At 50.4% G+C, this 230686-nt stretch carries 187 protein-coding genes, 1 tRNA gene and 1 other RNA gene (2 of these 189 running past the window's edge); 93 read left to right on the top strand and 96 right to left on the bottom strand.

Translation table 11 applies throughout. The features are described from left to right. The 4 genes from ABEB26_RS00575 to ABEB26_RS00590 all read left to right on the top strand — a co-directional run. On the top strand, positions 1 to 502 hold the final stretch of the coding sequence (locus tag ABEB26_RS00575) for a hypothetical protein (RefSeq protein ID WP_345719993.1). The gene continues 2918 nt to the left of window position 1, outside the view; 502 of the gene's 3420 nt are visible here — the last part of the coding sequence; the start codon falls outside the window, past its left edge; it ends in the stop codon at positions 500 to 502. A 114-nt stretch (positions 503 to 616) separates the two neighbouring features. Further along, entirely contained in the window at positions 617 to 943 is a 327-nt protein-coding gene (locus ABEB26_RS00580; protein WP_345719994.1) for a hypothetical protein, read from the top strand. Positions 944 to 1030: 87 nt separating this feature from the next. Further along, entirely contained in the window at positions 1031 to 2239 is a 1209-nt protein-coding gene (locus ABEB26_RS00585) for a serine hydrolase (RefSeq protein ID WP_345719995.1), read from the top strand. A gap of 28 nt (positions 2240 to 2267) precedes the next feature. Next, positions 2268 to 2795 carry an ArsR/SmtB family transcription factor gene (locus tag ABEB26_RS00590; protein ID WP_345719996.1) on the top strand — a complete coding sequence of 176 codons (528 nt, stop codon included), beginning with the start codon at positions 2268 to 2270 and terminating at the stop codon, positions 2793 to 2795. Positions 2796 to 2989: 194 nt separating this feature from the next. Here ABEB26_RS00590 and ABEB26_RS00595 read toward each other — a convergent pair whose 3' ends face one another. Continuing rightward, on the bottom strand, positions 2990 to 5209 hold the full coding sequence (locus ABEB26_RS00595) for an alpha-amylase family glycosyl hydrolase (RefSeq protein WP_345719997.1): 2220 nt from the start codon (positions 5207 to 5209) through the stop codon (positions 2990 to 2992). Positions 5210 to 5480: 271 nt separating this feature from the next. Here ABEB26_RS00595 and ABEB26_RS00600 point away from each other — a divergent pair, with 271 nt between their 5' ends. The 3 genes from ABEB26_RS00600 to ABEB26_RS00610 are packed head-to-tail and all read left to right on the top strand — an operon-like array spanning position 5481 to position 8090. Then, entirely contained in the window at positions 5481 to 6527 is a 1047-nt protein-coding gene (locus ABEB26_RS00600; protein ID WP_345719998.1) for a hydroxymethylglutaryl-CoA synthase, read from the top strand. Positions 6528 to 6539: 12 nt separating this feature from the next. Next, positions 6540 to 7694, top strand: a complete 1155-nt coding sequence (locus ABEB26_RS00605) for a thiolase C-terminal domain-containing protein (protein ID WP_345719999.1) — start codon at positions 6540 to 6542, stop codon at positions 7692 to 7694. Next, on the top strand, positions 7695 to 8090 hold the full coding sequence (locus ABEB26_RS00610) for a Zn-ribbon domain-containing OB-fold protein (RefSeq protein ID WP_345720000.1): 396 nt from the start codon (positions 7695 to 7697) through the stop codon (positions 8088 to 8090). A gap of 169 nt (positions 8091 to 8259) precedes the next feature. On the opposite strand, the gene mnmG is transcribed toward ABEB26_RS00610, so the two are convergent. From mnmG to ABEB26_RS00625, 3 genes are all read right to left on the bottom strand, one after another. Beyond that, positions 8260 to 10212: a tRNA uridine-5-carboxymethylaminomethyl(34) synthesis enzyme MnmG gene (gene mnmG, locus ABEB26_RS00615; RefSeq protein WP_345720001.1), complete on the bottom strand. Its 1953-nt coding sequence runs from the start codon at positions 10210 to 10212 to the stop codon at positions 8260 to 8262. 236 nt (positions 10213 to 10448) lie between these two features. After that, the gene (locus tag ABEB26_RS00620) at positions 10449 to 11384 is read right to left on the bottom strand and encodes a cation diffusion facilitator family transporter (protein WP_345720002.1); all 936 of its coding nucleotides are present in this window, start codon (positions 11382 to 11384) and stop codon (positions 10449 to 10451) included. Then, positions 11381 to 11779, bottom strand: coding sequence for an ArsR/SmtB family transcription factor (locus ABEB26_RS00625; RefSeq protein ID WP_345720003.1), 399 nt, complete (start codon positions 11777 to 11779; stop codon positions 11381 to 11383). The genes ABEB26_RS00620 and ABEB26_RS00625 overlap by 4 nt, the downstream gene beginning before the upstream one ends. Before the next feature lie 175 nt (positions 11780 to 11954). Between ABEB26_RS00625 and ABEB26_RS00630 the strand changes: the two genes are divergently transcribed. The 3 genes from ABEB26_RS00630 to ABEB26_RS00640 are packed head-to-tail and all read left to right on the top strand — an operon-like array spanning position 11955 to position 14135. Continuing rightward, positions 11955 to 12428, top strand: a complete 474-nt coding sequence (locus tag ABEB26_RS00630; protein ID WP_345720004.1) for a GbsR/MarR family transcriptional regulator — start codon at positions 11955 to 11957, stop codon at positions 12426 to 12428. 2 nt (positions 12429 to 12430) lie between these two features. Further along, positions 12431 to 13333 (top strand): ABC transporter ATP-binding protein, encoded by a 903-nt coding sequence (locus tag ABEB26_RS00635; protein WP_345720005.1) that lies wholly within the window; start codon positions 12431 to 12433, stop codon positions 13331 to 13333. Continuing rightward, positions 13323 to 14135, top strand: coding sequence for an ABC transporter permease subunit (locus tag ABEB26_RS00640; RefSeq protein WP_345720006.1), 813 nt, complete (start codon positions 13323 to 13325; stop codon positions 14133 to 14135). The genes ABEB26_RS00635 and ABEB26_RS00640 overlap by 11 nt, the downstream gene beginning before the upstream one ends. Positions 14136 to 14362: 227 nt before the next feature. On the opposite strand, the gene cydC is transcribed toward ABEB26_RS00640, so the two are convergent. The 4 genes from cydC to ABEB26_RS00660 form a co-directional block, all read right to left on the bottom strand. Beyond that, the gene (gene cydC, locus ABEB26_RS00645; protein ID WP_345720007.1) at positions 14363 to 15991 is read right to left on the bottom strand and encodes a thiol reductant ABC exporter subunit CydC; all 1629 of its coding nucleotides are present in this window, start codon (positions 15989 to 15991) and stop codon (positions 14363 to 14365) included. A gap of 169 nt (positions 15992 to 16160) precedes the next feature. After that, entirely contained in the window at positions 16161 to 17792 is a 1632-nt protein-coding gene (gene cydD, locus ABEB26_RS00650; RefSeq protein WP_345720008.1) for a thiol reductant ABC exporter subunit CydD, read from the bottom strand. A gap of 194 nt (positions 17793 to 17986) precedes the next feature. Then, positions 17987 to 19000: a cytochrome d ubiquinol oxidase subunit II gene (gene cydB / locus ABEB26_RS00655; RefSeq protein WP_345720009.1), complete on the bottom strand. Its 1014-nt coding sequence runs from the start codon at positions 18998 to 19000 to the stop codon at positions 17987 to 17989. Positions 19001 to 19019: 19 nt separating this feature from the next. Next, the gene (locus tag ABEB26_RS00660; RefSeq protein WP_345720010.1) at positions 19020 to 20396 is read right to left on the bottom strand and encodes a cytochrome ubiquinol oxidase subunit I; all 1377 of its coding nucleotides are present in this window, start codon (positions 20394 to 20396) and stop codon (positions 19020 to 19022) included. Between the two features lie 356 nt (positions 20397 to 20752). Between ABEB26_RS00660 and ABEB26_RS00665 the strand changes: the two genes are divergently transcribed. Next, the gene (locus ABEB26_RS00665; protein WP_345720011.1) at positions 20753 to 21955 is read left to right on the top strand and encodes a hypothetical protein; all 1203 of its coding nucleotides are present in this window, start codon (positions 20753 to 20755) and stop codon (positions 21953 to 21955) included. Here ABEB26_RS00665 and ABEB26_RS00670 read toward each other — a convergent pair. The 4 genes from ABEB26_RS00670 to ABEB26_RS00685 all read right to left on the bottom strand — a co-directional run bounded on the left by ABEB26_RS00670 (position 21952) and on the right by ABEB26_RS00685 (position 25067). Next, positions 21952 to 23406: a PepSY-associated TM helix domain-containing protein gene (locus ABEB26_RS00670; protein WP_345720012.1), complete on the bottom strand. Its 1455-nt coding sequence runs from the start codon at positions 23404 to 23406 to the stop codon at positions 21952 to 21954. The genes ABEB26_RS00665 and ABEB26_RS00670 overlap by 4 nt on opposite strands. A gap of 63 nt (positions 23407 to 23469) precedes the next feature. Continuing rightward, on the bottom strand, positions 23470 to 24246 hold the full coding sequence (locus ABEB26_RS00675; RefSeq protein WP_345720013.1) for a DsbA family protein: 777 nt from the start codon (positions 24244 to 24246) through the stop codon (positions 23470 to 23472). Positions 24247 to 24256: 10 nt separating this feature from the next. Then, positions 24257 to 24724, bottom strand: coding sequence for a c-type cytochrome (locus ABEB26_RS00680; RefSeq protein ID WP_345720014.1), 468 nt, complete (start codon positions 24722 to 24724; stop codon positions 24257 to 24259). An 85-nt stretch (positions 24725 to 24809) separates the two neighbouring features. After that, positions 24810 to 25067, bottom strand: coding sequence for a hypothetical protein (locus tag ABEB26_RS00685; protein ID WP_345720015.1), 258 nt, complete (start codon positions 25065 to 25067; stop codon positions 24810 to 24812). A gap of 454 nt (positions 25068 to 25521) precedes the next feature. On the opposite strand from ABEB26_RS00685, the gene fmt reads away from it, so the two are divergent. Continuing rightward, complete coding sequence (fmt, locus tag ABEB26_RS00690; protein WP_345720016.1) at positions 25522 to 26442, top strand: methionyl-tRNA formyltransferase; 921 nt, start codon at positions 25522 to 25524, stop codon at positions 26440 to 26442. A 157-nt stretch (positions 26443 to 26599) separates the two neighbouring features. On the opposite strand, the gene ABEB26_RS00695 is transcribed toward fmt, so the two are convergent. Beyond that, the gene (locus tag ABEB26_RS00695) at positions 26600 to 27466 is read right to left on the bottom strand and encodes an MBL fold metallo-hydrolase (protein WP_345720017.1); all 867 of its coding nucleotides are present in this window, start codon (positions 27464 to 27466) and stop codon (positions 26600 to 26602) included. A 109-nt stretch (positions 27467 to 27575) separates the two neighbouring features. Here ABEB26_RS00695 and ABEB26_RS00700 point away from each other — a divergent pair, with 109 nt between their 5' ends. Further along, positions 27576 to 28154 (top strand): TetR/AcrR family transcriptional regulator, encoded by a 579-nt coding sequence (locus tag ABEB26_RS00700; protein WP_345720018.1) that lies wholly within the window; start codon positions 27576 to 27578, stop codon positions 28152 to 28154. An 85-nt stretch (positions 28155 to 28239) separates the two neighbouring features. Next, positions 28240 to 28983: a phosphoribosylaminoimidazolesuccinocarboxamide synthase gene (locus ABEB26_RS00705; RefSeq protein ID WP_345720019.1), complete on the top strand. Its 744-nt coding sequence runs from the start codon at positions 28240 to 28242 to the stop codon at positions 28981 to 28983. Positions 28984 to 29034: 51 nt separating this feature from the next. On the opposite strand, the gene ABEB26_RS00710 is transcribed toward ABEB26_RS00705, so the two are convergent. The 4 genes from ABEB26_RS00710 to speB all read right to left on the bottom strand — a co-directional run bounded on the left by ABEB26_RS00710 (position 29035) and on the right by speB (position 36831). Next, the gene (locus ABEB26_RS00710) at positions 29035 to 29808 is read right to left on the bottom strand and encodes a hypothetical protein (protein ID WP_345720020.1); all 774 of its coding nucleotides are present in this window, start codon (positions 29806 to 29808) and stop codon (positions 29035 to 29037) included. After that, a complete protein-coding gene (gene recJ, locus ABEB26_RS00715; RefSeq protein ID WP_345720021.1) occupies positions 29805 to 31526 on the bottom strand; it encodes a single-stranded-DNA-specific exonuclease RecJ in 1722 nt (573 codons plus the stop codon). The genes ABEB26_RS00710 and recJ overlap by 4 nt, the downstream gene beginning before the upstream one ends. 304 nt (positions 31527 to 31830) lie before the next feature. Next, positions 31831 to 35715: a CSLREA domain-containing protein gene (locus ABEB26_RS00720; protein WP_345720022.1), complete on the bottom strand. Its 3885-nt coding sequence runs from the start codon at positions 35713 to 35715 to the stop codon at positions 31831 to 31833. A 213-nt stretch (positions 35716 to 35928) separates the two neighbouring features. Further along, the gene (gene speB, locus ABEB26_RS00725; protein WP_345720023.1) at positions 35929 to 36831 is read right to left on the bottom strand and encodes an agmatinase; all 903 of its coding nucleotides are present in this window, start codon (positions 36829 to 36831) and stop codon (positions 35929 to 35931) included. Between the two features lie 140 nt (positions 36832 to 36971). Here speB and ABEB26_RS00730 point away from each other — a divergent pair, with 140 nt between their 5' ends. The 4 genes from ABEB26_RS00730 to ABEB26_RS00745 all read left to right on the top strand — a co-directional run bounded on the left by ABEB26_RS00730 (position 36972) and on the right by ABEB26_RS00745 (position 39945). Further along, positions 36972 to 37859 carry an STAS domain-containing protein gene (locus ABEB26_RS00730; RefSeq protein ID WP_345720024.1) on the top strand — a complete coding sequence of 296 codons (888 nt, stop codon included), beginning with the start codon at positions 36972 to 36974 and terminating at the stop codon, positions 37857 to 37859. Next, a complete protein-coding gene (locus ABEB26_RS00735) occupies positions 37852 to 38349 on the top strand; it encodes a hypothetical protein (protein WP_345720025.1) in 498 nt (165 codons plus the stop codon). Before ABEB26_RS00730 ends, ABEB26_RS00735 begins: the two co-directional genes overlap by 8 nt. 16 nt (positions 38350 to 38365) lie before the next feature. Further along, entirely contained in the window at positions 38366 to 38860 is a 495-nt protein-coding gene (gene moaC / locus ABEB26_RS00740; RefSeq protein ID WP_345720026.1) for a cyclic pyranopterin monophosphate synthase MoaC, read from the top strand. A gap of 86 nt (positions 38861 to 38946) precedes the next feature. After that, complete coding sequence (locus ABEB26_RS00745; RefSeq protein WP_345720027.1) at positions 38947 to 39945, top strand: patatin-like phospholipase family protein; 999 nt, start codon at positions 38947 to 38949, stop codon at positions 39943 to 39945. Between the two features lie 56 nt (positions 39946 to 40001). On the opposite strand, the gene pssA is transcribed toward ABEB26_RS00745, so the two are convergent. After that, a complete protein-coding gene (gene pssA / locus ABEB26_RS00750; RefSeq protein ID WP_345720028.1) occupies positions 40002 to 40694 on the bottom strand; it encodes a CDP-diacylglycerol--serine O-phosphatidyltransferase in 693 nt (230 codons plus the stop codon). After that, a complete protein-coding gene (locus ABEB26_RS00755; protein ID WP_345720029.1) occupies positions 40691 to 41353 on the bottom strand; it encodes a phosphatidylserine decarboxylase in 663 nt (220 codons plus the stop codon). The genes pssA and ABEB26_RS00755 overlap by 4 nt, the downstream gene beginning before the upstream one ends. A 311-nt stretch (positions 41354 to 41664) precedes the next feature. Between ABEB26_RS00755 and ABEB26_RS00760 the strand changes: the two genes are divergently transcribed. Both ABEB26_RS00760 and ABEB26_RS00765 read left to right on the top strand, forming a co-directional pair. Beyond that, on the top strand, positions 41665 to 42219 hold the full coding sequence (locus ABEB26_RS00760; protein ID WP_345720030.1) for a PspC domain-containing protein: 555 nt from the start codon (positions 41665 to 41667) through the stop codon (positions 42217 to 42219). A gap of 18 nt (positions 42220 to 42237) precedes the next feature. Beyond that, positions 42238 to 43113 (top strand): LiaF transmembrane domain-containing protein, encoded by an 876-nt coding sequence (locus tag ABEB26_RS00765; RefSeq protein ID WP_345720031.1) that lies wholly within the window; start codon positions 42238 to 42240, stop codon positions 43111 to 43113. 63 nt (positions 43114 to 43176) lie between these two features. Here the strand turns inward: ABEB26_RS00765 and ABEB26_RS00770 are convergent, their stop codons facing one another. The 3 genes from ABEB26_RS00770 to ABEB26_RS00780 all read right to left on the bottom strand — a co-directional run bounded on the left by ABEB26_RS00770 (position 43177) and on the right by ABEB26_RS00780 (position 46859). Next, entirely contained in the window at positions 43177 to 45159 is a 1983-nt protein-coding gene (locus tag ABEB26_RS00770; protein WP_345720032.1) for an amidohydrolase family protein, read from the bottom strand. Between the two features lie 121 nt (positions 45160 to 45280). Further along, entirely contained in the window at positions 45281 to 46171 is an 891-nt protein-coding gene (locus ABEB26_RS00775) for a hypothetical protein (RefSeq protein ID WP_345720033.1), read from the bottom strand. Between the two features lie 79 nt (positions 46172 to 46250). Continuing rightward, a complete protein-coding gene (locus tag ABEB26_RS00780) occupies positions 46251 to 46859 on the bottom strand; it encodes a YdcF family protein (RefSeq protein WP_345720034.1) in 609 nt (202 codons plus the stop codon). A 112-nt stretch (positions 46860 to 46971) separates the two neighbouring features. Between ABEB26_RS00780 and ABEB26_RS00785 the strand changes: the two genes are divergently transcribed. Next, the gene (locus ABEB26_RS00785) at positions 46972 to 48051 is read left to right on the top strand and encodes a s-methyl-5-thioribose-1-phosphate isomerase (protein ID WP_345720035.1); all 1080 of its coding nucleotides are present in this window, start codon (positions 46972 to 46974) and stop codon (positions 48049 to 48051) included. Positions 48052 to 48098: 47 nt separating this feature from the next. Here the strand turns inward: ABEB26_RS00785 and ABEB26_RS00790 are convergent, their stop codons facing one another. Next, a complete protein-coding gene (locus ABEB26_RS00790) occupies positions 48099 to 48524 on the bottom strand; it encodes a GNAT family N-acetyltransferase (RefSeq protein ID WP_345720036.1) in 426 nt (141 codons plus the stop codon). A gap of 418 nt (positions 48525 to 48942) precedes the next feature. Between ABEB26_RS00790 and rpsF the strand changes: the two genes are divergently transcribed. The 5 genes from rpsF to ABEB26_RS00815 all read left to right on the top strand — a co-directional run bounded on the left by rpsF (position 48943) and on the right by ABEB26_RS00815 (position 52527). Further along, on the top strand, positions 48943 to 49248 hold the full coding sequence (gene rpsF, locus ABEB26_RS00795; protein WP_054536583.1) for a 30S ribosomal protein S6: 306 nt from the start codon (positions 48943 to 48945) through the stop codon (positions 49246 to 49248). A gap of 19 nt (positions 49249 to 49267) precedes the next feature. Further along, on the top strand, positions 49268 to 49768 hold the full coding sequence (locus ABEB26_RS00800; protein WP_345720037.1) for a single-stranded DNA-binding protein: 501 nt from the start codon (positions 49268 to 49270) through the stop codon (positions 49766 to 49768). 45 nt (positions 49769 to 49813) lie between these two features. Further along, complete coding sequence (gene rpsR / locus ABEB26_RS00805) at positions 49814 to 50074, top strand: 30S ribosomal protein S18 (protein ID WP_012192483.1); 261 nt, start codon at positions 49814 to 49816, stop codon at positions 50072 to 50074. Positions 50075 to 50169: 95 nt separating this feature from the next. Further along, complete coding sequence (locus ABEB26_RS00810) at positions 50170 to 51543, top strand: peptidylprolyl isomerase (protein ID WP_345720038.1); 1374 nt, start codon at positions 50170 to 50172, stop codon at positions 51541 to 51543. A 69-nt stretch (positions 51544 to 51612) separates the two neighbouring features. Then, positions 51613 to 52527: a PH domain-containing protein gene (locus tag ABEB26_RS00815; protein ID WP_345720039.1), complete on the top strand. Its 915-nt coding sequence runs from the start codon at positions 51613 to 51615 to the stop codon at positions 52525 to 52527. Positions 52528 to 52554: 27 nt separating this feature from the next. Here the strand turns inward: ABEB26_RS00815 and uvrB are convergent, their stop codons facing one another. Next, positions 52555 to 54651 carry an excinuclease ABC subunit UvrB gene (uvrB, locus tag ABEB26_RS00820; RefSeq protein WP_345720040.1) on the bottom strand — a complete coding sequence of 699 codons (2097 nt, stop codon included), beginning with the start codon at positions 54649 to 54651 and terminating at the stop codon, positions 52555 to 52557. 313 nt (positions 54652 to 54964) lie between these two features. Here uvrB and ABEB26_RS00825 point away from each other — a divergent pair, with 313 nt between their 5' ends. The 3 genes from ABEB26_RS00825 (at position 54965) to ABEB26_RS00835 (ending at position 59343) form a co-directional block, all read left to right on the top strand. Continuing rightward, on the top strand, positions 54965 to 56359 hold the full coding sequence (locus tag ABEB26_RS00825; protein ID WP_345720041.1) for a hypothetical protein: 1395 nt from the start codon (positions 54965 to 54967) through the stop codon (positions 56357 to 56359). A gap of 243 nt (positions 56360 to 56602) precedes the next feature. Further along, a complete protein-coding gene (locus ABEB26_RS00830) occupies positions 56603 to 58354 on the top strand; it encodes a DEAD/DEAH box helicase (RefSeq protein WP_345720042.1) in 1752 nt (583 codons plus the stop codon). 98 nt (positions 58355 to 58452) lie between these two features. Then, a complete protein-coding gene (locus ABEB26_RS00835) occupies positions 58453 to 59343 on the top strand; it encodes a phosphatase PAP2 family protein (protein WP_345720043.1) in 891 nt (296 codons plus the stop codon). Here the strand turns inward: ABEB26_RS00835 and ABEB26_RS00840 are convergent. Next, positions 59324 to 60619 (bottom strand): sensor histidine kinase, encoded by a 1296-nt coding sequence (locus ABEB26_RS00840; RefSeq protein WP_345720044.1) that lies wholly within the window; start codon positions 60617 to 60619, stop codon positions 59324 to 59326. The genes ABEB26_RS00835 and ABEB26_RS00840 overlap by 20 nt on opposite strands. Positions 60620 to 61055: 436 nt before the next feature. Here ABEB26_RS00840 and ABEB26_RS00845 point away from each other — a divergent pair, with 436 nt between their 5' ends. Next, positions 61056 to 61895 (top strand): hypothetical protein, encoded by an 840-nt coding sequence (locus ABEB26_RS00845; protein ID WP_345720045.1) that lies wholly within the window; start codon positions 61056 to 61058, stop codon positions 61893 to 61895. On the opposite strand, the gene ABEB26_RS00850 is transcribed toward ABEB26_RS00845, so the two are convergent. Together ABEB26_RS00850 and clpB are read right to left on the bottom strand one after the other, a co-directional pair. Beyond that, a complete protein-coding gene (locus ABEB26_RS00850; protein WP_345720046.1) occupies positions 61892 to 62332 on the bottom strand; it encodes a nuclease A inhibitor family protein in 441 nt (146 codons plus the stop codon). The two genes, ABEB26_RS00845 and ABEB26_RS00850, sit on opposite strands and share 4 nt — an antisense overlap. Before the next feature lie 104 nt (positions 62333 to 62436). Next, a complete protein-coding gene (gene clpB / locus ABEB26_RS00855; RefSeq protein ID WP_345720047.1) occupies positions 62437 to 65016 on the bottom strand; it encodes an ATP-dependent chaperone ClpB in 2580 nt (859 codons plus the stop codon). A gap of 245 nt (positions 65017 to 65261) precedes the next feature. Between clpB and tsaE the strand changes: the two genes are divergently transcribed. From tsaE to ABEB26_RS00950, 19 genes are all read left to right on the top strand, one after another. Further along, positions 65262 to 65777: a tRNA (adenosine(37)-N6)-threonylcarbamoyltransferase complex ATPase subunit type 1 TsaE gene (gene tsaE / locus ABEB26_RS00860; protein ID WP_345720048.1), complete on the top strand. Its 516-nt coding sequence runs from the start codon at positions 65262 to 65264 to the stop codon at positions 65775 to 65777. A gap of 37 nt (positions 65778 to 65814) precedes the next feature. Next, positions 65815 to 66486, top strand: a complete 672-nt coding sequence (tsaB, locus tag ABEB26_RS00865; RefSeq protein ID WP_345720049.1) for a tRNA (adenosine(37)-N6)-threonylcarbamoyltransferase complex dimerization subunit type 1 TsaB — start codon at positions 65815 to 65817, stop codon at positions 66484 to 66486. Between the two features lie 5 nt (positions 66487 to 66491). Then, positions 66492 to 67010 (top strand): P-loop NTPase family protein, encoded by a 519-nt coding sequence (locus ABEB26_RS00870; protein ID WP_345720280.1) that lies wholly within the window; start codon positions 66492 to 66494, stop codon positions 67008 to 67010. A gap of 27 nt (positions 67011 to 67037) precedes the next feature. Further along, the gene (locus tag ABEB26_RS00875; protein WP_345720050.1) at positions 67038 to 67766 is read left to right on the top strand and encodes an FHA domain-containing protein; all 729 of its coding nucleotides are present in this window, start codon (positions 67038 to 67040) and stop codon (positions 67764 to 67766) included. Beyond that, entirely contained in the window at positions 67767 to 68243 is a 477-nt protein-coding gene (locus ABEB26_RS00880; protein ID WP_345720051.1) for an FHA domain-containing protein, read from the top strand. Positions 68244 to 68550: 307 nt separating this feature from the next. After that, positions 68551 to 68907 carry an NADH-quinone oxidoreductase subunit A gene (locus ABEB26_RS00885; protein ID WP_012192499.1) on the top strand — a complete coding sequence of 119 codons (357 nt, stop codon included), beginning with the start codon at positions 68551 to 68553 and terminating at the stop codon, positions 68905 to 68907. Between the two features lie 88 nt (positions 68908 to 68995). Further along, entirely contained in the window at positions 68996 to 69748 is a 753-nt protein-coding gene (locus ABEB26_RS00890; RefSeq protein ID WP_012192500.1) for an NADH-quinone oxidoreductase subunit B, read from the top strand. After that, positions 69732 to 70268 (top strand): NADH-quinone oxidoreductase subunit C, encoded by a 537-nt coding sequence (locus tag ABEB26_RS00895; RefSeq protein ID WP_345720052.1) that lies wholly within the window; start codon positions 69732 to 69734, stop codon positions 70266 to 70268. The genes ABEB26_RS00890 and ABEB26_RS00895 overlap by 17 nt, the downstream gene beginning before the upstream one ends. 3 nt (positions 70269 to 70271) lie before the next feature. Further along, positions 70272 to 71384: an NADH-quinone oxidoreductase subunit D gene (locus ABEB26_RS00900; protein ID WP_345720053.1), complete on the top strand. Its 1113-nt coding sequence runs from the start codon at positions 70272 to 70274 to the stop codon at positions 71382 to 71384. Next, positions 71381 to 72376 (top strand): 4Fe-4S binding protein, encoded by a 996-nt coding sequence (locus ABEB26_RS00905; RefSeq protein ID WP_345720054.1) that lies wholly within the window; start codon positions 71381 to 71383, stop codon positions 72374 to 72376. The genes ABEB26_RS00900 and ABEB26_RS00905 overlap by 4 nt, the downstream gene beginning before the upstream one ends. Positions 72377 to 72379: 3 nt before the next feature. After that, positions 72380 to 73621 carry an NADH-quinone oxidoreductase subunit NuoH gene (gene nuoH / locus ABEB26_RS00910; protein ID WP_345720055.1) on the top strand — a complete coding sequence of 414 codons (1242 nt, stop codon included), beginning with the start codon at positions 72380 to 72382 and terminating at the stop codon, positions 73619 to 73621. A 59-nt stretch (positions 73622 to 73680) separates the two neighbouring features. Further along, positions 73681 to 74367, top strand: coding sequence for an NADH-quinone oxidoreductase subunit J family protein (locus tag ABEB26_RS00915; RefSeq protein WP_345720056.1), 687 nt, complete (start codon positions 73681 to 73683; stop codon positions 74365 to 74367). 10 nt (positions 74368 to 74377) lie between these two features. After that, positions 74378 to 74695, top strand: coding sequence for an NADH-quinone oxidoreductase subunit NuoK (gene nuoK, locus ABEB26_RS00920; RefSeq protein ID WP_012192506.1), 318 nt, complete (start codon positions 74378 to 74380; stop codon positions 74693 to 74695). Between the two features lie 80 nt (positions 74696 to 74775). Next, positions 74776 to 76983, top strand: a complete 2208-nt coding sequence (nuoL, locus tag ABEB26_RS00925; RefSeq protein ID WP_345720057.1) for an NADH-quinone oxidoreductase subunit L — start codon at positions 74776 to 74778, stop codon at positions 76981 to 76983. Positions 76984 to 76995: 12 nt separating this feature from the next. Continuing rightward, entirely contained in the window at positions 76996 to 78693 is a 1698-nt protein-coding gene (locus ABEB26_RS00930; RefSeq protein WP_345720058.1) for a complex I subunit 4 family protein, read from the top strand. Positions 78694 to 78711: 18 nt separating this feature from the next. Then, entirely contained in the window at positions 78712 to 80226 is a 1515-nt protein-coding gene (locus ABEB26_RS00935) for a complex I subunit 4 family protein (RefSeq protein ID WP_345720059.1), read from the top strand. Between the two features lie 11 nt (positions 80227 to 80237). Beyond that, complete coding sequence (locus ABEB26_RS00940; protein ID WP_345720060.1) at positions 80238 to 81857, top strand: NADH-quinone oxidoreductase subunit N; 1620 nt, start codon at positions 80238 to 80240, stop codon at positions 81855 to 81857. Between the two features lie 192 nt (positions 81858 to 82049). Continuing rightward, on the top strand, positions 82050 to 84002 hold the full coding sequence (locus ABEB26_RS00945) for a serine/threonine-protein kinase (RefSeq protein WP_345720061.1): 1953 nt from the start codon (positions 82050 to 82052) through the stop codon (positions 84000 to 84002). After that, on the top strand, positions 83999 to 84469 hold the full coding sequence (locus tag ABEB26_RS00950) for a hypothetical protein (RefSeq protein ID WP_345720062.1): 471 nt from the start codon (positions 83999 to 84001) through the stop codon (positions 84467 to 84469). Before ABEB26_RS00945 ends, ABEB26_RS00950 begins: the two co-directional genes overlap by 4 nt. A 53-nt stretch (positions 84470 to 84522) precedes the next feature. Here ABEB26_RS00950 and ABEB26_RS00955 read toward each other — a convergent pair whose 3' ends face one another. After that, positions 84523 to 87894, bottom strand: coding sequence for an ATP-binding protein (locus ABEB26_RS00955; RefSeq protein WP_345720063.1), 3372 nt, complete (start codon positions 87892 to 87894; stop codon positions 84523 to 84525). 685 nt (positions 87895 to 88579) lie between these two features. Between ABEB26_RS00955 and ABEB26_RS00960 the strand changes: the two genes are divergently transcribed. Together ABEB26_RS00960 and ABEB26_RS00965 are read left to right on the top strand one after the other, a co-directional pair. Next, on the top strand, positions 88580 to 90433 hold the full coding sequence (locus ABEB26_RS00960) for a bifunctional homocysteine S-methyltransferase/methylenetetrahydrofolate reductase (RefSeq protein ID WP_345720064.1): 1854 nt from the start codon (positions 88580 to 88582) through the stop codon (positions 90431 to 90433). A 45-nt stretch (positions 90434 to 90478) separates the two neighbouring features. Next, a complete protein-coding gene (locus ABEB26_RS00965) occupies positions 90479 to 90994 on the top strand; it encodes a zinc ribbon domain-containing protein (RefSeq protein WP_345720065.1) in 516 nt (171 codons plus the stop codon). Here the strand turns inward: ABEB26_RS00965 and ABEB26_RS00970 are convergent. The 7 genes from ABEB26_RS00970 to chvE form a co-directional block, all read right to left on the bottom strand. Further along, the gene (locus ABEB26_RS00970; protein ID WP_345720066.1) at positions 90991 to 92022 is read right to left on the bottom strand and encodes a LacI family DNA-binding transcriptional regulator; all 1032 of its coding nucleotides are present in this window, start codon (positions 92020 to 92022) and stop codon (positions 90991 to 90993) included. The genes ABEB26_RS00965 and ABEB26_RS00970 overlap by 4 nt on opposite strands. Before the next feature lie 189 nt (positions 92023 to 92211). Next, positions 92212 to 93717 (bottom strand): L-arabinose isomerase, encoded by a 1506-nt coding sequence (araA, locus tag ABEB26_RS00975; protein ID WP_345720067.1) that lies wholly within the window; start codon positions 93715 to 93717, stop codon positions 92212 to 92214. A 185-nt stretch (positions 93718 to 93902) separates the two neighbouring features. Continuing rightward, positions 93903 to 94544: an L-ribulose-5-phosphate 4-epimerase gene (locus ABEB26_RS00980; RefSeq protein ID WP_345720068.1), complete on the bottom strand. Its 642-nt coding sequence runs from the start codon at positions 94542 to 94544 to the stop codon at positions 93903 to 93905. Between the two features lie 25 nt (positions 94545 to 94569). Then, positions 94570 to 96258 (bottom strand): ribulokinase, encoded by a 1689-nt coding sequence (locus tag ABEB26_RS00985; protein WP_345720069.1) that lies wholly within the window; start codon positions 96256 to 96258, stop codon positions 94570 to 94572. 63 nt (positions 96259 to 96321) lie between these two features. Then, positions 96322 to 97539: a multiple monosaccharide ABC transporter permease gene (gene mmsB / locus ABEB26_RS00990; RefSeq protein ID WP_345720070.1), complete on the bottom strand. Its 1218-nt coding sequence runs from the start codon at positions 97537 to 97539 to the stop codon at positions 96322 to 96324. Then, positions 97536 to 99074 (bottom strand): multiple monosaccharide ABC transporter ATP-binding protein, encoded by a 1539-nt coding sequence (gene mmsA, locus ABEB26_RS00995; protein ID WP_345720071.1) that lies wholly within the window; start codon positions 99072 to 99074, stop codon positions 97536 to 97538. Before mmsA ends, mmsB begins: the two co-directional genes overlap by 4 nt. Before the next feature lie 96 nt (positions 99075 to 99170). Next, a complete protein-coding gene (gene chvE / locus ABEB26_RS01000) occupies positions 99171 to 100310 on the bottom strand; it encodes a multiple monosaccharide ABC transporter substrate-binding protein (RefSeq protein WP_345720072.1) in 1140 nt (379 codons plus the stop codon). A gap of 356 nt (positions 100311 to 100666) precedes the next feature. On the opposite strand from chvE, the gene ABEB26_RS01005 reads away from it, so the two are divergent. From ABEB26_RS01005 to ABEB26_RS01015, 3 genes are all read left to right on the top strand, one after another. Continuing rightward, complete coding sequence (locus tag ABEB26_RS01005; protein ID WP_345720073.1) at positions 100667 to 101371, top strand: hypothetical protein; 705 nt, start codon at positions 100667 to 100669, stop codon at positions 101369 to 101371. Between the two features lie 276 nt (positions 101372 to 101647). Beyond that, positions 101648 to 102061 carry a hypothetical protein gene (locus ABEB26_RS01010; protein ID WP_345720074.1) on the top strand — a complete coding sequence of 138 codons (414 nt, stop codon included), beginning with the start codon at positions 101648 to 101650 and terminating at the stop codon, positions 102059 to 102061. Between the two features lie 21 nt (positions 102062 to 102082). After that, positions 102083 to 102397 (top strand): hypothetical protein, encoded by a 315-nt coding sequence (locus ABEB26_RS01015; protein WP_345720075.1) that lies wholly within the window; start codon positions 102083 to 102085, stop codon positions 102395 to 102397. A gap of 50 nt (positions 102398 to 102447) precedes the next feature. Here ABEB26_RS01015 and ABEB26_RS01020 read toward each other — a convergent pair whose 3' ends face one another. Then, positions 102448 to 103113 carry a response regulator gene (locus ABEB26_RS01020; RefSeq protein ID WP_012191184.1) on the bottom strand — a complete coding sequence of 222 codons (666 nt, stop codon included), beginning with the start codon at positions 103111 to 103113 and terminating at the stop codon, positions 102448 to 102450. Between the two features lie 157 nt (positions 103114 to 103270). On the opposite strand from ABEB26_RS01020, the gene ABEB26_RS01025 reads away from it, so the two are divergent. The 6 genes from ABEB26_RS01025 (at position 103271) to ruvX (ending at position 112278) form a co-directional block, all read left to right on the top strand. Next, on the top strand, positions 103271 to 104800 hold the full coding sequence (locus ABEB26_RS01025) for a hypothetical protein (RefSeq protein WP_345720076.1): 1530 nt from the start codon (positions 103271 to 103273) through the stop codon (positions 104798 to 104800). Positions 104801 to 105113: 313 nt separating this feature from the next. Continuing rightward, positions 105114 to 105770, top strand: a complete 657-nt coding sequence (locus ABEB26_RS01030; RefSeq protein ID WP_345720077.1) for a hypothetical protein — start codon at positions 105114 to 105116, stop codon at positions 105768 to 105770. After that, the gene (locus ABEB26_RS01035) at positions 105742 to 106575 is read left to right on the top strand and encodes a GNAT family N-acetyltransferase (protein WP_345720078.1); all 834 of its coding nucleotides are present in this window, start codon (positions 105742 to 105744) and stop codon (positions 106573 to 106575) included. Before ABEB26_RS01030 ends, ABEB26_RS01035 begins: the two co-directional genes overlap by 29 nt. 165 nt (positions 106576 to 106740) lie before the next feature. Beyond that, positions 106741 to 109410 carry an alanine--tRNA ligase gene (gene alaS / locus ABEB26_RS01040; protein ID WP_345720079.1) on the top strand — a complete coding sequence of 890 codons (2670 nt, stop codon included), beginning with the start codon at positions 106741 to 106743 and terminating at the stop codon, positions 109408 to 109410. Between the two features lie 427 nt (positions 109411 to 109837). Continuing rightward, positions 109838 to 111805, top strand: a complete 1968-nt coding sequence (locus ABEB26_RS01045; RefSeq protein ID WP_345720080.1) for a hypothetical protein — start codon at positions 109838 to 109840, stop codon at positions 111803 to 111805. Further along, positions 111802 to 112278, top strand: coding sequence for a Holliday junction resolvase RuvX (gene ruvX / locus ABEB26_RS01050; RefSeq protein ID WP_345720081.1), 477 nt, complete (start codon positions 111802 to 111804; stop codon positions 112276 to 112278). Before ABEB26_RS01045 ends, ruvX begins: the two co-directional genes overlap by 4 nt. A gap of 42 nt (positions 112279 to 112320) precedes the next feature. Here ruvX and ABEB26_RS01055 read toward each other — a convergent pair whose 3' ends face one another. The 4 genes from ABEB26_RS01055 to ABEB26_RS01070 form a co-directional block, all read right to left on the bottom strand. Then, entirely contained in the window at positions 112321 to 114255 is a 1935-nt protein-coding gene (locus ABEB26_RS01055) for a beta-galactosidase (RefSeq protein WP_345720082.1), read from the bottom strand. Between the two features lie 150 nt (positions 114256 to 114405). Next, on the bottom strand, positions 114406 to 115284 hold the full coding sequence (locus tag ABEB26_RS01060; RefSeq protein ID WP_345720083.1) for a carbohydrate ABC transporter permease: 879 nt from the start codon (positions 115282 to 115284) through the stop codon (positions 114406 to 114408). Positions 115285 to 115287: 3 nt separating this feature from the next. After that, complete coding sequence (locus ABEB26_RS01065) at positions 115288 to 116184, bottom strand: carbohydrate ABC transporter permease (RefSeq protein ID WP_345720084.1); 897 nt, start codon at positions 116182 to 116184, stop codon at positions 115288 to 115290. 79 nt (positions 116185 to 116263) lie between these two features. After that, the gene (locus ABEB26_RS01070; protein ID WP_345720085.1) at positions 116264 to 117598 is read right to left on the bottom strand and encodes an ABC transporter substrate-binding protein; all 1335 of its coding nucleotides are present in this window, start codon (positions 117596 to 117598) and stop codon (positions 116264 to 116266) included. A gap of 429 nt (positions 117599 to 118027) precedes the next feature. Here ABEB26_RS01070 and ABEB26_RS01075 point away from each other — a divergent pair, with 429 nt between their 5' ends. Next, complete coding sequence (locus ABEB26_RS01075) at positions 118028 to 118744, top strand: hypothetical protein (RefSeq protein WP_345720086.1); 717 nt, start codon at positions 118028 to 118030, stop codon at positions 118742 to 118744. Here ABEB26_RS01075 and ABEB26_RS01080 read toward each other — a convergent pair. The 3 genes from ABEB26_RS01080 to ABEB26_RS01090 form a co-directional block, all read right to left on the bottom strand. Next, on the bottom strand, positions 118734 to 119573 hold the full coding sequence (locus tag ABEB26_RS01080; RefSeq protein WP_345720087.1) for a DNA/RNA non-specific endonuclease: 840 nt from the start codon (positions 119571 to 119573) through the stop codon (positions 118734 to 118736). The two genes, ABEB26_RS01075 and ABEB26_RS01080, sit on opposite strands and share 11 nt — an antisense overlap. A gap of 66 nt (positions 119574 to 119639) precedes the next feature. Beyond that, entirely contained in the window at positions 119640 to 122327 is a 2688-nt protein-coding gene (locus tag ABEB26_RS01085) for an ATP-binding protein (RefSeq protein WP_345720088.1), read from the bottom strand. 481 nt (positions 122328 to 122808) lie between these two features. Continuing rightward, the gene (locus tag ABEB26_RS01090; RefSeq protein ID WP_345720089.1) at positions 122809 to 124407 is read right to left on the bottom strand and encodes a M4 family metallopeptidase; all 1599 of its coding nucleotides are present in this window, start codon (positions 124405 to 124407) and stop codon (positions 122809 to 122811) included. A 511-nt stretch (positions 124408 to 124918) separates the two neighbouring features. Here ABEB26_RS01090 and ABEB26_RS01095 point away from each other — a divergent pair. Next, on the top strand, positions 124919 to 126388 hold the full coding sequence (locus ABEB26_RS01095; protein WP_345720090.1) for a ComEC/Rec2 family competence protein: 1470 nt from the start codon (positions 124919 to 124921) through the stop codon (positions 126386 to 126388). A 406-nt stretch (positions 126389 to 126794) separates the two neighbouring features. Here the strand turns inward: ABEB26_RS01095 and ABEB26_RS01100 are convergent, their stop codons facing one another. The 6 genes from ABEB26_RS01100 to ABEB26_RS01125 form a co-directional block, all read right to left on the bottom strand. Continuing rightward, positions 126795 to 127841, bottom strand: a complete 1047-nt coding sequence (locus tag ABEB26_RS01100) for a 2-oxoacid:ferredoxin oxidoreductase subunit beta (RefSeq protein WP_345720092.1) — start codon at positions 127839 to 127841, stop codon at positions 126795 to 126797. Positions 127842 to 127844: 3 nt separating this feature from the next. Continuing rightward, positions 127845 to 129680, bottom strand: coding sequence for a 2-oxoacid:acceptor oxidoreductase subunit alpha (locus ABEB26_RS01105; protein ID WP_345720093.1), 1836 nt, complete (start codon positions 129678 to 129680; stop codon positions 127845 to 127847). Between the two features lie 672 nt (positions 129681 to 130352). Beyond that, on the bottom strand, positions 130353 to 130916 hold the full coding sequence (locus tag ABEB26_RS01110; RefSeq protein ID WP_345720094.1) for a Uma2 family endonuclease: 564 nt from the start codon (positions 130914 to 130916) through the stop codon (positions 130353 to 130355). Between the two features lie 339 nt (positions 130917 to 131255). Continuing rightward, positions 131256 to 131672, bottom strand: coding sequence for a CBS domain-containing protein (locus ABEB26_RS01115; protein ID WP_345720095.1), 417 nt, complete (start codon positions 131670 to 131672; stop codon positions 131256 to 131258). Between the two features lie 101 nt (positions 131673 to 131773). Continuing rightward, positions 131774 to 132439: an SIMPL domain-containing protein gene (locus ABEB26_RS01120; protein ID WP_345720096.1), complete on the bottom strand. Its 666-nt coding sequence runs from the start codon at positions 132437 to 132439 to the stop codon at positions 131774 to 131776. 484 nt (positions 132440 to 132923) lie between these two features. Further along, complete coding sequence (locus ABEB26_RS01125) at positions 132924 to 133802, bottom strand: LysR family transcriptional regulator (protein WP_345720097.1); 879 nt, start codon at positions 133800 to 133802, stop codon at positions 132924 to 132926. Between the two features lie 180 nt (positions 133803 to 133982). Between ABEB26_RS01125 and ABEB26_RS01130 the strand changes: the two genes are divergently transcribed. After that, positions 133983 to 135440: a catalase gene (locus ABEB26_RS01130; protein ID WP_345720098.1), complete on the top strand. Its 1458-nt coding sequence runs from the start codon at positions 133983 to 133985 to the stop codon at positions 135438 to 135440. 260 nt (positions 135441 to 135700) lie between these two features. On the opposite strand, the gene ABEB26_RS01135 is transcribed toward ABEB26_RS01130, so the two are convergent. After that, complete coding sequence (locus tag ABEB26_RS01135) at positions 135701 to 136705, bottom strand: hypothetical protein (protein WP_345720099.1); 1005 nt, start codon at positions 136703 to 136705, stop codon at positions 135701 to 135703. Between the two features lie 10 nt (positions 136706 to 136715). Beyond that, complete coding sequence (locus ABEB26_RS01140; protein WP_345720100.1) at positions 136716 to 137174, bottom strand: ABA4-like family protein; 459 nt, start codon at positions 137172 to 137174, stop codon at positions 136716 to 136718. 305 nt (positions 137175 to 137479) lie between these two features. Here ABEB26_RS01140 and ABEB26_RS01145 point away from each other — a divergent pair, with 305 nt between their 5' ends. Both ABEB26_RS01145 and ABEB26_RS01150 read left to right on the top strand, forming a co-directional pair. Next, positions 137480 to 138484 (top strand): DnaJ C-terminal domain-containing protein, encoded by a 1005-nt coding sequence (locus tag ABEB26_RS01145; protein WP_345720101.1) that lies wholly within the window; start codon positions 137480 to 137482, stop codon positions 138482 to 138484. An 84-nt stretch (positions 138485 to 138568) separates the two neighbouring features. After that, positions 138569 to 141037, top strand: a complete 2469-nt coding sequence (locus ABEB26_RS01150; RefSeq protein ID WP_345720102.1) for an ATP-dependent Clp protease ATP-binding subunit — start codon at positions 138569 to 138571, stop codon at positions 141035 to 141037. 54 nt (positions 141038 to 141091) lie between these two features. Here the strand turns inward: ABEB26_RS01150 and ABEB26_RS01155 are convergent, their stop codons facing one another. The 6 genes from ABEB26_RS01155 to ABEB26_RS01180 all read right to left on the bottom strand — a co-directional run bounded on the left by ABEB26_RS01155 (position 141092) and on the right by ABEB26_RS01180 (position 149064). Then, positions 141092 to 141946, bottom strand: coding sequence for a hypothetical protein (locus tag ABEB26_RS01155; RefSeq protein WP_345720103.1), 855 nt, complete (start codon positions 141944 to 141946; stop codon positions 141092 to 141094). An 80-nt stretch (positions 141947 to 142026) separates the two neighbouring features. Continuing rightward, positions 142027 to 142254, bottom strand: a complete 228-nt coding sequence (locus tag ABEB26_RS01160) for an MbtH family protein (protein ID WP_345720104.1) — start codon at positions 142252 to 142254, stop codon at positions 142027 to 142029. A gap of 159 nt (positions 142255 to 142413) precedes the next feature. After that, a complete protein-coding gene (gene trxA, locus ABEB26_RS01165) occupies positions 142414 to 143130 on the bottom strand; it encodes a thioredoxin (protein ID WP_345720105.1) in 717 nt (238 codons plus the stop codon). An 80-nt stretch (positions 143131 to 143210) separates the two neighbouring features. Then, on the bottom strand, positions 143211 to 144107 hold the full coding sequence (locus tag ABEB26_RS01170; RefSeq protein WP_345720106.1) for an amidohydrolase family protein: 897 nt from the start codon (positions 144105 to 144107) through the stop codon (positions 143211 to 143213). 59 nt (positions 144108 to 144166) lie between these two features. Continuing rightward, a complete protein-coding gene (locus ABEB26_RS01175) occupies positions 144167 to 146407 on the bottom strand; it encodes a protein kinase domain-containing protein (RefSeq protein ID WP_345720107.1) in 2241 nt (746 codons plus the stop codon). Positions 146408 to 146664: 257 nt separating this feature from the next. Next, positions 146665 to 149064, bottom strand: a complete 2400-nt coding sequence (locus tag ABEB26_RS01180; RefSeq protein WP_345720108.1) for a hypothetical protein — start codon at positions 149062 to 149064, stop codon at positions 146665 to 146667. 441 nt (positions 149065 to 149505) lie between these two features. Between ABEB26_RS01180 and ABEB26_RS01185 the strand changes: the two genes are divergently transcribed. The 4 genes from ABEB26_RS01185 to ABEB26_RS01200 all read left to right on the top strand — a co-directional run bounded on the left by ABEB26_RS01185 (position 149506) and on the right by ABEB26_RS01200 (position 153944). Beyond that, on the top strand, positions 149506 to 150327 hold the full coding sequence (locus ABEB26_RS01185) for an SAM hydrolase/SAM-dependent halogenase family protein (RefSeq protein ID WP_345720109.1): 822 nt from the start codon (positions 149506 to 149508) through the stop codon (positions 150325 to 150327). A gap of 193 nt (positions 150328 to 150520) precedes the next feature. Next, positions 150521 to 152446: an ATP-dependent helicase gene (locus ABEB26_RS01190; protein ID WP_345720110.1), complete on the top strand. Its 1926-nt coding sequence runs from the start codon at positions 150521 to 150523 to the stop codon at positions 152444 to 152446. 75 nt (positions 152447 to 152521) lie between these two features. Beyond that, positions 152522 to 152737 carry a DUF2267 domain-containing protein gene (locus ABEB26_RS01195; RefSeq protein WP_345720111.1) on the top strand — a complete coding sequence of 72 codons (216 nt, stop codon included), beginning with the start codon at positions 152522 to 152524 and terminating at the stop codon, positions 152735 to 152737. Between the two features lie 121 nt (positions 152738 to 152858). Then, positions 152859 to 153944 carry an STAS domain-containing protein gene (locus ABEB26_RS01200; protein WP_345720112.1) on the top strand — a complete coding sequence of 362 codons (1086 nt, stop codon included), beginning with the start codon at positions 152859 to 152861 and terminating at the stop codon, positions 153942 to 153944. On the opposite strand, the gene ABEB26_RS01205 is transcribed toward ABEB26_RS01200, so the two are convergent. Together ABEB26_RS01205 and ABEB26_RS01210 are read right to left on the bottom strand one after the other, a co-directional pair. Continuing rightward, entirely contained in the window at positions 153941 to 155116 is a 1176-nt protein-coding gene (locus tag ABEB26_RS01205; RefSeq protein WP_345720113.1) for an NlpC/P60 family protein, read from the bottom strand. The two genes, ABEB26_RS01200 and ABEB26_RS01205, sit on opposite strands and share 4 nt — an antisense overlap. Before the next feature lie 15 nt (positions 155117 to 155131). Further along, positions 155132 to 155581, bottom strand: a complete 450-nt coding sequence (locus ABEB26_RS01210; RefSeq protein ID WP_345720114.1) for a cupin domain-containing protein — start codon at positions 155579 to 155581, stop codon at positions 155132 to 155134. 63 nt (positions 155582 to 155644) lie between these two features. Between ABEB26_RS01210 and ABEB26_RS01215 the strand changes: the two genes are divergently transcribed. Next, a complete protein-coding gene (locus tag ABEB26_RS01215; RefSeq protein WP_345720115.1) occupies positions 155645 to 156541 on the top strand; it encodes a class I SAM-dependent methyltransferase in 897 nt (298 codons plus the stop codon). A gap of 69 nt (positions 156542 to 156610) precedes the next feature. Here the strand turns inward: ABEB26_RS01215 and ABEB26_RS01220 are convergent, their stop codons facing one another. The 14 genes from ABEB26_RS01220 to ABEB26_RS01285 form a co-directional block, all read right to left on the bottom strand. After that, a complete protein-coding gene (locus ABEB26_RS01220) occupies positions 156611 to 156982 on the bottom strand; it encodes a DUF983 domain-containing protein (protein WP_345720116.1) in 372 nt (123 codons plus the stop codon). Positions 156983 to 157367: 385 nt separating this feature from the next. After that, a complete protein-coding gene (gene recD2 / locus ABEB26_RS01225) occupies positions 157368 to 159530 on the bottom strand; it encodes an SF1B family DNA helicase RecD2 (RefSeq protein WP_345720117.1) in 2163 nt (720 codons plus the stop codon). 151 nt (positions 159531 to 159681) lie between these two features. Beyond that, on the bottom strand, positions 159682 to 161991 hold the full coding sequence (locus ABEB26_RS01230) for a cellulose biosynthesis cyclic di-GMP-binding regulatory protein BcsB (RefSeq protein ID WP_345720118.1): 2310 nt from the start codon (positions 161989 to 161991) through the stop codon (positions 159682 to 159684). Between the two features lie 69 nt (positions 161992 to 162060). Beyond that, entirely contained in the window at positions 162061 to 163947 is a 1887-nt protein-coding gene (gene asnB / locus ABEB26_RS01235) for an asparagine synthase (glutamine-hydrolyzing) (RefSeq protein WP_345720119.1), read from the bottom strand. A gap of 37 nt (positions 163948 to 163984) precedes the next feature. After that, positions 163985 to 165172, bottom strand: coding sequence for a glycosyltransferase family 2 protein (locus ABEB26_RS01240; protein WP_345720121.1), 1188 nt, complete (start codon positions 165170 to 165172; stop codon positions 163985 to 163987). A 272-nt stretch (positions 165173 to 165444) separates the two neighbouring features. After that, positions 165445 to 166590 (bottom strand): glycosyltransferase family 4 protein, encoded by a 1146-nt coding sequence (locus ABEB26_RS01245; protein ID WP_345720122.1) that lies wholly within the window; start codon positions 166588 to 166590, stop codon positions 165445 to 165447. Further along, on the bottom strand, positions 166587 to 167723 hold the full coding sequence (locus tag ABEB26_RS01250) for a glycosyltransferase (RefSeq protein ID WP_345720123.1): 1137 nt from the start codon (positions 167721 to 167723) through the stop codon (positions 166587 to 166589). Before ABEB26_RS01250 ends, ABEB26_RS01245 begins: the two co-directional genes overlap by 4 nt. 1 nt (position 167724) lies before the next feature. Further along, on the bottom strand, positions 167725 to 169191 hold the full coding sequence (locus tag ABEB26_RS01255) for a lipopolysaccharide biosynthesis protein (protein WP_345720124.1): 1467 nt from the start codon (positions 169189 to 169191) through the stop codon (positions 167725 to 167727). Then, complete coding sequence (locus ABEB26_RS01260) at positions 169175 to 170680, bottom strand: O-antigen ligase family protein (protein WP_345720125.1); 1506 nt, start codon at positions 170678 to 170680, stop codon at positions 169175 to 169177. Before ABEB26_RS01260 ends, ABEB26_RS01255 begins: the two co-directional genes overlap by 17 nt. A 53-nt stretch (positions 170681 to 170733) precedes the next feature. Further along, positions 170734 to 171837 carry a YveK family protein gene (locus tag ABEB26_RS01265; protein ID WP_012191109.1) on the bottom strand — a complete coding sequence of 368 codons (1104 nt, stop codon included), beginning with the start codon at positions 171835 to 171837 and terminating at the stop codon, positions 170734 to 170736. Positions 171838 to 171872: 35 nt separating this feature from the next. Continuing rightward, positions 171873 to 173006, bottom strand: a complete 1134-nt coding sequence (locus ABEB26_RS01270) for a glycosyltransferase family 4 protein (protein WP_345720126.1) — start codon at positions 173004 to 173006, stop codon at positions 171873 to 171875. 18 nt (positions 173007 to 173024) lie between these two features. Next, positions 173025 to 174272 carry a glycosyltransferase gene (locus ABEB26_RS01275; protein WP_345720127.1) on the bottom strand — a complete coding sequence of 416 codons (1248 nt, stop codon included), beginning with the start codon at positions 174270 to 174272 and terminating at the stop codon, positions 173025 to 173027. Next, positions 174272 to 174958 carry a sugar transferase gene (locus ABEB26_RS01280; protein ID WP_345720128.1) on the bottom strand — a complete coding sequence of 229 codons (687 nt, stop codon included), beginning with the start codon at positions 174956 to 174958 and terminating at the stop codon, positions 174272 to 174274. Before ABEB26_RS01280 ends, ABEB26_RS01275 begins: the two co-directional genes overlap by 1 nt. Positions 174959 to 174993: 35 nt before the next feature. Continuing rightward, positions 174994 to 175869, bottom strand: coding sequence for a hypothetical protein (locus tag ABEB26_RS01285; RefSeq protein ID WP_345720129.1), 876 nt, complete (start codon positions 175867 to 175869; stop codon positions 174994 to 174996). A 473-nt stretch (positions 175870 to 176342) separates the two neighbouring features. Here ABEB26_RS01285 and ffs point away from each other — a divergent pair. The 7 genes from ffs to der all read left to right on the top strand — a co-directional run bounded on the left by ffs (position 176343) and on the right by der (position 183371). Further along, positions 176343 to 176441: signal recognition particle sRNA small type (ffs, locus tag ABEB26_RS01290), an RNA gene on the top strand. Between the two features lie 171 nt (positions 176442 to 176612). After that, a tRNA-Gly gene (locus tag ABEB26_RS01295) sits at positions 176613 to 176688 on the top strand. A gap of 61 nt (positions 176689 to 176749) precedes the next feature. After that, entirely contained in the window at positions 176750 to 177052 is a 303-nt protein-coding gene (gene yhbY, locus ABEB26_RS01300) for a ribosome assembly RNA-binding protein YhbY (protein ID WP_012191103.1), read from the top strand. Positions 177053 to 177212: 160 nt separating this feature from the next. Next, positions 177213 to 178784: a DUF512 domain-containing protein gene (locus ABEB26_RS01305; RefSeq protein ID WP_012191102.1), complete on the top strand. Its 1572-nt coding sequence runs from the start codon at positions 177213 to 177215 to the stop codon at positions 178782 to 178784. Positions 178785 to 178830: 46 nt separating this feature from the next. Continuing rightward, positions 178831 to 180546 (top strand): HD domain-containing phosphohydrolase, encoded by a 1716-nt coding sequence (locus ABEB26_RS01310; protein WP_345720130.1) that lies wholly within the window; start codon positions 178831 to 178833, stop codon positions 180544 to 180546. Positions 180547 to 180669: 123 nt separating this feature from the next. Beyond that, positions 180670 to 181962, top strand: a complete 1293-nt coding sequence (locus tag ABEB26_RS01315; RefSeq protein ID WP_345720131.1) for a THUMP domain-containing class I SAM-dependent methyltransferase — start codon at positions 180670 to 180672, stop codon at positions 181960 to 181962. Between the two features lie 41 nt (positions 181963 to 182003). Continuing rightward, positions 182004 to 183371, top strand: a complete 1368-nt coding sequence (gene der / locus ABEB26_RS01320; RefSeq protein WP_345720133.1) for a ribosome biogenesis GTPase Der — start codon at positions 182004 to 182006, stop codon at positions 183369 to 183371. Between the two features lie 91 nt (positions 183372 to 183462). Here the strand turns inward: der and ABEB26_RS01325 are convergent, their stop codons facing one another. The 5 genes from ABEB26_RS01325 to ABEB26_RS01345 all read right to left on the bottom strand — a co-directional run bounded on the left by ABEB26_RS01325 (position 183463) and on the right by ABEB26_RS01345 (position 190545). Beyond that, positions 183463 to 184611: an acyl-CoA dehydrogenase gene (locus tag ABEB26_RS01325; RefSeq protein ID WP_012191098.1), complete on the bottom strand. Its 1149-nt coding sequence runs from the start codon at positions 184609 to 184611 to the stop codon at positions 183463 to 183465. Positions 184612 to 184789: 178 nt separating this feature from the next. After that, on the bottom strand, positions 184790 to 186046 hold the full coding sequence (locus tag ABEB26_RS01330) for a hypothetical protein (RefSeq protein ID WP_345720134.1): 1257 nt from the start codon (positions 186044 to 186046) through the stop codon (positions 184790 to 184792). Next, positions 186043 to 187659, bottom strand: coding sequence for a Mur ligase family protein (locus tag ABEB26_RS01335; protein ID WP_345720135.1), 1617 nt, complete (start codon positions 187657 to 187659; stop codon positions 186043 to 186045). Before ABEB26_RS01335 ends, ABEB26_RS01330 begins: the two co-directional genes overlap by 4 nt. 141 nt (positions 187660 to 187800) lie before the next feature. Further along, on the bottom strand, positions 187801 to 188616 hold the full coding sequence (gene proC / locus ABEB26_RS01340) for a pyrroline-5-carboxylate reductase (protein WP_345720136.1): 816 nt from the start codon (positions 188614 to 188616) through the stop codon (positions 187801 to 187803). Between the two features lie 228 nt (positions 188617 to 188844). After that, the gene (locus ABEB26_RS01345) at positions 188845 to 190545 is read right to left on the bottom strand and encodes a proline--tRNA ligase (RefSeq protein ID WP_345720137.1); all 1701 of its coding nucleotides are present in this window, start codon (positions 190543 to 190545) and stop codon (positions 188845 to 188847) included. Positions 190546 to 191041: 496 nt separating this feature from the next. On the opposite strand from ABEB26_RS01345, the gene ABEB26_RS01350 reads away from it, so the two are divergent. From ABEB26_RS01350 to ABEB26_RS01360, 3 genes are read left to right on the top strand one after another with little or no spacing between them, the layout of a single operon-like run. Further along, on the top strand, positions 191042 to 192082 hold the full coding sequence (locus tag ABEB26_RS01350; protein ID WP_345720138.1) for a WXG100 family type VII secretion target: 1041 nt from the start codon (positions 191042 to 191044) through the stop codon (positions 192080 to 192082). Next, positions 192079 to 192624, top strand: coding sequence for a hypothetical protein (locus ABEB26_RS01355; RefSeq protein ID WP_345720139.1), 546 nt, complete (start codon positions 192079 to 192081; stop codon positions 192622 to 192624). Before ABEB26_RS01350 ends, ABEB26_RS01355 begins: the two co-directional genes overlap by 4 nt. A gap of 12 nt (positions 192625 to 192636) precedes the next feature. Next, positions 192637 to 193200: a hypothetical protein gene (locus ABEB26_RS01360; RefSeq protein WP_345720140.1), complete on the top strand. Its 564-nt coding sequence runs from the start codon at positions 192637 to 192639 to the stop codon at positions 193198 to 193200. A 102-nt stretch (positions 193201 to 193302) separates the two neighbouring features. Here the strand turns inward: ABEB26_RS01360 and ABEB26_RS01365 are convergent, their stop codons facing one another. After that, entirely contained in the window at positions 193303 to 195216 is a 1914-nt protein-coding gene (locus ABEB26_RS01365) for a hypothetical protein (protein WP_345720142.1), read from the bottom strand. A gap of 183 nt (positions 195217 to 195399) precedes the next feature. Between ABEB26_RS01365 and ABEB26_RS01370 the strand changes: the two genes are divergently transcribed. The 5 genes from ABEB26_RS01370 to ABEB26_RS01390 all read left to right on the top strand — a co-directional run bounded on the left by ABEB26_RS01370 (position 195400) and on the right by ABEB26_RS01390 (position 200109). Then, a complete protein-coding gene (locus ABEB26_RS01370) occupies positions 195400 to 196752 on the top strand; it encodes an AAA family ATPase (protein WP_345720144.1) in 1353 nt (450 codons plus the stop codon). Further along, a complete protein-coding gene (locus tag ABEB26_RS01375) occupies positions 196749 to 197228 on the top strand; it encodes a hypothetical protein (RefSeq protein WP_345720145.1) in 480 nt (159 codons plus the stop codon). Before ABEB26_RS01370 ends, ABEB26_RS01375 begins: the two co-directional genes overlap by 4 nt. A gap of 110 nt (positions 197229 to 197338) precedes the next feature. Further along, positions 197339 to 198190, top strand: coding sequence for a hypothetical protein (locus ABEB26_RS01380; protein ID WP_345720146.1), 852 nt, complete (start codon positions 197339 to 197341; stop codon positions 198188 to 198190). A 114-nt stretch (positions 198191 to 198304) separates the two neighbouring features. Then, positions 198305 to 199264, top strand: a complete 960-nt coding sequence (locus ABEB26_RS01385) for an endonuclease/exonuclease/phosphatase family protein (protein ID WP_345720147.1) — start codon at positions 198305 to 198307, stop codon at positions 199262 to 199264. Between the two features lie 17 nt (positions 199265 to 199281). Further along, on the top strand, positions 199282 to 200109 hold the full coding sequence (locus ABEB26_RS01390) for a hypothetical protein (protein ID WP_345720148.1): 828 nt from the start codon (positions 199282 to 199284) through the stop codon (positions 200107 to 200109). Between the two features lie 46 nt (positions 200110 to 200155). Here the strand turns inward: ABEB26_RS01390 and hemL are convergent, their stop codons facing one another. The 9 genes from hemL to ABEB26_RS01435 all read right to left on the bottom strand — a co-directional run bounded on the left by hemL (position 200156) and on the right by ABEB26_RS01435 (position 209642). Then, positions 200156 to 201445, bottom strand: a complete 1290-nt coding sequence (hemL, locus tag ABEB26_RS01395; protein ID WP_345720149.1) for a glutamate-1-semialdehyde 2,1-aminomutase — start codon at positions 201443 to 201445, stop codon at positions 200156 to 200158. A gap of 267 nt (positions 201446 to 201712) precedes the next feature. Continuing rightward, positions 201713 to 202720: a porphobilinogen synthase gene (hemB, locus tag ABEB26_RS01400; protein WP_345720150.1), complete on the bottom strand. Its 1008-nt coding sequence runs from the start codon at positions 202718 to 202720 to the stop codon at positions 201713 to 201715. Beyond that, positions 202717 to 203517 carry a uroporphyrinogen-III synthase gene (locus ABEB26_RS01405; RefSeq protein WP_345720151.1) on the bottom strand — a complete coding sequence of 267 codons (801 nt, stop codon included), beginning with the start codon at positions 203515 to 203517 and terminating at the stop codon, positions 202717 to 202719. The genes hemB and ABEB26_RS01405 overlap by 4 nt, the downstream gene beginning before the upstream one ends. Positions 203518 to 203676: 159 nt before the next feature. Further along, complete coding sequence (gene hemC / locus ABEB26_RS01410; RefSeq protein WP_345720152.1) at positions 203677 to 204579, bottom strand: hydroxymethylbilane synthase; 903 nt, start codon at positions 204577 to 204579, stop codon at positions 203677 to 203679. A 146-nt stretch (positions 204580 to 204725) separates the two neighbouring features. Next, entirely contained in the window at positions 204726 to 205643 is a 918-nt protein-coding gene (hemH, locus tag ABEB26_RS01415; RefSeq protein ID WP_345720153.1) for a ferrochelatase, read from the bottom strand. 171 nt (positions 205644 to 205814) lie between these two features. After that, positions 205815 to 206834: a uroporphyrinogen decarboxylase gene (gene hemE, locus ABEB26_RS01420; protein WP_345720154.1), complete on the bottom strand. Its 1020-nt coding sequence runs from the start codon at positions 206832 to 206834 to the stop codon at positions 205815 to 205817. A gap of 98 nt (positions 206835 to 206932) precedes the next feature. Beyond that, complete coding sequence (locus ABEB26_RS01425) at positions 206933 to 207631, bottom strand: chlorite dismutase family protein (protein ID WP_345720155.1); 699 nt, start codon at positions 207629 to 207631, stop codon at positions 206933 to 206935. 49 nt (positions 207632 to 207680) lie between these two features. Next, entirely contained in the window at positions 207681 to 208925 is a 1245-nt protein-coding gene (gene hemA / locus ABEB26_RS01430) for a glutamyl-tRNA reductase (protein WP_345720156.1), read from the bottom strand. A gap of 93 nt (positions 208926 to 209018) precedes the next feature. Continuing rightward, positions 209019 to 209642: a MerR family transcriptional regulator gene (locus tag ABEB26_RS01435; RefSeq protein ID WP_345720157.1), complete on the bottom strand. Its 624-nt coding sequence runs from the start codon at positions 209640 to 209642 to the stop codon at positions 209019 to 209021. Positions 209643 to 209922: 280 nt separating this feature from the next. Between ABEB26_RS01435 and ABEB26_RS01440 the strand changes: the two genes are divergently transcribed. From ABEB26_RS01440 to ABEB26_RS01455, 4 genes are all read left to right on the top strand, one after another. Next, a complete protein-coding gene (locus ABEB26_RS01440) occupies positions 209923 to 211839 on the top strand; it encodes a S8 family peptidase (RefSeq protein WP_345720158.1) in 1917 nt (638 codons plus the stop codon). Positions 211840 to 212013: 174 nt separating this feature from the next. Beyond that, a complete protein-coding gene (locus ABEB26_RS01445; RefSeq protein WP_345720159.1) occupies positions 212014 to 213042 on the top strand; it encodes a hypothetical protein in 1029 nt (342 codons plus the stop codon). Between the two features lie 128 nt (positions 213043 to 213170). Next, positions 213171 to 214187 (top strand): hypothetical protein, encoded by a 1017-nt coding sequence (locus tag ABEB26_RS01450; protein ID WP_345720160.1) that lies wholly within the window; start codon positions 213171 to 213173, stop codon positions 214185 to 214187. Between the two features lie 374 nt (positions 214188 to 214561). Continuing rightward, positions 214562 to 215887, top strand: coding sequence for a hydroxymethylglutaryl-CoA reductase, degradative (locus ABEB26_RS01455; protein ID WP_345720161.1), 1326 nt, complete (start codon positions 214562 to 214564; stop codon positions 215885 to 215887). Positions 215888 to 215966: 79 nt separating this feature from the next. Here ABEB26_RS01455 and ABEB26_RS01460 read toward each other — a convergent pair whose 3' ends face one another. Genes ABEB26_RS01460 through ABEB26_RS01470 form a run of 3 tightly spaced genes read right to left on the bottom strand, consistent with a single transcriptional unit; the run spans position 215967 to position 218147 of the window. Then, positions 215967 to 216803, bottom strand: coding sequence for an acetyl-CoA carboxylase carboxyltransferase subunit alpha (locus tag ABEB26_RS01460; protein WP_345720162.1), 837 nt, complete (start codon positions 216801 to 216803; stop codon positions 215967 to 215969). Positions 216804 to 216824: 21 nt separating this feature from the next. After that, positions 216825 to 217721: an acetyl-CoA carboxylase, carboxyltransferase subunit beta gene (gene accD, locus ABEB26_RS01465; protein WP_345720163.1), complete on the bottom strand. Its 897-nt coding sequence runs from the start codon at positions 217719 to 217721 to the stop codon at positions 216825 to 216827. Between the two features lie 60 nt (positions 217722 to 217781). After that, complete coding sequence (locus ABEB26_RS01470; protein ID WP_345720164.1) at positions 217782 to 218147, bottom strand: hypothetical protein; 366 nt, start codon at positions 218145 to 218147, stop codon at positions 217782 to 217784. A 417-nt stretch (positions 218148 to 218564) separates the two neighbouring features. Here ABEB26_RS01470 and ABEB26_RS01475 point away from each other — a divergent pair, with 417 nt between their 5' ends. After that, positions 218565 to 219341, top strand: coding sequence for a GNAT family N-acetyltransferase (locus ABEB26_RS01475; RefSeq protein WP_345720165.1), 777 nt, complete (start codon positions 218565 to 218567; stop codon positions 219339 to 219341). A gap of 7 nt (positions 219342 to 219348) precedes the next feature. Next, a complete protein-coding gene (locus ABEB26_RS01480) occupies positions 219349 to 220275 on the top strand; it encodes a lysophospholipid acyltransferase family protein (protein WP_345720166.1) in 927 nt (308 codons plus the stop codon). Here ABEB26_RS01480 and ABEB26_RS01485 read toward each other — a convergent pair. The 3 genes from ABEB26_RS01485 to ABEB26_RS01495 all read right to left on the bottom strand — a co-directional run bounded on the left by ABEB26_RS01485 (position 220272) and on the right by ABEB26_RS01495 (position 223440). Beyond that, positions 220272 to 221651: an ATP-binding protein gene (locus ABEB26_RS01485; protein ID WP_345720167.1), complete on the bottom strand. Its 1380-nt coding sequence runs from the start codon at positions 221649 to 221651 to the stop codon at positions 220272 to 220274. The two genes, ABEB26_RS01480 and ABEB26_RS01485, sit on opposite strands and share 4 nt — an antisense overlap. Before the next feature lie 85 nt (positions 221652 to 221736). Further along, positions 221737 to 222246 carry a hypothetical protein gene (locus ABEB26_RS01490; RefSeq protein ID WP_345720168.1) on the bottom strand — a complete coding sequence of 170 codons (510 nt, stop codon included), beginning with the start codon at positions 222244 to 222246 and terminating at the stop codon, positions 221737 to 221739. Between the two features lie 138 nt (positions 222247 to 222384). Continuing rightward, a complete protein-coding gene (locus ABEB26_RS01495; protein ID WP_345720169.1) occupies positions 222385 to 223440 on the bottom strand; it encodes a WXG100 family type VII secretion target in 1056 nt (351 codons plus the stop codon). Positions 223441 to 223653: 213 nt separating this feature from the next. Here ABEB26_RS01495 and ABEB26_RS01500 point away from each other — a divergent pair, with 213 nt between their 5' ends. Beyond that, positions 223654 to 226920, top strand: coding sequence for a type ISP restriction/modification enzyme (locus ABEB26_RS01500; RefSeq protein WP_345720170.1), 3267 nt, complete (start codon positions 223654 to 223656; stop codon positions 226918 to 226920). Positions 226921 to 226981: 61 nt separating this feature from the next. Here ABEB26_RS01500 and dnaB read toward each other — a convergent pair whose 3' ends face one another. Then, the gene (dnaB, locus tag ABEB26_RS01505) at positions 226982 to 228763 is read right to left on the bottom strand and encodes a replicative DNA helicase (protein WP_345720171.1); all 1782 of its coding nucleotides are present in this window, start codon (positions 228761 to 228763) and stop codon (positions 226982 to 226984) included. A 130-nt stretch (positions 228764 to 228893) separates the two neighbouring features. After that, positions 228894 to 229400, bottom strand: coding sequence for a 50S ribosomal protein L9 (gene rplI, locus ABEB26_RS01510; protein WP_012191060.1), 507 nt, complete (start codon positions 229398 to 229400; stop codon positions 228894 to 228896). 485 nt (positions 229401 to 229885) lie between these two features. Between rplI and ABEB26_RS01515 the strand changes: the two genes are divergently transcribed. Continuing rightward, positions 229886 to 230686: the 5' end (the start) of a PAS domain S-box protein gene (locus ABEB26_RS01515; protein WP_345720173.1), read on the top strand. 1203 nt of this gene lie beyond the right edge of the window; 801 of the gene's 2004 nt are visible here — the first part of the coding sequence; it begins with the start codon at positions 229886 to 229888; its stop codon lies beyond the right edge, outside the window.

Raw genomic sequence — 230686 nt, forward strand, 5'->3', positions numbered from 1 at the left:
TTTGGCAGTTTTGCGCAATAGTGTTGGGTTTAGCAGCATCACCCCCGATACAGGTGGCGTTGATGTGGGCTGGCAAACCACCTTCACGATTAGCTGGACTCACACCACCGATCCATGGCGGATTATTGATAGCCTTGATTTGCGCTTGGTCAATGCCGATGGAATTGGCTTGTGGGCACGCTTTACCGAGGGCGTTTCGGGCACATTTAGCTTGCTCAACAGCGAGGGTGATATCATCGGCACAGCGCTTGCCGAAACTCCAAGCATCCTTAGCAGCGATACTGTCGAGCTTGATGTTGAAGCCAGTAGCTTTGCCGGCAGCGGCCCAACTGGTTTTAGCATGAATGTGACCTTCAACGTGACCTTCAACGAAGCGGCGCGTGGTCGCTACAACATCGAACTCTACGCCAGCGATGATCATGGTGTGTTGCAAGGGCCAGATGTACTTGGCACGTTCGATGTTGGCATTCACCAAATCTTCCTGCCCATGACAATCAAATAAGTAGCTTTTTGATTAAGCGCTTAGCCTTGGTTGCCAAGTTTCGCAACCAAGGCTGATGTTTTTAATCATTACGCTTGCTATACTCAAAGCATCTTACCAACCAAGGAGCTAAGCATGCCAAAGCGTCCGCCACTCCCCGAAGCAGTCCGCGATCTTGCGCTCGATCAATTTAGGTCAAGCAATGCCGATCGCACCACTCGCGGCAGACAAATTATCACCGCAGCAACCGATTTGGAATATCGTTGGGGCTTCGATTCTGAGAGCACAGCCGAAAATCCAATCTACTTGGTCAAAGTCCAGATTCAGCATTGGGATATTATTCAGCCAGAAATCTATGCAATCAGCCTCGTTGATCAAGCTTTTGAAATTAGCGAAATTAAACTAGGCCAACGCAAAGTCTCGTGGAGCCATTGGCGGGTTGTGCCAGGCAGGCTGAGCTAAATTCAAACTACCGCTTGCAATATTCTAATTTTATTGATATAAATACATATAGTCTAGAATAGTAGAATATTACAAGAGGTAGGATACATGACTAACTGGTTTTGGATGTTCATATTAATGATCGTGTTGGTTGGCTGTGGCGGCTCGAATATTCACCCAACTGTTGTGCCAAGCGTAGTGGCGGCGACTGCGACCAGCGCAACGATCAGCAATCCTCAAACTTCCGAGCAAATGCTGGAATTTATGCGTCAACATGCCGCCAATACGTCGATGGTCAGCTATAGCACCAACAGCGATGGCAGCATCAATCAAGCTGATCCAGTGATTCAATTCAATGCTGAAATGCCGTTGCCGCTCGCCTCAACCATGAAAATCGTGGTATTGGCAAGCTATGCCCAAGCAGTCGAGGCTGGCACGCTTGATCCTGAGGAGCCGATTGCTTTGGCCGATTGGGAGCTATGGTATTGGCCAAATACTGATGGCGGCGCACATCCGGCGGCCTTAAAACGGCTTGAAATTCCCGCCGATCAACGCGGCTTTGCTAACGACCCGCAAAAAACCGTACCGCTCAAAACCCTTGCCCAAGCCATGATTTTCGAGAGCGATAATGCCGCCACCGATTATTTGATCGATCGTTTGGGTATGGCGGCGCTTGATCAAACGATCACAACACTGGGGATTCAGCAACAAACCAAAATTCTGCCAATTATGGGGCTTTTTCTGTTGGTGATGAACCCCGATGCGCCAACCGATTCGAGCACACTGCCAAAGTTGTTGCAACTTGATCAAGCGAATATTGAGCAACAAGCCTTAGCGCTGGCCGAACGCTACAAAACAGAATCGACATGGCGCGAAACTGTGCGCAATCAAGGCCAATTAACCCTAACCTTGGCTGAACAAGGTCAAGTTTTTAGCCATATTATGCCCAAAGGCAGTGCCAACGATTATGCCAACGTGATGGCGTTGGTTGGCAATAATCGATTGATCAGCCCTGAAGTTTCGCAAACGATGCGTGAATATCTAGAATGGCCAATGACCATTGCTGGCAATGAAGCGCTGTTCAAGCATTTTGGTACCAAGGGCGGCAGCCTGCCTGCGATTCTGACTGAAGCCATGTTTGTGCAGCCTGCTCAGGGCGAATGGGCTGATCGCACGCGGGTGGTCGTGCTCTTTTTCAACCAATTGCCCGATGCCACATGGCTTGGTTTGCTGCAAACGTTTATGCAGCAGCAATTTGCCGTGCAAGTAGCGCTAGAGCCTGCATTTGCCCAATCGGTCGCAAGCCAGCTAAAATAGGGCGATTTCAGCCAGAGGAACCAACTTCATGGATGCAGCGCAAGCCTTGCTCGACCGAATTGCCGCGTTGGAAGCCCGTGTCAGCGCTTTAGAAAGCCAAAATCCAGCAACACCGCCAATCATAAACGAGGAATTAGGCTTGGTACGGCTATTACAACAACGCACAGGCAGCGATTATGAGCATGAGCTTGGTCATGGCGCGTTTCTGTTTGCTGGTTCAATTAATTCGGCGCTTGGCAACTATGTTTGGCAGGGCGAATATGGCTTAGGCGAATTGCTGCGCTACCCTGCCGAACAATTAATTAGTGTATTAAGTGCCTTGGCCAGCCCCGTGCGTTTACAAATTATCCAGACCTTGCTGGAAAATCCTGCCAGCAGCCAAAGCCTGTTGGAACGTTTGAATATGCAATCGGCGGGCCAGTTATATCATCATCTCAAGGAATTACGCAACGCTGGCATTATTACCCAACGCGGGCGCAGCGATTACACCTTGGAAATCACAGCATTAATTCCGGTGATGGTGATTTTAGCTGCTGCCAAAAATATCGGAGACTGAGGGTTCAATCAATGCGCATTTTAACGCAGAGGCGCAGAGTTTTTTTTACCACGAAGCGCACGAAGTTTCGATTGATAGTTCTAGCCCATTAACTGGCAATTTAAACAATCTATCAACTCAGCCTTCGCGTTCTTCGCGGTTTCGAACCCCAATCCCCGATCCCCAACAACCGCTCCCAATTTCTATGTTCTTTGTTATCGATTACGTCGTCGGTTAGTGGTCGCTGGAACGGCAGCAGATGGCTTAGCCTTGGCAGGCTCTGGTTGTGGTGGCGCACCAGCTCGAATATGCAGCAGCAAGCTATCAAATGGCTCTAAAATCAAGGTCAAATTGAGCAGATCATCACGTCGCCAAGTGTTGCGCCCAGCATATTCCACCGCTTGCTCGCGCACTAAATCGAATAAATGATAGTCGCCCTCGGCCATGTGCATTCGATCAACGGGCATGCTCAGAGTGGCAGTACGGCGATGCGGCCCCATATTCAGCACCACCGCCAAGCGTTCTTCGTGCCAAACCCGTAGCACACTCCAAACCGAGGGCATATCGCAGGGCATGACGTTAAATAATTGTTTGCCATGGCGCAAAATTGGGTAATTAGTGCGAATGTTGAATAATTGTTTGAGCCATGCTTCTTGGTCAACTTCCTGTCCCGTCCAAAGCATCGGCACAAAGCCGCAACCAACCATTCCGGTCAGCAGCAACCGTGCCAAGCGCGAACCGCGCACTGCATCGGCAATTGGGTTGACATCGCGAGTATCGTGAGTTTCAGTAAAACAAACTCGAATCGCTCCCTTGGGCAAAGCTAAAAAGTGATCTTCGAGCCATTCGCCCAGCTCGTAGGGCGAGAGCACGCCCAAGCCAGCGTGGAAAAACATCAAATGCGCTAGATAATCGTAGGCAAAATCATGATTAATTGGAAACAAGGGGCCATACAATTCACACAATAACGCTGCTTGCGGGTTGATTTGGCGCAAGGCTTGGCGCATGCGCTCAACAATCGTCAATACGCCGAATGAGGTGCTAGCCGCCATTCGCTCCAAGCGTCGATCCCAATTTGGCTCCTTGCGATGCGGTGCATCAACCCGCCAACCATCAATCTGATAGGTTTGGGCAAAACGCGTCGTCCAATCAACATAAAAATCTTGCACCTCGGGATTGGCCCAATCGAAGCTGTAGGTATCGTTCCAGCCGTGCGATGAAACCAAGCGCCCGCGTTCATCGCGGCAAAACCAGCCTGGCCGCTCTTGCACATAGCGGGCAGTGCGCGAACACCCTTGTACCACCAAATCGCATAAAATTCGCATGCCTAAGGCATGCGCTTGCTCAACTAAGGCCTTAAATTCCTCGGCAGTACCCAAACTTGGCTCAAGTTGCTCAAAATCTTCGATCGCGTAGGGCGAGCCAGAAGCCTGCCAGTTCATATCCCACGGCTGGCCCGAAAGATTGTTATAGCGCCAAATTGGCATGAGATTAATCGTATCGAAGCCTAAATCGCGCAAACGGGCAAGCTCTTGGCTAAATTTGGCAAAACCACCCCATAGCCCAACATGGGTTTCATAAATATTGGCGGCGCAAACCCAATCGGGCACATCGGGCAAGGTTTGCACGCCCAGCACAGGCCAGGTGTTATGAAAGGCATGCATCGCATCGTACCAATTGCCATGCACCAACATACAATATTGCGTGCCACCGCTCAGCGTGGCATCGGGAGCCAACCAGCCTGCAATTTCAAGCTCGTGACCGACGGTTAACGCCAAATCGTTGCCATCAATATCGGGCCAAGCCGATTGGTTTTTGCTCCAATACCAACACAGCAAATTATCGCTCTCGCTGGTGCTGTGCAAGGCCAACAAGCCTGGTCCGCGATCAGGCGCATTTTCAAATAAGCGTCCACGGCGAATTGCGGGGGCAATCGATTGAGTGGGTAATGCGCCGCGCCGCAATTTTGAAACCGCAGCAATATCCAGCCGTGGCCGAAAACTATTGCTGGGCGCTTCAAAACGGGCTTCGCTATAACTGCCAACCCGTGCATAGGGCCAACTCAACCGTACCCAATGCACCCGCGCCTCGTTGCCGCCACTGTTAGTCACAGCGACCGAACGCCGAATCAAGGTTCCAGTGATTTGCAGGCTATCGCTGATGCGCAAAAAGCCCAAGCCAATATTGATCGTCAATTCAGTTACGCCATCAACTTCGCGGCCATGATGGCTTAAATAGCGCGGAAAATGATTTTCGCTGACCCAACCATCGGCTAATTGCACATCAACCGACATGCCAATGCTACCGATATTCAGAATGTTGGCTTGGTTGGGGCGGCGCAGTAATGTGAGCATACCAGTTGAGGTCGAGAAACCAAGCTCCATCTCGGCGGTGCTCACAACCAGATTTTGCTCATGCTGATATTCGTAATACATACAACATCTCGCACTGATAGGGCAATTGCAACCTATAGTTTAGCGCAGCAAACCAAATTGGCTTGCCAGCCGTAATCAATCATTAAAATTGCCCAAATATCCATCAGCATACCACAGCTTAGGCCAAGTTGAGAGTTTTCATCAAGCTTTTACGGCTGGCTTGACAGGTTTTGGCAGCTTTGGCGTGCTAGAGTGCTAGCAGAAATTGAGTTGGCAATGCGGCCAGCGGTTGCAACGAAGCACCACCAACCATTGTTGAAAGGACAAACTCATGCGTCAACCTGAACGTCCAGTTGGGATCGTTGGGTATGGAGCATATGTTCCGCGCTATCGGATTGCAGCCCAAGAGATCGCTCGAGTATGGGCCGCTGGCGAAGGAGCATTGCCAATTACATCAAAAAGTGTGCCTGGCCCCGATGAAGATACAATTACTATGGCAATTGAAGCTGGCCGCAATGCGCTCAATCGTGCCCAACTTGACCCACAACAATTAGCTGCTGTCTGGGTTGGCAGCGAAAGCCACCCCTATAGCGTCAAGCCCAGCGGCACATTGGTCGCCGAAGCCCTTGGTACATCGCGCTGGATCAGTGCCGCCGATTGGGAATTTGCCTGCAAGGCTGGCACTGAAGCCTTGAGCGCAGGCATGGGCTTGGTTGGCAGTGGCATGGCCGATTATGTGCTAGCGATTGGCGCTGATACGGCCCAAGGTCGCCCCGGCGATGCCTTGGAATATACCGCTGCCGCCGCCGCTGGAGCTTTGATCGTCGGGCCTGCTCAGCAAGCGCTCGCCACAATTGAATCCACCCTGTCGTATGTTTCCGATACTCCTGATTTCTTCCGCCGCGCTGATCGGCCTTATCCGATGCATGGCAATCGCTTTACTGGCGAGCCAGCCTATTTTCACCATGTCAGCACTGCTGCCAAGCAATTGTTGGCCGAATTAGGCCGCACTGCTGCCGATTATCAATATGCTGTGTTTCACCAACCAAATGTTAAATTCCCGCAAACTGTCGCGAAACAGGTGGGTTTTGCTCCCGAACAATGCCAGGCTGGCTTGTTGGCGGGCGAAATTGGCAACAGCTATTCGGCAGCCTCGATGATTGGCTTGTGTGCTGTGCTTGATGTGGCTCAAGTTGGCGACCGCATTTTGCTCGCTTCCTATGGCAGTGGGGCGGGTAGCGATGCCTATTCGTTGGTGGTGACTGAAGCTTTGGCAGCGGCTCGCAATTTAGCGCCACGCACCAGCGCCTATCTCAAACGACGGCAATTAATCGATTATGCCACCTATGCCAAGTGGCGCGGCAAAATTGTTGAGTAAAGGGGTAGGAGCATGCACCAGGTTTTTATTGCAGGCACAGCTTGCACCGCCGTTCGCGAACATTATGATCGTTCGTTGCTGGATTTGGCCTTAGAGGCGCTGCATGGCGCAGTCGGTACGCTTGACCCAACGTTAATTCAGGCCTTATATGTTGGCAATGCGCTAGGCGATACGCTCAGTGAGCAAAGCCAACTAGGCGCGTATATCGCTGGTGCGGCGGGCTTGAACTGTGAAGCTGTGCGGGTTGAAGCGGCTGGCGCTAGCGGTGCATTGGCTTTGCGTCAAGGCTATTTGGCAATTACCAGTGGCCAAGCCGATGTGGTGGTTGTGCTGGGGGTTGAAAAAGCCACCGACAAACTCGATGCCGCCTTGCAAGCTGCCCTGGCCTTGGGCTTGGATGGCGAGCTTGAACGGGCACTGGGTCTCACATTAACTGGGGCTTGGGCACTGTTGATGCAACGTTATTTGCATGAATATCAATTACCCGCCACTGCCTTCGCGCCATTTGCGGTTAATGCTCATGCCAATGGGGCGGGTAATCGCCATGCGTTGTATCGCTTTGCAATCAATACTCAGAAATGGGCCAATGCAGGCCAAATTGCCGAGCCATTGAATATGCTCGATTGCTCGACGGTCGCCGATGGTGCAGCAGCAGTGGTATTGGTCAGCCAACGCTATGCCCGCGAAGTGGCGCAGCCAATTGCAATTGTAGGCAGCGCGACCAGTAGTACCAACGTTGCCTTGGCCCAAAGGCCCGATCTGTTGTGGCTTGAAACGGCAGCAGCCAGTGGCAACAACGCGTTGCAACAAGCTAAACTCAAGCGCGATGCAATTAACATCATCGAATTAAGCGACCCGCACGGGATTGCCGCCGCCCTAAGTTTAGAGGCACTTGGCTATGCTGAACGCGGCCATGCCACTCAATTGGCCGCCGAAGGTGTGATTGCCAAAATGGGAGCTTTGCCGCTAGCAACTGCTGGTGGTTACAAAGCTCGCGGCGATGTTGGTGGTGCGACCGGAATCTATCAAGTGGTTGAATTGGTCGCTCAATTACGCGGCCAAGCAGGAGCTAACCAAGTTGCTAATGCCAAAACTGCGCTCGCCCAATGTTTAGGTGGAGTTGGCGCAACTGCCGTGACTCATATTTTGCAAGTAGCGGAGGTCTAGATGAATTTACCCAAACAATGGCGACTCAAAGGCCAACGCTATCGCCTCGAAGGCCAGCGCCATAACGATGGGCGGGTGCGTTTTCCGGCTCAACCAGCCAAATTAGGCGAGGCCAGCGATGCTTGGCAGCCTTATCAATTAGCCAACACTGGCGAACTTTATTCGTGGACAGCCCAACGTAGCAATCGCAGCGAATTCGACCATGAGCCAATTGTGCTGGTGGGCATGATCAAGCTGGCTGATGGTTGTATGATTACTGCTCAATTGACCGATTGCGAGCCAAGCGAGTTGCAGATTGGCATGGCGATGGAAGTAGTGACCCGCAGTTGGGGCAAAGTCGGCGAAGATGATTTGTTGGTGTATGGCTATAAATTCCGACCAAAACTCGTTGATTAAAAAATTAGGTTAAGGTGAAACCGCGAAGGACGCGAAGATCGCTAAGTTTGAGTTAAGTGGTTCTCTGAAATTTGTATAAATTTCAAGCTTCCAACTAATTCAACATTCGTGATCTTCGTGTCCTTCGCAGTTAAAAACTTCCTAATCCTTGGCCCCTAGCCCCTAAAACCTATTCTACCGTTGCCCGTTCGCGGCGTTCAAGGTGAATCAGCAGGTGGGCAATATCGGCGGGATTGATGCCTGCTAAGCGTGAAGCCTGACCCAAGGTTGCTGGGCGGAAGCGTTTGAGCACCTGCCGTGCTTCGATCCGTAAACTGGGAATCGCCTCAATATCCAAATCGGCAGGCAAGCGCCGATCTTCCATTTTGCGCACCCGCTCAACTGAGACTTGCTCTTTGGCAATGTAAACCGCATATTTGGCGCTTAGCTCAACTTGCTCAGCGACATCGGCCTCAATCGCTGGCAGATCAGGCTGAACTTCGGCCAATTGGGCATACTTGACCCCAACCCGCCGCAGAATATCTTCGCCTGAAGCAGGTTGCAACAATGGCTCAATCCCAGCAGTTTGTAGGCGGCCATTGGTTTCAGCGCTGGGCGTGTAGCGTAAACCCCGCAATTGCTGGGTTGTTTGATCAATTGCCCATTGTTTGCGCTCAACTTGGGCAGCGCGTTCGGCACTGACCAAACCAAGTTCTGCCGCCAATGGTGTGAGCCGCAGATCAGCATTATCGCCACGCAACAACAAGCGATGCTCAGCTCGCGAGGTGAACATGCGATATGGCTCGCGAATTTCCTTGGTCACCAAATCGTCGATCATCACGCCGATATAGGCTTGGTCGCGGCGCAAAATGAATGGTGCACGCTCGGCAACCTTCAAAGCAGCGTTGATCCCCGCCATCAAGCCTTGAGCACCAGCTTCTTCATAGCCAGTTGTACCATTAATTTGGCCAGCAAAGAAGAGATGTGGTAGGCGTTTGGCTTCCAACGAAGCGGTGATTTCGCCAGTTGCGACTGCATCATACTCAATTGCATAACCAACCCGCATAATTTCGACCTTGCGCAAAGCCGGAATCGAGCGCAACATGGCCCATTGCACATCTTCGGGCAGCGATGTATTACAACCTTGCACATAGATTTCGAGGGTTTCCCAGCCTTCTGGTTCTAGGAAAAACCCATGCGATTCTTTATCGGCAAAGCGCACAATTTTATCTTCAATTGATGGGCAGTAGCGTGGCCCAACACCCTCGATCACCCCGCTAAACATCGGGGCACGATGCAAGTTATCACGAATATGCTGGTGAAATTCGGGCGTAGTGTAAATATGATAGCAGGGCAATTGTGGTTGCCAGCCATCGAGCATCGGCTCAGGGTAAATTGGGTTGGGCGGGCCATGCACCAGCGATTCAGGCCGCTGACCATCATAATTAAAGCCAAAATACAGTGGCGTGCTGGAACCTGGCTGGATTTCTAGCCCACTAAAATCGACAGTTCGGGCATCAATCCGTGGTGGCGTGCCAGTTTTCAGGCGCACCAATGGAAAGCCCAACTGACTTAGATCGCTCGAAAGATTGATCGCTGGCTGCTCGCCCATACGGCCAGCAGGGATGATCGATTCGCCAGTGATCGCTCGGCCACGCAAAAATGTGCCCGTGGTCAAAACCAAGGCTTTGGCACGATATTGCCAGCCCGTTTGGGTTTCGACGGCAAATTTAGCCCCATCAGTTTGATCAGCCAAGGGGATGATGCGCTCAACCATGGCCTGTTTAAGCGCTAAATTTGGCTGCGCTTCAAGAAACTCTTTCATGGCCTTGGCATACAAACGCTTATCGCTTTGAGCGCGTAAGGCTTGCACGGCTGGGCCTTTAGTTTCATTCAGCAGCCGAATCTGAATCAAAGTGCGGTCGGTGATGACCCCCATCGCGCCGCCGAGTGCGTCGATTTCGCGCACAAGGTTGCCTTTGGCTGGGCCGCCAATTGATGGATTGCACGACATGTGCGCCAATTTATCAAGATCGATCGTCAGCAAAAGGGTTTGCGAACCCATACGAGCAGCCGCCAAAGCCGCTTCACAGCCCGCATGTCCGCCGCCAACGACGACCACATCATAGGTTAAATTTAGCATAGCTCAACAAGACATAAGTGAAGGACACGATAGTTTATTGTACCGCAAACTTGATATTTTGGGGATCGGCAGTTTTGATCCACGAAGAGCACGAAGGACACGAAGTAAGGCTATGGGCTATGAAGCTATCGGAGCTTGATTAGAAATGCCAACAATTGTTCCGATAGCCTATAGCCTCATTTCTTCGTGTCCTTCGTGGTTAAATTTTATCCCTCATCCTTCATAATTCATAATTCTCAATGTTGATGTTGCTCGGTCAGGGTGCAATAGAGTTGCGGCGTGTTACATGAACATTCAAGTTGCAACGTGGCATGGCCAATGTTGTAGCGATGACAAAGCACCTCGTTGATGGTGCTAATCAATTGTGGGCTACGCTGTGGGCCTTGTTGATCGGTCACAACATGGGCTGAGAGCGCTCGCATGCTGGCGGTGATGCTCCAAATATGCAAATCGTGAATCGCTTGCACCCCAGGAATGGTTTGCAAATCGCTGACCACTTTTTCCACATCAATATCGCGTGGAGTGGCTTCCAACAAGACATCAATCGAATCGCGCAGAATTTGCCATGCATGCCAAATGATAAAGCCTGCAATTAACACCGAAACCAGCGGATCAAGCCAGCGCCAATTGGTGAAGAAGATCAAAACCCCAGCAATCGTTGCGCCAATTGTGGAAAGCACATCGCCCATCAAATGCACAAAGGCGCTACGCAAATTAAGGTCGTTTTCGCTGCCGCGATGCACCAGCCATGCCGTACCAGCATTAACCAAGACCGCCAACAAGGAAACCCCGATCATCACTGGAGCATCAACTTCCAAGGGGCTGCGCAAGCGTTCAATTGCTTCCCAGCCAATGCCCAAGGCGATGCCAACCAAGGTGAGCGAATTAACAAAGGCCGCCAAAATCCCAGCACGATGGTAGCCAAAGGTCTTGCGGGCATGGGCTGGGCGGCGGGTAAGCCAGAGGGCAATCCAGCTAATCAGCAGCGCCAACACATCACTGGCATTATGCGCGGCATCGGTGAGCAAGGCCAAACTATTGGACCACAACCCAGCAACGATTTCAACGCCCACAAAGCCAAACGTGATTACCAAGGCCCAAATTAAGCGGCCACCAGCATCGGCAGGCACGCTATGATGGTGATGATGTCCGTGGTCGTGATGTCCGCTCATCGTTCTTCCTCCAAGACAGCTAAAATGGGCGCAACCGATGGATCAGGCGTGGAGCCATGGCGAATATGATTCAGACAAACCAGCACCAGCACCCGCACATGGTCATCATCGAGGCTATAAAACACCAATTTGCCTTCGCGGCGTTGTTTGACCAAGCGCAACTGACGTAACACCCGCAAATGTTGCGAAACTGCCGATTCGGAATAATGCAAAATTGCCGCCAGATCAGCAGTACATAGCTCTTGCTCAAGCAAACAACCAACAATTTTGACCCGCGTCGAATCAGCTAAAGCGCGAAAGGTTTCGGCCATTAAAAAATAGCTTTCGTCGTCGTGGAGCATTTGCCTCCCACGCTCAACCATCGCTGGGTTAATTCCATCTTCATGTTCAACCATGCGCTAAACCTCAAATGAACGATTGCACAATTGCTAAATTATCAAATCGATCGTATCACGTCAAGCGTTTAGCAACCTTTTCTTTTAGACCACGTATCAATTTCAATATGTTCAATCTTGACTGAACATGTTAAACGTGCTACTCTTGTTCAATCAGTACTGAACAGGATGAACTATGGCCATAGATAATCTACAAGCACGTTTAGCGTATGCCGAGCGCATTGCCGTTTTTTACGAAAAAGCTGGGGGAATACCGCGTATGGCTGGTCGAATTATGGGCTGGTTGTTGATTTGCGATCCACCGCAGCAAAACGCGGCGGAGCTTGGGCAGGTGTTGAGCGCTAGCAAAGGCTCGATCAGCACGATGACGCGCTGGTTGTTGCAAATTGGCTTGATCAACAAAACTGCCGTGCCAGGCGACCGTCGCGATTATTTTGAAATTCGCAAAGGGACATGGGCCGATTTGCTGGCCCAACAATTTCAAACGGTCGGCGCTTTTCGCGAATTAGCCACACAAGGCTTGGATTTATTGACCAATCCTGAGGGCGAAGAAGGCGCACGATTGCGCGAAATGCGTGATTTATATACATTTTTTGAGCGTGAATTACCGTTGCTTATTGAAAAATGGCGCAACGAACGAAAGGAATAACCATGACCACGGTTGTTCAAACCACGAATCTGACCAAAACCTATGGCAAAAATCGTGGAATTGATAATTTAAATTTGCAAGTGCAGCAAGGCGAAGTATTTGGTTATTTGGGGCCGAACGGGGCTGGCAAAACCACGACAATTCGAACTATTTTAGATTTTATTCGGCCAACCAGCGGTACTGCCCAAATTTTTGGCCTCGATTCGCAGCGCGATTCGGTGGCGATTCACCAGAAAATTAGTTATTTGCCTGGCGAATTAGTGATGTACGAAAAAATGACTGGCATGGAGATGTTGCATTATTTTGGCCAGCTACGCGGCAATGTGAGCCAGCAAGAAATTAAGCAATTGGCCGAGCGTTTGGAGCTGGATTTAAAACGACCAATTCGCACGCTCTCCAAGGGCAATAAGCAAAAAGTTGGGCTTGTGCAGGCATTTATGGGCAAACCTGAGCTTTTAATTCTCGATGAACCGACCAGTGGGCTTGATCCGTTGGTGCAGCAAACCTTTTATCAACTGGTGCTCGAAGCCAAAGCAACTGGCCGCACCGTCTTTCTATCGTCGCACGTGATGTCGGAAGTTGACCATATTTGCGATCGGGTAGGAATTATTCGGGCGGGTAAGTTGTTGGCAATTGATACAGTTAAAGCACTCAAGGAGCGGGCGCGGCGTACCATCGATCTCTATTTTGCCCAACCAGTTGAGCCAAGTGCATTTGCCCATATTCCGAATATCGATGGCCTGCAAGTGCTCGGCAACCATGTGCACTGCGCTGTGACTGGCTCGATTGACCAGTTAATCAAAACTGCGGCCCAATTTGAATTACACGATTTGGTTAGCCAAGCTACCGATTTGGAAGATATTTTCTTGGCCTACTACAAAGGAGAAGTGAGCGATGCTGCGTAATATTTTTACCAAAACCATTTACGAACGCCGCCGCTCATTACTTTGGTGGGGGCTAGGAATTATTGTGCTGATTGCGATGCTGATGGGGTTTTATCCAGCAATGCGTAACCCTGCCACCAGCGAACAGCTTACCAAAGCCATGGAAGCCATGCCCAAAGAGATGTTAGCAGCCTTCGGAGTAACCGATGTCGCCAATTTGATCACACCAGCCGGCTATATTCAAGGGCGGTTGTTTGGCTTTATGCTGCCGCTAATCGTTATGATTTTTACGATTGGGCTTGGTTCACGGGCGATTGCGGGCGAGGAAGAAGCTCGCACGCTTGATTTAATTCTGGCCCACCCAATTCGGCGTTCAACGATTGTTTGGCAAAGCTTCGCCGCGCTGAGCGTGCTTTCGATTGCCATGGGCTTGATTACATGGCTCAGCCTGTGGATTGGCGCAGTCTTGCTGGATATGGAGATTGGTGCTGCCGAGCTGGGCGCTGCATCTTTTAATATGAGTTTGATGGCGCTCTGTTTTGGGGCAATCGCCTTATTAATTGGGGCTGCCACAGGCAAACGGGCCATGAGCATGGCTGTCGCAACGATTTTGGCAGTGATTGGCTACTTCGCCAATTCGCTAGCCAGCGTGATCGATTGGCTTGAGCCATTTCAAAAACTCTCGCCATTCTACTACGCTGATTACAACCAACCATTGAAACACGGCTTCCATTATTTGCCAATTTTGGTCTTGGGCGGTGTGATCGTGCTGTGTGGCTTTGCTGCAGTCAAACTATTCGAGCGCCGTGATGTGGCGGTTTAGCTATTCATATTGAATAGACTTGAAATGCATTCTTGATTCTGATCCTTGGTTTCTATTGGATCGCCACCCTTCCGTCCCTCCACCGGAGGGAAACGCAGGGGGTTTTCAGCCCCCTGCACCCCCAAAAGGACAATTTGAGCAGGGCATCCATCCAACGATGAACCTATCATAGTTCGGTTCGTAGCAGAACACCACTTAGTCGATGAGCGATCAGGCCTTTGCTAACGCTATGCTTTTTCTAACTGAACGACGCGATCAGCCAAGGCTTGCACGGCGGTACGATGGCTAATCAATAGCACAGTTTTATCCACCAGCAGGGGCTTGAGCGCGGCTAGCCAAGCGGCTTCGTTGGCATAATCGAGTTGAGCGGTTGGCTCATCGAGAATTAAGATTGGCGCAGGTTTAAGTAGCACTCGTGCCAACGCCAAGCGCTGGCGTTCGCCGCCACTTAATTTGGCTCCTTGTTCGCCAATCCATGTCTCCAAGCCAGCCGGAAGTTTGGCTTGCAAATCACTGAGTTGGGCGACTTCCAAAGCTTGTACTAGATCATCTTCGCTGGTATTGGGATTAGCAAGACGTAAATTATCGCGCAAACTGCCGTTAAACAGCTCGGTATACTGCGAAACATAGCCAATGTGCTGATGTAAATCGGCTAACCGCAACTGGCGAATATCACAATCGCCTAAGTAAATCGCGCCTGCTTGGACATCCCAAAAGCGTAGCAACAAGTGGGCAACCGTGGTTTTGCCCACTCCACTCGGCGCTTGCAAAGCCACAATTTCGCCTGGGTTCAGTTCAAAACTCACATCGCGCAGCACAGGCTGGTTTTCCACATAGCCAAAATTCACATGCTCAAACCGAATTTGGCTTGAAGTTGGTAGATTGCTTGGCTCAACTGGATCGCTGACCGCTGGCGGGGCATCAATCAATTCAAACATGGCCTTCGCCGCTTGTTGGCTACTTTGCCAAATATGCGCTGCTTGAATCAGGCTACCCAGTGCCTCAAAACTGGCCAAGGTGCTCAGTCCAATCACGGCTAGATATAGCGGATCAAGCTGGCCCTGATCAACAAACCAACTGCCCAGCGCCAACATCAACAACGTGCTCAACATCACCAAAGCATTCAGCAAACTGGTGCTGGTGATCCGCGCATTGGCCAAGTGGCGTTGGCTATTGGCTAGTTGCTGGCTTAATTGGGCCAATTGCTGCTGCACTAATAACTCAGCATTGGCCGCCATAATATCAGCGCTACCCGCAACTGCCTCAACCACTGCCTGATTCAAAGTCTGTTTTTGTTGATTGACCTTGGCTCCAGGTTGGCGGCTTTGCCACAGGCTCAAGGTTGGCACAGCTACCCCAATTAACAGATGGCAAAGCAACAATACCAAGCCCAATTGCCAAACAAACGAGCCGATTAGCAGGCTGGTGGCCAAGGCGACCAATAAGGCGACCCACGGTGGAGCAATCGCCCGCACATACAAATGTTGCAAACTATCGATATGGCTGATCGTGCGGGTTAGTAAATCGCCACGGCTGTAGTGCAATAGACGGGCGGGTGCTAACGGCTCCAAGGCTGCGTATAGCCATGAACGCAATTGCGCCAAAATCTGAAACGTCAGGCGATGGGAGAGATAGCGCTCGGCATAGCGCAACACGCCACGGGCAATCCCAAAGAAGCGCACGCCCAAAATCGCCACCTGCAACTCGGCAATCGAGGGCATTAGGGCGGCTTTGGCAATCAAATAGGCCGAGGTAGCAAGCAGGCCAACGCTGCTGCCAACCGTGGCAAAACCCAGCCCAATTACCAAGAGCACCTGCCAACGTTCGGCATAGAATAATTGTAATAAACGCTTCAAGCGATTAGTCCTTATGATCTACACGGTGCAAAAATGGCTGAAACCGCGAAGTGCACGAAGAACGCGAAGTCTTTGCCACAGATGCTCACAGATTAATGAATTGCGCCGCTGTTTGTTGAAACAATCGATGATCCTTAAACAATCTTGGTGCGCTTCGCGTTCTTCGTGGTTAAAAACGTTCTTCATCTGCGTTAAATTGTTCTTCGTGGTCAACCTCATGCGAAAACTCGATGACCGTGCGGCCACGCCACAACTCGGCCAAATTGCGCCGAATTTGCTGGGCAGTAGCCTGATCGAGATGGGCAAACGGTTCGTCGGCCAGAATAATTGGGCAATCTTTGAGGATGGCGCGAGCAATCGCGATCCGCTGGCGTTGACCACCACTTAAATTTGTGCCACCTTCGGCTACCAACGTGGCATACCCGGCTGGCAATTGCTCAATAAACTCGTGAGCACAAGCCCAAATCGCTGCCTGTTGAATCGCCTCAGGGCTAACATCAGGTTTGGCTAAGGTAATATTTTGGGCAATCGTGCCATTGAAAAGGTAGGGATGCTGCGGAATATAGGCGATCATGCTGCGCCATTGCTTGAGATCAAGCTGATCGATCGGTGTAGCTCCCAAGTTAATTTCGCCAGCGGTTGGCTGAATTAAGCACAACAAGGCCAACACGAGGCTGGTTTTGCCCGCACCGCTAGGCGCTTGAATCAGGCTATGCTGGCCTTGGGGAAAGTGCCAATTGCCTTGTTGCAGCACATTTGGCTCATCCGCAGCGTAGCAAATTGCTAAATTGTGTACCATCAGATCGCCCAGCACTGGCTGAATGTTGCCCACAGTTGCAACATCTGCTCGTGGCTGAGCCAAAAAATGATTAATCTGCTCGGCGGCTTCAAGCCCTTGCATGCCAGCGTGATGTTGCGCACCCAAGGCCCGAATTGGCGCATAAACCTCAGGAGCCAAAACCAGCACCAACAAGGCATCGTAAAACTGCAAACTGCCATTCAGCAAACGCAAGCCAATTTCGACCGCGACTACCGCTGTGCTAAGGCTAGCGGTCAATTCCAGCACCAAAGCCGAAACGAAGGCAATTTGTAACACCGCTAAAGTTGCGTCGGTAAACTTGCGGCTAAGTTGGTCAATCTGTTGAATTTGGGCACGACTACGGCCAAACACTTTGAGCGTGGTTAAGCCTTGCAGTAAATCCAACACGCGGGCATTCAGGCGGCGCAACTGCACCCAACGCTGTTGGCTTAGATCACGGGTGTGCAAGCCGACTAGCACCAACATCACTACACTGACTGGCACGGTCAAGGCCAAAACGATCGCCGATAATCGATCATACGGCCAAACCCAAGCGATCATCAACAATGGCACAATTGCCGCCAGCATACGTTGGGGCAAGTAGCCCGCCAAATAATCATCGAGCAATTCGACCGTTTCGCCCAAAATCTGCACTCGTTCGCTAGCAGATTGTTGGCCTTGAGCGGGTCCAAGCGCCAGCATTTGCCCAACGAGGCGTTGGCGGAGTTGTTGTTTGACGTTTTGGGCAAAACGTTGAGCCGCCGATTCGGCCAACCATTGCAAGCCAAAACGCAGCAGAACAACCAAGATAATCGCCCGAAACCATGGCCACAGCTCGGCCAAACCCAAGCCATCACGAAAAACGCCCGCAATAATACTGGTTAGGCCGATGGCGATTGCCACCGTGGCCAAGCCAACTAAGCTGTGCAAGCCAATGCTTAGCCATAACCACACCTTGCTCGGCTGAAGATTCGATTTAAATTGGGCTTCGACGGTTGCCATGAACCAGCTTCCTTAGAACATAGAGCAAAGGATTCAGGGTCTAGGGTTCAGGGACTAGGAGTCAGGATTCAGGCTAGCACTGCTCATCTAAATTCCTGACCCACGTTCCCTTATCCCTCGCTCTTTGTGCGCTTCGTGTTCTTCGTGGATCAAAACTTAACTGGACCCCGATCCCCAGCCCCTGACCCCTGCGTTTAATAGGTTAATTTTGATTTTGTGCTGACTCGTTGGCGGAAGACCCAATAAGTCCATGCCTGATAGCCCAAGACAATCGGCACAAAAATTAAGGCGACAAAACTCATAATTTTGAGTGTGTAAGGGCTTGATGAGGCATTGTAGATCGTTAGGCTCCAGTTTGGGTCGAGGCTCGATATCATCACCCGGGGGAACAAAGCCATAAAGATCGTGATCACTGAAAGCCCAATCGTCAGGCAGGTCATGATAAAGGCCCAACCAGTTTGCTTGGTATGTACAAACCAGCCAGCACCCAGTAAGGTCAACAAGGCCGATACTGGAATAATCCCAGGGTTGACTCCAAGCCGACTAAATGTGTCGGTCGCGGTGTAGGTTGCCACAATAAAGGCCAAAATCAGCACTGTGGCCACAGGGCCGATACGCTGAGCCAATTTCAACGAACGCTCACGCAGTTCGTCGGTGGTTTTCAAATTGAGGAATAAAGCTCCGTGGAGCAAAAACATGCTCAGCGTGGTCAAGCCCACCAGTAAGGCATACGGATTCAGCAAATCAAAGAAATTACCCACAAATTGCTTATCGGCATCAATTGGCACGCCGCGCAACAAATTGCCCAAGGCCACGCCCCAGAGCAAGGCTGGCACAGTGCTGCCGAAGAAAATCACCCAATCCCAGGTTGTGCGCCAACGTGGGTCGGATACTTTGCTGCGATATTCAAAGGCCACCGCCCGCACAATCAGGGCACAGAGCATTAAAAACAAGGCCAAATAGAAACCGCTAAACAAGGTAGCGTACCATTCCGGAAAGGCCGCGAAAATCGCCCCGCCTGCGGTCAGCACCCAAACCTCGTTGCCATCCCAAAATGGCCCAATCGTGTTGATAACCACGCGGCGCTCTTGATCATCGCGGCCAAGCCATGGCAAGAGCATGCCAACGCCATAATCGAAGCCTTCGAGGATGAAAAAGCCAATAAATAGCACCGCCACCAGCACAAACCAGATACTATTCAGATCCATGGCATACCATCCTTTCAGCTTAGAGCGCTAAATCAGCTTCGACCGTCGCAGGGCTAGCATCGGGAATATGATTGGCTTCGCGCACGATCAAAAAGACCATGACTCCAATCAAGACCAGATAAATCAGGCTAAACCCAATTAACGAGGTCAGCACGCTGCCGCCAGAAACTGCCGTCGAAACCCCGTCGCTGGTGCGCAGCAAGCCATAGACGATCCATGGTTGGCGGCCCATTTCGGTGAAAATCCAGCCGCTGGCGTTGGCGATATAGGGCAAACTAAGCGCCAAGGTCATCAGCCACAAATACCAATTTGGAAAGTTTAAGCGCTTGCGCAAGCTGAAAAAGAGGCCAATGATCGCTAGACCAAACATCGCCATCCCTGAGCCAACCATAATTCGAAACATCCAATAGGTCATAAAGACATCGGGGGTGTAATTGCCGGGGCCATAGGTTTGCTCAAATTCAGCTTGGAGATCTTTGATGCCTTTGACTTCGCCATCAAAACGATTGTAGGCCAAAAAGCTCAGCAAACCTGGCACTTTAACCACAAAGCGGTCGCGTTGTTCGGGCACATTGGCAACGGTAAACAACGACATCGGCGCAGGATCAGCGGTTTCCCACAATGCTTCGGCGGCGGCCATTTTCATTGGCTGCACTTTGATCATATATTGGGCTTGATTATGCCCAACCACCATCACCAAAATTGTTGAAACCAAGGCATAGCCTAAGGCCAATTTGAATGAGCGTTGAAAAATTAGGCGATCGGCAGGTTTGGGCTGTTTGCGCAATTGCCATGCGCTAATGCCCAAAACGAAAAATGCCGCCGTGACCATGGCAGCAGTAACCGTATGCGGCCATTGCACCCACACGTGGCCATTGGTCAGCAAGGCCCAAAAATCAGCCATTTCGGCGCGACCATTGCGCAACACATAGCCAACTGGCTGGTGCATAAACGAATTGGCGATCAAAATCCATAAACTGGAGAGCATTGTGGCAATCGCCACCAGCCAAATCGAGGCCAAGTGAGCTAGTTTGGGTATCCGATCCCAGCCAAAGATCCAAATGCCTAAGAAGGTCGATTCAATAAAGAAGGCCATCAAGGCTTCAATGGCCAGCGGAGCGCCGAAAATATCGCCGACAAAGCGCGAATATTCCGACCAATTCATACCAAATTGAAACTCTTGGACAATCCCTGTGGCTACGCCAATCGCAAAATTGATTAAAAACAGATGACCCCAAAATTTGGTCATGCGTTTATAGGTGACATCGCCAGTGCGATAGTAGATCGTTTGCAGCAAAGCCACAAAAAACGAAAGCCCGATTGTTAGCGGCACAAACAAAAAGTGATAAACCGTTGTAACGGCAAATTGCCAACGAGCAAGAATCAATGCATCCATACGACGTACTCCTTGAGCATGGATTTTAGGAACGTCTGCCGCAGATGCTTGTTGGCTAGGTGGTCGTAGTCAACATGCACTAGTTAAATGGTATCGAATCGCGAGGCGGGCATGGTGGCTAAATCGGCATAATAGCGTAAAGATCCCACTACCTTGGTGTTAATTTCGTTAAGCTGTTGGTCAGGCAGTCAGCTATGCTTAAATCAGCCAAACGCTAAAAATAGGAGCATTGGTGCTTGCTAAATTTCCCTAATAGTACGATTATGTGTAGAATAGAACACGCCCCCAAGCTGTGGGTTGACCAGAGAACTGAAGGTTTCGCCCAATCACCAACGATTTTGCCTGTGGGGGTTGCGATGGCAACTCAGAAAAAATTGCTCGCTTCACGGCCTCAGATAGCCTTAGTTAAAATGAGCGAACAATCTGTGCAACAACGAATAACCGGCGCTTTAGCCGATGAAATAGGTGCGCGTCCGGCAACCTCAACTGCCGAAGCTCGCGCTGCTGCTGTGATCGCTGCCCAAATGCGCCAAGTTGGCCTTGAAGTTGGCGTGCAAACTTTCTCCGCTGCTGCTGCTCCAACCGCAGGCTTGGGCTTATTGGCGGCGATTGGTTTGTTGGCACTCGGCTTAGGCTGGTGGTTTCCTTATCCTTCAGTCGCCCTAATTGCATTGCTGCTGCTGTTGGCAGGCCGCGAATTACATGGCCCGCCCGTTTTGGCAGGTTTGTTGCGCCAACGCCCAAGCCAAAATGTAATTGGCACGCGGGCTGCAACCCGTACCCCTCGTGCCCGCATCGTCTTATTGTGTCATCTTGATTCGCCGCGCATGCTCTCGCCACGCCGTGCCAGTTGGCTGCGGGTTTGGTTGCTGACGATTCCATTTGGATTTAGCCTGAGCCTGATTGCGCTTGGGGTAGCGATTTTTCTGCCTGCTTGGCATAGTGTACTCTTGATTCCAGCGTTCTTTTTATTGCTTAGTTTGGTGGTGGTGGTTCGGCGTGAGTGGAAGGCCGATTGGACGGTTGGCGCGGTCGATGCTGCCGCCGTTGGCACGGCAATCGCGCTGGCAGCCGATTGGCCGCAACGTGATGATGTTGAACTATGGGTGGTGGCGCTCGGGGCAGGAGCTGCCGCAGGTTCGGGCATTCAGGCCTTATTGAATACCTACCCCTTCCCCAAAGCCGAAACTTGGTTTGTTAACCTGCCGTGGCTGGGCCGTGGCAATCTCACGATTGTGGCTGGCGAAGGGTTATGGCGCGAACGCAAGCCTGATCCACAACTCACCAAAATGTTTCACGAATTGCAATCTGCTAGCGCCCCACTCATTCGCTCGGCCTATCGTGGCGAACGCTTGGATAGCGCTCGGCTGTTGGCCATGGGCTATCACGCGGTCAGCGTGGTTGGCTTGAAATCTGATGGCACGGCAGCGGGCTTCCGTCAACCAGACGATGAAACCCGCTTACTTTCCGTACCACAGATGGAATTGGCCTTACGGGTGTTGCGGCGGGTGCTCGACCGCTTTGCCCGCAGCCATAGCAACGAACCCCAATTACCCTAAGCAAGGTGTTGCTTGAGGCTTGGCGCAAACCGAAACACCGTCACATCCAAGACCAGCATAAACAACAACGAAGCGCCAACCAAGGGGAAGGCCAAGCTTGCCAGTACCACCATCAGCAGCACAGGCTTCCAGTGGGGGAAGTTGGCTGGCAAATTTGGCGCACCCAAGCGGCCCTCAGGGCGGCGCTTCCACCACAACACGACTCCCGAGACCGACAGTAACAGCACCGTCATCGCCCCAAACAAGGCTAAAAGTTGGTTAGCCAGCCCGAAATATTTACCTTCGTGCAGCGAAATGCCCATGCTGACTGCTTTGGGAACCATGGCATAATCATGCCAGCGAATGTCGGCCAAAATCGCGCCACTATATTGATCAACGTGAATTGTGGCTTCATCAGCAGGATCATTCGCCACCGCAGCGATGGTGTACACGCCTTTTTCGCCATCAGGTGGGCTAACCGTAAAGCTGGCAATCACCCCACGGGCTTTGGCGACTTCAATCACCGAATCGAGCGTGACGGGGGTTGCGGCTTGTGGGCCTTCGGTAGCGCTGCTGGGCACAGGCGCACTCGCTCCATCACCGCGATGCTCAGCATGGTCAGGGTCGGATTGGGGCAATGGTGCTTGTTCTACCGCCCACGGCACAACTTTATCGGTCGTGGTGTTGAGGCTACCAGTCAGCACAGTCGATTCAGGAATATTGCTCCAAAGTTGATTGGGGTAACCGCTCCAAACATTGGCAAATTTATCGCCCCAATAGCCTGTCCACGGCAAACCTGAAATCAACAAAAACAGCACAATCAACGAGGCATACATCCCAGGTACGGCATGCAAATCGCGCCAGAAAATTCGTTTGTTTTTGCTGCGCAAACGAGGTAGCCATGTGCCCCAGATGCCACTTTTCGAGCGTGGCCACCAGAGATACAGCCCCGAAAGTGTCAGCAAAATCGCCCAGCATGCAGCTAATTCAATAATTCGATCGCCAGTCGTGCCAATCATCAACTCGCCGTGCAATTTCAAGGCAACCGTTTGTAAATTCCAATCTTCATCGCGCTCGCCGAGCACTTGATTGGTGTAGGGATTGACGAAAACTGTCAGTTTACGCCCATCGCTGGTGCTCATGCTAATTTCGGTGCTGCGATCATGGGCATCGCTTGGGCGAATTTTGCCAACGCTGGCCTCGGGATAGGCAGCTTGAGCAGCGGCCAATTGACTGGTGTAGCTTTGGGCCGAGCCACTGGTATGTTGGACATGCATCAAATTGCCGTACATCAAACGGTCAAGTTGCGGCTTGAACAGATAAATGCTGCCAGTTACTGCTAGGACAATCATCAGCGGCACAACAAACAAACCGGCATAAAAATGCCAACGCCAGATTGCGCGATAGAAAACAGATTGCGAACGGCGTTCGTCGGTGGTTGCTCCGTCGTTGGTGGTTGTGGTAGTCGTCATTCAAAAACCTCGTTGTGGTGCTGGTTGGAGCCACAGGCAGCCAAACTACCTGTGGCAATCGAATTAATACTGTTGTTGCAGACTGCCACCTGGATCACGCCGTTGTGGGGTTGCAGGCTCTGGTAACCATTGTTGAATTGCCGTAATCAGATCGTCGATTGGGTTGCTGCGCCAAACCACCGCATGCCCATTGACATAGGCGCTGGGCGTGCCAGCCAGGCCATTGGCAATTTGCCAACGACTAAATGCCACGATTTCACGGCCAAAATCGGGGCGTTGAAAACAGGCCTCAAAGGCTTGGCGATCGAGCGTGGTTGCTTGCAGCACTTGAGCTTGGGCTTGCTGGCGCGGGTTAGGTGCGGTCAGCCACGTCGCATCACGCATCAAGGCATCGTAGGCTGGCCAAAATTGACCTTGGCTGCCAGCGCAAACGCTCATCACCGTGACATCGACCGACCAAGGCGAAACCTCGGGCATCGCCAACATATGAATGCGCAAGTAGACATCGCCTGAATCGATAAATTGGCTGAGAAAGCCCTTCGATTCCATGGCCAAATGCAGGTCACGGCAATGGCTACAGGTCAAATCGGTATACAAATCGAGCACAATTGGCGCGGTTGGCTTGCCAAGACTCCAATCGGTAGTCGATTCGCGGGTAAATTGGGGAATTGGTGCTGCGACAACCGCAGTTGGTTGGCTGGTTGGAAGCACTGCTGGTGCGGTTTGATCGGGCATGTGCCAAACACTCAGCCCCAACACCAGCACGCTGATCGCAATACTAACCAAACCGCCAACTAAAAAACGGCGTTGACTAGGCACAATCACACGGCTTGTGAGCATGGTGGCCGCCTTACTTCAAGCTTAATAAATAGGCCACCACGTCATCAACCTGTTGCGGCGTTAAGGCATCGCCATAGCCTGCAAACATCAAACCTTGGGCAAAACCATCGACTACAAAACTGTTGGGGTCAACAATTGAGCTATGCAAATATTGACTAGCATCCTGACTCGCCACCCGCGTAGCTGCTCGATCAGCAATTCCAGCCAAGTTTGGGCCTACGGTTTGCGGCTTACCAGCCTCGACCACATGGCAGCTAAGACATGGCGGGCTGCCAGCGATCGCGGTTGTACCATCAAAAATCGCTTTGCCAGCAGCAGCATCGCCAGTGCTTGAACCGCCAGTGCTGGCCACAGGTACGGTCGTTGGAACCCCAGCAAATACGCCTACTTCTGAATCTTTCGCTGCCGAACCACAGGCAACTAAACCAAGTAAAGCCAAGCCTAGCAAGGCATAGCGCCCACGCAAAAGAATTGTCATGCTCGGAACACTCCCAAACTCAAAAACCCTCACCATGCAGCGCACGATGAGATCACAAAAACATTAATTGTGGGTTGAGTTGGGTTTAGCGCGGAGGGGGAGTGGTCAATTGAAGTTGAAACGAATTGAAGGGGCGTTGAATCAGCCAATTCAAACGGCGCAAGCTACGCAACGCGATGACAGCAATTGGCCAAAAAGCAACCATCGCAAACATTGCCACCAAGCTCGTGCCCATACCGGTTTGGGCTAGACCGCTTGGCGTGCCACTTGGAGTTGAATTGTGCTGAGTTGTGAGTTCGCAGACAAACATGCTGGCTTGATGCGCCGCTGGCATCGTTGACATTGGTTGGTGTTGCAGCAGACAGTGAATCACACATCCCAATGGGCACACCAAAGCAAGCTGGATAAGCATTGCCCAACTTAAAAGAGTGCGCCACGATAGCGTTATGCGTTTTTTCTGGTACCACCCACGCATACAGATTTGCTTCCGCCTGATGTTGCCGCCGAATTGAGCGCTATCTTAACACAGTTTAAGCGGCTTGCGATCAGGTGTTAACTTGATTCAGGCCGACAGATCACAGCCATTGCTCTGTTGCTTGCGTTGATTGTTAATAGCCTTCAATTGAAATTTAGGGGGTGCAGGGGGATGAAAACACCCTGCGTTTCCCTCCAGCGGAGGGACGGAAGGGTGGCGAAACGAAACTAAGAGAGCCGAATATTGGACAGAATGCTAGCTTTTGTTTTAGCCCAAGCAAGGTATCATGGTTGCTGGCATTATTCAGAGTGAGGTATCGCCGATGCGCATTTTATATTTAGGTACACCTGAGATTGCGGTTGCGCCGCTTGAGTTGTTGCATGCTAGCGGCCATGAGATTGTCGGCGTGGTAACCCAGCCTGATCGTCCGGCTGGGCGCAAAAATGTCTTAACTGCGCCGCCAGTCAAACTTGCCGCTGAACGCTTGGGCATTCCGGTTTTTCAACCAGAAACCCTCAAAGATCCGGCTGCGGTTGAGCGTTTACGGGCTTTCGAGCCTGAAGTTGGAGTAGTGGCAGCCTATGGCGAAATTTTGCGCAAACATGTATTGCAGATTCCAGCACTGGGCTATTTGAATATTCACCCGTCGATTTTGCCGCTGTATCGTGGGCCAGCCCCCGTGACTGGGGCGATTTTGGCAGGCGACGACTTGGTTGGGGTTTCAATCATCAAGCTAACGGCCAAAATGGATGCTGGGCCAATTCTTGGACAGGTGGTGATGCCGTTGGCCAAAACTGCCCGCGCAGGCGAATGGACTGCTCAACTGATGCGCCAAGGCGGTGAGTTGTTGGCTCAAGTGTTGCCAGCCTATGCTGCGGGCCAAATTCAAGCCCAAATTCAGGATGATAGCCAAGCGACTTATACCCAAATGATCAGCAAAAACGATGGTTTGATCGATTGGAATTTGCCTGCGCTGGTGATCGAACGCATGACCCGCGCTTATGATCCATGGCCTGGCACTGCGGTTAAACTCAACGATCAGCCGTTTAAAATTCTACGAGCCAAAGCTCATACCAGTTGGAGTGGCAACGCTCAACCAGGCATGTTGATCGAGCAGCAAGGCCAGGTTTTAGTGGCGACTGGCAGCGGAGCATTGGAATTACTCGAAGTTCAGCCAGCAGGCAAGCGCCCCATGGCCGCCAGCGATTGGCGACGTGGAGCCAAAGATATCGAGCATCTATAAGCTTCTTGTAGATTAACGCAGCGACGTAGAAAGCACGAGGCTATAGGCAGAAGGCTATGGGCTAGCGGAACGCATTGGGGGATTCCAATGATTTCAATCGCCAAAAGCCTATAGCCCTGATTTCATGCGCTTCGTGTCCTTCGTGGTCACAAACAAACTAATCCTCGGCAATCGGCTGCCAGCGATAAGCATCACCCTCGGGCACAACATAGCCAAAACTTGGGGTTGGAAAATGACATGGCGCAACTAAGGTTTTGCCATCGCTGACCTGCTGCAAAACTTCTAATCGTGTGGTATGTGCCCGCTCTTTATCGACATCCAACCCTGTCGCAAAACTTGGATGAAACATTTGAATTGGGTTGAAAAAGATATCGCCAGCAATCAACACTCGTTCGCCAGTGCCATGATCGATCAACAAACCAGTATGGCCCGGGCTATGGCCTGGGGTGAACCAGGTCGTGATACCTTCAGCCAATTCAAAATCAGCCTCGAAAAAATGCAAATAGCCCTGCTCGTTTAGCCACAAAACTTGCTCTTGCAAGTAGCCAGCGCGTTCGGAATTATGGGTTTGCATAAATTCAATCAGGCCTTGTTCGGCTTGGTGGGCCAGATAGCGGGCATTGGGGAAACGCGGTTGCAATTTGCCATCAACATAATGGGTATTCAAGCCAACATGATCGACATGCAGATGGGTTAAGAACACGGTATCAATCGCTGCATAATCAACTCCCATCAAGCTTAATTGGGCCTCAAGCTGTTGGCTGCTGATTGGCTGGGTTGGTGGTGGGGCTTTGCCCAAACCTGTATCAACCAAAATCGTGCGTCCAGCTTGTTGAATCAGATAGCAATGCACCCTCCCCAGCAAGGTTTCAGCATTGTAAAACGAGCTGGAATAGGTCTCGCGAACCGGATTCCAAATCTCATCGGTCACAGTCAGCATCGGCCATGGCGTGGTTACATCGACAATTGCCGTGATCGTGGTAGGCCCAAGTTGAATTGTGCGATGTTGAAGCGCTGTTAACATTCATAGCTCCTTTTGTTTTTGTGTATGCTATACTTGTTGAATATGTTGAATCGGCGTTCAACTTGATTATATTGAACCATAGTTCAATTTGTCAAGAGGTAATTAAACGATGACTGATGATTTAAAATCTCCAAAAAAACACTCGGCACAACGAGCTGATGCCCAACAAAACCATGGCCGAATTATGGCAGCAGCCAAAGCACGGTTTGCCAGCGATGGGCCAAGCGCCGCCATGGATACAATTGCGCGTGATGCAGGCGTAGCGGTTGGTACGCTCTACCATCATTTTGGCTCCAAAGAAGGCCTTTTAAATTTGGTGATTCAGGAGCATTTTCAGGTGGTGACCGATTTTCTGGCTAGCTTGCAAGATTCGGCAGACCCTTGGTGGGCGGTTGAGCAGGTGGTGCGGGGTATGGCGAAACGCCAAATCAAAGATCGGGCCTTTAAAACCATGATTCACCAACATAGCAATTTAATCGAAACCACCAGCCAAGCCAAACGTGGCATCGATCCGGCAATTCAGGCCTTGATTGATCGTGCTCAAGCGACTGGATTAGTGCGGCCAGATTTACGGGCTGGCGATTTATCGGCCTTGTTGGCGGGCCTGCCAATCGGCGAAGATCAAGCTGAGCAACGCGAACGCTACCTCTTGATCGTGTTGCAAGGCATCAAAAGCGAAAACGCATAAGCATGTATAATGGGGCGGGCAGACTCCATTTGGCGAGTTTGCCATTGAATTTGCTTGCTCAACAACGCATGAAGGAGCGTTTTCAATGCAATACGGCACAAAATTAGCCGAAGGTAAAACCAAGATTATCTATGCTCACCCTGAAGACCAAAGCTTGGCCTATATGGTCCAAAAGGATTCGATTAGCGCTGGCGATGGGGCACGACGCAATGAAATCGACGGAAAAGGCGCGATCAGCGGTCGCACCTCGGCTAATGTCTTTGCCTTGCTCAACCGCAGTGGCGTGCGCACCCACTATCAATCCGACCCTGAACCGGGGGTGATGCTGGTTGAACGTTGTGACATGTTGCCCTTGGAAGTGGTCATGCGCCGTTTGGCAACTGGCTCATATTGCCGCCGCCACCCTGAAACGCCCGAAGGCACCCGTTTTAGCCCGCCATTGGTTGAGTTTTTCTACAAAGACGATGCCAACCACGATCCCCAAATTTACTTGGAAGGGATTGTTGCAAAGGGCTTGGCGACCGCCGAGGAAGTCAGTTTTATTGAGCAAGAAGGCACGCGGGTGTTTGAGTTGCTTGAACAAACCTGGGCCGAACGTGGTGTGCAATTGGTTGATCTCAAGATCGAATTTGGCCGTACTGCTGATGGTAGCCTGATCGTCGCCGATATGATCGACAACGATTCATGGCGTTTGTGGCCCGATGGCGATAAGAGCAAAATGCTCGATAAGCAAATTTATCGCAATTTGCAAACCGTCACCGAGGAAGCGTTGCAAAACCTCAAAGCCAAATACGAGGAAGTACGCGATATTACCGAGAGCTTCCGCTAAATTAGTGCTTGTTACTGCACCGCGTTCCATTATTTGGAGCGCGGTTTTGCTTTAAGAGAGAAACTGCAAGGGTCGGCGAGCGGCGGCAATTCCAGCTTGCACAATGCGCTGAGCAACTTCAACCCGATAGCGCCAATGCTCGATCTGGCTATCGTAGTGTTCGGCTTGGCTTTGCTGAGCTTGCTCATCGGCAGCTTGGGTTTGAAATTGGTCGGGGATCTCCCAATCGAGGCCATCAACTTCGCAATAATTTAGCTTGAAGCCGCCGCGATGCAGCAAAACTGGCCATTCTGCATCAGTGCCTAGCGCATCAAGCGGCGGGCTATTGGCCAAAATAAAATGCGCAGCAACTGGCGTGAAGCCGCGGGCACCAGCGCTAATATCCATCGGCATTCCAAGGAAAAACGAGGCCATCGTATTACTGGTACGCTCAGTTTCGATCAAGGCGCGGGCGTGGGTGGCGTAAGCTTGCCAAGTACGGCCAATAATTAAACAATGGGTTTGCGAACGTTGAGCGATGCTGGTTAATTCACTGGGTCGAGTTTCGATCCAGCGCAATGCACGGTCAAAATCAATTGCATGAATATAGTTTGGTTGGGTTTTGAGTGCTTCGGCTAAAGCCAAGTGGCGGCCTTGAAACCATTCAGTGGTTGGCACGGCCTTAACATTCGGCAGTTGGTTGAGGCTTTGAAGCAATTGAGCATCAATCGTGGGCGGCGTGGTGATCACAATTGCTCGATACAATTGGTTTAATTGGGGCAAGAGCCGCTCAAAACGGGCTAATTCGCCGCGTGGCTGCCAAGCTGAGGCTAAAACTAAGCTCATCGTTGCCCTTCACTCAAGCGCAAATCGACCAACGTAAGTTGCACCGAACTGCGTCCATTCCATTCATTGATGCCCACAGTATAAACGATATCGATTTGCGAGCCATTATGTAATTCAGCCAACCAATCACCAAGGTTAAAGCCAATTGCGGTTTGATAATGGCGACCTTGTTGTAGGCGCAAGCGCAAATGTTGATTTTCAGCACCAACGCCACGCGCCTCGATCACCGTCACGCGGCGGCTGCAAAAGCGGGGCTGTTGGTTTTCCAGCCCAAACGGAGCCATTTTTTCGAGCACGGCCAGCATTTCAAGATTCAGTTGATCAAATGTTGCCTCAGCATCAATTGGCAATTGCGGAACCATCATCGCATCAGTAATCTGTTGATTGGCGATTGCTTGCAAGCGTTGTTCTAGCTCTGGAATATGCTCATTGGCGATCGTAAAGCCAGCGGCGGCGGCATGGCCACCATATTTTTCAAACAAATCGGCACATTCAGCCAAGGCATTGACAATATTAAAGCCTGGGATCGAACGAGCGCTACCCCGACTACGATCTTCTTCTTTGCCCATCACCAGCACAGGCCGCGCAAATTCTTCGGCCAATTTGCCTGCTGCCAAGCCCACCACCCCGTGATGAAAATCCTCGCCCACAATTACCAAAATGCGCTGATCAAGCTGGCCGCTGTTTTGGGCTAATTCGCGGGCGGCCTGCTGCACATCACGGGTCAGGGCTTGACGCTCAATATTGGTGCTATTTAATTGGTCGGCAAATCCATCAGCTTGGGCTTGATCGGGAGCCAGCAACAAACTATAGGCAATTCGCGCATCGACCAAGCGGCCAGCGGCGTTAATGCGTGGCGAAAGCCGAAACCCAACGCTACTCGCATCAATTTTGCCTTGCTCAACCGCCGCCACTCGCAACAAAGCCTTCAAGCCTGGACGTTGGCTTTCGTTCATGGCCTGCAAACCAAAATGCACCAACACTCGATTTTCGCCAGTTAAGGGCATCATATCGGCGATTGTGCCCAGCGCTACCACATCGAGAATGTCGCGTGCTCGTAAATTGTTAGGCTGAATGCCGGCCCGCCACAGCGCTTCATACAATTTAAAGGCCACGCCAACCCCGCACAACCCTTTGAAGGGATAGGCACAATCGCTGCGTTTAGGGTCAACCACGGCATAAGCGGGTGGTAAATTGGCTGGCGGTTGGTGGTGATCAAGCACAATCGTATCGAAGCCCAGCTCGTTGGCTCGGCTAATCTCGGCAATATTGCTAATGCCACAATCGACCGTCACAAGCAGATCAAGCCCTTCTTGATGCAATTTTTCGATTGCAGCCAAATTCAGGCCATAGCCCTCACCCTCACGCTTGGGAATGTAGGGACGCACTGGTAAATCAAAGGCTTTGAACAATTGCATCAACAGGGTAACCCCAGTCACGCCGTCGGTATCGAAATCGCCATAGACTACGACTCGTTGCTTTTGTTCAACTGCATGCTTAATCCGTTCGACCGCTCGATCCATATCGCGCAGCAAAAAAGGATCGTGGCGCTGTTTCCAATCGATATTGAGAAATTGCTCAACCGCTGCTGCATCGCGCCAACCACGATTCCATAAAATAGCTGCCAGCAATGGATGATACTCGCCGAGGCTGCGAAGTTGGCTGGGCGAGGCCGATGTTGGCAATTGCCAATGGCGCATAACACGTTGGTTGAGCATAAAATCCCTCACGAGCTGGATTAGTTTGGCGATTGTAGAGATAAGCAGGCTAATCGTCAAATTGGATTGGCTGAATACTTAAATTATAGAGCCATAAGCAAGCGATTTTTGGCATGCCAAAACGCCGATTAATCGGCGTTTTGGGTTGATTGCATGCCCTCACCCCCTAGCCCCCTCTCCCGCCAGCGAGGCGAGGGGGAACGGTTGAAGGGTGGAACTCCCCTCGCCCGCCGTAGTGGGAGAGGGGTTGGGGTGAGGACATGTAGATTATTCAGCATCGACAAAACCAATTATTGCCCAACCTTTAGCGGGCAGGAATTGGCCGAAATTGATTTGGGGCTGCGTTACTTGGCATTGCCCGCATAGGCAAGCCTATTTCAGTGGCTAATTGCTGGCGTAACCCAGTTGGTTGGCTGAAATTAGCGCTGGTGGTGATTGAGGCAATGTTGTTATATTCAAAATTGAAGGCTTCGTGCAACTCCAAGACTGCGCCATAACTAGTCGCAGCATTGTAGGCATCGGCCTGAACATACAACTTGGTTTGGGCCGCGATTCGATTAGCCCACTCGCTGCGCCGCGCTGAATAATATTGATCATAGGGACGAAGGGTGATCGATTGGCCTGGTTCCAGCGTTTGAGTCACGCCCCAAACAATGCCTTGGCTGGCAACATCCCACCATTGTTGGTTGACATGGCTGGGCGCTGGATTAGGCGCGATATACAAATCGACCCAAAATGCTTCGCTCGACGCACAATTACCTTGATTGGTGACTGTCACAACCAATTGCTGGTCAACCGTGATGCTGCTTACCTGCAAATCGGCATAGCAATAGCCCAACACCAACGGCAAGAAGTTTTGGCTTGTGCCAATAAATGGCGTACCAGTCGCGGTTGGCGTATTGCTCACGGTTGCCGTTGCTGTACTGGTTGGCGTGTTGCTTGGTGTAGCTGTCGCCGTACTGGTTGCAGTTGCTGTCGCCGTGTTGGTAGTTGTTGCCGTTGCCGTACTGGTTGGTGTATTTGTTGGAGTAGCTGTCGCCGTGTTCGTAGCTGTTGGCGTAGAGGTGGTGGTTGGCGTAGAGGTTGCAGCACTTGGCAGACAGCCAGCCACCACAATATCATCAACATTCCAACCAGGAGCGCTCACTAAACTGTCGCTACCTATGCGGAAGCGTAACCAGACGGTTTGGCCTGCCAACGCAGTTAAATCGGCAGTTTCTTCAATATAAAATGGGTAATCGCCGCTTAATCCAACGAACGCGGATTGGCCTGCTAAAGGATTATCGCTTTCATCGGTTAGTATGCCATCGTAGCCCGAGCTAGTAAAGAAACTACCAAGATCGTTAAAGGTTACACCATCGGTGCTATACTCAACCACCCCACCATCATAATAAATATCCAATGGCGTGTTGTGGCGTTTAGTTGAGCGTTCAGGCATTGGGGTTGGTTCGCCGCCGCCACCACCAGGCTCAAATTCAAAGCTATAGTTATGGTTGAAATATAGGGTTATATCGCTTGCGCCTGCTGGAATTGTGATACCTGCCATGGTTGTTAGCCGTTGATCACTAATCGTCTCAGGATTATCGGCATGCCACGAAAGGCTTGGGCTATTGAAACTACTGCTATCCAAGCTCCAAGTTGGGCCTGTGCCGCTCACATTCCACAGTGGTGTGCTGCTTACGCTATCGCTGAACAATACTTGCAGATTGCTGCCCGGCACACATTCACTCGGCGAAATTGTTGGTGTAACTGGCAAGGCCGTATTACTTGGCGTGGCCGTGGCTGTATTCGTCGGTGTATTGCTTGGTGTATTCGTCGCCGTATTGCTTGGTGTATTCGTCGGTGTATTCGTCGGTGTATTCGTCGGTGTATTCGTCGCGGTCGGGGTAGCTGTTGCTGGGGGCGCAACCCAACATTGCGAAAACTCCGAGGTTTCGTTGGTATTGACGTTCGTCGCTAAAATCGTGATATTTGGGGCTGGACTTGGAAACAGCTTGGTAAATACGCTATTTCCAATAGCATCGGTCGTGAAAAAATCGCTTTCTAAGAATTGTTGACCCTCACCATAGCCCGAAGCATCACAGGTGGTATTGCTATAAAAGGCCATGCGAAATTCTTGGCTGGCTGTGCTGTTGAATGTCGCTTGAATCGTCACCGTTGTGCCGTTATCAACGACACTGGTTACCACAGGATAATTTTGGGTGCTGTTCGGCCCCGCATCGAGATCATCAAGATCGTTAGCAGTCGGCCCATCATTGTTAATATCAATGCCTAAATCAGCATTGAAAGCAATGATATTTTCGCTAAATAAGCCTTCGCCGCCGATTTTGATGTTGCTAGGAGCCATTGCGCTCAATTCGAGCAGCGCAATGCCGTCGCCTTGGTTGCCAAGCGGACTATCGTCGAGCGCTACGCCGATGCGATTGCCTTGCACTGCAACGTTAGTAGGATCGAAAACGAAATTCACCCCATTGCCGTTATTGCCACTAATTAGGTTACCCTCGGCATCATCGGCAGTTTCGTCGCCATCAGTGCCCAGCACTAAGCCAGCAACTTCATTTTGAATTTGTACCCCAGCCCCATTTGGCCGAGCTACTAAACCAGTAATATTTGTACCAATATAGTTACCGCTGATGATCGTATCGGTGATTGGCTGATCACCACCACCCACGCCAATTCCCAAATCGCTATTGCCGCTAATGATGTTGCGTTCTAAGCTATCGCTTGTCGTATCGCCATTGGTGCCGATGCGCGTGCCACTTGGGCCAAAGCGTAAAACCACCCCGCGCTGATTGCCAATTGCGGTTGAGCCAGTTGGATCAAGCCCGATAATATTGCCAGCGATGACATTATCGGTTGGGAAGCCGCTAGAGCCACCGCTAAATTCGGCGATTTGCACGCCCTCAGCGCTATTGCCACTGATCACGTTACCTTCGACTGCATCGCGCACACCATCACCATCGGTTCCAATGATCGTTTCGTTGGTATTGGCGCTAATTTGGATGCCTGTTTCGTTGGCGGCGGCGGCGGTTCCGGCTACATTCAAGCCAATATAGTTGCCACTAATTTGATTATTTGATGAGCCAGCAATATAAATTCCTAAGGTATTGCCACTGATGATATTGCGTTCGAAGGCATCACTTACGCCATCGCTGTTGGTACCAATGGTGACATTGCCGATTGTCGGCCCAAAAAATTCAATGCCAGTGCGATTGCTGCGAGCAATATTGCCATCGCTAGCAACCCCCAAATAGTTACCAGAGATCCGGCTATTTGCACCACCAGAGAATGAAATGCCATTGAAGGTTTGGCCAGCAATGATATTGCCTTCGAGCGCATCATTGCTGCCATCGCCATTGGTGCCAATGATCGCTTGGCTACTGTTTGGATAGAGCAAAATGCCCATATTGTTGCCGTTGGCGGTTTGACCATCAGGTTCAAGACCGATAATATTTTGGGTCAGCCAAACATTATTGCCTTTAACGTTAATCCCAATCCATGTAAAAAAGCTTGGGCTACGAGCAGCATTCAAAACTAGGCCACGAATGACCGAGCCATCAGCTTCAGCCAGCAGAATTTCAGTATCAGTAAATCCCACAGGATCGCTCAAGCCTGAACCATCGATCTCAACCATTAAACTCATTGGCCATGTGCTGCAATCGCTGTCTGCCTGGCTACAGCCGTCGATTTGAATTTGAGTTTGCAAGGCTGGTAGTTCGCTGGTAAGGGCGATGGTTTTAACACCCGCACCTGGAATGGCAAAATTAATCGTGTCGGCAGCGGCATTAGCATTCGCCGCGTTAATTGCCTCGCGCAAGCTACAATCTTGCTTACCCGTTCCCGTGCCAAGCGGATCACACGCGCCATCGTCAGTATCAGCAACTGTATTGACCACAAAAGTTGCCGCTGGAACAAAGGGTTTAGGCTGCGCCACAAGTTTTGGCGCTGCTGGCGGCGAATTCAAGGCTCGCAAACGTTGAATAGTTAGCGGTATTTCGCGCTGGGCAGCAGCTTGATTTAAGGCCGCAGCCCGTTGGATGACTGTTTGATCAAGCGCTTGTTTGGTATTTGGTGATACTGCCCGTTGGGCAGCGACCGGACGATTGAGCAGTGCCCCAGTCACAATCAATAAACCGACCATTCCTAATGAAAGCAAACGAGTAAAACGTAGTGAAAATGCATGCTTCATAAGCCTACCTCAAACATCAGCATCGACGACCTCACACAAAACACATCGTTGGAATTAGCCTTGGGTGAACATTACCAAACATGCAACAACGAACACCAAATGCTGATGCTTGGTGTTCGTTGTGGTGCTGCGCTCAGGATTGCGGACAATGCCAGTGATTAATCATCAATTGGGTTTATGTTAGGCCTGGTTGTGATGATTAATTAGCTTAAACTATTGCCACAAATCAGCTTGTTTGGCCATGATAATGCTCATAACCTTGTAGGTGAGCTTGGCACTAACAAAATTTGGCGAATGTAAATTTTCAATTGGTGCTAATTCCATTATATCAAAGGCCACGACCTTAGCCGATTCTTGCACTAGAATACGGGTAATTTCGAGCACTTCACGCCATGTCAGGCCATCGGGTTCGGGCGTGCCAGTCGCTGGGACTAAGCCAACATCCAAACCATCAATATCAATTGTGAAATAGACTTGCTTGCCACGTACAAAATCGCGCAAGGCTTGTAAATGCAACCCATCATGCACATTTTCACTATAAAAAGTCGTAATCCGTGGGTTAGTTTTGATCATGTGGGCTTCGCTGATATCCAATGATCGAATACCCAATTGCAACAAATCGCCAGCGCCAACATCGAGAATTCGGTGCATGGCACACGCGTGGGAGTGCTTGCTGCCCTCATATTGATCGCGCAAATCGGCGTGAGCATCAATTTGCACCGTCACGAAATCGCCATGGACCGCGTGGAGGCCTTGCGCGACCGCGCCAGAAACTGAATGTTCGCCGCCCAGCACACACACCAATTTACCCAACCGCGCGGTTGATTCAACTGCTTTGGCGATGCTTTGCATGGCACTATCAGGATCTTGATCGTTGACCTCAACGCTGGGCAAGGTATGCACGCCCCAGTTTTTGGCTGGCTCAGTATCGAATTCACGATCATAAAATTCGACCTGTTGCGAAGCCTCGATAATTGCCGTTGGCCCATTGACTGTGCCACCACCATAACTCACAGTAGCCTCAAAGGGGATAGGCAAAACCACCACTTTGCTGGTCTCCAGCGTGCTATACTGCTGATCTAAGCCCAAAAAGTTATCGGGAGTAGTATGGGTCATCGTGTTCCTCATTCCACAAAAGTACTATTAAGAACCATAAAGAGAACCATAGAAGCCAACCGCAGAAACGGGTATAATCACCATTGTACGAGACAAACGGGCGCTGACGATCAGCAATTTAGTCAATAACGAGGATACCAATGAGCGTCGAACATGCATTAGCCGATTTTCTAGAAGCCAATCTTGGGCGCTTCGCCAAACACACTGGTGAGTTGCTGCGCCAAATTCCCAATTCGCCCTATCCTAAGCTCTCGGACGCAGAGTTGATTCCCCGCATGCAAAAACCGTTTGTAGCGACAATTTCGGCTTTGCGCGGCGATTTACAAGCGTTGATCGATTTTTCTCGCCAATCGATCAAGCCTGTCGTCGATAATCCCAACGCCAGCAGCGACATTGTGGCCCAAATTGGCGAGGCGATTTATAGCACGCTCAAAGTTGCTGCCCGCGAATGTTTCGCTGATGACGAATTGAATTATGCGATGGCCTTGGCCGCCGCTGCTGAAGTGACCTTTATCTCAAATAAAAATAGCTACCAAGCCTTTGTCGATATTCGCGAAGAACGGATTCGCGAACGCGAAGAAACCTTGCAGCAAATGACCAACGAATTGGATCAAGCCAATGCGGCTTTGCGCGAACTAGCAGCACCAATCGCGCCAATTCACGATAATATTTTGGTCTTGCCATTGGTTGGCTCGATCGATACCAATCGCGCTCAAATGCTGACCGAAGATTTGCTTGAGCAAATTGTGGCACGCCAATCGGATATTGTGATTATGGATATTACCGGTGTGCCAATTGTTGATACCAATATCGCCAATTATTTGGTGCAAACCACCAAGGCCGTTAGTTTGTTGGGTGCACAAGTGATTTTGGTCGGCATCAGCGCCGAAGTTGCCCAAACAATTGTTGGTCTCGAAATCGATTTACGCCAATTGTCGGTTCGCGCCAATTTACAAGATGGCATCGAATATGCGCTCGAACAAGTTGGGCTGGGCATTCGCCCATTGCAAGAGCAACGGCGTGGCTAAACTCAATTGGCATGATCCACGCCCAATAATTTTGCTGGATATTGATGGAGTGATCAATATGTTTGGGCGTTTGGGGCGCGAACAACAGCAAATTCCGCCGGGGATTCCGGTGCAATATCCGCCCCAAATTCATGCTTCGATCGCACGTTTGGCCAAAATCGGCCAATTAATCTGGTGTTCGACCTGGCTGCAACTCGCCAATACTGGCTTACATAGCGATCTTGGTTTACCAGAATTACCCTTGATCGAGCCATTGCCCGAAAATCCGACTGCGATTTTGTGGAAGCTCAACAGCGTTGCCAAGCATCTAGCCGATTGGCAAACCCCGATCTTTTGGATCGAAGATGGCTTTCGGCCTCAAGTGCATACTTGGGCGCAGCAACGCAGCAAGCAAGGCCGTTTTACTCAATTAATCGATGTGCGCGAAACTGGCTTAGTGCCCCAAGTTGTCGATCAACTCGAACGGACGCTGGCTCATTTCGCGGTTTGAGGAAACCAAACGATTCATGTTGACCCATCTTGATGAGCAAGGCCGAGCGCATATGGTTGACGTTGGTGACAAAGCGGTTAGCCAACGCCAAGCCCAAGCCCAAGCCGATGTGCGCATGCAGCCAACGACATTAACGCTTTTGCTGGCCGGAGAATTGCCCAAAGGCGATGTTTTGGCAACCGCCCGCATCGCTGGAATTATGGCAGCCAAACGCACTGCCGATTTAATTCCTTTGTGTCATCCACTCCCACTAAGTGCTGTGGCGATTGAGATCGAGGCGCATCCTGAGCAATCGCTACTTCGTATCATCAGCACGGTGCGTTGCACAGGCCGCACTGGCGTAGAAATGGAGGCGCTGATGGCAGCATCAGTCGCAGCCTTGACCATTTACGATATGGCCAAAGCTGTTGATCGTGCTATGGTGATCGAGCAGGTTTTTGTTCGGAATAAAACGGGCGGCGCACGGGGCGATTTCCAGCATCCCCTAACTCCGCTTGATACCTCAGAGTAAGCTTTGATGATCGAGCGTGTAGAGCCTCGCCTGAGACCTACGTTTGTCCCAACGATGTGGCAGAATGGTCATGAAAGGTTGTCTCTATGCGTGCAATTGTTTTTAGTGGTGGAGCCAATCGTGGCTCACTCCAAGCCGGAGCAGCCCTTGCGCTGCTCGAAGCCGGCATTATCCCCGATTTAGTCGTTGGTTCCTCAGTTGGTTCAATTAATGGGGCAGTTTTAGCCTGTCATCCCAGTTTAGCTGGCATTCAACGCATCGCCCAGCGCTGGAAAAGCGTCAAGCGTGAGGATATTTTTCCTGGTGGCTCGTTGCGTTCGGCTTGGCGCGTAGTGCGGGGACGTGGCTCGCTGCACCATAATCATGGCTTGCGGCGCTTTATTCTCTCGTTGCTACCCCCCAATATTCGCCGCTTCAGCGATTTAGCAATTCCCTTTTTTGTCACGGCTACCAACTATCGCACTGGTGATATGCATTTGTTTGGCGATGATCCACGTGAGCGCTTGGTTGATGCTTTGATGGCCAGCGCTGCCGTGCCGCCCTATTTGCCTGCTTATCATTATCGCGGTGAAACCTACCTTGATGGTGGTTTTGTCTCGAATTTGCCAATTGGCGTGGCCTTGCAACAAGGGGCTAGCGAAATTTGGGCTTTGGAAATTGGGCTTGATGCAGCTGCAACCGTGCCGCCATTTGGCATGCGTGGCTCGTTGACCCGCACGTTTGATGCCTTAATGCGTCGTCAAATGGCTCATGAACGCGAATTAGTTCGCTTGGCGGCTAAGGCTGGAGTTAAAGTGCATCATATTCAAATGTTGCATTACAGTGGGCTTGATGTGCGCGATTTTCGCTATAGTAGCCAATTAATGGATTTGGGCTATCAAAGTGCCAAAACTTACCTGAGCGAACAAAACCAACTAGCACCAGTTGCAGCGCCAATCGAGCCAGCTCGGCGTAGTAAAGTTGAGGCGGCCTTACGTACCAGCATCGCGGCTCAAGCTCAATTAGCCCGTTTGCGCTTTGGCATCTTGCGCGGAATGTTGCGCCGCCAAGGCTTACCTCAGGATTCAGTTATTCCACCAAGTTAAATTATTGCTGAACTTTTTGCTGATTGGGCGTAGTTGGTTGCTACGCCCAATTGTCGTTAAGCGGCACTGCGTGAACCACGCCCACGAATTGCCCAAACAACGTTAGCAATCATTCCATAGGAGATGTAGCTGAGGGGTAAAACATACAAAAATTGGCTTGGTCGCGCAAGTGCCAACACAAAGATCACGATAAAAGCGATCCGAATTGGCAAGAACGTTTCAAAGGCAATTTGCTCAACACTTGGGAAACGCAAGGTACTAATCATCAAGAAGCCGGTAAAGCCAATTAATGCTGTGGCCACATACGGGTTGAGTGCACCAGTGTAGAGTGCCAACGAAGCTGCGGTCATACCCGCCATCGGAATTGGCATGCCTACAAAAAAGCGCTTGTCCGAGGTGGTAATCAAATTGTAGCGAGCTAAACGGCCAGCGCCACAACATACAAAAATGCCCGCAGCAATTGTGCCAATCCAGCCCACCTCGCGCAAAGATATTTGGTAAATCAGCAAGGCTGGAGCAGTACCGAAGGAAACTACATCGGCCAGCGAATCCAATTCCTTGCCAAACTCGCCACTTACGCCCAACATCCGCGCGGCGCGACCATCGAGTGTATCAAAACTTGCAGCCAAACAAATGAGCACAGCGGCTTTGAAGGCCTGACCATCAACAGCAGCGATAACTGCTAAAAAGCCGCAAAACAGGTTGCCCGACGTAACAAGATTGGGAACCCATGAACGGCGAAATTTCACAGCCATGCTCCAATCTGGGTCAACCCGCCTTTGATGGCCTGACCCTTCTTGACAAAGATGTTGATCGAGCCGCTTGGCACCAGAATATCGGTACGTGAGCCAAATTTAATTAAGCCAAAGCGTTCGCCTGCGCCTAATTCTTCGCCAACCACTGGCCATGTGATAATTCGACGGGCTACCAATCCGGCAATTTGGCTAATCAAAACAGGGCCATGTTCAGTTTCTAGCCCAAGATAGGCCCGTTCATTGACGATATCAGCTTCGCCATCCCAAGCTGCGCGAAATTCGCCCTGAACATAATCGCGATATTGGACAGTGCCAGCGCAAGGGGTACGATTGATATGCACATCAAACACTGATAAGAAGGTAACGATTCGCGTGGCCTTGCCGCCAATAAAGCGTGGCTCATCGACCTCATCGATCATCGTAATGTGACCATCGGCGGCAGCATATAAAATTGAACTATCGGCTGGGCATTCGCGGTCGGGATCGCGGAAGAAATAGCTGGTAAACGCAGTGAGCGCTAGGGGTAAGATCGCTGCCTTGCGACTAAATAACGCTGTCAGGGCGGTCAAACCCAAGCCGGCCCCGATGAAAGGCATGCCTTCGATGGCAATACCCGGCAGTGAACGGCGAACACGAGCGCGGTTAGAAGGCATGAAGCGACTCCTTAAAAAACTATCAAACAGGCCGTAAGTGGCGCTGCAACACGCATGCTTGGATTTGAGGCGTAATTATACCATCGTGCTTTGTTAATTTCGCATTGCGTCAAAAACTCGACAGAGTTGGCTTGATTGCATACAATGCCAATCGCTTGCAAGTCCACATCCAAGGCTTGAACTTAGCACATACGAACCCTGCAAAAAAAGGTTTCAGCGTTTAGCCTGTTGGTGCGAGGATTGCTTGCAACAATTGCACCACAAAGCGCGTCATATCGATAGCAAAACTACACAAGGTTCGGAGGCAAACAATGCAACCACGGTTATTGCGCTCCTATTACGACCGCAAACTTGCTGGCGTATGTGGAGGCTTAGGTGCTTACTTTGAAATTGATTCAACGCTGGTGCGTTTAGTCATGATTTTACTGATCTTTACGGGCTTATCATTTTTGATTTATCCTGTATTGTGGTTGATTATGCCAAGCGAAAAACCTGGGGCTATGCCACCGCCCTTTATGCCGCAGCAGCAGGCGGGCGTTGTGCCGCCCTCACAGCAACCATTCAGTAATGCTAGCTCGCCCTATCGCTATGATCCATTTACCGGCCAGCCAATTGCTGAGCAACCAGAAGCCTATACTGGTACAACCGTCCAAGTCCGACCTGATCAGTATATTCCACCCTATTCGCAGGCTCAGCAACCAGCCCATGCGCCACGTTCAACCCGCAACAACAAGAAGGTTTTGGGCTTATTGCTGCTAGCATTTGGCTTGATTACCTTTATCGATAAATTTGGTGGGGCAGCCGAATTTATTACGCCATTATTGTTGATTGGCTTAGGGGTGATGCTGTTTCGGCGGCGTGGCTAGGAGAGGGAGAAGTTGATTATGACAGTTGCGACAGAACAGGTGCAGCGTCGCTCATTATTCTGGCCCTGTTTGCTGATTGGCCTTGGTTTGCTTGGGGCACTATCAGCAATCAATCTTTTCGATGCCAGTTTATTTGATCTGCTTGATGAGTTCTGGCCAGTCTTGTTGATCGGGGCTGGCCTTGATCTTTTGGTGGCGCGGAATCGACCACGTTTTGGTATTGGCTTGGCAATGATCGTCTTAATGATCATGGGTGCTTATAGCCTAACCTATACTGAACCCAACTATGAAATCTATAGTGAAGCCTTCGCAGCACCGCAAATGGCAAGAGTTGTTGTCAATGAACGTGGCAGCACGCTTGAAATCAAGCCTGAAATCCTCGACGGTCAAACCTCGATTGCTGGAGTTGTGCAAGCAACCAATATTGGTTTGCGTGAACTGAACCCAGATAGCGAACATATCAGCATTGTTTTGGGCCAAGATGAGCCATTTGGTGGTAATAAAGGCCCGCAAACAATTTTGGTTTCCATGAATCATCCAGTTGATTTCGATTGGGATTTGCGCGATGTAACGTTAAATGCTGATTTATCAACCTTGCAAATTGGCAGAGTTGATGCTGAATTAGATGCAGGCTCGGCGGTTATTAGCTTGGCTGAGCGTGGTGAATATCATTTCAATATCGATGCCACTACCTTGGAATTAAGCTTGCCACTCAATATTCCAGTGCGAATTCAGCGTGATGATAACGCAACGGCCTTTAATCTCAATCGCGATTTGAATATTCAGCAAGTTGATGATGATCTCTATCGAAGCCCTGATTGGGAAGCTACGCCAGAGGAGTATCGTTTAGATATTTATCTCTCAGGCTCGGCTTCAAGTATCACGATCAAGTAAGCATTGCCTTGCCAACCGAACCAATCCCGCAGCCATGAAGTTTATGACTGCGGGATTTTGAGTTTAGGCTTGGGCTAGTTCAACGTATTCTTGCTTGATAATGTGGTCGGGCTTAACTCCGGCCATCTGCAACAATTCGCTGATAATTTGGGTTTTGCTTTCAGCATCACGCGCCGACCAAGTACGGCTCTTGATTTCCAAATAGGTGCCTTTGGCTGGACCACTGGTGATCATATCGATATTGATTGCAAAATCAACCTCGCCATACATAATCCGCCAGCGGCGGCGATATTTCTCAACTTCAATCACATGATCAGGCGAGAAATATTCACGATAGAAGCGCAACGATCGATCAGCTGGCGCGGTGTAGCGTGCCCGGGAAAGTAAGACTGCCGAGGGCAAATCTTCACGTTCATTGGGCATGGTCAAAGTCAAATTGTATTTTGGTTCGAGCCGCGAGCCATCAACCCGATGATCTTCACGGTAGCGAATCCGCCCACGACTGGGATCATCGAAGCTGAAGTAGGTGTCGTATTGCTTGCGTTCGCTAGCTTTAGTAATTTCGACCGCCTCAGATTCGAGGAAGGCTTCGACGCTACTAGCATCTTCCAAACGCGCCTTGACTTGAACTTCAAAAATTTCGGCTTGTTTGACTCCGCCGATCGCCAGAATTTTATCCAACAGATTGACTTCACGTTGGCTGAGGAATTGATTGATCGTTTCGGCGATCCGCAGGGCATTGCTCCGAACTTCATGTTCATCAAGTGTCAACAATTGACGATCTTGCAGCACAAATGCCCCATCGATCAACACATGGCGTACATCGCCCGAACGCGCTGAGTAGACCAAGTGATTATAGATTGAGTCATTGCTGTAGTTGTAGGCTGGAGCTGGCACGACGTGCAATCCACCCAAATCCACAATTGTGATATCGGCGCGTTTGCCAGCTTCGACACTGCCAACCAAATGATCGAGGTGCACAGCTTTAGCACCCATGCTGGTGGCCATGGCAAAGGCTTGTTTGGCATTGACCACCGTTGGATCACCAGTAACACCTTTGGGCAAGATTGCCGCCAAGTGCACTTCTAACCACAAATCTTGGTCGTCGTTGGAGGCAGGGCCATCGGTGCCAAGCCCAACATTCACGCCAGCTTGCAACATTTCGCCATATTTGGCCACGCCGCTCGCCAGTTTGAGGTTGCTAGTTGGGCAGGGCACGGCTCCAGCGTTATGCTTTTTGAGCAATTGCATATCGCGTTTGTCGATGTGCACACAGTGGGCCGCAATCCCTTTATCGGTGAAGGCATCCAAATCGGCGACATAGGCGATTGGCGATTTATCGACCAGTTGACGAGCCTCTTCGACTTCGCGGGCAGTTTCGCTGAGGTGAGTTACCAGCGGTACATCGAATTCGCGAGCCAATTCGGCGGCAGCGCGATAAATGGTGCTGTTACAGGTATAGGGTGCGTGCGGCGCAATCGCTGGAATCACCCGACCATGATCTTTCCATTGCTCGAAAAAGCGGCGAGTGCGCTCCAAACCTTCGTCGTAAGAGGCGGCATCGGGGGTTGGCCATTTCATCACGGTTTGGCCACAAATTGCCCGCATCCCTGCTTGATCGGCGGCGCGGGCAACTTCTTCCTCGAAATAATACATATCGACGAAGCTTGTAATGCCGCCCTTGATCATTTCGGCACACGAGAGGCGTGTGCCATGGTAGACAAATTCGGGGTTAACAAAGCGACTCTCGACTGGAAACATATAGCCATAGAGCCACACATCCAGCTGCTGATCGGCGACGATGCCGCGCAACAAACTCATTGGAACGTGAGCATGGCCATTGATTAATCCAGGCACAATGGCATGATTGTTACAGTCGATCGTTTGGCTGGCGGTATAGCGTTCGCGCAACTGGCTGCTTGGGCCGACCTCGACGATTGCACCAGCCTGAATTGCCACCCCACCATCACGAATGATCGTGCCTGCTGCGTCCATTGTGACGATGATGCCGTTAAGCAGCAGGGTATCAATTTGTTGTAAAGCCATTTGGCCTCCTTATGTTGCACAAAAGCACAAGCATCATCGCTTGTGCCTTAGATGGCATATTTGAGTCCCGTCTGGCGGGAGGTATTCAGGTCATTGTACCACTGTTTTGGTTAAATGTGGATCAAGCGGCGGCTAAATGTTGGGCAAAGACATATTTAGTTGTGTTAACGAGGGTTTGTGCGCCCATTATAAACGCTTGGGTTTCGTGATAATCGAGCACACTATACAGCTGGGCAATTCGTTGGCGCAAGGCGCTCCGCGCTGCATGCCAATAGCCCCAACCCGTGGCAGTTAGGCGCAAACCACGATCATCACGGGTGATCCATTGTTGCGACAATAATCCGTCGATCGTGCTTTCGGCGCAAATACCCAAATACGGATCAACTGCGATTAATAAATCCGGGCGGGAGATCGGATTATGATGTTTAACAATCGAGCGTAAAATCATGCCTTGAGCTGGACTAATGCCACAGGCATGCCATGCCAACGCCTTAGCATCGGCGCGATAGTTGCTCAGTGCCGTACAAACCATCAAGGCCCGTTCTTCGAAGGTTGCAGCTTTATGAGCGCTAGGCCGTGGCCCATAGGCATACAGCAAATGATCAAGGCAGGCTTGGGTTGGAATCGCCTCGCATAAGCGCTCGCCATATTCAGCCACGGCATGGGCTGCAGCTTCCGGCCAAACATCAAATAATTCTTGAATCAAATCGGCTCGTTCAATTAGATATGCTAAATAATGTGGCCCAGGCTCGTATTTGCCACGTTCAAGCACTAACCAGCCTTTGCGTAAAGCCTTCTCTAACACACTCGCTACAATTAATGGGGTGTAGTAATGTAGGTAATTGACATAACCATGCAGGGTTTGACGTGGATAACGAACAACGGCTTCGATCAGCAACAGATCGCGCCAAGAGCCAAAGGTGCGTTTGCCAAAGTTGTGCCAACGGGGGTGGTCGATCAAGCTGTGGTAGACAGCATGAATGGCGGTGGGCAAAGAGTGTACTGTCATCATCGCGCGGCCTCCTCTGAAAGCACATACGCTGACTTTGACGCACAGATGCTCAGTTTATGGTATCCCAAAAGTCACGATCTTATTGATCTAAGAGTACATAGGCGAGGTAGGCCAAGGCTTCTCGGCTGGTAGCTTTGATACTAGCCCAATTCGTAGTTGGGCTATTGGCTTTGACGGGCGCTCCAAAGCTTGTAATACCATAGTCGTGGGCCATTTTGAGCGCTCGCAGCAGGTGTGGAGGGTCGGTCACAATCAATAAACTATCGATCTGCTGGCGTTGCATTTCATCGTGGACTGCCAACAAGGTGCTACGGGTATCCCTGCCTTGCGCTACGCTGATGATCAAGGTTGGATCAATCGAGTGTTCGATCAAATAATCATAGGCAACCGAGGCCTCTGAGCGAGTATCGTTAAGGCCCGTACCACCCGAAACGATGATTCGGCGGGCATAACCCAAGCGGTATAAACGAATTGCTTCGGTCAGCCGCGCTTCTAAAACTGGCGATGGCTCACCATCCCATTGGGCTGCACCCAGCACCAACAAGGCATCAACCGGGCGCAATTCAGCTCGTTGGGCTTGGCGATATACAATGTAGCCCGTGCTGATAAACATTACCGCTGCCAAACATAAGCTGGCGAGTAGCCCTCGGATGCTGCGGCGAAGCCATTGTTTTGCTGGTGATTGCATTGCGATCCTTTGCCCTATTTTGCTGCTTCGTGCGCTATACTACCACGCCCAAGCGAGTTGCGGCGCAATCTCTGCTACAATTTTAGCATCAAAAAAATGTATGAGGTTGCTGATGACTGGACGTTTACCTTTGCTAACCCGCCGTGGCGATACCCTGCGCTACGACCGCGAAAAAGGCATTGTTGCTATATTAAATCGCCGTTTGTATCCAGCCCAAACTGTTTGGGTCGATTGTGCTGATCTCGAAGCCGTGGCTCAAGCCATCGAGACGATGGTGATTCAGGGTGGCCCGCCCTTGGCCTATGCTGCTGGCTATGGTTTGGCTTTAGCCCTCGATCAAGCTACTGACTATTCGTTAGCCCAACAGCAAATGGTTTTAGCTCAAGCCTTGGAGCGCTTGCGCCGCACTCGCCCAACTGCTGACGATTTACACACAATTTTGGCCGAGGCCGAACGCCTAGCCTTGCAGGCACTTGAGCAAAACCAAGCTCCAAACGAAGTGGTTTATGGCTATGTTGCGGGCGAAATTCAGCGTGGCGACCGTTCAGCCGAGCGTTGTGGCGTGCGAGCAGCCGAATTATTGACCGATGGCGATACGGTTTTGACGGTTTGCTATCCTGGAGCGGCCTTTAATTGGATGCTCTACACGGCGGTGGTTAAACAGGGCAAACACGTGGCGGTTATGCCCACTGAAACCCGACCCTATGGTCAAGGTATTCGGCTGACGGCCTCGCAAGCCTTGGAAATTGGCTCACAAGTGACGGTGATTAACGATAATATGTCGGGCTTTTGTTTTAGCCGGGATCTGATCACGGTGTATATGACTGCCGCTGATCGAATTGCTCTCGATGGCTCGATCGCTAATAAAGTTGGAACCTATACCAATGCCGTGCTGGCAAAACGTCATGGTGTGCCGTTTTATGTGCTGGGCTATGATGGCCCCGATCTCAACACGCCAACTGGCGCTGAGATTCCCATTGAAGAACGCAATGGCGATGAAGTGCTGATGATGAATGGCCAGCGTATCGCTCCTGAAGGCGTGCGTGGCTATTATCCAGCCTTTGATATAACCCCGCCAGAGCTGATTAGTAGTATCGTGACTGATCGTGGGATTTATCGGCCAGCCATGATTCAACGCTATTTGGATGATAGCAACGATGCACCACTTGATGTTATTCCGTTGTTGGGATGAATTTAATGCCCAGTGCCGAGTTTTGAGCTTAGCACTGGGCTTGTTCATTAATCAAGCGCAATTCGAAAATGGTAGGCGCTGATCGTCAAGCCTTCGCGAAAATAGAATTTATGGGCTTGTTCGCGCTGCACGCCGCTATCAAGATGTAGTTCGTTGCAGCCTTGGGCTTTGGCTTCAGCTTTGAGCCAATCCAACAAGGCCTTGCCATGGCCACTAGAGCGTTGGCTGGCGGAGGTGATCAGATCATCAACATACAGCAACATTCCAGCATACAGCATTTCCATGAAGCGATAGCCCACCACAGCTTGAACCTGACCTTCAACGACGACGGCGGCCATCTGATAGCCATCACGCTGGATCATCCTTTGAATTCTTGCAACATACTCTGCTTCAACTAAGCCTGGCCGCAGCTCACGCATCACGGCAAAGGTGCTGGCAATCTCGGCGGCACTTTCAATTTGTTGGATTTGCATCGGTCTGGTTGCTCCACAACAGCATAATTGGGGCTATTATCGCAGGTTTTCCTGTTACAGATTCCTTGCCATAATCGCTTAAGTTAGGTTCTTTGCCCCCTGTTTCGCTATGCTCTGTGTTAACGTCTGGCCCCTGGCTTCTGAACCCGATGTTCTATGCTCTTTGCTCTACGATGGCTTTTATGCTATACTGCGGCGGCCTTTCTGCTCCGTAGCCTTGTGGCCACCAAACCCACGGCAAAACGGGGCAAACCCGAAGGAAGGAGTCTTCGAGTGGTTCGCTTTGAACCCTCCTCGCATCATTTTGGTGCTGGTTGCAACGCAACCCCTTGACTCCATGCATATAACTCAATTGGATATTGGCGGCCCCGTGCCATGAAACGGTGGCAATTTAATGTTTCATGTAGGTGAAAACATCGTGCGTGCATACGAAATGATGACCGTCCTGCGCCCTGATTTGGGTGGCGAGGAAGAACTCAACACGACCATCGAGACCATCCAAGGCTATATCAAAGCTCAAGGCGGCGAAGTAGCTAGCACTGAACAAGGCGCTCCTTGGGGCCGCCGCAAATTGGCGTATCCTATCGACGACTACACTGAAGGTTTCTACTTCTTGACCCACTTCAGCTTGAACGCTGATCGCGTGACTGAAGTCGAACGTCACTTGAAGTTGGCTCCACAAATCCTGCGCTATTTGTTGATCCGCGACGAAACCAAGCGCTAAAACCAACGGGGAGGAAACCGTGGCGAAAGATTTAAATAAAGTGATGATTATTGGTCGCTTGGGCAAAGATCCTGAAATGCGTTTTACGCCGCAAGGAACCCCCGTGACCAACTTCACTGTCGCCGCTGGTCGTCAGTGGAAAGACCCCAATGGCGAGACCCGCGATGAAACCGAGTGGTTTTCGGTCGTGGTCTGGAACAAATTGGCCGAGATCTGTAATCAGTATCTGACCAAAGGCAGCCGCGTCTATATCGAGGGTCGGCTACAAACCCGCTCGTGGGATGACGATAGCGGCCAAAAGCGCTTTCGTACCGAAGTGGTTGCCAGCGATATGATCATTCTTGATCGTACTGACCAACAGCAAGGCCAAGGCCAGTCGCGCAGCGGTGGCTACCAAGCTGGTGGCAATCAACGCCCAGCCCGCGATAACTCCGCCAATGATTATAATCGTGGTGGGAGCTACGGCGGTGGCGCTGGCTACAACGAGCCCGATATCGGCGATGACGATATCCCATTCTAAAAACTGCTGAATTTGAATTACTAGAACATACAAGGAGCCGTTCGCATGTCAGATCAACGCCGTAAGTCGGCAGGTCGCCGCAAATACACACCCCGTCGCAAAGTGTGTGTCTTCACGGCTGAGGGGATTGTGCCCGATTACAAAGATATCAAGCGCTTGCAACGGATGGTCTCGGATCGCGGCAAGATTTTGCCCCGCCGCCGCACTGGCACATGTGCTAAATATCAACGTAAATTGAATGTTGCAATCAAACGCGCTCGTCACTTGGCGCTGTTGCCATTCGTTTCTGAAAATACCCGCGGTTAATTCTGCGTCGTTGGTTAACGAAGCACAGGCACAGTCGCGAGATCCGCGCTGTGCCTGCTTTACTTTAGTTTCCCCCAATGGAGTAGGCAAGGATTATGGCAAAACATACTGAGAATGTGCAGCACTCGAAGCCACTGAACAAACGGCAACGTGCTCGCTGGGATCAAGAACGCAAGCAAAGCACTCGTGTGTTGCTAATCGCCGCTGCTGCGGTTGGCTTGGCGGTGCTCCTGATTGGGATTGGGCTGGTCATTCAGAAGGTGATTGTCCCTAACAAAACCATCGCGAATGTTGCCGGGGTTGAAGTTACCAACGCCGAATATCAACAATATCGCCAAATTATGCAAGCCCAACAAGCAATTAATTTGGCTCAACAAATTCAGCAATATGCCCAATATCAATTGCAAGGCACCGAGCAATTTGCTACCGATGTCACCAATTATATTGCTGGCTTGAAAGATCAGAATGCTCCACTTGATTATGCTGTGCTTGATCAGCTGATCAATGATAAGGTGCTTGAAAACAATGCTACCGCTGAAGGCATTACGGTCAGCGATGAAGAATTGCAACAAAGCTTGGCAACCAAGTTTGCTCCCGCCAACGAAGTGATGAACCCAGTTGCCCCAGTAACCTCAACCACTGGTTTAACTGATACTGCTTCGTTGACTCCAACCCCAACTTCAACTCCAACCCTCAGCGAGGCCAGCAATCGGGTTGATTCGGCAGTGACCACCTATTTTGGTACATTGCGCGAATTTATTGAAGAAACTTCGACCTATGGCTTGGCAACCTTGCCATTTGATCGCGAAGCATTTAAGGCCTTTGTGTTGCACCAAGAACGCTTGCAGTTGTTGCGTACAAAACTTGGCGAAAAATTGGTCACCGAAGATCAAGCAACCAAGGAAATTTATGCTGATGCGCAGCAAATTTTCGTAACTGCAAATATTACCGACCCAACCGACCCCGTAACCGTAACCAAATGGGCGCAAGCCAAAGCCAAAATCGATGATATTGCTGCGCAGTTGACCGATACGGCTAGCTTTACTGATGTGCAAGTGTTGAATACTAACGATAATGCAGTCGATAATCCAGCCACAGGCATGCGACCACTAACTCAATTTGATGCCTTGGGCATTACCCAGCCAATTTCAACCCAAGAAGTTGGGGTAATTGGCAAGCCGTATCAATCGACCCAAGGTTGGCATATTGTTTTGGTACATCAGCGTGAATTGCGCCCAAGCCAAACCGATTTGGCCACCAAGCGCGATGAGGCTGTGCTTAAGTGGGTTGAGGAAAAACGTACTGCTGCTGCTGTACAACGTTTCCCCGAACCAACCGCAACGACCGTTCCACCAACGATCGAGCCAATTCCAACCACGATTCCACAGCCAACCACTGATCCAGCGGCAGTTACCGCAACTCCAACTGGTGCAGTTGCGCCAACCGAAGCAGTAACGCCAACACCATAAGCAAAAACAGGTAGAATAGTGGCGGGTCAAAGGCGACCCGCCACTTGTTGTTTAATCTGAGGAGTTTCCATGAATCGATGGTGGGCCAAACGAACGATGCGAGTATGGGTTGCCCTAGCAATTACCGTGCTGATCATTGGCGCAACGATTTGGGCAACCATGCAATTGCTTGCCGATATCGCTGGTACTGCCACCACATGGCGCATCGATTTAACTACATTTGCTTGGTTTGCATCAGCAGTTTCGGGCTTTTTGATTAGCGTGATTATGCTGTATCGGGTTGGGAGTGCCTTAACTTTGCACTATCGGGTCGATCGCAATGCCTTGACGATTCACTGGTTGGGGAATACTGCGGTTGTGCCGATGAACTTGATTACAGCGGTTGAGCCAAGTGTGGCTGTGAAGCAAAAGCCTGGTTTGCTCACTCGTTTTGGTTATACTAGCGGGGTTGGTCAGGCAGTTGATGAGCAGGTTTTGAATTTCTTTAGCACCCAACCTGCCGAACAAGCCCTGCTTTTACGCACCACGGGCGGTAGTTATGTAATTACTCCAGCCCAACGTGATAGCTTTATCCAAGAGGTCGAAAGCCGGCTTAATTTGGGGGTGGTGCAAGTTCAAAGCGAAGGTGTAGTGCGCTCTACGCGGATTGCCTATGATTTTTGGTTGAATAATGCGGTGCGCTGGGCGCTGGTGGTTGGGCTGTTGCTCAATTTTGCAGTTTGGGGCTTAATTGCTTGGCGCTATAACCAACTGCCGCTTGAAGTACCAATTCGGATTGATGCCACAGGTGCAGTTAGTGGAGTCGAAGCCCGCGAACAACTGTTAGCCTTGCCCTTGGTTGGGTTGCTCGCTTGGCTGATCAATGCTGGATTTGGGGCATTGGTGTATCGAACTTCACGGGCTGGGGCGTTTGCCTTATTAATTGGTAGCTCGGTGGTTCAACTCTTTTTAGGTGTGGCAGTTTGGGTGGTGGTGCGCGGCTAGCCCTGATCAACCAGCCGCGCCGCTCGTTTAGAGCTTGCCGCGTGAACGGCCTTTGACTTTGCGTTTGCCAGTATCCTCTGCAACGACTGCCGCTCTGGCTCGTGGCTTGTGATTGACGCTCTCAAGCAAGGCCGTGTTGTCGATCAAGGCTAAGGTTTGGCGCATTTCGGTCAGTTGATCACGCAATAAGGCCGCTTTTTCAAACTCTAGATCTTTGGCAGCTTGTTTCATCTGCTTTTCAAGCTCGTTGATAACTTTAAAGAGTTCTTCTTTGGTCATGCTGTCGGGGTTGGCGGCGGTTTGGTAGGCTGCTGGCTTTTCAGCAACTTTCTTCATGCCTTGGGTCAAATCGCGCACTGCTTTAACGATCCCCTTGGGTTCGATGCCATGTTGTTGATTATAGCGCTCTTGAATTTGGCGACGGCGACGGGTTTCGCTGATTGCATAATCCATGGCTGGCGTAATCGTATCGGCATACATCAGTACCGTGCCATCGATGTGGCGAGCAGCCCGCCCAATAATTTGTACCAACGACGATTCGGAGCGTAAGAAGCCCGCTTTATCAGCATCGAGAATAGCCACTAATGAAACTTCAGGCAAATCTAAGCCTTCGCGCAAGAGGTTGATTCCCACCAGCACATCATACACACCCAAACGTAAATCACGCAGAATGTCGATTCGCTCAATCGTGTCAACATCGGAGTGGAGATATTGAGTGCGCACGCCCATTTCTTTGAGATAATCGGTCAGATCTTCGGCCATACGTTTGGTCAGGGTTGTGACCAACACCCGCGAGCCAGTATCAACCCGCTGTTTGATTTCGCCCAGCAAATCGTCGATTTGGCCACGAGTGCGCCGCACTTCAACCATCGGATCGAGCAAGCCAGTTGGCCGAATAATTTGCTCAACCACCTGTTCATGATGTTGATATTCGTAGACCCCAGGCGTAGCTGAGACATAAATTGCTTGATGCACATGCTTCGAAAATTCATCAAACATCAAAGGGCGGTTGTCGAGCGCCGAGGGCAAACGGAAGCCAAAATCGACCAAGGTTTGCTTGCGCGAACGGTCGCCATTGAACATCCCACGAATTTGCGGCACTGAAATATGCGATTCATCAATCACCAATAGAAAATCATCGGGGAAGTAATCGAGCAATGTCCATGGCGTTTGGCCTTCGCTGCGCCGATCCATATGCCGACTATAGTTTTCAATCCCTGAGCAATAGCCCAATTCTTCCATAATTTCGAGATCGTAGAGTGTGCGCTGTTTAAGCCGCGCCGCTTCGAGCACCTTGCCTTCGCCTTCGAGATGGGCTAATTGCTGCTCTAGCTCAAGCCGAATATCGCCAATTGCGGCCTGCATTTTGTCGGCGTTGGGAATAAAGTGCTTGGCGGGAAAGACTTCGATTTGCTCTTTTTGGGTCAAAATCTCGCCAGTCAAGGGATCAACCTCGACCATGCGCTCAATTTCATCGCCCCACATCTCGATCCGAAAAGCACTTTCAGCATTGGCCGGAAAGATTTCGAGCGTATCGCCACGCACGCGGAAAGTTCCACGGTGAAAATCAAGATCGTTGCGCTCAAATTGCAGATCGATCAGGGTTCGCAGTACTTTATCGCGATTGCGAATCTCGCCAGTTTTAAGCTTGAGCGCTACTTGACCATAATCAGTTGGCGAGCCAAGCCCATAGATCGCCGAGACCGAGGCCACGATAATCACATCACTGCGGGTAAACAGCGCTTGGGTTGCTTCGTGACGCAAGCGATCTATTTCTTCATTGATTTGAGCTTCTTTTTCTATATAGAGATCCTTTGATGGCACGTAGGCTTCGGGGGTATAGGCATCGTAGTAGGAGACGAAATAGCCTACGGCATTCTCAGGAAAAAATTCTTTAAACTCGGCATACAATTGTGCGGCGAGGGTTTTATTGTGTGCCATTACCAAGGTAGGCCGTTGAACTTGCTCGATCACCCGCGCAATTGTATGAGTTTTGCCAGTCCCTGTTGCCCCCAATAAGGTTTGGTGGACAAGCCCACTATTTAAGCCATTGACTAATTGGGCAATCGCCTGTGGTTGATCGCCACGCGGTTCGTAGGGTGCATGGACTTTTAATGGTGGCATACGACCTCCTAAATCACGTCATTAATTATACTGTGCTTATGCTTATTTATGGTCGTTCTTGCGACTGATTATCGAACAATTGTGTTATTATAACGATTTTTTAGGATTGATCGCTAGGGGTCAGAGATCAGGGACTAGGCTTCAGGAATTAGGCTTAGGTTATTGGATGCGGGCTATAGCAAGATCAGCCTTCGCGTCCTTCGCGGTTTCTACGCTCTTCGTGCTCATCGTAGATAAAACTCCTGATCCCTGACCCCTAGTCCCTTTATCAAAATCGTGGATAATAAGCCTAAATCAGGTTGGGGAGGCACGTGTGGCACGGATTTGGCGTTGGCTTGGAGCCAGTTTAATCATTATTATTGGGTTGGTATGGCTCATTCGTCAGCCACCAAGTTTGGCGCTGCAAGCGGCCCAAGCTCGTTTAGCTGGCAACTGGCATCAAGCAACCCGCTTGTATCAACAATTAAACCAAACCCAGCCAAGTGTGCCCAATCAATTAGCCTTGACTGAGCTATATTTGACGCGCGGCGAGTGGCAAGCGGCTGATTATCAATTAATTGAGGTGTTTCGCCAACCACTCAAGCCTGAACAACACCAACAAGCCTGGCAATTGTATGGCTGGGCTGGCTTGCAACGTGGCGATCAAGCTGCGGTTCAAGCAACAATCCGTACTTTCGACTCCAATCTGTGGAGCCACCTACTGCGAGCTGAATTGGCATTTCGTGTGGGCGATTTGATTAGTGCAACCAATCACTTGAATCAGGCCCAAGCCTTGTCCCAACCATGGCAGAATTGGGCTTGGCTGCGCAGCGCTGAACTGGCATTGCCCAATGATCCCAGCCTTGCGCAACAGTTTTTAGCCCAAATTCAACCGCAAACCAACGGCCCACGCTTGGCGAATCCATGGCAGTGGCAACAACGAATTCAGCGCATGCAGCAACTTGTGCCGCAAGATCCAACTCAGCGTATGCTTGGCGTAGCCAGTTTATGGAGTGAACAGGGTTTGTGGCAAGCCGCCGATCTGCTGCTCAGCCAAATTCCTGCCAGCGATCAAATGGCGAGTTTTGCTGCCAACCAACGAGCGTTGTTGTATTGGAGTGCTGGCGATAGTGCTACGGCTTTGGAGTTAATCGCCACTGCTCAAGAGCAATGGCCAAATGTTGCGACCCTGCCACGCACCCAAGCCAAAATTGCCGCTAGCAGCCAGCAGCTTGATTTGGCACTTGCCGCATTGCAACAAGCAGTTAATTTGGAGCCAGCTAGCAGCGAAAATTATTTGGTGGCTGCGACGATTAGCCTGAGTCAAGGCGATTTTAATGGGACTGCCGCCGCCTATAATCAAGCGATTGCCACGGGGCCAATGAGTGGCACATTGAGCTTAGAGGCGGCTAATTTTTATATCAATACGCCGTTGCGCCGCTGTAGCAGTGGCTTGCAGTATGCTCGCCAAGCACTGAACACGCCAGTTGACGAGTTGGCACGGCGGGTTGTGGCGACTACCGCGTTGCAATGCTCGTTGGCGGCTGAAGCTGAATACATGATTTCGCCGCTGTATCAAACCAGCCCTGATGATCCGCAATTGGCCTATTTATATGCGGTTTCGCGTTGGCAACAAGCCAAGCCCGATGCTCAAATATTGCTCGAAAAAGCCGCCGATCGGGCAATTCAAACCCCATGGCTTCAGCAAATTGAACAGTATTTGAACTGAGCCAGCTCAATCAAAAATTAAGAAGATGCACCTATCTGCGTTTTGGCATAATCAAAAAAGCATGCTATAATCGGATCTAACGCTAAGCAGAGAACGAAAACGCGGGCGGTGTAGCCCCCGCGTTTTTTGTGTCGTGCGCGTCGCTTGCTTGCCATTCGGGGGGTTAGGGCGACTCCGCACGCTGCGGGACGGTAACAGCAACGGGCTGTTAACCCTACATTCACCGAAAGGATACTCGTTTTAATGACTACGTTTACGGAACTTGGGCTAGGCGAAGCGACGTTGCGGGCAATTACTGAACTTGGCTATGAAGAACCAACTCCAATCCAGGCTCAAAGTATTGGTTTGATGCTCAGTGGCAATGATATTATCGCCCAAGCTCAAACAGGTACCGGCAAAACCGCTGCTTTTTCGTTGCCAACGATCGAACGGATTGATCCCAAAGCCATGGGTGTGCAAGCCTTGATCTTGACCCCAACGCGCGAATTAGCCGTCCAAGTCTCGGATGCTATTTCAGCGTATGGCAAATATTTGAACATTCGCGCCTTGCCAGTCTATGGTGGTCAGCCAATTGATCGCCAACTTCGCGCTTTGAAGCGTGGGGTCAATATCGTCATCGGCACACCTGGCCGTTTGATGGACCATATGGAACGTGGCACGCTTGATCTTTCGACCGTGCGCACCGTGGTGCTCGACGAAGCCGACGAAATGCTCAACATGGGCTTTGTTGATGATATTGAATATATTTTGGAACGCGCTCCTAAGGATCGCCAAACTGCTTTATATTCAGCCACCATGCCCGATGAAATCGCGCGTTTGGCTCGCAAATACTTGAAATCACCCCAAATGGTGACGATCGAACGCGAACAATTGACTGTGCCGCAAATTCGCCAAGTGTATTATGAAATTGGCGCACGCGATAAATTTGAAGTGCTCACACGGATTCTTGACCTTGAAATGCCAACCTCGGCGATTATTTTCTGCCGCACCAAGGCCATGGTCGATGAGCTTGGTGAAAAATTGTTGGCTCGTGGCTATGGCGCTGAATTGCTGCACGGCGATTTGAGCCAAGCTATGCGCGACCGTGTGATGAAGCGCTTCCGCGAAGAACAAGTCGAAATCTTGGTCGCAACCGACGTGGCTGCCCGTGGCTTGGATATCGAACATGTCAGCCATGTGATTAACTATGATATTCCGCTTGATCCTGAAGCCTATGTTCACCGGATTGGCCGAACTGGCCGGGCTGGCCGTTCAGGTGTTGCCGTAACCTTGGTAACTCCACGCGAACGTCGCCAACTGCGCACCATCGAACGCATGACTGGTGCGCCAATTCAACGCTTGCGCTTGCCAACGATTGCCGATGTGGTCGCCCGCCGCCGCGAAGCCTTCAAAGACAACTTGCGTGAATTGATCGAGCAACACAACGAACAAGGTGGTTTGGAACAATATTTGGTTTTGGCCGAAGAATTGGCCGAACAATATTCACCAACCGATTTGGCCGCTGCTGCCTTCAAGATGATGCTTGGCGAGCCAGATTTGACCGCCGAAGATCCTTTAGAAATGGTTGAAGACGAAGCAACCTTCGATGCTCGCCGTGGCGATCGCCGCGATAGTCGCGATAATGGTCGCCGTGGCGATCGCCGCGATAATGGTCGCGCTGGTGAACGTGGTGGCGATCGCGGTGGTGATCGTGCTGCCCGTGGGCCTCGCAGTGGTGATCGCAACAGCGGTGGCCGCTCGTTCCGCGAAGAAGGCATGACCCGTTTGTTTGTGGACATTGGCCGCGAACAAGGTGTGCGCCCAGCTGATATTGTTGGGGCAATTGCCAACGAATCAGGCTTGCCAGGCCGCGCAATCGGAGCGATCGATATTTTCGATAACTTCACCTTTGTTGATGTGCCGGATGAGGCTGCCAACCGTGTCTTGGCTGCGCTTGGTCGTACCCAAATTCGCGGTGTGAAAATCACCCCAACCTTGGCTCGCCCACGCCGCTAAAATCATTTATTCGTCCAGTGCTTCGGCTCCTTGGTTGCTGCCAAGGAGCCGTTTTTAGTTAACGTATAATTGCGCCAATCATTCTAGTGAGGTTGGCGATGCAACTCGATTTGCTTGAACGTTTGCAGCAATGGCATAACCCCGTGCTCGATCGGCTGTTTTTGTGGATTACCAATATTGGTGGTGAGGATTTTTATCTGTTGCTCGGGCCGCTGATTTTTTGGTGTGTTGGGATCAACTTAGGCGTGCGATTGTTGGTGATGTTGCTTGGCTCGTTTTATACCAACGCTTGGCTCAAAGATTGGTTTGATACTGTTCGACCTGCGGCTGCCCATCCTGAGCGTTTTGTGTTGAGCGAAGGCGCTAAAGCCACTGCCCTCGAAGAAGATGGCTCGTGGAGTCCTTCATTTCCCAGTGGTCATGCTCAACATACCTTGGTTTTTTGGGCGTTTGTTGGCTTGTGGCTACGCCAGCGCTGGGCTTGGGCAATTGCTGGCATTATGATTTTCCTCGTTAGCTTTTCGCGGCTCTATTTGGGCGTGCATTGGCCGATCGATCTGCTTGGTGGCTGGTTTTTTGGCAGTTTAATTGTGGTCGCCAGCATCTATCGCACGCCAATTATCAGCAATTTACCAAGCAAACAGCAAGAACGCTTGGCCTTGGCGGTTGCCGCGCTCAGCTTAATTGGCTTATTCGTTGATCCTGGCGCTGATCGGGTTAAGATGCTGGGCTTTTTGGCTGGCTCGTTGGGTACGTTGGGTTTGCAGCAACGCTATGCTCAATTTCAGGTGCAAACCGTTTGGTGGCGACAATTAATCAAAATTGTGCTGGGCATTAGCATTGTCTTTGTGTTGCGGGCACTGCTCAAAAGCGTTTTGCCCGCAACCCTGATTGCTGATGGCCTGCGTTATTTGATTATTGGAGTATGGACGACCTTTGGTGCTCCATTGCTATTTCGCTTTACGATTGCTAAACCTGCGGCAAATTGAGCCGAATTTGCGCCCCACCCTCTAGCCGATTACTAAACTGGGCAGTGCCACCATGCAAGAGCGCTACATGGCGAATCAAGGGCATTCCCAAGCCGCTGCCGCCCATTTTGGTCGTCCAGCCCAAGGCTTGATTCAACGATTGAGCCTGATTTAAATGATCAAGCAAATCGGCAGGAAAGCCCTTGCCCGTGTCGTAGATCACAATCTGCGTCGATTGAGGCGTTTGTTCAACCTGAATGAAGATTTGGCCTTCGCCAGGGTAGCGTAACAGCGCCTCAATTGCGTTTTGCAAAATGGTATGAATCGCCAAGCGCAAAAAAAGCGCATCGCCAACCACAATACAATCAGTGGGGCAATCGATCTGAATGCTCGAATTAAGGCCATGGCGCTGCATCTCGGTTTGGCATTCAGCTTGTTCAGTTTGCAGCAGGGGCAATAATTGGATGGGGATGCGTTGTTGCGGCAGCAATTGGCCTTCGCGGGTGAGCACCAGCAATTCGGTCGTTAGTTGGCGAATTGAATCGGCGGTGGTTTGTAATACACGCACCAACTCCTGCGGGTGAATCGCATCGTTATCGATCACTGCCTGTTTGGCGAGATGTTGATTGAGCATTGGCAACAATACATCAAGGCTGTTGCTATAGGAGCGCAATTCGTGCTGAAAAAAGCGCATAAATTGGCGGACTTGCTGCTCTTTGCTGAGTTGAGCTTCAGTTTTGACCCGTGCTTTGGCAAATTGCACCGCCTGCGATGTGACCCCCCAGAGCATCAAAAACTCCAAAATATTGAATGCGATGATTGCTGGTGTAAACACCCGCCAACCGCCAGCATGAATCGAAGCAACAATCGTGACTGAGAGTGGATAAAAGGCAATCGGCCACCACCGCCGACTGGCCAACATCGCCATCAAAATTGGCAACATCGTCAAGACTACCACCGCCGCATCCGAGGGAATAGTCGCCAGCACATAAAAACAGGCGAGCGTGAGCACAGCAACCACAATCCAGCGTGGCCAAAGGGCGTTGGGCTGGCGAAACATCCACCATGCCAGGCCACCCAAGCAGAATGTTACCCCAAAATCAAGCAGAATGACTGCGGTTGGCACATCGCCATAATCTAAATTGACCGCACCCATAATTCCAATTAATGCCGTAAACAAGGCCAAAATTGCAGTGAGGGTTGCAAATGGATCAGCACCATGGACAATATCCTGCCACCATTGCTTAATCCAGTACCAAGCACGCACTTTCCATGGGCCGATTGATTGCTCTGGCATAGGCTTGCTTTCTTGAAATGGGCTTGAGTGGTTGCTAAGGGTTTGGCCAATCTGGGTTTCTAACACTTTTTAAGGGTTCATTTAGCCTACTTCGATCTAGTCCTAGTTGCAATTGGCACAAAGCTGGTTGGATATAGGCCATGCCTAGCACTTAGTCCTATCCACAATAAGCCCTTAAGAACTGTTGTGATATATAAATAGATCGTGTTTTAATAGCTCTATTCCTAACAACTGTTATCAATTGTTACCGTCATTTTGTTCACCAATTGTCTGCTGGCTTATTAAAATGATTGAAATAAGGAGCCTACTTTATCCCAAGTTTACGAGAGAATAATTCGCGTGTCCCGCCATGTTCTGCAAATCATCCTAGCATTACCATTTGTTATGCAGTACAGCCGATTGTAGTGATTGAATTATGTTTAGAATGAGGCAGCATATGACTAAGCCCGACGACTTAACCGATATAGTAGCTGATTTGAATCAACAACAGTACTGGAATTTGGATGGGGCGGAATGCCAGCTTCTTTGCCAGCGCAGTTGTGAAATCTTACGACGCAACCCAATCCCCAACCCTGCCAAATATGCTGATGTGGTGGTTAATGTCTATCACGATTATGCCACGGTCGCCGCCGCCTGTGATCCACAACATCCCAGCCATGAGCTAATTTGGGTTTCGATTATGGATGAGATTTTGAGCTGGTATCGCTGCAAGCGCTTTTCGCTGGGCAACGGCTCGCAATTGTGTGAGCATTCACCCGATTTAGTGGCCTACGAAAATGTTAAGCGTTCGCTGCCTCAATTTCGCTTTGAAGCCCGTTTGCGCAGCTATATTCACACGATCGCTGATCGCGCGATTATTCATTGGTGGCGAGCCAAGGATGCCAAAAAACATGGTGGCAGTGGCGGACGCAGAATTCACGAAAGTAGCAATGTTTATACGCCCAGACCCCAAGATCAAACCTATTATCTTAGCCAAAGCCACGGGCCCGATCATCAACGTGAATTAGGTGATACGATTGCCTCGCCCGATCTTTCACCCGATGAGCATGTTGAGCGCTGTGAACTTCAACGGCACATGGCGGCTGAAGTTCACGCGATGGTCGATGACCCGCTGTATCCAATTGCCCAGCAATATTGGTATGCTTTGTTGTGCGAGGATAACAATATTACAGCTTTGGCTAAACAGCTCGGCTTGCAGGCCAATGATCTCTACAATTTGCGTGATCGGCTGCGGCGGCGTTGTAAACCTTTTTTGGTGCAATGGTTTTTAGTCTAGGTTTCGACCAACTGGGTTTTTAAGCCAATCAAGTTGCCTGCGCTATCCTTGCCCAAAATATAGGCATCGATGTTAATCTCGCCCACGCGATAGACTTGGATGTCGGTTAATTCGGCCTTGAGTACTTCGACCAACTGCTGAAATTGGCTCACTGTTGCTTTTTCAGCCTCGCCATGCCAATCTTGCATGGTTGTGGCATTGCCCAAGAATTGCTCAAGGCTAATCGTTTGGATGGGCTGACCATTGGTGAGGGCTTCGGGGCTGAACGGAGTAGCAGCATCCCAGGCAAACGGCGTGAAGGGCGCATCGGTTTCGCTCATCATCAGCAAGCCATTGGCGGCGGCGGTAATTTTTTCTACGCTTGTTTCGGCCACAGAAACTCCTTGTTTACGTCGAATTGGGCTGATGCGCCCGCGACGTGGACGACGAAAGGGCATATACTGCTCCATCGACAATTGGCTGAATGCGGTTAGTATAGGGCATTTTTCGCACCAACAAAAGCCCCCATCAAGCTACGGATGGGGGCTGCGATTGCTAGCACTTAGTTAAAACTGAGTTTGCCATTCTCAACATCAACATTGACGGTTGTGCCACCTGGGAATTTACCTTTGAGTACTTCCAGGGCCAGCGGATTGAGCAACTCGCTTTGGATGGCGCGTTTGAGTGGCCGTGCGCCGAACACTGGATCGTAACCAACTTGAGCTAAGTGCTGTCGCGCCGCTTCGTTCAATACCAATTTAAGTTTGCGTTCGCTCAAGCGTTTGCTTAGCCGATCAACCTGAATATCGACGATATGTTTGATTTCAGCTTGGGTCAATGGCTTGAAAATAATCACATCATCAATCCGGTTGAGGAATTCAGGTCGTAGCTCGTCGTGTAATTCTTCCAGCACGGCTTCGCGCATAGCTTCTTCATCATCAACCAAACTTTGAATCCGATTACTGCCGATGTTCGAGGTCATAATCACCACAGAATTGGTGAAATCGACCAAACGACCTTGGCCATCGGTTAATCGACCATCATCGAGCAATTGCAACAGCGTGTTGAACACATCGGGATGGGCTTTTTCAATTTCATCAAACAGCACTACGCTATAGGGGCGACGGCGCACGGCCTCAGTTAATTGGCCGCCTTCTTCGTAGCCAACATAACCTGGAGGTGCGCCAATCAGCCGCGCTACTGCATGACGCTCCATATATTCCGACATATCGATTCGCACCATAGCTGCTTCGTCGTCGAACAAAAATTCAGCCAACGCGCGTGCTAACTCGGTTTTACCAACCCCAGTTGGCCCTAGGAACAAGAACGAACCTAGTGGCCGATTGGGATCTTGCAAGCCTGCCCGCGAACGTCGCACTGCATCGGAAACCGCTTTGACCGCTTCATGTTGGCCGATCACGCGAGCATGCAAACGTTCTTCCATCTTGACCAATTTTTGTAATTCGCCTTCCAACAGCTTGGAAACTGGAATGCCCGTCCATTTGGCGACAACTTGGGCAATATCTTCTTCGGAGACTTCTTCGTTGAGCAACATACCATGTTCTTGCATATCGCGAACTTTGGCTTCGGCCTCGCCGAGCTGTTGCTCTAAGCTGTTGAGCGTGCCATATTGCAACTCGGCAGCCCGGTTGTAATCGTATTGGCGTTGGGCTTGCTCGATTTGTACCTTGGTTTGATCGATTTTTTCCTTGAGTTGAGCGATGGCATTAATTGCTCCACGTTCGCTGGAAAGTTTGGTATCAAGCACGGCTTGTTGTTCGCGCAAGTTGGCCAGATCACGTTCAAGCCGCTCCAAGCGCTCCTTGGATGCAGGATCTTTTTCGCGTTTCAAAGCTTCGCGTTCAATTTCCCATTGCATGCGTTTGCGCTTGATCTCGTCAAGTTCAACCGGATCGCTGGTGATTTCCATGCGTAATTTAGCAGCAGCTTCGTCGATCAAGTCGATTGCTTTGTCGGGCAAGAAGCGATCGGCGATATAACGGTTGGATAAGGTGGCGGCGGCGACAATCGCTGCATCGGTAATTCGCACATTGTGATGAGTTTCGTAGCGTTCTTTCAAGCCGCGCAAAATCGAGATGGTATCTTCCACACTTGGCTCGCCAACCAAAACCGGCTGGAAGCGGCGTTCCAACGCTGGATCTTTTTCAATATATTTGCGATATTCATCAAGTGTGGTTGCGCCAATTGTGTGCAATTCGCCGCGAGCCAAGGCCGGCTTGAGCATATTCGAGGCATCCATTGAGCCTTCGGCAGCCCCAGCGCCAACCACGGTATGCAACTCGTCGATAAACAAAATCACTCGACCTTCAGCCGAGGTAACTTCGCTAAGCACAGCTTTGAGTCGTTCTTCAAACTCACCGCGAAACTTGGCACCAGCCACCAACGCACCCAAATCAAGCGCAATTAGGCGTTTGTTACGCAGCGCTTCGGGCACATCGCCGCGCACAATCCGCGCCGCCAAGCCCTCGACGATCGCGGTTTTACCAACACCTGGCTCGCCAATTAAGACTGGATTATTTTTGGTACGGCGTGAAAGCACCTGAATCGTGCGGCGAATTTCTTCATCGCGACCAATGACTGGATCAAGCTTGCCGCGTTGCGCCAACGTCGTTAAATCGCGGCCATATTTTTCGAGCGCTTGATATTTGCCCTCAGGATTTTGGTCGGTGACCCGTTGATTGCCACGGATGGCAGTTAATGTTTTGAGAATTGCATCTTTGGTAATGCCAAACGAGGTCAACAAGCGTTGCGATGGGCCTTTGGCGCGTTCGCTAGCAAGGCCAAGCAAGAGATGTTCGGTGGAAACATACTCATCGCCCATACTTTTGGCTTCATTTTCAGCAGTTTGCGATACTTGATCTAAGCGTTGGCCAATGCCAGGCTGCATTTGCGTGCCACTCACTCGTGGCAAACGCCGAATTTCATCATTAACCGCCGCGACTAAAGCCTGCGGATCGCGATCCATTTTGGCGATAATTTGGGGAACCACGCCATCAGCTTGTTCGAGCAAGGCCACGAGCACGTGTTCTGGTGTGATTTCGCTTTGGCCGTTGCGAGAAGCGATGCTTTGGGCATCAAAAATGGCTGCACGTGATTTTTCGGTGTAAATATTCAAATTCATCTGTGCGAAACCTCCCTATTCAGTTGTCGTTGCAGTTAGCATAGCAGAGCCTTGTTAAAAACATAGTAGGCCAATGTTAGAAGATTGTCTGAACATAATGATTTCAGCAAAATATCATCGTTGTTTGCTGATTTAGGCGCTATGCTAAAGCGGCCTTGATCGGCTTGATAAGTAGCGTTGAGCATAGTAGCCATGGCAATTGGGATGATGCCCGTTTTCAGCCAGCATATGCTACAATTGAGCCTATGAAAGCACGTATTCCTGCCATTTTAGAGCCTGATAGCATCGATGTGGTGAGCCATGGGCCATCCCACACGGTGCGAATTGGTCAGCAGATCGGCGCAGCCTTAACCGCTGGCGATTTAGTGCTGTTGTTTGGGACGTTTGGCGTGGGCAAAACCCACCTTACCAAGGGCATTGCTAGCGCATTTGGTATCCCTGAAGCAGACGTTACCAGCCCAACTTTTGTTTTAGTCAATAACTATACTGCCGATAAAACCCATGGTCGCACCCGCATTCACCATATCGATTTGTATCGACTTGAGGGCAATGCCAAGGATTTCGATTCGATTGGTTTGGAAGAGTTGTGGGACGATAGCGCTATTTGTGTGATCGAATGGGCTGAACGGGTTGCCGATTCGTTGCCCAGCGAATATCTGGAAATTCGGATCGATCACTTGGCTGAAACCAAACGGATGATGCGACTCAAGCCGCATGGTGAGCGCTATAAGCAATTGATCCAGCGCTTACGTGGTAAATAAATGGGCGTTCTGCCTGTGTTGTTAGATTGAGATTGTTATGTTACTTGCCTTTGATACTGCCACCGACACCGCTGGAGTTGCCGTGTATGATGCCGCTGGATTACGCGCTGAGGCCAATTGGTTTGCTGGGCGCGGCCATTCCAGCCAATTGTTGCCCATGGCCCAGCAATTACTCAGCAACCTTGATCTGACCCCAGCTGAATTAACTGGGGTTGCCGTTTCGGTCGGGCCTGGCTCGTGGAGCGGCATTCGGGTTGGTATGAGCAGTGCTAAAGGCCTAGCCTTGGCCCACGATTTGCCTTTGCTTGGCATTAGCAGCCTTGAAACCTTGGCCTATCCCCATCAGCGGATCGGGCGCAGCGTGATTGCGGTGATCAAACTTGGCCGCGATCGTTATGCCATGGCTGAATATCGCTTGCGCCGAGCTTGGACGCGAATCGGGGTTGAACGCAATGTTTCGCGCGAAGAGTTGTTGGCGGCAATCCCGGAATTGGCTTTAGTTTGCGGTGATGTTGACCCTCGTTTAGCGTTGTCAATTAACAAAGCACGGGGGGCTGGGGTCGTGATTCCATCGCCAGCGGTTGGTTTGCGCCGTGCTGGTTTTTTGGCCGAGATCGCTTGGAATCGGCTGCAAGCGGGCGAGCGCGACGATTTGACCAGCTTAGAGCCTTCGTATTTGGGTGCGGCGGTCAAGGAGCCTGCCAAGTGAAAGCGATGCGGCGAGTTTTGATCTTTGGCTCTATGGGTTCGGGCAAAAGCACACTGGCCAAGCGACTTGGGGCGGTTTTGAATTTGCCAGTTATCCATCTTGATAGCCATTTTTGGCGGCCAAACTGGGTTGAGCCAGATCGCGAGACATGGCGAGCGCAACAACGCGAATTGGTGCAAGCGTCAGAGTGGATTATGGATGGCAACTATTCAGCGACGCTCGATGAACGTTGGCCCTACGCTGACACGGTGATTTTTGTTGATCAGCCACGGTTATTGTGTTTATGGCGAGTAGTCAAACGCCGAATGATGTATCATGGGCGTTCGCGGCCTGATTTAGCGCCAGATTGCCCTGAAAAGCTCGATCGAGTAGCTTTTGAATTTGTCTGGACGTACCCAAAAAAGCGGCGGCCAACGATGTTGAAACGCCTAGCTGAGGCCAAACCGCCCAAACTGGTTTTTCATCTACGCGGCGATGCGGCGATTGAACAATTCCTGGATGATCTATCGCAGATTGCTGCCTAGTCAACTCCTGCGCACGGAGGAATAGCGATGAGTGCATTATCACGCTTTGAACAATTTATGGAAGGGATGGTTGAAGGCAATGTGGCACGTTTGTTCCGCAGCCCAATTCAGCCAGCCGAAATTGGCAAGCGCCTTGAGCGAGCCATGGAAAGCCAACAAACCATTAGCATGGATCGGATTTTGGTGCCGAATGCCTATAAAGCGCACTTGCACCCCGATGATTATAAGGCGTTTGAGCCAGTTAAAACCAATTTGCAGCACGAGATGGCTCGCTATTTGGCTGAACTCGCCCGTGAGCGTGGTTTTACCATGATCAACCATCCAAATGTGGAGTTGGTAGCTGATCCGGCGGTTAAGCAACGCTCGATTATGATCGATGGCCAAATCAGCGAAGCCCCAGCCCACTTGGGCGGCAATACCCAGATGATCGGGCCAAATGGTGCGGCGATGAATGGCCAGCCAGCTACGCCGAAAGCCAACTTAATCTTGTATACTGACCAAGGCGAACACCGGATTCCAGTAAAAAAATCGGTGACCAATTTGGGTCGTGGTCTGAACAATGACTTGATTTTAGAAGATAGTCGGGTTTCGCGTGAGCATGCCCAACTGCGCTATCGGGCACGACGTTTTTGGGTCAGCGATGTGCGTTCGACCAACGGAACCTTTGTCAACGGTGATCCGGTGCAAGAACGGGAACTGCGCAACGGCGATATTGTGTCGCTCGGCGGCTTGGAATTGCGTTTTGAGGAGGCTTAAATGGGTCAGAGCATCACCAGTGCTACGCTCGATTTTGTAATTTTGCTCTTACGAATTAGCGTGATCTTTTTCTTGTACTTCTTTTTGTATCAGGTAGTGCGGGTTATTCGGCGCGAATTGCAGGTGGTTGGCACAGGAACTGGTGGTGTGGGCGTGTTAGCGGGAGCGGCACAAAATTTATATGGCAAGCTGATTGTCATGTCGAGTGGCGATACTGGTTTGCAGCGTGGCTATGCCTTCGAGCTTGGCGCGGTCAATATGATTGGGCGGCGGCCTGATAGTGATGTAGCTCTGAACGACTCATTTTTATCTTCGGAGCATGCGCTGTTGGAGTGGCGTGGTGATAGCTGGTGGCTCGAAGATCAGCGTTCGACCAACGGCACCTTTATTAATGATATTGAAGTGGCTGATCCAACCCCAATTGTCTATGGCGATATTATTCGGATTGGGCGGATTGAGCTAAAACTTTCACGTTAAAATAGTTTCAGCAGCATTGACAATAGCTTGATGCTGCTGCCCCTTTTTTTGCCCCCAAAACCCTCGGTTGTGGCGTTTGACCTAAGCTCAGATGAGAACTTGACATAATTATTATTTTTCAAAATAGCTGATTATAAAGGGCTAAAAACCACCTGTTGGGGGGTAAAAGTTATTTGTCAGTTTAATCTGCCTGTGATATACTTCGCAATGGCTGCACGATGTTAGTGCAATTATGTACAGCGAGTACTGGGGCTTACCCGTCTCGCTCTTTGTGTGTTTGTAACAGGCATCACTAGGAGACCGACCTATGCTTACAAACTATGCGTTTATCGGGATCTTCGCGCTTGCCGCGATCACCTTTCCGCTCTTGCCGCTGGTGCTGTCGGCCTTTTTACGGCCCAACCGACCCACACCAGTCAAGCTTTCGACCTACGAGTGTGGTCTAGAGGCAATTGGCGATATCTGGGTCCAATTCAAAGTTCAATACTACTTGTATGCTTTGGCCTTTGTGATTTTCGATATCGAAACGGTCTTTTTGTATCCATGGGCAGTGGCCTATGGGCAACTGGGCTTGTTTGCCCTCTTTGAAATGGTGGTCTTTTTAGCAATTCTGACCATCGGTTTGGTGTATGCCTGGAAAAAAGGCGCACTTGAGTGGATTTAAGTTACGAATAGGGGAGTGACGGCGCGGAGGCGGCGCGGCTGCGCTGGGCCTTGGCCTAATTCAATTCACCATTTTGCCCGGAGGGCGTATGTCTGATCTACAAACGCAAATGGATCTTGAGCAGCAGGGGGTGCTGTTTACGACCATCAATAAGCTGTACAACTGGGGTCGCCGCTCTTCGGTGTGGCCGATGCAGTTCGGGTTAGCTTGCTGCGCGATTGAGATGATTGCCGCAGCAGCTTCGCGTTATGATATTTCGCGCTTTGGCTCGGAACTCTTTCGCGCCTCGCCCCGCCAAGCTGACGTGATGATCGTTGCTGGTACTGTGACCAAGAAAATGGTTCCACAGGTTGTTCGTTTGTTTAACCAAATGCCTGAGCCACGTTATGTGATTTCGATGGGAGCTTGTGCGACCTCTGGTGGCCCCTTCCGCGATGGTTACAATGTGGTACGCGGCGTTGATTTATATGTTCCGGTTGATGTGTATATTCCAGGTTGCCCACCACGGCCTGAAGCCTTATTGCATGCCTTGATGACCTTGCAAGCGCAAATTGATGTGCAATCGCTGCAACAAGTGCGCTGGTATGGCGATGATGAAGGCGTGGTCAATGAGTTTCCAGTGCCAATTTTTGGCGCTGAAGGCTTGGAAGTGCCTGGAATCCCTGGGACTGCCGACCCTGTGGGTGGCACGCCCAAAATGCCGCCATTTGTTAGCCCAGCCTTGGGGGGCAAAGGCGAGCGCGATGCATCAATTAAAGCTTTGGAAGGCAATCAGCCTAAGCCAATGTTGCGGGCTGGCACGGTAACGATCGAGGAGGTAGCCCATGGCATTGCTGGCTAGAGGCGAACTGCGCTCGATCCTGCAAACCGAATTGCCCAACGCCCTTGATACCCGTTGGGATACCCAAGCAACCGACCAACCCGAAGCTCATGGCGAAGGCCAAACCGTATTGCTCGATTTCGATGCAGTGGTTAAGGCAGAGGCAATCGTCGAAGTTGCCCACTTCATCCGTGATAAATTTGGCTATGATTTGCTTTCTAACATCACAGCGGTCGATTACCTCAAACAGGGGTTAATCGAATTGGTTTATCAATTCTATAACGCTGCTGATGGTGGCCCCGACCTACGGGTACGGGTACGAATTGGTCGTAGCCCAGAAGAGTGTATTGTTCCATCGCTAACTCCCACATGGCCTGGTGCCGATTTACAAGAACGCGAAGCTTACGATATGTATGGCGTGGTGTTCCCTGGCCATCCAAATCTGGCACGGATCTATATGTGGGATGAGTTTAAGGGCTTTCCAATGCGGAAAGACTTCCCCAAGACGGGCGATAAATATACCCACGTCACGGGAGAATAGTCAATGCTAAAGACTGAAGAACTGCAAATTAATATTGGTCCTCAGCACCCTTCGACTCACGGTGTGTTTCGGATGTTGGTGACTGTCGATGGCGAGACCTTGGTTGACCTCAAACCAGTGTTTGGCTATTTGCATCGTAATCACGAGCAGCTTGGTGAAGTCAATACCTATTTGCAAAATATGCCCTTCACCGACCGCCTCGATTACTTTAATTCGATGGTCAACAATCATGCTTATGCCCGAGCTGTCGAGACGCTTGCCGGCGTTGAAGTGCCTGAACGAGCCCAATACATTCGCGTGATTATGGATGAGCTTTCGCGAATTTTGAACCACGCCACCGCAATGGGCTTTATGCTCGGCGACATGGGCGCGTGGCAAACGGCATTGCTCTGGGGTATGCGCGAACGGGAAAAAATCCTCGACATGTTTGAGTATGTGTCGGGCGCTCGTATGATGTGTAACTACTGCCGCTTTGGCGGAGTGGTGCGCGATATCGACGATTGGTTCATCACCGAATTGAAGAAGTTGATGCAGGGGTTACCGCACTACTTCGACGATTTTGAAGGCTTGTTGCTCAACAGTGAAATTCTTTTGGCGCGTGCCCGTAACATCGGTGTGTTGCCCAAAGAGTTGGCGCTGGCCTATAGCGTGACTGGCCCAGTGCTGCGTGGTTCAGGCGTTGCCTATGATATTCGCAAAGCCGAACCCTATGCTGTCTATGATCGCTTCAAATTTAAAGTGCCAGTTGGCACAGTTGGCGATGTGTACGACCGCTTCTTGGTACGGATCGCCGAAATGCGCGAATCGTACAAAATTTTAGAGCAAGCGATTGAACAATTGCCCGACGCAACTGGTGGCTTTATCAACCCCAAAGTCAAGCAACAAAGCCTCAAAGCTCCTGCTGGCGAAGCCTATGCGCGGGTTGAATCGCCCAAAGGCGAACTTGGTTTCTACCTTGTGAGCGATGGCTCAGGTAGCGCGTATCGCTATAAAGTGCGTGCTCCATCGTTCATCAACCTTTCATCGCTGGCCGATATGTGCAAAGGCTACACAATTGCCGACGTTGTGGTTATCTTGGGTAGTATCGATATCGTGATGGGCGAGGTAGACCGATGACGTTGAGCCATTTAGCAACTGAAGACGTGTTCGTTGTTGAACGCAATGACGCGGATTTTCGGGCTGGTCAGGGCATGACCAAGGGCTTGGGAATTGTGTTTCGCAAATTCCGCAAAGCTTTGTTTGGCAAGCCCAATAGCGACCGCGCCGATACCGAAGGCCAATTCAATGTGCAATATCCCGAAGAGCGGCTGGTGCTGCCTGAGGCCTATCGCAATATGCCAATTTTGCTCTACGATGATGCAACTGGCCATGAATTGTGTACTTCATGTTTTCAATGTGAGCGGATCTGCCCGCCGCAGGTGATTCATATTACCCAAGCGAAAGATCCAGCAACTGGCAAGCCAGTCCCAGCCGCCGCCAACTTTGTGTTGGAATATGACACCTGTATGTCGTGTGGCTACTGTGCTGAAGTCTGTCCATTTGATGCAATCAAAATGGATCATGATTTTGAATTATCGACGGGCAACCACCCTGAGCTTGATGTGAACTACGACCGTTTGTTGCGCCCAATCTCGTACTACGAAGCGATTGCGCCAACCATGTGGTCGGATGTCAAAGAACAAGCCATGAAGAAGTTGCAAAACAACATCAAACGCCGCCCAGGTGCGATTGGCCGCGACCATGGCCAAAAGATCAAGGGTGGTGCGGCGGTTGCCGTCGCAGCAACTCCAGCAGCAGGCGCAGCGCCAGCCGCCGCTGCCAAGCCACGTGGTCCTGTGGCAGCAATTGGCAAAAATATGCCAGAAGAAAAAGTTGCCAAGCTGATTTCAATTCGCGCTGCCAATGCTGCTAAGCGTGGTGGTGGCGATGCAGGCGCTGCGCCAGTTGCTGAAGCTGCGCCAATTGTCGAAACAGTTGTCGATACGCCAGCAGCAGCCAGCGCCGCGCCAAGTGGCCCAGTTGCGGCAATTGGTCAGAACATGTCGGAAGACAAACGTGCCAAACTTGAGGCAATTCGCGCTGCGAAACGTGCCCAACGAGGAGAATAATCGATGGCTGATGCACTAACACAACTAGGCTTTGCATCATGGCTGAGTGTTCTGATTGCCAGCAGCATTAAAGTAACCCTCATTCTCGTGGGCGGTTCGGTTGGCATGATGTTCCTGACGTGGTATGAACGCCGCTCTATTTCGTATATGCAAGACCGCCGCGGCCCCAACCGTGTTGGTCCTCAAGGACTGTTGCAGCCAATTTCCGAAGCGATCAAAACGATGACTAAGGAAGATGCAACGCCCCGTGAAGCAGATAAAATTGTGCACTTTTTGGCTCCGGTCGTGATGCTGGGGGCAACCGTGCTTTCGTTTGCAGTTATTCCGTGGGGGCGCATGTTCCCTGTGGATTTAAACGCAGCGGTGTTGTTTGTGATCGCCACTGGCGGTTTGCACAGCATTGGCATGATGATGGCTGGTTGGGGTTCCAATAATAAATTTGCCTTGCTAGGGGGGATGCGCGGGGTTGCGCAATTGATCAGCTATGAAATTCCCCAAGTTATGGCGATTATCCCCGTGGTGTTGATGACTGGCTCGATGTCGCTGCAAAAGATTGTCGAAGCCCAAAATGACTTCGGCGGCTTGGGCTGGTATGTCTTCTCACCAGTAGGTTTGTTGGGATTTGCTTTGTTCTTTACGGCCAGTTTGGCTGAAGGCGAACGCACACCCTTCGATATTCCCGAAGCCGACTCAGAAATTATTGCAGGCTATATGACTGAATATAGCGGCATGAAGTTTGCGGTTTTCTATCTCTCAAACTACATGAGTAATTTGGCCGTCTGTTTTATCACCGCGACCCTCTACCTTGGTGGTGGCAACGGGCCTGGGGTTGATGCACTGGGTGGCTTTGCTGGTGGTTTGCTTTCACTGATCTACTTCCTGCTCAAGTCCTTCGCGCTGTTCTTTGTGATGGTGTTGATCCGGGCGACCGTACCACGTTTGCGGGTTGACCAACTGATGAGCTTTGCATGGAAGTTCTTGCTGCCCTTGGTTTTGGTCAACATTCTCAGCGCCTCGTTCTGGGTAGCGCTGCTGCGCTGGGATCAACAATGGCCGCAATTGACCGAGTGGTTTGGTGCACCAAGCACTGCTGATGCCACCAATTGGGGGCGTTTGGCAATTGCCGTGGGGCTGACCTTATTGATCAATGCTGGGGCTGTCGCGCTGATTATGCGCCTGACCAACCGCAACGTCCAGAAACACTTATACACAACCGACGAAGAACTTGCTCTTGGATTATCGTAAAAGCGCAAGCGTGAAGGATGGGGCGATTGCTCCATCCTTCATACGGAAGGACTAGCTTGATGAACCCGATTGCGATAGGTGTTTTTATTGTCATCGCGCTACTGACGCTCGGTTCGGGCATTATGGTCGTGACAGTCAGAAACATCATCCACTCAGCATTATGGCTGATTGCCTCGTTTATCGGGGTGGCAGCGCTCTATTTGCTGATGGAAGCTGAATTTTTAGCAGTTGTCCAGATTTTGGTCTATGCGGGGGCTGTTTCAATCCTCGTTTTGTTTGCTATCATGCTCACACGCCAAGTTACTGGTGAAGGTGTGCGCGTGGTGTTTGAGCGCTGGTGGGTAGCCTTGTTGATTGCCTTGGGGCTATTCGGAGTGATTGTGCCAACACTCTGGCAGCATGGCTCAACCTGGGAAGAAGCTTCGAAACTGGCTCAAGTTGGCCCAGCTCCGGTTGAAGGAGTTGCCGCAGGCTTGCAAGTTGCGACTGCTACCGAGATTGGGCGCTCGTTTATGGGCGAATACCTCTTGCCATTTGAAGTTATTTCAATTTTGTTGTTGATGGCTTTGATTGGGGCGATTGTAATTGCCTATGAAGAACGTACCCGCCGCCGCCGTGTGCTGACCTTGGCTGAAGAGCTTGCGTTGAAAAAACGTGGGATTGTCGAGCCTCGCGATGCTGAAGGCGCGGTTGTGCCGCGTGAGGCTGAAGGCGCGGTTATTCTGCTCGATTCCGAACAGGCATAAGGAGAAAACGATGGTTGGTTCTGTCCCATTAGTGTGGGTGCTTACCCTCGCTGCCGGATTGTTCTGCATCGGCCTGTTTGGGGCGCTCTCGCGGCGCAACATCGTGGGGATGCTGATGGGGATTGAGTTGATGTTGAATTCAGTCAACATTAACTTGGTTGCTTTCTGGCGCTACCTACAACCAACAGGCACAGCGGGTTTGGTCTTTGCAATTTTTACCATCGCAGTTGCCGCTGCTGAAGTGGCGGTTGGTTTGGCAATGGTGATTGCAATCTATCGTGCTCGCCTGACGATTAATGCTGACGAAATAGATACACTTAAAGGATAGTGACGCATTGCAAAGGCCGGCGAGAGTGGAAACCACTTTGACCACCCTTTGTAATTCGTCTCGAAGTAGGGGACTGATCAATGCCGTTTTTTGATCTTGCGTGGTTGATTCCGCTGCTGCCATTGGCAGCATTTGTGTTGATCACCCTCGTGCCACCGATTGGGCGCTCGCGCAAAGCGTCGTATACCACGGCGTTAGTCTTGCTTGGGCTGGCTACGGTGATCGCCTGGGGTGTTTTAGCACAATCGATCAGCGAAGGATTCCCTAATGCTCCCTTGGTTGCCGCTGCTAGCCAAGAACCGGCCAGCGAAGCTGCCGCTGAAGGTGGCCATGCGGAAACCGCAATTCCAACATTTGGGAATTTCTATGCTAAATCGTTTGCATGGGCACCAGATGGCTCAGGGTTTTTTAACTTTGGTTATCGCTTAGATGGTGCAACGGTGCTGATGTTGGCGATGGTAACGCTGGCTGCATGGTGTATTCACCTCTTCTCAGTGGGTTATATGGCTCACGATGAATTCCCCGCAGGCCACCAACGCCAATCGCGCTTCTTCTCCTATATTGCGTTATTTACCGCTTCGATGTTGGGAATGACGCTGGCAGATAACTTATTGCTGTTCTTTATCTGCTGGGAGTTGATGGGTCTGTGTTCGTTCTTGTTGATTGGTTTCTGGTTCTTCAAGCCTTCGGCTCGCGAAGCTGCCAAAAAAGCCTTTATCACCACCCGGATTGGTGATGTGGGCATGATGTTGGGGATGATGTACATCTACAACAAGGCTGGCTCGTTGACCTTCGGCCATGAATCAGGCCAAATCTACAATGGCGAATTTCTCGAAAGCATCAAAACTGCTACTAGTTTGATTCCTGGAATTAGCGCTGCTTCATTGATGGCGGGCTTAGTGTTCCTTGGCACGGTTGGCAAATCGGCGCAGTTTCCGCTGCACGTTTGGTTGCCCGATGCAATGGAAGGCCCAACGCCTGTTTCAGCGCTGATTCACGCTGCGACCATGGTTGCGGCTGGGGTGTTCTTGGTCATTCGTACGTTCCCAATCTTTGCGGTGAGCGAAGTGCTGCCAGTGGTCGCCTTTATTGGTGCATTCACAGCCTTGTTCGCAGCCCTGATTGCAGTGGCGCAATATGACATCAAGCGTATTCTGGCCTTCTCGACCTTATCGCAGCTTGGTTTCATGGTGGCGGCGCTGGGGATTGGCGCTTGGGTTGCAGCCTTATTCCACTTGCTGACCCACGCGTTCTTCAAAGCACTCTTGTTCCTTGGCTCTGGTTCGGTCATCCACGGGATGGAAGCGACTGTTGGCCATGATCCTGATAAAGCTCAAGATATTCGTAACATGGGTACGCTGCGCAAATTCATGCCAGTAACCTTCTTGACCTATAGCGCTGGCTATTTGGCCTTGATTGGGATTCCACCGTTTGCTGGATTCTGGTCGAAGGATGAAATTATCCTTGACTCGTTTATCCATCATCATTATGTGATTTACGGTGTGCTGACCGCTGCGGCCTTTTTGACAGCGTTCTATATGACTCGCCAAATTATGGTGGTGTTCTTTGGCAAATTCCGTGGCTACGAACCACGTAAAGCTGCCCACGCTGCGGCTCATGGTCACGATGATCACGGCCATGGCGACCACGACGACCATCATCATCACGAAGCTCACGATCCACACGAATCGCCACGCTCGATGACGATTCCGTTAATCATCCTGAGCTTGTTTGCCGTGTTTGCTGGTTTTGTCAACGCTGGCTTCTTGGGTATTCACTGGTTCAGCGATTACGTGAATCCAAAGGGCGTTATTCCTACTCCAGATCCAGTGATTGCAGGGATTGCCACGGCGGTAGCTTTGGCAGGTGCTGGTTTAGGCTATTTGACCTATCGCAACGCCTTCAAGAGTGCCAATGATCGTGACCCCTTGGCGGGAGCTTTGGGGCCAATCTGGACGCTGTTGGAAAATCGCTTCTACATCGACCAGATTTACGACAAGACCTTTATTGCCCTGACCTACGGCGCTGGCCACGTCATGAACTGGATCGACCGCCATGTGGTTGATCGGGTGGTTAACTTGACGGGCTTGGTAACGCTGTTTATTGGCCGCGTCAACTTCATCATCGACGACTTCTCGTTGAATACCGTCACCGACGATATTGGCGAAGGCACGATTATGGTCGGCGATGGTGTGCGTCAATCGGCCACGGGCAAGATTCAAGACTACGGTGCCTACATCTTTGGTGGCGTGGTGCTGTTGGCCTTGATTTATATGTATGCCTTCTAGGAGCGTGAGCGAATGCTGAACGAATTTATCAAATTCAGTGATTGGAGCATCACCACGCTAATTGCCCTTTCGCCATTGGTGGGGATGTTGCTGGCCTTGGTATTCCCCAAGCCAGCCGAAAACAGCCGCACGATTGCTTGGGGGGTGTTTGCGTGGAGCTTGGTGCCACTCGGACTCACGCTCTTCTTGTGGCTTAGCGGTGGGTTTAATCCAGCCCTCGCTTCTGTCGCTGGCGATCAAGCCATGATCCAGCAAGTGGATCGGGTGCGCTGGGTTCCATTTTTCAACGCTGACTATTTTGTTGGCCTTGATGGCCTAAACTTTCCGCTGGTGTTTTTGACTACGGCCTTAACGCCAGTCTGTATCTTGGCCGCCTTCCGCATCAAACAACGCCAAAACGTCTATTTGGCTTTGATGTTGTTGTTGGAATCGGCGATGTTGGGCTATTTTGTATCGCTCAACTTCTTGCTGTTGTTCCTGTTCTGGGAATTCAGCTTGGTGCCAATGTTCTTTATTATCAACAACTGGGGTGGTGAAAACCGCCGCTATGCCGCCTTCAAGTTCTTCGTGTATACGATGGCTGGTTCGGTCGGGATGTTGATTATTTTCGAATTTATCTATCTAGCAACTGGTACCTTCGATTTGGTGGTGCTCTCACGTTTGGGTCAGGGCTTGCCGGTTGATCCTGCCTTGCTCGCACCAAAATTGGGGGCGGGCTATACCAGCGGCGCAACGTTGCAATCAATGTTGTTCAGCGCCGTCGAAGATATTGGCTTGACTAGCGTTTTGGGTACGAGCAACGGTACTCCAGCAGCAATTGTCTTCTGGAGCATCTTTGTGGCCTTTGCGGTGAAATTGGCAGTTTGGCCATTGCACACTTGGCAGCCCGACACCTACGAAAATGCCCCAACCAGTGGCTCGATGATTGTCTCAGCAGTGATGTCGAAGATGGGTGCATATGGCATGATCCGCATTATGATCATGCTCTTCCCGCAACAAACCAAATTCTTCGCTCCAGTGTTGGCAATTTTGGCCTTGGCCAGCATTTTGTTTGGCGCATACGCTGGCTTGGCTCAAACCAACCTCAAGCGTTTGATCGCCTATGCTTCGATTAACCACATGGGCTATGTTTTGCTTGGCTTGGCGGCAGTAGCTTCGGCTGCGCCCGAAAGCCTTGGCGACTTAGCCGTGAATATTCGCGCCTCAGCAATGAATGGGGTGCAAGCACAGATGGTTGCCCACGGTTTCAGCACCGCCGCATTGTTCTTCCTCGCGGGCGAACTCTACGAACGGACTGGCACCTACCAGCTTGATCAATTTGGCGGCTTGCGTAAAGTTATGCCAATTTTCGCTGGGATTATGGGCGTGGCGATGTTTGCCAACCTTGGTTTACCCGGGATGGCAGGCTTCGTTGGCGAATTCTTTATTTTCCGTGGCGCGTGGGGTACGCAGCCAGTGATCACCACAATAGCCGTGTTGGGCTTGATTGTGACTGCTTTGGTGCTGATCCGGATGTATCAAAAGATCTTCTACGGGCCAGTTAACCACAAGCTGACCAATTTGCCAGACATTAAAGTTGGTGATTGGGCCTTCAACGTAACCCTACCGTTGATTATTGTACTGTTGGTGTTTGGGATTTTCCCCAAGCCACTGATGGATTTATCAAACTACGCAGCCACGGTGATGGCTCAGGTATTTACAAACCTGTAACGTGGACGGAGTTAAACGATGCATTTGATCGAAAGTTTGCCAGCGGGCATTCCGTACCTGAGCCTCATCTGGTTGATTCCCTTACTTGGGGCTTTGGTGATTATGTTTTTGCCCAAAGAGCAAAAACAAGCCATGCGGATTATCTCGGCAGTGGTTGCGACAATCTCGTTTGGCATCGCCTTGCTGGTCTTTTTTGCCTATGATCCCAATGCAACGGGCTATATGGGCACCAAGATGCAGTTTGTCGAAAAGCTAGATTGGGTTCCACAGCTCGGCATGGCCTATTTGGTCGGCGCTGATGGGATCAGCTTGCCCTTGATTGTTTTGAATGGTTTGGTGATTTTCACTGGCACATTCATCTCATGGAATATTGAAGATCGGGTCAAGGAATATTTCGTTCTGCTACTCTTGTTGGTGGTGGGCGTGTACGGCGTGTTTATGGCGCTGGACTTGTTCCTGATGTTCGTGTTCTATGAATTGGCTGTGTTGCCAATGTACCTGCTGATCGGGATTTGGGGTTCGACGCGCAAAGAATATGGCGCGATGAAACTTACCATTTACTTGATGGTTGGTTCGGCAGCTTTGATGATTGGGATGGTGGCGATTTACGTTGTGGGCGGTACCTTTAATATGGTCGAGCTTTCACAAAGAGTATTCAGCCTTGAATTCCAAAAAATCTTCTTCTTGCCAGTTTTTGTCGGGTTTGCCGTGTTGGCAGGGATGTTCCCCTTCCATACCTGGTCGCCGACAGGTCACGTGGCTGCTCCCACAGCGGTTTCGATGCTCCACGCTGGGGTGTTGATGAAGCTGGGAGCTTACGGTGCATTACGGGCTGCGCTGTGGCTGATGCCAAATGGCGCACAATTCTGGTTGCCAGGTATTGCCGTGATGACCTTGATGAACGTCGTGTATGGAGCATCGATTGCGATGGTTCAGAAAGACTTCAAGTATGTGATCGGCTACTCATCAGTCAGCCACATGGGCTTGGTGATGTTGGCGCTGGCCTCGATGAACGAAACCGCGCTCAACGGCGCAGTGATGCAAATGTTTGCTCACGGCGTAATGACCGCCTTGTTCTTTGCAGTGGTTGGTCGGATGGTCTATGAACGGACCCACACCCGCCAATTGCCCGAACTGGGTGGTTTGATGAAAGTTATGCCATTTGCCTTTGTGGTCTTTATCATCGCGAGTCTCTCGTCGATGGGGATGCCAGGCACGGCAGGCTTTATGGCTGAGTTTACGATCTTCACTGGCGTGATGAACCAATATCCCTTGGTTGCGGTAGTCGCAGCCTTGTCGATTCCAATTACTGCGGCCTATGTTTTGCGGGTTGGCTATATGGCGTTCATGGGCGAGGTCAAAGACCCGCACTACCATGATTTGCCACCGCTGACCTGGCAAGAAAAATTCTCAGGCACAGTCTTGGCAATCGTGGTAGTTGGGGTTGGCTTATTCCCCAGCATCATCATGGACTACATCGCCACTGGTGTCCAGCCGATTGCCCAGCGCATGATTGATCTAGCAGGACGTTAGGGAGGAATGACGTGAATTTTCAAATAGCTGATTTTACGCGGCTCATCCCTGAGTTTTTGCTACTGGCGATTGCGGCCATGGTGCTGCTTGGCGATGTCCTGACGCGTTGGTCGAAGGGCAAGGAAGCATTAAACGATCGTACCGAAGAAGCTATCAGCATGACCTTGATGGGCTTGGGTTTGGCATTTGTGATGGTGCTGATCCAAGGTGGTTTCTTCACCTGGGTGCAGTTTGGCGATTGGAAGTTCTACGACTTCAGTATTTTCCAAAATCTGCGCAGCAGTGGCCTTGATGGCAGTATTCTGGGTGGGGCGTTTGTGGTTGACCCACTGACCCACATTGGGCGCTTGGTGTTTATCGGCGCAGCCTTTGTGACCGTGATTTTGACCAGCAAAGCCAAGCCTTCGAACAACCCAGCTGAATTTTATGCCCTGATCTTATTTGCCACCCTTGGCATGATTTTCATGACCGCTGGCGGCGAATTGATTATGATTTACTTGGGCATTGAATTGACCAGTATTCCGCTGTATGTGTTGGCTGGCTACTTCCGCCGCAACCCTGTCAGCACCGAGGCTGGGGCCAAATACTACATTTTCGGGGCGCTTTCATCGGCAATCTTGCTGTTTGGCATGAGCTTGCTCTTGGGCTTGACCTTGATGAATGGTCAGACCATGACCACCACTCCAACCAGCTTGCGCTCAGTGGCAACGGCAGTTGAATTGGCTTTTGCTAACCCCGAAGGTCCAAGTCAAGGTGTTGCAATCTTAGCGCTGTTGTTCATCCTTGCGGGGATGGCCTACAAAGTTGCGATTGTGCCGTTCCACGCTTGGTCGCCTGACGTGTACCAAGGTGCGCCAACCTCGATGACGGCCTTTATCTCGACCGCCTCAAAAACCGCTGGCTTCTTCTTGCTGTATCGCGTATTGGTGACCGGCTTCGGCGCACCGAGCATTCTTGGTACGGCAGCAATTGGCACGAGCACCAGCTTTGGCGGCTGGACAAGCCTGATCGCGATTTTGGCAGCCTTGACCATGCTGGTTGGCAACTTGGCGGCTTTGCCCCAAACCAATGCCAAGCGCATGTTGGCCTATTCATCAATTGCCCAAGCAGGCTTCTTGATGTTGGGCTTGGTTGGCACCCAACGCGATAGCGGTATCTCGCTCTTGATGTATTTGATTGCCTATACCGTTACCAACTTGAGCGCCTTCGGCATCTTGGCTTTGGTCGAAGATGCAGTTGGCGGCACCGACTTTAGCAACTTGAATGGCTTGGGCCGCCGAGCGCCTGGCTTGGCTTTGCTCTTAACAGTTGCAGTCTTGTCATTGGCGGGGATTCCACCACTCTCAGGCTTCTTTGTGAAGTTCTACGTCTTTATTGCTGCTTGGCAAGAAGGCGCAAAGTGGTTGGTGATCTTCGCAGTCAGCAACACCGTGATCAGCTTGTACTACTACCTGCGCTTCCTCAAGGCTGTCTATTTTGCGCCTGCGGAAACCGATGAACCAATCAAGGTTGGCTTTGGGCCTGGCATCGTAATGACCGCCATTACCCTGTTGATCTTTGGGTTGGGGATTGTTCCAACTTGGTTGTACGGTGTGCTTGAACAAGCTACCATCCGGATTGCGGCTCAATAACAATAGCGATCCAATTGGTCAAATGCCTGCTCGCTGAGTGCGTAGCGGGCATTTGCTTTTTAACGGAAACATAACTGTGCATCCAAACGTCAATTATGAAGGAACGTTTAAGCAACATTCATCGTTTGTACATACAATCTTGCTATGGTGTGCTAAGATGGATCGGCGTGGTGCATGCAACAAGAGGCGATCATGACAGATTTAACCAACACAACCTTAGGCAAATATACGCTGGGCCAACCCTTGGGGGCTGGTGGTATGGGCGCTGTGTATCGCTCGATCCATCCACAACTTGGGCGTTCTGTGGCAATTAAAATTATTTTGGGCAATGCTACTGAGGATGCTCGCCAGCGCTTTTTGCGCGAGGCCCAGGTGGCGGTGCAGCTATCGCACTCCAATATTGTGCGAGTATTCGATGTTGATGAAGATAAAGGCATGCCCTTTATTGTTATGGAAATGATCGAAGGCCCAAGCCTAAGCGATGAGTTGCGCCAAGGTCGCATGCCCTTGGAAAAAGTGCTGAAAATTACTGCCGAATTAGCCGATGCCTTGGAATATGCCCATAGTCAAGGAATCTTGCACCGCGATATTAAACCTGCCAATGTTTTGATTCGCCCCAATGGCAGCGCTGTATTGGTCGATTTGGGTTTGGCACGTTTGGCCGATAGCGAATCGAAAGAACATCAATTAACCCAAAGCGGCATGATTATTGGCACGCTTTCGTATATGGCTCCTGAGCAAATTCAGGCTCAACCACTTGATGCCCGCACTGATATTTATGCCTTAGGTGTGCTGTTGTTTCAAATGGTGACTGGGCGTTTGCCGTTTGAGGGCGATACCGCTCAAATTATGTTTGGCCATGTTTATACTCAACCGCCAGCGCCAAGCACCACCGGAGCCTTGTTGCCGCCAGCGCTTGATGGCTTAATTATGGCCATGATGGCTAAAGCGCCACAAAATCGCCCACAAAGCATGGGCGAAATTGCTCGTGTGCTGCGTTCGATTATGAATAACGCGGCAACGCCAGTTGGCTATGAACATTATTCAGGGCCAACCGTTGTACGTCCACAGCAGCCCATGCCTGCTAATTATGCTGCTTTTCCAAGCCAACAAAGTTATGGCGCAGCCCATCCGAGCCAACCGCAATATGGCGGGCATCCCAGTCAGTCCAATTATGCTGGGCATCCAAGCCAGCCGCAATATGGCGCGATGCCAAACACTGGCAATTTAGGGCCAACCCAACCGCAATATGGCTCAATCCCCCAAACGAATCCAGTGCTAATTGGTCAGCCACCACGACGCGGCATTTCGCCGTGGTTTTGGTTGGCCTTGCTTTCGATTGTGATCATTGGTGGCTTGGGAGTTTATACGATCAATTCGGCTTTTGATGAAAAGCTACCGCCCAAAGATCCTGATATTTTTGTGCAAATTCCTGATCTGGCAACCCAGCGCCCACGCCCAACAATTGGCACCGCTGCAACCGCCGTTGCTAATAAAAAGACTCCAACGCCTGAGGTTGTAGCAGTTGAACCATCTGAGAAAACGCCGCAGGCTGCTGATCCTAACCCGGAAAACGAGTTTACGCTTTCGAATATTGGCTCACGTAAGGCTGGCACAACCCTGTTGATGTATGGCATGGTGACTAATAATACTAATAAGCCCAAAAGTGCGATTAAAATTGAAGCTACCTTTTTGGTTGATGGTAAAGAAGTGGAGTTTGAGACAGGTTATGGGGTGTTGGCGGTGGTCAATCCAGGTGAGCGTGCCCCATGGATTTTGGTGCTCAGCGAAGCGCCTGAATATCAAACAATCGAATATGAAGTGTTTGGGATGGATAACACTTTGGGCAGTGCCTTTGAATATCCTGATCTCAAAATTGATGAGTTAGAGATTAGCCCTGATGGGATTTTCTACGAGGTAACAGGCAAGATCACTAATACTGGCAAGAAACGTACCCGCACAATTATTATCTATTTGGTGACCTACAACGAAAAAGATGAAATTATTGGGGTCGATACGATTACACCTGGCAATAGCACCTTATCGCCAGATGCCACTGCCCGTTTTGAAGGCAGCATCTTATTCAATCCTAACCAATATAAAATTACCCGTTATGAGACTTATGTCCGAGGAACGACTGAATGAAACGATTATGGCTTGGGTTGCTGTTGTTGCTTTTAGCAAGCTGTGGCGGAGCAACTCCAACTAGCGTGCCAGCTACCGCCACAATTGCTCCAACCGCAACTAGTGCAGCCAATCCTGAGGTGCTGCTGACGTTCGCCCAAACTGGTGGAATTGCCGGAATTAATGAAACCCTGACGATTTGGAGTGATGGCAAATTGGAGTTAGCCAGCGTGAGCGCCGCAAGCACATTGCGTGTTGGTGATGCTACGCCCGAACAATTGACCGCGCTCCAAGCGATTTTGAATGATCCGGCCTTTGCGCGTCTTGCCTCAAGCTATGGTGATTTGGGCAGTTGCTGCGATATGTTTAGCTATACCCTGACTACTGGCAACAAATCGATCGCCACGATTGATGGTGCCGAGTATCCCGAAATTTTGGTGAAATTATTTACCGAATTGCAAAACCTTAAACAAGCAATTCCTCAATAAGCTCGATTTAGGTTGGCAAAAACCCCTTGCTTCACCCTTGAAGCAGGGGGTTTTTAAACATATTCACGCAGCATAGCTGGGGTATTCATCTGCTCAAATAAAATATCGGCGCGTTCTTGATGGGCTAGAGCAATCGTGTAATCGCCATTCAGGCGTTTAATCGTTGCGCCAATGGTTAAGCCCAATGCCAATAAATAATTATTGTTGACCGATAATTGCAGCAGTTGATCGATCGCTTCGCTAGCTTGGTGGCGTTGGCCGTTATAGGCTTGTAAATAGATCTGTAGGGCTTGGCTGCGAAACAGTGATTGCGGTTCATTGAGTTGTTGAGCCAGCCGTAAAGCACGGGCTGCCATCCGATTGGCACAATTCCGTCGTCCTTCAACAAAGCCGATGCGCCCAAGCATTTCGGCCAAAATCACCCGCTTGGGGTCGTAGTGGCCTAGCTCACGAAAGAGTTGCTCGGCTTGGAGATAGTAGCGCCGAGCACGTTGATAATCTTGGACATAAAATGAAATTGTGCCTTGTTGAATTAAGGCTGTGGCCATATGTAATTTTGCGCCAATTTGGCGAGCCAAACGCAAGGCCATCTGCGAGAACCGTAGCGCATCGTTGAGCAAGCCAAGCATCAACATACAATGCGAACGATTGTTGATTGCCAAAATCTGGCCATTCAAATCGCCGATTGCTTGGGTGGTTTCTAGACTTTGCTCGTAGTAATTGGCGGCAGCATGCCAATCGGCTAGCTCCATCGCAATCACCCCAAGATTGTTGAGTGCCCGACTCATCGCTGGTAAATCGCCCAAATAGCGACTGACCGCCAGACTTTGGTTGACCAAGGCTTGGGCGGCTTTGAGGCTACCACGTTGCCAATACACTCCCGCCAAACGATTGGCGGCCAGCGCTTGTAAACCATGGTGTTGATTGAGTTCGCTGATGGTCAAGGCGTTGTTGAGCAACCGCTCAGCTTGGGTCAAATTGCCGCGATGGAAGGCGATCCAGCCGGCATCACAATCGATTCGCGCATGATCAAACAAGGCTCCATCGGCCAAAACCAAGCGGGCTTGATCCAAATGCAGCATGGCTTCATCATAATTGCCCTGTTTCTCATAGGTGGCCGCTAGTTGGCGCAAAATCGTGGCATGGGTTGCTTGGGTTTCTGGGTTTGGCTGAATTAGGCTAATCGCTTGTTGATAGGCCATGCGAGCTTCATCGTAGCGCCCAACAAAGCTGAGTACATCGCCACGTCCATGAAACAAACTGACGGTTTGTTCAGTTGCTGGGTGATCCATCTCACTGAGCAAGGGCATAGCTTGATCATATAAGCGCAGCGCATCATCATTAGCAAAACGACTGGCCGCCCGTTGCGCCGCTAACAACAAATAATCCAAGGCTTTGTGGGTAAGCTGCGAGCGACTGAAGTGGTAGGCCAAGGCATCGATATATAATTCAGGCCGTTGCTCATCGTGGGTTTCGAGTGCCAGCGCGACCTCGCCGTGCAAGCTATAGCGTTGTTGTTGCAATAGGCTGGCATAAATTGTTTCTTGCAACAGCAAATGGCTAAAGGCCCAATCATCGTGATGGTTGGCAATTGGCTGGACAAAACCCCGTTGCTGCAATTGTTGGAGTTGCTGATTGATCGGCTGCTCAGGCCGTAGCTGGCAGAGTAGTTGCTGGCTAAAACGGCGGCCAATTACTGCCGCAAGCGCCAAACTATGCGCCAAATCATTAGGCAGACGATCGTAGCGCGAACGCATTAGAGCCTGCAACGAAAGTGGCATCGACGGCATTTGTAGGCTATCGCTGCTTTGAGCCTGAATATCGAGGCCAGCATGCAGCGCATGGCGGGCTAATTCTTCCAAATAAAATGGCACACCATCGGCTTGGCGCACCAAATGATCGATCATCACGGCTGAGGCTTGCGGCAGAATTTGTTTAATCAAGGCTTCGGCTGATTCAGGGCTAAGTGAATTAAGCTCAAGCACCAAACCACGTTGGCGAGCTTGGGCCAAAATCCGATTGAAGGTTTGGCGAATCTGCGGCGTTTCATCATCACGCGCCACCAAATAGAGCAGCAATGATGAAGCATCAAAGGTTTCGGCAATAAATTCGAGTAATTCCAACGATAGATCATCAGCCCATTGCACATCGTCAATCACGATTGCCATCGATTGTTGACGGGTACAGGCTACTAATAATTCGCGAATTGCCAAAAAGACATGACGCTTCAACTGGGCTGCATCAAGATGCTGAACCCGCTCAACCAAACTTTGATCAATAAAATCGAGCGAGAGCAAATATTCAACGTAGGGCAGCAAATCGAGCGGCATATTGCCCAAACTATGAATCATCAACTGGATTTTATGATGAATTGTGGCAGCAGAATCGGCATGATCGATTTGAAATAATTGGCGAATCAAGCCCAAAAAGGCGCTGTAGGGCACAATTCGAGTGGCGCTGCTACAATCGTTGGTCAATACTTTGACATCACGGCTATGCAAATGCTGAATAATTTCGGCAGTCAGGCGAGTTTTGCCCACGCCAGCCCGACCAGTTAGGCCAATTACGCCGCCCATGCCATTGTGCAATAACTCCGTTGCACCGATCAGATTCTGCAATTCGGCTTCGCGTCCAATCAAGGGCAAGCCAAAACTACCATCAACTACCGCTTGGGCCAATTGTTTGCCCGCTAAAATAGCTGCGGCGATTGGTTGCTCAAAGCCTTTGAGCGCAACCGTGTGTTGTTCATTGAACATAAAATTTGTTTGCAGTGATTGAGCTAAATCGCCATCGACCATAATTGTGCCAGGATCGGTCACTTGTTGCAGCCGTGCTGCTAAGTTGACTGGGCCGCCGATCACGGTTAAATCGCTGTAGCGATCGGAGCCAAGCAAACCAGCAATGACTTCACCGCTGGCCAAGCCGACTCGAATCTGAAATTGCACTCCAGCATGGGCGATTGTTTCGTTGTAAGCGGCTAATTCTTCGAACATGGCCAAAGCCGCATAAGCAGCTTGGGATGCGTGCGCTTCGAGCGCGACTGGCATCCCAAAAACTGCCATCAAACCATCGCCAGTAAATTTATCGATTGTGCCTTCGAAGCGTCGTACCGTTTCGCCCAAGCGCCGCAAACATGGGTCGAGCAAACTATACATATGCTCAGCACCCAGCCGATTGGTAAGATTGGTGTAGTTGCAAACATCGGCAAACAGAATTGTAACTACGCGCCGAGTTGTGGCCGCAGGAATATACTCAATCAAGCCAGTGGCGCATGTGCCGCAAAAGCGAAAGCCAGGTGGATTGGCCGCGCCACAGCTAAAACAGTGTAGCGGCAAGGGGCTAGCGCAATTGCCACAAAACCGCGCACTTGGCGGGTTTTCGGCAAAATTGCAGGTTGAGCAGCACGTAGTCGTTTGAACTGTCATAAACCGATTGTTGCTCCATACGAAACGCTACTAAGCCTATAGCAAAAAATCGGCCACAAGCTCAAAACGAGGGTTCAGGGGCTAGGGATCAGGGATCAGAGATATGGTAGTAGGGAACCGCGAAGAACGCGAAGGGGGAATGATGTGGGTTGGGAATGCCAATTGTTAAGTTTATCAAGTAATGAATGCTTGCCATAAAATGATATTTAGGGGGTGCAGGGGGATGAAAACCCCCGGCGTTTCCCTCCGGCGGAGGGACGGAAGGGAGGCGAAACGATGATCAGGAATCAAGGGTCAGGGACTAGGGGGCAGGGAAATGAAATCGTGAAGAACACGAAGAACGCGAAGGGGGAATGATGTGGGTTGGGAATGCCAATTGTTAAGTTCATCAAGTAATGAATGCTTGCCATAAAATGATATTTTAGGGGTGATGGGGGGATGAAAACCCCCGGCGTTTCCCTCCGGCGGAGGGACGGAAGGGAGGCGAAACGAAGATCAGGGGCTTAGGGGTCAGGGATCAGCCAAGGCGGAACCACGAAGGACGCGAAGAGTGCGAAGGGTGAGGATTACTAAAATAACGAACAATCCACAGAAACGTGCAAATGTTAAGCAGTATGCTATAGTTACTGGCGATCAACGGCGATCGTGCGACAACAACTTTACCAATGGACAAGGAACTAAGGCTATGGCGAATCCATTTCTTGAACAACTAGGGCAACGAGCCTTGCTGTGTGATGGCGCGATGGGCACTCAACTGTATGGTCGCGGCATCGATTTTGACGAGTGCTTCGATGCCTTGAATCTGACCCAGCCAGATGTCGTGCGTGAAATTCATCAAAGTTATATTGAGGCTGGGGCCGATATTATTGAAACCAATACCTACGGCGCAAATCGCTTCAAATTGGAGCCTTTTGGCTTGGCCGATAAAGTCCGCCAAATTAATCATCGCGGTATGAAGTTGGCGCGTGAAGCCCGCGAGATTGCTGGTACCAACACCTTGATTGCTGGTGCAGTTGGCCCCTTGGGTGTTTTATTGCAACCCTATGGCCCGTTGACTGAGCAAGCAGCCCACGAAGCCTTTGCCGAACAAATTGGCACCTTGCTTGAACAGGGCGCTGATCTGTTGATGTTCGAGACATTTAGCGATTTACGCGAAATGTTGATTGCGGTTAAGGCCGCTAAGCAAGTTGGTGATTTGCCAATTGTGGCGCAGATGACCTTTGCTGAAGATGGCCGCACCGTGCTTGGCAACACGCCTGAGGAAGTGGTGCGCAAACTGGTTGAGTTGGGCGTGGCCGTGGTTGGGGTAAACTGTTCGGTCGGTTCGCAACGGGTCTTTCGGGTCGTCCAAAGCATGCGGGCGGTCAATGCCACGATTCCGATTTCGGCGCAACCAAATGCTGGTTGGCCTACCGAGCGCCATAACCGCGTATTTTATCCATCGTCACCTGAATATATGGCCGATTATGCCCGCCGCATGGTCGAAGAATTGAATGTGCAGATTGTTGGTGGCTGTTGTGGCACTACCCCGCAGCATATTAGCAGCATGCACAGCGCCTTGCAGGATCTGAATCCAGCTAGCATGCTGAATATTACGATTGTTGATGAAGAAGCGCCAAGCGTCCAATTGCCGAGCAAGAGCGCCGAAACGACCCAACTTGGCCGGATGTTGGCTGATGGTGCCTTTGTTACCAGCGTTGAAATCGATCCGCCCAAAGGCCATAACCCACGGCGTTGTCTCGAAGGTGCTCGCCAAATGCAGGCAGCCGGAGTCAATTTCATCAATGTTGCCGATAGCCCGATGGCTCGGGTGCGCATGAGTGCCTTGCCCATGTGTAACTTGATTCAACAACAAGTGGGTATGGAAACGATTTTACACTTTACCACCCGCGATCGCTCATTGATGGGTTTGCAAAGCGATTTGCTCGGGGCGCATGCCTTGGGGGTGCGCAATATCTTGGCCTTGAAAGGCGATCCACCCTCGTTTGGAGCCTATCCTGGTACCTCAGGCGTATTCGATGTTGATACCATTGGCTTGGTTAAGGTGATTGCGGGCATGAACAGCGGGGTTGATACTGCTGGCAACGATATTGGCACGCCAACTAACTTCTTAATTGGCGTGGCACTGAATATCAATGCTGAAGACCCTGATTGGGAAATTGATCGTTTGCATCAAAAAGTGGCAGCTGGCGCACATTATGCCATGACCCAAATTTCGTATGATGCAACCGAACTTGATCGCTTCCTCGATAAACTTGGTTCGCTGCCAATTCCGATTATCTTGGGCTTGATGCCAGTTCAGAGCTATCGCCATGCCTCATTTTTACATAACGAAGTGCCAGGCATTACTCTGCCCAAAGATGTGTTGGCGCGGATGAAAGAAGCGGGAGCCAATGGTCGGGCAATTGGGGTGCAAGTTTCACAAGAAATTCTAGCCGCCGCCTACGATCGTATCCAAGGGGTTTATATCATGCCTTCGTTTGGGCGCTACGAAATGGCCGCCGAAGTGCTGGAAGTGTTGAAGGCAACCAACGTTTAACCTTGAACGTTTTGCATGGCGAATTCTGATTTTGAGGAAATCGCCATGCAATGCCCACATTGTCAGCAAAAAGTCGCACCGGATGTCAATCAATGCCCCAAATGTAATCGCAAGCTCAAGCCACTGATTATGAGCCAACAAATACCGTTATCTAACCAGCACCGCCAAGCCTTGCGCAGCGAGATTATCACCCTCAGCATTGCTCTTGGGTTTCTGATTTGTATCGCCACGATCTTATTTTTTGCGCTGAAGGCTGTATCTGGTTTAATCTGGCCAATATTTGGCCTGATGATCGTGGTTGGGGGCTTCTATTGGCTCAATCGAATACGCGATTGGCTGCGTGGGATTGCACAAGTCCAGATTGATCAGTTGCGCGAACTGCGCTATGTGCATACCAAGCGAAAAACCCGTTTGTATGCTGATTTTAAGCTGATTGGCAGCCAACAATTAAAAATGGAGCATGGTGATTTCGCTATCGAAGGCAATTATTATGTCGTAACCTACAGTTTGGGCAACAACCATGTGTGGGAATTAGCAAAGCTTAGCCGTGAAGTTGCCTAGCTCAAGCTACTGTCGCGCACGATTAATTGGGTTGGCAGCATTGTCACAACGGGCGGCATCTGGCCTTCATTCGGATTGATCAATTGCAACAAGGTTTGAACGGCCAAGCGGCCTAATTCACGCAATGGTTGGCGAATTGTGGTGAGCGCTGGTGAAAAATAGGCGGCCTCAGCTAAATCATCAAAGCCGACAACTGCCAACGCTTCGGGTACCCGAATGCCATGGCTACTGGCATAATGCAACGCACCCAAGGCCATTTGATCGTTACAAGCGAATACGGCATCCATTTGGGGATAGCGTTTGAACAATTCGGCACAGGCTTGTTCACCACTGGCCGACGACCAATTGCCGATGCCAATTTGCTGCTGGGTTGGTGTAATCCCTGCCGCTACCAGCCCATCGTACCAGCCGCTACGGCGTTGACGGGTTTCGAGCCATTCGATTGGCCCGCAGATGAGGCCAATTTCGCGCCGCCCAATGCTGAGCAAATGTTCGACTGCTTGGCGTGCACCGCCATAATTATCGATACCAATTGTGGTAAAGCGCTCATTAGGTTGGCTTTTGACAAAGACAATCGGTGGGCAAGTTGCTGGAAGTTGAGCCTGCACAAGCTCGACATTTTCGTTGAGTTCAGCCGCCGCAAAGATAATTCCATCGACATGGCGGGCCATGAGAGCTTCAATAATTGGTACAATATTGGTCAGATCAAAGCGCGGTAATTCCTTGAGCAACAAGGCATAGTTCGAGGCTTCGCTTTCCTCGGCAATTCCATTCAACGTGAGCGACACGCCCATATATTGCAAGCCTGCGGTAATCACGCCCAAGGTAAAGCTCTGCTGTTGCACGAGGCTACGGGCTAAGGCGCTTGGCTGATAGCCCATATCAGCAATGGCTTTTTCAACTGCCTCGCGAGTTTGCGGCGAAACATCAGGCCGATTGTTGAGCACCCGCGAAACGGTTTGGGTCGAAACATTACACAGTTTGGCAATATCTTTGATCGTGACTTTTTGTGGACGATGAATGGTCATGGCGAACTCCCAATAGCATGGTGCATTTCAGATCGCTGGGACGCAAGTCGGTAGTATAGCCGATTTTGTCCCAGCGTTGCTCACGCCAAGTTGCCCCGCTGCTCAAGGCTAGCGGATCGCCAATCCACCACAGTTGGCGATCATTGCCAGGGTTGCGCAGCGTTGCGACTTGGGTTGCTTGCCGTGGGTTTACAAACCTTTGGCCAAGTGATAGTACAGATCGTTCCAACGAAGTTCTTGTTTGAATTGATGAACGTTGGTGTTGCGATCAATTTGTAAATATTCCATGCCAGCAATTTCAGCAAAGTCGGCAAGATGTTCGCTGGTCAGATCAAAGCTAAAGCCAGTGTGATGTGCTCCGCCTGCGTAGATCCAGGCTGCTGCAGCGGTTTTGAGATCGGGCTGGGGTAGCCACAAGGCCCGGGCAACTGGTAACTTGGGCAAGGGTTGCTCGGTTTCAACTGCATCAACCACACTATTGATCAAGCGCAAACGATTGCCCATTTCCACGATTGAAGCATTAACGGCAGGTCCGGTTTTGGCATCAAATACCATGCGCACTGGATCAGCCTTGCCACCAATGCCCAAGGGATGGACTTCGAGCCGTGGTTTGGTGGCTGCGATTGATGGACAGATTTCGAGCATATGTGCGCCCAGCACTTTCATGCCGTTGCTACCAAAATGATAGGTGTAATCTTCCATGAACGAAGTGCCGCCATTTAGCCCTGCACTCATCACTTTCATTGCCCGCACCAGCGCAGCGGTTTTCCAATCGCCTTCGCCAGCAAAGCCATAGCCGCGATCCATCAGGCGTTGTGGGCCTAAACCTGGTAATTGCACCAAGCCATGTAAATCTTCAAAGGTAGTTGTAAAGCCTTTGAAATTGCCCTGCTCAAGGAAGTAGCGCAAGCCTAGCTCGATGCGGGCGGCTTCACGCAGCGATTGATGCTGTTCGCCGCCAGCTTGCAAGCCTGCCGCCAATTCATACTGTTCGGCATATTCTTGCAAGGTGCTGTTGATATCGGCATCGCTAACTTCGTTGACAAAGCGCACCAGATCGCCCACGCCATAGCCACTGACGCTATAGCCAAGCCGCATTTGAGCATTAACTTTATCGCCTTCGGTTACGGCAACTTCGCGCATGTTGTCGCCAAAGCGGGCAAAACGTGCGCCTTGGGCATCGTGCCAAGCAGCGGCAGCGCGAGTCCAAGCGGCAATTCGATCATGAACTTCGCTATCTTGCCAGTGACCAACAATCACTTTGCGTTCTAAGCGCATACGGCTGACAATAAAGCCAAATTCGCGGTCGCCGTGGGCGGCTTGATTGAGATTCATAAAATCCATGTCGATTTCCGACCATGGAATTTCGCTGTTGAATTGGGTGTGCAAGTGGGCCAATGGTTTTTGCAAGCTGCGCAGGCCTGCAATCCACATTTTGGCTGGCGAGAAGGTATGCATCCAAGCAACCAAGCCAATGCAGTTTTTGGCGGCATTGGCTTCGAGCACCAAATTGTAAATTTCGTCAGGTGTTTTGAGCACAGGCTTGAACACCACCCGCACCGGAATTGTGCTACTTTGATCAAGTCCAGCGGCGATAATTTGTGAGTGTTTGGCAACTTGCTCTAAAGTTTCGGGGCCATACAAATGTTGGCTGCCCGTAATAAACCAAACTTCATATTGTTTCAAGTCAAGCATTGACTGGCCTTTCTATAGTTGAGGGGTCAGGGATCGGTTTATTCCCTCACCCCAACCCCTCTCCCACAGAGCGGGAGAGGGGCTTTTAGTTTTGCGGTTCCCCCTCGCTCGTAAGCGGGAGAGGGGGCTAGGGGGTGAGGGAACCACGTTATCTATAACCCGATCCCCAACAACCGATCCCCAGATTATTGTCCATACACATTGGTATAGCGATAGTGCAATTTGGCAACGTCGTCGCTGGCGATTTCTTGGGGCTGGCCGATTTGCAAGGCGTACCAAGTTGTTCGCGCTACATCTTCGGTCATTACGGCGGCTTTAACCGCAGCTTTGGCCGATTTGCCGATCGTGAAAACGCCATGATTTTGCAGTAATACCGCTGGCGATGTGCCAATATGCTCAACCACCTGCTGGCCAATTTCTTCGCCACCAATTAATGCAAAACCAGCGCATGGAATCGGTCCACCAAATTCGTCGGCCATCGCGGTGAGATAAACCGGAATTGATTTGCCGTTGGCGGCAAAAGCCGTAGCAAATGGTGAGTGGGTATGCACAATCCCATTGACATCGGGGCGATGACGATAAATATACAAATGGCTGGCGGTATCCGATGAAGGTTTTAAGTCGCCTTCGATCACATTGCCATTTAAATCGAGCACCACATGATCGGCAGGCCGCAAATCTTCAAACATCACGCCGCTCGGCTTGATCACCACCAAATTGGTTTCAGGATCACGCGCACTAACATTGCCTGAAGTCCAGGTTACCAAGCCATTTTTGGGCAATTCAAGGTGCAGTTTCCAGAGTTCGTGTTTAATCGTTTCTAACATGGTCTGAATTCCAATCTGGCTGCAACTAGGCTGTGAGCGCGGCGTGACGGAGCATTCGCAGCCGCTTCATCACATCGTTTTCGCCACGACCAAAGTAGTTGTACAGCACTTTATATTCAGCATAGAGCTGGTCGTAAATTTCAACATTGGCGGGAATGGGCTTGAAGGTTTCGGTTTTGAGCCGGCCCATCTGTTTGGCGGCGCTGGCAATATCGGCGTAACCACCTGCCTCAACGCCGGCAGCAACTGCGCCGTGCATGGCCGAACCGAGTGCTGGCGCTTGTTTGCTGGCGATCACGCTAATTTCATAGTTGGTCACATCAGCATAAATTTGCATCAGCAGCTGGTTTTTCTCGGGCAGGCCGCCAGCCGCAATCAATTTGCGAATTGGCACACCCGATTGATTGAAGGTTTCGATAATTTCGCGTTTGCCATAGGCGGTTGCTTCGAGCAAGGCGCGGTAAATTTCGGGCGCAGTGGTGGCCAAGGTCATGCCCAAGACCAAGCCGTTGAGTTCAACATCGACCAAGGTTGAGCGATTGCCATTGAACCAATCGAGCGCCAAGAGACCGCTCTCGCCAGGCTTAAGTTTGGTAGCTTCGCGTTCGAGCAAGCTATGAATATTGAGGCCTTCGGCTTTGGCTTGCTCAACATAGTCGCCAGGCACGCCATGCTCAATAAACCAAGCGAAAATATCACCAACCCCGCTCTGGCCTGCTTCGTAACCCAGCATGCCTGGCACGATCCCGCCATCGACGACCCCACACATGCCCTCGACGATTGGCAATTCAGCCCGATGTTCGCCGTTCATCACGTCGCAGGTGCTGGTTCCCATAATCATCACCATCGTGCCGATTTCGGTATTGCCGGTAACTGGTAGGGTGACGTGGGCATCAACATTGGCGACAGCAACCGCTGTGCCAGCCCGCAAGCCCGTCCATTTGGCGGCTTGTTGGCTGAGGCCGCCAGCTTTTGCCCCAAGCGGCAAGAGCGTGCGCGACATCTTTTGATCGACGATATGTTCCATGCGTTCGTCGAGTGCCTTAAAAAACTCGTTAGGGGGAAAGCCCTCGGATTTTGACCACATGGCTTTGTAGCCTGCGGTGCATTCGTTGCGGGTTTCGACTCCGGTCAATTGCCAAACCACCCAGTCGGTTGCTTCGATCAAGCGATCGGCGGCGGCATAGACTTCGGGGGCTTCATTGAGAATTTGCCAAGCCTTGGGGAAAAACCACTCTGAGCTAATCTTGCCGCCGTAGCGATCAAGAAAGCTATAGCCAAGCTCACGAGCGATGTGGTTGAGTTGGTTGGCTTCGGGCTGTGCAGCATGATGTTTCCACAATTTGACCCAAGCATGCGGCGTGTTGCGCCACTCGGGCAGCATACACAACGGTGTGCCGTCGGCTTTGGTTGGCAACATCGTACAAGCGGTGAAATCGACCCCAATGCCAATTACATTAGCCGGGTCAACGCCACTTTCTTTGAGAATAGCGGGAATCGTTATTTTGAACACATCGAGATAATCGTTGGGGTCTTGTAGTGCCCAATCTGGCTCTAGCCGAATATTGGTGTTTGGCAGCTTCTCGTCGATCACACCATTGGCATAGGGATAGATTGCCGTGGCGATTTCTTGACCATTGCGCACATCAACGAGCACAGCACGGCCCGACTCGGTGCCGAAATCGACACCGATCGCGTATGTTTGCCGACTCATGGCAACTCCTTTTAGGCTGAAGAAGGCACTAGACTAGTGGGCTAATGCCTTGGCTACCTGCAATTAACCTTTGTTTTTGCTGGAGACATCGAAGTAGACTGCGATCAATAGCACAGCGCCTTTGATCACTTGTTGCCAATCGACGCTTACGCCAGCGATCGACATACCATTGTTGAGCACGCCCATCACCAGCGCCCCGATTACCACGCCAAAGACTGTGCCGATGCCGCCTGAGGCTGATGCACCGCCAATAAAGACCGAGGCGATTACATCAAGCTCAAAGCCTGTACCTGCTTTAGGTGTGGCCGAGTTCAAACGCGCGGTGAAGATCAAGCCGCCGATGGCTGCCAAAACCCCCATATTGATGAAGGTATAGAAAGTCAATCGGTCGGTTGGTACGCCAGAGAGTTTGGCGGCTTTTTCGTTGCCACCCAAGGCATAAATTCGTCGCCCAATCACGGTCTTTTTGGTCACAAACATATACAGCGCGATCAAGGCGATCAACACTAGCAAGACATTGGGCAAGCCTTCATAGGAAGCCAAGATATAGCAGAAGGCTAGAATAATCCCAACGATTAGGGCATTTTTGGCGATAAACAAGGGAGTTGACAAGACTGGGAAGTTGAACGAGCGGCTATTTTTGCGACCAACTACATCTAAATAAACGATGATTGCCGCAAAAGCCAAGCCTACGATGATTGTCGTGATGTGGAGAGCTGATTCAGCTCCGCCGATTGGGTCGCTGATAAAGCCAGTGCTCATTTCGCGGAAGCTTGAAGGGAAGGGGCCAAGTGATGTACCACCTAGCATAACCAAGGTCAAACCGCGAAAAATCAACATGCCCGCCAGGGTCACAATAAAGGCTGGAATTTTGCGGAAGGCTACCCAATAGCCCTGAAAAGCGCCAATTGCTGCGCCGATGGCGATACATGCAGCAAAGGCGACGATGACTGGATAATCTTTTTCGACCAGCATATAGCCCGCGACCGCCCCAACAAAGGCCGCGACCGAGCCAACCGAAAGATCGATATGGCCTGCCACGATGATTAGCAGCATGCCCAGCGCCATCACCACGATATAGCTATTTTGCAAAATCACGTTGGTGATATTGAGTGGTTGCAGCAACACACCGTTGGTTTGAAATTGAAAATATAGCACAATGATTACAAGGGCAACCAGCATGCCATATTCGCGCATATTATTTTTGACGAAATCGACAACGGTGGCGAGATTGAAACCAGCTGCTTTGCTGGCTTCGTTTGGCTTCAGTTCAGCGCTCATGGCTGGTTAACCTCCTGCTGCATAATGCATTTCATGATTTTCTCTTGTGAGGCATCAGCAGCAGGCATTTCGCCCACAATCTGGCCTTCATTCATCACATAAATGCGATCACACATGCCGAGAATTTCGGGTAATTCCGAAGAGATCACAATGACGGCTTTGCCTTCTTGCGCTAGGCGGTTGATAATCGTGTAGATTTCGTATTTAGCTCCTACATCAATCCCACGAGTTGGCTCATCGAGAATCAGAATATCGGGGTTGGCAAACAGCCATTTGCTCAAAACGACTTTTTGCTGATTGCCACCAGAAAGATTGACGGTTTTTTGCAAGACGCTGGAGCTGCGAATTGCTAAATCATCACGATATTGATTGGTAACGCGCAACTCTTTTGGCTCGTTGATCACCGAATTGCGGGCAACGGCTGGTAGGTTGGCGAGGGTAATATTATTTTTGATCCCATCGATCAACACTAAACCATAACTTTTGCGATCTTCGGTGACATAGGCAATGCCATTGCGAATGGCCTTTTGGATCGTGCGAACGTCGATCTCACGGCCATTTTTATATACATGGCCACTGATATGCTTACCATAAGCGTGACCAAAAATACTCATTGCTAATTCGGTGCGGCCCGAACCCATCAGGCCTGCGATCCCGACGATTTCGCCTTTGCGCACATTAAAGCTGACGTTATCGACAACTTTGCGCTCGGCGTGGAGTGGATGATAGACATTCCAATCGCGAACTTCAAACATCGTTTCGCCGATTGTGGCCTCGCGGGGCGGGAATCGATGGCTCAAATCGCGACCAACCATGCCGCGGATAATTCGGTCTTCGCTAATTTGTTCTTTGTGACAATCGAGGGTTTCGATCGTTGCGCCATCACGGAGCACCGTGATCGCATCGGCAACTTTAGAAACCTCATTCAGTTTGTGCGAAATCAGAATTGATGAGATGCCTTGTTGTTTGAATTGCAGCAGCAATTCGAGCAAGGCTTCGCTATCGCTCTCGTTTAAGCTTGCAGTTGGTTCATCAAGAATCAGCAGTTTAACTTCTTTGGCAAGGGCTTTGGCAATTTCCACCAGTTGCTGCTTGCCCACGCCCATATCAGTAATTAAGGTATTGGGCGATTCACTCAGCCCCACTTTTTTGAGCAATGTTTGGGTTTTGGCAATCGCCGTATTCCAATTGATCACGCCGCGTGAGGCAGTTTCGTGGCCGAGAAAGATATTTTCGGCAATTGAGAGAAACGGAATCAAGGCCAATTCTTGGTGAATAATCACAATCCCAAGTTTTTCGCTGGCGCTAATATCGTTGAAACGACATTCTTGGCCCTCGAAAATAATCTCGCCCGTGTAGGTTCCGTGGGGATACACCCCGCTGAGTACCTTCATCAAGGTCGATTTACCTGCGCCATTTTCGCCGACCAAGGCGTGAATTTCGGCTTGGCGCACTTGCAGGTTGACATCATTCAGCGCTTTAACCCCAGGAAAGGTTTTGGTGATTCCGCGCATTTCAAGTAGTACATCAGACATAACCTGTGCCTCGTTTGCTGAGAAGATGGCCAAGTTGTTCATATGCAAGCAGGTCTGTGCATGAGCCTTGCCCACACACAGACCTTGCTGCCAGAATTATTTGGTTATGTCTTCTTTTTTGTAGTAACCACTGTCGATCAACACTTTTTCCCAGTTGGTTACATCGACGACCACCGGAACCAGCAATTGTGAAGGAACAACTTTGACCCCATTGTCATAGGTTTTGGTATCGTTGACGGCAACTTCTTTGCCCGACAACGAAGCTTCGACCATACCTACCACTGATTTAGCAAGCTCGCGGGTATCTTTGAAGATGGTTGAGCTTTGTTCGCCAGCGATAATTGACTTGACTGAGGGCACTTCAGCATCTTGGCCTGAAACCACAGGCATTGGTTTGTCGGCGGTGCCGTAGCCAACACCTTTGAGCGATGAGATGATCCCGATGCTGATGCCGTCGTATGGTGACAGCACTGCATCAACTCGTTTGTCGCCGTAGAAAGCGCTCAAAATGTTGTCCATGCGTGATTGAGCGGTAGCACCGTCCCAGCGCAAGGTGGCAACTTTATCCATACCAGTTTGGCCGCTAACAACCACCAACTTGCCGCTATCGATGTAGGGTTGCAAGACCGACATAGCGCCATTGTAGAAGAAGAAGGCGTTGTTATCGTCGGATGAACCACCGAACAACTCGATATTGAATGGGCCTTTGCCTTCTTTCAAACCAAGTTTGTTTTCGATTGAGCTAGCTTGCAACACGCCGACTTGGAAGTTATCGAAGGTGGCGTAGTAGTCAACATTGGGGGTTTTTTTGATCAAGCGGTCGTAGGCGATAACCAGAATTTTCTTGTCTTTGGCACTTTGCAGAACATCTGAGAGGGTTTCGCCGTCGATTGCCGCAATCACCAAAACATTGACCCCTTTGGTGACCATGTTTTCAATTTGTGAAAGTTGGGTTGGGATATCGTCTTCAGCGTATTGAAGGTCGGTTTTGAAGCCTTTTTCTTGGAAATATTTCACCATATTGTCGCCGTCGGCAATCCAGCGAGCTGACGATTTGGTAGGCATTGAGATCCCAATGGTGAATTTGCTGTTATCGCTGCTGGCAGTTGTGCCACCAGTGCCGCCATCGGTTGGGGCAGTGGTGGGGGTTGCGGCTTCGCCACAGCTGGCCAAAACCATCGTCATGAGCAACATCAAAACCATCATGAACTTCGCGCGAGGAGACTTCATCGTCATGTCCTTCCTTGGAGTAAGTTTTCGTGGGTGGTGGCTTGGGTTTTGCCACAAATGCTGTTGATGAGCTTAATTGCACACCCAACGAACACACGTTGCGAACACTGTAGTTTAAGTTTGGAACGGCGAATAGCAGGGAGGGTTTTAGAGGTGGTACCGACCTCGTTATCGATCCCGTTATCGATCCCGTTATCGATAACGGTCGCATTATAACAATCCCAATTAACGCTGTCAAGCAAGGACTATCGGTATTTTGAACTATCCCGATCTAGCCCATCTGGGGGGATCTTGCCTGATCGCTGCAAACTAGCGCAACACACTATGATTCTAGGCGTACACTATTAATGGAGGAACTGCTGATGAAATGCCCAAATTGTTATAGCAATGTTTCAAATAGCAATGAAAAATGTCCGCGTTGCGATTGGGCGTTACGTGCGCCTGCCGCTGCAACTTCCTCAGCTGCCTTTGGTGAATCGCCAACCGCTAATGCTTGGGGCCGCGATCAAACTAATGATGCTGGGGTTTGGGAGCCAACCATGCCTGCTTCGGCAGCGTGGGAGCAACCAACTGCTGAGCCTGCTTCGACGTGGGATCAAGCGCCGATGCAAAGCGTTGTGCCACCGCCAAACGCCACAATGATGGGCAATGCCATGCCCACAACTGTGGCCTTGACCAGTGGCCAAAAGACCCAACTGCTGTTTGGCGCATTTTTTCCACTCATCATCTTGGCAATTCCAATTTGGTTTATTGGGAGATCTGGCTTTACCGAGGAAATTAGCTTTTTTTGGTTTATTTTGGGGCTATTTGGCTTGGTGATGGGCTGGCAAGCGATTATGAATTTGGTCGATTTTTTCAGTGGCGTGGCTCAAATGCAAGTTGATCGTTTGACTAAAACCCAAGTTGTTAAAAATAAAAATAGCCGTACCTACTATGGTCATTTCGAACGAATTGGCCGCTTGAATATTGGCCGCGAAAACTATAATGCAGTCTTCCAAGGCGCAATTTATCAAGTAACCTACAGTCCGCGCAGCAAACGACTGTGGGCGATGCAACAAGTTGGTTAATTGAGCAGAATAGGAAACCTGATGAAATGCCCAAATTGCCATAGCACTATTACCACGAGGTTTGAGCGCTGTCCTCGTTGTGATTGGCAACTTAATGCTTCAGCCACAGCAACCGCCTCGGTTGATCAATTCTCAAACGATACTGTGTGGAATGACGAGCTAGTTTGGAATCCAGAAATCCTCGATCGATCAAGCCCTCAAATTGGTGCAACCTGGGATCAAATGCCCTTGCCAAGCGTTGCAGCACCCCCAAACTCGGCACCGATTGGGAGCAGCATGCCTACGACAACCCAATTGACTGGCAGCCAAAAATTTCAACTTTCAGTGAATGCGTTACTCCCATTTACAAGCGTAGCTATGGTTATTTGGTTAGTATTGCAATTCGATGAGTTAGCAGCAAGCAGTTTTGTTTGGATGATTGTGGGCGTATTTGGCTTGATTGGAGGTTGGCAAATAACCTTGCAACTGCTTGATATGTTCAGTGGAGTAGCTCAGATACAAGTTGATCGCTTGAGTAAGACCCAAATTGTGAAATATACAAGTCGCCCATTGTTTTATGGTCATTTCGAGCGGGCTGGCCGCTTGAATATTGGCCGAATTAATCATAAGGTCGCTCAGCATGGTGCGATTTATCAAATAATATATAGTCCCCATAGTAAACAGTTGTGGATGATGAAACACCTTGGCTAATTCAGCAGAATAGGACTCCCAATGCAATGCCCAGATTGTGACGCGACCCTACCATTGGCGGCAGGTAATTGTGCCAACTGTGGTGCGCTGATCGACAATCAATTATTACAGGTTGTGGTTGCGCCACCTGGCTCTCAGCCATTGACTGCCAAACAAGCTTGGCAATTCTTTTTGGTTGGTCTCGTACCTTGGTCAATAATGCTCATTTTTTGTTGGTGGTTTTTCAGCTCAGATGGCTGGTTGTATTGGCTGGTGATCGGGATTTTTGGTTGCTATCTGGTGGCTAAAATTGGCCGATTAATCTTCGATCTTTGGCGCAGTAAACGCGAGAAGTGAGTCGATTAATCAAAAAACCGCCACTCAATTGAGCGGCGGCTTGCACCAAACTAGCGTCCAGGTAAGGGATCATCCATGGGGACGAGGCGTTGGCGTAGGGCATAAATCGCTGCTTGGGTGCGATCCGCCAAGTGCAATTTCGACAAGATGTTGCTAACGTGGGTTTTGACGGTTTTTTCACTGATGATCAGTGAATCGGCAATTTCACGGTTGGAATGACCACGGGCGATCAAGCGCAAGACATCCATTTCGCGCTCGGTCAGAGCTTCGGCATCGGGGTCGTTGTTGCGAGGCGCTGAGAATTCTTGCATCAATTTGGCGGCAACTTCAGGGTGCAACACCGCCTCGCCACGTTTGGCTGAACGCACAGCCCGCGCTAATTCCAGCGGGCTAACATCCTTTAAAAGGTACGAGATTGCTCCAGCTTTGATTGCCGGAAAGACTTTTTCATCGTCAGAAAACGAGGTGAGTACAATTACTTGGGTGGTCGGGCTGACGGCCTTGACGCGGCGGGTGGCTTCTACGCCGTCGATCTCAGGCATCACCAAATCCATAATCACCACATCAGGCAACAGTTGCTTAATCTGGCCAACAGCCTCAACTGGCATTCCCGAATCGCCGACAACTTCAATATCATCTTGGAGTTCGAGAAAATCGCGCAAGCCTTGGCGAACAACCAAATGATCATCGACTAAAAAAACGCTAATACTTTCCATAAGAACCTCTTTGTGAGTGAATCGCGCTACATTGATTGTACACGCAATCGGCAAATGAACGCCAACTGCTCACCACTTTTTCACTTCCAAGCGGCCAAAGCTGTGATATGCTCAGTATACGTTTGAGAGATCTCGGCCTAGTTTTGAAGGAATGTCCATGAATCGAACACGTTTCGCAATTATTGGCTTGGTGGTGTTGCTGTTGGCGGCGCTTGGTGCTAGCGGTTGGCTCTGGTTTGAACGCGGCACAATTATCTCGCGCGATGCCACGACCCAAGCTGAATTTGGCAAATTAAAAGATCAAATTACTGCTGCTGATGAGGTGCAAGATAAAAACCGTCAGCTGCAAGACCAAGTGAATGATTTACAAGAGCGTTTGAATAATCCGCCAACCAGCATTGCTGAGCCAACCAGCCCAGCGCTTGAGCCAACGCCTGAAGTTGGCCCAACCCCAACGGTTGATCCGGCTGCGCCAACCCCAACCGGCCCAGGTGGTGTGGAGCCGCCCGCGCAAATTGTTGAAGTGATGAAGCAAATTGAGCAAGAGGTGATCGCGTTGCGTGGTTTGCCAGAGGAACGCCCAGTTACGCGGCGCATGCTAACGCGCGAGGAATTGCGCAATTATATTGTCAAAGAAATGGAAACCGAAAATACGCCCGCAGATTTTCGCCATGAAACCAGCCAATTGTGGATGCTCGGCTTAGCCGAAAAAGATATTGATTTACAGCAGTTGTATATCGATTTGCAAACCGAACAAATCGGCGGCTTTTACGATCCTGAAACTGATACCTTTTATATTATTGCTGAAAATAACGAATTTCCACCAGCCGATCAAATTACCTATGCCCACGAATTTAATCATAACTTGCAAGATCAATTAATTAACTTGCAAGATGGCCTAAAAGTTGGCGAATTTGATGCTGATCGGTCGTTAGCATTTCGTTCGTTGGTTGAAGGCGATGCTACCAAACTAATGAGCGATTGGTTGCAAACTGATCTTGTGCCGCGCATGTCACCCGCTGAGTTGCAAGAATTGTTGCGAACCTTGCAAGAACAACAAGATAGCAGCACAATTCTTGATCAAGTCCCAGGCGTACTGCGCGATGGGCTGGTATTTCCTTATGAAGATGGTCTAGCTTTTGCTGAAGCAGTTTATGCCGAAGGTGGTTGGGAGGCAGTGACCAAGGCTTTGCAAGACCCACCAACCTCGACCGAACAAATTTTGCATCCTGAAAAATATTTGAGTGCTACCCGCGATAACCCAACCCTGCCCGATCAATTTGATCTGTTGCCAGTGCTCGGTGCGGATTGGACTACTGCTATAACCAATACGGTTGGCGAATTTGATCTCAAATCGTTGCTCGAATATACCGCTACTGCTGGTGATTTGGAAGCCGCAGCAGCGGGAATTGGCGGCGGTCGCGTGACATTATATGAACACAACAGCGATTTTACACCGGTGTTGCAATGGACATTGCGCTGGGATACTGCTGCCGATGGCGATGAATTTTTGGGTTTATTCTATGGCACACTCAACCCCAATGGCGATTTATTGATTCGGGCTGGTGACCCAAACCGCAGCGATGATGATGTGCATGTTGGAGTCAAAGGCAGTGGTCAAGAATTTGTGATTGTTTTTAGTCCAAACCAAGATTTGGTGCGTAATGCTTTGAATGCTTTACCATAACTAAAAAGCTTTAATCGATCAAAGCCCTGTTCAACTTCGGTTGAGCAGGGCTTTTGTTTTTAGGGTTTATGATGTTTAATACAACGTCATGGCTTATAGATCCCAGCACTTGTATATTCCACTAATTGTGCTTTAGGGGGTGCAGGGGGATGAAAACACCCTGCGTTTCCCTCCAGCGGAGGGACGGAAGGGAGGAGAATCGTAAAGGCTACGCAGTGGATTTTAATATTCCGATGGCTAGCGCTAATCTGCGAGACAATGCTATAATCCTTGCGACTGCCCATCGTTTTTGCAGTGGAATTTCGGAGGAGCTATGTCACGGCTCAATCATGAGACAAATGAATGGCATTGCAAAGTCGTGCTGTTTGGTCCACCTACCCGCAATGCAGTGAAGCTAGCCGCCCAATTGGTTACAGCGATTCCATTGGCTGAACGCGAAGTAACGTGGGATACCCCGCCAGCCGAAGAACCAACCCTCGTAGCTCGCTACCGTCCTGCAAACGCTGCCCTTGGCGATATTAAGCCAGTGTATATGCTGCATACTTTGCGTTCGGCTGGCTCAACTGCCGCTGATCGCCAGCATGTCTTGCACAATACCGACGGCGTGATTTTGCTGCTTGATCTCGAAAGCGAAGATCAATCGATTTTTGCCGAGCGCGAACTCGAACGTTTTTTAAGCACGTATGGCAAAACTATCGCCTCAATGCCCGTCATTTTGCTAGGTGCAAGCCCGCTTGATGATGGTCAGCAGGCGCGTTTGAATGCTAATAACCTCGCATATTTTGCGGCTGAAAATGCGACAACCTTGCAACGAGTGCTGCATACCCTTGCCAGCGGGCTTGAAGAAGATTCAGGTTTGGCTGGGATTGGCTTTGACCTTGACGATTTTGATAGCGATGGCAGTGCTGTTGATCTCGATGATATAGAGTTTGATGATTTACATGCCTACGACGACGACGATCTCAAATAGAATCAGTTTGCGCCCAGCAACCCTTGCCGATCGCGAGCCGATTGTGGCGTGGTGCAACACCCTCTGGAACGGTCATCCCGATTATATTGGTGATGTTTGGGAATATTGGTTGCCGCAAGGCCATTTGTATGTTGGCGAGATGGCAGGTTGGCCAGTGCCAGTGGTGGTGCTGCGCCTGCGAGTGCTCTCGCCAACCCAAGCTTGGTTTGGTGGCTTGCGGATTCATCCTGAACTTCAAGGCCAAGGTTTGGGCCGCGAATTGATCGATTATTCGATTGCGTGGGCCAAAAGTTGGGGCGCAGCTACGATTGGTTATATGACCGAGCGTAGTAATCAGCGCATGCATTCGATGGCCGAAAAGCTCAATTTTGCCAATGTGGGTTTTATTGAGTGGTATGAATTAAATGATTTAGCGCCTGCTCAAGCTGAAGTTTTGTACGATCCAAGTTTGGTTGATCTGAGCCAAGCGTCGAATTTGCAGGGGCAAGCGGGGCGCTATGTTTATCAGTGGACAGTGCGCAATCTCGATCAGGCGGAACTTGAACGCTGTGCTGAGCGCCAAGAATTGTATGTACTGGCGGATCGCAGCGGCTGGATGATTTGTGAACATGATGGCTTTATTGCCCAAATTGAGGGTGATTTGGCTGCCCAAACTCGGCTTTTGGCCCATGCTCGCACCCTGCCCGAATGCGAAAATTTGTTAACTCCAGTTTGGCAGGGCAGTCAGCAGGCTCAATTAATGCAACAACTCAACTGGCGTGATACCAACGAAGCCTATAGTTTGTTTGAATTAAGCCTAACCTGATGCACAAATAGCCCATCAGCATCGTGTATAATCAATCAGGCTATGGGCTATGGGCACTAGGCTTTTGTGTCCATAGCCTGCAAAAGATAATCAATCATCAACTTATTATTTGGTGGCTATAGCCTATAGCCTTATGCCTATAGCCTTTTTACTGAGGTTTCCTAAATGAAAGGTTCAGAGCTACGGCAGCGTTTCTTAGACTACTTTGCGCGGCAAGGGCACGCCGTTGTGCCAAGTAGCTCGCTGATTCCTGCCGATAATCCCACCCTGTTGTTTACAGTGGCTGGGATGGTTCAGTTTAACGATGTCTTTTTAGGTCGCGAAAGCCGCCCCTACAGCCGCGCAGTTTCATCGCAAAAATGTTTGCGCATTTCGGGCAAGCAAAACGACCTTGAAAATGTTGGGCCATCGCCACGTCACCACACCTTTTTTGAGATGCTAGGCAATTTTTCGTTTGGCGATTATTTCAAAAAAGATGCCATCCGCTTTGCGTGGGAATTTCTGACCCAAGAAATTGGGCTTGATCCCAAACGGATGTGGGTCAGTATTTACGAAGGCGATGAGCAAATTCCTGCCGATGAAGAAGCCCATGATTTATGGCTGGCCTATATGCCTGCCGAGCGGATTTTGCGCTTCGATGCCAAAGATAATTTGTGGTCGGCTGGTGATGTTGGGCCACGCGGGCCATGCTCGGAAATTCATTATTACATCGGCGATGATCCCGATAACCAAGTGCCTGAAGGTGTTAACTCTGAAGACGACACCTATATGGAAATTTGGAACTTGGTGTTTATGCAATACAACCGTGATGAAAACGGTGTATTGACCCCACTGCCCAAGCCTTCAATCGACACGGGTATGAGCCTCGAACGCTTGGCAATTGTCAAGCAAGGCGTGTTTCGCTCGTATGAAACCGACTTGTTCACGCCAATTATCCACACGGTGATGGAATTGCTGGGTAGCAGTAGCGAACATTATCAAGTTAATAGCTCGGCCTATCACGTTGTGGCCGACCATAGCCGCTCGATCGCCTTTATGATTGCCGATGGCTTGCGGCCTGGTAACGAAGGCCGTTCGTATGTGTTGCGACGGTTGGTACGGCGGGCAGCCTATTTTGGTCAAACGATCGGCTTCAAAGCCCCATTCTTGGCCGAAACGATCGCCACGGTGATTGATATGATGGGCAATGCCTACCCTGAGTTGCGCAGCAAACAAGCCTATATTGCCGAGGTTGTGACTGGCGAAGAAGAACGCTTCAACAAAACCTTGGCTGGTGGTTTGCGCCAACTCGAAGCAATGTTGCCAAATCAAGCCGACAAAGCGGTTTTCAGCGGCGCTGATGCCTTCAAGCTCTACGATACCTATGGCTTTCCGCTCGACTTGACCGAACGAATCGTGGCCGAACGCGGCTTGACGGTTGATTTGGCGGGCTACGAGGCTGAACTTGAAGCGCAACGCGCTCGTGGCCGTGGTGCTGCTCAATTCAAAAAAGGCGCAGTGACCGAGCGCTGGGCTGAGCGTAATTTGGCTCCAACTAGCTTTACAGGCTATCACGAGCTGGAAAGCTGGGGCCATGTCTTGGCGCTCGAATTCGATGGCGAGGAGCTTGGTACGGTTCAACGTGGTCAAGAAGTGGCCTTGGTGCTTGATCGCACGCCCTGTTATGCCGAAAGCGGCGGCCAAATGGGTGACAGTGGCATATTGGTCGGGCCACATGGCAAAATCGTGATCGACGATGTGCAAAAGCCTGTGCCTGGCGTATTTGTCCATCGCGGCAAGGTCAGTGAAGGCAGCGTCAGCCTTGGCGAACAAGTCACGGTGACGGTTGATGCCGCGCGTCGCCGCGATATTGTGCGCAATCACACAGCAACTCACTTGTTGCACCGCGCACTCCGCGACAGTTTGGGCGAACATGCCGAGCAAAAAGGCTCCTTGGTTGCGCCCGAACGCTTGCGCTTCGACTTCAACAACCAAAAAGGCTTGAGCAGCGAACAACTTCAGCAAATCGAAGATCAAGTCAATGCGTGGATTCGCGCTGATAGCAAGGTCGAGGCAGCCGAAATGGCTTTGCCGCAAGCCCGCGAATTGGGCGCAATGGCCTTGTTTGGCGAAAAATATGGCGATGTGGTGCGGGTGGTCACGGTTGGCTGTGGCAATGCAAGTGATCACATCCATACCAATAGCGAAGCGCCAGTGTGCTCACGCGAACTTTGCGGTGGTGTTCACGTTGCTCGCACAGGCGAAATCGGCTTCTTCAAAATCGTCAGCGAAGGCTCGGTTGCCTCAGGTGTGCGGCGGATCGAGGCAGTAACTGGCCGCGCTGCTGCTGAATGGGTCAGCCAACAAGCCCAATTGATTCGCATGCTCGGCGATAAACTTGGGGCACAACCAGGCAAAGTCGAAGAAAAACTCGATGCCCTGTTGCTCGATCAAAAAGCTCGCCGTGACGAAATTGAACGCTTGCGCGGCGAAATTGCTGCTGGCCAAGTCGATAGTTTGCTCGCCCAAACAATTGAGCAAGCTGGCACGCCATTGGTGGTGGCCCGGGTTGAAGCCAGCGATGCTGATAGCTTCCGCCGTTTGGGCGAGCAACTACGCGATAAACTTGGCAGTGGCGTGGTGATTCTCGGCACAGTGATCGATGGCAAGCCTTTGCTGCTCGCCGCTGCAACCGCCGATCAAGTCAAAGCTGGTCGCCATGCTGGCAACTTAGTCAAAGCCTTGGCAGCCAAAGTTGGCGGTGGTGGTGGCGGTCGCGCCGATTTTGCCCAAGCCGGCGGTCGCGATGCGGCTGCGCTTGATCAAGCCTTAGCCGAAGCCAGCAGTTTGCTATAACTGGAAATAGCCCTAGCCCCCTAGCACGCTGCGGCGAGGCGAGGGGGAACCATCTTACAATGGTAGGTTTTAATCGTGGTCTGTTTCGAACCACGGAATCTGTGGTTCATCGGTGGATATGGGGCATCCCTGATTGCCTGTGAGGGGGTGCAGGGGGATTAAAGCCCCTGCGTCTCCCGCCTTGAGGCGGGACGGAAGGGTGGTGATCACCGATTCCTAGTTATCATCTATGACATTGGTTAAAACCTACCCTTGAAAGGAGTAGGCTAGGGGTGATGGCACATTCATAGCGCACCCCAATCGCCCAATGAGGGACCAAACTGTGGTGTTGCCCTCATCAGTATCAGATCGTTGTACAATATTGCCGATACTGCCAACACCACAGCATCCGATGTGTGTTCATTCTGAAAGCTTTGGGGGCAACCCAATGACAACTGGCAAAACTGAACTGATCACGATTGCCCTTGCTGATCCAATTGATAGCATTATTCAGCAAGTGCGCAATGCCAAAGCAGAGCATGTTGATATTTTCATGCCCGAAGGCTCGATTTCGTTACAAAGCCGTAAAACCTGTGATCGCTTGCGCGAAACTGCCAATCGCGAGGGCATTGAGTTAACGCTCTATACCAGCGATCCCAAGGTGGTCAAGGCGGCTTTAACCTGCCAGATGATGGTGGTCGAAATTGAGCCAGCCGTTGTTTCAACCAAAGCACCTGCTGCTCCGCCAGCTCCAGCCAAACCAGTTGTTCCAGCTAGCCCCGAAGAAGATTTTTTGGCTTCGCTGGAAGGATTGCCCACTGCTTCCACTACCGATCGGTTGCAAACGAGTCCCAGCATTAGCAAGCCCATCCCGACGGCAGCACCTAGCCAACCAGCTCGCAGCGAAATCGACGATTGGGCTGATGCCCTCGATAGCCTTTCGGTGGCTTCGACTGCTGGCGAAACTGGCTTGCGCCAACATGAACAAGCGCGGGGCAACGATAGCTGGGATTTTGATTCGTTCAACGATCTTTCCGATGCGCTGAGTGGTGATACTGCCAGTGCTGCGCCAGCTCGTCCACGCATCCGCCCTGAAGATATTGAATTGACCAGCGATGATATGCATCGCCAAGATGCCAAAGCTCGCCGTGCCCGGGCTGAGCAAAAACGTGCTGACGAAAAGGCTGAGCTTAAGCAACAAACTGCGCCCAAACGCAATTATCCCTTGTGGGGCATGGTTATTCTGGGGGCGATTGCGATTATCGCCTTGTTATGGCTGCTGTTTGGCAATACATTGGCCAGTGGCGTAACCGTAGTGGTGCGGCCAGCTCCAACATCCGGCGGCCAAACCTACGAGGATGTACGGCTCAACTATCAAGCCGACTCGATTAGTGAGCCAAGTTCGGCGGCAATTCAAGGGCGCTTGATCAATGTGCCAATTTCGGTGAGCGTGCGTGGTACGGTGATTACTGCGACCGAACAACCTGATCAAGCGGCGACTGGCATCCTCGAAGTTTATAATCGCAACACCCAAGCTTATCCAATTCCTGCCAATACACGGGTACGAGTGCTTAACCCTGCTGGCGAAGAAATTATCTTTTTGACCCAAGCTGAAACGACGATTCCGGCGGCAACTGGCAATTTTGCCGGAATTGTCAGCGGGGTTGGTTCGCTGCAAATTGTGGCCAGCGCTGGTGGCACACGCTACAACATGCCTGCTAGCCAAGATCCTGTCTGGACGATTGAAGGCTACGAAGGCGCACTCTTTTCGATCAATCCTGAGCCAATTCAAGGTGGCACAACTGCGCTGCTGAAATTGCCAGTCGAAAGTGATTGGATGCCGTTATTGCCCCAAGCTGTGGCCCAATTCCGCAGTGCGATTCCTGCTCAAATGCAAACCGTGCTGCAAGAAGGCGAAGTTTTGGCTGATGTTGAATTCTTGCCGAATGTCGATGCCTTGACCCAAGACCCTTCGCTTTACGATATTCAAACCCGACCAGTGCCCGAAACCGATGGCGGCTTTGAGTTGGTCGTGACGGCGAATTTCCAAGGCTTGGCGGTGCGGGGCAGTTTTGCTGAGCAGTTGAATCGGGCATTGCCGAATGCCTTGCGGATCAAAGACCCATCATTCAGCACCGATACCACCAGCATTGTGCGCAGTCAAGTGCGCTTGGATAATTCAGGTGCTAGTTTGTTGCTGGCAACGGTCGAAGTTGCGCCCAAAACCGCAGTTGGCCTGCCCGATAGTACCAAACTGAAAATTGCCGATAGCATCAAAGGCCTAACCCCAGCCGAAGCTTTGGTTCAATTGGAAGCCTTGCGCGAAAGCGGCTTGATTGGCGATATTGTTTCAGTGCCCGAAGTCGAGCGCCTGCCCATCGATCCAGCCGAAATTAATATCCAGGTGCAGGAATGAGTGAGCGTCCAACCCATGGCCGAATCCTCGCTTTAGATGTTGGCAATAAACGGATTGGGGTGGCCATGTGCGACCCCGATCGAATTATCGCCAGCGGCCAGCCGACCCTGCCAGCGCAGCCAACCGATAAAGCCTATGCCCAGCTTTTGCAAATGATTGCTGACAACGAAGTGGTTGAGGTCGTAATTGGCTTGCCCTTGACCTTGCGTGGCGAGGTTGGGGCGCAGGCCAAAGCGGTGCAAGCCTTCAGTCGCGGGCTAGAAAAACGCACCAAAATCCCGATCACGTTGTACGATGAGCGCTTTACCAGTGTTGAGGCTGAGCGTTCGCTCGAAGCCATGGGCATCAAAAAAAGCAAACATCGCGATCATGTCGATGAATTAGCCGCCATTTTGATTCTGCAAGATTATATGAGTTCGATCGCGCCGCCTCGCCCGCTCTACCACGACCCTGAGCACGACGATTGGGATTAAAAAAAGCCCTGTTGATTTTCTAACAGGGCTTTTTGGTTTAATCTAGAGTTGTTTGAGCCAGCGAATGCCTAAACTTTCGATTGAACACTCGCCACTGCATTGCTCGCCGCTTAGCCGATCATGCCAAGTGCCTTGGAGTTTGATGCTTTGGGCTTGTTCACCATGGTTGAACCACAACACCCCATCGGTCAACTCGATGCGCTCGATTTCGCTGGGCAAGCGTTGGGCAGCGGGCCAGAGTCGTGGCAGTAGATCGCCCAAAATTTCCTCAGTAGGATAGCAGCCCATCAATACCGCTAGGCCTTTGCCATAAGTCGCGGCGGTGATTGCAGCCTGACCCTTAGCATAGCTCTTGCTCCAGGTGGCTAAGGTATTGGCATGGCTTACGTTCAGCACTTCCATCCACAGTGGTGCGGTATGGCTCGCCTCGCCAAATTGTACCGCCCACGGTTTAGCCGGATCAAGCGCACTCCATTCGGCGACATCAGCCCCAAACAAATCGGTCAAACCACTGGGAAAGCCATCGGGAGCAGTACGATTGTCGCGGCGTTTGGTTAAACTGCGCGGAGTGCAGATCAACGTGCCGCCTGCTTGAACCCACTCACGCCAGCCCGCAGTTTCCGCAGGGTTATCGAGCATTGGGGCGACAGCGATTGCCAGTTGATAAGTATCGAGTGGCGTACCACGCTGGACAATATCGACCCCAACGCCATAGCTGGTGAGCGTGCGATGGATTGTGCGCAGCAATTGCCAATAATTCCAGCCTTGAGCATGCGGATCAAGTTGTTGCGCCCAATGATCGTCGTAGGAAACCAGTAAGGCAACCTTGCGTGGTGCAGCTTCGGGTTGACCATGCTGCTGCCATTCGTTGGCAACAATACGGGCTTCGGTGCTGCCCCTCGCTGGCCGATTGGCATGATCACGCAGGCCACTATGATATTGCTCTTGGCCGAGCCAACATGCACGCCAACGAAAATACAGCACATTGGCTGCACCATGAGCGGCATCTTGATAGCTCCACAACCGCACTTGGTTGGGTGGCACTGGTGGATTGGTGGGAGTCCAGTTGATTTGGCCTGGCTGTTGCTCCATCACCCAAAATGGCTGACACTTGAGGCCGCGAATATGGTCGTGATACATCGCGACTGCTTGCCAATCGGGGAAACCATGTGGGTAGTTATCCCAAGCGATCGTATCGACTTGTTGCGCCATATCAAACCAATTAATCTCATCATCGCCAGGCGCGATGTTGGTTAAAATCGTGCGATTTGGTGAGTGCTGGCGCAGAATTTCAGCTTGCATCGCACAATACGCCACCTGCTGATCTGAGGCGAAGCGGCGATAATCGAGCACCAACGAGGGATTATGGCCGCCACCAACTGGTACATTTGGCAAGGGAATTTGTTGCCAATCGCTATAAGTTTGGCTCCAAAAGGCCGTGCCCCATGCTTCATTGAGGCCTGCTAAATCGCCATAGCGTTGGTTCAGCCATTGGCGAAAAGCAGCAGCGCAATGTTCGCAGTAGCAACGTGCCGAGCCATGATTGCCAATTTCGTTATCAATTTGCCAAGCGGCAACCGCTGGATGCTGACCATAGCGCTTGGCCATGGCCGTGACGATCTGGCGGCTATATTCGATGTACTGTGGATTGACCAAACAAGCTTGGCGACGACCACCATGACCTAAACGGCGGCCTTGAGCATCGATCCGCATTAAATCGGGCTGGTTATGGGTTAGCCAAGCAGGCGGGGTAGCGGTGGGCGTTCCAAGCACGATTTTTAAGCCTTGGCTGGCCAAGGTTTCAATTGCCTGATCAAGCCATGCCCAATCGTATTGGCCAGCGGCTGGCTCCATCAAGGCCCAAGCAAACTCGCCGATTCGCACATATTCCAAGCCCAAGGCCTGCATCTGTTGGGCATCATCGGCCCACCAGGTTTGGGGCCAGTGCTCAGGATAATAACAAACACCTAATGGCATAGAAACCTCTTTTAGAAGGTCAAAAGGCAAAAATCAAAGGGCAAAATGCCTTGTGAAGGTCAAAAGGCAAAAGTCAAAGGGCAAAATGGCTATGCAGCTTGAAAATATACTTAGTTCTGCCTTTTGATTTTTGCCTTCTGCCTTGTGACTTTACCCTTTGACTGCGCCTGCGAGTGCGCCGGAGATGAATTGACGCTGGAAGGCGATAAAGATCATCATAATTGGCAAGGTTGTGAGGGCTGTGCCCATCATCAATTGGCCATAATCAATAATTGATAAGCCAACGAGTGCATTAATCCGCACTGGCAGGGTTTCCATGGCTTTATCGCGCATAATGATCAACGGCCAGAAGAAGCTGTTCCATTGAAACATAAACGAATAAATTGCCAAGGCTGCGAGGGTTGGACGCATGGTTGGCAAGGCGACGCTGGTAAATACCCGCCACTCACTAGCCCCATCGATTCGCGCCGCATCAAGCAGATCGTCGGGCAAGGATTGCATGCTTTGGCGCATCAAGAAAATCCCAAACGGATTGGCCAGCGCCGGCAAAATCACCGCTTGATAGCTGCTGATCCAGGTTGGATCGCCAAAGAGCGTGATTTTGGCCATCAGTTGAAACAATGGCACAGCGGTAACATGATAGGGAATCATCAAAACTAACAAAAACATGCCAAACAAGATTGAGCGCCCGCGGAAACGAAATTTGGCAAAGGCATAGCCTGCCAGCGAAGCAATAAAGACGCTGAGGCTGGCATAGACTACCGCGATAAAAGCCGAATTGAACAGCGAACGGCCAAAGCCATTGTCAAACAGGCCTTGAATATTCGACCAAGCAGCGCTGCCGAACCACAAATGTGGTGGAAATCGCAGTACTTCGCTTGAAGGTTGCGAGGCTTGGACAAACATATAGTAGAAGGGGAACAATGATAAAAATGCCCCAACGACCAATAAAAGGTAGATTGCACCACGCTGGAAGCGGCTTACAAAGGGCTTAGGCCCAAGTTCATCGGAAAGCTTGGTTTTTGCCATCGCTTAATCCTCCCCGCGCTGGGCGATGCGAAATTGTAAAAGCGAAAAGACTGCGATGATCAAGACCATGGCATAGGCAATTGCCGAAGCATAATTAAACTCGGCATTTTGGAAGGCCGTGCGATAGAGCAAGGTCGCCATGCTGAGGGTTTCGTTGGATGGCCCGCTGCGGGTCAGCAGATATGGCTCATCGAAAATTTGCAACGTGCCAATCGTTGAAAGCACCGTGGTCAGCAAAATCGTGGGTCGCATCATCGGCACGGTGATTGCCCAGAATTTGGCCCATGCTCCTGCGCCATCAAGCTCTGCCGCCTCGTACAATTCGGTTGGGATACTCTGCAAACTGGCGAGATAAATCACCATGTTATAGCCTGTCCAGCGCCATGTAATCGCCATCACCAGCGAGAATTTAGCGGGCCAAGCATTGGTAAGCCATGGTATCGATTGAATGCCCAAACCATTGAGTACATAGTTGATCAAGCCTTTTTCATCATTCAGCAGCAGCCGAAAGATCAAGGCCACGGCGAATAAGGCGGTAATTGCCGGCAGAAAATAGATTAAGCGAAAGGCTGTGCGAAATTTGAGTACAGCGCTATTGAGCAACACTGCCAAGACCATGGCGAGGCCAAGCTGTAGTGGTACTTGAAATACCAGCAAAAACACCGTGTTGATCAACGCTTTGCGAAACACCGTGTCGCCGAACAAGCGCCGATAGTTATCGATGCTAAAGCCGCTGTCAGGGTTGAGTTGGCTCTCAAAGCTCAATTGCAACGAGGCAATAATTGGGTAGAGCATAAAGATGCCAAAAATCAACAAGGCTGGCAACAAAAACATGTACGGGGTTAGTCGCCGTCGCCATTGGTGGCGGCGCTCTGCTGGCGTAAGTAGCTGCGACCCCATAGAACCCTCCTAGGCAAAGTCCATTAATTCAAACTCCCCTCTCCCGCATGCGGGAGAGGGGTTGGGGTGAGGGCATGGTCTATTGGGCGACTTCGCGACCAGTTTGGTTGGCCAATTCGGCGGCAGCTTCTTGCAGAGCTTGCTTGGGGTCCATGCCTTGGCTCAGCACTTTGGCTTGAGCTGAAGCCAAAACTGCTTGGCCTTTGGCATAGTCTTTGGTATAGGTTGCTGCTGGAATGTTTTTGATCTCATCAGCAAACAGCTTCCAAATTGGTTGGTTGTTGAAGAAAGCCACTGGTTGGCTATAGAGATCGGCGCTGTAGGCTGGCTGATAGCTTGGCCAAATGCCGAATTTTTCCATCATAATGTTTTGGCCTTCGCTAGTAGCCAAGGCATGCTCAACAAACAACCAAGCTGCGTCGAGATTTTTGGTTGCAGCCGGAATTGCCAAGGTCGAGCCACCAAGGTTGGCAGCGCGATTGCCGCCTTTTTCGAAGGCTGGCAACAACATGACATCCCATTTGCCTGAAAGATCAGGGGCCTGATCGATGATTGTGCCGCTATACCAGACACCAAACGGAACCGTGGCAACATCGCCATTCTTGGTCGCGGCAACCGTGCCATCCCAACCATTGATATTGGCAACAAGGCCTTTATCGTTGATTTCTTTGAGCAAGGTCAGCGCTTGTACCGATTTGTCGTTGGTGAGGTTGATTTTGCCATCGCTATTGAAATAGCAGCATACGCCCAATTGGCTGGTCATCATGCGGAAGCCAGCATCATCGGCCACAATATCGACGGGCAAGAGCTTGGTTTTGCCATCGGTCGCGGCCAAAATTTTCTCGCCAGCAGCGATCAAATCGGCCCATGTTTCGATCGACTTGGGATCTACACCAGCTTGCTCGAAAATATCAACCCGATACCACAAACCAGTTGGGCCGGAATCCCAAGGAATCGAGCGAATTTTATCGCTAATTTTGGATTGTGCCCATTTGGAGGGATCGAAATCTTTTTCGTATTTGCTGGCACGGCTGGTTAAGTCGGCCAAGCCGTCGGGGAAGGTTGACGTATACACATCCATGCGGTCGGATTCGATTGCGACCACATCGGGTAAGCCAGCACCGCCAGCTTGCAAGCCTGAAGTCAGCTTATCGTAGACATCTGTGCGCCCAATATCTTGGACTGTAACTTTGATGTTGGGGTATTTTTGGTTAAACGAGGGAACCGTTGCTTCGAGGCTCTTGGCGGCCACATTCCAAGCCCAAACCGTAATTTCGCCCTTAACCTCGGCGGGATTGGTTGAGCCAGTGTTGCTGGTGGTGGTTGCGGTGCTCTCGCTGCCACACGCAGCCAAAATCAGCGTTAATACCAACAGACTAATCAATGAACGATGAATCTTGCGACGAACCATCATCGGGTCTCCTTGCGCTACATTGCACATATCACCATGCTGCGAATTGTTGGATCTATTCTGGCTTGCGGAAATTTAATCGGCACTGACCTCCTTTGCTTAGCTCTAGGTACGTATCAACAGAGATCGTGGATTAAATTATTATAGCTATCATAGCATATTCTGGCTATTTCGTGGGAGCGTTTCCATCACTTTTAATTATCGATTTCGATGCTTTCTAAGCTTGCTTTCAGCCGTGAACGTTGTATGCTTGGGTCAAACCGTCGCTGACTGCCAGCAAGACAATAGTCTCAAAGCGTGTGACTTATTCTTGGTGGCTGAGCAAGGATCTGCATTTACCCGCAACGCTTATGCTTAGGGCGATGTATTAGGAACAGCTAAAGAAGCATAATGATTGCTACCGATAATAGATATCAATCAAGGGGAATTATTGTGACCTTCGTCAATCCAATTATAAATAGTTTACATAAAGATAATTCGGTTGAATTGGTACGCTATGCCTTGCATGATCCTGCCAAGTTCAAGTTGGTTGATCCAGCGTTGGCTCAGCATGCACCCGACCCTGCCGCTGCCAACTTGCTAATCGCTGCATTTGAGGCAGGCACGGCTCCCGCGTGGTTGGTTGCCTATTTGCTTGGGCGAATTGGCGCAGATTGTGGCTATGCTACTGTTCGTGCGATTGTGTTGGCTGCGCTTGGCCAGCTGGCCGAAAGTTATGCTGCTGTGGCAATGGTGCGTATTCGCGGAGCACAAGCCTTTGCTGATTTGGCTGAATTGCTCAATACTGCGCCGCAACGTGCTAGTCGCGAAGCAGCCGCTAATGGTTTAGCTGAGTTTGGCTCGGCTGAGGCGGCTGAGTACATCTTGGCAGCAGGCCGTGCTCAAACAATTCGTCTGAATATTGCTGGTGGTTTGCTTGGGCGCTTGCCATGCAATCAAGCACAGATTGCTGAATTATTGACATCTGATCAAGCTGCTCATGTGCGTTTGGCCTTGATAGTCGTCAAAGCAATGGCCTTGAATCACGTTTCCGATTCAAGGCCAGAGCAAGCTTTGATTGCTGCACTTGAGCAAACGTTAGCCAATCCGGCAATTGCAATGGCTCCCCAAACGCGCCGCAATTTAACTCGCTGGATTATTAGGGCGTAGCAACTTTTTGCTTGAGGCTAGTTTGGAGTTCGCTGCTCAAATTGGTGAAAAAGGTGTATTTGGTTTTTTCTTCAATGGTCGCAACCGAAACGATATAATCGCGCCAATCTTTATCGCGAATGCCATCGCGATTGGGCATGCGCAGTGCTATCACTTCGGTGTTGCGGTTGATATCGCTGATCTGAGCGTTAGCATCAAGCACCAGCGCAATCTTCCAAACATACTTGGGCACGCGAATCTTAGGATCGCCGATGCTGCCATCGGAGCCTTCGGGACCAGCGATCAGATAAAGTTGCTTGCCATCACGCACCAAATCGCGGCAATAATCCTCGAATTCTTTCCATGGGCCTTGGTTGTTGTCGGGCGCTTGGGGCACGATGTTGGTCATATAAAATACCGAGCGATTGATACTTTCTGTGCGATTGCGATCGGCTGATGGCAACATATGGCCGCGATCATAGCCGCTGTTGGTGTAATCGGTCGGCTTAACTCGATACCAGCCTTCGGGCAAATCGGGGTCGGTGGTAAATTGGCTGCGGTCAGTGCTGCCCAAATCGCCACTACCCAAATGCCAGCTGACCCAATTGAGAATATTCAGTTTGCGATTGTAGGCCAAGCTATATTCTGGACGCTGGATCAAGTAATTATTGCTGCTGCTGGTTTCGGGCAAGGCTCCACTAGGATTGCCCAACGCCATATGATTAACTTCGGCTTGCGGTTGATTTGAATTATTGGAGCTACTGGGCTTTGGTGTGGCTAGAAATTGCTGCGCATCGCAGCCACTCAGCAATACAATCAGCGTGATCATCCCAATCCAAAAACGGCGCATAAACATCCTCACAGCAACTAGAGTGGTTTCTGCTAGGCAGTGTAGCACAGCTGGGCGCTTTAAAGGCTAGCGAATCTGGGCAATTGCAAAATCTAAGGTGCTTTCGAGGCTGGCTAGAGGTTTGGCATTGGCTAAATCATTAATCAACAGCTCAGTTAATTGTTGAAATTTGGCTTGATACAGTGGTGGTCGCTGAATCGCTAGGCTTTGGCGCAAATGCTCGCTGCTGCGATACAGGCAGGCAGCGGTGTGCGGTTGGTGCTGGCTTAGATATTCAGTGCAGGCTTCAATTACCAATAAGGTTCGCCATTGTTCGTTCAAAGTTTGTTGTAAATGCAGCGATTCATGCAAGTAGTTGCGGGCTTGGGCTTGGTTGCCTTCGTGCAGCGCCAACAAACCCAGGCTATAGTTGGCTAACTCAATACAGCCCCGATAGCCAATTTCATGGCTCAAATTGAGGCAATTATGCAGTAATTCGCTGGCTTGCTCCAAATGTTGTTGTTGCAAAGCTAATTCGCCCAGATAATTGAGGGTTTGGCAAACCATAGCGCTACGATGTGCTCCAGTGGCCGTGCTAACCTGTAAACATTCTTCTAAATATTGGTGGGCCTTGGCAAAATCGGCTTGATACAAGGCAACTTGACCAAGATGGCCGAGGGCAAAGATCGCGCCCCAACTTGAATCGAGCGACTGAAAGCGATCGAGGCTTTTGTGAAATAGCCCATAGGCTTGCTCGAACTGACCCTGACTCAAGGCCAAACGCCCCAAATGTTCCAACGACCATGCCTGCAATTCCTGTTGCTCAAGGTTTTGGAAAATTGTGAAGCTTTGCTGGAGTTGGCTTTGGGCTTGTTGCCAATTGCCATGCATTTGGGCTAATTCGCCCAACCCGTGCAGCGACAACCCCAAACTATGGTGGTCGGCCATACCCTCAGCCATCTCAACGCTCGCTTGAAACGAATGATGCATCAAGGTATATTCGCCTAAATCATGGGCTAGCCACCCAACCAAACGCAACAATTGGGCACGTAATGGCGATTGTAAACTGGCGGTTTGGGCAATTACGGCCTCGGCAATTTGGCGACCCTCTTGTTGATGACCGTAGTACGTCCAAAAATCCCAGAGCAGCACCACCAATCGCACACTCAGATCGGCTTCGTGATGGTCAAGCGCCCATTGAATGGCTGCTTTGAAGTTGCGATATTCCTGTTGCAACATTTCGGTGCGACGTTGAAAAAGCTGCGGCGCTTGCCAAGTCATAATATGTTCAGCCAATCGCAAATAATACAAGGTATAACCACGTTGCAATAGTAGGGTTTCGCCGCGATTGTTAAGTTGTTGCAGGGCATATTCGCGAGTAACTTCGAGCATTTGAAAGCGCGGCTCGCCATGGCTGGCAATCGTTTGCTGCAATAAACTTTGATCAACCAAGGCCATCAAACCTGCTTGAACTTGATCAAGTGCTTGGGGCAGGCTTTCCAAACTGAAGCTGCTGGTTTGCTCTAGTTGTGGCTCAAGGCTGGCACAAATTACTGCTGCGGCTTCGATGGTGCTGCCACCAGCAAACACCGCCAAACGACTAAACAGGCTTTGCAAATCTGGTTCGAGCAAGCCAAAGCTCCAATCGAGCGTGCTGCGTAAGGTTTGTTGGCGAGCTGATCGCTGTTGGGGGCGTTGCAACATATTCAAGCGTTGCTGCTGATTAATCCGATTGAGCAAGGCTTGGGGGGCGAAAAATTTGCTTTGCAAAGCGGCTAATTCGATTGCTAAGGGCAAACCTTCGAGCGCAATGCTAAGTTCGCTAATTGCTTGGGCATTGGTTTGATCAAGCTGAAACTGCGGATTGACCGCTTGCACTCGTTGCAAATACAGTTGCACCGCTGGAATTTGGGCCAACTCGCTAGGTGTCAGATAATCGGCGGGATGCGGAGTTGCCAACGGCTGTACCTGATATTCGTATTCGCCATAAAGCTGCATCGCACGGCGGCTGGTTAGCAAAATTTTGAGGCTAGCCGCGCCGCTTAATAAGCTTTCAAGCAATTCAGTCAGCGGAAATAGATGTTCAGCATTATCGAAAACTAATAATGTGGATTGTTGGGCCAGCTGCTGAATTACCGCCTGAAGCGTTGGCTTGGCTGGTTGAATCAATTCGATTAATCGTGGCTCAATGGCGGCTGCGCTTGTCATGCTCGATAAATCCAGATACCAACAGGCAGCAAATTGGGTTTGTTGGGCTAAGGCCAAGGCTAGCCGCGATTTGCCCACGCCTGCATGACCAAGCAAGTTTAGCAAGCGCACTTGTGGTTGTAACAGCAAGGGTGTGAGCAACGCAAGTGTTGATTCGACTCCAACCAAACTGGTTAATGGTTGCGGCAAGCTTGGTTTAGGCGTTGTTGCAAGGGTCTGCGACTGATCGATTTGCCACGTATTGAGGGCATAGGCTAAGGCAGGCAGCAATTCGTTGAGGCGGTGAAAATAAGTCGTGCGGCTAATACTCAGATGATCGGCATAAAAATCGGCGGTAGCTTCGGGGGTCGCTAAAATCACGGCTAAAATTCGTTGTTGGCTGGCAACAAAGGCGTATGCTTGCAGATATTTGTAAATATTTGCCAAACCACCGCGCTGATTGAGCCAGGTTTGCCATGGCTCGGCTTGCAACAAGCGTAGCGGATAGCGCGGAAATCGCAACAAGGCCTTGATATGCTCTTCATCCCACGGGTGGTTGGGGCTTGGTTGGGTGAGCGCTATCGTCATTGAAGCTCCTTTGGGGTTGGCCGCTAGCTTGATCTTACCATATCTGAGTAACTTTGTGCATTCAATAGAAGAAGTAGGGGCAGATCGATTTGTGCTTAATAATTTTAGCAAGAGATTTTCAACGAGTTACTACTCTTCCGTCTAATTTCACGGTGGGAAACACAGATTTCAAAGCTTGGATTTTAAGTAAGCGTTGGACCTTAATCGTCATCGGTGACCACCACCCTTCCGTCCCGCCTCAAGATGGGAAACGCAGGGGCTTTAATCCCCTGCACCCCTCAAGGGCATGACGTGTTCGCCACTGTCCACCGATGAACCACAGATTCCGTGATTCGAGTCCGACTATGATTAAAACCCACCCTTGTAGATACAGGACGAGGACATCTGACCGCAGTTCTTCAGCGATTCGCAATCTATGGAATGAAAAAGCCCCTCGCCCGCGCACGGGAGAGGGGTTGGGGTGAGGGGCTTTTGCTAGTGCTTATTGTACGCCACAAGCCGTCCAGGCTTGAGCGGTTGCGTTGTATTCAGCACTGCTTGCGCCATAGAGGTCGCGGGCGGCGTTGAGGGTTGCGGTGCGCACGGCCTTGAAGTTTGAGCTTGGGGTCAAGTAGACCGTCAAGGCCCGATAGAAGATCGCTGCGGCTTTTGGTCGGCCAATGCCGGTTACTGCTTGACCAGAGGTGCGGTTGGTGCCACCTTGAGCCAACAGATAGAAGACCTGGTTTTGGATGCCGCTGTTGATGTGCACGCCACCATTATCGCCAGTGCCAGTGTAGCGCTTGCTGTAGTGGTCGGGGTCGCCTTCAGCGGCAGGGTTCGACATATTGCGCAAAGCATCGCCAGCGGTGGCTGGGGTGTAGATATCTTCGCCAATCAGATAATCGCCTGTGCCGCTGCTATATTCGACCATCGTGCCGAAAATATCCGAGAATGATTCGTTGGCAGCGCCCGATTCGTTGCTATAGATCAAGCCAGCGGTTTTTTCGGTCAGACCGTGAGTAATTTCATGGCCTGCAACATCGAGCGAAACCAAGGGGCGGAAGGTTGTGCCATCGCCATCACCATAGGTCATGCTTGAGCCGTTCCAGAAGGCATTGTTATAACGATTGCCATAGTGCACACGGCTCAACACGCGGAAACCATTGCCATCGATGCCACGGCGGCCAAAGCTGCTCAAGTAGTAGTCCCACGTCAATTGAGCGCCATAGTGGGCATCAACCCCAGCGCTTTGCACGTTGGCAGTCGTGTTGGTTCCCCAAACATTATCAGCATCGGTGAAGGTGCTACCGCCAGTGGTGCGATTGTTCATGTTGGTGGTGTACATGCCGCCGCGTGAGTTATCGCGCAGATAGTAGACGCTGCTCACCAAGTCGGTGGTAATTGAGACATTGCCGCTGTACAAGCTCTTGCCAGTCCCAGTTGCGTTGACTCCATCCATATCGTTGTAGTACAACTCGGTTTCGCCAGTTTTGGCGTTGATGAAGAACTCGTGGTGCGCGGTTGATTCAGTGCCATCTTCAATGTGCAAGCTTACTTGGAAGACGATCACTGAATCTTTGCCTTCGCGTGGCAAGATTTTTAGTTCGCTGCTAACTTCTGCCCCACCAGCTTTTTTGGCGCTGAAATCGTACTTGACTTGGCTTTGGGCAATTTTGATTGCTTCAGCTGAGCTTAAGCTAGTGCTGGTATCAATCCCATCAACCGCGAAAAGTTCGCCACTTTCTTGGGTCACATTGCCTTTGTTGTCGAGGTGCGCAATTACTTGGCCGCCAAAGACTGGAAAACCAGCGTGGGTTTGATCGAGGCGCACATTGATACCCAAATCATCTTGATCAACGCCACGCACTTGCAAATTGGCGCTATTTGCACCCTTGCCAGCGAAGTGATTCAAGCTGGTATCAACCGCTGCGGTAACCCAATCTGGGCGCACGCCTTTGGCTTCGGCTTCGCGATAGGTGCGGATCAACTGTCCGCGAACTTTGTCGTAATCTTGAGCACCAGTGCTAACAGCAGAACCAAAGACAGCCCCAACTAAACCGAGCAATGCAGCAACAGTGATTAAACGTTTGCGAACCATAAAGAATTATAACCTCCGCAATTTGTAGGGATTTCGAGAACAACTAGCTCATCAGCAAGCTACCAAAATAAAATAGCAGCTTCTTGAAAACTGACGAAAATAGTCATACAGATGGCATACCAGTAACGAGTGTTACAGGCTACCAATTGCGAAATTGCAGAGCCGTTGCAGGTCTGGCGCTGGCTTCTCTGATGAGGTCGGGCGACATCATGCTAGAAGTCATCGGTTGGCCAAAGCTGGAGCATTATCATGCTCATGGCGCTTATGGAAGGGTCTGAGTCTTGGGTTTGCTTGAATAGTACTATCGGCGCAGTAAAACGATACCACGCCCTATTTCAATATGCAAGATTGTTGATACGTTGTTTCAACTAATTTTTAACTATTTTTAGGCCATTACAAAGGGATAAAAATTATTTTACCATTTTTCACCACTATCCAGTGGCAATAGTGACATGGGGGATTTTTAGGGGAATGCGGCTCTAAAAAACCAGCATTATTGAGGAGTTTGCATATGCGACTTTGTGGTTTTACCGCTGGCTGGCTGCTTGGACTGTGGTTAAATGATAGGCTGCAAATAGCATGGTATCTATATTTTATCTCATCAATACCGATTATTTTAATGCTTATCTATATCCGAAAATCATGGCAAATTATGCTGATAGCAATATATGCTGGTACTATGTTAGGGGTAGTACGAATGGCGGTGAGTCAAAATTCCTCAAATCTTGACGATATTCGTCAGCAGATTGGCATGACCACTCGTTTGGAAGGAGTGATCGTTGGCGAACCACAATGGACTCCCCAGCAACAACGGGTGGTGCTAGCCGTTCAAGCCTATCAACATGAGCAGCGACGCGTTGCCACAACTGGCCAAATTATGTTGACCTTGCCAGCCGAGCCACCGCGCAGCAATGGCGAACGTTTGTTAGTCAGTGGCACAATCATCACGCCAACCTCTAGCCCAAATTTCGATTATGCCGCATATCTGCGCCGCCGCTCAATCTATGCCATGCTTGAGCCTGCCACCGTTGAACAAGCCTTGCCTGCGAAACCCTCAGCCTATCAACGCCTACTCGTACTCAAACAGCGCTCCCAAACTATCATCAACCAAACGTTGCCTCAACCCCAAGCGGCGGTGTTAGTTGGAATGTTGCTGGGAGTCAAAAGCAGCGTGCCTCAAGCTGTGTGGGATACCTTCAATCGCACTGGGCTTTCGCATATCTTAATCATCTCAGGCTGGAATATTACGATTGTGGTGGCAGCATTGCTCGGCTTGGGCACGGCCTTAAAGCTCAGCCAACGCCACGCTACCATGTTGGCAATTGGCGCAATTGTGGTGTATGTAGCCTTTGTGGGAGCCAGCGGTGCAGTGATTCGCGCCGCCTTGATGGGCGCAATTGTGGCGCTAGCCCAGCCGCTTGGCCGCAAATCGGATGCTTGGGCGGCACTGGCGGCAGCAACTTGGCTGATGACCCTGATCGATCCGCATACCTTATGGGATTTAGGCTTTCAACTCTCAGCTTTGGCCACAGCTAGCCTATTTGCTTGGGGCAAGCCAATTGAAGCCAAATTGCGGCATTGGCTACGTTGGCGCTGGCTTGAATGGATGATCGAGCCGTTGACGGCGACCTTAGCCGCTCAAATTTGGACACTGCCGATCATTTTGTATCATTTTGGCAATCTTTCGTTGATTGCGCCTGTGGCCAATGTGCTGATTGTGCCAGTTGTGCCGTTGATTATGGCCAGCGGCGCGGTGCTGGCATGTTTGGGTTTATTTGGGCGTTGGTTGGCCTTTCTGGCCTTGCCAATCACATGGGCGGCATTAACTTGGGTAGTAGAGGTGGCCGAATGGTTGGCCGATTTGGCTTGGGCAGCGGTCGAAATTCCTAGGTTTGGCTTGATTTGGCTATTGCTAGCCTATGGCTTGAGTGTTGGGGCAAAGCTATGGATGGAGCGAGAGAACATAGAGCAAAGAACATAGAACATAAGGATGAAGGATGAACGGCGCATTCGTGGAATTCGTGGAATTCGTGGCGAAACAACTCTTCGCGTCCTTCGTGGATCAAAAAACTTAAATCTCTAGGTACAATATTATGTTCTATGCTCTATGTGTAATGGATTATGAGGTTAACAACCAGTGCTCGTGCCCTCACCCCCAGCCCCTCTCCCACGGCGGCGGGCGAGGGGAGCACTGTTGGAGCGGTTCCCCCTCGCCGCGCGTGCGGGCGAGGGGGTGAGGGCATGCCATGCGTTGCCAACCCAATGAACCATTACAGCTATGTTCTATGTTCTGGCTTTCATCCCTCATCCCTCATATTTCATCTTTAAATAAAACCACCCCAGCCCTGAGCAAACGCTAGAACTAGGGTGGTAGGCCAAAACGTGAATTAGTACAAATCAGCCAAGACTGATTCGAGGGCTTCTTTGCTTGGGCGCAGTTGTTCGTCTGAGAGCTGGCTCAAGGGCTGTTCGTCCATGTGCAACAAATCGTGGATAGTACGATTGTTGTTTTGGTTGACATAAATTAAGCCAGTGATAAACTCTTGATTTTCGCGGGCGGCATCCAAGCGTGACAACGCCGCGACACGATTGGTTGGATCGTACTCGTTCTCAAGTTTCTTGAGCACAATCGTTGAGCCGTCGTGCATCTTGACTGGAATTGCTTCGCCTTCTTCGTAATCAACCGTGATTTCTTCTTGGGCGCGGATGAAGGTCATGTCGTGCAGACGTTCTTCGTGTTCCTTGCCGTAAGCATAACTCTTGGTTGAATCTTCGTGGTTGTTGAAGGTTACACATGGGCTAATGATATCGAGCACCGCCAAACCACGGTGGCTCAAAGCAGCCTTCATCAAGGCTTCAACTTGGCGTGGGTCGCCAGCGAACGAACGAGCAACGAAGGTTGCGCCACCAATGATCGCTTCTGCACAGAGATCGATTGGCGGGAGTTCGTTCAAGCCCGCGTATTTCAGCTTTTGGCCGATATCGGCGGTCGCTGAGAATTGGCCTTTGGTCAATCCATATACGCCGTTGTTTTCGACGATATAGACCATTGGCACGTTACGGCGTACCAAATGCTTGAATTGACCCATGCCGATTGAGCCAGTATCGCCGTCGCCACTTACTGCCAAGCCGATCAAGTTGCGGTTGGTGACGATTGCGCCAGTGGCAACTGAAGGCATGCGTCCGTGAACGCTATTGAAACCGTGCGAGCGGCCCAAGAAATAGGCCGGAGTTTTCGATGAACAGCCGATGCCGCTAAATTTAGCAACTTGATAGGGCTGGACACCTAATTCGAAACAAACCGAAACAATCCGTGATGAAATTGAGTCGTGGCCACACCCGGGACACAGCGTCGAAGGTGCGCCTTTGTATTCACCTTGTTCAAACCCAAGCAGGTTAATTTTTGGCTTGGGAGTCGCTTTGGTCGTTGCCATGGCCTATGCTTCCCCTTTTTGTACTGATTCAGTCACCCAGCGGGCGGTTAATGGCAAGCCATCGCAGCTTGCAACAGCAATAATCCGGCCAGCTAATTCTGGGTATTCCATCCGCAACAGTTGTGCCATTTGGCCGTTGTAGTTGTTGTCAACCACGTAAATTCGTTCGTACTTGGCCACAAATTCGCCAACTTCTTTGGTGAATGGCAATGCCCGCACCCGTTGATAAGCGGCATTGATGTTGAGCTCGCGCAAACGATCCAAAGCTTCGATAATTGCTGGATCGTTCGAGCCATACGAGAGAATCCCGATTGTCGCATTTTCTTCGTTGACCGTGATTGGTGCAGGAACGATTGTTCGCGCAGTTTCGAACTTGCGGGCCAAGCGATCCATGTTAGCAACCCACTCGTCTGAGCGTTCGGTATACTTGGCATCTTGGTTGTGGCCTGAACCACGGGTGAAGAAGGCAGCTTTGGGATGGTTGGTGCCAGGCAGCGTGCGGTAGGGAATCCCATCGCCATCAACGTCGCGATAGCGGCCCCAATCGCCAACGGCGGTCAAGGCTTCAGCATCAAGCACCTTACCACGATCCATTGGCTCGGTTGGATACTCGAATGGCTCCGACATCCATTGGTTCATGCCCAAGTCGAGGTCGCTGAGCACGAACACAATTGTTTGCAAACGTTCAGCCAAATCGAACGAGCGCCAGCCAAACTCAAAACATTCTTTGACGCTTGAAGGCAACAAACAAACGTGTTGGGTATCGCCGTGGCTCAAGAAATAAGCTGAGAGCAAATCGCCTTGGCCGGTGCGGGTAGGCATACCGGTACTTGGCCCCATGCGCATCACATCCCAAACCACACATGGAACTTCTGTGAAGTAGGCCAAGCCGGTAAACTCAGCCATCAACGAAATCCCAGGGCCAGAGGTAGCGGTCATTGAGCGAGCACCAGCCCAACCAGCCCCGATAATCATCCCGATTGCTGCCAATTCGTCTTCGGCTTGGACTACGGCGTAGGTTGGCTTGTTGGTTTCCTTATCCATGCGCAGTTCTGGCAAATAGTCGTTGAGCGCATCGACCAAACTGGTTGAAGGTGTAATTGGATACCAAGCGACAAACGAAACGCCGCCGAATACCGAACCAAGTGCACCGGAAGTATTGCCATCGAGCATAATCATGCCCTTGGTTTTATCCATGCGCTCAACGCGGAATGGCGATGGAGTGGAGATATTCGCAGCAGCCCAAGCTACCGCCGCATTCACCACGTTCATGTTCGAGGCAATTGCCTTTTGTTTGCCCTTGAAGTGTTTATTTAAGGCGCTTTCGATTTCGGCAACTTCAATGCCGATTAAGTGCGCCAAAACCCCAACATAGACCATGTTGGCAATATAATCACGCAAGCTAGCATCGACCCCTGAGTTCTTCACCAATTCCTTGACGGGCATGGGGAAGTAGGTCACGTCGCTGCGTGAAAGCTCTTGGCGTGAATCATCAGGATACAGACAAATCCCACCTGGCTCAAGCGATTGAAGGTCATCGCCAAAGCTGGCTGGATTCATTGCCACCAAGACATCGCGTTTGTGGCGACGAGCTTGATAGCCATCCTTGCTCAAGCGAATTGAATACCATGTGGGTAAACCCTTGATGTTTGAAGGAAACAGGTTTTTGCCTGTGACCGGAATACCCATGTTGAAACATGCACGGAGGATGGTATTATTGGCGGTTTGGCTCCCAGACCCATTGGGAGTAGCCACAATAATCGCGAAGTCGTTAATATTCACGTCCTCACGGGCGATTTCAGCGGGCTGTTGCTCCGTCTGATAATCTACGACTGCCATGAACGTATTCTCCTTAATTGGCTTCTTTGCCAGGTTATAGCCTCTAAAGATACTGCGAACACAATGGTTCGTCAACCAACAAAACGCTGGTTTTTGCTGTTATCTAAACCATAATTGTACGCCGTGATTGCTTTAGCTGCGATGTATTATATCTATTATATCCATAGACAGAATCTATGAGAACAGTGGTTTTAGCCAGTTTTGGTGAGAATTTACTATTCTAGTGCTAAAAGAAGAACCAGCCGCTCTGTGCCATGAGCGACTGGCGTGCCAACTGGAGAGGGGAGAGAGGAGCACCGAGCTGCGCAGTTGCCGCTACGCCCTCGTATCAATGCTGACGCTTTGCCGATGAATGCATGTCCAGTGCTTCAGAACTGCGTCATAATAAAAACTGTTTTATCGGATAAATCAGTTTTTATTGATGGGCGTAGTGTACTCAAGGTTGGCTAGTTTGTCAAGTAGCAATTTTGGAAGGATGAAGGATGAATTATGAGGGATGAAGTTGCTTGATCCACGAAGAACACGAAGTTGCACAAAGGATTATTTTTAGCCACGAATTGCACGAATTACACAAATGCGCTGTTCATCCTTCATCCCTCATAATTCCCTTAGCGCCTCTGCGTTAAAAAATAGCTCCATAATCGTTATGTTCTATGCTCTATGTTCTTTGTTCTATATTTTGGCATAGACCTCTTGAACCGTTAGTCTACACTGAATCGAGCGTAACTCCAGCACCGCTTGCGGATCGTCAATTTCGCTCAAGAGCCACTGATTGGCTGCTTGACGACTGTAGTGCTCAATATGATAGGGATCTTGGGCAACTAACAGATATTCACGTAGCGATGGAATTTGGCGATAATGCTGAAATTTGCCCCCACGATCATAGTGCTCGGTCGAGGGCGACAGCACTTCAATAATTAGCGTGGGGTTGAGCAAGGTGTCTTGATGGCTATCATCAAACCATGTTTCGCCACATACAACCGAGACATCAGGATAGGTATACAAGCCTGTTGCCGAGATTTTAATCCGTAGATCGCTGGGGAAAACGCTGCAAGAACGTTGCTTTAACTGGCTATGCAATTCAGCAATCAAATTGACCACAATCAGATTATGGTTGCGGCTCGCGCCAGCCAAGGCATAAACCTGCCCATTCAGAAATTCATGCTTGGCAGGGCTGGTTCGCTCACCAGCTAAATATTCCTCAATTGTCATTGAGCTAATTGATTCGGCACTCATACACTCGCCATCCACTAGATTCAATCGCTCTTGCATCATAGCACATGGCTTTGGGGATTGGTGGTTGGGGATCGGGGAGTGAGAGGCTTAATCCACGAAGGACACGAAGTTACACGAAGGTTTGAAACCGCGAAGGCTGCGAAGAGCGCGAAGCGAGGCTATAGGTTATTGGCTTTGAACTATCAAACTGATTGCAATCCCACACAACGTTCCGATAGCCCATAGCCTTCAGCCTATAGCCAATCAATGCTTCGTAGTTAAAACCTGACCCCTAACATCTGAATCCTCATTCCTAGCCCCTAACTCTTCATCCTTCATCCCTCATAATTTATCCTTCAGTTAGTGGCCTTCTTCGCCCAATTTGCGCACAATATCGGTTTGCGAGAGCACGCCGATTGGCCAAACGCGGCCATCGTTGCGCTCCTCGACCACGACCAAGCGATGAATTCGGTTGCTGGTCAGCAGATTAGCGGCGCGGCTCAAATCAACATGGGGCATACAGGTAATAACATCGCGGGTCATAAACTCGCCAACCGGGCTATCCATCGAGCGCTCATAATCGAGGCCACGACTCCAAGCACCAAGGGCATCGGTTTGTGAAAAAACACCTGCTAAAGAACCAGGGCCATCAACCACTACCAAGGCTTGAATGCGGTTGCCTTGTAGGAGCGTGATCGCCTCGCGGAGGCTGGTTTCGGTACGACAGGAGATTACTTGTGCGTTCATGGTATCGCCAACGGTTAACTGAGCAGTCATTGCCATGCTCCTTTGCATTTCTGAGGTTTGGCCGAGGTTCGATTGCTGGCTATTATACCATGACGCATTGCATTATCAAGTAGTTTTTTAGCGAATTTTCGCTAGATCGTAAAATTCTCATCTGGGCTGATAATAAAGGCCACTTGGACTTTGACTTCGATCTGTTTGCGATGGATCATGGCTAGGCCTAGATCGTCTTTGCTAAATCCACTACCACCACCACGCGCCAAACTAGCCGATTTGCGGAACTCGGCATCCTGAACATACGGGTGGTGTTCACTGCCATATTGATCATCAACCCGATGCACGCCGATAATCCGCACGTCCAGGGTTTGGGCCATGGCCATGGCTTTGGCTTTGGCTAATTCTAGCGCAGCTTGTAGCCAACCATTCAAGACTGCTGGATCATCGGGAAAGCCCCACGTGATATGTTCGAGGTTGGTTTGTTTTTGACTGGTGATAATACCCAGCACATCGGGCAGTTGCTCTAAATCGGCGCAGCGAATTAAGAGGGTATAGGTGGCGCTCGAACTGCGCAGCAACACGCCATTATTGACCTCAGCTACCACACTTTGTAGTTGGATGGCCGTCTTGTCCAAGCCATAGCTCGTCAAGGCTTCGACCAATTGGCGCACTTCTTTGGCTTTTTCCAAGGCGGTATTATTGCTAATCACCGATGAGCCTTTGATCCGCACGGTTATTTCAGCCCGATTAGCATCGATTAGTTGGCGGTAGCTGCTGCTCACATTTAAGAGGTTTGGTTCCATAAACGGCTCCTTGATTGATCCATAAAGGACACGGAAGGTTGAAACCGCGAAGGGTTGTTTTTGCCACAGATTGGCACAGATTGACTTGATTATGCTCCTATCCCAAGGCCTGTACTAGCCTTTCTCGGTGCTTCCTAGCCCCTGAATCCTAGCCCCTAGCATCCGAATCCTAACCCCTAGCTGTAATGGTTTATAACGTTAGCAACGCCCAGCATGCCCTCACCCCAGCCCCTCTCCCTCTGCGGCGGGCGAGGGGAGCACTGCTGGAGCGGTTCCCCCTCGCCTCGCGTGCGGGAGAGGGGGTCAGGGGGTGAGGGAACGAGAACTGGTTGTCAATCCAATGAACCATTACACATAGCCCCTTAAGCCTGATCCCTCGCATCGTCTGCATTAACTATTTTGCCTTTGACTTCTCTTTTATTCTGTTCCTATGTTCTATGTTCTTTGCTCTCTGTTCTTACGGTCATCCCTCATAATTCATCCTTCATCCTTCCAAAAGCTTTGTTCGCAACAAATCGAGCACACTGCTGCTCGGCGGGCGTTGATGATGCCAAGCAGCGACGATCTTGCGCTGTGGTTGGGCATCGATCAAACGCCGATAGACCACATTGGGATGTGGCTCGGCTTGGGCGAGCGATTGTGGCACAAACGCCATTCCCAAACCTGCGGCCACACAACCTTGAATCGTGGTTAAATTGGTGACCCGCCCAACTACTTGCGGCTCCAAATGCTGCTCGTAGCAAAAGGCATCAACTTGCTGGCTCAAACAATGGTCATCGTGTAACGCCAGCAGCGGCATGTGATATAAATCATTTAATTGTAAAACCGAACGCTGAGCATATTGATGATCGTGCGGCAATGCTACCAGCAACGCTTCATCACATAAAGACTCAATCTGAATCAACGGATGCTCAATCGGCCCGCTGGCAATCAGCAAATCAAGGCTATATTCGATTAGCTGAATTAATAATTGGCTCGTCGTATGTTCAACTATGTTTAATGTTGTTCGGGGAAACTGTTGTTGAAAGGCTTGGCTGACGTTCGGAAAAAAGCGCGGAGCCAAGGTCGGAATAATTCCAATTGCCACACGACAAGCGTGCTGCTCAACACTATCACTGACATGCTGCTTGATCGAACGCCATTGAGTGAGCAATTGCTGCGCTTGCGGCAAAAGTGCCTGACCAGCGGTGGTCAAGCGAATTGTGCGGCCCAAACGTTCAAACAACGCTTGACCAAGTTCATGCTCCAATTTAATAATTTGCTGGCTGAGCGAAGGCTGGCTAACAGCGCAACGTTGGGCGGCGCGGCTGAAACCACCAGTTTCGGCGACCGCCACAAAATAGAGCAATTGATGAATTTCCATAGTTGTTGCCTATAGATTGTATAGTTAATAAGATGTTGCAACTATGGATATAATAGCATACAGTATAGTTGCAGGCATGGTCTGCACACCAATGCCTGTAGCGATTACCCGGCTCAGCTTGTGCCAACAGAACGCTGAGCATCCTCCCGTTTTCTCAGTTTACCTTAGGAGATTTGTTCGATGGATGAGCAAGAACAACTGACGACCGCCCATGGTGCGCCAATTGCCGACAATCAAAACTCGTTGACGGCTGGCCCCCGTGGCCCACTGTTGATGCAAGATTATCAACTGCTGGAAAAAATGGCGACCTTCAATCGCGAACGGGTGCCAGAACGGGTCGTCCACGCCAAAGGCTCAGGGGCATTTGGGACGTTTACCGTTACCAATGATGTAACGGCCTATACCAAGGCTTCGATCTTTGGAGCAGTTGGCAAGCAAACTCCAGTCTTATTGCGCTTCTCAACCGTTGCGGGCGAACACGGCGCTGCCGATGCCGAACGCGATGTGCGCGGTTTTGCCGTCAAATTCTACACCGATGAAGGCAACTGGGATTTGGTCGGGAATAACACGCCAGTCTTTTTTGTGCGCGATCCCTACAAATTCAGCGATTTTATTCACACTCAAAAACGTGATCCCAAAACCAACATGCGTTCACCCCAAGCCATGTGGGATTTCTGGTCGCTCTCGCCCGAAAGCTTGCATCAAGTAACGATCTTGTTCAGTGATCGTGGTTTGCCAATTAGCTATCGGTTTGTGCATGGTTTTGGCAGCCACACCTATAGCTTTATCAACGCCCAAGGCGAACGCTTCTGGATTAAGTTCCACTTCCGCTGCCAGCAAGGCATCAAGAACTGGACAAATGCTGAAGCTGCTGAGGTAGTTGGGGTTGATCGGGAAAGCTCACAACGCGATTTGTTCGATGCGATTGAGCGTGGCGAATACCCTAGCTGGAAGCTTTGCGTCCAAGTGATGCCCGAAGCTGATGCTGAAACCTACCATCTCAACCCATTCGATTTAACCAAAGTGTGGCCACACGCCGATTATCCATTGATCGAAGTTGGCACGATGGAATTGAATCGCAACCCCGAAAACTATTTTGCTGAAATCGAGCAAGCAGCGTTTGAGCCATCAAACATCGTGCCAGGCATTGGCTTCTCGCCTGATAAGATGTTGCAAGCACGAATTATGTCGTATGCTGATGCTCACCGCTACCGCATTGGCGTAAATTATGCTGCCTTGCCAGTCAACAAGCCGCATTCACCAGTCAACACTTATCATCGCGATGGTCAAATGCGCTTCGATGGTAATGGCGGTGGTTCGGTTAACTACGAGCCAAACAGCTTTGGCGGCCCAGTTCAAAACGAACGCTACGCCGAGCCAGCCCTCAAAATCAGCGGCGATGCCGATCGCTACAATCATCGCGATGGCAACGACGATTACACCCAACCAGGCAATTTATTCCGTTTGATGAATGCTGATCAGCAACAACAATTGTTCAACAACATTGCAGCGGCGATGCAAGGCGTGCCTGAATTTATCCAATTACGCCAAATCGGCCACTTCTTGAAAGCTGATCCTGCCTATGGTCGCGGAGTTGCTGCCGCCTTGGGCCTTGATATCAGCAGCCTCGAAGCCTAGTTTTATAAGGATGAAGGCTGAATTATGAAGGATGAAAATCTAGCGCCTTTGTAATCCAGTGGCACAGAGGAATTAAAGGTTGAGGCGCTTGGCCGTAGTAGACGATCATCTACCCAGCCAAGCGCCTTTTTATTGGTTAACGAAGAGCACGAAGGGCGAGGGTTCAGGATTCAGGGGCAAGGGGCCAGATTTGAATTATGTAGCCTAATCATAAAACCTACCACCTGATTGCTGACCCCTGAACCCTCGCATCCTCTGCGTTAAAAACTGCCTGACCCCTGAACCCTTGCCCCTGAACCCTGATTCACAACGACACTCGTGAACAACACACTAACTACGACCAACCCAATCCATGAGATCCAGGTGGTTGCATCAGGTTGGAGTAGAGCTTGACCACGCAGTGCTTGCACCGTCACACTTGCTACGAGGCCGAGGTAGGCAACCGCTGCGCCCCAAGTTAAGGCCAAGCGTTGCTTATTATTAAAACGTTGTTTGGCGTTGTAGAGCAACCAGCCAACCAAAGCCAGCACTTGTGCCCCGTGAATCCCAACAAAGTGGGCAATCCGCAAATCGCCATGCTCGCTACTCCAGCCGAGAATCGCGATGCCGCGACCGCCATCAGCAGCGCCGACGGTATGTGCCCCAATTGCTGGAACCGAACCGCCAGCTTGCAACACTTCCATTTGGGCAGGGCTGGGGTTGGTCATCAAAAAGCCAAGCCCAAAACCGATCAACATCAAGCCCATTCCCAATTTTAGGCTGAGCATAAAGACCCGATCAGCGATTGGTTTTTGGCGCAGGAACACCACAAATCCAATAATATTAATCAGATAGAAGACCGTGATCGTCGTGCCCATGATGCTCCACAAGGTTTCATCAATTGGGGTTGCGACGTTGAAGTGCATTGGTTGGCCACGTACAGCTTGGGTAATAAATAGCACAATTTCGATTGAAAGCGCAGCGGCACAAGCATCCATCACAAACCGCATCAAACGTGGCCGCAACTTAACATAGCTAAACATCCACAAAACGGTTGGTGCATAGACCACAAACGAAACCGCAAATTTTAGGCTTTTCATCCAAACGGGTTGGCCGAGCACCTCACGCGGGTCAACAATGACTCCAGCGATTGCTAGCACCAAGAAAAAGCAACTAAGCATGAAAAAGATCGTCATGCCTTTGCTGGTGACCCAAAATTGGCGCAAAATAGCTCCGGCTCCCGACGTAGTACGCCGAGCCTCTGGGAATTGAGCAGTCGTTGTCATGGCTGTTCCTTTATTTAGTTACAGGTTGAGCAATTGTAAGGTTGGGTGAACGAACAAGACCGTGGATCGTGCGCACGACCATATAGATCAAAAATCCAACGGGTCCGACCATAAGTACGCTGACAAGAATAGGACTGATGATCAGGGCAAAAATGTTGCGTTCACGGCTATCTAAATAGATCCAACGGGCCACAAATAGATCAAAGGCTAAAAAGTGTACCCAACTGAGCGTGGCACCGCTCTCATTGCTGATCAGTTCAATTACGCCAGGCAAAGTTGGGTTGCTCACGCCAGCCCAAACGGTGGCAAAAATTGGCAACAAGACAATCGCATAAATCAAGGCTGGGCCAAGAATAATCCATGGCGATTGGATAATCCGCTGCGTCCACTTCCAAAATGGCAACACCACCATCAAAAACCAAAATGGCATGACAAACAAACTGCTGAGCGAAAATAATTGAGCCACCATAATGCCCTCCCGCATTGCAAGGTTCAATCAAACTGCTGTTATTCTAGAGCGTAGAATAGAGCTTGTGATGGCTATTTGGGGCTAGGCAGGTTATACCGAAAGAACTAGATCGATCCTAGGCTGAAAACGCTAGACGAATCATTGCTCTGCTTGGTACTATTGGAGTGGGTGGTAAGCGGCGCTTTTGAACCTAACTGCTAACAGCATGTTAGAAATTAGCCGTTAACGTTGCATTATCTTGACATGCCATGGTGAGCGACGTATGATCAAATCACGTTCAGAAGTTCGCACTAGAAGGGGTTGTAATGGATTACAAGGATTACTACACAATTCTTGGAGTAACAAAAACTGCAACCGAAGCTGAAATCAAAAAAGCCTATCGGAAATTGGCGCGTCAATATCACCCAGACCTCAATCCCGGCGATTCTGAAGCTGAACGTAAATTCAAAGAAATCAACGAAGCCTATGAGGTAGTGTCGGACAAAGACAAGCGAGAGAAGTACGATCGCTTCGGTGCCGATTGGGGACGCGCCCAAAGTACAGGTTCGGGGTTTAATTGGAGTCAATACGCCTCGCAACCAGGTGGTTTTGGTAGCAACTTTGGCGGCGATTTCGCCAATGGTGAGTTCTCCGATTTTTTCGAAATGTTGTTTGGCAATGCCAGCCGCCGCCAAACCAGCGGGGTTTATGGTAATCGCCGACCACAACGCGGCCAAAATGTTGAGCAAGCCATTGATGTTACTTTAGCCGAAGTGCTCAGTGGCACCCAACGCACGCTTCAATTGCAAGCGCCCGAAATGTGTAGCAATTGTGGTGGTAGTGGTGCGAGCCGTGGTAGTATTTGCCCAACCTGTGGCGGTACTGGCGTGAGCGGCACCAGCACTCGCACGATCAATGTGCGCATTCCTGCCGGAGTCGATCAAGGCTCACGCATTCGCGTTGCTGGCGAAGGCAGCCCTGGCATCGACCAAGGCAAACGTGGCGATTTGATGTTGGTGGTCAATCTCGTGCCCGATAGTCGCTTCGAGCGCAAAGGCAACGATTTACATACCGATCTCGCAGTCGATTGGCATACCCTCATCCTTGGCGGCAAAATAAAAGTTCCATTGCCTGATGGCAAGCAATTAACCTTAACGGTGCCCGAACAGACCCAAAATGCTAAAGTGTTTCGTTTGCGCGGCCAGGGCGTGCCCAGCCTGCGTGATCAGAACACTCGCGGCGATTTGCTGGTCAAAGTTCAGGCAGTGCTACCAACCAGCCTGACTCCCAAACAGCGCGAATTGGTAATGGCTCTACGGGACAGCGATTAACCGAAAGGATGAAGGACGAAGGATAAAGGATGAAGCTGTTTCATCCCTCATCCCTCATCCTTCATCCCTTCAAAGGGTTTTTATATGAAGTTAGAACGATTTACCGAAAAAGCGCAAGAAGCGTTTCAACATGCTCAAGAGTTGATGCACGAACAGCATCACTCGCAGCTCGATGTTGAGCATATCTTCTTGGCATTGTTGCGCCAATCAGATGGGATTGCCGGGCGAGTTTTGGGTCGCCTCAGTGTCAATGTTGAATCGGTAATTGCCCGCGTCGAACGCGAGCTTGATAAATCGCCCAAAGTTTATAACTATGGCTATCCACAGCAAAGCGTCTATGTCACGCCCCGCACGCAGCGCTTGGTCAAACGCGCTGAGCAAGAAGCTGAGCGTATGGGTGATCAATATGTCTCAACTGAGCATTTGTTGATTGCGATTGCTGGCGAACGTGAAGGCGCTTCCGCTCGTATTTTGGCCAGTTTTGGCATTGATACCGAGCGCTTGCTTTCGATTCTGATGGAGATTCGTGGTTCGCAACGCGCCGATGACCCAACTGCTGAGAGCCGCTATGAAGTGCTGGAAAAATATAGCACCGATCTAACTGCCCTCGCCACCCAAGGCTTGCTTGACCCAGTGGTTGGTCGCGATAGCGAAATTACCCGCGTGATTCGGATTTTGAGCCGGCGCAGCAAAAATAACCCTGTGCTGGTGGGCGAAACTGGCGTTGGTAAAACTGCCATCGCTGAAGGCTTGGCTCAACGCATTGCCAATGGTGATGTCCCTGAGTTGTTGCGTAATCGCCGTGTGCTAGCCCTCGATTTGGCGGGCATGGTCGCTGGCTCAAAATTCCGTGGTGAGTTTGAAGAACGGCTCAAAGCGGTGATGGATGAAGTGCGCTCGGCCAAAGGCAAAGTGATTGTCTTCATCGATGAATTGCACACCGTGGTTGGAGCTGGCTCTGCGGCTGGCTCAATCGATGCCTCGAATATGCTCAAGCCAGCCTTGGCACGGGGCGAGATGCAGGCAGTTGGCGCGACAACCACCGACGAATATCGCAAGCACATCGAAAAAGATGCCGCCTTGGAACGCCGTTTCTCGCCAGTCTATGTTGAAGAGCCAGATGTTGAAACCACGATCGAGATGTTGCGTGGTTTGCGCCGCCGCTACGAAGAACATCACAATTTGACGATTAGTGATGCTGCCTTGAAAGCCGCCGCCAACCTCTCGCATCGCTATATCAACGATCGCTTCTTGCCCGATAAAGCCATCGATTTGATCGACGAAGCTTCGGCCAAACTGCGAATTGATATTTATTCGATGCCCAAGGAGTTGCGCGAAAAGCAACAAGCAATTCGCGATTTGCACCGTGGCGAGGAAGATGCTGGTAATCAACGCGATTACGAACGCGCCGCGATTCTCAAAGCTGAAGCCTTGGCCTTAGAAAGCGAATTTCAGCTTGAGCGCCAGCAATGGCTCGAAACTAATCAACTTGATGATGTGGTCGATGAAGAAGATGTGGCCACCATCGTTGCCAACTGGACGGGGATTCCGGTGCAGCGCATGCTTGAAACCGAAAAACTCAAGTTGGTCGAGATGGAAGAACGCTTGCATGCCCGCGTTGTTGGTCAACATGAGGCGGTAACTGCGGTTTCCGATGCGATTCGCCGTGCCCGATCAGGCCTCAAAGACCCACGCCGCCCAATTGGTTCATTCATTTTCGTGGGGCCGACCGGGGTTGGTAAAACCGAACTGGCCAAAGCCTTGGCAGCCTTCCTCTTTGATGATGAAGATGCCATGACTCGCGTCGATATGTCGGAATATCAAGAACGTCACACCGTTTCGCGCTTGGTTGGCGCACCTCCAGGCTATGTTGGCTACGACGAAGGCGGTCAATTAACCGAATCAATTCGTCGCCGCCCATATCAAGTGATTTTGTTCGATGAAATTGAAAAAGCCCATGGCGATGTATTCAATTCGTTGCTGCAAGTGCTTGATGATGGCCGCTTGACTGATGCGCAAGGCCGTACCGTTGATTTCCGCAATACCGTAATCATTATGACCTCGAATGTAGGTACTGATGAGATTCGGGCTGGCTCGATTGGCTTCCGCCGCGAGAACAAGATCGATATGGGTGAAGTGCGCAAGCGGGTTGACGATGCCTTGAAACGCACTTTCCGACCTGAGTTCTTGAACCGCATCGATGAAATTATTCTGTTCAAGCCGTTGGAAATGGCTGAATTGACTGGAATTATCGATGTGTTGGCGAACGAGGTTGCAGGTCGGTTGGGCGAGTTGCAAATTACCTTGCATCTGACCCGCGCTGCCAAAGAATTGTTGGTGCAAGAAGGCTATAACCCAGTTTATGGGGCACGCCCATTGCGCCGCACCTTGCAACGCTTGGTCGAAACGCCACTCTCACGCTCGTTGCTCAAAGGCGAGTTCAGTGCTGGCGATGTGGTCGAGGTCGATGTTGAAAATGGCGTGATTATTTTCAACAAAGGCGAACGCTTGCAAATTACCAGCAGCAAGCCAGTTGAGCCACTTTCAGCCTAACAACGCTTGAATCGAAACAGCGGTCGGGAAGTTGCTTCCCGACCGCTGAATGGTTTAAGTTAACAAACGCACCACAATTGCCGCATGCTTATCGCCTTCAGCGGCCATGGATTGAGCATGTTCGGCAGTTTGCCACCATTGCCAATCGAGATGTTGATACAACCCCAACACATCAAATGGTACATCTTGTGGTAATACTGCCGCCACGTTGGTTGGGTTTTGCATTTGCCAGCGTTGCACGTTGATTTGTTCAGCTACAGCCACTGGATGATAGGCAATTCGCGCAATACAGGCCGCATCTTTGGTTACGAATTGGCGATTAAATTCCATGGTCAAAATCGAGCCAGAGAAGGCTGTGCGATATTGCGAATAACCGCAACCACTGCCTGAATCCAAGGCCAAAGCTTGCAAACTCAGCCAAGGGTTAAACACCATTGAATTTTCCAACTCAATAATCGTTTGATCGTCGATCAAGCCCAAAAACAGATGAAATTGCTGATAGCCATTACCCAAAAACGTTGCCAGATCAAACGGTGCTGGTTGGGCGCGTAACTGCACCACTTGGCGCAACAGATTGATTTCGTTGGATTGAGGTCGCCCGTTGAAGCGCTGAAAATAGCGTTGATACACCAAACTGAGCGCTTCGAAATTTGGCTCGCAGCTTAAACGTGGTTCATCGGAGTTACCACAAAAATCCAGCCAAAGCTGCTGCGGCTGAGCAGGATCAAGCAACATGCTGGCTCGGATATGGCGCGTGGTGACTGAAGGGCATGAACCCAAGCTGATCAAGCCATCGGCGCGGGCTGGCGTGCGGCTTAATCGCCGTTGCGAATGCCAGCGAAAGCCCCATTGATTAAGCGTTTGGTTGCGCCGCAGCTCGCTGTGCCAAGCGGGCAAAGGGTGGCTCATGACAGGCTCCTTGCACGAAAAAACGACTACCCGCATAAGATAGTCGTTGAGTGTGTCAGGGATTGACCTTTACAAACCAATTATTGGCCTTCGCGAGCCATTTCCTCCATTTTTTTACGCAAACTTAAAGGCCGCATATCCGTCCAAACTTGTTTGATATGTTCTAAACATTCAGCTTTTGGGCCAACTTTACCTTCATCGCGCCAGCCAAGTGGGTTTTCACGATCAGCTGGCCAGATCGAATATTGCTCTTCATGATTCACGACAACTTTGTAAATGGTGGTATCTTCTTCATCGTTCCAACCCATGGTCGAGAATCCTCCGTCATAGGCCAACATCACTGTTGGTAAACTTCAACAATTGCAGCGGCTAGGGCGATTGCGAGGATGAGGCTTGCACCACAGATGCTTGTGCTGCAATCTGGCTTTATTTTACCGCATCCCTTCATGGCCTAGCAAGAGCCAAATTTAGGCGTGTCGCGCCAGGACTTGGCGCAACGCTGGTAAGGGCTGTGCTCCAGTGACTTGTTCAACCACTTTGCCACCCTTAAATACCAACAAGGCTGGAATACCTTGGATATTGAAGCGTTGGGCGGTGCGTGGGTTTTCATCAACATTCAATTTAGCAACGACTGCTCGCCCAGCAAATTCTTTGGCTAAGCTTTCGATCGAGGGTGCAATTGCTCGACACGGCCCACACCAAGCCGCCCAAAAATCGACCAACACTGTTTGGCCGCTGCGAATGGTTTGCTCAAAATTGGCATCAGTCAGCGTCAACGGGGTCGAACCACCCGCAACCGCCGTTGCTGGTGTTAGTGGTGTACTGGCTGCATTCGGCAAATTGCCCAAGGCTTGGCCATTGACTAAGGCCTCAAGCACAGGCTGCAATTGCTCTTTGCTTAATCCGCCAACACAACGGCCTTGCACCTCGCCTTGGCGAATAAAGACAGCACTTGGAATTGCGCTAATTGCATAATCCTTGGTCAATTTGGGATTTTCTTCAGGATTGACTTTGACGATCAAGGCGCGACCTTCAAATTGAATTGCCAATAGATTCAGCACTTTATCGAAGGCTTGGCTCTGTGGATCGCTTTTGCTGCTCCACACAACCATCAAGGGATAACCAGTCTTGAGCACACGCTCGAAACTTTGATCGTTGGTATGAATTGGGGTTGAGAATGTCATCGCTGACCTCCTTGGTGTTACTGGTTTGAGTGTAACACGCTGCTATAGCGAGTTGCATTAGCAATCTGTCAATGTTTTGTTTAGAAAATGCTCGGTTGAGTTGCTAATTGTTCAATGATGTTTGGTTCAACTTTGTAGGCATGAAGTTGCTGAGCAAAACTGATTTCATCGCGTATGTCTAGCGATTGGGCTGAGGTTAGGCTATCAGTGCCCAAGCCAACCCGAATGCCCTGTGCAAGCATCTGTTCAAGCGGCATGCGCCCACACAACAGATTGTGATTGGAGCGCGGGCAATGCACCACAGCACAATCATATTTGGCAATTAACGCCAGATCATGGGCATCGACTTGGACAACATGCACCAACACAGGCTGGGCTTCGAGCACCCCCAAGCGTTCGAGATAGGCGATTGGCGAACATTGCGGAGCTTGCCACTCGATATGGGGCGTAATGCGGCGGTTAAGTTCGCGTAATGGGCCAATGCCCTGTTGCAAAAAAGCCACTTCAGCAGGCGATTCGGCGATGTGGATGGCCCAAGGCACAGCTTCAGCCCGACACCAACGCGCCGCAGCCTCGAACAAACTGGGGGCACAACTATAGGGCGCATGAATGCTCAAGCCAATTTTCATGGCGGTTTCTCGTTTGCGCCAGGTGTCGATTTCGCGTTGGGCCGCCCTAAATCGCTCCAGCGCCACGCTTGGATCAAAGCCAAGCACTTCGAGGTAGACCACGCCCGCCAAGCCGCTGCTAAGCAAGGGTTCAATGCTCAATCGCGTGGCTGAGATATCGCCAACTGTGGTAGTTTGGTTTTGCTGGAGTTGTTCGATCGCACTGTGGATGCCACGTTCGAGGGTGGCATTATCAAGCTGCATGCGCCGCGAGAGCATAGTTTGCAGCCACGCACCAAATTCTTGGCCAGTGGGGCAAACCTCGGCCAAGGCGCTAAGTTCTAAGTGGGTATGGGCATTGGTATACATTGAGCACTCCTGCTAAGGCGATTCTGCTCAAATAGTAGCACTAATGCCCACTGATCCAGCTACATCATGCTCATCAACTGCCAAATAATCACGATAAAGGTGATCAAGATGATGCCGCCAATCAGCATCATCAGCAAATTGCTGCGTTGTTGACGGTTGGTATACAAACGCGGAGCAGGTGCTTCGCGAATGGTGTTATCGGCGGGCGGCATGGGCATAGTTGGTGCACTGGTTGGCTCGGGAGCTTTGGCCACGGCGGCTGGCGTTGGTGGCAGTGGTTGCACCCGCCGTTTGGTTGGCTCGGAAGGCGCTTTTTCATATTTAGTTGTGGGGGTTGGCGGCGTTGGTACCGACTCCGCTGGAATCACGTTGGGAATTGGTTGGCTAGCCGTTTTCGGTGCAGTGGGAGTGGTTGGGGTTTTTGGCTCGCTGGCCACAGCTGGCGGCGTTGGGTTCGAAATTGCTGGGGCGCTGGGCGCATTGACCGCTTGATCCAGCACCGGAGTGATTTGGCTGCGCACATATTCACCTGTACCAGTCGATGAAATGCCCAAGGCTGCTTCAAGCGCTTCGGCTAAATCCAAGCCAGTTGGGAAGCGCTCAGCCGGATCTTTGGCCAACATTTTGAGAATTACGGCCTCAAGTTGAGCCGAAATCGCCGGATTGATCGAGCGCGGCGCTTTGGGTGGCTCGGCCATATGCAACATCGCAATCGCCAATGGATCAGAATCGTCAAACGGTACTTGGCCCGTCCAAAGCTCGTACAAAATCACGCCCAAGCTATAGAGGTCGGTTTGGGCCACAACTTTGGCTGATGAAATCGCTTGTTCGGGGGCAACATAATGTGGCGAGCCGAAAATCTCGCCGCGTGTGCCAACTTCGGTCAGTAAGGCCAAACCAAAGTCGGCCAAAATCGCCCGCCCATCTTTGTTGATCATAATATTCGATGGTTTGACATCACGATGGATAACGCCTTTGCTGTGGGCATAATCCAAAGCGGCACAAACCTCACGAATCATGCGGCAGAGCGTGCGTGGAGTCCATTCTTGGGCGCTAGTGCGCACTTGCTCGATCACCTTGTGCAGATTATCGCCCTCGATATACTCCATCACCATATATAACAGGCCATACGAATCGCCATAGTGATAGAGCCGCACAATGTTGGGATGTTCAAGTTGGGCAATCGCCTGGGCTTCGCGATTGAAACGCTCGGCATAGCTTTGATCGTTGCGGAAGGGCGTGTCGATCACTTTGATCGCCACGGTGCGATTGAGCCGTACATCAACCCCACGAAAGATATTGGCCATGCCACCACGGCCTAGCAAGGCTTCAACCCGATAGCCATCAAGATATTGGCCTTCCAAAGGTTTTTCGGGATCGAAGGTTGCAAAGCCTAAAGCTCCTGGCTGCGAAGGTGGTCGCACACCAGGCGCTGTATTAGCAGTGGCCAAAATTTGATGACTGCCGGTGATGCCTAAAGCCTGTTCTAGCGCCGCAATCAGCTCTGCGCCAGTTTGAAAGCGTTCGGCTGGGGCTTTGGCTAAAGCTTGGAGCAACACTGCGGCTGTAGCATTATTCAGCTTAGGGTTTTTCTCTTGGGGTGGTGGTGGCGGCTGAGTAAGATGTTGCAAGGCTACGCTGGTGGCCGAAGGATCATCGAATGGCACCGAGCCAGTCAACAATTCATACAACATCACGCCCAAGGCATATAAATCTGATTGGGGAATCGCATCAGCTGAGCGACGCGCTTGCTCTGGGGCGATATAGTGGGCCGTGCCAAAAACCTCGCCCTGTGAGCCAAGCTGAATATCGAGCGCCAAACCAAAATCCATCAACACTACTCGCTGATCATGAGCCACCATGACATTCGATGGCTTGATATCACGGTGAATTACGCCTTTTTTGTGGGCATAATCGAGCGCACTGGCCAAACTACGGGCAATATGCATCACGGCGCTATGAGGCAAGAGGCTGTTGGTGCTGGTGTATTGGGCTAAAACTTTCGAGAGATCAACGCCATCGATATATTCCATTACAAAATAATAGAGATTATCAGTATCGTCGGCGTAGTAGATTTGTACAATATTTTCGTGCCGCCAAGTGGCGATGGCGCGAGCTTCGCGCACAAACCGCTCGGCATAGCTTGGCACTTGACGATAGCGTCCATCGATCACCTTGATTGCCACAGGCCGATCAAGTTTGACATCATGGCCGACGTAAATCAAGCCCATGCCTCCACGGCCTAGAACGCGGTCGATGCGGAAGTTGGCGAGTTGTTTCCCAATCAGATCATCAGTCATAATGTGCCAAACTTAAATTCAAAAGGTAAAAAGGTTGAAACCGCGAAGGACACGAATGCTATGTTTAGCCACGAATTGCACGAATTACACGAACGAGATGTAAAGCCTTCATCCCTACATTCTTCATAATTCCCGCTGTGCCTCTGCATTAAAGAATTGATCCACAAGGTTTTTTTAGCCACAGATTGGCACAGATTTCTTTGATTATCATCTTATACCAATCGCCTGAGCTCTAGCACCTGACCTCTGCCCCCTAGTTATTGGCGACTATGGCGGCCTTGGGTAATTTTGGTCAATTCACTGATAAAGCGATTAAGACCATTAACATAGCTTTCCAAGTAATCGTTGGCGATCCGACGGGCCAAATCGCGTCGTCCAGCAGTTACAAACAGCCCAACATGCGGGCGAAAGTCGCGCAGCGAAACGTGCATCACCCCATTGGCATCGGTGATGACACCCCAAGCCAAAGTTTTTTTCTCATTATCGTCTTTGGCCGTAATAAATCGTGATAAGGAGCTAGTCTCAGCTACCGCGCCCACATTTGAAAGCACCTCGCGGCCTTTGATCAAATCGTTGAGCACATCGAACTTACCAGGAATCGCATCGAGCAGGCGTTGCAAGGCCATCGGTACGTGGGCCAACAAGCGTAAGGCTCCTGATGAGGTACTTTCGCCTGATTGGGCAATATCTTTAGCGCGGGCTGACACCTCGCCAAAACCAGCAATCGTCGCCAAATAATGCTTTTGAGTCGCCTCGAAGGTATCCCAGACTTCTGCTCGCCACTCTTGCCGTGCTTGATCAAGCAAACTTAATGCGCGTTCATGCAATTTCGTGATTTCAAGTTCTTCTAGCGGAACCTCAAAGGTCATGGGGTGCAGCCGATCGCTGGGATTGGGAATGCTGCCATCAACCGGAATGAGAATTGCTGGGTTAGCCAGTGATTCTTCAAAAGCCGTGATGGTTGCTTCAACCGCTGCTTTGAGATTGGCATCGTTGGATGCTTCTTGCAATGAAGCTTGCAACTCAGGATTGGGCTTGTAGGAAACCGCATGAATTGCGCGGTAGAGCACCAAAATATCGTTAACTGTAATTCGAATTTGGTCGTTGCGCTGCTTGAACAACTTGCGCAATTCCAAAATCTTCTTCAGATCAACCCCGATTGATTCGGCGCTGGCTTCGGACACAATCTTGGGGCTATCGGCAAGAATCTGTTTTTCTTCATCGTTGAGTTCAATATTGGGAGCATATGGCCGCACTGTGCCCGCAACTGGCGCTGGTTGGCCCCGCAAATAGACCGCCCAAGCCAAGGCTTCGAGGGTCATAATTTCGGCGACGGCTGAACCCCAAGCCCCATCGAAGAAAATATGCGATTGATCAAAGACCATACTTGAACCAGTATCGATCAAGGTCAGGCCGTGGTCTCCCAATCCACGTTCGGTCAGGCGTAACTCAGCCAAGGGCAAGTGGCGCGGGCGGCCATCGGCATTAAACCAAATTGGCGCACAGCGCAAGGCCTCAAGCTGTTGGCTAGTTTCAGGGCGCAACTTACCCAAAATGCTGGGCAAGATTGTGCGTTTGGTCGTTGCCAAAGGAATTAATGAAGTTGGAGCATGATTGGCTGGGCTTGCCAACAAGGCGGCAATTTGGCTGCGCACACTGCTTACATCGTTGGGGCGGGTGCTATTGGGCGCACAAGCAGGAATCAAATAATAATGGCCGCGCCAGATCAAGCCAATATGCCAACTTTGGCGTGGCAAAGCTACCATATTTTCGTTGTAGGGGGTGGGATCAAGGTAAGCTGCCAAGGCCATTTGGCGCTGATAGGCTGGCAAGGCAATTTCACGAGCACGCTGAAACTGTTTGCCCCAACGTTCGCGAATTTCTTTGGGCAAATCGCGGGTCGATTCGGCCATAAATTCATCGAATTTGCGTTTGCGATACAGCGCATAATTTTCTTGCGATTGGACATCGGGGCCACGGCCATAGGGGCGTTGGCGCTCCCATTGATTATATAAATCGGCAAATTGACGCGTTTCAGGATTAACCTTGGTCAGATCGCGGAGCAAGGCCAATGAAACTCGCTCACGCCATTCGTTTTCGAGCAGATCGGGATAGCTATGCAAAATGTGAATTGCCGCCATAACCCAAGCGGTCATGCGGTCGATTGGTGGCAAATTAATTTTATGGTCGTTCAGGGTTTCGTCGAAGCCGATGGTTTCGTTGGCATGGCGGGCAGTATCCTCGCGCAAGGCATAGCCCACATAAAACTGCCATGTGCCTTCAGGAAAAGCATCTTGGGGGTCTTTGCCAGCCAATTCGAGCAGCTTTTGGTAGCCCCAAATAACCGCCGCCGGCCCAGCAAAAAAGGTGCTAAACACCGCTTTATCGAGGGCTTGCTCTACCCCACGAAACAGCAAATTTACATCACGCTTAATGACATTGCCTGCTGGACGACGGCCCGTCAACTTCGCCAAGCCACTTAAAATCACCCCGGGGACATTACCAGCAGGCACGACCCGCGAGATTTGGTCAACAACGGCATCGATTTCCGGCAACGACAACCGCGACACCTGACTGATCGAAATCGAATGCGCAATGCTACGCAAATTGTCGGCAGTCAAATGCGAGGCAGCGGTGAACTGTTGCTGCGAATCCATGATACCCCATCCACACCACATGCTCGATAGCGAAAAATTAATGACCTCATGATAGAGGAGCGTGGGCAGCCTGTCAAAATATTAAAATGGGCCTGTTTTGACGCGCTGCGCTGTTGTGCTAATCCTACTATATTTTATCGTTTTTTGAAAGAAGCATGCGGAAGGATGAAGGATGAATTATGAGGGATGAAGAAAAAGATGAAGGATGAATTATGAGGGATGAAATGTAATCATAAAGACGAATGGTTACAATCCCCAAAATGTTCCAATAGCCTAGAGCCTCAACGCTCTGGGCCTCTGGGTTAAAGCTTGCCCCTTGCCCCTGAATCCTGACCCCTTATTCTATGTTCAATGCTCTCTACTTTTGCCTTTCGCTGTGGCTTCTCGTATACTAAACTGCGTTAACAACTATTGACCTAAGCAACTTGTAGGCGGGAGTTTATGCAACCCAATGGAATTCTAACGCTGACAACCGATTTTGGCAGCGTTGATGCGTATAGCGCAGTGCTCAAAGGCGTGATTCTTTCGGTGAATCCCCAGGCAACCATGATCGATGTGACCCATGAAATCGATGCCCAACGGATTGCCCAAGCGGCCTATTTATTGCACACAGGCTATCGCTACTTTCCCGATGGCACTGTTCATTTGGTGATTGTTGATCCAGGTGTGGGCGGTGATCGTAAAGCTGTGGCGTTGTGTTCGCCCCGTTGGGCCTTTGTGGCTCCTGATAATGGTGTGCTTTCGTATGTTTGGAAGGATTTAGTCGCCGAGTTTGGGCGTGAGCAATTACAGTTGATCGAATTAACTGATGATCGCTGGTGGTTGCCCAAGGTCAGTGCTACGTTCCATGGTCGCGATATTTTCGCGCCAGTTGCCGCTCATCTTTCAAAAGGGGTGCAGCCTGAAGAATTGGGCCAACCATTGGCCGAATTGATCGATTTGCCTTTAGCTGAGCCACGCCAACGCCCTGACGATGCTTGGGAAGGCCGAATCATCCACGTTGATAACTTTGGTAATTGTATTACCAATATTACTCGTGATTTTATTGCCCAGCATGGTGGCATCGAGCAAGTTGAAATTGGGATTCTCGATCAGCAAATTGGCCGAATTTGCCGCACCTACGCCGATAGCGAATGGGGCATGGTGATGGCGTTGTTTGGCTCTAGCGAACGGCTCGAATTAGCTGTACGCAATGGCAATGCTGCCCGCATGCTCGGGGTTGGCATCGGCGATAGCCTGCGAATCCGCTTTATCAAAGGATGAATTATGAGGGATGAAGGATGAAGTGATTCAGTTTTTAACCACGAAGGACACGAAGAACACTAAGTTTAGTTCAATCAATAACTAAACTTTCGCAGTAATTAAGGCATATAACTAAGCCTAAATTCGGGTATTTCGCGTTCTTTGTGGTTAGATTTCCTCCTTCATAATTCATCCTTCATCCTTCTAAAAAACTATGTTTGATACACTTAATAGTGAACAACGGGCGGCGGTGATGGCGCAGCTTGGGCCAGTTTTGGTCAAAGCTGGCGCGGGCAGCGGTAAAACTCGCGTGCTGACCTACCGTATTGCCTATTTAATCGATCAGGGCGCTAGCTCCGATTCGATTGTTTCGGTGACCTTTACCAATAAAGCCGCCAGCGAACTCCGTACCCGCTTGCGCGATCTTTTGGGCAAGCGTAGCCGTGGCCTGACTGCCGGAACGTTTCATGCGATTTGTGGCAAATTGCTGCGCCAACATATTAATGGGCGGATTCGTAATTACACCGCCAACTTTACGATTTACGCTGGTGACGAGCAGTTGCAACTGGTGCAACAAGCCATGGATGGCTACACTGGACGCATGCCGCACGATCTTGAAGCGCCGCAAGTGCTGAATTTGATTTCGCGCTTCAAAAGCCGCATGCAGCCGCCAACCCTAGCTCGGCAGATGGCTAGCGATCCTGTCAGCCAATATGCGGCGGCGATTTATCGCACTTATCAACGTCAGCTTGAGCGCTCGAATGCTGTTGATTTCGACGATATGATTGTGCTGACGTACAAGCTGCTGTTTGAGCATCACGATGTGCTCGATGAAGTGCAATCGCGCTGGGCGCATGTGCTGGTCGATGAATATCAAGATACCGATTCGGCCCAATATGCCTTGCTCGAATTGCTTTCGCGGCCAGTTGCTCATCGCCCACGCTCATTGTTTGCGGTTGGCGATGCCCAACAATCGATCTATGGCTTTCGCAATGCCGATTACACGATTATCAATCGTTTTACCCGCGATTTCCCTGAAGCCCAAGTGGTTGAGCTGCTGACTAATTATCGTTCGCGTCAAGAGATTCTTGATGCGGCTTATGCGGTGATGCGCCATTCGGTCGCTGTGCCAGCCTTAACCTTGAAAGCTGCTCGTCGTTCGCCGCCAGTCCCAGCCTTGGTGATTAACGAAGCGGCTGATGATCGCGCTGAAGCCGACGCGATTGCCAAATCGATTGGTAATTTGCTCAGCACAGGTCGCCGCAGCAAAGATATTGCGATTCTCTATCGTTCGCGGCATATGAGCCGTGGACTGGAAACGGCACTGCGCCAAGCGCGGATTCCCTATTCGCTCAAGGGTCAGGCCGGCTTTTACGATCGACGAGTGATTCGCGATGCCTTGGCCTTTTTGCGGATTATTGCTAATCCCAGCGATAGCCTGAGCATGAATCGGATTATCAATGTGCCAGCTCGTGGCATTGGTGCTAGCACGATTGCTCATCTCACCAGCAAAGCTGCTGCACTGGAATTGCCACTTGGCGAGGCCTTGTTGAAGCGTGAAGCATGGGAAGGCTTGAGCGATCGCGCCAGCCAAATGGTCAGCGATTGGGCACGTAAAGTTTATCGTTGGCGTAAATTGGCTAGCGGAAGCTATCCACCCGAGGGCTTATTGCAAACTGTGCTGCAAGAAAGTGGCTACCAAGCCATGATCGAAAAGGATTGGAACGACCCTGAGCGCAGCGATGCCCTAGCCCACCTTGAAGAATTGCGGGTTGCTGCTGGCGAACATACTAGCCTCGTAGCCTTTTTGCAGGAAATTGCCCTGCTGACCAACGTCGAAGACAAGGACGAGCGTGATGCAGTGCAATTATTGACTATCCACGGAGCCAAAGGCTTGGAATGGCCAATTGTCTATGTGGCGGGCTTAGAGGAAGGCACATTGCCGCACGAACGCTCGTTGGTCGAAGCAGGCGGAGTGGAAGAAGAACGGCGTTTATGCTATGTGGCCTTGACCAGAGCAGGCGAACAACTTTACCTTTCGCATGCCAAAAAACGCCAGCGCAACCAGCGCAATCCGTCACGATTCCTTGATGATATTTTGGTTTATGGCCGTGAACGCGCCAAAGCCAAGGCTTTCTAACCGTTCGTTAACCTTCAGGTAAACTTTTGAGCCTACACTCAAAGTGTTAGGATTTTTGAAGCGTAGGAGTGACCCATGAAAGAGTTAATTGCCCAGCTGGTCGAGAAGGCCAACTTAAGCGAAGAGCAAGCCAACAAGGCGGTTGAAGTGGTCAAAGGCTTTTTGGGCGATAAACTGCCGGAAGGTTTGCGCGGTCAAGTCGAGGGCTTTCTAACGGGCGAAAATATTATGGATGTCGCTGATAAAGCTAAAGGTTTACTCGGCGGCTTGTTTGGCAAAGACAAAGCCTAGCACCACAAGAGTCTATCCCATCGATCAAGAGCAGCCAAGCTTGGCTGCTCTTTTTGGTGTATCAGCATATGTCCAAAATTTGATACAATAGCAACACTGTGTGGCAAAAGGAACGTGATCTATGCAAAGCACCCGCATTGTTGACCCCGATCAACTGCCTGATCATCTACGTTTAGGGCGTTATCTGGGCTTAACTGCCATCGCGATTTACGTTGGGCTATTTACAGGGGCTGGCCTGACTGTAATGATTCCCGATGCCTCGGATTTTATTATGCAATCAAAAATTCCGCTCAGCGGTTTTGCGGTGCTGGTGCAAGGGTTGTTTTTCATCGCAGCTCGCTTTTTTGCCCGCCGCAATGAGATCAATCGTAGTATTTATCTTATGATGCTTGGCTGTACCTTGTTGCCAATGACGATTACCTTTTTCAATCCAATTGAATGGCCACTCAGTGTTTTGTATGTTTTTTTGATGTTGATTATTGCAGTTCAATTTGTTAATAGCTATAACCTCAAGCGGATTAGTATTGTGGCTTGGCTTTCAATTTTTGTGATTGTATTTTTTGGCTTTCTCTTCAATGATCAATATAACTATCCAAAAATCAATGTACTGTTGATTATGATTACCTCTGGTGCACCAATCGTCACCATGATTATTTCAATTTTGTTTAGTTTTCATCGCCGCTTGAATTTAACCTTGCGTGAAGTCAAACGGATTAATTATTCGCTAGAAGAATCGCGCGATTCGTTAGAACAACAGGTTGAGCAGCGCACCCAGCAATTGCAACAGACGCTCGGCGAATTACAGCAACGCAACCAAGAGCAAGCGGCCTATGTTACCCAAATCGAGCAACAACGCCAAACCATTCGCGAATTAAGCGTGCCAGTGTTGCCAGTTAGCCGCGATACCTTGGTGCTGCCAATTGTCGGTACTGTTGAAAACGAACGTTTACGCGATTTACAGGCGATTGCCTTAGGCGAAATTCAACGCCGTCGTGCGCAACGCTTGTTGCTCGATGTCACAGGGCTTTCGTGGTTTGATAATGATGTGGCGGCTGGATTATTGCGATTGATCGATGCCGCTCAATTACTCGGAGCCAAAGTTGCCTTGATTGGGGTGCGACCTGAAGTGGCCCAAGCCTTGGTCAATTTGGGCATCGTATTTGATAATGTGGCGATCTATCGCGATTTACAATCGGCATTGAACTAGGGAAAAGGCCGAATTGCCCCCACATAGCGGCTGCTCCAATAGCTGTTGGATAAATCGGAAACTCGAATGCCTAAGCTCTCGGAGAGTGCCTGAATCACTTTGCCATTGCCTGCATAAATGCCCACATGGCTCACGCCTTTTTTATAGGTATTTTTGAAAAAAACAATATCGCCAGGCACTAAATCGCGGCGGCTGGCAACTTTCTCACCATAGCCACCTGTCCATTGTTCGGCGGCACTATGCGGCATGTCGATGCCCAATTTGCCATAAACATACAGTACCAAGCCCGAGCAATCGAAACCACCGCGTGGAGTTTCGCCACCCCAAACGTAGGGATAGCCCACATATTTGCGAGCCAAACGTACCGCCTCAAGCGCATTGGGCGAGGCACTCAACGTTGGCACACGCCGCAAAATATAGGCATCGGCTTGCAATAATTCAGCTGCAACCCAACCCTCAGTGCCATTGTTGGTGCGCACATTGAACCAACCCTCACGCTGTTGCAACAAATTGACTTGGCCATGTTCAGCGGCCAAGGTTGTGATAATTTCAGCTTCAGTTTGCGGCTCGGCCCGAACATTCGCCCGCTCAACCGTTAATCCAGCGATTAAAGCTGGGTTTGGATCGGCATGCAGATTGACTTGGGGCAGGGCTTGAGCCGAGCTGGCCAAGGCCACATAACTATCATCAACCCAACCTAGCGCTCGTTGGGGCGTTACAACTTGCAGCCAGCCCTCAAAACGCCCAACCACTGTCAACGGCGTAGTGTTGAGCAAAATCGCCATGGGCAAATAATCAACGCTCGGGCCATCGCGCAAATTCAATTCCTCACTCGCAACCAAACCAGCAATCGTCGTGGTAAACACCGTATCAGCTGAAATCGAATCATAGAACAGCACACTAGCAGTTAACGGCAAGGTTTCAGGGATGTTTAAGGCCTGGGCTTCGAGTTCGGGGTTTAAGACGGGGGCTTGCCAATCGGCAGGAATTGGCGCATCGAGGGTTGCGCCGACGCGTACAATTTGCGGTGTGGTCGTTGCTCCAATTGGCGTGGGTGAGGTTGTAGGAAACGTCCACCAAAGCAGCAACGGCACAGTTAACCCAGCGCCAAGCAATAACCCAGCGATCTGCAAGCGCCGACGATCCCGTGCTAGGATTGGCAATCGGGGCATATTGACGAATCCTTGTTATTCAAAAATGATTCCATAGGCTTGATTCAGTTGCTGCAAAGTGGCAGCAGGCAGGGGCAAGCCAAATTCTTGAAGGGCATGGCTGAAATCATTGAAATAATATTCGAAACCTGCCGGAGCCGCAACTATTAATGCCACACAGGGACTCGTTCCAAGTGTGCGGAATGAATGCGGCACGCCCATTGGCAGCGTAACGGTTGCCCCCGTCTCAGCAACAATCGTCTCGCCATTGATCCTAAACTCAAAAACCCCCGCTTGGATAATAAAGGTTTTATCTTCGCGGGTATGAATATGCTGCATCACATCAGTTCCAGGCAAACTGGTATATTCAAATAAAGAAAACGCTCCATCGGTATCTGAGCCAGTTAATTTGATCGCGACTTGGCTATGCTGGGTGTTTAACATGGGGCTTGCCAATACCGTGGTATGATCGGTCAACTGTAACATAGGCGACCTCCGCTGATTAGCTTAATTATAGACGCTGGCTTTGGCCCTGGCTATGGAGCTTTTATGGGATTTGAAACTAATACTATTCGTTTTCTTTTGGAAGCCCGAAGTACTGGGGTGCAGTTCAAACAGAGTTTAACCCTAGGCCGTCAGGGTATGCACCTTGGGGTTTATGATCTTCAACACGTTTTTGCTGAAACAGGGGAGACCCTGCCTACGATTGTGGCCCAAACGCTTACCCGCGATGCAGTTGATGGTGAGCCAATGTTTGCTGAGCCATTGTTGCATTACCTAGGGGCGACGACCGCCGATTCAATTGATTTCTCGGATTATGAAGCAGCGACCATCTTGCACGATCTCAATCATCCCATCCCAGCCGAACTCCACGGGCGCTTTAGTTGTGTGATTGATGGCGGCACGCTTGAGCATATTTTCAATCTACCAATCGCCTTGCAAAATAGCCTCAATCTGGTGGCTGAGGGTGGCCATTTTCTGGCAATTACGCCCTGTAACAATATGGCAGGGCATGGCTTTTATCAATTTTCACCAGAGTTATTTTGGCGGATTCTCACGCCTGAAAATGGCTATCAGCTTGAAAAAATGTATGTTTTTGAGATGTATCCGCATGCACCGTGGTATCGCGTGCATGACCCTAAAGTGGTTGGTGGTCGGGTAACTTTGCAGAATCGTCGGCCTGCTTTTTTACTAGTTCAGGCTAAACGCACCAGTCCTACCCCAATTGTCCAACTTAAAGTTCAGCAAAGCGATTATGTGAGTGTCTGGCAAGCGGGGGTTGGCGCTCAGCGGCGCTCATTGATTAAACGCGTCGCGGCCCCAATTCGCCGCCGTTTACCAACCAAACTCAAAATTGGCTTACGAGCGCTTAGTTTTCGGCTCAAAGATGCGTTAAGTTTGATCCGCTCGCCCTATCGCGCAACGTATTACGATCGTTATAAGTAATGCTTAATGCGCAAGGCTCATGGATTAGGGCGATTCTTTTCTGCCTAATCCATGAGCCTTGCCGTCGATTTAGCCGCGTTCGTCTTTGCCAGTTTCTAGATCGCCAGTGGCAACCATTAAGCCAAGCCAGAGGCCACGCGCAAAGCGATAGAAGATGATATGGAAAATTGACATAACCAGTAATAATGCCAATAAGCCTTGCATCAACTGATCGCTCGCATAAATGACTAAGAAAATGCCACCAATAAAGCCCAAAAAGATCGTCAAGACAATATTGATGCCCATTGCCCCAGTGCTTTGGTTGCCAGTGGCTTCGTAGCCAACCCCACAAGCGCTACAGGTTGGGTGAATATCGTAATAGCTGCGAAAAAGCTTACCCTTGCCACACAAGGGGCAACGCCCGATAAAGCCACGCAGCATTGCCAAGAGAAAATTACCCATGATAGTCCTTAATGATCTGACGACGCTGCCAGATCGTCCTCTGCTAAAGCTCCGCTGCGAGGGTTCAACCCATTCAGCTGCGAGCAAATCGATAACCATAGTTGCAAACCAAGCTGATACTCCCTAGCATACCTGATTCTGTTGGTTTGTCTATCGAGTTTAGAGTGGAGAGATTAATCGTTGAACCACGAAGAGCACAAAGAGCACGAAGGGCTGAAACTGCAAGGGTTGAAACCGCGAAGCGCACGAAGAACGCGAAAGCTTATTTTTAGCCACAGATTCACCCAGATTTGTTTGATTATGGTTCTGCTTCCTCATTCCTTATCTTTTGGAGCTCTGCGCCTCTGCGTTCACATCCTGACCTCTGACTCCTAGCCCCTGACCCCTATAATCTCTGTTTAAATCGCTGCTTCAACCCAGTAATCCGCTGCCCGCTGCGGCGTTGGGCAATTGCAAATTCGACCGCCTGCCAATCGCCAGTCAGAATGACCAATTGACGAGCGCGGGTGATGGCGGTATAGAGCAATGGTCGATTGAGCAGCGCATTGTAATAGCGCAGCATGGGCACAATCACCACGGGGTACTCGGAGCCTTGGGCTTTATGCACACTGATCGCATAGGCCAACGCTACTTCATCAAATTCATTCCATTGATAGACGACGCTGCGGGTATCATCAAAATAGACGCTGACCGTGCGTTCTTCGAGATCAATTGTTTGAATCAAGCCTAAATCGCCGTTGCTCACATCGAGATCGTAATTGTTGCGGGTTTGAATCACTCGATCGCCTTCACGAAAAAGCGTGCCTGCAATCGTTGTTTCTTGGCGCTTTGGGCTGGGTGGATTGAGCGCTGCTTGGAGTTGGCTGTTTAATTCAAGCACGCCAGCCGCACCGCGATGGGTTGCCGCCAAAACCTGAATATCGCGCAAGGGATCAAATTGGGGAAACTGGCGCGGAATACGGGTGGTCAATAACTCGACAATCATCGCGCTACATTCAGCAGGGTTACTACGTGGAAACCAATAGAAATCGCCTTGATTGACGCTAGGTGATTGACCTTGGTTGATCGCATGAGCATTGGTGATGATCTGGCTATCGGCGGCTTGGCGAAAAATTGTATCCAAATGCACGGTCGTGATGCTGTTGCTGGCCAACAAATCGCGTAATACGGCTCCTGGCCCAACTGCTGGCAGTTGATCAGGGTCGCCCACCAAGAGCAAATGGGTGGTCGGAGCCAAAGCCTTGACCATATGATGCGCCAGCAAAATATCGAGCATTGAGGTTTCGTCAATCACGACCAAATCGGCGGCGAGTTGGTTATGCTCGTTGCGACCCCAGCGATCGTTGCCAGCCCCACCGCTATATTCGAGGGTGCGATGAATGGTCGCGGCTGGATGATCGGTGGTTTCGGCCAGCCGCCGTGCTGCACGTCCGGTTGGGGCAGCCAAAATTGTGCGCAGCCCGACCTGTTGCAGCAAGGCCAAAATTGCCCGTACCGTGGTGGTTTTGCCAGTGCCGGGTCCGCCAGTGAGCAACACTACTTTTGAGCGGAGCACGGCTAGTACAGCTTCGGCTTGGCGTTGGCTCAAATCGAAACTAGCATTATGCAATTGACGCATAATAATTGGATCGCTTTGCTGCTTGAAACGCAATTGAATCGCGCTGGGGAGGTTTTGCAAGCGCTGGAGGTTATGCGCCAACTCGGTTTCAGCATGATAATAGGCTGGTAAGTAGACTAAATCGCCATCAAGCACCAACAAAACTGCTTCGGTTGCCACCGCTAATTGTTCGGCGATTAGCTTGCGTGGTAATTCTAGAATGGTTTGAGTTTGCTCGATTAACTCGGCCTGTGGCAAGGCGCAATGGCCTTCGGTATTGGCGACAGTGCTGAGGGTATAGCGCAAGCCTGCAATTACTCGACTAGGAGCATCACGCGCTACGCCCAAGGCTTGGGCAATTTGGTCGGCTGTTGGAAAACCAATCCCTTCAATTTCTAAGGCGAGGCGATAGGGGTCGTGTTGCACAATCTGGCTGGCCTGCTCGCCATAATGTCGAAAAATCCGTAAGGCTAAACCAGTCGTCAGCCCAACTGCTTGGCCTAATTCCAGCAAAGCTTTGATTGAGCGTTGTTCCTGCCACGCAGCGATAATGGCAGCGATTTTCTTGGTGCCTAAACCTTTGACTTCCCGCAGCCGCTCGGGCGTTTGATCAAGCACATCAAGCGTGGTTTCGCCAAAGGTATCAGCGATGCGTTGGGCATTGACTGGGCCAATGCCTGGCAACAAGCCCGAAGCTAAATAGCGCACGATACTTTCGTTGCCAGTTGGGCGAGCAGTTTGATAGCTGGTAACCTCAAATTGTCGTCCATGAGTCCGATGTTCGATCCATTGACCTGCGAGTTGCAAGCTTTCGCCAACTTGCACATCGGGCAAGCGCCCAACAATCGTGATCACGCTGCGCTGACCTTGGGCTTTCAAACGCGCCACGGTATAGCCCGTTTCATCCGAGCGATAGGTGATGCGTTCTAAACTGCCTGTTAGTTGATCCATAGTTAAGTCAGAAGGCAAAAATCAAAAGTCAATACTTGTAATATTATCCCAATCGGTACCTATGGTGTCAACTGCATAGATCGAATCTCAGTCTAAACAACGAAGAGGTCGAGGATCAACTGATCCCCGACCTCTTAACTGGCCCTTCGTTCTAAATTCGGCGTTGCTTGCGTTTACGGGCTGCTTGAATGATCACGATTACCGAAATGATGACCATTACCACCAATAGCCCCGCAATAGCATACAAAATCCATTGGGGCTTTGCGGGTGGTATAACTTCACGATAAATCGGATCATCTTGATTTTCGCCAAGGGCATCGTTGGCAATCCCAGCAGTATCGCCAGTGACCGTCGGATCTTCGACGCTGATTTGTTGATCGTTGACGATTGCCAAGCTGCCGTTGAGCCGCGTGCGCAGGCGCGAAGTCGTCAAGGCATTGCCCGACCATTGCACGCCTTGGTCAGTACTACCGAGCACCGCCAAAATGCTGCGCTGCTCGTTCCATGGCGAACGCATAAATTCCAAGTAGCCAAGGCTCAATTCGGGCGGAATCCGATAGACCACCCGACTATTGCCAAGGGTTGGGTGCTTGCTACCTTGAGCAAATGGCGCAGGAATAATCGGCTGTAAGGCTGGATCTTGCAAAATAGCATGATCAGGCGCTTGACCAACCAAAATCAAGTCATGATTCGCTTGGACGCTGGTAACTTGCTCGGGATTGACCGCGCGTAATTCGATAAACGCTGGGTCAAGGCTATCTCCCAAGGCTGTGGCTAGTTGACCTGCAACCGTCCAGCTAGCTGGGTCATCGCTTGGCACAACAAAGGCCAAATTTTTCAAGGTATTGCTGATCGTCAATGGCTCAAGGAAGGTAGCCAAATTGCGCAACACCACCGAACGCCCACGGGTGGCCCGAACCGGAATCCCAATCATCGAATCTGCTCGTAGCGTGTACCAAATCCCGGCAAGGTTGGGATCAACACAAGGCGTATTGGGAATTAAGTTGGCGCTGATCGTGATCCGGTTGCGGCCAACATTCAAGTTGCCACGCGCAATCGGCACGCGGCCAACCCCATTTTGGGCGGTAGTATCGTCGAAGCGAATCGAGCCTGCTGGCCGATCGTTGACGCGCACCATCATCGCCGAAACTGAATAATCGAGCAATGCTGAGTGGGCGAAATGAACTTCGATATAGCCATCGTCGTTCATCTCATAGCCGCTGGGCATATCGACATTCAGTTCAAAGGTATGCCCACCAATCCCAAATTCCGAAACCGTTTCGAAGCCAAGGCTACGGAAGCTGCGTTCGACGGTCAAGCCAGTGCTTGGCACATCGGTAATTTGCAAATTCAAGGTTTTGGTGAGCACTTCGGGCGAATTAACTTCGGCGACTACGGCAATTGAAGGCTCGCTGCTAGCGCGAACATTGCCGGTGCTAAATGCCTTGGCCGCTTTGATCACGCCTTCGTCATCGTTGCCGCTGAGCGCTAAAACCACCCGTTGTTGGTTCCAAGGCGAGGTTGCCATTTGAATAATGCCGTCGGCGGCTTGGGCTTCGCTTAGATTAAAGCCTTCGGCTCCACTGCCCTCAGCAAAATCTACAGCATCCAAATTCTCGAAATTGGCGGCTTGGCCCACGAAAATCAAGTGTGATTCGGTGCGCAAGGTTGGTGAAAGCACACTTTCGGCAATCAACGGCACTTGAATTCGGCTTGAGGTAATGCTGCCAACTTTGGCGGCCACAATCAAGCCTGCTTCAAGCTCGGCGGCGCTGGCGTTGTTGGGCACAATAATCGTGGCAACATCTGGCTCAAGCGGCGAATCTTGAAAGATTGGGCGGGGCAGTTGTTTAACATCAGTTGAAAGTGTGCCCAAGGTGTGCGGCAATTTGAGCGATGAGGTTGCCCGAATGATCACGCTGGTTTGGCTATCGTTGCCACAATTCAAGCCAGCATCGAGCAAAATGCCCAAGGTATGAGCGCCATCGATGCGGGTTGAGGTATAGGCAGTTTGCGAAATGGGGATGGTTACTTGGCGTGGGCCTGAGCGATCTAAGAAAATTCGTTCAAGCTGCACGTTGTTAAATTGCACATCCATTGAGCCAGCAAAAAACTGGACGTTTTCTTCGCTGCTGACGGCGCTGCCTGAAACGAAGGTTTCAAAATCGAGCGTAATCGCTGCGCCTGGCTCTAATTTCCAAGTATTTGGCAGGCGAATGTTGATATAACGGGCATTAAATGGCCCTTCCATCGAATCTTCGCGAGCGCCAAGCTGAGCAAAGGTCACAGTATCGCTATCGGTAACCACAGGCGTAACCGTTGCTTGGTTAAGCGGGGCTGCCGAAGTTGTTGCTGGAATGGGATTAAGGCTGGTGCGAGCAGCCTGTGAAACCATTGGCAAGCTGGCAAAAAGACCCAGCGCCACGGAAAAAAGCAGAAAAACGCGCACTAAACGAACCATGCGAACTCCTTGCGAGACAATAGGCCAGCGTAACGCGCTGTTACGCTGGCAGTGTTGGTGGCACGTCGATTATTTGCCGTAACGTTCGTACCACATGCTGAACATGAGTAAATTCCAGATTTGGCGGCTATAGTCGTGCCGCCCCGCCCAGTGATCACTCAGCATTGTTGCAATATATTGTGGGTTGAAGAAACCTTGTTCGGTCAAGGCCTCAACTGAGAGTTTTTGATTGACCAATGGCCGTAGATCGGTTTTGAGCCATTGGGGAATTGGCACGCTAAACCCAGCTTTGCGCCGCTCTAAAATTTGGGCTGGCAGCACTTTGGCGGCCACCCGCTTGAGCAAATATTTGAGCTTCATACCATTAATTTTGGTATGACTGGGCAATTTAGCCATCCACTCGACCAAACGCGTATCGAGTAACGGCACACGCACTTCCAGCGAATGGGCCATGCTCATCCGATCGACTTTGACCAACATATCGTCGGCCAATTGCACTTTGGAATCGACATAGAGCAAGCGATTGAGCACATCGTCGGCATTGTAGGCATCGTAATAGCCTTGTAACAGATCAACCGTTGGCCGCTGCTTGGTCAAAATTGCCGAGCCAGCGTACAACTGCTCTTTCATCGATTCGCTCATAAAGGCTTTCCATGCGGCATGGGCTGGCAATGGGGCAAGCATCCCGCCCTGCACAAAGCGCTTGGCCTTGAAATCGAAGCTGACTTTGCCATCGGATGTGGGCAACATATTGACCAAGTTTGGCACTAAACCACCGCCAATTGCTTGGGGCAAACGCCGATACAGCGCAGCAATTTTATCAGCTTGATAAGTGGCATAGCCGCCAAACACCTCATCGCCACCATCGCCACTCAGCGCTACTTTGACATGCTGGCGGGCCAATTCGCTGACTGCATACACTGCCACCGACGACGAATCGGCAAATGGCTCATCAAAATACTTGACCATGGCATCAACCGTGGCCTGCGCATCAGGATTCATGATAATTTCGTGGTGATCGGTGCGGAAGCGCTCGGCGACAATTCGCGCATACGGCGATTCGTCATAGGATTTTTCGGCAAAGCCCACCGAGAAGGTTTTAACTGGCTGGTTGGTGACTTCGCTCATCAAGGCCACCACTAAACTTGAATCGACTCCACCGCTGAGAAACGCGCCCAAGGGCACATCGCTAATCAGTTGATCTTGCACAACCGTGCGCAACAGATTCAGTAAGTCGGTTTCAACATCATTGGTGATTTTGAAGTGCGGCGAAACCATCCGTGGAATATCCCAATATTGCTTAATTTCGACGGCATTGGTTGCAGCTTCGTAGGTCAGCATATGGCCAGGTTGAAGCTTTTTGATCGCCTTGAAAATCGTGTTTGGGCCAGGCACATAATTTAGCGAAAGATAATCGTGCAAGCCAATTGGATCGATTTCGCGGCTAATGCCAGTATCGAGCATAGCCTTGATTTCCGAGCCAAAGACCAAGCGATCACCTAAATTAGCATAATAGACTGGCTTGATGCCAACGTGATCACGGGCAATTACCAAGCGCTGGCGACGATCGTCCCAAATCGCGCAGGCAAACATCCCATTGAGATGTTTGGGAAATTCATCGCCAATTTCTTCGTACAAATGCACGATGGTTTCAGTATCGGAGTGGGTTTCAAATTTATGACCAGCTTTTTCCAAGCGTGGGCGCAACTCGGTAAAGTTGTAAACCTCGCCGTTATAGACGATCCAGATCGAGCCATCTTCGTTGGCGATGGGCATTTTGCCGCCTGCAACGTCGATAATCGAAAGCCGGACTGAGCCAAGCCCGACTGGGCCATTGAGATAAAAGCCATTTTGATCTGGCCCGCGATGATGGATATTGTCGCACAGTGCTTCGAGCAAGGGTCGCTCGGCTGTACGGCTGCGATCAAAATAGACAATGCCACAAATACCACACATAGGATCACCTCAGTTCATGCGCCAACAACAGTCGAAGTTAGTTCGTGCGCCGCCCCACTCGCTGCCATAGCGTGGTTTGTCGTCGTCGGACAAAGCGATATAGGCCAATTAAGCCAGCCCAATTGCTATTGACTAGGAAAGTTGGAATGTAAACCAGCTTGCCGAGTTTACTATTTGAGTCAACTCGGCCACCAAGCCACGCCATGATGTAGAACACAATTTGAAAGATTAACAACAGCCAATTAAAAGGCGCTGCTAAACGTAGTAGTTTATGCGATTTTGCCTTACTTGGCGAGAGCACCGCCAGAATGTTCATCACCAATGCCCCAACCATATTCACCGCCACCAAGGTGCGCAAGGTTTGGTGCGAGAGCAATTGCCACAAGGCGAGTGGGCGGCGGAAAGGCCACAAACTACGAGCATAGGTAATTGCTTGATAGCGCCCAGCGAAAATTCGAGCACGGCGGGCAATTTCATCCTGCGCCGATTGCGAAACGCGTTCATGTGAGCGAGCCTGTGGCGCATAGTGAATCCGAAAGCCCCGCGCGATGATCCGCATGCCCATATGGGTGTCGTCATTGATAATTTCATCAGGCGGCGATTCAAATAAATCGCTGCGAATCGCCAGCACTTCGCCAGCAACGGCGGTGCAGCCAGCCAATTTGCTCTCTTGCTTTTTGACAAACGACTCGTAGCGCCAATACAGCCCTTCGGATTCGCCCAAAGCACCGTCGCCCTTTTCGATCACCTTCGCGCCCGAAACTGCGCCAACATCGGCATCGGCAAATGGCGCAACCAGTTCGCGAATCACATTGGCATCATAGCGATTATTGGCATCAGAAAAGACAATAATTTCGCCACGTACAAATGGAATCGCCCGATTGATCGCTGCCATTTTGCCGCGTCGTGGTGCTTCATACAGCAATTCCACGCCGCGATCGGCATATTGCTGCACAATTTCGGGCGTGCGGTCGCTTGAGCCATCGGCAATAATTAATAGTTGCAATTGCTCACGCGGATAATCCAAGGCCAGCGAGTTTTCAATTTTGCGAGCGATTTCAGCCTCTTCGTTGTAGGCCGCAATCAGCAAGGTAACTGCTGGCTCAGCGTGCGGATACGGCCCGCGCTCACGGCGAAAGCGTGCTAGTAAAGTCAAGAGCGCTGGATAACCAGCATAAGTATAGATGACGCTGCCTGCAAACAGCCAAAATAACGCCGCAATCATTGAGTATTCCTTAATCACTATTGATCCATCCCTCACCCCCGCCCCTCGCCCACTGCGGCGGACGAGGGGAGTTCACTATTCATGATTCCCCCTCTCCTCGCTGGGCGGGAGAGGGGGCTAGGGGGTGAGGGAACGTAAATATTTGCCAAGCGCCCAACCGTAACCTCTATACCCTTCATCCCTCATCCTTCATCCCTTCAAAGGCTCTGCGTCTCTGCGTTAAAGCAAGACTACTCTCTGCTCCCCGAACCCTAGCCCCTGAACCCTCGCTCCTATGTTCTTAACTTGGCTATATTTTCATACAAACCACGCAACTGCTTGGCAATCACGCTCAGGGCAAACTCTTGCTGCACCCGTTGGCGAGCAGCTTGGCCCATGCGCTGGCGCGAGGCTTGATCGCCTAAAACTGCCAACAAAGCTTGTTCAAGCGCTGGCTGATCGTCGGGTGGAATCACCAAGCCATGCACGCCATCGTCAATCGCATCGCGTGCCCCACCAACATCAGTGATGACGACCGCCAATTCGCTGGCCATAGCTTCGAGCATCGCCACCGAAAAGCCTTCAGCAATCGACGGCAGCACAAACACATCGGCGGCTTGCAAATACGGTGGCACGTTATGCACTGCCCCACCAAAAATTATTCCAGCGCTGGTTTTGGCTTTGAGATTGGCTTCTTCTGGCCCCTGCCCCAAAATCAACAAGCTCGCGTCGGGATGTTTGGCGCGAATCGCTGGCCAAGCTTCAACCAAATAGCGTACCCGTTTTTCCTCGGATAGTCGCCCTGCATACAACGTTATTGTGCCTTCGGTTGGCAAATTTAATTCACGGCGTAGGGCCGTTTTGGCTTCGCCAGCGATTGGGCAATATTTTTCAGGATCAACCCCGTTGGGTACATAATGCCGCCGTTTAGCCTCAATGCCCAAAATCTGATCAAATTCTTGATCGATTTCACGGCTGATTGTAAAAAAGGCATCGGCGGTTTTGGTAATGCGCTCCAAGCGACCTTTACCAAATGGGCGTTGTTGCATGCGCAGTACATCGCCAAGTGGCCCAGAACGGTGGGCGGTCACGGCATAAGGCAGGCCCAAAGCTTGTTTGGCGGCGATCGCAGTGGTGGCTGGCGAAAACATTTCATGAGCATGCACCAAATTTGGCTTCAAACGCCAGAGCAAGGGAATCGCCGCCGCTGTGAAAACCAAGGCCGCAGTTGGCACAGGCCCAGGAATTGGTAAGCGATGGACTGGCACATGTTCGATCAGTTCGAAGGGCTTGAAGCCAGCATATCGCCGCGTCAGCACGCTAATTGCCACGCCTTCAGCTGCCAGAAAAGGAGCCAAAGCCGCAAGTTGGCGTTCAGCGCCGCCGATGCGCGGAAAATAGCCTTGGATGATCATGGCTACATGTAACGTGTCGTTCATGCTGAAACAGCCTCACGCTGGTCAACGCCCTCGTGGGCGGCGGTATACAAGCTTAATAATTGATCAACCCAGGCACTAGGGCTATGGTATTGCTCGATAATCTGTTGAGCCGCCTGTTGCATCGCTTGGATCTGGCTTGGCTCACTCAAAACTTGGTTGATCGCGGCGGCCAAGGCCTGATGATCATTCGGTGCAACCGTAATGCCTGCTTGTTCACGCACCACATGTGGCACGTCGCCAACTTTGGTGGCAATAATCGGCAGGCCTGCGGCCATGGCTTCGAGCACGGCGATTGGCAAACCCTCATTGGCCGATGAGTTTACAAACAAATCAGCGCTACGCAACAACACCGGAATATCATCGCGCGCGCCAAGCAAATTGACCACTGCATGCAATTGGTGTTTATTTATTTTGGCTTCGATTTTGGGCCGTTGATCGCCTTCGCCAGCCAAAACCAAACGGGCTTGCGGATGTTGAGCATGCACCAAGGCAAAAGCATCGATCAGAGTTGGCAGATCTTTGATCGCCGCAAAACGCCCAACGTTGATCAACATGGTCAAATCAGCATCGCCCAAAACAGCTTCACGAGTGGTTTGGCGTTGCTCAGGGCTAATTTCAGGCACAGCTACCACGGCATTATGCACCACATGCAGCTGGCGATTGGGCATAATTGGCTGGTAGGCATCGCGAGTGGTATAGCCAACCGCGATAATTTGCTGCGCCAAACGCCGCACCACTTGGGCCTCAAACTGCTGTTGGCGATTAGCAATTGATGGATCGAAGCCCGCTAGGTGCATCGTCGCCACCACGGGAATATTGGCCAAACGTGCTGCCAAAATGCCTACGACGTTGCCATAGGTCAAATGCGTATGCACCACACTAACCTGATTGCGGCGCAGCCAGCGGGTTAATTGCCAGATCCGTTTGGGTGCAAGCATTTTGGGCGCAGCCAAACGCAGCACTTCAACGCCCAAACTATTCAGCCGTTCAACCAAATTGCTGCCGCGATCTTCGCTTTTGAGGCAAACAACAGTGGTTTTAATTCCACGGCGTTGAGCTTCGATCGCGAAGGTTACCAGCAATTGTTGCGCTCCACCACGATAGAGCGAATCGATCACCTGAACAACGTGCATATTATCTCCGTGCCACCGCACCACGTAAGGTTTGGCCTGCTTGGGTCAGAACTTCGCGCTGACCAAACCATAAAGTTCCAGCATAGGAGCCGATGCCTACCACTACTGCCGCCAAGAGTTGCAGCCATGCAGGGGTATTTTGCAAGGCCAGCAGGGTCAACATCAAACAAATACTCATCACTGTGCCAGCAATTGCGGCTGGTTGGAAGGCGCTCAAAATTCGGCGAATTGGCATATTCAGTACTTTGGCGGCAACCACCAAATTGAGTGTGCTGCCCAAAAATGCCACAATTGCATGGGTAATGCCGACCGCCTGCAACGATTTGAATTGGGCAGCGGCAAACCACAAGGCTGGCACCAACACAATCAAACGAGCGATTGAAAGCTTGGTCAAAATGCTGGTGCGATTTTGGGCTTTGTAGACATCGCCAACGTTGTAGCCCAGCGAAAGAAACAGCGTGTAAATCGCAATTGTGCGCATAATTGGCACAGTTTCAATCCATTTTACGCTCAGCAAGGTCAAAACAAACGGCTCAGCCGTAATTGCAATCCCCAATGAAAGCGGCACAGTTACCAAGGCCACATAACGCGAAGCAATAAAAAAGCCCTGTTGCAAACCAGCAGGATCATCGCGCAAACGACTGTACAAGGGATACAGCACATTGGCCAAAGCAACACAAACCTGCATCACCATCAAGTCAGGGAAGCGAAAGCCGTTGGTATACACCCCCAGATTTTCCTCGCCAAGATAGCGCCCAACCAGCAGATAATCGGTTTGCGCCAAGATCACTGATAGCCCATTAACCGCCACAATATTACTGCCGAAGCTCAAAAGTGGCTTAATCACCGTGCGATCCAGTTTGAAGCTAGGCCGCCATGGATTGACCATCCAATAGGCGATCACGCCACAGGCCGAGCCGCCCAATTGACCCCAAACCAAGCTCCAAGCGCCCATGCCCGCCAGGGCACAGCCAATCGAAATCGCGCCTTTGCTGCTGACCTGAATCAGATCGGGGATGAAGCGCTTTTTGAATTGCATGCGCTTGCGCAACAGAGCATCGTGAATATTGCGCATGGCAAATAAGGGAAAACTCAAGCCCAACGCCCGAATGATCGGAATCACATTAGGATTATTTTGCAAGAAATAGGTGGCAACTAAGGGCGCTGCCAACCATGTGATACTAAAGAGCGTCAAGGCGATTCCACAGCCAAGCCAAAAAGCGGTATTGGCAGCATCCTCACCTTCACGATAAATCACTGCCGAGCCAATCCCGAGATCTTGCATCACTTCAAGAAAGGCGATCACCGTCAAGCCCATGCCGACCAAGCCATATTCAGCTTTGGTCACGAAATAAGCCAAAATCACCGTGGTGATAAAGATCAGAATTTTGCCGCCATAGGTGGCGGCATACGACCATAAGGTATTACGAGCCGCGCTCTGGACAATCGTTTCAGGCTGTTTCGCCATTTGGTAGCGCCTCGCGATACTCTTCATAAGCTTTATTGGCAACATTGGGAATCGCATAGGCGATGGCGATCAGAATCCAGAAAAAGCGTGGGTAGGATAGTTGCAGGAAAATCCCCGCGAACATATAGCCAACCAAGCCCGCTTGGAAGCCAAATACCAACCCATCGAAATCGCCCATATTGATTTCGCGGAACTTTTTACGCGCTCGGTTCATATCGCGGAACAGTACCCACATCATTGCGCTAAACACCGAAAGCCCAAATAAGCCTTTTTCAGTCAGAATCTCAAGGTACATATTGTGCGGCGCTTGATCCCAACGGCTGTTATCAAGGCCTAGATCACGGGCATACTCTTGATAGTGATTGCCAAAATTACCCACGCCTAAGCCAAAAATTGGGTTAGCCCAAAACATGCGAATACCAGCTTGTTGGGCGCTCGAACGACCCCGGAACGAAGCCTCGTTGCGCACATCTTCTTGGGCCAAGCCAGGAATCGCCTCGGGAATTGTTTCGAGCCGCGCAATATACGAGGCTGGCAAGGTTGGAATAACCACAAAACCCAAAGCAATGATGATAATCACCGAAAGCGGCTTGGGTGGTCGGCGAATAAACATAATTAAGCTGGCAATCGAGAGCGAGAGAAACGCCCCACGGCTGAACGAGAAGAAAATTGAGGCCATACAAACGCTCAATTGCCAAATTGCAAACCAGCGCAATTTTTTATTCTTCTCATTCCACATACGATCCATACCGAGGGGAATCAAGGTCAGCAAGACTTGGGAATAGAAGTTAGGATCGCCGATTGGCCCAGCAATCCGATAATCATCTTCAACGCCTGAAACGATTTGCATTTTGCCAGCTTTGGCAAAGCCTAAATAATCGTTCTCGAAGGTGCCAGTTAGTTGCTGCCATGTGGTGATTGAGGCCATAAAAATGCCTGCGAACAAGAGTGCCCACATCGAGCGATGCAGCATCTTGGGTGAACGCATCATCATTACCACCACGATCACGATGATCGCATCTTTGAAGTAGGCAACGACTCCATTCTTGACCCGCAGCACATCATCGGCATAGAGAAATGTGGCTACCCCAACCATCCCATAGACGAAAATCCAGGCGGCGGGCTTGAGCCAAGGCTCGGGTTTTTGGTTGTAGAGTGCCCAGCGCAGGAAAATAATTAAAAAGAGCAGCGCTAAAAATGGTTGGGCGGTTGAGGGCGCACCGTTGCGCACCATCACATCGGAAAAACGGGTGTAGCTCATGAACACCAGCGCCAGCAAGCCCCATTCGCTGTTGCGCATTGTGACCATGGCAGCACCAGCGCCACCAAACAGCAGCACTAATTTCAAGGGGTTATCGAAAAATGCCAAGGCGGCGGCAACCCCAGCCCCACCGACGATCGCCAAACAAGCAAAGGCAAATTTCATCCATTTGCTGTTAAACACATCTGGTTGGCTGGTTGGCTCTTCTTGTGGTGTGTTGGCCAGCATAACGACCTCATGGCTGCACGGCATGAATTGCATGCCGTGCAGGTTGGTTTAATTTAGGCAGGTTGTTCAACGGCTGAGAAGAGCACATTCTTTTCGCCACTGCGATACGAGCGGGTCAAGGCCGATTCAGCTTCTTCAACTAATTGGGCGTAGGCCATATTGTTGCGGCGCGTGGCTCCACCAGCATAGGGCGTTAATTTCACCACTACATCATCAATCCCGGTTTCGACCGGCTGATCAAGCGCGTTCAAAATCCGATCAAGCGTGCGCGTGGCAGCAATTTCGGGAGTTTCAGGCAGCAAAATCGAGAAGGTCGTGTTATCCCAGCGACCCACAATATCGTTGCCGCGTAGTTCGTTGCGCAACACATTTTTAGCATGGCGCAAGACCCGCTGCACAACTGGCGCAGGCATACTATCGATCACATCTTGCATGCCATCGAGATAGACCAAGCCTAGCGAGGCGATTGAGCTGCGGCCCAGCGCTTCTTTGGATTGTTGGTCGAAGTGGCGGCGCGTAAAGGCCGTCGAAACTGCATCAACTGTGCTGCGGCGGCGTAGTGCTTCCAACGGTGTTTTGAGTTGCTCTTGCACAATTGCGATAATCGCACCAACCACCGCGCCCAAAATCAAGGCCAAGGTCGTGTCACGTACTGGCTGCGGGCTTTGGGGGGTTGATGAGGGCAAGGCTGGATCAAGCACGGTTAGGCTATAGCTGGGATATTTTTGATCAACAAAATCAATGGTGCGTTGGGCCAAGCTATTAGCTAACAGAGCAGTAGTTGGGGCATCAGGCCCATCAACATAGACTTCCAAAACATTAGCTTCGGGAACCGTCACTGCATTGTTTTTGTAGCGCAAAACTTCGGCTGGCGGCAAATTGAGCACCGAGCCAGTTTCCTTGAAAGGGCTACCGCTATTTAGAATTTCGGCAATCGTGTTGACGATTGTGCGATTTTGCAAGGTGGTAACGCTATATAACTCTTGGCCGCTATCGACGCGAGCCAAGTTGGGGCTGAGCAACAGGCGGGTGCGCGTGCGATACTCAGGCTCAGTCACATAAGCGCGGGCCAGCGCCAAGGTTGACCCAGTTAATGCTGCTAGAGCGATCAGCCACCAGCCGCGCCCTAACATTCGAAGATAATGACGAAATTCCATAGCAACGGTTCCTTTGTTGCAGCGCCGACTGCTGGCTAGGCCATGCGCTGCGTTGGTTGAATAGTTGAAAGAATAGCAGCCCGAATGCGATCGCCAACGCGATCCCAGGTAAATTCACGATGGGCCAATTGGTAGCCAGCTTCACCAAATTCACGACATCGTTCAGGGTGATCCAACAAATCACTTAAATAATTGGTCAGGCTATCAACGTCACCAGGTTCAATCAGATAGCCAGTTTGGCCATGCAGCACGCGGTCGGGCAGGCCGCCACTGTTGGCCGAAATAATTGGAAGTTTATACATAGCCGCTTCGGTGAAGGCGATCCCTGCTGGTTCGATCCGGCTGGGCATGCAAAAAATGGTTGCCTCACGAAAATACTGAACAACTTGTTCACGCGGCACTCGCCCAATAATCTGACAATTGGGCAAATCAAGCTCGGGCGAACATCCCACAATTGTTAATGTAGCGTCGGGATGCTTGGCTTGGATGCGTTTAAACGCTTCGGCGACTTCTGGCCCGCCTTTGCGCTCCCATTCTACTCCAACAAACAAGATCCGTTTGGCGGCATACTCTTTGTTGGTTGGTGGGTCTATTTTAACATTAATACCTGTATATACGCATTCAGCCTTTTCAGCCGGATAATTGTAGTCTTCGATCGCCGAAGTTCGGGCAAAATTGCTGGCAAAAAAGATTTTGCTGGCATTACGATAGATCTCCGGCTCAATCGCTGAACGCCATTCGGCTGAATATTGAATTTTGCTGGGATCAAATAGTTTGTAGCGCCAATTGGCTCGCAAGGTATGGTCGGTATAAATAAAATGCGGCATGCCCGCCACACTCGCATCAAAATTGGTCTGAGTTTGAAAGGTAAAGGCATACTCGCGCGGGTTGAAACGCTGTTGCACCAGCTTTTTAATCCGTTTGCCAATCCATCGGGTGACGAATAAATGCGGATTAGGCTTCTTCTGACCAGCCAAAATATCGCGACCATATTCTTTATACACTGCGGCCATCGCCAAAAGATAAAGGTGCGGATTGTATTTGAGCCAATCCTTAAAATCGAAAACCTCAAGCGTATATTCAGGAAATACCCGCTTGAATTGAGCGATCAGATTGGGATTAATAAACGAAAAATCGCGAATTTTAAGAAAAGCAATCTTCTGGGGCATTACGGCTGCTCCTGAGCATTAGGCATTGCGTTGAATTGGCCGTTGCAAAGCGGGATTCACGGCGAGTAATGTTTCGGAAAGTTTTTCGACGCAAGTTACTAAGTTGAAGTCGCTTTGGACCAGTTCGCGGCCACGAGCAGCGTAACTAGCGGCTTCCTCAGGGTGATCGCGCACATACAGCAGTTGATCGGCTAGGGCTGCGGCATTGGCGGGCGGCACAAGATAGCCTGTTTCGCCGTGGCGCACCAATTCTGGAATACCCGACATGCGCGAGGCCACAACTGGTAATTCACAGGCTAAGGCTTCCATCAACGATACAGGAATACCTTCCATTTTGCCTGAGGGGGTGATGATGCTGGCTTGGACATAGCAATCAGCCGTGGCTAATAGTTCGCGCACAGCGGTTTCGGGCTGCGGGCCAAGCAATTCGACCATGCCGGTTAATTGTTTTTCGGCGATCAATTGCTCAAGCATTGGGCGATCTTCGCCACCGCCAATAATGCGGCAGCGGAAGGCAACCCCACGATCACGCAAGAAGCTACAGGCCTGAATCAAGAAGGGATGGCCTTTGTAATCTTGCAAACTGCCAGTGGTCAAAATTTCAAAGCGTTCGCCAGCTGGCTTGGGTTGAGGTTGATAGCGCTCAGGGCGAATACCACAATGCACAATATGAATCCGATCACGCACCCACTCGCCTAATTTTTCGACCAAAAATTCGCGGTGAAACTCAGCAATCGCCATAATTGCGCTAGCCCCACGGGCTTTGGTCGGCAGCATCGCCCGATTGACAAAAATATCGTGACCATGGACGGTGAAGGAATAGGGAATACCAGTTAGGCGATTGATAATCCAAGCAGCAAAGGCTGGATAAGTGGCGTAATGGCAATGAATATGGGCAATCTGCTGAGCCTGCATATGCTTAGCCAAGGTGATTGCTTTAGGAATTAATGCCAATTTACGCACTAATTCGCTGGGGGCTGTAGCACTTTCGGCTAGGGTTTTCGCGACGATACTACTCGTTTTGAGGGGTTGTTTCACTAAGCGCTGTAACGAACTCAGGGCAACATGGGGCGAGATAAATGGCTGGGGCTGAGCCAGTGGAATCCAGCGCTTAGCCTCATCGTGGACGACCGCTTGTTGCTGCAACATCAACGGAAACAGCTTAACCTCCCAGCCAAGCCGCTCCATTTCGAGCATTTCACGCAGAATAAAGGTTTCCGACAGATGCGGAAACCGTGACATCATGTAAGCAATTGGCTGTGCCACTAATGTGCACCCCGCTGCTTCAACACGGCGGGAATCGTGCGGAACAGAATTTGAATATCGAGCCACAAGCAGCGGCGTTCGATATAGGCAATATCCAAGAGCAAGCGATCATGGAACTCGGTGCTAGCGCGACCGAATAATTGCCATAGCCCGGTTAAACCTGGCTGGACATCGAGGCGTTCAGTTTGCCACAAGTCGTAGGTATGAGCGCCAAATGAGGTTGGGCGTGGGCCGACCAGGCTCATCTCGCCTTTGATCACATTCAACAATTGAGGCAATTCATCGAGGCTGGTTTTGCGTAAGAATTTGCCAACCTTGGTGATGCGTGGATCGTTGCTAATTTTAAAATCGGGCCATTGTAATTCGTTGAGGTGCATCAACTGCTTTTTCATTTCTTCAGCGTTGGGCACCATTGTGCGAAATTTGTACATTCGAAACGTTCTGCCACCTTGGCCTGTACGTTTTTGAGTAAACATAATCGGCCCATTAGGCGAATCAATTTTGATCAAAATAGCACATAAGAGAAAGAATGGCAGCAAAAATGGCATTGCCATCAACAAAATCAACAAATCCATCGCTCGTTTACTAACCAAATAGACCTGCCGAGCCATTGGTGAGCGATTAGGTTGAATCTGAAACAGCCAGGCATAGGCTGGATTTTCACGGTAATTGAGTGAAGAAGCCATGACGGTTCCTTTCTGCACGATGCATGAACGGCGCTTTAAACCTCAGTCTGAACGGTCGAGCGTGTGTCTTGTGGTTTTACCCCTTTGAGTTGGCGCAAAGCCCGTGTATCGGCCTCGCGAATCAACTCATCAAATGTCAGGGCATCGTCGGGAAATGATGCAATTCCACACAACACATCTACACCCAGCCTCTCGGACGCAGCAGCCTTGATGCGTTCCGCAAACGAAACAGAATTAGCAGCATTGGTTTCGGGACTCATCACGATAAATTGGTTTGAGCTTGGTTGCTCGAAAATCATGTCGGTTCGGCGCATAACATCGGCGACAACGCGGGTTAAACTCGTTACGACATAGCGCGTCATCATGGATTTCTGCACTTCTTCGACACTGCGATGAATCGCCAGATTGACTGATTGAGGATCGGGCTTGATCACCAGAACACTCATTGGGCGACGATGGCGACGACTACGCACCATCTCAGTTTGAATTTCATCGTTGGAATCGTTGAGCGGGCGAATTTGGCGATTAACTTGTGGTAAGGTGATATTGATCACCGCTTGCTCGAAATCGTAGAGATCGATGGCAACTTGGTGACCAAAACGCACTCCAACCAATAAGAACACCAATTCAGTCAGCGATAGGTAGATATCGACCCCAACAAACGAAACATCATTGAAAAATGCTAAACGAATAATTGCGTAGATCGCACCCCAATAGGTGAGGGCCACCAAAAGCCGACGTTGCCGAAAATAGGGCAGCATAATCGTGATGATGATTGCTGCTAAACCGAGAACATAGACAAACGAACGTAGGTCAATAACATTCTCGCCCTGGAAGTCCAGCCGCTCGATGTTGAAAAACGCAGCGAGATAGAGAACGAGCGCAATAATTGATCGACGCAGGTACTTCATGGTGGCTTACTTTCTGGCTATAGGTGCCACACTACACCAAAATTAAATCCTGAGCTAAGCTTTTGCCACATCGGATTCTAACGAGAATCTGGCCTAAATTGAAAACTTAGCGCTACTTACAATAGTACGGTGTCTTTGGTCGTGTGCCAACCGAATATTCTAAAGCGTGGGTACTAAATTTTTGATAGTACTTAAGCTGAACCATATCAAGAGAAAGGACTACCTACCAATGGTCGTCTACTACTTTGGCCTCTGACACTAAAAGTGTCAAGGGTGACTTTTGTCCTAAAAAAAATTTAAGTATCCAATAAAAAAGCGATGCACTTGCTTTGGCATCGCTGCTTTCTGACACATCGCTATCTTCTAGGACACCATAGGCTGTAGTTGTTTCTGGCCATCGCCAGTATACCATGCCAGATGAAAAGATCAACACTTTTTGACTTAAAGCCGCTTGTAGCCTATAATGGTCGATGGGTCGGGTCCTGTGCGGCATATGTTTGCCAACTCCGCCAGGATTGAAAGATAGCAACGGTACGCTTGCCTCTATGGGTGTCACAGCAAACCTGGCCCGTGCTCTTTTTGCAGCAACCACCATTAATAAAATGGTGGTTGCTGTTTTTAATCACCAGCAATTAAAGGCGCTCTAGTCCTGTGGCTGGGCTAGCCCAAGGATATATCAATGGCCCATAGCGCCTAAATTTGCAATTTTCCCCAAGCTGTGTATAATAACCCCATAACGCGATGCGGGAATAGCTCAGTTGATAGAGCGTCTCCTTGCCAAGGAGAAGGTCGCGAGTTTGAGTCTCGTTTCCCGCTCCACGAATGACTGCTGGTGAAAACCAGCAGTTTTTTATTGTAATCGAAGCTTGAAAGGGCAAGCATGCTCACATTAAATAGTAATCAACGCCAATATTTGCGCCGCTTGGCTCACGACCTCAAGCCTGTGGTGCAAATTGGCAAACAAGGGCTTTCAAGTACGGTGGTAGCCGCTGTGGCCGCCGCCCTTGATGCCCATGAATTGATCAAAGTGAAGTTTGGCGAATTTAAAGAAGAACGGCGCGAATTAACTGATCAATTGGTGGCTGATACTGAGGCTACGTTGGTTGCGTTGGTGGGCAATGTAGCGATTCTGTATCGTCCAAGTCGGCTTGACGATAAGCAAGTGATTGTGTTGCCACGCTAAATCAGCGTCTAGCACAATCAAGGCTTTCTGCTATAATACATAATGTTGGGCTACAGCCCTTGGTAATTTGACGCGATAGAATGCGGATGAGGCGCACAATGCAAGGTGCGCCTTTTGTGCGATTAGCAGCCGCGCTTAACGCAATAACTAGTGATGTGCTATGGAATATCAACCAAATCTTAGTAATATTCGACCAGGCAATGGCGGGGTTATTCAAGCAGTCGCAGCAGGCAGTACTGGTGCGCAACTTGGGCTACAAGCTGGTGACGCAATTCTGCAAGTCAACGGTCGGGTGATGCGCGATGTGATTGATTTTCGCTTTGCCATGACTGAAGATCAAGTTGAGTTGCTGGTGCGCCAAGCTGGCGAAGAACGTAGCATCCAATTGACCAAAAACCCCGATGATATGCTTGGCCTCGATTTTGTCGAGCCATTATTTGATCGCTTGCGAACCTGCAATAATAAATGCCCCTTCTGCTTTCTGACCCAAATGCCTAAAGGATTCCGCAAAACACTCTACCTTAAGGACGATGACTATCGCTTGTCGTTTTTGTATGGTAACTTTGTAACATTGACGAATCTCAAGGAGGAAGATTGGGATCGGATTGCTGAACAACGCTTGGGGCCAATGTATATTTCAGTCCACGCGACTGATCGTACCTTGCGGGCAATTTTGTTGGGCAAGCCCGATGTTCCCGATGTGTTGGAGCAAATTCGGCGCTTAGGCGATTTGGGCATCGATGTGCATACCCAAGTCGTGGCATGTCCACAATTGAATGATGGCCCAGCCTTAGCCCAAACCATCCATGAATTGGGTCAGTTGTATCCAATTGTTCAAAGCATCGCGATTGTGCCAGTTGGCCTAACCCGTTATCGTTTTGAGGGCAAAAAACCCCAAAGCATCAAAGCTGCCATCCGCGTGCACGAAAGCGCCGAATGGATTGATAGCAACTGGGAAGCTCAGCCAATTTGGCAAGAAGAAGCGCCGGTTGCCAACGAATTGTTTCAAGCGGCCAAGGAAGGAAATCTCGGCTTTTGTGCGCGGTTAGGGGCGGCCACCGAAGTCGAGTTGCGGCCATATCGTGGCGATGAAGCCGCTGCTGTAATCGACATCTGCGAACCATTTCAAGAATATTACATGGCCGAACATGGCTCGGTCTTGGTCTATCCCTCGGATGAGTTTTATCTGTTGGCGGGCCGCGAACAGCCCGATGGCTCGTTGTACGAAGGCTACGATCAATTAGAGAATGGTGTGGGCCTGGTGCGCCAATTCCAAGATGAATGGGCCGAGATTGTGCCTTCGCTGCCAAGTGCTGTCGATAAACCCACCCGCATGTTGCTGGCTTGTGCAACCCTCGCCGCTCCCGTGTTGCAACAAGTCGCTGAACAACTTAGTCGAATTGAAAACCTGACCGTGGAATTATGCCCAGTCGTCAATCAATTTTTTGGCGAGATGGTGACAGTTTCGGGCTTGCTGACTGGCGGCGATGTGGTCGCTGAGTTACAAAAGCATGGCCCAGCTGATATTGTGATGCTGCCGAAAGTGATGTTCGATCACTCCGGAACTCGCACAATTGATGAATGGACTGTTGAACAAATTGCAACCGCACTTGGTGCGCAGGTGACAATGGCACGGATGCCCCACGAAATTCGCAGGGTCGTGCGTCAACTCAGCCGCCAAGCTAAACCGCGCTCGCAGCGCCGGTATCTGGCTCAGGCTTCAATGCGCTAGCCGCTCAACCGCCTGCGAGTGCTACCTGACACAGTGGAGCATGAGTATGACATCGCAGACGGTTGTGCAAAATAGTGCCTTTGAGTTGGAACAGGTGTTGGTCGTGATTGAGCGGGCTGATGCGATTGCTAGTAGCATGACCCTCGATCCTTTGCTTGATCGCATGCTGGCCTTGTTGATCGAGATTGCTGGCGGTGAGGCGGGTACGCTCTATCTGGTTGATGACGATGAGATCGTTTTTCAGGTTGTCCATGGCGATCCGGCGAGTCAACATTTGGTTGGCATGCGTTTACCAATTAATATCGGTTTGGTTGGGGCTACAATTCGTGCAGCTCAACCATTGTGGATCGAAGATATCAACGCCGATCCACGTTGGGATCGTCGGCTAGGCGAGGCCAATAGCCTGCAATTACGCTCGCTACTGTCGTTGCCGCTCCTGCTCGAAGAACAGGTCGTTGGCGTGATTCAGATTTTCAATCCGCAACGTTCTGAGCCGCGCTTGCTCAAACTCTTGGGCAATCGGATGGCTGCCGAAGTCGAAAAAGCACGCTTGTTGAAAAAAAGCCAGCAACGTGAATCACGCTTGAGTGCCTTGGTCGAGATTGTGGGCCATATTGGCTCGACCCTCGACCGCAAGACCTTGCTAAATTTGATCATCGATTATGCGCGAATTTTGCTTGATGCCGAGGCTAGTTCGCTGTTTTTGACTGAGCCAGAAACAGGCGATTTGATTTTGCAGCATTCGACGGGCCATCTGCATGAACGCGTTCAGTCGGTGCGTTTGGCCAAAGGCCGTGGTATCGCGGGCTACGTCGCTGAAACTGGCGAGACAATCTGCGTTGGCGATGTCAAGCGCGATCAACGCCACGATGGTAGTGTTGATCAGATGACCGGTTTTGATACCCGTTCGATTTTGGCCGTGCCATTGCGCACTCGTTGCATTACCTTTGGCCGTGAACGAGCGCAATCCGAGGAACATCTGATTGGTTGCATCGAGGTTTTGAACAAACGCGATGGCCGTTTCGATGATGATGATAAATTGTTGTTGCAAACCTTGGCACGTCAAGCAGCAACCGTGCTCGAAATTGCCGATTTGTATGCTGATGTCAACGAGCTATTTCTTGATGTTATTCAAGCCTTGACGGCGGCGATTGATGCCAAAGACCCGTATACCGAAGGCCATTCCAAGCGGGTTTCGGAATTTGCCGTGGCGATTGCTGAAGAATTAGAGCTTGAGCCAAGCTTTATTCACCACCTGCGGATTGGTGCGATTTTGCACGATGTTGGCAAAATTGGCATTAGCGATGGGGTGCTGAAAAAGCCTGGACGCTTGACCGACGATGAATTTGGCGAGATGAAATCGCATCCTGAGATTGGCGAGCGAATTCTCGGCCATATTCGCATGTTGCAAACCGAGTTACCAGTGATTATTCAACATCACGAGCGACTTGATGGCAGCGGCTACCCGTATGGCTTAGCCAAAGGCCAAATTTCACTCGGTGGACGAATTGTCGCCGTGGCCGATGCCTTTGATGCCATGACCTCTGACCGACCGTATCGCAGAGGCTTACCAATTGAAGAAGCGTTTCGACGTTTGCGGGCTGGAGCCGACACAGAATTTGATGCTGTCTGTGTTGAAGCACTCTGGCAAGCATTAAATCGTGGGCGAGTTCGCCCGCAACGGCTGCGTGATGATATTGGCGACCATCGAATTATCAACGATGCAACACCATTTCGCACTCCACTAACACCATCGGCTTGAGCAGGCTGGGTTTTCGGGCATTTGCGCGGGCTATGGTGGGATTGTTGGTCAACAGCATGGCTGTTTGATCTGAATTTAGTCTGATGAAAGGAAAACTCGCAATTTACGCGAGTTGCAATAGATATGCCATTCCAACGCCCAAAACGCCGTAGCCCACAGCGCGGCCCGCAATCGAATGCCGCTCGTCCAGCCCGACCTGGCCGACCTGGCTCACGCCCCAATCAAGCGCCAACCCGTGGCCCACGCCATGATCCTGCTGGCCGCCCAGCGGGTGCAGCTCCCGCCGGAGTAGTCCGCCAGCGAGCATTTGTCAAACAACCAACCGTCGATATGAGTCGTCCGTTGTTTGCGGTGCAAACCCAACCTGGGGTTGGCCAATTGTTGTTGGCCGAAATTAATGCGACCTTGCAAAAACCAATGCTGGTTGCCCAACGCCACATTACCCAAAAAGATGATATGTTGTTGTTTCATACCAACACCAACTCCAAAGAATTGTTTAATCTGCGAACTGCCGAAGATTTATTTGTGGTAGCAGCACGGGCTTTCAATATCTCACCTGATCAAAGTGGCTTGAAGCAAATTCACGCTGCGGTCAAAAATAGCCCGTTGGTGCCAACGGCTCTGCGGGTTTTCACCTTGAATGGTGGTCGCACGCCCAAAATCACCAGTTTTCGGGTGGTAACGCGGGTCACTGGCAAGCAAGATTTTGCCCGTAAAGCCGTGGGTATCGCCGTGGCCGATGCGGTGCGCGATAACTGGCCAGGCCGCTGGAAGTTGGTCGAAGAAGATGCCGATGTTGAAATGTGGGTAACCCTGTTTGGTAGCGAAATTGTGGTCGCAATTCGGCTTTCAACTGGCGGTATGCGCCATCGCATTCAGCGCGTGGTTGATCGTCCGGCGGCCTTGCGACCTGCGATTGCTGCGGCGATGGTGCGGCTCTCCAACCCGCAACCAACCGATGTCTTTTTAGATGCCATGGCTGGCACAGGAACGATCATTGCTGAACGGGCAGCAATTGGGCCGTTTGAGCGGCTAATTGCTGGCGATAAGAGCCGTGAAGCAGTCAAAGCCCTGAGCCGAAACTTAGCAAGTGTTGGCGGCGATTTAGCCATTCGCCGTTTAGATGCTACTGACTTACCATTCCAACCAGGCGAAATTAACAAGCTCGTCACCAATTTGCCCTTTGGTAAACAAGTCAACAATATCGATGAATTGCATCAATTGTATTCTGGGGTCTGTGCAGAATGGGCGCGAATCGTTGCGCCTGGTGGCATGATCGTGGCGCTGGCTGCCGAAATCGATGTGCTGCGCGAAAAAATCAATGCCACGCCAGAATTACGAGTTCGTGGAACGTTCCCAATCGCTGTATTGGGCCAAACGGCCACGATTGTGCAACTTGAACGTCGTAGAATGTAGCGATGTGGGCTTTTGGGCCGCATTGCGAAAGAGGTATAACTATGGAAAAACCAATTGTGGCGATTGTTGGCCGACCTAATGTTGGCAAATCGACCTTGTTTAATAAGCTGATTGGCGAGCGCCGCGCGATTATTGCCGATGAAGCTGGCACAACCCGCGACCGCCAATATGGCGAAACGATCTGGAATGGCCGCGTATTTACCATTGTAGATACGGCAGGTTTGTTGGTTGGCGATGATGATCCAAACTTGCCTTTAGCCGAAATTGTGCGCCGTACTCACCAACAAGCTCAGCTGGCGATCGACGAAGCCGATGTGATTGTGTTTATGGTCGATGTACGTGAAGGCTTGATCGCTGCTGATGAAGAGGTTGCCGCCTTATTGCGCCGTAGCAGCAAACCTGTAGTCTTGGGTGTAAACAAAGCTGATACCGAAGATCGCCGCCAAAATGCGGTTGAGTTCTACAACCTTGGCTTGGGCGACCCAATTGCTTTGAGCGCCTATCATGGCACCGGCTCAGGCGATTTGCTTGATGAAATTGTGCGCAATTTGCCAGCAGGCCAAGAAGAAGAGGAAGACGACAATTCGCTGAAAATTGCGATTGTCGGGCGACCAAACGTTGGTAAATCGAGCTTGCTGAATAAATTGGTCGGCGAAGAGCGGGTGGTTGTTAGCGATATTCCTGGCACAACTCGCGATTCAATCGACACCAAATTGACCTATAAAGGCATTCCAATTACCTTGATCGATACCGCTGGGATTCGGCGACGTGGCTCGATTGAGCAAGGGATTGAACGCTACAGTGTGTTACGCACGATGAAAGCAATCGAGCGTTGCCATATTGCCCTGATTTTGGTCGATGCCCAAGAAGGCCCGACCGCTCAAGACACCCACGTGGCAGGCATGGTTTTGGAAGCCAACAAAGGCTTGGCGATTATCGTCAACAAATGGGATTTGATCGATAAAGCCAAATTCAGCTACGAAGATGCCAAAACCACCATGTCGCAGGTGTTTCACTTTGCGCCGTATGCGCCGATTGAATTTATTTCGGCTAAAACTGGCCAACGCGCTACCAAAGTGCTCGATATTGCCCAAACCATCCAGAGCGAACGCAACAAACGCGTTAGCACTTCGGATATTAACAACTTGTTGCGGGCAGCGGTGCGCGAACACCCACCAACAGCAATGCATAAAGGCGCTCACTTGCGCTTGTTCTATGCAACCCAAGCCCAAGTTGAGCCACCAGTCTTCTTGTTCTTCTCGAATGCACCAGAACAAGTGCACTTTGGCTACAAGCGCTACCTCGAAAATCGTATTCGCGAACAATATGGCTTTATTGGCACACCAATTATTTTGGTGTTCAAAGGTCGCGAGGAAGAGCAAACCGTTTCGGTTTCTGGCAAACGCTAAATATTCTAGCATTCAATCCAGCAAAAAGCACTTCAATCAACGCCGATTGAAGTGCTTTTTACAATTAAATTATTTGATTAAGTCCAAAAAATTAGGCTAATTCGCCAAGTAAACCACGTGAGATGACCATACGCAGAATTTCCGATGTGCCTTCGCCAATGGTCAGCAAACGGGTGTCGCGATAGTAGCGCTCAACCGGATATTCGCTGCTATAGCCGTAGCCGCCAAAGATTTGCACGGCGTTGCGGCAGGCCCGTTCTGAGGCTTCCGAGGCGTAGAGTTTGGCAATCGCTGCTTCGCGGGTAAAGGGTTTGCCATTTTCTTTGAGCCATGCGGCACGTAAAATCAGCAAACGAGCAGCTTCTAGCTCGGTATCCATATCAGCCAACATATTGCTGATCGATTGATAGCTACCAATTGCATGGCCAAAGGCTTGGCGCTCACGGGCATAGCTAACCGCAGCTTCCATTGCGGCCACGCCTAAACCAATTGCCATGGCCCCAATCGAGATTCGTCCGCCATCAAGCACTTTGAGGAATTGCACAAAGCCATCGCCTTCGGCTCCCAGCAGATTTTCAAGCGGAACCCGCACATTATCAAAGGTGATAGCGTGAGTATTTGATCCACGTAAACCCATTTTGTGCTCAGGGCTGCCAAAATGCACTCCAGGCGTACCTTTGGGAATGATGATCGCGCTGATGCCACGTTTGCCGCGATCTTTATTGGTAATAGCGGTGGCGATCAAGTGGCCTGCTTCGGCGGCGTTGGTGATCCACATTTTTGCACCGTTGATCACCCATTCGTTGCCATCGCGCACGGCAGTAGTGCGCGTTGAGCCAGCATCCGAGCCAGCATGGGGTTCAGTTAAGCCAAATGCCCCAAGGTAACGACCTTCAGCAGCTGGCCGCAGAAATTGCTCTTTTTGTTGATCGTTGCCAAACATGGCGATTGGGGCGCTACCCAAACCAACATGGGCCGCATAGGAAAGCGCAGTCGAGCCACAACAGCGGGCAATTTCTTCAACTGCCAGCGCCGCGCTAATCGCATCGGCTCCTGCACCGCCCAATTCTTCAGCAAAAGGCAAGCCCATCAAGCCCATATCGGCCATTTTTTGCCAAGTTGAGGCTGGAATCTGGGCTTTTTCATCAACGTCTTTGGCTTTGGGCAATAACTCACGCTCAGCAAATTCACGCACACTCTGACGTAACTCTTGCTGTTCTTGGGTTAACTGGAAATCCATTAAACATATCTCCTATGATTTGGTCGGCTTCGTTGCCTAATTGTAGTATACCAAGAAGTTGTCCGTTAGGGGTCAGGGGCTAGGGGTTAGGGTTCAGGATAACGAGGGTTTTGGCTTCTTCACTGGTTCTAGCTAAAGCCTACACTCTGATCCCAAACCCCTGACCCCTGATCCCTAATTACGTTTCTTCATCGATAAAGGCCACATGGCGGAAGGTGGTTTGGTCTTCGATGCTGGCCCCAAGTGCGCCCACAATCAGCCCAATGATCGTGACCGTACCAGCCAAGGCCAGATTATGCTCAAGCGACAAAATTGCGAAATCGGTCCAACGAAGCGCCAATTCGTTGGGAACCACCCAAATGACCAGCATTGCAGCGCTGATCAGCAGCAACACCATCGACAGCATTGAGCCTAAAATTGTTAAAATAATTGCAAAATCAGTTACAACGACTTGCTCAGTTAGCCGAAAGCGGGTGCGGCGGGTGAGCAAGCGCTGGCGTGTTACGACAAAGGTGGTGGTTCCCGCAATCGTGATTCCTAAAGCCCCAGCCACTTCAGCCAATGGCAAGCGCACGCCAACATCCCACACTTCGGCGGTAAAGAGCAGAATCAGCAAGGTCGATAAGGCTGCGCCCGTAAATTTAGTCAGATGCCAAACCAAAATCCATGGGCGGTTACGGGCGACGGCGGCGATAATTTCGCGACCTGAGCGTACTAGTACGCGCAAGGTAAAAAAGAAGGGATTGCGCGATGATTGAGCAGTTTCTTCAACCCGCAGGTCGGCAACTTCGGTCAGCGATTCGAGCATCCATTCATGTTCCTCGCTACTAAAATCGTGGACTGCATCGAGATCTTCGGGCACACGCGGCACGCTCATTGGACTAGTGTGATCGTCGTTATGCGGCAAGGCCAACAAATCGCCCAGCAAATGTAAAAATAGCGCCCAGATGCGATTGCTCAGCACCAATTCGCGCTCAGCTTTGCGCACCATCGAGCGCTGAGCAGTTGGGTCGAGCCGCGCAGTCGAGATCGCTGCGGCATCAAGGCCACTGGCGGGTGTGCCCAACGTGTATTGCTTGCTCAAGGCGTGCAGATCGGTGGCGGTAAAGGCAATCGCAAAATCCCAACCCTTGGTCAAACGCTCGGTCACCGCCATATCAATTAATCTAATCGGCTCGGCCAGCACATCATCAGGATTGGGGTCGGGACGCACGACGATTGGCACGCGCCACGAAAATTCAGGGAAGCGCTGGCGTAAATATTCACGAGTTCGTTCGCGAGCCGTGCGAATTGCACCTTCGTCGATTTTTTCAAATGTGCCAATTAACACCCAACCAATTTCAACCAATGGTTTCTTGGGTGGCAGATCTTCACGGGCGCTATTCCACAAGTATTCCTCTTGGATGTTTGCAGACTCGATCATGGCTTCGCTCATGGGTTGCGCTCCCAGGCTTGGGCGATGGCAATTTTGCTAGCCCGATCTTTATAAACAATCCAAATCAGCACATCACCCGCCTTGGCTGGTTGGGTAAGCTCGGCAAAAGCGGCTTCGTCGCCCTCTAGCTCGGTGATTGCGGCAGGATCAAGGCCAACAGCACTGGCAGCAGCGATCATCAATGGCTCTAAAACGCCTGGTTCGCGCCCACGCAAAAACCATGGATCGCGCTTGAGGATCAACCGATCCACATGTTGGGCGATGATTGTCATTTGCTCTTGAATTTGTTGGTCGGTACGATCACCCGTGCCGCTGAACACCATGGCAATTTTTCCATTGGCGGTGCGGAGTGGCGCGGCGCTAGCTAATAACACCCGCAAGCCATCGCTATTGTGAGCATAATCGATTAATAAGGTGATGCCATCGCGCTGAAATTGATTCAAACGGCCTGGGTTATGCTCGGCATTTGGTTGAAATCCAGCGAGGCCCAGCGCAATCTGGCCAGCGCTTAATCCAAATGCAAACAGCGCGGCAGCAGCAGCCAAAGCATTGGCAATATTGTGCTGAGCCACGCCGCCAAAACTCAAGGGCAACTCAACCACCGCAATTAATGCTTGAGTTTGGCCAGCACTGGCTAGAATTAATTGGTTAGCATCAAGATACAAACACGTTTGTTGCTGCTGTTGCGCTTGTATAATCAAGGGGTTATTGGCTTGCAAACTAAACCAAATAATTGGCGTTGTTGCTTGGGGGGCAACCACCTCAACTAACACCGGATCATCAGCATTCAAAATAACGGCTTTTTGGGCGGCTCGTACAATGGTTGCCTTGAAATGGGCCATTTCGGCGACAGTTGCCAAACCGCGATCTGGCAGATGATCGTCGGCAACATTGGTTAAAACCGCAATCTCGCACTGGTTGAAGGCCAAGCCACGGCGCAATAAACCACCGCGAGCAGTTTCCAACACAGCCACCTCGACCGCTGAATGGCTCAGTACCTGTTGCGCTCCGCCAAAACCCGTCCAATCGCCTTGCTCTATTGCTTGGTTGTTAATCCAAACGCCGTCGGTATCGGTGCGGCCTGTTTGGTAGCCAGCGGTGCGCAAGCTAAAATCGATCAAGCGGGTAGTGGTGGTTTTGCCGTTAGTGCCACTAATCGCGATAATTGGCAAGGTTTGGTACATGCTACGGTCGAATTGAGCGGCGTTTTGGCGATAACGGCCATAGCCAACCCACCATGCTTCAGCCTCACGCCAAAGTGCCAATTGTTGATTGGCTAAATCGTGCAATGAGTTTGGAATTTGCTCCTGCTCCAGCATCGCCTGAATTTCGGCAGTGCTGGCAGCTTGATCTGAGCCTGCCAATTGCTCAAGCAGCAGAGCCAAACTTTCGGGCGTAGCAGTTTGCCAAGTAATGGCATATTCGCCCAAACTCGGGTGTTGTTGTAAAACAGGCTCAGCGTGGGCGATGCCATAGTTGGCACAAACCAGCGCCACTTGCTTGAGCCAAGCATTAATCTCCTCAGCTTCGCCAACCAGCCGAACTAAAGCAACCGGGGCATGAGCATAGCCATTTGGCCCTTCCAAGGCCCGAATATCACGAAACTCCAGCATAGGCCACCAACCTTAATTCAGCGCGAATCTAGGCTTAATGGTACATGCACCGCCCAAAAAAGCAATTGATTTGCGGCTGTTCAAACCACAGACTAAACATTATTCGAACATTTGCGTAGGCTGTGGTTTGTATTTGAACGATTACTCGCCACCAAGCTCACGAGCGCGACGATACGCCGCCCAAACTCCATCGGCTAAAACCGTGCGCAAACGCCCTTTTTCGAGTTCGTAAAGGGCAGCAGCGGTTGTACCACCTGGCGAAGTCACCATATTGCGTAGTTCGGCGACATGCTTGCCCGATTGGGCCGAGTAGCGCACCGCTCCAATCACGGTTTGCTCGACCAGTTGAGCCGCGATCCGGCGGGGAAATCCCATGTGTACACCAGCATCGATCAAGGCTTCCATCACCATAAAAACGTAGGCTGGGCCTGTGCCCGAGAGTGCCGTGGCCATATCCATAAATTTCTCGTCCTCAACCTCAACTTCCTCGCCAATGGCGCTGAGTACGATTTTGGCCCAACCACGCCGCGCCTGATCAAGCCCTTTGCTGGCCGTCCAAACTGTAATACCTTCGGCAATTTGGGCAGGAGTATTGGGCATCGAACGTGCAATGGCGTTATGACCAGTCGCTTCGGCGATTTGGCGCATCTTGACCCCTGCCAAAACCGAAACAATCAGATCATCGGTTTGAAATGCGCCGTTGAGTTGGGGCAGCACTTGCTCAGTCATTTGAGGTTTGATGCCTAAAATCACCACATTGCCCCAAGTTGCGGCCTCGCGATTATCGCCTGTGGTGGCAATGCCCCAGCGTTGTGATAGCTCGCGGCGACGCTCAGGGCGCGGAGTGGCCGCCAAAACTTGGGTTGGTTGTACCAATTCGGCTTGGAGTAGGCCACCGATGACGGCCTCGCCCATAGTGCCTGTGCCAATAACTGCAACATTGAGATTGGTTAACATGGTCTGGTGTTCTCCATGATTGGCTGAAGTTTCACAGGCTCCATTGCCTAGCCGCCACGCTGCGGAAGTTGGTTTTGATCCACGAAGGACACGAAGAGCACGAAGGCTATTTTAGCCACGAATTCCACCAATTAGATTCATCCTTCATCCCGCATCCTTTCGTACTCTGTGCCTCTGCGTTAAAAACTAACCCCTAACTCCTGATCCCTAACCCCTGATCCCTCGCCTCTATGCTCTATGTTCTATGTTCTTAATACTCTTCACCACTTGATCAAGCGCGATTGTCTCGACCACCCCAGTTGCCCGTTGGCGTAGCTCGACGACCTGTTGCTTGAGGCCACGTTCGCCAACCGTAAGCCGCAACGGCATTCCTAACAAATCAGCATCGTTAAATTTGACTCCCGCCGATTCATTGCGATCGTCGTAGAGCACGCTGAGGCCAGCTTCGCTCAATTGTTGATAAAGCCGATTGGCGGTCTCTCCGACCGTGGCACTCGCGCCAAGTTGCACCAAATGCAGATCGAATGGCGCGACGGATGCAGGCCAAACAATGCCTTTTTCGTCGTGATGTTGCTCGATAATGACTTGCAACAAGCGTTCGAGGCCAATGCCATACGAACCCATGACGATTGGTTGGGCTTGGCCTTGTGGGTCAAGGTAGGTTGCGCCGAGGGCTTCGGTGTAGCGAGTTCCCAATTTAAAGATATGGCCAATTTCGATGCCCCGTTCCAAGCTCAAAGCTGCACCACAGACTGGGCAAGCATCGCCCGCCTCGACATTGGCAATATCGGCAACCACGGTTGCTTGCCAATCGCGGCCATAAACGACGTTTTGTAAGTGGTAGCCAATACGATTAGCTCCAGCGACCAAGCCGCCAACGCCCACCACCGAATGATCGGCGATAACCGTGACATTGCTCAGGCCAACTGGTGAAGCATAGCCAGCAACCGCCCCAACCGCGCTAATTTGCTCAAGTGTGGCTGGCTCAAGCGCCGAAACCCCTGCCGAAGCCCGTAATTTAATTTCGTTGACTTCACGATCGCCGCGTACCACCACGAAAATCAAGCCTTTTTCAGGTGAGTTAAAAAAGACCGCTTTGGCAGTTTGGGCTTCGCTCACCTGCAAAAAGGCGGCGAGTTCGGCGATGGTGGTGCAGGCTGGAGTGGCGATTTCGCTCATGGCTGGTACATCTTCAGCATTATCAGCAGCTTGGCCGCGTACCGCAACCTCGCTATTGGCGGCGTAATTGCAGCTTGCACAAACCGCCAAGCTATCTTCGCCACTACTCGAAAAAGCCATATATTCGCGTGGTTCTCGTCCGCCCATCTCGCCGCCATCAGCTTCAACAGCGGTAAAACGCACGCCACAACGCTCGAAAATTGTTTCAAAAGCGAGCGCCACCCGATCATAGACCCCATCCAAGCCTGCCCAATCGGCATCGAGCGAGTAGGCATCGAGCATGGTAAATTCGCGCAGCCGCAACAAACCGCCGCGTACTCGCAACTCATCGCGATATTTGGTGTGAATTTGGTAGAGCAGGCTTGGCAATTGGCGATACGAATCAACTTCGCGGCGAGCTAGCTCGGCCACCGCCTCTTCGTGGGTTGGCGCAAATAACAAAGCCTGTTGATTGCGATTATTGAATCGTAGCATGGCCTCGCCATATTGGGCATAACGTCCGGTTTGCTCCCATAAACTGGCGGCATGCACAACCGGCGTGCGAAATTCGCCAGCCCCGATTGCAGCTAATTCGGCGTGCATAATTGCTTCAATCCGGCGAAATACCCGCATGCCGAGTGGCAACAGCGCCATACCACCAGCTAATAATTGCCGCGCCAAGCCAGCGCGTAGAATTAATTGATGCGCAGCTAATTCTGCTTCGCTTGGAGCCTCGCGCAATGTGCGCCCGAAACCACTACTCATCCGCATAACCGACCTCCTTGCAGCCAATAAAAAAACCGTCCCCAGATGCAACAGCATCTAGGGACGGCTAAAAACCGCGGTACCACCCTAGTTGAAGCTCAGATGAGCCTCCCCTTGGTCGTCAACCAGTGAATTGACGTGTCGTGATCTCGGCGACAAACCCGACCAACCTTGTTTGGGTGTGGAGTACACACTTGGTTCGGCGGTAACTCTGGGGTGGGTTCGGGCAGCCTAGTCCATTTCGAGCTTACACCATCCTCGAATCGCTGGTTGGCACTTGCTGCGCTACTAATCCCCATCAACGTTTACTATCAACTTTGTGGCTGCAACTCTATCATAGCTTATGCAAACCTGTCAATTGACCGATTTAGTTAAAAATTTAAGCTTGCAATCAGGATTTCTGGCGCTATACTCTAGCTGATTGAGTTGAATTGAGGGCGATACTCCCCCTATTTTCTGCATGCTTGCCAGAGTTCCCCTCCTCGTTGTGAGGTCTGATGCTATGTCCGCACCAATTGTGCAGATCGACTATGCCATAGTCGATACGATCATCCAACGCTTCCAAAAACTGCATGACCAGAGCCAAACCATTCAATCCAGCCTCTGCCAAACCATGACCGCGTTACAAGCCGGCCAATGGCAAGGCAGCGCTGCCAACGCCTGTTTTCAAGAATTTGAGCATGTGGTTAATCCAGCCTTTCAGCGCTTGTTGCATTCGTTGCAAGGCAGTGTTGAAACCACCAAGGCCATTCGGCAAATCATGGCCGATGCCGAGGCTGAAGCTGCTGCACTCTTTCGCGGTGATTTTGGCGCGATGGCCGTAGGTGGTAATGGTTCAATGTTTGCCCAAGTCGTTGATGGCGAGGTACGATCAAAATCTACCCCGACCCCAACGCCACCGAGCGACAAATCGCTGCTGCCGCCATTCTTCCAAAAATTAATTGATTTTATTCTTCAAGCGGTCGAAACATGGCAGAACGATCGTGCCGATGGGGTGCAAGTTAATCAAGATGGCTCGGTCAGTTATGCTGATGCCACCCTGATTTTTGATGATATGACCAATGAACCCGACATCCCCTTCCAGTTTCCATATGATGGTTGCTATGCGCGGGCTTATCTTATGGGAAATAGGATGGTGGAGCGCTATGCATTTAATCAAGAACATATTTCAAAAGTCTTTATCTTTGATACTGCTCTTGGTGATGGATTGAACGAATTACGTATCGATCAGCAATTTCAATATGATGGTTTTGAGCCTGTTGAATGGGATTATCATGTCGCACCAAGCATTATGGTTCGTGATGCACAAGGAAACTTACAACCTATGATCATCGATCCATCATTATTTGATCATCCCGTAACGATTGAAGAATGGAAACAAAGTATGAACTTCCCCAATGCTACTATTGATATTCGTGGTTTTTCATGGTATGCCCCGAATTGGGAGGTTACTCCAGAAAATCAAGCGCAAACTGATGCAATCACCCAAGAGCGAATGCAAACTTATATGGATGTCTGTAAAGAAGAAGGGTATTGTCAATGAAATACCTTTATCCATTGATTATTATTTTAGTATTGGCTATAACTAGCTGTCAATCTAGAAACCCTAGTACTATTCAGGAGGATTCTATGTTTCAAATATTCATTTTTAGTGAAACCAAAGAACTTCGTCAGATGCATCATCAGGATTTATTGAATATGGCATTATCTGATGCTTCATTCATAATTAATGAAAATAATCTTCTATCTTATGATTGGACTAATCAACAGATTAATATTGACAAAATGACCGTAAGCGATTCAGATCAAAAACGCTTATTAAGCGATGCCTATTTTGTGGTTGTGTTTAATCAACAACCGATTATTGCTGGCAAACGAATTCTGGAATTTTCACCAACCTCATATGCATATCCCGTTTTATCAATTCGGGCTAATTCATATCAACCAAATCAGCCAATTCAATATGCCTTGCGGAATGATCGCTTAGGGGTAAATCAAGCACCATACCCATTTCTCAATCCTGACCCAACAATTGCCGAAGCCGTCAAGCAACATTTGCGCCAGCTTGGCAAGTTGGTTGAGTAGGGGATGCTGACCATGGCGTGGTTTCGTTATTGGTGGTTGCTCATAGTGCTGATTGGCTGCATCCAAACCGATCAAACTCCACCCGTAGCCAATCAGTTTGCGATTTATATTTTCCAACGAACAGTGATCAGTCAATTTGAAGGGCCAAATCAAAATCCAACGACAGCACTCCAGACAATTGATTTAACCGAAGCTTCTATTGTTCTCGATCAAACTGATCTTGTTGAATATAATTGGCCTCAGCAACAACTGCGGATTCGTAATCCCCAAGGAGTACTTGCCAAAGATCGCCCTGCTGAGATGGATATTGAAGGCTTTTTTGTGCTGGTATTTAATCAACAACGCATTGTCATGGGTCGCGTGCGTTCAAACTCAACCGCAATGGCCGCCGATTATCCGTTATTGCTTGATACAATCGAATCGTATAGCAATCAGCAAGCGATTTCGGTTTATCAGTTACGCGCAAATAGTGGAACGATTCGTAGTGATGCTCCCCATAGTTTTCCTAACCCCGATCCGGCGATTGCCGAAGCCGTCAAGCTACATTTGCGCGAAATTGGCAAGTTGGTTGAGTAAAGGATGTTCATGCCCTCACCCCCAACCCCTCTCCCACCGAGCGGGCGAGGGGAGTTTCGCTTACCCCCTCGCTCGCGTGCGGACGAGGGGGAGAGGGCATAACTAGCCAGGGAAGCGGCTGAGATGTTCTTCGAGTTTGACGTGACAGGCGGCTTCTTCGCTGCGTAACGTCACTTCTTCCTCACGCAGCGCATTCAGTTGATCCTCGCTTTCGGCAAGCGTAGTGATATAGCGGGTGCGAAGCTCGCCCTCGCCGCCTTCGTTTTTGAGTACATCGAGGTTGCCGCGAATTTGAGTTTGTTGATTGTAGATCTTCTGACGTAACGCTTCAATTTCGTTGTAGCGTTGAACGATGCTATCAATTCGTGCATACAGCGTGAGCACTTCGCGTAGCTCACTGACAGTATTTTGATCGAGCATGCGATCCATCAAATAGCGCCGCAATTGCTCGAAATTGATTGATCGAATGTGTTCGCGCCGTTCGACCAAGCGTCGTTCACGCACGCGCAATGCCGCTTCGCCCCGTGCTGGAATTGGCAATAACCAACTGGCCAATTGGCTATTGGCTTCGGCTGGTTGCACCGTATCAAACAGCTCGTAGGGGTGACGCAAGGGATGCTCAATTTTGATCACGCGGGCTTCGCCAGCAGTATTTGTTGCGGTGTAAATCGTGGTCAGCGATTCTTCAACTTCGTGAATCAAGACATCGCGACCAAGCCGGATGCGCCGGGTTTGATGAGCCGAGTTTTGATTTTCTTTGACTGAAACTTCCAAGGCTTGGGCATAGCGAATGGTCACCATTGCGCCTTCGGCAGTCCAGTTCAAGACCGCCTCACCGCCATATGAGCGACTTTCCATAATTGTGATTGGGCCGCGCTCTAAGGTCAAGCCGCTGCTATTTTCAAAGCGTACCGTGACCATCGGATGGGTCTCGCCGGCTGCACCGCGATAGACCAACTCGCGCCGACAGGCGGTGCGCAAATTGAGTAACGGCACTAAAGCCGAGCGACCACGCCCGACACTGACAGGTTCACGCACATCGTAGCGGAATAAAGCCCCTTGGGCAGCACCTTCGGCAACGGGCGCAATCGCTGCCATTTCATCCATGCTCAGGCTATCAAGATCAGCTCCCGCGAATGCTTCTTCACGCATAGCCATAGCTCGCATCATTTTTGGTCGTGGTGCGCCAGCAGGAGCAGGAGCCGCCAAAGTATAGGCTGGCGGCGCAGCAGGCCGAATTGTATCTTCAATCAACGGGCGTTCTGGTTGTTGCGGCTCGTAGAGCGGGTAGCGAAACGAAACTGGTCGGCCTGCAACCAACGAAATTCGCACATCTTCTAAATCTTCGTCAAGCACATTATCGAATAAACCCCAGCCTTGAAGCAACACATCGGGCAATTCAGTTTCGATATTATCGACAATAATGCGATAGGAAACCCGCCAACTAGGGGCTGGTGCAAGGTAGGCCACCAAGAGATCGTGCTTGCCCTCGTCGAGCTGAATCGTGGCTGTGCGCGAATCTTGTTTATCGCTATTGGCGCGTAATGACCACAGCACTTCGTCGGCAGCTGAATCGAGCAATTGCACGCCGCGAATATCATTTAACCGATGCAAAGTGATTTGGCGCACATCGCTGCGATAAATTGTCACCAGCGATTGCGAAATTGGCTCTTCTGGCGCTGGCTCGTCGATGCCCACAATCAAGCCTTCAGCGGCGGCTTCATCACGCAAAGCTAGACGAATTCGTCGCCCACGCAACTCGGTTAAGAGATCACGCAGTGGGCGGCCAGCGCCAAGCTCAATCCGCCGGCTGCTCCATGATTCAGGCCGTTCGTAATCGATGCCCTTGACATGACCCTCGCCTTTTTCCAACACCACCAAACTTTTCAGCACATCGTCCATGGCTTCGCGACTGAAGGCCAAGGCCAGTTTTGTGCCCTCGAACTGACCGCGCCGCTCGAAATAGCCAACGCCATGTTTGTACAAAATCAATCGTCGCAGTGGAAGCTCTGTCATTATCGTTACTCCTCGGCTGAATCGGCTGAAATTTTGGTGTTGTTTGTTGGGTGGGCGGAATATGCTTTGGGTGTGTAGCTAGCGCTATTGTACACGATTTGGCAACGGCCTAACCAGCAGCGTTGCCAAGCCCCAAGCTTGCAAGTACAATCAACGCATTGGCTAGGCAGGGAGATTCAGCAGATGATTACCAATTTGCGTTTTCAACATTTTAAATCGTGGAATGATACAGGCGAGTTGCGGTTTGCCCCATTAACTGGCTTTTTTGGCAGCAATAGTTCTGGTAAAACCGCAATTTTGCGCTTTCTCTTGATGCTCAAGCAAACGGTTGATTCTAATGACCGTCAGCTATTTTTAGAATTAAATGGTGCATATGCAGAGCTTGGCAGTTTTGAAGAAGTAATTTTCAATAATGATATAAATTCTGAACTCAGTTTTCAAATGGAATTAGATTTTGTTCAAAAAAATAATAATTTTTTTCATGTCATGATGTTGTTTGTTAGACTAGGATCAGAGCTATCACTAGTAAATCAAATAAATATAAAATCATCTTTGATTTTTGATAAAAACACAATAATTTTGAATAAATTGCTTTATAGTTTTGGGTTTCCCAATGGTGAGTTAGGAAATTTCTCATTTGAGAAAAATATTAATGATGAAAAATATACATATCGATCTTGGTTGATGGAATCTGATAGAAATACGCCTGAAGTTAAGGATATTGTTCTTCCTAGATCTAAATTTTATCATTTCCCGTATGAGCTTTTAGATAAAATTCCTGACCTATTTGCAATTTATGAACTCCCACAAATCTTTGAAGAACAATTTCGCGATGTCCAATATCTTGGCCCGATCCGCCACGATCCCCAGCGTTTTTATCAGTGGACTGGTGAAATTCGCAGTTTGGGCAATCGGGGTGAGCATGCAGTTTTAGTCTTATTAGCCGATCAAAAGCGTGATCCAGAAGCAAAATTAGCTAAACAAGTAGCAAGCTGGTTGAAGGACTTAGGCTTAATTGCTGATTTTCGCTTGCATCAAATTGCTCCTAATGTTGATTTGCACGAAGTTCGAGTGAAAATCAAACCGAATGCTGCTGAGGTATTGTTGACTGATGTTGGTTTTGGGGTTGCCCAAATTTTGCCTGTGCTGGTGTTGTGTGCCTCGGCCAAACCAGGCTCGACGATTATTTTAGAGCAGCCTGAAATTCACCTGCACCCAGTGGTACAATCAAACTTGGCCGATATTTTGATTGAAACAATCAAACGTGGTGTGCAAATTGTGCTCGAAAGCCATAGCGAACACCTGCTGCACCGCTTGCAACGGCGAATTGCCGAAGAAGTTTTGAGCAACACCGATACCGCACTCTATTTTTGCGATATGGATGATACTGGTACATCGCATGCCGTGCCACTTGATGTTGATAAATATGGCAATATTCGCAACTGGCCCAAAGATTTCTTTGGCGATGAAATGGCTGATTTAGCGGCACTTTCGCGAGAGACAATTCGCCGTAAAAAGGCCGAGGCTGGACGATGAAACGCATCATCGATACGAATGTTTTATTGACAGCTAATGGCGCTGCTGACCACAAAGACTTCGAATGTATGGAAGCGTGTATTGATTTTCTGGAAACGATTAAAGAGCAAGGCATTGTTATTCTTGATGATGGCTATTTTATTATGGGTGAATACCGTCAAGATGTTAGTGATAGTGGTCAACCTGGCTTGGGGGATAAATTTCTGAAATGGCTTTTAATTAATGAATGGAATGGCCGTTGTGAACATGTAAGCATAAATGCGATAGAGCTTGAGGCAAAACTAAGTTTTAGTGAATTCCCCAATAATGATCTTCGCTTGGCCAAATTTGATCTTAAAGATCGCAAATTTGTTGCGATTGCCCTCACTCACCCTGAACATCCACCAATTGTTAATGCAACTGATAGTGATTGGGCTGAGATTGAGCAGATTCTGCGCGATGAATATCAAATACAGGTGATTCAATTGTGTCCGTAAATTGTACAAATAGTCTGATAAACGCTATATAAAGTTTGTATCCTAGCTCCTCAAACGTGCGTATTAACCTCTGATACACTTAATCAATAAGTTGAGAAGCGAGAACTTCAATGGAAAGATCAATCATTCACTTGCGCATTTCGCGGAGTTTAATCGTTTTGGTCGGCCTAACTTGGTCGCTTGGCTTGATGTTTGGGCTGGGCTTTTTGAGCAACTATACCTTTTGGGCCGCAGCCTGTTTTACAATATGGTGGCTCTCGCTATTGGTGCGCTTTGGCTTATTAACGTGGCAACATGTCTATCTGAGCGATCACGGCATTCGGGTGAAAAATTACACTGGCGATTATAATTTTGCTTGGAATACGCTGCGTGCAATTGAATTTGTGGCTGAACCAGCAGCACCATGTTTTATGGATCGCGATCTGAGCTATCTCTGGGCAACCTATGCAGTGCGTTTTTCTGATGCTCAACACTCTATCATTGTGCATACGCGCTTTACTGAGCGTAATCGCACACTGCTCAAAACCAAGCTAGCGCATTATATCCAATTGCATACAATTCCCAACAAAACCATCGATACGATCGATTATCCAGTGATTTATCCAGAGCGATTAAGCATTTGGCAAAAGCTGATGCGGCTGCATCGACCACCGGTGATTAATTCACTTGAAAGAGTGCTTCGGTTTTGTTGGTTTTTGTTGGTAATTGCAATGATCTATACAGTTGTAACCTATCAAGAATTTTTAATTGCACTTACCGCCTTTGCAATCTATCAAATGCTCAAATTAAGCTTAGCGTTGTTGCCAAATGCGATTAAGCAACCAGCCACGTTGATTAATCCCCAAGAGCAAGCGCTGTATGTGCCAAAATTGGTTGATAAAACCCTATTTGCCCGCTTATTGGGATTTTATGGGTTAATCATCGTGTTGATTTTGGTTTATTATCAGATTTTTGTTGGCTAATCGCATCTTGCACCTAAGTGTTTGGTGAATTGCAGCTAGCCATGCTATGGTTTGGCGTTGATTTGGAATTGCCAAATCTAGTACCTCAATTTGTAGAGTAAGGGAGATGCTACGATGATCAAACGTGGCTTGATCTATTTGGCGTGGCTGGGTGCTGTGCCATGCAGTTTGTGGTCGCTTTTACGCTGGACGGCATTCGCAACCACGCCTCAAGGCATGGTACTGCTGGTATTCGATGCCTGGGTTTATGCCAGTTTATTGCCAATTGCGCTGCTGGCGGTGAGCATGCGTCGCCATTATTTATTGGGCGTGCTTAGCCTAAATTTGCTGGTGGTTTTGGGTTTGTATGGCGGGCGCTGGTTGCCCCAATCAGCCAATTTAACCCCCCACGATTTGCGAATTATGACTTGGAATGTGTTCTACAATACCCAAGATATTGATGGCTTGGCCGCGACAATTCGCCAGCAACAGCCTGATATTGTGGTGTTGCAGGAATATAATTTTCAGCTCGACCCGCAACTCCCCGAAGCCTTGGAAGATTTGTACCCTTATGCTGCACTTGATCCCCATTCGGGCGCTGGTGGTTTGGCGACACTTAGCCGCTGGCCAGTGCGCGAGTTGGCTCCAGTAGCTCGCGGAGTTGACAGTTGTGGTTGCCAATATTTAGAAATTGCTACGCCAAAAGGCCCAACCCGTTTGATCAATACTCACCCACATATTCCGCTGGCTAGTTTCAAGGGCATTTACACCAAGACCCAGCAAGACCCAACCTTCGATCATTTGCTGAAATTGATTGCAGACCAAAGCCAACCCTTAATTTTGGCGGGTGATTTGAATACGACTGAACGTCAACCTAATTATTTGCGTTTACGCCAGCAGCTTGGCGATGCCTATCAGCAAAAAGGTTGGGGTTTGGGCTATACTTTTCCGAGCAATGGCACTATTCCCAAAGCAGTGCGCTTGGATTATATTATGCCTAACGTTCATTGGCAGCCCTTGCGAGCTTGGAATGGTACGGCTAATTTGTCTGATCATGGCTTTGTGGTCGCCGATTTGCAGCGATCAGCTGAATAGTTTGAGGAGTAAGGATTATGATGGTTTATAAGTCAAAAGTTACACTCTATGGTGTCCTTTTTTCGCTTGGATTTCTTTCCTTAGCACTCTGGTTTTTGCTGAATAAGCTGTTTATTGAAGCACTCGGTTGTTTTTTATGGACATTGATTCCAATTGGTTTTACATGGCTATCTTATAAATGGCGTTTTGTTACAGCTGATGATTATATGCACATTGATTCAATAATTTTTGGTAAACGTATTGAGTGGCATGCTGTTATTGCGATTGAAGATATGAAATATGAAAATGGCACATATTTATTACGATTGGTAAGTAAATCTAAATTATTTGAAGTTCCAGTATCGATGTTAAATAAGCAAGATATTAACGAGATTGTAAATTACCTGAAAGGAAAATCAATATATCATAATATTCCATTTAATCGGGATACACCGTATTTAAAATCAATCTACTATCAATATAACCCAAAAATGATTGCTAAATTAGGCTGGTTTTGGCCACCACTCCTGCCAAAAATCAGAGGATGGATTTATGCAATATTTGTTGGATTTGCCCTAGGCTTTAGTATGCTTATCAAATTCTTTAAACCATCAAGTACGTCTGATTTAGAGTATCAGCAGATCTGGATTTATGTGATTATGTTCATGCTATTTGAATGGGTCAATTTACTTTTTGCCCAATTTCCGCAAAACTTACGGACGATTGAGCATAATCAGCGTGAGCAGCATGAGCAGATGTTTGTACCAACCGTGGCATCAGCCCAGCCTTATCGCTTGCCATTTGTGTTGGTTTCAGTGGCTTTGGTGATGATAATTGCTGGATTTGCTTGGTATTTGACCCGTTGAGGCAAAGCAGCGCCAGTTTAATAATCAAACTGGCGCTGCTTTTGTTTTAGCCGCGAATGCTGGCAAAAGCCGCTTGAGCAGCATTGATCGTTTGGGCGACTAGCTCGTCGGTATGAGCCGTTGAGACAAAGGCGGCCTCAAATTGCGATGGCGCGAGATACACGCCCTGCTCTAACATCGCATGGAAGAATTTGCCAAACATCGCTGTATCAGCCTTTTTCGCCGATGTAAAATCGTAAACTTCATCGCCAGCAAAGAAGAAGCCCCACATGCTGCCAGCTTTATGCGCTTGGAACGGGATACCATTTTTGAAGGCAGCCTTCCAAAAACCTTGGCACAGCGTCGAAGTTACGCCAGTTAAGCGCTCGAAGACTTCGGGTTTGGCAATTTCGCGCAGCGTTACAATGCCTGCAACCATCGCCAGTGGGTTGCCCGAAAGTGTTCCTGCTTGATACATTGTGCCTGCTGGCGCGACCTGCTGCATAATTTCGCGTCGCCCGCCATAGGCCGCCGCTGGCAAACCGCCGCCAACCACCTTGCCCAAGCAGGTCAAATCGGGCATCACGTTGAAGTAGGCTTGTGCTCCACCATAGGCCACGCGAAAACCAGTCATTACTTCGTCGAAAATTAACAATGCGCCGTGTTGATCGCAGAGTTGGCGCAAACCTGCAAGATAGCCTTCGCGTGGCAGCACAAAGCCCATATTGCCTGCCACAGGCTCGATTACCAAGGCAGCAACTTGGCCAGTATTGTTTTTGAACAAGGCTTCGACCGCCTCAAGATCGTTAAATGCTGCGGTCAGAGTATTGCTGGTAGCGCTTTTCAACACGCCTGGGCTATCGGGCAAGCCCAGCGTTGCCACACCTGAGCCAGCTTGCACCAAAAATGGGTCAGCATGGCCGTGATAGCAACCCTCGAATTTGATAATTTTCTCGCGTTGGGTGTAAGCCCGCGCCAAGCGAATCGCGCTCATCGTAGCCTCAGTGCCCGACGAGACAAAGCGCACCATCTCGACACTTGGCACGGCGGCGATCACCAACTCGGCCAATTCGCTTTCAAGCTCGGTTGGTGCGCCAAAGCTTGTGCCACGTTGGGCTTGGGCACAAATTGCCTCAACCACCGCCGGATAGGCGTGGCCCAGGATTAACGGCCCCCACGACAAGACATAATCGATATATTGATTACCATCGATGTCGTAGAGATAGGCTCCTGCGCCATGATCGATAAAGCGTGGCACGCCGCCAACGCCACGAAAAGCCCGCACTGGGCTATTCACTCCGCCTGGTAAAAGTGCTTGGGCGCGTTCAAAAGCCGCGCTAGAAGCATCATTGATCACGTTTATGTGTCTCCAATAGTATTTGAGGGGCTAGGGGCTAGGGATCGGGGGCCAGAAAGTTTTGAAACCACGAAGCCATGAGATTGTAACCACGAAGAACACGAAGGGCACGAAGAAGCCCTCTATGTTCTTGCTCTGGGCTAAATCCAATCCCCGATCCCCAACCACCGATCCCCAGCCCGATGTTCTATGCTCTATGTTCTCTGTTCTTCGCTCTGCGCCTCTGGGTTAAATAATTCCTGATCCCTAACCCCTGAATCCTGATCCCTAGGCTTTCAACCATTGCGCCGCCACTTTGGCATAATAAGTAATGATCATACTTGCGCCTGCTCGGCGAATTGCCAGCAAACTTTCGAGCGCTACCCGTTGCTCGTCGATCCAGCCGTTGGCAGCGGCAGCTTTGATCATGGCATACTCGCCGCTCACTTGATAGGCAGCTAGTGGCAGATCAAATTCTTCGTACACTGCCCGAATAATATCCAAATACGCTCCGGCTGGCTTGACCATCAGCCAATCGGCTCCCTCGGCGACATCAAGCGCGGTTTCGGCGATTGCTTCGCGGGCGTTGGCTGCATCCATTTGGTACGATCGGCGGTCACCAAATTGGGGCGTTGATTCGGCGGCTTCGCGGAAGGGACCATAAAAAGCTGAGGCAAATTTGGCTGCATACGACAGAATAATTGTGTCGTGGTAGCCTGCTTGATCAAGCCCATAGCGAATTGCGGCGATTTGGCCATCCATCATGGCGCTGGGCGCAACCACATCAGCGCCAGCTGCTGCATAAGCGACCGAGGCGCGGGCTAATAATTCCAAGGTTGGGTCGTTATCAACGGTGATCGTTTCTGGCTCGCCGCTGGTCAAAATGCCACAATGGCCGTGGTCGGTATATTCGCACATACAAACATCGGCAATTACCACCAAATGCGGTGCTTGCTGCTTGATTGCCCGAATTGCGCTAGGAACAGGGCCATTTGCATCCCAAGCCGAGCTACCTTGAGTATCTTTATGCAAGGGAATGCCAAAAAGCAGTACTGCTGGAATTTGGGCCGCAACCAGTTCAGCGATCTCAGTGTCAAGTTGATCGAGCGAAAGTTGAAATTGGCCAGGCATCGAGCTAATCGGCTTGCGAATATTCTGGCCTTCAACAATAAATAATGGGGCAATTAAATTATCAACAGTTAATTGGGTTTCGCGGACCATGCGCCGTAATGTGGCGTTGCGCCGCCCACGCCGCAAGCGACGATTGGGCGTTGGCACGCTTTCAATCATACTCATGCCAGTTCCTTCTCGGCTTTGGCCCATTCGAGCAGGGCTTCAACTAAGCCTTGGGTTGAATGTTCCGCTGCCTCTATATCAACACGCAAACCCACATCAAGCGCGGTTTGGCTCGTGATTGGGCCAATTGTTGCAATAATTGTCTGATTTAAAAATTCTTGTGAATTGCGCATACCTGCTGCATGCAAAGCTTCGATGGTGTAGCGCACGGTTGAGCTTGAGGTAAATGTCACCACATCAACCTGTTGCTGCCGTAACAGCTCAGCCAACTCGACCACCTGTGGATCGGGCACGGTGCGATAGGCCACCACCGCTGTCACTTCTGCGCCACGTTCGATTAATGCCTCGCGCAACAGTGGGCGAGCAATATCAGCTTGGGGCAGGAAAATGCGTTGACCGGCAATATCCTGAAATTCGACCAGAAATTGCTCGGCAACATAGGCATGCGGCACAAAATCGGGCGCATGGCCAAAATCAGTTAATAATTTGGCGGTGGCTTTGCCAATCGCGGCAATTTTCAATTGATCTAAGGCATTGCAGGGCAACCCTAACACGCCATAGCGCTCGAAGAACGCCCGCACAGCGTTGGTGCTGCTAGCGATCATCCAATCGAAGCCTTCGATTTGGCTCAGAGCACGGTCAAACGTTTGCCAATTGTCAGGCGGTAGGGTTTGAATTGCCGAGCAATAGAGCGTTTCGGCTCCATGGGCTGCCAAGAGTTGGGCGAACTCGGTCATCTGCTCACGGGCGCGGGTCAACACAATTCGCTTGCCCGTTAAGGGTGTGTGCATCGTCATTGTTGCAATCCACAATCTGTTGCTAGCACGCAGCTATAGGCGAGTATTCAATATGCAATTAATCAATCGTCGGCATTGGTAGTATACAAGATTATGGCCTGCCCGCTGTTAATTCAAGCACGATCGGCTATGCCAAAACTGCTCTAAATCGCAACCGAGTTAAAGTAAAACCCGCCCGCCTTGCGCTAATAATTGTTGCGCCAAGCTTGCCCCAAGCGCTTGCGGCTCACTCGCGCTGCCAGTTAATTCGCCGCGTACTAAGCGACCATCCAGTGCTCCAATCATGCCGATTAAGCGCAATTGGCCTGCTTGATAGGTGGCAAATGCGCCAACTGCCACTTGGCAACCACCGCCAATGGTGGCCAAAAATGCTTTTTCGGCTTCGGCAGTCGCCCGTGATTCAGCGTGATCGAGCACCTTGAGCAATTCAGCAACTCGTTGATCGCCTGCTCGTGCTTCGATGCCCAAAATGCCTTGCGAAACTGCTGGAGTCATTTCGGCTGGCTCGAAAAATTGGGTCACGCGATTCAATAATCCTAAGCGTTGCAAGCCTGCTGCTGCCAAAACAATTGCATCATATTGGCCTTGATCAAGCTTACGCAAGCGCGTATCAACATTGCCGCGAATATCAATAATTGTCAGGTCAGGCCGTAAATTGCGCAATTGGGCGGCACGCCGTGGGCTGCTCGTGCCAACTTTGGCCCCGAGCGTCAAATCGGTTAGCTTGCGCCCTTCGGCTCCAACCAAAACATCGCGCGGGTCGGCCCGTTCGGGATAGGCTGCAATCGTCATGTCGGGCGCTAAAATTGAAGGCAAATCTTTGGCGCTATGCACCGCCAGATCGACCTTGCCACTGCGCATAGCATCCTCAATTTCGCTGACAAACAGCCCCTTATCGCCAATCGCTGCCAACGGTCGATCCAAAATTGCATCGCCCTTGGTGGTGATATGTTCGAGTTCAATTGTTAATTGGGGATGCGCCGCCAACAGGGCATCGCGCATGGCGTGGGTTTGTACCAAGGCCAATTGGCTTTTGCGCGTTCCAATGGTTAATCTATTCATGCTGATCATTCTTAACTATAGGATAAGTGAATAAAATCCCTCACCCTCAACCCCTCGCTCACGACGGTCGAGGGTTCATGCTGAGTTGGTTCCCCCTCGCTCGCTGGGCGGGAGAGGGGGCTAGGGGGTGAGGGAGCTTAAAATCCTTATTGGCCAGTCACGACGGTTTTGAGCAAATCGACGAAGGCTGGATCATCGTTGAGCAGCCGAATGCGCTCAAGTTGCAAGCCTAATTCGTTGGCTTTGTGCTTGCCCTCAATATCAATATCATACAGAATTTCGAGGTGATCACAGACGAAGCCAAATGGCACTTGCAGCACATATTTTTTGCCTTCAGCTGCTAGTTCGGCCAAGGTATCGAGCACATCAGGCCCAAGCCATGGTTCGCCAGTTTCGCCTTGGCTTTGGTAGGTAAAGCGCCAATCGGGTAATTCGAGCATTTCGGCAATGCCTTTGGCGCTACCCAACAACTCGTCAGGATAGGGATCGCCCCACGCCAAAACCCGTTGCGGCAAACTATGGGCGCTAAACAACACCGTCACTTGATCGCGCACGTCGGCAGGAAATTGGGCTAAGGCCTCGCTGATGCGGTTAGCAATCAAATTGCGAAATTTTGGTTGCTCCTGCCAGCTATTAATCATGGTTAATTCGATGTTGGTGGTAAATTCTTCGTTGGCGCGATCAACTTGTTTTTGATAGCCGCCAATGCTGATTTTGGAATAATGCGGCGCGAGCGCAAGCCCAATCACCTTGCTAATGCCATCAGCATGAATTTGCTTGACCACATCGGGAATTAATGGATGCCAATATTTCATTCCAAAATAGACCTGATATTGATCGGGAAATTCGGCATCAAGCTGCGCTTGCAACTGCTCAGTTACCGATTTGGTTAATGTAGTCAGTGGGGTATGACCACCAACTGCTCGATAGCGAGCTGAGAGATTTTCGACCTGCTCAGGCGTTGGCATGCGACCACCACGCACATTGATGTAGTATTGCTCAACTTCATCGATGCGATTGGGCGTGCCATAGGCCATCAGCAAGACTGCTGTTTTGGCTGACATATTTTCCTCTTATCTGTTAATGATCCACGCAGCGCACGAAGATCAAGAGGTCAGGGGCTAGGGGTCAGGATTTAAATCATCATGATCCTGAGGCCTCAAACCTGAATCCTAAACCCTCGTGCTCTCTGGGCCTCTGTGTTAAAACTGACCCCTAGCCCCTGACCCCTAACCCTAGTGCTCGTGAATAAACGCCACCAAGCGTTCGAGATTGGCAACCGGAGTTTGTGGATGAATGCCATGGCCAAGATTGAAAATATGGCCTGGGCGACGATTGACGCGGCGCAAAATATCGGCAGCTTGTTCGCGTACATATTCCCATGGCCCCAGCAAAACCGCTGGATCAAGATTGCCTTGGATGGCTTTGTCATCGCCAATTAATTCCCAAGCCTCGTCGATTGGAATCCGCCAATCGGCTCCGAGCACCGAGCCACCATCGTTGCGCATTAAGGGCAAAAGGTTGGTGGTGTTGGTGCCAAAGTGAATTAATGGAATATTAGTTTCTTCGCGCAGGGTTTTCAAAATGCGAGCGGTGTAGGGTTGTACAAAGGTTGCATAATCGTGGGGGCTTAAACAGCCAACCCAGCTATCGAATAGTTGTAACGCATCAACGCCAGCCGCAATTTTTACCCGCAAATAACTGATCGTCAAGTCGGCCAAGCGCTCCATCAAGGCATTCCACACATTGGGGCTGCCATACATCAGCGCTTTAGTATTCAGAAAATTCTTTGAGCCTTTGCCTTCGACCAAGTAGGCCGCTAAGGTAAATGGTGCGCCAGCAAAGCCAATTAAGGGGATTTGGCCCAACTCAACTTTGAGCAAATGAATCGATTTGCTAATGTAAGGCACATCAACTTCTGGCTCAATTGGTCGAATACGGCTGACATCGGCCATCGTGCGAATGGGGTTGGCAACCACAGGGCCAATGCTTTCAACCAAATCAACGCCCACGCCAGTCGCAATCAGCGGAGTCATAATATCGGCAAACATAATCGCTGCATCAACGCCCAAGCGGCGCACTGGCTGCAAGGTTACTTCAGCACACAATTCGGGCTGATAGCAAATATCCATAAAGCCATATTGCTCGCGGATGGCACGGTATTCGGGCAGCGCACGGCCAGCCTGACGCATAAACCAAACTGGGGTGGTATCCACAGTTTCGCGCCGACAGGCTCGCAAAAATCGATCTTGCATAATAATTGATATGTCCTTGTATGGTTTGCTGAATCCGTTCGATCAAGAAATCAAGCCAGAATCTCGGTTACTACAGCTATTCTGGCTCGATTGGCCGCCTAAATCATGGTTAAGGCTTCGCGAATTGGCCGATTGACCCCAGTGATGATTGGCGTATCGTTGAGGGTGTAGCGGCGTGCTTCAGTTGAGCGCAACGCAATCACCAATTCTTCAAAGCGTGGCAAGCTATCGGTTTCATAAGCCACAATAAATTCATGATCATCGATGCCAGTGGTGTAGAGCAAGACTTGGCGCACATCAGCATACTCGTGGCCGACGCGAATGTGCTCGTTCATCATGCCTTGGCGAGCATCGCGGCTCATCAAATACCATTCTTTGGTTTTGGTAAAGGGATAAACAATTAAATACGGTTCGCGATCTTCGAGGTCGATCGCTTGTTCTTGGGTAGTGGGGCGTTTGGTGTAGTTGGAAGGCCGAGTAAAGCCAAAGTAGAGGTTGGTTTGCTCAAAATACGCGCCGATGCCAGTTTGCAACAAGCGACTGGTCATTTCTTGCATGGCGATTGGCGACGTGCCCTTGCGCCACAGCAACAAATCGGAGTTGAGCTTAAAGCCAATTGTGCTATAGGCATAGGTCACAATCGAAGGATAAGCCTCTTCGACCACTTGGGCGAATTGTTCGCGCAAATCTTCGCGGGCTGCGGCGGGCAAGCGTCGCCATTCTGGGGCAGCCTTGAAGGTGGTGTATTGAACAAACAATTGGCCTTCGGTGGAATTTGGCAATTTAACGTCTTCCATGGAAGCTTAATTCCTTTATAACAGTGATGGATTGCCCATCAAATCTGAATTAGATTGCCTCAAAATCGAGGCGGAATAATTGCTGGGCGGCGTGGGCCAACTGTGGGCTGGCCGCAGTATCTTTAATCGCCCGCATTGGTTGATGTAATAATTTATTGATAATCGCGCTGGTCAAGGCCGAAACTGCTTGTTGCTGCTGCTCAGAAAGATCCAAACGGGCGAGCGTGCGTTCAAGCTCGGCTAAACGAATTGCCTCGGCATGCGCACGTAAGGCCCGAATCGTTGGCAGCACGGCTTGGGTCAACCACCATTCCTGCCATTTAATCAACTCGCGTTCAACGATGGCCTCGGCTCCAGCGACTTCGGCAGCTTTGCTAGCGCGGTTGCGTTCGCAAATCGCCTGCATATCATCGACATCGTAGAGCCAAACCTCAGGCAACGCCCCAACATGGCGATCAATATCGCGCGGCACGGCCAAATCGAGCAGTACCCATTGGCGTTGGCGTTGAGTTTGCAACGCTTGCGCTTGCTCAAAATCAAGCATCAATTCAGGCGATGACGTACAGCTAATTACCACATCGCTGGCCTGCAACACCGTCGTAAGTTCGCTGATTGGCTTGGCTACAACCTTATGATGTTCAGCCAAACGTACTGCTCGTTCAAAGGTGCGGCTTAGCAGGGTGATATTGCTGGTATATTCCAAATAATGTTTGAGTGCCAACTCGCCAGTACGTCCGGCCCCGATAATCACCACCGAACGATCAGTGAGATCGAGGTGTTGACGGGCGAGGCTAAGGCCAACCGAAACGACTGATAATTGAGCATGAGCCAATTGAGTTTCGGTGCGTACTAACTTACCAGTAGTCAAGGCAGCCTGAATCAAACGATGCATGGTTGTGCCCAGCAACTCGGTTTGTTGAGCGGCGTTATAGGCGGTTTTAATTTGGCTCAAAATTTGAGCCTCGCCCAGTGCCATCGAATCTAGGCCCGAAGCCACCCGAAACAAATGGCGCACAGCATCCTCATCGAGATAGGTGTAGACATGCGGCATGAGTTCATCGAGATCGATTGAGCGATGCTGAGCCAAAAATTGGCGTAACGAACGCCCGCCATCGGCTTCTTCCAGCAAGGCATACAACTCCACCCGATTGCAGGTTGAGAGGATGAACCCTTCAACGGCGATCTGGCGTAGGCTGCTCAGGGCTTGAGCTAAATCGGCCTCGGCAAAGGCGATGCGCTCACGAATTGAAATTGGGGCCGTGCGTTGATGTGCCCCCACAACCACCAGTTGCACAATAAACTCCCAGTAAAAAGCAAATAGCAATCATCATCGAGCGCAACCAACAAAAATCCCCAAAGCATGATCGATGCGAATTTGCTTTTGCACTTACGAGCCTGCTTGTTCAAAACCTTCGATTGTTCCGAGCAGCGTTGCATCCATAAACAAATCGAGGCGTGTCCGCAGTTCTACGACGGTTGCCACATCGATTGGACGGACCGATTGTGGCTTGGCCAACTGGGCAAACGCCCGCCGAAAAAACAAAAAGGCCTCAACTGTATCGTGCATCGAGACTCCCATTTCGCGAGCTTCGCGCCCATAGGTAGCCCCAACAGCCTTGGCCTCGGCCAAGATTCGCTCATCAAGATCGTTGCTATTGACATATTGCATCAACATGCCAAACAAACGCTGGCCTAAGCCGCGCATGCGCTCGGTGGTTGGGTTGGTATCAAACCGAGCGTGCCAACCTTGGCCCATCAACTCGCGAGTATCAAGATGCCAATGGCGGGTTTGGCCTAATTCGGGCACTGGGGTATGATCGGGCTGTTGCTGATTGACCATGCGCTCAACCGCCGCCCGCTGAAAACGGCGATGGCCGCCAAGCGTGCGTTTGGTTGGAACTAAACCAGCGTCGCCCCAACGCCGCACCGTCGAGGGTGCTGCACCAAGTAAATCGCTGGCCTCACTCAACGAAAGCCATTCTGGGTCGATGTCGATACTTAATTCTGTCATGAATCTATAAATTCTACCAAATCTACCACTAGAAATCTATCACTGGTATTGTATCTAAAAGCTGCTAGAGTGTCTAGTTGACAAAACACACAATTAACGACACGTCACAATTGCTAACAACTGTTGTAACGTTTGCTATAGCCCAACGTACCGCCCTAAAGTACTAGCAGCGCTTATAAATTTGGCATATTGTCGATTTGGCGTGGCTGCTGGTATAATGCCAGCTTGTAGAGGAGAGCTTGCTCTCCCCAAATATTTAACTGAATGAGTGAGGCAACGTATGCAACGAACCGTTCGCATGGGCTTGCTATTGTTGTTGGCTTTTGGATTAATGCCCTTGATTCAACGCCCAGCGCAGGCAGCAACCCTCGATGATCAGATTATTGCCGATGAAATTCTGGTAACGTTTAATGATGGCTATCGTGTCAGTGCGAATGGGGCATTCTTTGAAGGTTCTAAGGCATTGAAAAATGGGCTAGGCATTGGGCCATTGGTCTCAACTCAAATGCTTGATGGCGCTGGTCAAGTGGCAATGCTGAAACTCCCCGCAGGCGCAAATGGCGATGCCAAAATTGCCCAATTGCTCAAAAATCCAGCAGTGCGCTACGCCGAATACAACGCTGTGCGTGAGATTTTGGTCGATCCCAATGATGAATATTACTCAGAACAATGGGGTTTGCCCAAAATTGGCGCTAATGCTGCTTGGGATATAACCCAAGGTAACGGCTTGGTGATTGCAATTATCGATACTGGTGTTTCACCAACCCACCCTGATTTAGCTGGTCATGTGTTGCCTGGCTATAACGCCCTGCAAAATAACAGCAATAGCCAAGATGATCAAGGTCACGGCACGGCCATGGCCGGGATTGCCGCCGCCCTAACCAATAATGGTCAAGGTGTCGCTGGGGTTTGCTGGAATTGTCAGATCTTGCCAGTCAAAGTGCTGAACAGCCGTGGTCAAGGCACATCGGCAGATATTGTTGAAGGCATGTATTGGGCTGCTGATAATGGCGCACGCATCATTAGTATGAGTTTGGGTGGCCCACGTGGCACGCAAGCCGAACAAGATGCAGTCAATTACATTTATAGCAAAAATATTCCACTGTTTGCCTCATCTGGCAATTCAGGCGATGAAGGCAACCCTCGGATGTATCCAGCCGCCTTTGATCATGTGATTGCGGTTGGAGCCACGTCAATCGACGATCGGATTGCAAGCTTCTCATCATATGGCGATTATGTTGATATTGCTGCTCCAGGCGTAGATATTGTGACGACTGGTTGGGATCGTGGTGATGGCTATGAAATTGGTAGCGGCACATCGCCAGCCTGTCCGTTTGTGGCTGCCACGGCGGCCTTGGCGTTGAGCGTTTGGCCTGAACTTTCAGTCGATCAAATTGAAAAGTTGATTACTGGTAGTGCTGTTGATATTATGACTCCCGGCAAGGATGTCTATAGTGGTTTTGGCCGACTGGATACCTACAAGACAGTCCAAAATGCTGTTTTGCGGACGATTCCTGGCGAACCCCAACCGCAACCACCAGCACCACCAGCACCGCAACCACCAACTCCACAACCACAACCAGGTAACCCTGCGTTTGTGCCTGTGGGAGCGCCACCATTGCCAGCACCGGTCGGTGAAGTCTACTTCCCCGAAACTGGCCATAACTTGCGTGGCGAGTTCAAAAACTACTGGGATCGTAACGGCGGCTTGGCGGTTTTTGGCTTCCCAATTAGCGAAGAATTTACCGAACAAACTCCTGAAGGTTCATTTACAGTCCAATACTTCGAACGCCAACGCTTTGAGTTTCACCCTGAAAAAGCTGCACCTTATAATGTGTTACTTGGTCGCTTAGGTGATGCAGTGCTGCGGGATCGCGGCGACGATTGGGCCAACTTCCCCAAAACTGGACCCGCAGACGGTTGTCTGTATTTTGAGCAAACCCAGCACAAAATTTGTGGCGAGTTCCGCAAATATTGGGAAAACAATGGGCTAAATGATCCTGCCTTGAGCAAATATGATCGTAGCCTACAATTGTTTGGTTTGCCCTTATCTGAGCCAACCACCGAAACCAATCGTGATGGGGCAACCGTCACGACCCAATGGTTTGAACGTGGACGCTTTGAATATCACGAAGGTCAGGGCGTGCTGTTAGGATTGCTGGCCAAAGAATATGCCAACAATCGCAATTGGCGCTAAACTAGTTTAGAATGGCTGAAGCCAGCTTGGCTCTTGGGCTGGCTTCAGTATCACATAGATGGGGAAACGCCGCTCGATTCGGTTGCGAGAGAACAACCAGCGTGGTACACAAGTTGATGAAGAGACGCGTTGATAGGTTTTAGGCTGCTGAGAGCAGCATCTTTGGAGGACATTGTGGTTTTACGTCGGATTTTAGGGATCGTTACTACGGTCATCGCTGTAGTCAGTTTAGCTGTCCAACCTCGTTCAACTGCCGCCGCCGAACCAATCAAACTTGACACCCAATGCTTTGATGTACCTGGAATCACCAATTGTTTAGATGATACATTTTTGACCTATTGGCGCTCCAATGGTGGTTTGCCTGTTTTTGGCTACCCCATCACTGCGGCTGCCAATGAAGTTAACCCCGATACCCAGCAAAACTACTTGACCCAATGGCTTGAACGCAATCGTTTTGAGCTGCACCCCGAAAATGCAGGCACGCCTTACGAAGTCTTGTTGGGCTTGTTGGGTAAAGAACGCCTAAGCCAACTTGGCCGCGAGATCGAGCCACGCGAAGCTGGCCCAGTTGATGGCTGTTTGTGGTTTGAACAAACTGGACACAACGTCTGTGATCAAGCAGGCAATTTGGGGTTCAAGAGCTATTGGCAATCGCATGGCTTGAAAATTGATGGTTTGGACAACTATGCTCGTTCATTACAATTGTTTGGATTGCCTTTAACCAGCGCTAAGAGCGAAACCAACGCGAACGGCGATACGGTTGTTACCCAATGGTTTGAACGTGCTCGGCTCGAATGGCATCCTAGCAACCCCGATGAATTTAAGGTGCTTTTGGGCTTGTTGGGCAAAGAAATTATCGATGGCCGTAGCCAACCAACGCCACCAACGCCACCAACTGACCCTTGTGCTGCAACCCCAAATTCAGTTTCAGCCCGAATCAACCCAGCTAAATGTGGCCCAGCCGGCACGACCTTTACCTTCGATCTGTATGGATTCCAAGCTAATGAAGAAGTTGGCTTTTGGATCTCCGATCCCAATGGCATCAATATTGGGACGGCTGACACCTTAAATATTGGCCCAAGTGGCGAATTGATCGGCGTTCCATTCCGCACGACTGGTTTCTACCCTGGCACATGGCAATTTACCATGCAAGGCTCAACCAGCGGCCATACGGCAATCATCTATTTTACGATTATCCAATAGGTTTACTAACGAACTCAATTGGTTGATTACCACAACCCAGCGTGTGCCAATACGCTGGGTTTTTGTTATGATTAGGCTATCCCATTATTTTGATGCTGTTTGCAGCATGTTTGGAGGAAATTGTGAGTGTGATCCGTCGAATGCTTGGTTTGGCGACTGCAACCCTTGCAGTGGCCGCCTTGGTTGTTCAGCCACGCCCAACCGCCGCCGCTGAGCCAATCATCTTAGAAACCCAATGTTTTGATGTGCCTGGAATTGTCGAATGTTTGGACGACGATTTCTTGAGCTATTGGCGCAATAACGGGGGCTTGCCAGTGTTCGGCTATCCGATTACTGAAGCTGCTGACCAATATAACGTTGATAGCGATGGTTTTTATTGGACCCAATGGCTCGAACGCAATCGTTTTGAATTGCACCCCGAAAATGCTGGCACGCCCTACGAAGTGTTATTGGGCTTATTGGGCAAAGAACGCCTAAGCCAACTTGGTCGCGAGATCGAGCCACGCGAAGCTGGCCCAGTTGAAGGGTGTTTATGGTTTGAACAAACTGGCCATAATGTTTGTAATCAAGCAGGCAATTTGGGTTTCAAGAGCTATTGGCAATCGCATGGTTTGAAAATTGAGGGCTTAGATACCTATGCCCGTTCATTGCAATTATTTGGTTTGCCCTTAACCAGTGCCCAAACTGAAACCAATGCCAATGGCGATACCGTGGTTACCCAATGGTTTGAACGTGCCCGCCTCGAATGGCATCCAAACAATCCTGATGAATTTAAGGTGCTTTTGGGCTTGCTCGGCAAAGAAATTCTGGATGATGTCAGCGAACCACTGCCACCAGCCGAACAATGTGCCCAAACTCCCGATCCAGTGTCGGCGAATATTCGGCCCACCAAATGCCCCCAAGTTGGCACGGTTGTTTTCTTCGATTTCTATGGCTTCCAGCCAAACGAAGAAGTTATTTTGTGGGTCGTTGATCCTGCGGGCGAAGTTTATAAATTCGATGACGGCGATAGAATTGGAGCCAGTGGCTCGATTGAGAACGCTGAATGGCCAACGGCTGGTTCAGAAACGGGCTTGTGGCTGATCTCGCTGGAAGGCAAGAGCAGCAAGCACATTGCTGATGTGTATTTTACTGTAATGCCCTAACTCAACTGTTTCTATCATGGCCCCACAGCTTCCTAAATGCTGTGGGGCTTTTTGTGGTTTAGGGGTAGTACCAAGGTAGTCTAGCGCTAGAGGCATATTCCTGTTAGGCTATCGGCCATTGGTGTATGGCAATTGTTGGTTTGCTCAAGCATTGCTCTCCACATCGCTCCTACTTGAGTACTATTAATGGCTTGTTAATCGGTTAACCATCCTACGGCTTGAGATCTGCGTAGAAACTGGCAGCGGTAGCTAAATCGACAGCGGAATGAGAGGTTTTGGCAGCTTTTTCGCTAGGTTTGGCATGCGTCACATGCTACACTTCAGCCGTCTACAACATGCCGATCCATTTTTGGCGACAGAGGAGCTTCGTTCTTATGAAAGCAAAAAATAGCCGTTTACAAGGATTCTACCAACTTTCGCCGCTCGATCGTTTGCAAGCCGTGGGGGCTTTCGATGGCTTGAATAACGATGATTTGCGAGCGTTACATGGCGCTGGCAGTTTAACCATCGAACGCGCCGATAAAATGATTGAAAATGTAGTTGGAACCTATAGCTTACCCTTAGGGATTGCCACCAACTTTCAAATTAATGGCAAAGATACTTTGATTCCGATGGTTGTTGAAGAACCATCAATCGTGGCTGGGGCTTCGTTTGCCGCGAAATTGGCTCGCGAAGGTGGCGGTTTTACCACCAGTAGCACCGAATCGTTGATGATTGGTCAAATTCAACTCGTTCATATTGCCGATCACGCCGCTGCTAGCGAGATTATTCTGCGCAATAAAGCTGATTTGTTGGCAATTGCCAATCGCCAAAGCACCTCGTTGGTGGCCTTGGGCGGCGGTGCCAAAGATGTTGAAGTGCATTCGTTCCCTGCTAGCCCGATGGGGCCGATGTTGGTGGTGCACTTAATCGTTGATTGTTTGGATGCGATGGGTGCCAACGCGATCAACGCTATGGCTGAGGCAGTGGCCCCACGACTTGAAGCATTAACTGGTGGTCGTGCCTACTTGCGGATTCTCTCGAACTTGAGCGATCGGCGTTTGGCGACGGCCCGTTGTGTTATTCCAGCCCGCGCTTTAGATCGATCAGATTTGCGGGGTGAGGATGTGATCGAGGGGATTTTATGGGCCTATGCCTTTGCTGCCGTTGATCCCTATCGCGCGGCCACCCACAATAAAGGTATTTTGAACGGGATCGATCCGGTGTTGCTGGCAACAGGTCAAGATTGGCGGGCAATTGAATCGGGGGCGCATGCCTACGCTGCTCGTGATGGCCGCTATACCTCGTTGACCACTTGGGAACAGGATGCTGAAGGCAATTTGGTTGGCACATTGACCATGCCATTAGCAGTTGGAATTGTGGGTGGCGCAGTTAAGGTGCATCCAACGGCGGCGGCGGCTTTGAAGTTGTTGAATGTTAGTTCAGCCCGCGAATTGGCTGAAGTCTGTGTCTGTGCTGGTTTGGCCTCAAACTTAGCGGCGATGCGAGCTTTGGCAACCGAAGGCATTCAACGTGGCCATATGAGCTTGCATGCACGCCAAATTGCCATGAGTGCGGGTGCAGCACCCGCCTTGGTCGAAGAAGTTGCTGAGCGTTTGATTGCTGAACGTTGCATCAAGCCAGCTCGTGCTGCCGAAATTGTGCGCGAAATGCACGATATGTTTGCATTGCAACGGATTGAGGTTGGGGTTCCCTGCTAAATAAACCTGCTCCTTAAGCCAAAAGGCCAGCACCTCGTAGACAAGGTGCTGGCCAAATTGTTTAACCTTACAAGTGTTTTTAACCTTCAACCAGCGTAGTTTGGGCTTGGCGAAAGCGTCCAATTGCCCGATACTTGGCATAACGTTGTTCAAGCAATTGATCGATTGTTAGCTCGCTCAGGGCCGTAATTTGCTCACGCAGTGCGCTAGCAACTGCTTGCAAAATCACTGGTACATCCATATGCGCCCCACCCTCTGGCTCGGGAATAATGGTATCGGCAATGCCAAAACTGTGGAGATCTTGGGCCGTGATTTTCATGGCTTTGGCCGCTTCCGAGGCTTTGCTCGAATCGCGCCAGAGAATTGCGGCGCTGGCTTCGGGCGAGGCCACCGAATAAACAGCATGTTCAAGCATCAACAAACGGTCAGCAACCCCGATCGCCAAAGCACCCCCAGAGCCGCCTTCGCCGATCACGGTCGCAATAATTGGCACTGGCAAATCGGCCATGACCAATAAATTACGGGCGATGGCTTCGGCTTGACCACGTTCTTCGGCGGCCATGCTTGGGTGAGCGCCAGCAGTATCAATTAACGTCAAAATCGGCATGTTGAATTTTTTGGCATGCTCCATCACCCGCAGAGCCTTGCGATAGCCTTCGGGGTGCGGTGAGCCGAAATTACGGCGAACATTCTCTTTGGTGTCGCTGCCCTTTTGATGGCCGATGATCGCCACACTGCGGCCATCGATTTTGCTTATACCACAGACCAGCGCCTGATCATCGCCATGATGACGATCACCACGGAGTTCAAAAAAATCTTCACACAGCACCCGAATATAATCAAGGGTGCGTGGGCGTTGGGGATTACGGGCGATTTGCACCTTATCCCAAGGCAATAACTCAGTTAACGTTGTCACGTTTTGACCTCTGCGTGGGGCTTATTGGTGGCCCGCTACGACATGTTCGCGATGATCAGCCGATGATGTGGGGCGTTGATACAGGCGTAACAAACGCCCGATGGTTGCCCGCATGTCCGAGCGTGGCACAACTGCATCGATCATGCCATGTTCAAGGAAAAATTCTGCGGTTTGGAAGTTTGGTGGCAATTTTTGGCGAATCGTTTGCTCGATCACCCGTCGCCCTGCAAAGCCAATATTCGCGCCAGGCTCGGCCAAAATAATATCGGCAACCGAGGCATACGAGGCTGAAACCCCGCCATAGCAAGGGTCAACCAAGAGCGAAATATGCGGCTGGCGCACCCGAGCCAAACGGGTGAGTGCAACCGAAACTTTGGCCATTTGCATCAGGGCAAAAATGCCTTCGTGCATGCGAGCGCCGCCTGAAGCGTTGATCGTTAGCACAGGCACGCCACGATCGGCAGCTCGTTCGACAGCACGCGTCACTTTTTCGCCAAAGACGCTGCCCATCGAACCGCCCATAAATTCAAAGTTACAGGCTGCGATTTCAAATGGCAAGCCTTCGATGCTGGCGCTACCGCTCATCACAACATCGTTGGTGCCAGTGCGTTCGCTGGTGGCAGCTAATTTGGCTTCGTAGTTATCTTTGGGGCTAACAAAGCCCAAAATGTCGATCCCTTGCAGATCGGCATCATATTCGACGAATGAATCAGGATCAGCCAAGACTTCGATCCATTCGCGTGAGCTAATCCGTGAGTGATAGCTACATTTTGGACAGACTTTTAAGGCATCATTGAATTGTTTTTGATAGGTCAATTCGCCACAATTGGCGCATTTGGCCCAAACATTATCTGGTATTTGTTGCTCACGCCGCGAAGACGTGAAGGGTAACGGCGCACGCCGAAAAAAATCTTTCAAGTCGGAACCTCCACGGTCATTTTTGAGCCGTATTGGGATTATAGCATAGCACGCAGTGCGTCATAGACGGCTATTTTTGAACCATTTCAGCTTTTCCCATGGCGCTAAAAAGATCCCAACAGTTAGCCCTAATGGGCCTAATGGTAAATAAAGGCCCCATAGTACTCGAATAACCTGATGATTCCAGCCAACAATCTGCTTGACCAGCACGGGGTTTTGCGATTCAAAAAAACATGTTTCAGGACTATGACGGCCACCAGCGCTATAGCGACTGCCCTCAAAATGCTGGGCTTGGGCATAGACTTGGCAAATCCGCTCGAAATAATAATATTTCATCAAGAGTGCTGGCCCAATAAGTAGACTTAGGAATAGCCCAATAAACAAGCCCAACCGTACAATAACTGTGCGTTGCTGTCGATAGCGCATCGCTTTTCCTTTCTTGAAAGTTTAGCTAACAGACGGAGCATGATTTATGACGTTAAGCGTCCCTCACCCCGACCCCTCGCCCACTGCGGCGGGCGAGGGGCGTTCCACCCGTCATGATTGTATATTTCCCCCTCGCCTCGCTGGGCGGGAGAGGGGGCTAGGGGGTGAGGGCATGCAAATAGATGGTGCATCCCACCCAATCATTGTTCACAACCTACCCTGGAAATGTTAGGGGGTGAGGGCATATACATGATTGCTAGATCAATGCACTATTACAGACGGCGCATGGTTGGGCGATCTTACTTGGGCCAAAACTTTACTTAATTTAACATAACTGTTAACAATTCAATCGCAATTGATTAAACCAAGCAGCCTAGGCTAGCCCTGTGACCCATCATCACCAGAGGAGCCAACGCTATGACGCTTGCAACGATCAGCAGCACGACCCCACGTTTAACGGTTAAGTGTGCCACGACGAGCGCCGAAATTGAGCAAGCCCTGCGCTTGCGCTATCGCGTTTTTGTTGAAGAAGCCAATAACTCGCGACTTTGGAACGACCATGGGCTTGAATATGATGTGTTTGATCAATGGTGCGACCATCTCTTAGTCATCGACCAAAATTGTGATCAGGTGGTTGGCACCTATCGTTTGTTGCCTGGTGAGCGGGCCTTGGCGCATCAAGGTTTTTATTCGCAAACCGAATTTGATCTTTCAAAATTTAGCCATTTAGCCAATGCCTTGGAGCTTGGGCGCAGTTGTATCGCCGCCGATTATCGCGGCACTCGCGCCATTCAAATGCTTTGGGGCGGAATTGCCAACTACCTCGCTGAGCGCCCGCATAGCCATTTGATTGGCTGTGCCAGCATGAACCACGATGAATTGCCTGATGTGAGTGCCTTATATAGCATGCTGCGCCAGCATAACGTGATTACTGATCGCTATCATGTGCAGCCTTTAGCCAGCCATCGCCTGGCCGATTTGCGCTGTTTGCCGATGACCTGTAGCGAGCGCGAAATGGTGCGGCGCTTGCCACCATTAATTAAAGGCTATCGCTGGATGGGTGCAGAACTAGCGGGCGAGCCAGCTTATGATCCCTTATTCCATACCACCGATTTTTTTGTGGTATTTGAAACCAGCCAAATGACTAAGCGCTATCAACGTCATTTTGCCAGTTCGTATCAAGCGACAGCCTGAGGTGGTTATGTATCAATTGCTGGCGCATTTGACTGCCCACCCCCAACGTTTGGCACGAGTACGGCGTTTTGGTGGTTGGTTGCCACAACAACTGATTATTGCCTTGACATGGCCATTAGCCTTGGGTTTGTATTGGGGCGTGCCGCGTTTGCGTCGCCATTTGCAGCGCAACTTGGTGTATGTGCTGATCGATGGCGCGTGGCTGTGGCGCACGGGAATTTGTATGCGCTATCTGCAACATCTGCTGTTATTGCTGTATGAAGTGATGATCGGGATTGATCGCTTGGCGACTGAGCAGGTGGTGCTTGAAGGCACTGAGCATATTGAAGCTGCTTTAGCCCAAGGGCGCGGCGTGATTCTCTATACGCCACATCAAGGCAATTTCTTCTATAGCTATTGGCGTTTGGCCCAACACTACAATTGTTTGACGGTTGGTACGGCGGGCAGCCCTGAATTGCGGCCACTCTACGAGCATTTCAATCGATTGGGCTGTGCTGGTTTTGATTATGATGCAACCTCGCCACGTGAGTTAATTCGGGGTTTGCGCCAGCATCTCAAAGCTAATGGAGTAGTCTTTTTGCTGGGCGATTTTTGGCGACCGAATTTTCCTGAGGCCAGCTTTTTTGGCTTGCAATCGCGGACACCCCAAGGTGCGGCAACTTTTGCATTAGAAGATAATGTGCCGATTGTGCCGTGTTACAGTGTGCGTGAAGGGAAACGCCATCGCCTCATTTGCGAAGAGGCCATCCATTTGGGGCGAAGTTTTAGCCGTCAACAACGCCGCGAGGCCACCGACGAACTCAATGAGTGGATGGCCTCAGTGATTAGCGATAATCCTAGTCAATGGCTGTATTGGTTCAATTGCCAAGAGCGTTGGGAAGGTCACGACTTGCGTTTGCAAGAGCAAAGCGTCGGCCAAGTGCTGCATGCCTAGCGCAAAATATAGTAGGTCGCACGTTTTTGGCCGATCTTCAAAATCAAGCCCCGATCAACCAAATCTGAGAGATCGCGCCGAATCGTTTCGGGCGAAACATCGGGGCTGAGGTCTTGGAGATCGCGGTTGGTAATTCGGCGATTTTCAGTTAAAAACACCAAGGCTCCGATTTGGCGTTCGTTCAAGCCCAAGGCTTCCCATTTGGCAGTGTCAATGGTGGAATTACTGGCGACATTCATGCCTTTGTTGCGCAGGGTTACCAAAAATCCTGCGGCAGTTTCGCGGAATTCGGGTGGCGGCAAGCCCGCATCGGCCATTTGGCGCTGCATGCGGTCGATGCCATAGCCGAGCCGTTCGATCAAGCCCAAATCGGCCAGCACTTGCACCAACGTTTCGTTGCGGCTAAACCGCTCAGCAGCGATATTATCGATCGTGACGTGGCCTGGCAAGCGGCCTGGGCTATAGACTTCCAGCCGATCAACAAACATGGCAATGCGAATGCCCTCGCCACGCACGGTGTAATCGCGGTGGGCCACAGCATTAACCAAGGCTTCGCGCACAGCGGCTGGTGGATATTCGGTCCAATCTTCGCGTTCGAGGCCAACCATGCGTGAGCCACGCCGCATATGTTCGCCCAGCCAAAGCTCGGCCCGCCGCACTTGGTCGGGCAACGTTGTGCGAATATCGACCCGCTCAAATTCATCGCTCATCTCGTTGCCAGTGTAACGCACCAAAGTCAATTCACATTGGGGATAATCGCGCTCAGTGGTGATGCTGAATAGCAACATCCCTGCATTGGTTGGTTGATAGTTGGCTTGGGCATCGCGGGTGAGGCAACCGCGTCGATAGAGCCAACCTAAGGGGTCAACATCGGCGGGCGGACCAATCCGAGCCACATACGATTGAATTTTCATCTCGCTTAAATCGCCCATTGTGACATTTTCGGGCCGCACGCGCTCCCAGCCAACCTCACCACGCTCGATCAGCAATTGGCGCAAAGCATTGGGCGGAATTGGGGCATTGCTTGGGCCTTCACGGCGCAAATATTTGCCATGCAGACTGTAGACATTGGGCAAACCAGGCGGAACTTCGATTAACAAGACGGTTTGTTGATTGTTGGTGATTTGTTGGGGCAAGGGTAAGACGAGCGGCGGCGTGCAAGCTAGTGCTGCCTCTAAAGCCGCCTCTTCGGCTGCTTGAATATCTTGAACACCCTCGACTTTGGGCCTGACTCGCCCACTGATGCCAATGACCGCGCTCCCGCCGCCACCATTAGCAAAAGCCACTAAAGTTTCGGCCAAATCTTCAGGCCGAAACCGTTCACGGAAGCAGGCCAGCATTTCGCTTTCGCCATTTTCAAGTAACTGTTCAAGCATACACAACCCCAAACATTCAATAGGGCTGCAATTATAGCAGATTGATGATATTGCTTGATTTTGCGTCCGATCAATGTGAGGGCACTTACTCCTCAACCAACTTGCCAAGTTGGCGCAAATGCTGCTTGACGGCTTCGGTGATGGCTGGATCAGCCGCTAAAAACTGCGATTGTGGCGGGTACATAACTGCTGATTTTGGATGAAACGAATAGACCAACTTGCCTTGTAATTCTGGATTCTCCATCAGAACATAGTCATTTGATAAGGCCATCGCTGGATAGTCAAAGCGCCGAGGGCTGATTGCGGCCACGACCTTGCCTCCAAACAAGCGTTGCCCGTTATAGATTACGACAAACGAACCTCCACCATTCCACATATAACTTGGCGCATCACGATCAGTTTGACCCCATGGGTTCGTAAAGCTGATGGTTTGGGTTTGCCAATCATAACTGAGCAATAAATCTTCGGTTACGGTAAAAACACTTTGATCTAAAGGCACAGTCTGCAAAATTGTCCATGCAGTTTCGGCAGTGGGCCCAAGCCCTGGAACGGCATCTTGATCAAAGATATAGACGAAAAATCCTAAATCCTTCATGGAAGCTACCTCACTCGCTGGGGTTGGTACATTACTTACTGGCAATTGCTGATTACTACAGCTAAGCATAGTTATAGCAAAAATGAAGATAACAATGCTATGTATGATATATTTCATCACTCAAACCCTTAGCCTAAATTATGGCTGGCAATATCCAGCCTCAATACATTGTTGCAAATATTGATCAAGTGTGTCACGCGCACTGTTATCGATTTGTGCTCGTTGACTTTCATCATAGGGGAAATTTGGAGCATATATTGTATGGTCTGTAATTTCTGTTGTAGCATTTGGATCAGTCATAATCGCTTTCCACTGTTCAATCGTTAGCGGGCGATTTGATAAAGAGGGATCAATAACCATGGGGACATTTGTATCGCCTTGGCGAACATTAATAATCGGCGCAACATGATAACCCCAATTTACTGTACCATCATCAGTTGACGAAGGATACGTGACACCATCTAACGTAATTTGTTCATAAACAAATTCGGTTTTGGCTTCTAAATCCCCATAGATAAATACTTTATCGATATCATTAATATCAATTCCATAGCGTTCGGCAATTCGATAAGCCATGAAATGGGCACGAGCATAACACCCATCATCAGTAAACTGAAAGGGGATGTCGGGTTCATTAGCCATATCATCAAAAATTAAGGTGGCATCAGCATAACTGACCGAGCCATCTGGATTAACTTGCACACCATCGGCACGATCGTTCTGCCATGTTTCGACCGCTTGGAGAATAAAATCAATTAATTTTTGGAAGAATGGCGGCAGCAGCGGTTTGTCGCTTGGTGGCGTTGGGGTAGGCGTAGATTTCGATCGTACCTCGCCATCAACGACTTGGGCAAACATCGTACCATTGCCACCTACGGCCATCGCGCCAAAATCACCGTGAAACAGGGCGGCGGCTTCAGTCTCGGCATCGGCCATGATTTTCCGAATGGCCTTGGTAGTTTCAACACTGCCTTGCAACGAATGCAGCAAGCGCTGAAAGGCTGGATTAACCACATGCTCAAATTCTTGGAAACAGGTGTTGGCGGCACTGCCTTGCCATTGGCCGGCTTGTAACGCGGCCATGGTTTGGCAGACACTAGCTTGAATGGTTTGGCTCTGGTCATGCAGTTTTTGGAAACGTTGGATGATCGTATCGACTATGGCATAGTCGATCTGCACAATCGGTGCGGACATAGCGTCAGACCTCACAACGAGGAGGGGAACTCTGGCAAGCATGCAGAAAATAGGGGAGTATCGCCCTCAATTCAACTCAATCAGGCAGATTATATCAGGCCAGCTATCTAGTTACAACTACCGTTGGCGATTCAAGCATTGCAGATTCGGTACTTTCAGGGTATAACAATGCTTGGATGTTTGTAAAAATGGATGTTTGTTGGGAGGCAGAATTTGCTCCAAGAATTACAGGCTATTGCAACCGAGTTAACTCAAAAATGGCAAACCGCAGCCCAATTCAATCCCGAAGATCAATTGAAGTCAAGTGTTGAAAAAATTATTAAGGAGATCTGCCAAACGCTACTCGGCAATTCACAAATTAATGTGGTGACTGAGGTTCAAGAACGAGCGATTGCGGGACGGCCAGATATGGGCGTTTCGCAGGCTGGTTTGATTATTGGCCATATTGAGTTGAAAGCACCGGATAAAAAGGCTGACCCGCGCAAATTTGCAGCTAAAAGTGCCGATGCCAAACAATGGCAGAAATTTCAGCAATTGCCAAATCTAATCTATACCAATGGCAACGATTGGCTATTGTTTCGTTCTGGGGTTCTTGTTGAAAATCGCCGAGTACGTTTCATTGGTGATGTTACGAGCGATGGTGCAAGTGCGATCAACAAGGCTAATCTTGATGATTTGACCGAGCTTATTCGTGATTTTATGTTGTGGAAACCTACTGTACCGCGCAATCCTAAAGAACTGGCCCAACTATTAGCACCGCTGTGTCGTTTGTTACGTAGCGATGTGTTGGAAGCCCTACCAGACCCTAAATCGCCCTTGAGCATCTTAGAAAAGACTTGGCGTAATTATTTATTTGCCGATGCCAGCAGTTTCGAATTTGCCGATGCCTATGCTCAAACCATGGTCTATGCCTTGTTATTAGCGCGTCAAAATGGTTTAGCTTCAATCACCATCAATCAAGCGGTTAGCAATTTGCGTGCAGGCCATCGCTTACTCTCCGATACCTTAAACCTATTGGGCGATTTGGATGCCCGTGAGGTGATTGCCACCTCAATCGATGTGATTGAACGAATTATTCAGGCGGTTGACCCAGCGATTTTTGCTAGTGGCGGCGATCCATGGCTCTATTTTTATGAAGATTTTTTGACTGCCTACGATAAGGATTTGCGCAAACAACGCGGGGTTTACTACACCCCGATTGAGATTATTCAGGCCCAAGTTGGCTTGGTGAATCAGTTGTTGGCTCAGCATTTCAATGCGCCCTATGGCATGGTTGATCCCAAGGTGGTCACGCTCGATCCGGCAACTGGCACGGGAACCTATCTCTTAACTGCCTTACAAGAAAGTCTCAAACTGGTTGAACAGGAGCGTGGCAAGGGCTTGCGAGCTCAATATGCTGGCTTTGCTGCCCAAAATATGCATGCCTTTGAATTATTGGTTGGGCCATATGCTGTCGCCCACTTGCGCTTTTCGCAGGCGATTGCCGCCGAACAAGCCCAATTGCCCGCTGATGGGGTGCATGTCTATTTGGCCAATACCCTCGATTCACCCACTAGTTCTCCACCACAACAAATAACCTTGGCGTTGCGCAGCCTAAGTGAGGAGCAAAAACGTGCGTCCAAGGTCAAGCAATCAACCGAAGTGTTGGTGTGTATTGGCAATCCACCTTACAATCGTCAAATCATTGATGAAGAGCAACAAGATAAGGTTGAACGTAAAGGTGGTTGGGTGCGCTTTGGCAATGAGCACGAAACGCCAATCTTTAATAGGTTTACTCAGCCAGTTATTGATGCAGGTGAGGGAGTCCATCTTAAAAATATCTACAACGATTATGTGTATTTTTGGCGTTGGGCATTGTGGAAGGTTTTTGAACAACCTCAATCGCAACAAGGTGGGGTAATTAGCTTTATCACGGCTTCATCATATTTACGTGGCCCAGGTTTTGTCGGAATGCGCCAACAGATGCGCCAAATCTTCGATGAGTTGTGGCTGATCGACCTTGAAGGTGATAATTTGGGCACGCGCAAAACTGAAAATGTCTTTGTAATTGAAACTCCCGTGGTGATTGCGGTCGGCGTGCGTTATGCAGCACCTCAGCCAAATCAGCCCGCAACCGTCCACTATTGCCGTATCGAGGGCACAACCGAAGAGAAATTAGCCCAAATTGCCAAGGTCAAGCACTTGAATGACCTTGCATGGGAAACCTGTAGCAGCGCGTGGTTTGATCCATTTATTCCTGCGGCAAACGGAGCTTATGCAACGTGGCCAAGATTAACCGATCTGTTTCCATGGCAGATTAGTGGCATGCAATATAAACGTAAATGGCCGATTGCAGCAAATCAAGCAACCATACAGCGCCGTTGGGAACATTTCATCAAAGCAGCAAATAAAGCCGAACTATTTAACGAAACGCGCGATCGTAAGGTTGATAAACTCTATGGCGGATTAACCGATAAAACAACTCGCTTGCCAGCTCTCAGATGGTTAACTGATCCTAAAACACCTATTACAATTCAACAAATTGGCTATCGTAGTTTTGATCGTCAGTGGGCAATTGTCGATAATCGGGTTGGTGATTTTTTACGCCCCGATTTGCATAGCGCTGATAGCGAAAATCAAATCTATCTCACTAGTTTGCTTACAAAAGTTCTTGGATCTGGAGCCTCGGCAGTTATAAGTCATCTACTTCCTGATATGGATTATTTCTGTAATCGCGGCGGCAAAGATGTTATTCCATTATGGCGTGATGCGGCGGCGAGCCAAGCTAATCTGCCAGCAGGTTTATTAGAACAACTTGCCACTGAATTAGGCTTTAACCTGACGGCGCTTGATCTCATGGCCTATTGCTATGTGCTATTGGCTAGCCCCGCATATGTTGCCCGTTTTGAAAGCGAGCTACGCACGCCGGGGCCGCGCATTCCACTCACCAGCGATGGCGAACTATTTCGCACAGCGGTACATTTGGGTAAACGCCTGATTTGGTTGCATAGCTATGGCCAACGCTGTATGCCGAGCGAACAACCCAAGGGCGTGCTGCCAGCGGGGCGGGTGCGTTGCGAGGTTGGCACAAGCCAAAGCGAATATCCCAGCGATTATCATTACGATGCCCAACAGCAACAATTGAGCATCGGCGTAAGTGGCCTGTTTAGCCATGTTCGGCCCGAAGTGTTTAATTTTAGCGTTTCGGGCTTGAAAGTCGTGCAATCGTGGTTGGGCTATCGCATGGCCGAACCTTCCGGACGTAGCTCATCACCACTTGATCAAATCTTGCCTGAACGTTGGGAATTTGATGATGAACTACTTGAACTATTGTGGTTGCTTGATCACACGATTGATCTGCAACCTCAATTGGCTGAATTACTTGAGCATGTGCTGAACTCGCCGCTGCTACTTGCCGCCGATCTACCTGAACCCAGTGAGTTAGAACGCGCTGCACCCAAACCGCTCAAAGAAACCCAGGCCAAAATGGCGCTCCAATAAGTTAACATTCCCTCACCCCAACCCCTCGCCTCGCGTGCGGAAGCGGGGGTATGGGAGGGTACTAATAACCTTCAGGCTGGCGATAGGTCTCTAAATTGGAAAATTTCGTTGTCGAGCGAAAAAAGCGCAAGGGCACGATCCCCGTTGGGCCGTTACGATGCTTGGCTAGGTGAATTTCGGCGATGCCTTTTTTGTCAGTTTCGGGATCATACAGCTCTTCACGATAAATAAACATCACAATATCCGCATCTTGCTCAATGCTGTTATGCACAATGATGTTATTTGCCACAAAATTATGCAACGTATCTACGGTCAAATCATAAACTGGCTCAACGCCATCTGGCTCGATACTGATGATTGTTTCCCATTCAATCGCTGTTGGCTGGCTGGTGCTGCCCAATTCGTGGGCAATTGCTTGGGAGATAGCAATTTGACTGGTTTGATGCAATTGATCAAGCCGTTGCCAACCATCGATGGTTAAGAATTTATGGTTAGCCGTGGCGCGAATACTACGCCCTAGCTTGGTAAGGAGTTTGAAAACAGGCTTTGTACCAGTCGTAAAGGCATTGCTAACAGGCCGTGATTCTAGTTTCCAAGTTGCTTGATTCAGCGCTAGAACATTAAAGCCTGGTTGCCCAACTAATTGATCGATTCGGACATAATGACCTTGATCAGGCAAATAGATCTGGGTATCGCCTGTGAGACACCCCGATTCGCGCAAGTCGGAGAGCATGGGAACGTGGGTGGTGCGGCTTTCGACGGCCCGCGAAAGTTGCGAGAGTGCAATCACGGGTACATTAATTTCCCGCGCCAAAGCTTTGAGGCCACGGCTAATTTCACTAATTTCCTGCACGCGGTTGCCATCGCGCTTGCCGCCACCCTGCATCAACTGTAAATAATCGATGATAATCAGATCGATGCCTGCCTCGGCTTGCAAGCGCCGACATTTGGAGCGCACATCCATAATGCTAGCGCCAGGCGAATCATCGATATAAATTGACATAGTGGAGAGCTTGCCAAGCGCCTCGGTGAGTAATTGTAGATCACTATCACGAATTTGGCCGGTACGCAGCTTTTGCATATCCACGCCTGTTTCGGTGGCCAAAATCCGCTGCATCAGCTGATCGCGGCTCATTTCAAGGCTAAAAATTGCCACGCAGGCCTCGGATTCCTTGGCGGCGTTGTAGGCAATATTCAAGGCCAAGCTGGTTTTGCCAGTGGCTGGCCGTGCCGCCAAAATCAACAAGTCGGAGCGTTGCAAGCCACCGGTTAACTTATCAAAATCGGTAAAGCCTGTTTTGAGGCCGACGACTTCGCCGCCGCGCTCCTGCATTTGGCTAATTTGCTCGAAGAAACTATCGACGACTGCGCCGATGTGAATAAAGCCATCGGCGGTGCGGCGCTGCGAAACTGCAAATAATTCTGATTCAGCCTGATCGAGGGCGGCCTCAAGCTCTTGGGTTTCGTCATAACCGAGGGCCGCGATCTTACCACCAGCGATGATCAAACGACGCAATAAAGCGGTGCGTTCGACGATACGGGCATAATATTCGACGTGCACCGAAGTTGGCACACTATTCGAAAGTTCAAGCAAATACTGAACTCCGCCGACGACCTCTAATTGATCTTTGCGGCGCAGCTCATCGGTAACGTTAACCAAATCGGGTGGCACACGGCGGTTGTAACAAGCCACTTGGGCGTTGAAAACCAAGCCATGCTTTTCAAGATAAAAATAGTCGCTAGCAAGCCAAGGTGCAACTGGAATAATTGCATCACGATCAAGCAAAATCGAACCAAGGGTGGCACGTTCGGCGTTAATATCGGCGGGTAACGACTTATCCATAGCGACCTCGGATGTGGAAAATGTTGGGATAACGGGTGGATACACAGTCGAAAAGCTGTGGAAACCAACGGCTAAAGCACTGATGCCGCGCTCATTGGCGCGGCATCAGCGGTTGGACCAAACGAATGAACTAGGCTTCGGTGCTCGCAACTTCGGCAGCTTCGGCTGCGGGCTGAACACTACCTTCACCATTTTCACCTTCGACCACCACATTGATGTGTGGTTCGAGACCAGCGAGCAACCGCACGCCGATTGAATACACACCAGTGCGCTTGATTGGCTCGTCGAGTTGGATTTTGCGGCGATCAACTTCTTGACCGATGGCTGCTTGCAATTTTTCAGCAATGTCTGAGCTCGTTACTGAACCATACAAGCGATCTTGTTCGCCCACTTTGGTGACGAACTTCAAGGTTACGCCATTGATGCTGTCGGCCAAACCGCGTAATTCTTCACGTTGTTTCGCTTCGAGTTTGCGTTGTTTGGCCAAGCGTTCTTCAGCTTGCTTGATCAAACCAGGTGTTGCAAACACAGCCAGCTTCTTTGGCAATAAATAATTGCGACCGTAGCCACCAGATACTTCTTTGATGTCGCCCGCAGTACCAAGGTGTTCGACATCTTGAATCAACAGAACCTTCACGGAATAGCTCCTTTAGTTTAGCGGTGCTGGTGCCCGCCACATCTGCGGGCTTGTATTTACAACCCTCATCAGGTGAGGGAGCATACCATGAGAATAGCCCCAAATTTGGGGCTGCGCGTTATCTTACCATAGATCATAATTTCTCGTCAAAGTCTTTTAGAAGGATGCAAGGATGAGGGATGAATTATGAAATGGAATTATAGACTATTTCATGAATGATTGGTTTTGTAGCCTTCATTCGTTTCATAATCATGGTTAATCGCGCATCGTTATTCTTTGGGTCTTTGGGTTAAATATCAATCACTCAGTAAAACCACAAACATCTTTACCCTTTAGCTCTTATCATTCATAATTTTCTTCATCCTTCATCCTTCATCCTTCATCCTTCATCCTTTCTCACTATTCCCTCGCCTAAACGTCTATGGTAAAATTAAGCTGCTTCCGCGTTTGCGCCCATCGCCAAAGGATTGTTTAGGAGTGCAGCTATGGCCCAAGACCCGCCTTCATCTGTCGATTTAGCTGCTCGGCTGGCTCAGCTTGAACGTGAAAATCGCATTTTACAGGCCATGCTCGATACTGTGCCTGATGCGATTGTGTTTAAAAATGCTGATCTCACGATTGAGTATGCCAATCGCGCTTTTCGCGAATGGTTTGGCTTGCCGCTCGAGCAGTTTCATGTAGCCGATGATCGTTCGGGCGATGATGCCTATGCCTCGGAATATCAAAGCCACGATCGCCAAGTCTTACGCAGTGGCCTTGGTAGCGAGTTTGAGGAGCGCTCGAATGCGCCCGATGGCTCATTGATTACCACCCGTAGCATTAAACAACCTGTGCGCGATGCCAACCAAGTAATTGGCTTGGTGGCAGTGTTGCGCGATGTAACTAGTGCGGCCCAAGCTTCACGCTCACTGACTGAAACTCAAGCCCGACTTTCGCGGATTATCTCGAATGTGCCAGGCATGGTTTTTCAGTTTGTGCTGCATCCCGATGGCACAAGCGAGTTTCCCTACGTGAGCGAAGGCATTCGCCAAGCCTTTGGGATTGAGCCAGAACGTCTAACCGCAGAGCGCGATGCACTCTACAATTGGGTGCATCCCGAAGATCAGCCCGAGTTTATCCGTTCGTTTGTCGAATCGGGGCAACTGCTGGAGCCTTGGCAATGGGAAGGCCGTGTGGTCTACGATGGGATTGTGCGCTGGGTGCGCGGAGCTTCGCGACCAACTCGCACCGAGGCTGGTGATATTTTGTGGGATGGCGTGTTGATGGATATTACCTTGCAACGCGAA

This window comes from Herpetosiphon gulosus, assembly GCF_039545135.1.
Taxonomy (GTDB): Bacteria; Chloroflexota; Chloroflexia; order Chloroflexales; family Herpetosiphonaceae; genus Herpetosiphon; species Herpetosiphon gulosus.

Coding starts and splice junctions, on each gene's coding strand:
- ABEB26_RS00580 (WP_345719994.1), top strand. CDS start 617: ATGCCAAAGCGTCCGCCACTCCCCGAAGCAGTCCGCGATCTTGCGCTC.
- ABEB26_RS00585 (WP_345719995.1), top strand. CDS start 1,031: ATGACTAACTGGTTTTGGATGTTCATATTAATGATCGTGTTGGTTGGC.
- ABEB26_RS00590 (WP_345719996.1), top strand. CDS start 2,268: ATGGATGCAGCGCAAGCCTTGCTCGACCGAATTGCCGCGTTGGAAGCC.
- ABEB26_RS00595 (WP_345719997.1), bottom strand. CDS start 5,209: ATGTATTACGAATATCAGCATGAGCAAAATCTGGTTGTGAGCACCGCC.
- ABEB26_RS00600 (WP_345719998.1), top strand. CDS start 5,481: ATGCGTCAACCTGAACGTCCAGTTGGGATCGTTGGGTATGGAGCATAT.
- ABEB26_RS00605 (WP_345719999.1), top strand. CDS start 6,540: ATGCACCAGGTTTTTATTGCAGGCACAGCTTGCACCGCCGTTCGCGAA.
- ABEB26_RS00610 (WP_345720000.1), top strand. CDS start 7,695: ATGAATTTACCCAAACAATGGCGACTCAAAGGCCAACGCTATCGCCTC.
- mnmG (WP_345720001.1), bottom strand. CDS start 10,212: ATGCTAAATTTAACCTATGATGTGGTCGTCGTTGGCGGCGGACATGCG.
- ABEB26_RS00620 (WP_345720002.1), bottom strand. CDS start 11,384: ATGAGCGGACATCACGACCACGGACATCATCACCATCATAGCGTGCCT.
- ABEB26_RS00625 (WP_345720003.1), bottom strand. CDS start 11,779: ATGGTTGAACATGAAGATGGAATTAACCCAGCGATGGTTGAGCGTGGG.
- ABEB26_RS00630 (WP_345720004.1), top strand. CDS start 11,955: ATGGCCATAGATAATCTACAAGCACGTTTAGCGTATGCCGAGCGCATT.
- ABEB26_RS00635 (WP_345720005.1), top strand. CDS start 12,431: ATGACCACGGTTGTTCAAACCACGAATCTGACCAAAACCTATGGCAAA.
- ABEB26_RS00640 (WP_345720006.1), top strand. CDS start 13,323: ATGCTGCGTAATATTTTTACCAAAACCATTTACGAACGCCGCCGCTCA.
- cydD (WP_345720008.1), bottom strand. CDS start 17,792: ATGGCAACCGTCGAAGCCCAATTTAAATCGAATCTTCAGCCGAGCAAG.
- cydB (WP_345720009.1), bottom strand. CDS start 19,000: ATGGATCTGAATAGTATCTGGTTTGTGCTGGTGGCGGTGCTATTTATT.
- ABEB26_RS00660 (WP_345720010.1), bottom strand. CDS start 20,396: ATGGATGCATTGATTCTTGCTCGTTGGCAATTTGCCGTTACAACGGTT.
- ABEB26_RS00665 (WP_345720011.1), top strand. CDS start 20,753: ATGGCAACTCAGAAAAAATTGCTCGCTTCACGGCCTCAGATAGCCTTA.
- ABEB26_RS00670 (WP_345720012.1), bottom strand. CDS start 23,406: ATGACGACTACCACAACCACCAACGACGGAGCAACCACCGACGAACGC.
- ABEB26_RS00675 (WP_345720013.1), bottom strand. CDS start 24,246: ATGCTCACAAGCCGTGTGATTGTGCCTAGTCAACGCCGTTTTTTAGTT.
- ABEB26_RS00680 (WP_345720014.1), bottom strand. CDS start 24,724: ATGACAATTCTTTTGCGTGGGCGCTATGCCTTGCTAGGCTTGGCTTTA.
- ABEB26_RS00685 (WP_345720015.1), bottom strand. CDS start 25,067: ATGTCAACGATGCCAGCGGCGCATCAAGCCAGCATGTTTGTCTGCGAA.
- fmt (WP_345720016.1), top strand. CDS start 25,522: ATGCGCATTTTATATTTAGGTACACCTGAGATTGCGGTTGCGCCGCTT.
- ABEB26_RS00695 (WP_345720017.1), bottom strand. CDS start 27,466: ATGTTAACAGCGCTTCAACATCGCACAATTCAACTTGGGCCTACCACG.
- ABEB26_RS00700 (WP_345720018.1), top strand. CDS start 27,576: ATGACTGATGATTTAAAATCTCCAAAAAAACACTCGGCACAACGAGCT.
- ABEB26_RS00705 (WP_345720019.1), top strand. CDS start 28,240: ATGCAATACGGCACAAAATTAGCCGAAGGTAAAACCAAGATTATCTAT.
- ABEB26_RS00710 (WP_345720020.1), bottom strand. CDS start 29,808: ATGAGCTTAGTTTTAGCCTCAGCTTGGCAGCCACGCGGCGAATTAGCC.
- recJ (WP_345720021.1), bottom strand. CDS start 31,526: ATGCTCAACCAACGTGTTATGCGCCATTGGCAATTGCCAACATCGGCC.
- ABEB26_RS00720 (WP_345720022.1), bottom strand. CDS start 35,715: ATGAAGCATGCATTTTCACTACGTTTTACTCGTTTGCTTTCATTAGGA.
- speB (WP_345720023.1), bottom strand. CDS start 36,831: ATGACCCATACTACTCCCGATAACTTTTTGGGCTTAGATCAGCAGTAT.
- ABEB26_RS00730 (WP_345720024.1), top strand. CDS start 36,972: ATGAGCGTCGAACATGCATTAGCCGATTTTCTAGAAGCCAATCTTGGG.
- moaC (WP_345720026.1), top strand. CDS start 38,366: ATGTTGACCCATCTTGATGAGCAAGGCCGAGCGCATATGGTTGACGTT.
- ABEB26_RS00745 (WP_345720027.1), top strand. CDS start 38,947: ATGCGTGCAATTGTTTTTAGTGGTGGAGCCAATCGTGGCTCACTCCAA.
- ABEB26_RS00755 (WP_345720029.1), bottom strand. CDS start 41,353: ATGCCTTCTAACCGCGCTCGTGTTCGCCGTTCACTGCCGGGTATTGCC.
- ABEB26_RS00760 (WP_345720030.1), top strand. CDS start 41,665: ATGCAACCACGGTTATTGCGCTCCTATTACGACCGCAAACTTGCTGGC.
- ABEB26_RS00765 (WP_345720031.1), top strand. CDS start 42,238: ATGACAGTTGCGACAGAACAGGTGCAGCGTCGCTCATTATTCTGGCCC.
- ABEB26_RS00770 (WP_345720032.1), bottom strand. CDS start 45,159: ATGGCTTTACAACAAATTGATACCCTGCTGCTTAACGGCATCATCGTC.
- ABEB26_RS00775 (WP_345720033.1), bottom strand. CDS start 46,171: ATGATGACAGTACACTCTTTGCCCACCGCCATTCATGCTGTCTACCAC.
- ABEB26_RS00780 (WP_345720034.1), bottom strand. CDS start 46,859: ATGCAATCACCAGCAAAACAATGGCTTCGCCGCAGCATCCGAGGGCTA.
- ABEB26_RS00785 (WP_345720035.1), top strand. CDS start 46,972: ATGACTGGACGTTTACCTTTGCTAACCCGCCGTGGCGATACCCTGCGC.
- ABEB26_RS00790 (WP_345720036.1), bottom strand. CDS start 48,524: ATGCAAATCCAACAAATTGAAAGTGCCGCCGAGATTGCCAGCACCTTT.
- rpsR (WP_012192483.1), top strand. CDS start 49,814: ATGTCAGATCAACGCCGTAAGTCGGCAGGTCGCCGCAAATACACACCC.
- ABEB26_RS00810 (WP_345720038.1), top strand. CDS start 50,170: ATGGCAAAACATACTGAGAATGTGCAGCACTCGAAGCCACTGAACAAA.
- ABEB26_RS00815 (WP_345720039.1), top strand. CDS start 51,613: ATGAATCGATGGTGGGCCAAACGAACGATGCGAGTATGGGTTGCCCTA.
- uvrB (WP_345720040.1), bottom strand. CDS start 54,651: ATGCCACCATTAAAAGTCCATGCACCCTACGAACCGCGTGGCGATCAA.
- ABEB26_RS00830 (WP_345720042.1), top strand. CDS start 56,603: ATGACTACGTTTACGGAACTTGGGCTAGGCGAAGCGACGTTGCGGGCA.
- ABEB26_RS00835 (WP_345720043.1), top strand. CDS start 58,453: ATGCAACTCGATTTGCTTGAACGTTTGCAGCAATGGCATAACCCCGTG.
- ABEB26_RS00840 (WP_345720044.1), bottom strand. CDS start 60,619: ATGCCAGAGCAATCAATCGGCCCATGGAAAGTGCGTGCTTGGTACTGG.
- ABEB26_RS00845 (WP_345720045.1), top strand. CDS start 61,056: ATGACTAAGCCCGACGACTTAACCGATATAGTAGCTGATTTGAATCAA.
- ABEB26_RS00850 (WP_345720046.1), bottom strand. CDS start 62,332: ATGCCCTTTCGTCGTCCACGTCGCGGGCGCATCAGCCCAATTCGACGT.
- clpB (WP_345720047.1), bottom strand. CDS start 65,016: ATGAATTTGAATATTTACACCGAAAAATCACGTGCAGCCATTTTTGAT.
- tsaE (WP_345720048.1), top strand. CDS start 65,262: ATGAAAGCACGTATTCCTGCCATTTTAGAGCCTGATAGCATCGATGTG.
- tsaB (WP_345720049.1), top strand. CDS start 65,815: ATGTTACTTGCCTTTGATACTGCCACCGACACCGCTGGAGTTGCCGTG.
- ABEB26_RS00870 (WP_345720280.1), top strand. CDS start 66,492: ATGCGGCGAGTTTTGATCTTTGGCTCTATGGGTTCGGGCAAAAGCACA.
- ABEB26_RS00875 (WP_345720050.1), top strand. CDS start 67,038: ATGAGTGCATTATCACGCTTTGAACAATTTATGGAAGGGATGGTTGAA.
- ABEB26_RS00880 (WP_345720051.1), top strand. CDS start 67,767: ATGGGTCAGAGCATCACCAGTGCTACGCTCGATTTTGTAATTTTGCTC.
- ABEB26_RS00885 (WP_012192499.1), top strand. CDS start 68,551: ATGCTTACAAACTATGCGTTTATCGGGATCTTCGCGCTTGCCGCGATC.
- ABEB26_RS00890 (WP_012192500.1), top strand. CDS start 68,996: ATGTCTGATCTACAAACGCAAATGGATCTTGAGCAGCAGGGGGTGCTG.
- ABEB26_RS00895 (WP_345720052.1), top strand. CDS start 69,732: ATGGCATTGCTGGCTAGAGGCGAACTGCGCTCGATCCTGCAAACCGAA.
- ABEB26_RS00900 (WP_345720053.1), top strand. CDS start 70,272: ATGCTAAAGACTGAAGAACTGCAAATTAATATTGGTCCTCAGCACCCT.
- ABEB26_RS00905 (WP_345720054.1), top strand. CDS start 71,381: ATGACGTTGAGCCATTTAGCAACTGAAGACGTGTTCGTTGTTGAACGC.
- nuoH (WP_345720055.1), top strand. CDS start 72,380: ATGGCTGATGCACTAACACAACTAGGCTTTGCATCATGGCTGAGTGTT.
- ABEB26_RS00915 (WP_345720056.1), top strand. CDS start 73,681: ATGAACCCGATTGCGATAGGTGTTTTTATTGTCATCGCGCTACTGACG.
- nuoK (WP_012192506.1), top strand. CDS start 74,378: ATGGTTGGTTCTGTCCCATTAGTGTGGGTGCTTACCCTCGCTGCCGGA.
- nuoL (WP_345720057.1), top strand. CDS start 74,776: ATGCCGTTTTTTGATCTTGCGTGGTTGATTCCGCTGCTGCCATTGGCA.
- ABEB26_RS00930 (WP_345720058.1), top strand. CDS start 76,996: ATGCTGAACGAATTTATCAAATTCAGTGATTGGAGCATCACCACGCTA.
- ABEB26_RS00935 (WP_345720059.1), top strand. CDS start 78,712: ATGCATTTGATCGAAAGTTTGCCAGCGGGCATTCCGTACCTGAGCCTC.
- ABEB26_RS00945 (WP_345720061.1), top strand. CDS start 82,050: ATGACAGATTTAACCAACACAACCTTAGGCAAATATACGCTGGGCCAA.
- ABEB26_RS00950 (WP_345720062.1), top strand. CDS start 83,999: ATGAAACGATTATGGCTTGGGTTGCTGTTGTTGCTTTTAGCAAGCTGT.
- ABEB26_RS00955 (WP_345720063.1), bottom strand. CDS start 87,894: ATGACAGTTCAAACGACTACGTGCTGCTCAACCTGCAATTTTGCCGAA.
- ABEB26_RS00960 (WP_345720064.1), top strand. CDS start 88,580: ATGGCGAATCCATTTCTTGAACAACTAGGGCAACGAGCCTTGCTGTGT.
- ABEB26_RS00965 (WP_345720065.1), top strand. CDS start 90,479: ATGCAATGCCCACATTGTCAGCAAAAAGTCGCACCGGATGTCAATCAA.
- ABEB26_RS00970 (WP_345720066.1), bottom strand. CDS start 92,022: ATGACCATTCATCGTCCACAAAAAGTCACGATCAAAGATATTGCCAAA.
- araA (WP_345720067.1), bottom strand. CDS start 93,717: ATGCTTGACTTGAAACAATATGAAGTTTGGTTTATTACGGGCAGCCAA.
- ABEB26_RS00980 (WP_345720068.1), bottom strand. CDS start 94,544: ATGTTAGAAACGATTAAACACGAACTCTGGAAACTGCACCTTGAATTG.
- ABEB26_RS00985 (WP_345720069.1), bottom strand. CDS start 96,258: ATGAGTCGGCAAACATACGCGATCGGTGTCGATTTCGGCACCGAGTCG.
- mmsB (WP_345720070.1), bottom strand. CDS start 97,539: ATGAGCGCTGAACTGAAGCCAAACGAAGCCAGCAAAGCAGCTGGTTTC.
- mmsA (WP_345720071.1), bottom strand. CDS start 99,074: ATGTCTGATGTACTACTTGAAATGCGCGGAATCACCAAAACCTTTCCT.
- chvE (WP_345720072.1), bottom strand. CDS start 100,310: ATGACGATGAAGTCTCCTCGCGCGAAGTTCATGATGGTTTTGATGTTG.
- ABEB26_RS01005 (WP_345720073.1), top strand. CDS start 100,667: ATGAAATGCCCAAATTGTTATAGCAATGTTTCAAATAGCAATGAAAAA.
- ABEB26_RS01010 (WP_345720074.1), top strand. CDS start 101,648: ATGCCTACGACAACCCAATTGACTGGCAGCCAAAAATTTCAACTTTCA.
- ABEB26_RS01015 (WP_345720075.1), top strand. CDS start 102,083: ATGCAATGCCCAGATTGTGACGCGACCCTACCATTGGCGGCAGGTAAT.
- ABEB26_RS01020 (WP_012191184.1), bottom strand. CDS start 103,113: ATGGAAAGTATTAGCGTTTTTTTAGTCGATGATCATTTGGTTGTTCGC.
- ABEB26_RS01025 (WP_345720076.1), top strand. CDS start 103,271: ATGAATCGAACACGTTTCGCAATTATTGGCTTGGTGGTGTTGCTGTTG.
- ABEB26_RS01030 (WP_345720077.1), top strand. CDS start 105,114: ATGTCACGGCTCAATCATGAGACAAATGAATGGCATTGCAAAGTCGTG.
- ABEB26_RS01035 (WP_345720078.1), top strand. CDS start 105,742: ATGCCTACGACGACGACGATCTCAAATAGAATCAGTTTGCGCCCAGCA.
- alaS (WP_345720079.1), top strand. CDS start 106,741: ATGAAAGGTTCAGAGCTACGGCAGCGTTTCTTAGACTACTTTGCGCGG.
- ABEB26_RS01045 (WP_345720080.1), top strand. CDS start 109,838: ATGACAACTGGCAAAACTGAACTGATCACGATTGCCCTTGCTGATCCA.
- ruvX (WP_345720081.1), top strand. CDS start 111,802: ATGAGTGAGCGTCCAACCCATGGCCGAATCCTCGCTTTAGATGTTGGC.
- ABEB26_RS01055 (WP_345720082.1), bottom strand. CDS start 114,255: ATGCCATTAGGTGTTTGTTATTATCCTGAGCACTGGCCCCAAACCTGG.
- ABEB26_RS01060 (WP_345720083.1), bottom strand. CDS start 115,284: ATGGCAAAAACCAAGCTTTCCGATGAACTTGGGCCTAAGCCCTTTGTA.
- ABEB26_RS01065 (WP_345720084.1), bottom strand. CDS start 116,184: ATGGGGTCGCAGCTACTTACGCCAGCAGAGCGCCGCCACCAATGGCGA.
- ABEB26_RS01070 (WP_345720085.1), bottom strand. CDS start 117,598: ATGATGGTTCGTCGCAAGATTCATCGTTCATTGATTAGTCTGTTGGTA.
- ABEB26_RS01080 (WP_345720087.1), bottom strand. CDS start 119,573: ATGCGCCGTTTTTGGATTGGGATGATCACGCTGATTGTATTGCTGAGT.
- ABEB26_RS01085 (WP_345720088.1), bottom strand. CDS start 122,327: ATGACGATAGCGCTCACCCAACCAAGCCCCAACCACCCGTGGGATGAA.
- ABEB26_RS01090 (WP_345720089.1), bottom strand. CDS start 124,407: ATGGTTCGCAAACGTTTAATCACTGTTGCTGCATTGCTCGGTTTAGTT.
- ABEB26_RS01095 (WP_345720090.1), top strand. CDS start 124,919: ATGCGACTTTGTGGTTTTACCGCTGGCTGGCTGCTTGGACTGTGGTTA.
- ABEB26_RS01100 (WP_345720092.1), bottom strand. CDS start 127,841: ATGGCAACGACCAAAGCGACTCCCAAGCCAAAAATTAACCTGCTTGGG.
- ABEB26_RS01105 (WP_345720093.1), bottom strand. CDS start 129,680: ATGGCAGTCGTAGATTATCAGACGGAGCAACAGCCCGCTGAAATCGCC.
- ABEB26_RS01110 (WP_345720094.1), bottom strand. CDS start 130,916: ATGAGTGCCGAATCAATTAGCTCAATGACAATTGAGGAATATTTAGCT.
- ABEB26_RS01115 (WP_345720095.1), bottom strand. CDS start 131,672: ATGACTGCTCAGTTAACCGTTGGCGATACCATGAACGCACAAGTAATC.
- ABEB26_RS01120 (WP_345720096.1), bottom strand. CDS start 132,439: ATGGAACCAAACCTCTTAAATGTGAGCAGCAGCTACCGCCAACTAATC.
- ABEB26_RS01125 (WP_345720097.1), bottom strand. CDS start 133,802: ATGGAAATTCATCAATTGCTCTATTTTGTGGCGGTCGCCGAAACTGGT.
- ABEB26_RS01130 (WP_345720098.1), top strand. CDS start 133,983: ATGGATGAGCAAGAACAACTGACGACCGCCCATGGTGCGCCAATTGCC.
- ABEB26_RS01135 (WP_345720099.1), bottom strand. CDS start 136,705: ATGACAACGACTGCTCAATTCCCAGAGGCTCGGCGTACTACGTCGGGA.
- ABEB26_RS01140 (WP_345720100.1), bottom strand. CDS start 137,174: ATGGTGGCTCAATTATTTTCGCTCAGCAGTTTGTTTGTCATGCCATTT.
- ABEB26_RS01145 (WP_345720101.1), top strand. CDS start 137,480: ATGGATTACAAGGATTACTACACAATTCTTGGAGTAACAAAAACTGCA.
- ABEB26_RS01150 (WP_345720102.1), top strand. CDS start 138,569: ATGAAGTTAGAACGATTTACCGAAAAAGCGCAAGAAGCGTTTCAACAT.
- ABEB26_RS01155 (WP_345720103.1), bottom strand. CDS start 141,946: ATGAGCCACCCTTTGCCCGCTTGGCACAGCGAGCTGCGGCGCAACCAA.
- ABEB26_RS01160 (WP_345720104.1), bottom strand. CDS start 142,254: ATGGGTTGGAACGATGAAGAAGATACCACCATTTACAAAGTTGTCGTG.
- trxA (WP_345720105.1), bottom strand. CDS start 143,130: ATGACATTCTCAACCCCAATTCATACCAACGATCAAAGTTTCGAGCGT.
- ABEB26_RS01170 (WP_345720106.1), bottom strand. CDS start 144,107: ATGTATACCAATGCCCATACCCACTTAGAACTTAGCGCCTTGGCCGAG.
- ABEB26_RS01175 (WP_345720107.1), bottom strand. CDS start 146,407: ATGACTGATGATCTGATTGGGAAACAACTCGCCAACTTCCGCATCGAC.
- ABEB26_RS01180 (WP_345720108.1), bottom strand. CDS start 149,064: ATGGATTCGCAGCAACAGTTCACCGCTGCCTCGCATTTGACTGCCGAC.
- ABEB26_RS01185 (WP_345720109.1), top strand. CDS start 149,506: ATGCAACCCAATGGAATTCTAACGCTGACAACCGATTTTGGCAGCGTT.
- ABEB26_RS01190 (WP_345720110.1), top strand. CDS start 150,521: ATGTTTGATACACTTAATAGTGAACAACGGGCGGCGGTGATGGCGCAG.
- ABEB26_RS01195 (WP_345720111.1), top strand. CDS start 152,522: ATGAAAGAGTTAATTGCCCAGCTGGTCGAGAAGGCCAACTTAAGCGAA.
- ABEB26_RS01200 (WP_345720112.1), top strand. CDS start 152,859: ATGCAAAGCACCCGCATTGTTGACCCCGATCAACTGCCTGATCATCTA.
- ABEB26_RS01205 (WP_345720113.1), bottom strand. CDS start 155,116: ATGCCCCGATTGCCAATCCTAGCACGGGATCGTCGGCGCTTGCAGATC.
- ABEB26_RS01210 (WP_345720114.1), bottom strand. CDS start 155,581: ATGTTACAGTTGACCGATCATACCACGGTATTGGCAAGCCCCATGTTA.
- ABEB26_RS01215 (WP_345720115.1), top strand. CDS start 155,645: ATGGGATTTGAAACTAATACTATTCGTTTTCTTTTGGAAGCCCGAAGT.
- ABEB26_RS01220 (WP_345720116.1), bottom strand. CDS start 156,982: ATGGGTAATTTTCTCTTGGCAATGCTGCGTGGCTTTATCGGGCGTTGC.
- recD2 (WP_345720117.1), bottom strand. CDS start 159,530: ATGGATCAACTAACAGGCAGTTTAGAACGCATCACCTATCGCTCGGAT.
- ABEB26_RS01230 (WP_345720118.1), bottom strand. CDS start 161,991: ATGGTTCGTTTAGTGCGCGTTTTTCTGCTTTTTTCCGTGGCGCTGGGT.
- asnB (WP_345720119.1), bottom strand. CDS start 163,947: ATGTGTGGTATTTGTGGCATTGTCTATTTTGATCGCAGCCGTACAGCC.
- ABEB26_RS01240 (WP_345720121.1), bottom strand. CDS start 165,172: ATGATTGCGGCGTTATTTTGGCTGTTTGCAGGCAGCGTCATCTATACT.
- ABEB26_RS01245 (WP_345720122.1), bottom strand. CDS start 166,590: ATGAACGACACGTTACATGTAGCCATGATCATCCAAGGCTATTTTCCG.
- ABEB26_RS01250 (WP_345720123.1), bottom strand. CDS start 167,723: ATGCACGTTGTTCAGGTGATCGATTCGCTCTATCGTGGTGGAGCGCAA.
- ABEB26_RS01255 (WP_345720124.1), bottom strand. CDS start 169,191: ATGGCGAAACAGCCTGAAACGATTGTCCAGAGCGCGGCTCGTAATACC.
- ABEB26_RS01260 (WP_345720125.1), bottom strand. CDS start 170,680: ATGCTGGCCAACACACCACAAGAAGAGCCAACCAGCCAACCAGATGTG.
- ABEB26_RS01265 (WP_012191109.1), bottom strand. CDS start 171,837: ATGGAATTTCGTCATTATCTTCGAATGTTAGGGCGCGGCTGGTGGCTG.
- ABEB26_RS01270 (WP_345720126.1), bottom strand. CDS start 173,006: ATGCCCCAGAAGATTGCTTTTCTTAAAATTCGCGATTTTTCGTTTATT.
- ABEB26_RS01280 (WP_345720128.1), bottom strand. CDS start 174,958: ATGGCTTCTTCACTCAATTACCGTGAAAATCCAGCCTATGCCTGGCTG.
- ABEB26_RS01285 (WP_345720129.1), bottom strand. CDS start 175,869: ATGAAGTACCTGCGTCGATCAATTATTGCGCTCGTTCTCTATCTCGCT.
- yhbY (WP_012191103.1), top strand. CDS start 176,750: ATGCTCACATTAAATAGTAATCAACGCCAATATTTGCGCCGCTTGGCT.
- ABEB26_RS01305 (WP_012191102.1), top strand. CDS start 177,213: ATGGAATATCAACCAAATCTTAGTAATATTCGACCAGGCAATGGCGGG.
- ABEB26_RS01310 (WP_345720130.1), top strand. CDS start 178,831: ATGACATCGCAGACGGTTGTGCAAAATAGTGCCTTTGAGTTGGAACAG.
- ABEB26_RS01315 (WP_345720131.1), top strand. CDS start 180,670: ATGCCATTCCAACGCCCAAAACGCCGTAGCCCACAGCGCGGCCCGCAA.
- der (WP_345720133.1), top strand. CDS start 182,004: ATGGAAAAACCAATTGTGGCGATTGTTGGCCGACCTAATGTTGGCAAA.
- ABEB26_RS01325 (WP_012191098.1), bottom strand. CDS start 184,611: ATGGATTTCCAGTTAACCCAAGAACAGCAAGAGTTACGTCAGAGTGTG.
- ABEB26_RS01330 (WP_345720134.1), bottom strand. CDS start 186,046: ATGAGCGAAGCCATGATCGAGTCTGCAAACATCCAAGAGGAATACTTG.
- ABEB26_RS01335 (WP_345720135.1), bottom strand. CDS start 187,659: ATGCTGGAGTTTCGTGATATTCGGGCCTTGGAAGGGCCAAATGGCTAT.
- proC (WP_345720136.1), bottom strand. CDS start 188,616: ATGTTAACCAATCTCAATGTTGCAGTTATTGGCACAGGCACTATGGGC.
- ABEB26_RS01345 (WP_345720137.1), bottom strand. CDS start 190,545: ATGCGGATGAGTAGTGGTTTCGGGCGCACATTGCGCGAGGCTCCAAGC.
- ABEB26_RS01350 (WP_345720138.1), top strand. CDS start 191,042: ATGTCCGCACCAATTGTGCAGATCGACTATGCCATAGTCGATACGATC.
- ABEB26_RS01355 (WP_345720139.1), top strand. CDS start 192,079: ATGAAATACCTTTATCCATTGATTATTATTTTAGTATTGGCTATAACT.
- ABEB26_RS01360 (WP_345720140.1), top strand. CDS start 192,637: ATGGCGTGGTTTCGTTATTGGTGGTTGCTCATAGTGCTGATTGGCTGC.
- ABEB26_RS01365 (WP_345720142.1), bottom strand. CDS start 195,216: ATGACAGAGCTTCCACTGCGACGATTGATTTTGTACAAACATGGCGTT.
- ABEB26_RS01370 (WP_345720144.1), top strand. CDS start 195,400: ATGATTACCAATTTGCGTTTTCAACATTTTAAATCGTGGAATGATACA.
- ABEB26_RS01375 (WP_345720145.1), top strand. CDS start 196,749: ATGAAACGCATCATCGATACGAATGTTTTATTGACAGCTAATGGCGCT.
- ABEB26_RS01380 (WP_345720146.1), top strand. CDS start 197,339: ATGGAAAGATCAATCATTCACTTGCGCATTTCGCGGAGTTTAATCGTT.
- ABEB26_RS01385 (WP_345720147.1), top strand. CDS start 198,305: ATGATCAAACGTGGCTTGATCTATTTGGCGTGGCTGGGTGCTGTGCCA.
- ABEB26_RS01390 (WP_345720148.1), top strand. CDS start 199,282: ATGATGGTTTATAAGTCAAAAGTTACACTCTATGGTGTCCTTTTTTCG.
- hemB (WP_345720150.1), bottom strand. CDS start 202,720: ATGAGTATGATTGAAAGCGTGCCAACGCCCAATCGTCGCTTGCGGCGT.
- ABEB26_RS01405 (WP_345720151.1), bottom strand. CDS start 203,517: ATGACGATGCACACACCCTTAACGGGCAAGCGAATTGTGTTGACCCGC.
- hemC (WP_345720152.1), bottom strand. CDS start 204,579: ATGAATAGATTAACCATTGGAACGCGCAAAAGCCAATTGGCCTTGGTA.
- hemH (WP_345720153.1), bottom strand. CDS start 205,643: ATGTCAGCCAAAACAGCAGTCTTGCTGATGGCCTATGGCACGCCCAAT.
- hemE (WP_345720154.1), bottom strand. CDS start 206,834: ATGCAAGATCGATTTTTGCGAGCCTGTCGGCGCGAAACTGTGGATACC.
- ABEB26_RS01425 (WP_345720155.1), bottom strand. CDS start 207,631: ATGGAAGACGTTAAATTGCCAAATTCCACCGAAGGCCAATTGTTTGTT.
- ABEB26_RS01435 (WP_345720157.1), bottom strand. CDS start 209,642: ATGACAGAATTAAGTATCGACATCGACCCAGAATGGCTTTCGTTGAGT.
- ABEB26_RS01440 (WP_345720158.1), top strand. CDS start 209,923: ATGCAACGAACCGTTCGCATGGGCTTGCTATTGTTGTTGGCTTTTGGA.
- ABEB26_RS01455 (WP_345720161.1), top strand. CDS start 214,562: ATGAAAGCAAAAAATAGCCGTTTACAAGGATTCTACCAACTTTCGCCG.
- ABEB26_RS01470 (WP_345720164.1), bottom strand. CDS start 218,147: ATGCGCTATCGACAGCAACGCACAGTTATTGTACGGTTGGGCTTGTTT.
- ABEB26_RS01475 (WP_345720165.1), top strand. CDS start 218,565: ATGACGCTTGCAACGATCAGCAGCACGACCCCACGTTTAACGGTTAAG.
- ABEB26_RS01480 (WP_345720166.1), top strand. CDS start 219,349: ATGTATCAATTGCTGGCGCATTTGACTGCCCACCCCCAACGTTTGGCA.
- ABEB26_RS01485 (WP_345720167.1), bottom strand. CDS start 221,651: ATGCTTGAACAGTTACTTGAAAATGGCGAAAGCGAAATGCTGGCCTGC.
- ABEB26_RS01490 (WP_345720168.1), bottom strand. CDS start 222,246: ATGAAGGATTTAGGATTTTTCGTCTATATCTTTGATCAAGATGCCGTT.
- ABEB26_RS01495 (WP_345720169.1), bottom strand. CDS start 223,440: ATGTCCGCACCGATTGTGCAGATCGACTATGCCATAGTCGATACGATC.
- dnaB (WP_345720171.1), bottom strand. CDS start 228,763: ATGGATAAGTCGTTACCCGCCGATATTAACGCCGAACGTGCCACCCTT.